The following is a 227444-nucleotide window of genomic DNA, read 5'->3' as shown; positions in this document are numbered from 1 at the left end:
CGGCACCGGGGTCGAAACCTCCGACCGGCAGCTGCATACGGCCGTGGCCGCCGCCGTCGGCGCACCCGATGACCCGGAGTTCCACCCGCCGCGCCTCGGTGATCTGAAGCGGTCATGCTTGGACATCTCGCGGGGCGCGGACGTGCTGGGCTGGCGTCCGCAGGTCGCGCTGGCCGACGGGGTGACACGCACCGTGGAGTACTTCCGGCAGGTGAAGACCGTCTGAACTTTGTGGCATACTGGCCGGTCGGAGGGGAGTATTCCCCAATTCGCAGTGTCGTCATCACGTCGCCCGTCATCGGGTGACCGGGGCTGTGAGCCGGGCAGCCGGCGGAAGAGACCTCCAGCGCTGCTATGACGCTGGAGGCCATCCATGGATGTTTTCGCAATCGGCCGTTTCGGACTGGACGCCGTCGGCGCCGTCGCATCTGCCAGCCTGGATCTCGCCGCCATCCCGCTGCGCGAAGGCGCCAAGATCCTGGCCGGTGAGCGCTCCGATCTGACCAGCCGGCGCAGCTGGCGCGGTGCCGGGCGGGCCTGGATCGAGGTGCACGGGCTCGACGACCCCGACGGCGCAGACATCGGTGCCGAGGTTCTGGACGCCCTGCGGGCCGAGCTCGGCGTCACCTCGGTGCGGCTGAACCGCCCGCTGTCCCGGGTGGTCGTCGAGATCGGTGACCACGTTTCGCTGGCCGACCTGTGCGCCAAGGTGGAAGCGGTCGAGAAGAGCACAGAACTGACCGCGACCGAGACCGCGGCACTGCCGGGCGATGGACTGCTGCTGGCCACCAAGGGCGCCATGGTGGGCGCCAACGCGGTAGGGCTGGCGATCGCAACCGTGGGCAGCGCGATGCGCTGGCCGGCCGCGCCCAAGATCTTCGACGCCGCGGCGTCGGTGGCCCGCTATCAGCCGCTGGTTCGTAACGCGCTGGCGAGCCGGATCGGCCCGGCCAAGACCGACCGGGTGCTTTCGCTGGTCTCGCTCGGGTCGCACGTCATCACCATGTCCCCGGCGATCCTGGCGGTGGATCTGATGGTGGAGGGCCTCAAAGCCTCCGAGACCCGCGCCGGTGCGCTGGCCTGGAATCGCTACGAGCCGGAGCTGGCCCGGTACGCCGAGCACCCGGACGCGCACTCCGCCGCGCGGCCTGTCCCGCGGCCGGACGGTCTGGCCGAGCGCTACCTGAAGCGCACCGCGGTGGCGCAGGTGGTCGCGGCCGGGGCGGTGGGCGCGCTGACCCGCAACCTGGACATGACCTCGAGCGCGATCCTGGCCACCTCGCCGAAAGCGGTGCGCACCAGTTGCGAATCGTTCGCCGCGACCCTGGGACAGGGCCTGGCAGACGCGCATGGAGTGCTGCCGCTGCGGCCGGACAGCCTGCGCCGCCTCGACAAGATCGACACCGTGGTCATCGACCCGCGGGCGCTGACCGGTGAACAACGCCGGGTGGTGCAGATTCGCGGCGCGAGCGAGCATGAGCTGCCGAAGGCGTGGCACAGCGCGCAGAGCCTGCTCGACAAGCCCGGACTGCGCCCGGGCTGGCACCGGGTTCCCGGGATGACGGTCCGCGGCTCGGCCCGCACGGTGTCGGTGGACGCGCTGATCCTGCCCGCGCACCATGCGCTGGCTTCGGCGGTGGTCCTGGAAGCACGTGCCTCCGGCGCGGAGCTGGTCACGGTGGACACCGAGATCCTCGGCGAGCTGCGTCCCGGTTTCGATGACATCCGGTCGGTCTCCGGTGACGATCTCGACGCCGCGCTAGCCGCGGCCGTGGCCGACCTGCAGCAGGCCGGCCGCACGGTTGCGGTGTTGTCCACCTCGGCAGCGCAGGCGCTGGCGTCGGCGGATCTGGCGCTGGGTGTCATGCCGACGAGCGAGCACCCCGACAGCCCGCCGCCTTTTTATGCCGACCTGCTGCTGGCCGACCTGGCCGGAGCATGGCAGGTGCTGCGCGCACTGCCGGCTGCCCGGACGGCCACCGAGCGCGGGGTCGCGATCTCGATCGGGGCGTCGTCCATCGCCGGGCTGCTTCTGGTCCGCGGGGTTCGGGCGACCATCCCCGGTGTCGGGGCCGGACCGAGCCGCGGCCCGGGTCCGGTGACCGTTGGTGCGGGCGCCGGAATGCTCTCGGGGTATCTGCTGGCGCGCCGGGTGCTGCGGGCGCACGCACCGAAGCCGGCACCGGCCTACGAGTGGCACGCCATGACGGTCGAGCAGGCGCGCGAGCTGCTGACGCCGGACGCGGTGACGCCGCTGGCCGAACGCGCGCCGGTCGACGCGGAAACGCAAGGCATGTTCTGGCCGTACTTCCACGCCGTGCGTGAAGAGTTGTCCGACCCGATGACGCCGATCTTGGCGCTGTGCTCGGCGGCGACCGCCATGCTGGGTTCGCCGATCGACGCCGTGATGGTGGGCACGGTGCTCACCGGCAACGCCATGCTGGCCGCCTATCAGCGGTTGCGGGCCGAGAGCCGGCTGAACACCCTGCTGGCCCAGCAGGCTCCGCCGGCCCGGGTGGTGCTGTTGGGTGCTGACGGCACCCCGTCCTACCACGAGATCCCCGCCGAACAACTGCTGCCGGGCGACCTGATCGAGGTGCGCAGCAACGAGGTGGTGCCCGCCGACGCCCGGACGATCGAGGTGTCCGACGTCGAGGTCGACGAATCGGCGCTGACCGGCGAATCGCTGTCTGTCGGCAAACAACTGGACCCGACTCCCGGCGCCGAACTGGCAGAGCGCAGCTCCATGCTGTACGCGGGCACCACGGTGATCGCCGGCAAGGCGCTGGCGATGGTGACCGCGGTCGGCGGCGACACTCAGGCCCGCCGGGCCTCCGAACTGGCCGCCGGCGAGCTGCCCGAGGTCGGCCTGCAGCACCACCTGTCCCAGCTGATGTACCGGACCTTCCCCTACAGCGCCGCCGGCGGTGTGGCGGTCGGCGCGCTCGGCCTGCTGCGCCAGGGCGGGTTGCGGGTCGCGCTGGGCAACGCGATCGCGGTCGCGATCGCCGCCGTCCCCGAGGGCATGCCGCTGATGGCCACCTTGGCCCAGCACGCGTCGTCGCAGCGGTTGACCAAAACCGGTGCACTGGTGCGGATTCCGCGGTCGGTGGAGGCACTCGGCCGGGTCGACGTGGTCTGTTTCGACAAGACCGGAACGCTGTCCGAGAACCGGCTGCGGGTCGCCACGGTGCGCCCGCTTGCGGGATATTCCGACGACGACGTGCTCGGCACGGCCGCGCAGGCGGCGCCGGCTCCTGACGGTGCGGCGCACGCGCACGCCACCGACCAGGCCATCGTCGAGGGCGCGGCGGCCGCCGCCGGCGCCCGGCCGTGGATCGAGCCCGACGCTCACTTGCCGTTCCGCTCCGGCCGGGCCTTCTCGGCGTCGGTGCTGGGATCGGAGCTGTTGGTCAAGGGCGCACCGGAAGTGGTGTTGGGGGCCTGCACCAACGCCGACGCCAAGATCGAGCAGCAGGTGGCCGCGATGGCCGCCCAGGGCCTGCGGGTGATCGCGGTCGCCCAGGGCACGCTGACCGCCGCCCAGGTGCGGGCCGTCCAGGACGATTCCGAACGTCTCGTGGAGGTCAGTGCCACCGGGCTGACGCTGCTCGGGTTCCTCGGCCTTGCCGACACTCCGCGGGCCGACGCTCCACAGCTGCTCGCCGATCTGGCCGCCCGCGGCGTCGACATCCGGATGATCACCGGTGACCACCCGATCACGGCCACCGCGATCGCCGCCGAGATGGGCGTGACCGTCGCCCCCGAGCAGGTCATCACCGGCTCGGAGTGGAATGCCTTGAACCGCAAGGAACAAGAGCGGGTGGTCTGCGAGCGGGTGATCTTCGCCCGGATGTCTCCAGAGAACAAGGTGCAGATCGTCCAGACCCTGGAGCGCGCCGGCCGGGTGTCGGCGATGGTGGGCGACGGCGCCAACGACGCCGCGGCGATCCGGGCCGCCACGGTGGGGCTGGGTGTTGTTGCGCACGGCAGCGACTCGGCACATGCCACCGCCGACGTGGTGCTGACCGACGGCAAGATCGGTGCCTTGGTCGACGCGATCGACGAGGGCCGGCGACTGTGGCGCGGTGTGCAACTGGCCATCTCCGGATTGTTGGGCGGCAACGCCGGCGAAGTGATGTTCTCCGTCATCGGCACTGCGATCACGGGGAATTCACCGCTGAACACCCGGCAGCTGCTGTTGATGAACACCCTGACCGACGCACTGCCGGCCACCGCGGTGGCGGTGAGCACGCCGGCCGGCCCGATCGGTGACGCGGTGCCCGGACTCGATGAGCGCAAACTGTGGCGCGCGGTGGCGTTCCGCGGCGGAGTCACCGCCGCGGCGGGGACCGCGGCCTGGGCGATGGCCTCCGCAACGGGCCTGCCGCAGCGGGCCGCAACGGTGGCGCTGATCTCGCTGGTGACCACCGAACTCGGTCAGACCGTGGTCGATTCGCGGGCGCCGATGGTGCTGGCGACGGCGGCCGGATCGTTCGCGCTGTTCGCGGCGATAGTTTCCACTCCAGGGGTCAGCCAGCTGTTGGGTTGCACGCCGGTCGGCCCGATCGGCTGGGCGCAGGGCCTCGGCACGGCCGCGGCGGCCACCGCCGCGGTGGCCGTGGCGAGCCGATTCTCGACCTCCGCCAAGGAGGCCAAGGAGATCGCCGCTCCCACCAAGGAGATCGAGGCCCCCACCAAGGCGCTGTCGGTGGTTCCGGCCCTTCCGGCGAAGAAGGCTCCGGCCGCCAAGAAGACCCCGGTAAAGAAGGCTCCGGTGAAGAAGGCACCGGCCAAGAAGGCCCCGGTGAAGAAGGCCGCCGCCAAGAAGGCTCCGGTCAAGAAGGCGCCGGTCAAAAAGGCTCCGGCTGCCAAGAAAGCCCCGGCCGAGAAGGCCGTGCCGGCCAAGAAGGCACCGGCCAAGAAAGCCGCCGCCAAGAAGTCGTCCGCGAAGCTGGAGCTGGTGCGCTGAGGCTGTCCGGTTACGCCGGCTGAAGCACCGTCACCTGCGGCAGTGATCGCTTGGATGCGCGAAGTCGCACCTCCAGAAGACCGGCGCGCCAGAGCACTGCGTACAGCTCGACCACCGGCACTGTCAGCAGTGCCGCTGTCACGTCGGCCAGAGGTTCTGCCAGGACTTCGGTAGTCCGCATACCTGCAACGGTGAGGGCTGGAATCGGACGATCGGCAAACCCGCTGTTACCGCTGGGACAACTGTTGCCGAATTACTGTGTTTTGGACGGCTCAGGCGGTTTCAGGCGGCTCGGGCGGTTGGGCCTGGGTAAGCGCTACCGCCCGCGCCAGCCGGGCATAGCGCAGCTCCAGATCGCGGAATCGCATATAGGTGCTCAGCGTGGTGAACGCGAAGACCATGATCAGCACGTACAGCATCAGATCGGTGCCGCGGCGCACCCCGAGCCAGTTGGCCAACACGGTGGTGTCGTCGGGGCGCAACACCGCATAGATACCGGCCACCACGAACACCAGGTAGCCGACCTTCACCCAGGCTCGCGACTGGGCGGACCGACGCGACAACAACAGGTAGATCAGCAGCATCAGTACCGCTGCGATGAGCAGAACCTTGATCCAGTTCATCGCGACATCCTCTTGCGTAGCAGCCCGTCGAACAGGATGTTGACGCCGTTGAGCAGCGGCTGCCCCTTCGACTTCGAGTACTCGGTGTAGAGCACCTCGACCGGCTCTTCGCCCACCCGCCAGCGGTTCTCGGCAATCAGGGCGATGAACTCCCCGGCGTGGCTCATCCCGGTCATGGTGAGGTCGAGGCCATCGGCCACTCGCCGGTTGAACACCCGCAGGCCGTTGTGGGCGTCGGAGAGCCCAAGTCGGCGGATTCGCGGGTTGAGCCAGACCGCGGTCCGCAGTACCGCTCGTTTGAGCGGCGGCACCGTCGCGGCAGCTTCGGGTGCGGCGAACCGGGTGCCGATCACGATGTCGAGGTCGGCGGTGTCGAGATGGTCGATCATGCGCATCAGGTCGGCCACCCGGTGCTGGCCGTCGGCGTCGAAGGTGGCGAACAGTCGGGCGCCGGGCTGGCGGCGGGCGAACTCGACCCCGGTCTGGATGGCCGCGCCTTGACCGAGGTTCACCGGATGGCGCACCACGTAAGCGCCCGCGCGCCGCGCTGTGGCGGCGGTGTCGTCCGTGCTTCCGTCGTCCACGCAGACCACGTAGTCGAAAACCGAACGGATCCCGGCGATCACGTCACCGATGACGGTCGCCTCGTTGAACGCCGGGACGATGATCCAGACATCGGGGTAGCGGGTATCGATGGTTTAGAAAATACACGCCTGCCCGGCTTAGGAATCGGTGCGCAACGCGGCCAGATGCACGGCGATTCCCACCACGGGACCGCACAGCAGGGCCACCACGGTTCTGGTCGGTAGCTCCAACGGCAGCAGCAGAAGCAAGGTCGAGGCCACCGTGGCTCCCACCCAGCCCAGCGCGTAGGCGCGGTGCAGTGCCGCGGCCACCGTCGCCGCCCCGGTCAGCGTCAGCAGCGCGATCGCGGTGGCTGCCGTCGTCAGTCCGGCCAGCAGCAGCCCGTCGGCGCGGTAGTCCGCGCCGAACACGGTGCGCAGCAGCCAGGGGCCGAGCAGACCCGCCGCCACGGCGCCCAGCGCGCCCAGTGCGGCGACGGCCGCCGCCGGGGTGCGCAGCGCCCGCAGTCGGCGGCCCCGCTGGTCGACGAAGTGCGCGATCAGGTTGCCCTGCATGGCGGTCAGCGGCACCAGCAGCGGTGCCCGGGTCACCGTGACCGCCAGGATCACGACGCCGCCGGCGGCGCCCAATTCGCCGTAGGTGGCCTGTAGCAGCACCGGAAAGCCCATCACCAGGATCGCGCTGGCCCCGGCCGCGGTGATTGAATGCGCCGCACCGCGCAGGAATCCCGCCGTGCTCACCGGCGTCAGCAGGCGCGCTGCGGAACGGGCCGCGGGTGAGGCGGCCAGCAGCAGCAGCCAGGCCAGCGCGCCGGCCACGGTGGCCCACAAGAACCCGACCAGGCCCCAGCCGACGACGAACGTCGCGGTGGCCACGGCCACCCGGACACTCGCATCGGTCACCATCAGCGCGCCGTACTGCGTCCAGCGGTTTGCGCCGGCCAACATGCCGAGCAGTGTGGCGTGCACTGCGAAGTTGGCCAGACCAAAGCACAGCAGCCCGACCGACAGCCAGCGCGCCTCGACGAACACGTGGCCGCTCCACAGCGGCGAACTGGCGGCGAGCACCGCGGCCGCCACCAGCCCGCTCAGTCCGGCCACCCGCAGCGGGCGGGTGTGTGGCGTGGCGGGGCGCTGGCGCGCCGAGTCTCCGGCGAACCGGACTTCGCGGGTGGTTTCCTGCAGCAGGCCGTTGGCGGCGCCGTTGACCAGCCCGAACGCGCCCCAGAACACGCCGAACACCGAGAAACCTGCCGGGTCTAGGTCACGCGCGGCCAGATACAGCACTGCGTAGCCGCAGAGCGCGCTGAGCAGGGTTGCGGTGCCGACCCGGGCCATACTGGCGCGGGCGACAGGACCGGTGGCCAGCCCACGGGGGAACCCGGGGGATCCGGTACCACCGACGTCGGTCACCACGGCGAAAATACTAAGCGGGCCGCGGGGTACCGTCGGCCAGCCCTGAAACAACCTCAGTACTGACTCGCTGACCGGAGGCCCGCTCTTGGACCCGTCGCTGCTGGAATGGCTGCTGACATTCGCGGGGCTGGGCGCGGTGCTCGGATTCGACCTGCTGATCATCGGCCGGCGCGTGCACGAACCGTCAATCCGCGAGATCGCGGGATGGCTGACGTTCTACCTCAGCCTGGCGATGGCGTTCGGCGTCTGGGTGTGGCATTTTCACGGCGCCAAGTACGGCATGCAGTTCTATGCCGGCTGGCTGACCGAGTACAGCCTCTCGGTCGACAACCTGTTCGTGTTCGTGATCATCATGAACAGCTTCAACGTGCCCAAGAAGTACCGGCAGGAGGCGCTGTTCGTCGGCATCGTCATGGCGCTGTCGTTCCGGGCGGTGTTCATCGCGCTCGGCGGGGTCGCGGTGCAGCGGCTGTCCTGGACGTTCTACGTGTTCGGTGCGTTCATGGCCTACACCGCGATCAAACTGCTCCGCCACGACGACCCCACCGGCGACGGGGAGGGCGAGGGCGGCAACAACTTCATCGTGCGGTTTGCGCGCACCCACTTCAACGCCACCGATCGCTGGTCCGGTGTGCGGTTCTTCGTCCGGGACAGTTCAGGGGCTTGGGCCGTCACGCCGATGTTCCTGGTGGGCCTGGCGCTGGGCACCACCGACGTGGTGTTCGCGATGGACTCGATTCCGGCCATCTATGGACTGACGCGTCAGCCCTACCTGGTGTTCACCGCCAATGTGTTCGCCCTGATGGGGCTGCGCCAGCTCTACTTCATTCTGGGCAAGCTGCTGGGTCGGTTCGTGTATCTGTCCCAGGGCCTGTCGGTGATCCTGGGGTTCATCGGCGTGCGGATGGTGTTGCATGCGCTGCGCACCAACGAGGTGTGGTTCATCAACTCGGGCCGGCCGCTCAATGTCCCGGAGATCCCCACCCCGGTCAGCCTGGGGGTCGTGGTGGGAGTGTTGGCGTTGACGACGGTGGCCAGCCTCTACCGGACCCGCGGGGCGACTTCAGCGCAGTGAGAAGACCGGGAACGACGCCGCCGCGACCCGCAGTTCGTCGTCGCTGGAATCCGGTGTCAGCCCCGCCACGTATCCCTTGACCTGCCAGTACCAGCGTTGTAGATAGCGGCGCAGCACCTCCGGTTTGTCGTCGTCGGGCACCTCGATGACCTGAGCCGGGCGCGGCCGCCACCGCGGCCCGACCTCGATCTCGCCGGCGGCGCGCACATTGCGAACCCACTCGGTGTTGCCGCGCGGCGAGACCAGGTAGTCCACCCCGTCGACGGTCAGCAGATTGATCACGACACCGCGTCGCTTGCCGCTCTTGCGGCCGCGCACGGAGATCGCGCGGGTGCCGGCAATGCTGACGCCCGCCTCGGCCAGCTTGCGGATCAGGGCGTTGCCGAATCTTTCCACCGTGCTCGGCGGCTGGTAATGCGCCATGGCCGTAGCCTCCTCAGGGCATAACAGAGCGGTGCTCTCGTTTGCATGGTGACACGACGTAGCCGCTAAAACAAGAGCAGTGCTCTCGTATCTGTCAGACTGGTGCCGTGGGAAAACGCCAGGAGTCGCGGGAGCGCATCGAGGCGCAGATCATCGAGGTCGGGCGGCGTCATCTGCGCACCCACGGGGCGGCCGGGTTGTCGTTGCGCGCGGTCGCCCGCGATGTGGGCATGGTGTCCTCGGCGGTCTACCGGTATGTGGGCAGCCGCGACGAGTTGATCACCCTGCTGCTGGTCGACGCCTACAACGATCTGGCCGATGCCGTAGGCCGGGCCCGCGCATCGGCCCCGTGGCGGGAGGACATCGTGACGATCGCCCACGCGGTGCGGGACTGGGCGCTAGCCCACCCGGCCCGGTGGGCGCTGCTGTACGGCAGCCCGGTTCCCGGCTATCACGCGCCGGCTGAGCGGACCGTGACCCCAGGCACCCGGGTTGTCGGGGCGCTCTTCGAAGCGATCGCGGCGGGCATCGCGGCCGGCGATATCACATCCGGGAAAGGCGGTGCAGCGCAACCGCTGTCGGCAGACTTCGAACGACTCCGCGACGAGTTCGGCTTCCCCGGCGACGACGCTGTCATCGCCAAATGCTTCCTGCTGTGGGCCGCCCTGGTGGGCGCGGTCAGCCTGGAAGTGTTCGGCGGGTATGGCGAGGACACCCTGTCGGCACCGCGGGCGGTGTTCGACGTCCAGCTCACGCTGCTGCTGGACGTATTGGGAGTTAGTGCCCCTCGGCCTTGAACCGCTCGATCGACCGGGTGATCTCGGCCTCGGCCTCGGCACGGTCAACCCAGTCGGCGGCCTTGACGAACTTGCCCGGCTCCAGGTCCTTGTAGTGCACGAAGAAGTGCTTGATCGCATCCAGCTCATGGGCGGGCACGTCGCTGATGTCCTGGATATGGTCCCACCGGTGGTCACCGGCCGGCACGCACAGCACCTTGGCGTCGCCGCCGGCTTCGTCGGTCATCTGGAACATCCCGACCGGACGTGCCTCGACCAACACGCCGGGGAACACCGACTGCGGCAGCAGCACCATCGCGTCCAGCGGGTCGCCGTCCTCGCCGAGGGTGTCCTCGATGAAGCCGTAGTCGGTGGGGTAGCCCATCGGCGTGTACAGGTAGCGGTCGAGCTTGACCCGCCCGGTGGCGTGGTCGACCTCGTACTTGTTGCGCTGGCCCTTGGGGATTTCGATGGTCACGTCGAATTGCACCGGGTCAGTCTAGAGCGGCCCGGATTTGCGCCCGGACTCCGCCCGTCCGGCACAATTGCGCCTGACAGGCAGGAGAGACATGCAACCCACTCGGTGGCGACACAGCAGCGCCCATCTGGGTATCGCGGCCGCGGTGCTGGCGCTGGCCGCCGCCGTGGTGGTCGTGGCGGTCGTTGTGCTTCCGGACGAATCCGGCGCAGGTGCGCGCGTCGTGTCGCCGGCACCGGTGGCGACCGCCAAACCCGGGGTGGTTCCGGTCTCCGACGACGCCCCGGTGCCGGTCGGCAGCGCACTGGCCGCAGCCATGGCGCAGGCGCTGGCCGATCCGAATCTGGGCCGGCTCACCGGCCGAATCACCGATGCACTCACCGGCAAGGCGCTGTGGACCCAGCAGGAAGACCTGCCGATGCAGCCGGCGTCCACCAATAAGGTGCTCACCGCGGCGGCTGCCCTGTTGGCGCTGGATCAGGACACCCGGGTCACCACCCGGGTGACGGCGAGCGATCAGCCCGGAGTGGTGGTGCTGGTGGGTGGCGGCGACCCCACGTTGTCGACGGCCGAGGTCGGCCAGGACACCTGGTATCGCGAAGCCGCGCGCATCAGCGATCTGGCCGAACAGGTGCGACGTAGCGGGGTGAGCGTCACCGAGGTGCAGGTCGACACGTCGGCGTTCACCGGCCCGACCATGGCCCAGGGCTGGGACGCCGAGGACATCGAGGGCGGTGACATCGCCCCGATCGAGGCGGTGATGGTCGACGGTGGCCGCGTCCAGCCGACCACCGTCGAGTCCCGGCGATCGACGACACCCGCGCTGGACGCCGGAAAGGCGCTGGCCGCGGAGTTGGGCGTCGACCCCGACAACGTGAGCATCGCATCCTCGTCGGTGACCGGACGCGAGCTGGGCGCGGTCCGATCGGCACCACTGGTGGTCCGCCTCGGCGAGATGATGAACGCCTCGGACAACGTGATGGCCGAATCCATCGCCCGCGAGGTGGCCGCGGCGATGGGCCGGCCCCGCTCGTTTGCCGGAGCCGTCGACGCGGTGACCAACCGCCTGGCCACCGCCCACATCGCGGTCAGCGGAGCCAGCTTGCAGGACTCCAGCGGATTGTCGGTCGACGACCGGCTGTCGGCCCGGACCCTCGATGCGGTGGTGCAGGCCGCCGCCGGGCCGGACCTGCCCGAGCTGCGCCCGCTGCTGGACATGCTGCCGGTCGCCGGCGGCAGCGGCACGCTGTCCGAGCGGTTCCTCAACCCCAAGACCGGGCGCGGCGCGGCCGGCTGGCTGCGGGCCAAGACCGGCTCGCTGACCCGCACCAATGCGCTGGCCGGCATCGTCACCGACCGCGACCAGCGGGTGCTGACGTTTGCTTTCATCTCCAACGACGCCGGCCCCACCGGGCGCACCGCGATCGACTCGCTGGCCGCGGTGCTGCGAACCTGCGGATGCGGATGAGCGAATCCGACGTCGGCAGCGCGGTGGACTTCGAGTTCGCCGCGACGGTCGGTGGCTGGCTGGCACGGCCCGCACCGCCGATGACCGACTACACGCGCCGCCAGGTCATCGAGGAACTGCACGCCAGTGCCCGCGCTGCCGAACCGCTGGTTCGGGAGGTCACTGGTCTCGGCGAGGACGGCCCGGTCCCCGACGCCCGGGTAGTCGACCGGCGGCAGTGGATCGCCGCGGCCGCCGAATCGATGCGGGTGATGATGGGCGCCTCGGAGCGGCCCGCCGGTTTCCTCACCAGCCGGCTGACCGGGGCGCAGACCGGTGCGGTGTTGGCCTTCGTGTCCTCGGGCATCCTCGGGCAATACGACCCGTTCTGCGCGGGCGGTGGCGCGTTGCTGCTGGTCTATCCCAACGTGGTCGCCATCGAGCGCCAACTGCAGGTGACGCCGGCCGACTTCCGGTTGTGGGTCTGCCTGCACGAGGTGACGCACCGCGTGCAGTTCAGCGTCAACCCGTGGCTGGCCGGCTACATGTCGGATGCCCTGGCGGTCCTGACCGGTGACAGCAGCCCGGACCTCACGCAGGTGGTGGGACGGCTGGCCGACTACCTGCGGGGCCGCCAGAACGACGCCGAGTCGCCGGGCCCGTCGGGAATCCTGGGCCTGGTGCGGGCGGTGCAGTCCGAGGAGCAGCGCACCGCGCTGGACCAGTTGCTGATGCTGGGCACGCTGCTCGAAGGCCACGCCGACCACGTGATGGACGCGGTCGGGCCGCTGGCAGTGCCGTCTGTGGCAACCATTCGTAACCGCTTCGAGGAACGCCGTCAGCGCAGCCAGCCGCCGCTGCAACGACTGTTGCGGGCGTTGCTCGGCCTCGACGCCAAGATGAGCCAGTACACCCGCGGCAAGGCGTTCGTCGACGCCGTGGTCGGTCGCGTCGGCATGGACCGGTTCAACACGGTGTGGTCGGGTCCGCAGACCCTGCCGCTGCCCGCCGAGATCGAAGAGCCCCAGCGGTGGATCGACCGGGTGCTGTAGCCGCGCTGCGCGCCGCGCTGGGGGCGTTCGCCGAGCAGTTTCTGCCGCAGGGCGACCGCTGGGCGGTCGCGTTGTCCGGTGGACCGGACTCGCTGGCGCTGACCGCCGTCGCCGCCGCGATGCGGCCCACCACCGCGCTGATCGTCGACCATGGCCTGCAAGCCGGTTCGGCCCAGGTGGCGCAGACCGCGTACCGTCAGGCGCTCGAACTGGGATGCGTTGACGCGCAGGTAATTCCGGTGACCGTGGGAGTCACGGGCGGCCCGGAGGCTGCGGCGCGCGCGGCCCGTTACGCCGCGCTGGCCGATGCCCGCGGCCGGGATCCCGTACTGCTGGGACACACACTCGACGATCAGGCCGAGACAGTGCTGCTCGGGCTGGGCCGCGGTTCGGGAGCCCGGTCGATGGCCGGGATGCGGCCATATGACCCGCCGTGGTGCCGGCCGCTGCTGGGGGTGCGGCGGACCCAGACTGCACAGGCCTGCGCCGAACTGGGCCTGACGCCGTGGCTCGACCCGCACAACAGCGACGGCCGCTTCACCCGGGTCCGGCTGCGTGCCGAAGTGCTGCCGCTGTTGGAGGACGTGCTGGGCGGCGGGGTGGCCGAAGCGCTGGCCCGGACCGCGATCGCGCTGCGGGAGAACACCGAGCTCATCGATGGATTGGCCGAGCAGGCGCTGCCCGGCGCCACCGCGGGTGCCGCGTTGGATGCTGCTGCGCTGGCGACCTTGGCGGGCCCGGTGCGCCTGGCGGTGATCCGGCGCTGGCTGATCGACGGAGGCGGACGCGGCCTGACCGACCTGCAGATCCGCGCGGTAGACCGGCTGGTGACCGCCTGGCGCGGCCAGGGCGGAGTGGCGATCGGATCGGACCTGCGGGGACAGCGGCTGTTCGCGGTTCGCGGCGACGGGCTGCTCCGGCTGCGCAGCGAGCCGGTCTGAGTCGCGGGGTGGGAATTTCCTCCGCTGCAGTTGGTTGTCGAACTCCTGCCATGGCACGCTGTGCTGGTGGCTGCGATCTTGCCGGGGGGAAATCCCGAGTTGTACGCGGGTGACATCAAATCGGTGTTGCTGACCGAGGAGCAGATCCGGACCCGCACTGCCGAGCTCGCTGCGCAGATCGCCGCCGACTACGCCGAGGGCAGCGCCGAGAGCGGCGACCTGCTGCTGATCACCGTGCTCAAGGGCGCGGTGCTGTTCGTCACCGATTTGGCCCGGGCCATTCCGCTGCCCACACAGTTCGAGTTCATGGCGGTCAGCTCCTACGGTTCGTCGACGTCGTCGTCGGGGGTGGTGCGCATCCTCAAGGACCTCGACCGCGACATCAGCGACCGCGACGTGTTGATCGTCGAGGACGTCGTCGACTCCGGACTGACCCTGTCGTGGCTGCTGCGCAACCTGGCCACCCGCCGGCCCCGGTCCCTGCGGGTGTGCACGCTGCTGCGCAAACCCGACGCGCTGGGCGCCGGCGTCGACATCGCCTACGTGGGCTTCGACATCCCGAACGACTTCGTGGTCGGCTACGGCCTGGACTACGCCGAGCGCTACCGCGACCTGCCCTACATCGGCACCCTGGACCCGCGGGTCTATCAGGGCTGAGGCCCGCTAGCGGGGCGGCGGAGCTTAGATCTGGTGCATCGCCGGTTTGCGCCGGCCCCGCGACAGGAATCGAGTCACGCCCGCGATGCGCCCGATGGCGCCGCCGGCGATCTGCACATCCTCCGCCGTGCGGGCTCGCTCCGATCGCAGCTCGCCGTGGTAACCGGCATCCGTTATGGCCCCGCATAATTCTGCGATAGTCACGGTGGTGTCGGCGTCGACGGTGGCGGTCGCGGTCGGGAAGTCCACTGTGGCCCGAACTCCGTTGATCGAGTTCAGTTTCAGCTCGATATGTGCCGAGCACATGCGGCAGGTCATTCCGGTTACGTCGATTTCGATCCGTCGAATGTCGGACAAGGCTTCTCCTTCGTCAGGTCCTCTATGAGTGGTCGTCGGGCAGGGCCGTCCGGTTCCGACGAACATCCGTGACGCACCAGTTCGGGCAGCGACGAAACCGTGGCAGTCAACGCGGTGACAATGTCGACCTCCACGGCGACAGTCGGGTAGCGCGCCAGGTACTGCGGGTAGGACTGTTCGCCCAGGCGCGTTCCGAGCGTGAGCCAGGCGTCGATGACAGCCCAGCGACGCGGGTTGTGTCGTGCCCAGTCGCTGTCATCGAGCTGTTTCTTCCACTCGTCGACGTCGCATTGACGGTTGCCGAACCGAGAGAGGAATTCCGAATACTCGACGGGCGTGCCCCGCAACACGGCGATGGTGCGGCCCAGGGGAGCCGAGAGCGTGCCCAGGATGGCAGCCGCTGTCGACCGGCCAATTGTTACTTCCTCGGTCAATGACACGGCCGGGTGAGTGCCCAGCGCCGCACATGCGTCCGCCAATGCGACCAGAATATCGGCGGAATCGCGCAGTTGGTGCGGTTCTCCCAGCACCCGCGGTAGCCGCACCAGGGTGAAGTCCAGATTCGGCACACTGCGCGCGACGATCAGCTCGGCCAGCGCCTTGGACGCCGCGTAGGGATAGGGCGCGGCACGCGGATCGACGACCTGCGGCGCAGTTACCTGCGCGTTCACCACCGACGTCGACAGCTGCACCAGCCCGGCGCCGTAAGCCGCGCAGGCCGCGACGATGTCCGCTACCGCCACCACATTGGCAGGCCGCAACTCCCGGTATGGCACCACCACGTTGGTGTTACCGATGGCATTCACCACGGTCGCAGCTGCAGTGGTGCGTATCAGGTCGGAAATTCCGTGTGGAGCGATGCGTTCGATGCGAATGCCCTCGACGCCGGCCAGTGAGCGCCAAGGGTCGGCGTCCGGCAGGTTCGATGTGGTTGCCAGGATCAGCTCGGAGGTGAATCCCTTGGCGCGCAATTCGCCTATGGCGCTAGCGAATCCGGTACCGAGAATTCCGGAGGCACCCAGCACCAGAACGGCACCGCTCTCGCGGGGGAGGGGGCCGGGCATAAGGGCCGGCGCCGGCGCGGTCAGGCGGGTCAGATCGTCGTCGATCTCGGCGGCAGTGGCCTCGTCCAACCCGATACCGTCGGTGTACTCGAGCAGACGGCTCGCATTGTCGGCGCTGATCACGTCCAGCAGCGACAGGTGCCGGCCGAGGTAGCGGCGGGTGGCAGGCAGGATGCGGATCAAATCCAGGGAACCGATGCCTTCGGCCAGTAACGAAGAATGAGGCTGCAATTCGCGGTCGAGGCACCGACTCCAGAGTTCGGCCAGGCCCGCCGCTTGCTCTCCTGCCTTCTCGGTGCTTTCGATTCGGGTCTTGGGCAGTCGGTCGAAGTCGACTTTGCCGCCGGGCTTGCGTGGAATCTCGGCGACCCCCGACACCACGAATCCGGGTACTCGGGCAGCCAGCAGGATGCCTCGAATCCGTTCGTGGGCTTGAATATCCTGTGCTCCGACGCGGGTGAGCAAAGTCTGAAACCACACTCCGAGCCGGGTCTCCTCGGGCTCGACGGCGACATCGCAGACCGCGGGGTCCTCGGCGATGAGTCGGGTGATCTCGGCGGTGTCGACGCGCCGTCCGGCGAGCTTCACGACGGCATCCTGGCGGCCAGCAAAAACAAGAAATCCCCGACGGTCCCAGGTGGTGCGGTCGGCGGTGGCGAACGCGCGGCGTCGGGTCCCGTCGGCGTCGACCACGGTGCCGAAGGCGCCGGACCTGCCCAGATAGCCGGTCGAAACCATATCTCCGACAACGATGATCTCGCCGAATGCGACGAATACCGTTTTCGGAACTATCGGGCGACCAACCCGCGGCCAGATGTCCGATTCGATGACGGGTCCGGGACCACTCAGCGGCAGGTACGTCACCACCACAGTGGACTCGGTCGGGCCGTAGCTGGAAATCAACGCGATATGCGAAACACCAACGGCTGCACGCCACTTTTCGAGCGCCCGTCGGCGAACAGCTTCGCCACCGATCACAATCTGGCGCAACCCGGATGCTGTCAGAATCTTGAGCAACTCCGGTTCCTCGCAGCACAGATGCCAGACCGCGGTGGGCAGGTCGAGGATGGTCGGCCGGTGCCGATCTAAGTCGTCGCCCAGTTGCAGCAGATTGCCGGTTCGTACCGCTGACGACCGAATCAGATTCGCACCGCACTGGGCGGCACCGAAGATCTCCTCAACGCTGATGTCCGACGTCAAGGGCGCGCACTGCAAGACGGTATCGTGCGACTGCCATCCGTAGGCGCCGCGATGTCCTTGGCAGAAGAGCGCAAGCGCCCCATGGGATATCGGGACCAACTTGGGAACTCCAGTGGACCCCGAGGTAGGCATGACGTAGGCGATCCTGTTCGCCAACATGGGGTCGTTGCGGACCCGACGGAGGCGGTCGCCGACTATCGCCGGATCTGCCACGGGCGCGGCCGTGGCTACGTCGATGACCCGGGACGAGACGTCGCCTTGCGCTGCGATCGCGTTGGCGCGCTCGGTGAGATCGTCCGCGATGTCGCAGACGCTGTAGCCACAGCCGGCCAAGTGACAGGCGAACAGGAGATCCAGGGTCTTGTCGGTGTGGTCGTCGGCGAGAACCAGCACCTCACCCGGCTCGACTTCGCTGGTGACCAACCAGCTGATCCATGCGTCGACGTAACGACGGCGTCGGCGCCAACTGCCGACGTCGGCGGCCGTGTCCAGAAACCAAGCCGATGGGGTCTCGGCGTTAGGCCCGGCTGTGCTCTCGGAAGGCAGGCAGCTGCCGTCCGAACAGACCTCGAGCCAGGCGCCGACGCTCATCGCGACCGGTCGATCCCATCCGGTCGGGAACCTGCGCAGTGCTTCGGCGATCAGCTCTGCGGTTCCCGTGGATTCGGCACCCGCTTGCGGGGGGCCGCCATCCCAGATCGACAGGCCCAGTGTTCGGCCCAGGTCGTCGTGCACTACCGCTACGGTGGGGCACTCGATCGGCCCGATGTCGGTTGTCAACGGCGGGCCGTCCAGGAATGGACGCAGTTCGGGCGCGCAGGGCTGTTGTAGGTAGTTGAGCGCTACCGCCTCCATCTGCGGTGCCCGGCTGGTCGTCAGATATATACGGCGATAAAGCTCTTCGCGAAACCAGCGGCGACGTACTCCCTTCACATAGCCGCGGTCTAAGGTGCTGACGAGGTCTCGCACCGAGGCGAACGCCGGAAATCGCACCGACTGGGCAACCGAATTGACCAGGCAGGTAGCCACATCAAGGTCGGGTTCCCCGAACCGATTGTCAACTGCGTGCACCACCGTGGCGTCGGCGCTGTGTCGACGGCTCGCATCTACTGCAACAGCTGCCGCCGTCACCAGTATGTGTAGCGGGATCTGCTGTTGTTCGGCCAGCGTCACTATCGCGTCGTAGCCGGCCCCGGTGATCTGTACCGATTCACGCAGCCGTCCTCGCTGCGCGCTGCCTGAGGCGGACGGCGACTGCGGTTGGCCGCCGATGTTGACGTCGGCGGCGAGTTCCCGCTGGACCGATTCGGTCAGTCGATGGTGTGCTGCGCGGACCTTCTCGGCTTCCCGGCGATGTGCCTCGGCGAGCCGGTCCAGTCCGGCTGCGACGTCGGGCATCTCGCCGGATCGATTCGACAAGAACCGGCCCAGATCGGCTTCGATCAGTCCGGTTGCGCCGCCGTCGAGCAGAATGTGATGGGCGTGCACATCCAGCCCGACGACTTCTCCGCTCGCGCCGGTATGCACAGTGTGGCGCACCAGCGGCCGATCGAGGATGCCCGAATCCCACTCGTGGAACAACGGATCCACGTCGGGACCGGCAATCCGCACCAGCTCGTCCACTGCGAGCCGCGGCACCAGGTCCGGGTACTCCGACTCGGTCTCCTCCAGCACGCACAACTGCACCGGGTTGTTGCGGACGCAGGCCTGCAACGCGAGAAGAAATTCTCGAAGCGGCGCTGGACGCAACCGGTAGCTGCGACCGATCAGATACAGCGTGGGATCCCCATCCTGCAGCACCCCCCGGTAGATGTTCTGCTGAGAGACGGACAGTGGAATGCGCCGCGCACGTGCCGAGTCAGGTGTACTCACCGGAATCTCCCAATTCGGTAACCCAGGCGGCGATCGAAAGATCGCGCGCCAAGCGAGCCGGAAGTTCGGACTCGCGGTCCACCCCGAGTCGTTTCATCAGCAGAACGAAGCGCACCGAATCCAATCCGAGGTCGCGTAGGTCGGTGGCGTCACCGTCGAGGAAGTCGCTCTCGTCGAGGTAGAGCACGTCGCAGACGGCGGCCAGAATCCGCTGCCGTACAGGATCACTCACGTTCGCGTGCATCGATCGCCGCGGCCAGCGACATGCGCATGACCTTGCCTGATTGGGTTCTGGGAATGCTGGTGACCAAGACGATCGTCGACGGACGCGCAGCAGCCTCCACCTCGCTGCGGTATCGGGCCGCGATCGACTGCTTAAGGGCGCGGGCGCCTGCCTCGTCCAGATTCTCCGCGGCGACCACCGCCAGCCCTACCAGCGCACCGAACTCCGGATCGGGAATCTCGTAGCAAGCGGCGTCGCGGACACCGGTGACCGATTCCGCGACCCGGTCGACCTCATCGGGAGCCACGTTGACGCCGCCGCAGATGATCATCTCCGACGCTCGCCCCCGGATATAGAACAGACCGTCGCTGCCCGCGTCGAGCAGGTCGCCCGTGTTGACCCACCCGTCGCGCAGCGTTTCGGCGGTGCGATCGGGGTTGTTCCAGTATCCGAGCATGTTTGCCGGCGATCTGATCCACAGGGTGCCCGACGCAGCCGAAGGCCCCGTTGGCCCACTGCCGTCGCCGTCGAGATGGACCTCTACCCCCGGATATGGCCTGCCGACAGCACCCGCCTCGATGGCATCGATCGAGCCCGGCCCGGTGGGAAGACACAGTGCGGTGCAACCGGTTTCGCTCAGACCAAAGACCTGTGCGGTTCGGACCCCGGCAGCCTCGACGAAATGTACGTCCGATGCGATAGCCCTGGATCCGCCGTAGCCCAGAAAGCGCAGCGAGGCAGGCACCGGTGCTCCGGTCGCCTTCAATTCGGCCACCAGGCGTGACAGCAGCGTGGGGACCAGACAAACCGTGGCGATGTCATTGACCGAGAGGATCTCCAGCAACGACGCACCTGTCTCGCCACCGGTGACACATGACACTCCCTGCATCAGGCAATTCAGGATCCACCACAGCCCACCGATATGCGTTGCCGGCAACGGCGAATACGCTGTCTCGCCGATCACCCAGTCGATCCATGTCAAACCCTCTGCTCGCAGAATGTCGGCCACGGCGTAGAAAGTTCGGTTGGCCAACAACACAGCCTTGGGTTCACCGGTCGTTCCGCTGGTGAAGATCATCGCTACTGGATCATCGGCAGCTCCCCTCGGATGACCCAGGCTCCCCGGCGGGTTGCGCAAAGCTTGACCGTCGGCAACCGCCAGTGTCGGGATCGCTGCCAGGCGATCCGATAGGCCCGTGGTGGGCATCCTGGTACCGACCGTGCGCAGCATTGCGGAGGGATCGGTGAGGTGGGCGAACCGATCGATGGTGGCCACCGGCAGATCGCCGTCAACGAGAACGGCAATGGCGCCGAGCCGGGCGCACGCAAGGACCGCGAGGTAGGTCTGCGGCCCGTTGTCGGAGATGACCAGCACACGCGATCCCTGCGATACGCCTTGCTGGTGCAATGCGCCGGCCAGCGCCTCCCACTCCGCGGCCAGTTCGCGGTAGCTCACCAATCCGGTTCCATCGCAACGGCGCAAGGCGATCGCGTCGGGCCGTTGGTGAACGTGTTCGAGAATGCGCTCCAGCATGCTGGAGGGGGCTTTCATCACCATGTCAGCGGGCTTGTTCTGGCTGGCATCCGGGGATGTTCAGGGCAGCGAGTTCAAACTCGCCATACGCCGAGCCGCCGTGCTCATCCCAGAACTCAATGGCGCACGGTACGCGCAGATACCGCACCGTGCGTTCGACGATCTCCAGGTTGTGGCAGTGCAACCGCGCCTGGAACTTGGTGGCATCAATCGGTCGTCTGAACCGTGACGACGATGTTCTGATGTACATGCTGGAGAGTTGGTGCTTGCAGTAGTCGTCGAATGTCCAACCGCGAAACGCGGGAATCACGCCGTCGGCGATGGCGGGCGCGAAAGCGCTGTAGGCGAGCTGATTGAAGCACAGCACCAATTCGACTGCGTTGAAATGGCCGGTGCTGCGGATGTAGGCGGATTCGGCGATCGAGAAACGTCCTTGAGCCAACACCGAATCGGTGTCAGCTTGGGCTTCGGCGTCGATCAGATACCGGCACCCCTTGTAGGCGTAGGGTTCCAGGATCTTGGACAAGAGGTTCTCGGCGATCGGGGTCGCGTCGGTCAGGGCCGGGGGCGTCGAGCCGGTGGTGCTCATGCCGGGTATCCCGGGGTCTTGAGACCGTCGAGCATTGTCAGCCGATAGGTCGTCAAGGTACCTGCGGAACTGCCGTGTTTGGCTCGATGCATCAGAACTCGGTTGTCCCACAAGATGATGTCTCCTACCTCGTAGTGTTGGGTGTGAATGAAGGGGTGTGTGAACTCGGGATCAAGTTGCCCGGTGGCGGCCATCAGCTCTTGGAGCACCGACGGGTCGAGCGCTCGGGATTCCTGGTCCTCAATTTTTGTGGTCCCCGACGCGCAGATGTAGAGAATCTCTTCACCGGTCTTCGGATGCCGGATCACGGTCGGCCATTTGATAGGCGGTGTGGTCCGGGTAATTTCGTCCCACACTTCCCCGATCGGTCGGTAAACATCGTCGGGACGGATTTTGATGTGCCGCCGTGGATCATGGGTGCTCCATGTTCCGCGGGCAGCGTCCTGTAGGGCGGCTGGTACCGACGCCCAGGCTTGGTTGAGGTCGATGAAATAGGTACCCCGGTCAGGTCCGGGAACCGTCAGGGGTAACACCATTGAGAACGCGAACGGCTCCGGCATGAACATGTAGTCGATGTGCCAGAACGCGCCGGTTCGTGGAACGCCTTGGTGTTCTTCGGTGGAGGATACGAAGATCTCCGGAAACTCGTGATGGTGGTACATGGATTCGTAATAGGGCACGATGTCGCCGATGATTCTGCCGAGCTGGAGGTACTGCTCCGGCGAGGGGTGAACGCCTTTGAGGATGACGAGCTTGTTGGCGTAGACGATCTCGCGAATCTCGTCGCGGGTGATGGTGCTCAGCTCATTAGGGTCAACCCCGGTGATCTCCGCTCCAAGACCGGTGCCTGTGACGGTCAGCGTCATCCGATCTGGCTTTCCTTGTTCATTCGTCTTTTCCGTCCTTCATCGGTTGTGTCAGTTGCTCTACCTGGTCGGAGGCGTACCAGCTGGTGGGCAACATGGGAACTCGCCGGATTTCGTCAGCGCGCCCCGTGAGCCCAGCGGCGCGGGTGGAGGCCACCACTGCTGCAATGGCCTCGGGTCTTTCGGTGGGGCCGGCAGCGGAGTCCGTAGCCATGAGAGGGCCATCGCCGGCCTGGAGAAACTCGTAACGATTGCCGTGCATACGAATCCGGCCGGTGCTGCGTCGGCTGCGTCGGCTGCGGGCATCGGTGGAGATAGCGCGCGGAGCGGTCGCACGGCTGGAAGCCGCAGCGCTGTTGGAGGCTGCCATATCGTCTTTGGGTCCGGTCTCGACGCCGGGTGGTCCCCAACCGGAGACGACGTAGTGGATCAGCGCGGTAACGCCGTCGACGCTCGGGGCGACGATGGGTGCGTTCGGTCCCGGTGCACCGGCGGTGCCGGCCAGGGCAGCGGAGGAGCCGGCCGCAGCGGGCGGTGCCACGATCGCCGCAACGGGAAGGTCTACGCTTCCCCCGCCGGCGCGTGGTGCGAGGATGTCCGGCCCCTGATTAGCGGTGATCTGTTGGCCGTTCAGCAGCGGTAGCAACTTCAAGGCGCTGAGCGCGCTGAGCGCGGGAGCGAAGAACGGCAACAGCAACAGGCCGTATGACGCGTAGTACGGGTACCACAACACGTCGTAGGCCACCAACGCGACCGCCGCCAGGAAGGTAGCGATCGCCGGGTTGAAACCGAGGTTCTGGAAGAAGTCCTCGAAGATGCGCAGCAGTTCTTCGACATTGCCGGCGTTGTTGAGAAGTTCGGTGATGACGTGCGAGAGTTCCTGCAGCCAATTGCCGTCTGCAACGCCTTCGGGGGAGGTGGCCGGTGCGGGATTGGAGACGATGGGGGGAGCGGGGCGGATCGGCGGTGTCGCTGCCACTGCCGCGGTGGCGGTGCCCTGATATACGGACATGGTCTCGGCTGCCTGCACCCACATCCGCGTGTAGTCGGCCTCGTTGGCGGCAATCGGGACGGTGTTCACGCCGAAGAAATTTGTGGCGACCAGCACCGCGTGAACCGCGTGGTTGGCGGCCAGTTCTTCGAGACTGGGCATTGCGGCCACCGCGGCGCTATACGCGGAGGCAGCCGTCTGGTGTTGTGCGGCAGTCGTGGCACTGTCGGCGGCCGCTTGCTCCAGCCAGGTCAGATACGGCGTGTGCGCGGCCAGATAGGCCGTTGCGCTGGGGCCCTGCCAGGAGCCGGTCTGCACCCCGGCCAGTACCTGGGTCAGTTCGGCGGCGGTGTCGTCGTAGATGGCGCTGAGCTGCTGCCATTGTGCGGCGGCTGCCAACAGAGGTCCTGGCCCTGGGCCAGTGGCGAGCATGGCGGAGTGCGCCTCGGGAGGCATTGCCATCCAGATCGGGGCGGTCAGGATGGCACCTCCTCTGATGTCGTGGATTCCGCGGAACGCAAGGCGCGGGCCAGTTCCCGCCAACGAGGTGGTCGGAGACGGGAATCGAAAAGTTCCGGTCGATTGCGGTTAGATTTCTCGCAGCGACCCGCGGGGGTCCGGCGGGTACGGTCTGAAGGCGTGCCAGTCATTGACGCTCGTCATCTCGATGGGATATCGGAGACCGCGCTGCTGACGTTGTATCAGCGGGCAGCCGAGGCGAAGCGGTCTGACGGGCTGATCGTTGACCCGATGGCGATCGAGCTGTTCAACAGCCTTGAGTACGACTACGCCGATTTCGGCAGGACTCACCAGGCCACCGCGATGCGGGCGTTGGTGTTCGACCAGGCCACGCGCGAATACTTGGCGGTGTATCCGCGCGCCACCGTAGTCGCCCTTGCCGAGGGTTTGCAGACCAGCTTCTGGCGGGTCGACAACGGTCAGTTACGTTGGCTTTCGGTGGATTTGCAGCCTGTGGTTCGGCTGCGACAGCAGCTGTTACCAGAATCGAGCCGGCTGCGGTACTGTGCCCAGTCGGCGCTCGACTACTCCTGGATGGACGAGGTTGGCGATTCCGCCGATGTGTTGATCACGGCCGAAGGGCTGCTGCAGTACCTGGACCGCGACGCGGTGTTCGAGCTGTTCGCCGCCTGCGCCCGGAGGTTTCCCGGCGGGCGGATGATCTTCGACAGTGTGCCGAGGTTGTTGAGTGCCTACTCACGCTCGCGCCGTGGCTTCAAGCTCAGCGACAACTACACAGCGCCACCAATGCCGTTCTGGTTCACTGCAAATGACTACGACCAACTGCGTGCGGTGCCCGGGGTCAGGGCCGTCTCCGAGCTCGGCATGCCGCGCGGACGGGGCAGGGTGCTTGGCGCGGCGGTTCCGCTGATCTACCGTACGCGTGGTCTGGCGAGGTTTCGTGCGCCGACCACTCTCGTCGAGTTCGGTCGGCCCTGAAAATTAGATGTACGTCACTTCAGAATCTCTTCTGAAGCAGGAACCAACCTCATCTGCCGCGCGACAAACTAGGCATGACACCGTCTCGTGACTCTCACTACCTTGTACCCCGCATCGACTTCTGTGGCCTCATGGCCGGAGGAACTGCCCTGGCCGTTTCCGGATTGATCGCGGTAAACCCAGTGATGCCAGCGCTTCCCGTCTCAGCGCCGCCGTCCGTGCAACTGACCGCGTCACTCGACCTGTTCGGGCCATGGGTTGACGTTTTCAACACCACGCTCGCCAACGCCACCCAGATCTTCGACGCAATCAAAGATGCTGACTTCGGGTTCCCAAGTTCTCTGCAAGAGGCTTTTGCCGCGGTGACCTTCCTCGGTGTCGACGTCGCTACCCCCGAGGGCTCGGAACTGGCGGCACAAACTCTGGACTGGAGCCATCTTTGGGGTCTGCAGTACCTGGCCGGAATGGACATGGGCATGGGGGTCGTGCCGGTAGAAGCCGCCGAGCCCGCGGCCACGATCCTGACGCTCTTGTCGTCGCCGTTGAGCGGCGTGCTGATGGGACTGGTCGGCCCGCTGCTCAGTCCCGGAGTGGAGCTGATCAACAGCATCGGGTCGATCATCGACAGTGTTGGTGACAGTGATTTTGAGGCGGCGCTGCAAGAACTGTTGGCCACGCCCGCGAACATGGTCGGCGCGTTCTTCAACGGGGCCACTCTGAACCTTGATGCGTTGGTTCCGATGTTGAACGACGCTTTGCAGGTCCCGGAAGGCAATGCGGTCCTCGGGGCCAGCTTCGATTTCGGCGGTCTTTTCACACCCGGAGTAACAGATTCCGGCAGCATCGGTGGTTCGATCTACAACTCGCTCGGTCTCGACCTGCAGATGGTAGGGATGGGAATGCCGTACTCGGCCCCGGGTGAGGGCGTTGGTCTCATCGCGTCGTTGGTCAGCCTCGTCGAAATGTTTGCGGGCGGGATGAGCTGACGAACGGAGTGTTCGTCAGGTGAGCGACGGAGGCGGGCGCCCTCAGCATCATTGGTACGCCCGCCTCTGACTCCCTTTCAATTCGGGATCATCGCCGAGCTGTCGGAGGTGTACTCGCCGAAGACTTTGCCGATTCGCTTCATCGCGGTGACCGATGATTGGGACGGCGAGTCGCCGAATCCATGTGGCGACGGCGGAGCGTTCTGCCTGGCGAAGCGGCACCGGTGCAGGCGAGGCGATCCCACGACCAGCAACTGTCGGTGGTTGCAAGTTCCCACGCTCGCAACCCGAACCAACGGGTCCCGTTAGAAGGGTGGTGGGTCGTCGTCTGCGGCGGCGGTGGCTTTGGGGAACCAGACGGCGTCGAATGCAGCGTGTCGCGCTTCGCGGGCCTTGCGGTTCTGGTTGCGTTCGGTAGCGATACGGGCCGCGCGGTGTTGGGCGCGGGTGCGCCGTCGGCGGGGCATCATCGCGGTGCGCTCACCACAGCGGTCATCGACGCGCTGCCGCGGTGTCGGCAGGCCCCCGGTGGGCACGCACAAGTACGGGAACAGCCACGAACTGCCCGGGGTGGTGACGTAAGTGCACCCCGACGGCGACGTCAGGATCACCGTGCCATCGGGCAACTGCTGATCTCGCCACCCCCAAAACGTCTTCACCAAATGATGGGTGCGGCAATAACATTTGAGATTCGACGCATGCGTGGGCCCACCGTCACCGTAGGCAATCGTATGGTCCAGATCGCAGTCGAGCGCCGGGCGGTCACAACCGGGCCAACGACACGTCATATCCCGGCACCGCACAAAATCCGCCAACGCCTTCGACGGCACATACCCCGGCTCCGGCGGAGCATCGCCGGGATGCACCAACGACACCAACCGGGCCGATCGGGCGAGCTCAGCAACCACCTCCGGCGGGATCAACCCCTCGGCCCCGACCAACGAGCCCGGCGCAACCCCAGTCCCATCGACGCTGGCCCGCTCAGCGATCACATGAATCAACACCGGTGAGGCCGCCGCCCGCCCTCCCGCCGCACAGTCCGGGCGCCCGCAGCGACAACCCAGCCGATCGGCCCGCGCCGCCAACGCCCCCATCGCATCGGCACGCCGCTGCTCACGCGTGCGCGGATCGTGCTCACACACCGTGGCGGCCAACGCATCCAGCGCCTTGTCCAGTGCACGGGCATCGGTGGTGAACAGGCTGCCGTAGATCTCGGTGAGCCCACCCTCTTGATCGCTGAAGCCGACCCCGCGCTGGGCTTGGCGTTCTTTGCGGCGGCGCACCGCATCGGCATCGGCCTGGGCCACGATCTTGTCGATCTTTGCCGCCAACCGACTCCTGGTCAGCGACGGCCACCGACCCACCTGCGCCGCCAACTGCCCATCAACGACCGCCAGCACCTGCCGGTCGGTGATCAACCCGGTGCGATACACGATCGTCTGAAACAACCGCATATCGATATCGCCGGCCTTGAACACCTCGGCCACCTGCGGCAACTCCTCACGCATCACCCGCGCGTAATGCAACCGACTAGCCGCCAGCCCCTGGCTGATCCGCAACGCCGCCGCCACCTCCGCAGCCACCGCCGCCTCGGTATCGACCGCCCACACTTCGGTCTCACCACAGCGACTCAACCGCAGCGCAAACAACTCCCCGATCGCCACCAACTGCGCCGCCGCCGCCCGATTCTCCGCCCGCGCCGACACACACACCCGATCCACCAACGCCGCCGACTCCGACGTCACCGACGGATACCGCCGCTCAAACAGCTCACTAAGCCGCGCCACCGACTCCGGAGACGGAACCCGCCGACTGATCGAACATACGTTCGATTATAGCGGATTCCACTGACTCAAACTTTCTGACAGGGCCGCCATTTGTGGATAACTGCCGTCACGGTCGGAAGGACTAAAGAGTGATCCGACCACGGATCAGAAGGTTAGGAGTCTTAGCTCAGCTCCCAGACCGCGGTCACGGTGAAGCTCACGGTCTGCTGACCGGGCTCGACCGGGGGAGCGGCGGCCATCGCGCGGGGCATCGGCATCCCGACCGGCGTCGGCGGCGTCTCGCCAGCGATCTCGGAGATCGAGATCACCTGGCCGAGGCGCAGGCCCGACAACTGGGCGTATTGTTCGGCGCGGTCCTTGGCGTCGTTGAAGGCCCGCTCCCGGGCGCCACGCACCAGCGCCGAATCGTCCTCGATGGAGTAGCTGACCCCGTTGATCCGGGTGGCGTCCCCGCCGGCTCGCACGATCACCGCCAGGACCTGGGAGGCGGAATCGCGCTCGACCTTGACCCGGATGGTGTTGCCGGCCCGGTAGCCGGTGATGTTGGCCGACCCGCTGGCGTCGGGATTGCCGTACTGCGGCTGCAGGCTGACCTGGGTGGTGCTGATGTCCTTGCGGTCCACACCGGCATCCACCAGTGCGTCGATCACCGCCTGCTGACGCTCGCTGGTCTGGTTCATCGCGCTGGTGACATCTCCGGCGACGAACTCGATACCCGCCTCAGTGGTCAGCGTGTCCGGAATTCCCTGGACCTCGCCGGTGCCCACCACGGTCACCTGGCGCGGGATGTCCGTTCCGCCGCCCGGCGCGGCATCGCAGCCGGCCATTGCGAGGGCGGCCACGCCGGCCAGCGCCATCGTCATCGACCAGCGGAGAACCATCCGGGCACTGTGTGTCGGCATGACTGGCACCCTATCGGAGACGACGCACACACCGGCGGAAAAGGCCCATGCGGCACACTGAGGTGATGACCTCCGCACCGTCGCGAGCACTGTCCAGCGCCATCGAGCCGTTCGCCGGCCAGGTGTACTTCTCCCCGGAGTGTCACCGCGGTTACGCGGCGCTCGGTTTCGGTGCCAGCCCCGCAACAACCGATGGGGTCGAAATGCCGGACGGGCCAGCGTACTTCTGCAGCCGCGGCTCCGCGCTGGGGCAGGCGCCCGGCGACGTGATCGCCGCGACGTTCGGGGTGTTCAATCCGGCGGTGGTCGTTCCCGCCGTCGGCTACGGCTGGAAGTTGACCGACGCGCCGACCATCCGGGCGGCGCGTACCGAAGGTGCGGTGGCTCAGCTGCGTCGGGTCTTGGGAGCAGCCCCTGACGGCATCGAGCGCGCGGCGGAATTGCTGCGCCGCGCTGCCGATGGTCTCTCGGTGGCGGGCAAGCCGCTGTTCGCCGGGCTGGTTGCCGACGGGCTGGTCGGCGAGCCGCTCACCGATGCCTGGCTGTTGGCTGACCAGCTGCGCGAATTCCGTGGCGACGCGCACGTGAACGCCTGGGTGGCAGCGGGATTCGATGGTGTCGAGATTGGCCTGATCACCGAGCTCTACCGCGGATTCCCGCCGCGCACCTACGTCCGGTCCCGGGCGTGGAGCGACGACGACTTGTCCGGGGGCGAGGCCCGGTTGGCCGAGCGCGGTCTGGCGCGCGACGGCGTGCTCAGCGATGCCGGACGCGCCGCGCGCGAGGCGGTCGAGACGGCGACCGACGCGGCATGTGCTCCGATCGTGGCCCGTCTCGGCGACGACTTCGGCGAATTGGTGGAACTGGTGGGCGGGTGGTCGAAGCAGCTGGTCGACGCCGGTGGCTTCCCGCAGGCGTGGCTGGGCGCTTCGGCTAAGGGGTAACCAGGATCTTGCAGTGCCGACCGGGGTCGGCCAGCTCGTCGAAAGCGGTGCCCACACCGTCGAGTCCGACCTCGCCGGTGATCAGCGGAGCCACGTCGATCCGGCCCTCGGCGATGTCCCGCAGTGACGCGGCGAACTCTGCCGGCTCGTAGGCCAGTACGAACTGCACGCTGATCTCCTTGGCGATGCCGTAGAACGGATGCACGGTGTCGGGCTCCATGCACACTCCGGCCACCACCAGGCGGCTGCGCGCCGGCGTGCGCCGCAGCACGTCGTCGATGATGCCCGGCACGCCGACCGCCTCGAAGACCACGTTCGGGGTGACGGTGTCGAACGGCGACCCCTGCGCCGGGTCGAGGGTGCGATGCGCGCCCATGATCGTCGCAAGGTCTCGCCGGGCGAGCGAATAATCAGCGGCCACAATGTCTTCCACCCCTGCGGTGCGCAAGGCTGCGACGATTGCCATCCCGATCGGTCCGCAGCCCAACACCAGCGCCGTCTCGCCGGCCACGATGTCGGATCTGTTGACCGCATGCAGTCCCACGGCCATCGGCTCGGTCAATGCGGCGTGGCGGGGATCCAGCCCGTTGGGGATCGGCACCAGCAGCGGAGCCGACAGCAGCATCTTCTCGGCGTAGCCGCCCAACGTGGTGTTGGAATAGACGATTGGTTCAATACCCTTGGCGGCCAACAGCACCGGGATAGAGGTAACGGGCGTTCCGGCGGGAAAGGTATCGGTGCCGGGGCCGGCTTCGAGCACTGTTGCGCTGAATTCGTGACCCATGAAGATGTCGGCGCCCAGATCGATCGATGCCCGCGAGGACGGGCTGCCGGACATGGCCTGCGTCGCGGCCAGCACCTGCTCGCCGTGCGAGGTGAAATGCAGGTCGGATCCGCAGATGCCGCAGGCAGTTACCGCAACGAGCACCTGGCCCGGACCCGGCGTCGGCTCTGGCACGTCGTCGCGGTAGATCATCCGCCCGTCGCGCAGCACCGCCGCGCGCATCAGTGCGAACTATTCGTGTCGGGGGGCGCGGACTCGGCCACATGCTCGACGACGGCGTTCGTGATCGCCTCGCCGACCCGGCTGAACAGTGTGTCGCGCATGCCCCGGGCCCATTCGTGTGATGCCTTAGGTGCGGTGAGTTGGCCCTTGAAGTGGGGAATCACCTTGCGGGCCAACAGCTCGTAGCTGTGATACGTGGCCTCGGGTGAGGCCCAATCATGCCCCAGGAACAGCAAGGTGCCGAAGCCACCGGAGCGCTCCAGCAGGCCGGTGATGTGTTCTATCGCGTCATCGGGGGTGCCGATGCAGCTACTCCCGGCCGCGGCGTAGGCCTCGACGAACTCGGTCGGCGTCTGCGGCGAGCCTTCGACTTCGCTGGCCAGCGGTACGAACCCGGCTGCGCCGAAGTAATTGGCGAAGTCCTGCAGTCCGTAGGTGCAGTCGGCCACCGCCTGCTCGCGGGTGTCGGCGATGTGCATGATGCTCAGCACCCGCCAGTCACCCCGGTCCGGTTCCTCGCGGCCGGCCTTGGCGGCCTGGTCGCGCACCACTTCCCAGGTGTTCTCCAGGGCCGCGAACCCGCCCGGAACCGACATCGACAGTGATAGCAGTGAGGTGCCCAGCGCACCGGCCAACCGCGGCCCGGACGGCGAAATCATCGCGGCTGCAGAGACTTCTGGATACGGCCAGGTGTAGGGGCGAATGTGCAGGGCTGCGTCACGCAGGGTGAACCAGTCCGAATGGCGAGTGATCAATTCGCCCGGCTCGGCCCGGAACAGCGCCAGGATCGCCTCCAGGGACTCCTGCATCATCCGGCGCTGCTCGACGGGATCGATGCCCATCATGTGAGCATCGGTGGGCAGCGCGCCCGGTCCCGCGCCGAACATCACCCGGCCGCGGGTCAGGTGGTCCAGCAGTACCCAGCGGTCGGCCACCATCAACGGGTGGTGATACGGCAGCGAAACCACGCCGGTGCCCAGCCGGATGTGTTTGGTGCGTTCGGCAGCGGCGGCAATGAACACCTCGGGGCAGGCGATCAGCTCGTAGCCGCCGGAATGATGCTCGCCGAACCACGCTTCGTCGAAGCCCAGCCGGTCCAGGGCGACGACGCGCTCCAGGTCGTATTCCAGTGCGACCGTTGGCGATTGACCCAGCGCGTGAAAGGGGGTGATGAAGACGCCGAAACGCAGCGGCCGGGCGGTCACAGCTGTACCCCGCTCAGGAAGTCCAACAGCTCCGCGTTGACCTCGTCGGGCCGCTCTTGTTGCAGCCAGTGTCCGGCGCCGTCGATGATCACCTCGCGGTAGGGGCCGGTCACCAGCTCGGCGGCGCGGTCGCGGCGCGTGAAGGCCAGCACCGGATCGGCGGACCCGGCGATGAACAGGGTGGGAATGTCGATGGTGGCGGCGGGCGGAGCGGTCATGATCTCCCAGTTGCGGTCGAGGTTGCGATACCAGTTCAGTCCGCCGGTGAACCCGGTGCGGGTGAACTCGGCGATGTAGTGGTCCAGTTCGTCGGCGCTGATCCAATCCGGACGCGCCGTCGGCTCGGCAAGCCGATCGATGAAGCCCATCGGCCCGGGAGCCGTCATCAGCAATGCCGATTCGCGATCGCCCGGACTGAGGCTGCCCATCATCCGGCGTATGGTGCGCGCCGGATCGGAATCCAATTCCGCGTCGGCCACGCCCGGCTCCTGGAAATAGAGCATGTAGAAAAAGTTCTCGCCGAAGATATTGCGGAACGCCTCCGTCGGAGGGGCTTGCGGTCGGGGCACCGGCGGCACACTGAGCCCCACCACGCCGGCCACCCGGTCCGGGTGCAGCTGCGCGGCGCTCCACACCACGGAGCCGCCCCAGTCGTGGCCGATCCAGATCGCACTCTGGGCGCCGACGTCGTCCAACAGGCCGACCAGATCACCGGTGAGCGCTGCCATGTCATAGGCCACGATCTCGTCCGGTCGTGAAGAGCCGCCGTATCCGCGCTGATCGGGTGCCAGTACGTGGAATCCCGCGTCGGCCAGTGCCGGAATCTGATGGCGCCAGGAGAAGGCCAATTCCGGGAATCCGTGGGCCAGCAACACCACCGGGGCGCCTCTCTCGCCCGCCTCGGTGACCCGCAGCGTCACGCCGTTGGTGTCGACAAATCGTTGAGTTGCTCGTTCGATTGCGGGAGCCACCGTCACACCAAAGCACAACCGGACCGCTATCGAACAGGGTTCCCGAGTCCGGCCAGGCAGGTTAACCGCAAGGGACGGTAGCCTGAACATGCCCAGCTGCATGTATTGGAAGGATTTGGCCGCGCCCGGCCGATGTCTGATGAATCGCAAAAACGTGATCCGCACCGTAACCGCGATCGCAGTGGTGTTGCTGCTCGGTTGGTCGTTCTTCTATTTCAGCGATGACACCCGCGGATACAAGCCGGTCGACACCTCGGTGGCGGTGGCCCAGATCCACAGTGGCAACGTCAAGAGCGCCCAGCTCGACGACCGCGAGCAACAGCTGCGCCTGGTCCTGAAGACCCCGCTCACCAGCGTTGAGGTGACCGACAAAGCCAGCAAGGCGGGTAAAGCCGACAAGCCTGGCCGGGCCGAGAAGGTCGACAAGCTGATCACCAAGTACCCGACCGGGTACGCAGTTCCGCTCTATACCGCGCTGACGGCCAAGAAGGCCGAGATCAACACCGTGGTGAACCAGGGCAGCCTGCTCGGTTCACTGCTGATCTACATGTTGCCGATGTTGCTGCTGATCGGCTTGTTCGTGATGTTCTCCCGAATGCAGGGCGGCGCCCGGATGGGCTTCGGCTTCGGCAAATCGCGGGCCAAACAGCTGGGTAAGGACATGCCCAAGACCACCTTCGCCGACGTCGCCGGCGTGGATGAGGCGGTCGAGGAGCTCTACGAGATCAAGGACTTCCTGCAGAACCCGGGTCGCTACCAGGCGCTGGGCGCCAAGATCCCCAAAGGCGTGCTGCTCTACGGCCCGCCCGGCACCGGCAAGACGCTGCTGGCCCGCGCGGTCGCCGGTGAGGCCGGCGTGCCCTTCTTCACCATCTCCGGCTCGGACTTCGTGGAGATGTTCGTCGGTGTCGGCGCCTCCCGAGTACGGGACCTGTTCGAGCAGGCCAAACAGAACAGCCCCTGCATCGTGTTCGTCGACGAGATCGACGCGGTCGGCCGCCAGCGCGGCGCTGGACTGGGCGGTGGGCACGACGAACGTGAGCAGACCCTCAACCAGTTGCTGGTGGAGATGGACGGGTTCGGCGAGCGCGCCGGGGTCATCTTGATCGCGGCCACCAACCGGCCCGACATCCTCGACCCCGCACTGCTGCGGCCCGGCCGCTTCGACCGTCAGATCCCGGTGACCAACCCCGACATCGCGGGGCGGCGCGCGGTGCTGCGGGTGCACTCCAAGGGCAAGCCGATCGCACCCGACGCGGACCTGGACGGGCTGGCCAAGCGCACCGTCGGTATGTCCGGCGCCGACCTGGCCAACGTGATCAACGAGGCCGCGCTGCTGACTGCGCGCGAGAACGGCACCGTGATCACCGGCGCGGCACTGGAAGAAGCGGTGGACCGGGTGATCGGCGGTCCCCGCCGCAAGAGCCGGATCATCAGCGAGCACGAGAAGAAGATCACCGCCTACCACGAAGGCGGCCACACCCTGGCGGCGTGGGCGATGCCCGACATCGACCCGGTCTACAAGGTCACCATCCTGGCCCGCGGCCGTACCGGCGGGCATGCGGTCGCGGTGCCCGAAGAGGACAAGGGGCTACGCACCCGCTCGGAGATGATCGCCCAGCTGGTCTTCGCCATGGGTGGGCGCGCCGCCGAGGAATTAGTGTTCCGCGAGCCGACCACCGGCGCAGTCTCCGACATCGAGAAGGCCACCGCGGTCGCACGCGCCATGGTCACCGAGTACGGCATGAGCGCCAAGCTCGGCGCAGTCCGCTACGGCAGCGAGCACGGCGACCCGTTCGTGGGCCGCGCTATGGGCACCACCCCGGATTACTCCCACGAAGTGGCCCGCGACATCGATGACGAGGTCCGCAAGCTGATCGAGGCCGCGCACACCGAGGCCTGGGAGATCCTCACGGAATACCGCGACGTCCTGGACGTGCTGGCCGGCGAGTTGTTGGAGAAGGAGACGCTGCACCGCGCCGACCTGGAGAAGATCTTCGGCGACGTGAACAAGCGGCCCCGGCTGACCGCGTTCGACGACTTCGGCGGGCGGGTCCCGTCCGACAAGCCGCCGATCAAGACCCCCGGTGAGCTGGCCATCGAGCGGGGCGAGCCGTGGCCGCAGCCGAAGCCGGAGCCGGCGTTCAAGGCCGCCATCGCTCAGGCGTCGCGCGAGGCGGCCGCCCGGGCAGGCGAATCCGGCCCCAACGGCAGCAACGGTGTGCCCGCCGGCGGTGACGCGGGCACCCAACCCGACTACGGGGCCCCGGCAGGCTGGCACGCGCCCGGTTGGCCACCTTCGCAGCAGCAGGCGCAGGCCCCGCAGCAGGGCGGCTACTGGTACCCGCCTCAGCACTGGCCGCAGCAGGCCTACCCGCCCGCTCAGCACTACCCGCCCTATCAGCACCAGCCCCAGCCGTATCCCGGTGCGGGTCAGCCACCGCCACCGCCGGCATCGTCCGGTGAAGCGGACGGCGGCGGTCACGGCACGGAGAACAACCGGTCCGAGCAGCCGTCCGGTGACTGAGAAAGCGGGGTCGACGATGACGTCGGCAATTTTCGATCAGGCGCGGGCTGAGGCCGCCGTGCGCGAGCTGCTGATCGCGGTAGGCGAAGACCCCGATCGCCAGGGTCTGCTCGACACCCCGGCTCGGGTTGCGCGGGCCTATCAGGAGATGTTCGCCGGGCTCTACACCGACCCCGACGCGGTGCTGGAGACCACCTTCGACGAGCAGCACGAAGAGCTGGTGATCGTCAAGGAGATCCCGCTCTACTCGACCTGCGAGCACCACCTGGTGTCGTTTCACGGCGTCGCCCACGTCGGCTACATCCCCGGCTACGACGGCCGGATCACCGGTCTGTCCAAGCTGGCGCGGGTGGTCGACCTCTACGCGAAGCGGCCGCAGGTACAGGAGCGGTTGACCGCCCAGGTCGCCGACGCCCTGATGCGCAAACTGAATCCGCGCGGTGTCATCGTGGTGGTCGAGGCAGAGCACCTCTGCATGGCGATGCGCGGAGTGCGCAAGCCCGGTGCGATCACCACCACGTCGGCGGTCCGCGGGCAGTTCAAAACCGACAGCACGTCGCGCGCTGAGGCCCTGGAACTCATTCGGCGCAAGTGAGCCAGACACGCGTGCTGGTCGTCGGGGTGGTCAACGTCACCGCCGATTCGTTCTCCGACGGCGGGCGCTACCTCAACGTCGATCGCGCCGTTGAGCACGGCTGCGAGCTGGCGGGCCAGGGTGCGGCGATCATCGACGTGGGCGGCGAATCGACCCGGCCCGGCGCGCTGCGCACCGATCCGCGGGCGGAAGCGCAGCGAGTGATTCCGGTGGTGAAAGAACTTGCTGACCAAGGCATTACGGTCAGCATTGACACGATGAACGCCGCCGTCGCCGAAGCCGCGTTGGACGCCGGTGCCACGATCGTCAACGACGTGTCCGGGGGAGCGGCGGACCCCGCCATGGCTCCGCTGTTGGCATCTTCGGGTGCCCGATGGGTGCTGATGCACTGGCGGCCGGTTGATCCCGACAATCCGCATCAGGTGCCGTGCTACGGCGACATCGCCGCCGAGGTCCGCCGGGATCTGCTCGCCGCCGTCGACGCGGCGGTGGCCGCCGGCGTCGATCCGGCGCAGTTGATCGTCGATCCGGGTCTGGGCTTCGCGAAGACCGCGCAACACAATTGGGCACTGCTGCATGCTTTGCCGCAATTGGTCGGCCTCGGCATACCGGTGCTGGTCGGCGCGTCACGCAAGCGATTTCTCGGTACGCTGCTGGCGAGCGAGGACGGCACCCCGCGGCCGCCCGACGAGCGCGAAACGGCCACCGCGGTGGTATCGGCGTTGTCCGCGCTGCACGGCGCCTGGGGCGTGCGGGTGCACGACGTGCGGGCCTCGGTCGACGCGCTACGGGTCCTGGAAGCCTGGAGTCAAGGAGGCGCAAGCGATGACTGATCGGATCGAGTTGCGCGGCTTGAAGGTTCGCGGCAACCACGGTGTGTTCGCGCACGAGCGTGTCGACGGTCAGGACTTCATCGTCGACATCACGGTCTGGATGAACCTCACCGCTGCGGCGGCCAGCGACAATTTGGCCGACACCTACGACTACGGACAGCTGGCGCAGCGGGCCGCGGATATCGTCGCGGGCCCGGCTCGCGATCTCATCGAGACCGTCGCCGCAGAGATCGCCGAGGAGGTGATGGGCGACGCGCGGGTGCAGGCCGTCGAGGTGACGCTGCACAAGCCACACGCCCCGATCCCGCTCACCTTCGCCGACGTTGCGGTGGTGGCCCGGCGCTCACGCACCGACCGTCGCGGCAAGGTGGTGCCGGCATGACGCGCGCGGTTCTGTCGGTGGGGTCCAACCTGGGAGACCGATTGGCCCTGCTGCAGTCGGCAGTTGATGGCCTGAGCCCCGCGGTGCGCGCGGTATCGGCGGTGTACGAGACCGAAGCTTGGGGCGGAGTCGAACAGGGGCCCTTCCTCAACGCGGTGCTGATCGTCGACGACCCGGCCGCCGACGGAGAAGTCTGGCTGCGCCGCGCGCACGAGTTGGAACAGGCGGCCGAGCGGGTGCGCACGCAGCGCTGGGGGCCGCGGACCCTGGATGTCGACGTGATCAGCTGCCACGACCTACACGGGACGGAGGTGCTGTCCGACGACGACGAGCTGACCCTGCCCCATCCTCGGGCCCATCTGCGGGCATTCGTCCTGGTGCCGTGGTTATCGATCGATCCGGAGGCACGACTGACGGTAGCCGGCCGTCCGCGTGCGGTGACCGACCTGCTCGACGAGCTGGAACCGGCGGAGCGTGCCGGAGTGTCGCCGACCGACCTGGTGCTGCAGCTCTGATGGGCCCGACTCGCAAACGTGACGTGGCCGCCGCGGCAGCCGCGGTAGCCATCATCAGCTACTTGGCGGTCCCGCTGCTGTACCGATGGTTCCCGCCCATCACCGTGTGGACCGGGATATCGCTGCTGGCGGTCGCGATCGCCGAGGGGGCCTGGGGCCGCTACGTCGGCGCGAAGATCGACGACGGTCAGATCGGTGCAGGGGCCGGCCGGCTGCATCCGCTCGCGGTGGCTCGCACCGTGGTGGTCGCCAAGGCGTCGGCCTGGATGGGTGCGCTGGTGCTCGGCTTCTGGCTGGGTGTGCTCGGCTATCTGCTGCCGCGCCGATCCACGCTGCAGGTTGCGGCCCAGGACACCGGCGGCGCCGTGGTCGCCGCGGCCAGCGCACTGGCTCTGCTCATCGCCGCGCTATGGCTGCAGAACCGCTGCAAGTCGCCGCACGATCCGGGCCCGCCCACCGAGCTGACCGGAAACCAACCCGGGTAAGAATCGCCGGAGTGGGGCGACACGCGGAATGACCTCGTACAGGTACAGTCGGGCAATGCGCGCCAGCAGCGGTACCCGACAGAGCGGCGAGGAGGGGGCACCTCCCGCTTGGGGGGGAGAGCGGCGCAGATGAATTCGGTCCTGTCCCGCGCCCCGGGTCGGCGTGGAGTTCGCAGGCCGGGCTGGACGTTGATGACGGCGTTGCTGATCCTCGCGATCGCCGCGAGTTCGGCGCTGGTGTTCACCAGTCGGGTGGAGCTGCTCAAACTCGCTGTCATTATCGCGCTGTGGGCCGCGGTCGCGGCGGCGTTCGTCTCGGTGATCTATCGGCGGCAAAGCGATGTGGACCAGGCCCGGGCCCGAGACCTGAAGCTGGTCTACGACCTGCAACTGGACCGGGAGATTTCCGCGCGGCGCGAGTATGAACTGACGGTGGAGTCCCAGCTGCGCCGCGAACTGGCCTCGGAACTGCGGGCACAGGCCGCCGACGAGGTCGCGGCGTTGCGCGCCGAGTTGTCCGCGCTGCGCACCAACCTGGAGATTCTCTTCGATGCCGATCTGAGTCACCGGCCGGCTCTCGAACCTGAGCGCACCCCGGTTCGGGCCTACAGCGACTGGGCGCGCTCCGCTGAGCAGCCCCACACCGGCGCCACCCGGGTCGCGTCGTCGGCCGCCACGAGCTACGCGCCGGACTCAGTCACCGAGACCGCGGAGAACCCGATCATCGACGTTCCGGAGGTCCGGATCCCGGCCGCCGGGAGCCCCCCGCCCCAGGCTCCGCAGAAACCGCAGGCGCCGCACGTCGAGGGCCGCCGCGGTTCGCATCGCCGTAGCGCCGACGAATCACCCCGGCCCCCAGAGGAGACGCCGCCGTCACAACCGGCCGCCGCCCGCTGGGCCCAGCCGCCGCAGCCCTTCGTCGCGCCCGAACCCCGCCGTGAGCCGGAGCCGCCGCAGCCGCCACCGGTCCCGCAGCCCGCTCCCCGCGCTGCAGCGCCGACCCCGTCCTGGAAACCCGTTGGCGCCGAGGGGGAATGGTTGCCGCCGGGTGCTCCCGGCAGCCACTGGTCTGCGGATGTTCCGGCGGAAACCGGACGGCACGGCGTCTCCGAGCAGAACACCGAAGCGCCGAGCCGCCACGGTCGCCACTCCGGCCCGGCCGAATCCGCCGCCGGTCCAGTGAACGGCGCCGAACCGGCACGCCACGAGGGCGGGGGTCGCCGTCGGGCGCGCTCTCGGCACGCGGCGGATCCGGCCGACGAACAAGTTCAGCCGACTCCGGTCAACCCGGCACCGCCGGTAGTCACTGAGCCTGAGCCGCAGGCGGCCGAGCCGGCAGCTCCCGCCCACGGTCCGGCCGCGTCCCGGCATTCCGCCGGCGCGGACGGTAGCGCTGACGGCCCCAGCACCGGCGGTCAGTCGGTGGCTGACTTGCTCGCGCGGCTGCAGCCCACCCCGACCGAAGGTCGCCGGCACCGCCGCCGCGAGGACTGATCCACGGTTAACTGCGACCAACGTCACTCGCAGCACCGGGACCGATCGGGATAGACTCACCGGCGACCGTCCGGTACCCGCAACGCGGGACTGGAACGAAAACCACGAGAACCTGTGAGGTCGTCTGCATGGCGCAGTTCGACGGACTGCGGCCCGCCCGGCTCAAGGTCGGCGTCATCTCGGCCGGCCGCGTCGGCACCGCACTCGGTGTCGCGCTGGAGCGCGTCGAGCATGTGGTGGTGGCGTGCAGTGCCATCTCCGAGGAGTCGCGGCAGCGGGCCCAGCGCCGGCTGCCCGACAGTCTGATCCTGCCGGCACCCGATGTCGCCGCGGATGCGGAACTGCTGCTGCTGGCGGTCCCCGACACCGAACTGGCCGGCATCGTGTCCGGTCTGGCCGCCACGGGCGCAGTGCGCGCCGGCACGATCGTCGTGCACACCTCCGGGGCCACCGGGATCAGCGTGCTTGCGCCGCTGACCGAGCAGGGCTGCCTGCCGCTGGCCATCCATCCCGCGATGACCTTCACCGGCTCGGATGAGGACATCGACCGGTTGTCCGAGAGCTGTTTCGGTATTACCGCGGCCGACGAGATCGGCTTCGCCATCGCCGAGGCGCTGACGCTCGAGATCGGCGCTGAGCCGTTCCGGGTCGAGGAATCCGCCCGCACCCTCTACCACGCCGCGCTCTGCCACGGCGGAAACCACGTGGTCACCGTCATCGACGATGCGCTGGCGGCGTTGCGGGCGGCATTGCCGGGGCGGCTCGGCTCGACCGTGGCCGACGACCCCGACGGTATCGCCGAGCGGGTGCTCGGACCGCTGGTACGCGCCGCGTTGGCCAACACCCTGCGTGACGGTCGGGCCGCGCTGACCGGTCCGGTGGCCCGTGGCGATTCGGCCACCCTGGCCCGGCACCTGCGGGCGCTGTCCGCGGTGAACCCCGACCTGGCCGAGGCCTATCGCACCAATGCCCTGCGCACGGCGCACCGCGCCGGTGCCGCCGACGACGTGCTGGAGGTGCTGGCTCGATGAGCTCGAATACGGTCCCGGGCGCGCAGCCCACCTTTACCGCCGGCGGGTTCAACGTCTATGAGCGCCCGGACGATGTCGCCCGGGTCAGCCGCGCGCTGCGGTCGACCGGTCGCCGGGTGATGCTGGTGCCGACCATGGGCGCCCTGCACGAAGGTCACCTGTCGCTGGTTCGCGCGGCGCAGCGGGTGCCCGGTTCGGTGGTGGCGGTGTCGATCTTCGTCAACCCGCTGCAGTTCGGCGCCGGCGAGGACCTCGACGCCTACCCGCGCACCCTGGACGACGACTTGGCTGCGCTGCGCGCCGCCGGGGTCGACCTGGTTTTCACGCCGACCGCCGCGGCCATGTACCCGAACGGCCCGCGCACCGCCGTGCACCCGGGACCGCTGGGAGCCGAACTCGAAGGGGCGGCGCGTCCGACCCACTTCGCCGGCATGCTCACCGTGGTCTGCAAACTGCTGTCGATCGTCAACCCCGACCGGGTGTTCTTGGGGGAGAAGGATTATCAACAGTTGGTTTTGGTGCGCCAGATGGTCACCGACCTCAACCTCGACGTGACGGTGGTGGGCGTGCCCACCGTGCGCGAGTCCGACGGTCTGGCGATGTCTTCGCGCAATCGTTACCTCGATGCCGCGCAGCGCGAAGCCGCGACGGCTCTGTCGGCCGCCCTGGCTGCCGGTGAGCGTGCGGCCGCGGCCGGAGCCCAAGCGGCCCTGGATGCCGCCGCGGCGGTGTTGTCCGCGGTACCTGCCGTCGATGTCGACTACCTGGAGGTTCGAGGCGTCGACCTCGGACCGGCGCCCGCCGATGGAGCCGGACGCCTGCTGATCGCCGCCCGGGTCGGCTCGACCCGACTGCTCGACAACGCGGCGATCACGCTCGGACTTCCCATCGACGCCGACGTGGCGTTAGCCGCACAAACCCGGAGGAATTGATGTTTCGGACGATGCTCAAGTCGAAGATTCACCGTGCCACGGTCACTCATGCTGACCTGCACTATGTCGGCTCGGTGACCATCGACGCCGATCTGATGGACGCTGCTGACCTGCTTGAGGGTGAGCAGGTCACGATCGTCGACATCGACAACGGCGCCCGGCTGGTCACCTACGCCATCACCGGCGAGCGGGGCAGCGGTGTCATCGGAATCAACGGTGCGGCAGCGCATCTGGTGCACCCCGGCGACCTGGTCATCCTGATCGCCTACGGCACCATGGAGGACGCCGAAGCTCGTGCCTACCGGCCGCGGATCGTGTTCGTCGACGCCGAGAACAAGCAGGTGGATCTCGGCGACGACCCGGCGTTCGTGCCCGATGATGTCTCGGACCTGCTTTCGCCCAGAAGTGTGCGCTAACCGTGCTGCTGGCGATCGACGTCCGCAACACCCACACCGTCATCGGCCTGATCTCCGGTTCCGGTGACAACGGAAACGTTGTGCAACAGTGGCGGATTCGGACCGAGGCGGAGATCACGGCCGACGAGCTGGCACTGACTCTGGATGGACTCATCGGCGACGACGGCGAACAACTCACCGGTGCCGCCGCGCTGTCCACAGTCCCGTCGGTGCTGCACGAAGTTCGGCTGATGCTCGACCAGTACTGGCCGTCGGTCCCCGCCGTGTTGATCGAGCCCGGGGTACGCACCGGGATCCCGCTGCTGGTGGACAACCCCAAGGAAGTAGGCGCCGACCGGATCGTCAACGGGCTGGCCGCGTTTCACAAGTTCAAGACGGCAGCGATCGTCGTCGACTTCGGTTCGTCGATCTGCGTCGACGTGGTTTCGGCCAAGGGGGAGTTCCTGGGCGGTGCCATCGCGCCCGGCGTCCAGATCTCCTCGGACGCAGCAGCTGCCCGCTCCGCCGGCCTGCGTCGGGTCGAGCTCACCCGGCCGCGCTCGGTGATCGGTAAGAACACCGTCGAATGCATGCAGGCCGGTGCGGTCTACGGTTTCGCTGGTCTGGTCGACGGTCTGGTTCGCCGGGTTCGCGAGGAGGCCGCGGGCGCCGGGGACGACGTGACCGTGGTGGCCACGGGTTACTCCGCACCGCTGTTGCTGGCCGACCTGGAGACGGTCGACCATCATGACGCCAATCTGACCCTGGACGGACTGCGGCTGGTGTTCGAACGCAACCGGGACAGCCAGCGGGGCAGGCTCCGTCCGGCGCGCTGAGCGCCGCCGGCTTTTCGTTCTGTAGCCCCTGTTCCTCTAAGCTGGCGGGTCGTGAGCTCCGCCGATGTTTCCCCCGACACGCAGGACGAATCCGACCTCCCCGAGCAGTTCCGGATCCGCCGCGACAAGCGGGCTCGGTTGCTGGCCGAAGGCCGCGATCCCTACCCCGTGGCGGTGGACCGTACCCACACGCTCGCCCAGATCCGGGCCGGTTACCCGGACCTGGTCGCCGACACCGCCACCGGCGACGTCGTCGGCGTCGCGGGGCGAGTGGTATTCGCGCGCAATTCGGGCAAGTTGTGCTTCGCGACCCTGCAGGAGGGCGACGGCACCCAGCTTCAGGTGATGATCAGCCTCGCCAGTGTCGGGGAGCAGGAGCTCGAGGCCTGGAAGACCGACGTCGACCTCGGTGACATCGTCTACGTGCGCGGCGAGGTGATCAGCTCCCGCCGCGGCGAGCTGTCGGTGTTGGCGGATTCCTGGCAGATGGCCTCCAAGTCGTTGCGTCCGCTGCCGGTGGCGCACAAGGAGATGAGCGAGGAGTCGCGGGTCCGGCAGCGCTACGTCGACCTGATCGTCCGGCCGGAGGCGCGTACGGTGGCCCGCCAGCGCATCGCGGTCATTCGCGCGGTGCGCAACGCTCTTGAGCGTCGCGGATTCCTTGAGGTCGAAACGCCGATGCTGCAGACATTGGCCGGTGGAGCGGCCGCCCGGCCTTTCGTCACCCATTCAAACGCCCTCGACGCGGACCTTTTCCTGAGAATCGCACCAGAACTTTTCCTGAAACGATGCGTTGTCGGTGGGTTCGACCGGGTCTTCGAACTGAATCGGGTGTTCCGGAATGAAGGCGCCGATTCCACGCATTCGCCCGAGTTTTCGATGCTGGAGACCTACCAGGCCTACGGCACCTATGACGACTCGGCACTGGCTACCCGCGAGATTATTCAAGAGGTCGCCGATGAGGTGATCGGGACGCGTCAACTGCCGCTGCCCGACGGCAGCATCTATGACATTGACGGTGAATGGGCGACGGTTGAAATGTATCCATCGTTGTCGTCCGCACTTGGTGAGGAGATCACCCCCGCCACCTCCGTGGCCGACCTCTGGGCGATCGCGGATCGACTCGGCGTGGAAATACCCAAAGATCGCGGCTATGGTCACGGCAAACTGGTCGAGGAACTCTGGGAACATGCTGTCGGCCATGCTCTGAGTGCCCCGACATTCGTTCGGGATTTCCCGGTCGAGACGACGCCGCTGACTCGCCAGCATCGCAGCATCGAAGGCGTCACCGAGAAGTGGGATCTCTATATGCGCGGGGTCGAACTGGCCACCGGCTATTCCGAGCTCATTGACCCGGTCGTGCAGCGCGACCGTTTCGCTGCCCAGGCCCGCGCAGCGGCCGCCGGAGATGACGAGGCGATGGCGCTCGACGAGGACTTCCTGGCGGCGATGGAACATGCGATGCCGCCCTGCACAGGTACCGGAATGGGTATCGACCGCCTGTTGATGGTCTTGACGGGCCTATCAATTAGAGACACCGTTTTGTTTCCGATTGTTCGTCGTCAAGGTAACTGAACTGCGCCGAAGCCTGTTGTGTTGAAGCAGGCGTATTTTTATGGCAGATTAGTCGGCGAGGTCGAATACGGCTTGCGCAACGATTGCGTGCACGAAAGCTAACCAAGGGGTACCAATGGCGAAAAAAGTGACCGTCACCTTGATCGATGATTTCGATGGTGAGGGTGCCGCCGACGAAACGGTCGAATTCGGCCTGGACGGGGTGACCTACGAGATCGACCTTTCAAGCAAGAATGCTACGAAACTGCGCGCAGAACTGAAGAAGTGGGCCGACGCGGGCCGTCGGGTCGGGGGCCGCCGGCGTGGCCGCTCCGGCGGCGGTCGCCGTGGAACCATCGACCGCGAGCAGAGCGCCGCGATCCGCGAATGGGCTCGCCGTAACGGACACAATGTGTCGACCCGCGGGCGTATCCCGGCCGACATCATCGACGCATTCCACGCCGCAACCTAGTCGGCGGTTCAGCGAGGCTCGACGTAGGAGAGGTGACGCTGGGACCGCCGCATGAGCCCCGCGGTTCAGCGAGGCTCGACGTAGGAGAGGCGACGCTGGGACCGCCGGATCGGCCCCTAGGTTTCGCTGCTGGCGAACCTTGCGCTCGTCGGAACACATTCGGTGGGTCTGGACGTTGGTCCCTTGCATCCGGTGCCAGGTCCTTCGGGACGGGCCGCCGGATGGTCGATTCAGTACGCACTGCAAGGCAGGTCACAGCGCGCTGCGCCGCCCACTAGAGTGGACAGCAGGCACGCCGGCCGAGCCGAGGCCGATCAAGTGCCGATCGCGAGGGAGAGCAGGTAGCCACCGATGTTCGAGAGATTTACCGACCGCGCCCGCAGGGTCGTCGTCCTGGCCCAAGAAGAGGCCCGGATGCTCAACCACAACTACATCGGGACCGAGCACATCCTGCTGGGCCTGATCCACGAGGGTGAAGGCGTAGCCGCCAAGTCGCTGGAGTCCCTGGGCATCTCTTTGGAAGGGGTGCGCAGCCAGGTCGAGGAGATCATCGGCCAGGGCCAGCAGGCGCCGTCCGGGCACATCCCGTTCACCCCGCGTGCCAAGAAGGTGCTTGAGCTGAGCCTGCGTGAGGCGCTGCAGCTCGGCCACAACTACATCGGCACCGAGCACATTCTGCTCGGCCTGATCCGTGAGGGTGAGGGTGTCGCCGCCCAGGTTTTGGTGAAGCTGGGCGCCGACCTGACCCGGGTTCGCCAGCAGGTGATTCAGCTGCTGAGCGGCTACCAGGGCAAGGAGACCGCGGAGGCCGGCACCGGGGGACGGGGCGGCGAGTCCGGTTCACCGTCCACCTCGCTGGTGCTCGACCAGTTCGGTCGCAACCTGACCGCGGCCGCCATGGAGGGCAAGCTCGACCCCGTCATCGGCCGCGAGAAGGAAATCGAGCGGGTCATGCAGGTGTTGAGCCGGCGCACCAAGAACAACCCGGTGCTGATCGGTGAGCCCGGCGTCGGCAAGACCGCTGTGGTCGAGGGCCTGGCGCAGGCCATCGTGGCCGGTGAGGTTCCCGAGACGCTGAAGGACAAGCAGCTCTACACCCTGGACCTGGGTTCGCTGGTGGCCGGCAGCCGTTACCGCGGTGATTTCGAGGAGCGCCTGAAGAAGGTGCTCAAGGAGATCAACACTCGCGGCGACATCATCCTTTTCATCGACGAGTTGCACACGCTGGTGGGTGCCGGTGCGGCCGAGGGGGCGATCGACGCGGCCTCGATCCTCAAGCCGAAGCTGGCTCGCGGTGAACTGCAGACCATCGGCGCCACGACCCTCGACGAGTACCGCAAGTACATCGAGAAGGACGCCGCATTGGAGCGCCGGTTCCAGCCGGTGCAGGTCGGTGAGCCCACCGTCGAGCACACCATCGAGATCCTCAAGGGTCTGCGGGACCGTTACGAGGCCCACCACCGGGTCTCGATCAGCGACTCGGCGATCGTGGCGGCAGCCACCTTGGCCGACCGCTACATCAACGACCGGTTCCTGCCGGACAAGGCGATCGACCTGATCGACGAGGCCGGTGCCCGGATGCGAATCCGCCGGATGACCGCGCCGCCGGACCTGCGTGAGTTCGACGAGAAGATCGCCGACGCGCGCCGGGAGAAGGAGTCCGCGATCGACGCGCAGGACTTCGAGAAGGCAGCCAGCCTGCGGGATCGGGAGAAGCAACTCGTCGCGCAGCGCGCCGAGCGGGAAAAGCAGTGGCGCTCCGGGGATCTGGATGTCGTGGCCGAGGTTGACGACGAACAGATCGCCGAGGTATTGGGCAACTGGACCGGTATCCCGGTGTTCAAGCTCACCGAGGCCGAGACCACCCGCCTGCTGCGAATGGAAGACGAGCTGCACAAGCGGATCATCGGCCAGGAGGACGCGGTCAAGGCGGTCAGCAAGGCGATCCGGCGTACCCGCGCCGGGCTGAAGGACCCCAAGCGGCCGTCGGGCTCGTTCATCTTCGCCGGCCCGTCCGGTGTCGGTAAGACCGAGCTGTCCAAGGCGCTGGCCGAGTTCCTGTTCGGCGACGACGACGCGCTCATCCAGATCGACATGGGCGAGTTCCACGATCGATTCACCGCCTCTAGGCTGTTCGGCGCCCCTCCGGGCTACGTCGGTTACGAAGAGGGCGGTCAGCTGACCGAGAAGGTGCGGCGTAAGCCGTTCTCGGTGGTGTTGTTCGACGAGATCGAGAAGGCCCACGCCGAGATCTACAACAGCCTGTTGCAGGTACTTGAGGACGGCCGGCTCACCGACGGGCAGGGCCGCACGGTGGACTTCAAGAACTGCGTGTTGATCTTCACCTCCAACCTGGGCACTTCCGACATCTCCAAGGCGGTCGGACTGGGCTTCACCCAGGGCGGCGGGGAGAACAACTACGAGCGGATGAAGCTCAAGGTCAACGACGAGCTCAAGAAGCACTTCCGCCCGGAGTTCCTGAACCGCATCGACGACATCATCGTCTTCCACCAGCTCACCAAGGAAGAGATCATCGAGATGGTCGATCTGATGATCGGCCGGGTGGCCAAGCAGCTCAAGGCCAAGGACATGGACATCGCGCTCACCGACAAGGCCAAGTCGCTGCTGGCCAAGCGCGGCTTCGACCCGGTGTTGGGTGCGCGTCCGCTGCGGCGCACCATCCAGCGCGAGATCGAAGACCAGCTCTCGGAGAAGATCCTGTTCGAAGAGTTGGGCCCCGGCCAGCTGGTCACCGTCGACGTCGAGAACTGGGATGGTGAGGGTGCGCACGAGAACGCGGTGTTCACCTTTGCCGGTAGCCCGAAGCCGACGGCGGAGGCGTCCGACCTCGCCAAGGCGGGCGCGGAGTAGTCGCTACTGACACGAAACGGGCGGCACCTCACTTGAGGGTGCCGCCCGTTTCGTGTTCAGCGGCCCGTCAGCGCAGGCCTCGCCGCCAGAAGAAGTGGTGCACCACCCCACTGGGGCTGGGGATCTGCTCAAGATGGAAACGATCGACAAGCTCATCGGGGCTTGACCACAACCTTTCCCCGCGGCCGAGTTCGACCGGTGCCACCGCGACGTGCATCGTGTCGATGAGATCGGCGTCGAGGAACTCCCGAACCGTGGCAACGCCTCCGCCGATGCGCACGTCTTTGCCGTCAGCCGCAGCTAGTGCGCGCGCCAGTGCGTCCTGGGGGGAGGCGTCGAGAAAGTGGAAGGTGGTGTCGCCCAAGGCGAATGACGGCCGCGCATGGTGGGTGAGGACGAACACCGGGGTGCGGAACGGGGGCTCATCGCCCCACCATCCTTGCCAGTCGTAGTTCTCCCACGGCCCGCGCTGCGGACCGAATTTGTTGCGCCCCATGATCTCTGCGCCGATGTTGTAAGACCAGTCGCGGGTGATGTAGTCATCGAGTCCGAAGCTGCCGCCGGGATCGGTCCGGTTGACCCAGTGCGCGGTGGCGCCTGCCCAGGACATGAAATCCGCCGGATCGGCATGTCCGAACGGACGCTCGCGGCTCTGCCCTTCCCCGGCGCCGTACCCGTCGCTGGAGATGCTGAAGTTCTGCACCCGGACCAGTTGTCGCATGGGGTCCCTTCCTGGGCTAGCGCTGCGTCGGCAGTAGGCCGAACGCCTGTTTGGCGACCTGCAGCATCCAGCTGCCGACGCTTTTGCCGTGATCACGTGGCCAATTGAGCTGGAAGCTGACCACCCACGGCTGGCCGCCGCGGTCGACGGCGTACCAGCTGAAGGTCAGGTCGCCGGGCAAACCGCCGGCTTTGGCACCGATATAGGGCCAGTCGGTACGTGGCAGGTCGATGCCACGCACCGCGGACAGGATTTCGCGGACCGGTGCAGCCTTGCCCACCGCAGCGGCCTGCAGTGCTACGTGTACCCGGCAGATGTCCTCCGCGCTGCCGTACCACTCGGCGCCATAGGCGGACGCCGGGATATGCGCGCGAATCGGATCCGGCTCATAGGGCCGGGAATCGGCCTGCTGCAGCAGCTTTGCCCGCTCCTGCGGCGAACCGTGCTGCCACTGCTCGCGCAGATCGGGCTTGCCCCAGCCCACCGAGAACAGTTCGTACATGGTGGGAAACGGCGTCATGCTGGCCGGGTCGTGGTGACCGGCCGCGGCCAGTGCACGCTCGACCGCGCGGGTCCCTACCCGGCCGATGAGCAGATCGGTCGCCATGTTGTCACTGGTGGCGATCATCTTCTCGGCGGCCCTGCGCACCGAGACATGGGCGCCGTCGGGCAACTCCTCCAGGCCGGACGAGCCGACCGCTTTGGCCCGGCCAGTGATGGTCAGCGGGTCGTCCCACGACACCGTCCCGGCCTTCACCTCGTTGGCCACCGCAAGCAGCACATACAACTTGAAAATCGATGCCAGCGGCAGGGATTGGGCGGTGTTGGCCCCGGCTACCGGCTTACAGACGCCACCTTCGATCCGCGACGCCTGATAGGAGTACCGCGCGCCGGTCTTGTTCAGCACCGCATCGAGGTCGTGCCAGGAGCCGATGGTCGGTGCCTCGGTGGTCGGTTTGAACAGGTCGACCATGCCGTTGTCGTCGGTGCGGAGCCTGATGTCTTGGCGGGCACCGTAGGAGGTGGTCAGGTGCAGGGTGGCCGCGCCGGCCCGAATGTCGACGCCGTCGAGGTGAAAAGGCCGGTCCCACCACAGCGATTCCATGGTCGTGACCACCTGCTCGACCTTGTCCGGTGCGGCCAGGGTCGCCACTCCGATCGGACCGATCGGCCAATCGGAGTTCAGCATGTCCATGGTCTGCTTGGCGCGCAGACCCGGCGGAGTCTTGGTCGAAATCGTCACGCCGCTGTCGGAACCGGCGTCGGCGGGAGATGCCGGTGAAGGGGCGCAGCCGGCGGCTGCCCCGGCGGCGAGGGCGACCAGGGTCATAGCGGTCGTCCATGCCGCCAGGTGGCGCCGCACGGGGCTAGGCCTGTGCGGCGGTTCCGGCGACGTCAAGCACGACCTCGAACTCCAACAACGATGCTCCGGTCGCCACCGGCTTGGCCCGCTGCCCGGCGTGGGCTTCGACTGCGGGCCCCTGTGCCCACGCCTGGAACGCTTCGTCGGACTCCCAGTGCGTCACCACGAAGTAGCGGTCGTCGCCCTTGACGGGGCGCAGCAGCTGGAAGCCAAGAAAACCGGGCTGGTTCTCCACCGCGTGGGCGCGATTTGCGAACCGTTTCTCCAGTTCGGGCCCGGCGTCGGCGGGCACCTCGATTGCATTGATCTTCACCACTGACATGGGCCTAGGCTACCGTGCCCGGGGTGGGAATCGCGTCGACCGAGCTGCTGACCTACCGGGGTGGACACGGGGCGCCGCTGGTGCTGGTCCACGGACTGATGGGCCGTGGCACCACCTGGCCGCGGCAACTGCCGTGGCTGACCAGGCTGGGTGCCGTCTACACCTACGACGCTCCCTGGCATCGCGGTCGTGAGGTCGCCGATCCGCACCCGATCTCCACCGAACGCTTCGTCGCCGACCTGGCCGTCGCCGTCGAGCAGTTGCCGGGCCCGGTGCGGCTGATCGGGCACTCGATGGGCGGATTGCACTCGTGGTGCCTGGCGGCCCGGCACCCCGAACTCATCTCCGCGCTGGTGGTCGAGGACATGGCGCCCGACTTCCGGGGCCGCACCACCGGCCCGTGGGAGCCGTGGGTGCATGCCCTGCCCGTGGAGTTCCCCAGTGCCGAGGAGGTTGTCGCCGAATTCGGTGATATCGCCGGCCGCTACTTCCTGGAGGCCTTCGACCGCACCGAGACCGGTTGGCGGCTGCACGGCCGACCCGAGTGGTGGTTGCAGATCGCCGCCGAATGGGGCACTCGTGACTACTGGGAGCAGTGGCAGAACGTGCGCTGCGCGACGTTGCTGATCGAGGCCGGCAACTCGGTGACCCCGCCGGGGCAGATGCGCGAAATGCACCGTCGCGCGGTCGACAGCACCTATCTGCACGTCCCCGATGCAGGCCACCTGGTGCACGACGAGGCGCCGCAGACCTACCGCGAGGCCGTCGAGTCGTTCCTGTCCTGACCGGGCAGCGCGAAGCGGCCATCGGCGAGCTGCTCCACCAGGCCGTCGCCCAGCAGTGAGGTCAGGGCGCGTTCGCGTTGCACCGCGTCCACCGGCCAGGCCAGGTCAAGGTCGGCGCGAGTCACCGCAACGGCGTTGTCCCGCAACACATCCAGTAATCGTCCGCGGACCTGGCGGTCGGTGCCGGCATAGCGTTGAGCCGGCCGCTTGGGTCCGGTTCCCGGCGGTGAACCGGCAAGCCGCCAGCTGCAGCTGTGCCGCAGCGGGCAGTCATCACAACGCGGCGACCGTGCAGTGCACACGATGGCGCCCAGCTCCATCAGCGCCGCGGAGAACCTGGGGGCCTGGTCGGCCTGTGGTAGCAGGGCCTCCACGTCGGCGTGGTCGCGCTTCGCCGACGGGGCGCCCGCGTCGGGCTGTCCATGCACGGCCCGGGCCACCACCCGGCGCACGTTGGTGTCCACCACCGGGACCGGTTGACGGTAGGCGAAGCTGGCCACCGCCCTGGCGGTGTAGCTGCCGATCCCGGGCAGCTGCTCGAGGGTGTCGACGTCGTTGGGGACCGTATCGGCGAACTCGCGGGCGATCACGGTCGCGCATTCGTGCAGGCGTTTGGCGCGGCGCGGATAACCGAGCTTGCCCCAGGCCCGCAGGATGTCGGCCTGGCTTGCGGCCGCTGTCGCCGACGGAGTCGGCCAGCGTGACACCCAGTCCGGCCAGATCGGCAGGACTCGTGCGACCGGAGTCTGCTGGAGCATGAACTCGCTCACCAAGATCTGCCACGGCGTGACATCACCCGCCCGCCAAGGCAGATCGCGTTCGGCCACGGCAAACCAGCTGAACAGCTGGTGAACTTCGATGCTGGCCGCGCGCTGCGCAGAATTCACAGGCAGAATATCGGGCATGCCTAATTCCAACCCGATCTCAGCGTGGAAAGCACTCAAAGAGGGTAACGAGCGCTTCGTCGCCGGCGAGCCCAGCCATCCCAGCCAGGACGTCGCGCGCCGCGCGGCACTGGCCACCGGTCAGAAGCCGACCGCAGTGGTGTTCGGCTGCGGCGACAGCCGGGTGGCTGCCGAGCTGATCTTCGATCAGGGTCTAGGTGACATGTTCGTGGTCCGCACCGCCGGCCACGTCGTCGACGCGGCGGTGCTGGGCTCGATCGAGTTCGCGGTGGAGGTACTCAACGTGCCGTTGATCGTCGTGCTCGGCCACGACAGCTGCGGCGCGGTCAAGGCGACGTTGGCGGCATTGGACGATGGTGCTGTGCCTGGGGGCTATCTGCGCGACATCGTCGAGCGGGTTATGCCGTCGATCCTGCTGGGCCGCCGCGACGGGCTGAGTGCCGTCGACGAGTTCGAAGCCCGGCACGTGACGGAGACGGTGGCCCAGCTGGCAACGCGGTCCGCGTCGATCGCCGAGCGGATCGTGTCCGGTTCGCTGGCGATTGTCGGTGCCACCTATCACCTGGCCGACGGACGGGTGTCGGCGCGCAACCACCTGGGCGACATCGGCGATTTCGGCGCCGAATAGTCGCCGAAGGTCACAACGCGGCTACGACACGCCGGGACGGGTCGGACAACTCGCGGTGAGGTCGTCCTACCGTGAGAGCGTGCTCGATTTGGAACCGCAGGGTCCGCTGCCTTCGCAGATCTATTGGCGACGACGTGGCCTCGCGCTGGGCATTGCGCTCATCGTGATTGCAGTCGTGTCGGCCATCATCTTCGGCGTCGTTCACGGCAGCAACGCCGGTGCCGACAACGCCGACGGGAAGAAATCCACCGCCGCGCAGCACGCCAAGCCGCAGAACCCCTCGCCTGAAGAGGTCAAGACGCCCGTGGTGGCGCCCGCGGAACAGGCGCCACCACAAGCACCGACCCCGACCGCCGCGGTAACGCCGCCTCCAGTGCTCAAGGAGGGCGACGACTGCCCGGACTCGACACTGGCGGTCAAGGGTCTGACCGGCCCGCAGTACACGGTGGGGGAGCAGCCGCAGTTCACCATGGTCGTCACCAACATCGGCTTGGTGGCCTGCAAGCGCGATGTGGGTGCCGCAGTGCTGGCTGCCTACGTCTATTCACTGGACAACCAGCGGCTGTGGTCGAACCTGGACTGCGCGCCGTCCAACGAGACCCTGGTGAAGACCTTCGACCCCGGCGAGCAAGTGACTACCACGGTGACCTGGACCGGAATGGGTTCGGCGCCGCAGTGCCCACTGCCGCGGCAGCCGATCGGACCCGGGACCTACAACCTCGTCGTCCAACTCGGCAATCTGAGATCCGCGACGGTGCCATTCATGCTTACTGAGCCCTCGCCGGACGTACCGCCGCCGGGGCAGGACGTGCCCCAGCCGGACGCGCCGCCGCCGGGCAACTGATCGCTCCTTAGGCCCGATCGAGTAGTTGCGGCGGCGCGACATGACCACCGCGGCGGTCGGCGATCTCGACCAGGTGGTGCAGCGCGGCAACGATGTTGGCTGCCGGAACCGTACGCAGGCCGCCGACGGTGGCCGGAGCGCCCGGGGGAGTCAGCGCGGTGGTGAAGCCGAGCCGGGCCGCCTCGGCGAGTCGGCGGTCCATCCCGCTGACCGGGCGCAGGTCACCGGCCAGGCCCACTTCACCCAGCACCACGGTGGTCGCCGGCAGCGGCAGATCCGAATAGGCCGATGCCAGCGCGATCGCGACAGCCAGATCCGTGGACGGATCGGTCAACCGCATACCGCCCACCGTGGACAGGTAGATGTCGCCGGCCGCGATCGGAAGTTCGGCGTGCTTGTCCAACACCGCGGTGATCATCGCGGCGCGGGAGTGGTCAATGCCGCTGACCGCGCGGCGCGGCGAGCCGCCCGCCGGTTTGGCCAGCAGCGCCTGCACTTCGCCGATTAACGGGCGTTTGCCGTCCAGTGCCACGGTGATTGCGGTGCCGGGCACCGGCTCGCTGCGCTGCTCGAGGAACAGTCCGGACGGGTCTGCGATCGGTTCGATGCCGTCGTCGCGGAGCAGGAAACATCCCACCTCGTCGGTAGCGCCGAAACGATTCTTGACCGCCCGCACCATTCGCAGCACCGAGTTGCGGTCACCCTCGAAGTGCAGCACCACGTCGACGAGATGCTCCAACGAACGAGGGCCCGCGATCGCGCCGTCCTTGGTCACGTGCCCGACCAGGACCAACGCCACATCGGCACTCTTGGCGGCCGCGGTCAGAGCGGCCGTCACCGCCCGCACCTGGGTGACCCCGCCGGCCACGCCGTCGGTGTCGGCGGCGGCCACGGTCTGCACCGAATCCACCACCACCAGGGTGGGCCGCACCGCCTCAATGTGCCCCAGCACCGTCTGCAGGTCCGATTCGGAGGCCAGATAGATCTCGTCATGGCTGCATCCGGTGCGCTCGGCGCGCAGCCGGATCTGCCCCGCAGACTCCTCGCCGGAGACGTACAGCGCGCGGCGCCCGGCCAGCGCCCAGCGGTGAGCTACCTCGAGCAGCAGCGTCGATTTGCCGACACCGGGATCGCCGGCCAACAGGGTGACCGAGCCGGGGACCACCCCGCCGCCCAACACCCGATCGAGTTCGGTGACACCGGTGGGCGCCGGTCGTGCGCGACCCGCCTCGATGGAACTGATCGGCACCGCGGGCCGTGCCGGTGTCGCCGGCCGCAGCCCACCAGCCGGTGCTGCGGCTTCGCCCACCGGGTCGATACCGCCCCAGCTACCGCACTCCGGGCAGCGGCCTAACCACTTTGCGGTGGTGTTCCCGCATTCCGAACAGCGAAAGAGTGAACGTGCCTTGGCCACTCGGCGACCGTATCGGTTGGGTCCGACAGTGCCGGCCGCGACGCGACGTCAGTGGTGCGAAACGGGGCCGGCCGAGATCGGCACGTCCACGCGCACCTCGCCGGCCTTCTTGAAGGTGAAGGTGAAGTCGTAGGTGAGGCCGTTGCGGATCGCCTTGTCCAGGGTCACCGTCGCCGAAGCGGTGTTGGCGTTGGCCACCTCCGGCAGCGCCTTGGCGGCGGGAGCCGTCGGCAGGTCGGGGCCTGCCGGAGCGCTGACAACCAGGACACCGCCGACGGGCACGGTCTTGCTGCCGGTCGGTGACACCTTGCCGATCGAGGTCTTAATGTCGCTCAGCTCGTCGTTGGCGTCGGTCGACTGGTTGCTGACCACGAACACCAGGTCGACGGTCTGGCCGGGCTCCAAGGCGTCGCCGGTCTGCGTCGCCTGGATGCGCACGTCGCGCAGCGCCAGCTCACCGACGGTCGCCGAAGCGCCGTTGACCGCGGATGCCTGGTCAGCGGTCTGAGAGATCTGTCCGGTACCGCAGCCGGCCAGCGCCGCCGCAGCAATCAGCGCGATCGCAGCCTTGTTGAAGGCCCTGCTGAACGAGTTCACGTGTGGTCTCCTGCTCGGCCGTCGCGACTTGTGACTATGCACTGTAGTAGCAACCATCTGCCGGCGGTAGCGCAGGGTTACCGGTCGCCCGCGACCCCCACCGAGACCCCACCGACCAGCCCGGATCAGGCTCCAATCAGGTTCGACCCAGCACGCTTCCGTCGCGGTGTCAACCCCCCTCCTGGGGTCGCGGTGCCCCTGACCTGCACCGTTGGTGGTCGAGTGTTGTGGCGGCGTGTTAGCATGGGGTAGCGAAAGGGGCTCAAATCAGATGATCTTTAAGGTCGGAGACACCGTCGTATATCCACACCACGGTGCAGCGTTGATCGAGGCGATTGAAACCCGGACCATCAAAGGCGAGCAAAAGGACTATCTGGTCCTTAAGGTGGCGCAGGGCGACCTCACCGTTCGAGTTCCCGCTGAAAATGCCGAATATGTCGGTGTGCGTGACGTTGTCGGCCAGGAAGGCCTGGACAAGGTTTTCCAGGTGTTACGTGCCCCGCACACCGAAGAACCGACCAACTGGTCGCGTCGTTACAAGGCAAACCTGGAGAAGCTCGCCTCCGGCGATGTGCACAAGGTAGCCGAGGTTGTTCGTGACCTCTGGCGGCGTGACCAGGAGCGTGGCCTGTCCGCCGGTGAGAAGCGGATGCTGGCCAAGGCACGTCAGATCCTCGTCGGTGAGCTGGCCCTGGCCGAGAACACCGATGACGCCAAGGCGGAGACCATCCTCGACGAGGTGCTGGCCGCAGCGTCCTGACCGTAGTGTCCGTACCGCGACGTCCTGAGCTACCGGGGATCCGGTGCCAAGCACAGTAGCCGTGGTGCCGGCCGCCGGTTCGGGTGTGCGGCTGGGTGCTGGAATACCGAAGGCATTCTTTCTACTGGGCGGCGTAACGCTGGTTGAGCGCGCCGTGGCAGGTCTACACGAGTCCGGGGTCATCGACCAGGTCGTGGTCGCGGTGCCGCCGGATCGCACGGACGAGGCCAAATTGATCCTCGGTGGGGCTGCCACCGTCGTCGCCGGCGGTGCCGACCGCGTCGATTCCGTGCGATTGGCGCTGGCCAGCGCCGGAGACCCCGAATTCGTGCTGGTCCACGACGCCGCACGTCCGTTGACGCCGCCCGGCCTGGTGACCCGGGTGGTCGAGGCATTGCATGCCGGATACCGCGCCGTCGTCCCGGCGCTTCCCGTCGCCGACACCATCAAGGCGGTCGACGCGAACGGAACGGTCTTGGGCACGCCTGAGCGGGCCGGCCTGCGGGCCGTGCAGACCCCGCAGGGGTTCGCCGCCGATCTGCTGCTGCGCGCCTACCAGCAGGCCGGTGCGGGCACGCAATTCACCGATGACGCCTCGATGGTCGAACACATCGGCGGCCAGGTTCAGACTGTCGAAGGCGATCCCTTGGCGTTCAAGATCACCACCGCACTGGATGCGGTGCTCGCCGAGGCGGTGGTGAACCGGTGAGCGCGCTGCCGCGGGTCGGGTTGGGCACCGACGTACACCCGATCGAGCCGGGCCGGCCGTGCTGGCTGTTGGGGTTGCTGTTTGCCGACGCCGACGGCTGCGCCGGGCACTCCGACGGCGATGTGGCCGCACACGCCCTGTGTGACGCGCTGCTCTCGGCGGCAGGGTTGGGGGACCTCGGAACGGTGTTCGGCGTCGACGAGCCCCGCTGGGCGCAAGTAACCGGTGCTGTGATGCTCGGACATGTGCGCGAACTGCTCGCCGAGAGCGGCTTCGCGATCGGCAATGCCGCGGTGCAGGTCATCGGCAATCGGCCGAAAGTGGGACCTCGCCGCGCGGAAGCGCAGCAGCTGCTCTCGGAATTGTTGGGCGCACCGGTGTCGGTGTCGGCGACAACCACCGACGGCCTAGGACTCACCGGACGAGGCGAGGGACTGGCCGCGGTGGCTACCGCATTGGTGGTACCGGGGTAGTTGGCTCGGCCGGGCTTCTAGCAGCCGAAGCCGAAGATGGCGCCGATGATGCCACACGGAACCTCAGTGGCCACCGCCGTGCCGATCTGCACGCCAGCGTCCGCGCCAAGGTTGGCGACGTCCGCGCCGACGTTGGCGCCAAGGTCAGGCAGTGTGTCGAGAAGCGCACCGGACGTGTTGATCGCGGTGTCGCCGGCGGCGTCGGCCAGGGCGCCACTGATGGCGTCCCCGGTTGCCCCCGTCACCAGGTCGGGATCCACGGTGGACAAGAAGTCGATATTGCCCAGATCAAAAGGCAGATCCGCAGCGGAGGGCGAGCTGAAGAGGTCGGTGGCAGCGGCCGAGCCGATTTCCGGCGCCCCCGAGCTGAAAGCGTCGGTCGCAGCGGCCGAACCGGCGTCGGCAAGCGCGTTTGCAGCGTTGTTCCCGCCCGAGGTGGCGAGACCGGTCAGTCCGGTGGTCAAGAGGGGCGTCACGAGGGGCAAGCCCATCATCCCGACCATCGGGGCCATCATCGCCAACGACATACCGATCTGGCTTCCCATTGCACTGGCCTGGGTCGCGCCGGCGGCACCGGCCGCACCGGCGCCGACAGTCGCCTGGTCGGCCTGCGCCTCGGCCTGCTGCCGCTGCTGCTCGGCCTGGGCGTCCTGCATCGCCTCGCTCTGAGCCTGGGTGTCTGGCGTCGCCTCGTTCTGGGCCTGAACGCCTTGTATGGCCGGGTGCTCGACCGGCGCAGGGGTAACCGCGGCTACAACTTCCGCGGGCTGCGGCTGGGGCTGCTGGTTGTTGTTCGGCTCATCGGCGTATGCCGTCGCACTACCTGCAAATGCGACCGCAGCCAAGACCGCTCCAGAGACTGCCACCAGACGTTTACTCACTGCCGCAATATATGCCACGTCACACCCCCTGTCCACCGATGCGGCGATCGGTAGCCGATCCTGGGAAGCCCCTGCTAGCGGCGTGCGTGGCGGTCGCCGGCTCAGCGCCCGGTAAGCTGGCCCGTCGTGACCGATCGCCCCAGCCTGCGGCTGCACGACACGGCAACCGGCGCCGTGCGTGAATTTGTCCCGCTGCGGCCCGGTCATGCCTCTATTTATCTATGCGGTGCCACCGTCCAGGCGGCGCCGCATATCGGACACGTCCGCAGCGGTGTGGCGTTCGATGTCTTGCGCCGGTGGCTCACCGCCCGCGGCTACGACGTCGCCTTCGTGCGCAACGTGACCGACATCGACGACAAGATCCTGACGAAGGCCGCCGCAGCGGGTCGGCCGTGGTGGGAGTGGGCCGCCACCCACGAACGTGAGTTCACCGCCGCGTATGAGGCGCTGGGGGTGCTGCCACCGTCGGCCGAACCGCGCGCCACCGGGCACATCACTCAGATGGTGGAGCTGATCGAGCGCCTGATCGAGCGCGGCCACGCCTATGCCGGCGGCGGCGACGTGTACTTCGACGTGCTCAGCTACCCCGACTACGGTCAGCTCTCCGGTCATCGCATCGACGACGTGCACCAGGGCGAGGGGGTCGCCACCGGTAAGCGCGATCCGCGCGACTTCACGTTGTGGAAGGGCGCCAAGCCCGGCGAGCCCAGCTGGCCCACGCCCTGGGGCCCGGGCCGTCCGGGCTGGCACCTGGAGTGCTCGGCGATGGCCCGCTCCTACCTCGGTGCCGAATTCGACATCCACTGCGGCGGGATGGACCTGGTCTTCCCGCACCATGAGAACGAGATCGCTCAGAGTCGCGCCGCCGGAGACGGGTTCGCGAACTACTGGCTGCACAACGGCTGGGTCACCCTGGGCGGCGAGAAGATGAGTAAGTCGCTGGGCAACGTGCTGTCGATGTCGGCGGTGCTGCAACGGGTCCGGCCGGCCGAACTGCGCTACTACCTGGGCAGTGCGCACTACCGGTCGATGCTGGAGTTCTCCGAGACCGCGCTGCGCGACGCCGTCAACGCCTACGTCGGCATCGAAGACTTCCTGCACCGGGTGCGCAGCCGGGTGGGCGCGGTGGTCCCCACCACCTGGACGGACCGTTTCGCCGCGGCCCTCGACGACGACCTGTCGGTGCCGATCGCCCTGGCCGAGGTGCACCGGACGCGCGCGGAAGGCAACCGGGCGCTGGACACCGGCGACCACGAGGGCGCGCTGGCCGCGGCCGGTGCGATCCGGGCGATGATGGACGTGCTGGGTTGCGACCCGCTCAACGAACGCTGGGAATCGCGCGATGAGACCTCGGCCGCGTTGGCTGCGGTCGACGTCTTGGTGCGCGCCGAGTTGGAGCGCCGGGAAACCGCTCGCGCGGAACGGGATTGGCAATTGGCCGACGAGATCCGCTGCAGGCTCAAGGATGCCGGGATCGACGTCACCGACACCGGAGATGGTCCGCAATGGTCACTACTGGTGGAGGGGTCTGAGTAGATGGCCGGAAATTCCAAGCGCAAGGGTGCGGTGCGCAAACCCGGCACCAAGAAGGGGCCGACGGTCGGCTCCGGCGGCCAGCGCCGCCGTGGGCTCGAAGGCCGTGGCGCCACCCCGCCGGCGCACCAGCGGGAGTACCACCCGGCGGCCAAGGCGGCCAAGCGTGCGGCAAAGCAGCGCGCCTACCGGACCGCCAAGCGCACCGACGAGAACGAGACCGTGCTGGGGCGCAACCCGGTTCTGGAGTGCCTGCGGGCCGGAATCCCGGCCACCGCGCTGTATGTGGCGCTGGGCGCCGAGGCAGATGAGCGCCTGACCGAATCGGTTACTCGGGCAGCCGATTCCGGATTGCCGATCCTGGAGGTCCCGCGGTCCGACCTGGACAAGATGACCACCAACGGGCTGCATCAGGGCATCGCTCTGCAGGTCCCGCCCTACAACTACGCACATCCCGACGACCTGATCGCCGCCGCGCGCCGCGATGTCGCGCCGCCGTTGCTGGTGGCATTGGACAACATCTCTGATCCGCGCAATCTCGGTGCCATCGTGCGGTCGGTCGCGGCGTTCGGCGGACACGGTGTGGTGATCCCGCAGCGTCGGTCGGCATCGGTGACCGCGGTGGCCTGGCGTACCAGTGCCGGTGCGGCGGCGCGAGTTCCGATCGCACGGGCACCCAACCTGAACCAAACGCTGAAAGCGTGGGCAGATCGCGGTCTGCAGATCGTCGGGTTGGACGCCGGCGGCGACACCGTGGTCGATGAGTTGGACGGCACCAGCCCGATGGTGTTGGTCGTCGGTTCCGAAGGCAAGGGCCTGTCCCGCCTGGTCCGGCAGAACTGCGACGCCATCGTGTCGATTCCGATGTCGGGGCCCACCGAGTCGCTCAACGCATCGGTGGCCGCCGGGGTGGTGCTGGCCGAGATCGCCCGTCAGCGGCGGTGATTCGCCGCGCCTTGGTTGCGGCGGTGCTGATGGCTGCGGTGTGCAATCCATCGGCGACGGCGACCGCGCAGCCGTCGACGTTTGACCTGCAGGCGCATCGCGGCGGCCGGGGCGAGACCACCGAGGAATCGTTGCGCGCCTTCGCCAAGTCGATCGAGTTGGGCGTCAGCACTCTGGAGTTGGACATCGTGCTTACGCGCGACGCACAACCGCTGGTGTGGCACGATCCGGTGATCGAGCCGGCGAAGTGTGCCGACACCGGACCGGTGTTCGCCGGCGATCCCGATTACCCCTATGTGGGCAAGCGGGTAGCCGATCTCACCCTCGCCCAGATCCGAACACTGGACTGCGGACACCTGCTGCCGGAATTTCCGGATGCGGAAGTGGTGCCGGGCAACGTGATCGTCACCTTGCCGGAGGTCTTCGCGCGCACCGGTCACGCGGGCGTCCGCTACAACATCGAGACCAAGGTCGACGCGGACGACCAGCGGCAGATCGTGGACGTGGTCCTGGCGGCGGTGCGGGCCGCCGGCAAGCTGGACGCCGTCGAGATCCAGAGTTTCGACTGGCGCACACTGCCGTTGGTGCGCGCCGCCGAACCGGCCATTCCGTTGGTCGCGCTGGCCGAGCAGGGACCGGATCCGATCACCGGGGCGGTGTCGGTCGGGGCCGACATCGTGTCCCCGGACTACGCGGTGGTCGATCGAGCGTTCGTGGAACGTGCCCATGCGGCCGGGCTGCGGGTGATCCCGTGGACGGTCAACGATGCCGATGCCATGCGGCAACAGATCGCCGCGGGCGTCGACGGCCTCATCACCGACTATCCGAGCCGGCTGCGTGCCGTCATGGCCGAACTCGGCATGCCGCTGCCGCCCTCTTATCGCTGACCTAGACCCCCAGCAGTCGCGCGCTCACCCACAGCGCCAGCACGGCCACCAACAGCGTGGCCGGAACCGTGCACAGCCCCAGGCGGGTGTATTCGCCGACTGGCGCCGCGACGTCGTAGCGATGTAATACTCGGCGCCACAGCAGATTCGATAGCGAGCCGGTGTAGCTGAGGTTGGGGCCGATGTTGACCCCGATCAACACCGCCAGCACCGCGAGTGGGCCGCTCGATGCCACCAACGGCACCAGCACCAGCGTCGCCGGCAGGTTGTTGACCAGGTTGGCCAGCACCGCGGCGACCGCCGCGATGCCCAGCAGCGCCGTCAGGCTCGATCCCGCCGGCAGCACCGTAGACATCTGGGCGCCCAGTCCGTTGTCGACGACGGCCCGCACCACCACGCCGAGGGCCAACACGAACACCAGGAAGCCGGGATTGGCGGCCCGCAGAATCCCGGCCGGGGTGCTGCGCCGCTGCGCCAGTCCACGGGCGGCCAACATGGCCGCACCGGCGACGGCTGCCCATGCCGCCGGGACCCCGAATGTCTCGGCGACCACAAAGCCGGCCAGCGTGAGCCCCAGCACCACCAGCACGAAAACCGGGACCGGGGGCGGTGGCCCGGCGTGCTGGTGCACCGGTGTGGCCCGCAGATCGGCGCGGAAAAACCAGCGGAAGATCAGGTAGACGACCGCGGTGGTGGCCAGCCACGGCGCCGCCATCAGCGCGGTGAACCTCACGAATGACAGGCCGGCCTGGTTGAAAGCCAACAGATTGGTCAGGTTCGACACCGGCAGTAGCAGCGAGGCCGTGTTGGCCAGGTGCGCGGTCGCATACGCGTGTGGGCGTATCGGGGCGTGGCGGCGACGGGCCATCATCAGCACCACCGGCGTCAGCAGCACCACCGTCGCGTCCAGGCTCAGCACCGCGGTCAGACCGGCGGCGATGACGAAGACCCGGCGCAGCAGATGTTGCGGCGGACCGACGTCGGCACGTGCCATCGCCGCGCCGGCCGCCTCGAACAGTCCCTCGTCGTCACAGAGTTGCGCCAGCACCAGCACCGCGCCTAGGAACGCGACGACATGCAGCAGCGTGGCGGCTTCGGTGAGTGCGTCGTGCATCGAGATCGCGCCGGTGGCAACCAGGATGGCGGCGGCCGGCACCGCTGCGAACATCTCCGGCCAGCCCCGCGGGCGGGCCACCGCGAATCCCAGCACCACGGCAAGCAGCAGCAGTGCAAGTGCCAGGTTCAGGCCCACGGATCCTCACGACGCCAGACCGTGGGCAGGTGCAGGCCGACGCCGTCGGACTCGGCCAGCTCGGACAGAACACGCATCGTGACGTTGAGGTCGTCGCCGGCGTAGGGCAAGGCGCGCAATGGCTTTGACAAGGGCAGGAAGAAGTCGTCCCAGTGGGTAAACACCACCGTCGACGCGCCGACGGCGCGGACCGTCTCATTCCAGTAGTCGACCAGGTATGGCCGGGGCTGAATGCCGAGCTGGCCGATGCCCAGGTAGACCACGTCGGCGCTGCGGCCGGCCAACGCCCCCGGGATGAAGCCCGCGCTGCCCATGATCAGCAGGGTGCGCCCCGAGGGGCGGTGGGCCACCAACGCCGACCAGGCCTCACCGCATTTATAGGCAGACGCCCGCGCGGGTGGAACCACCGCGGCGCTGATCACGCCGGGGAAGCGGTCTGGTGGGCAATGCCGGGACTCGATCAGGGTGACGTCGTAGGAGCCCAATTCGAGGGGCGCTCCGGGCGTCGCCACGATCAGGCGATCGGCCGAGAGTCCCTGACCCCGGCCGACATTGGCCGTCGACTCACCACCCAGCAGCGTTGCACCGGTACGTTCGGCCACCACCGCGGAGTCCAGCGCATGATCGATGTGTGAGTGCAGCGGGATCACCGCCGCCAGCTCATGCACGCCCGCGCGAGCCAGGCAGGCATCGATGCGAGCGGCCGACGGCGATACCTTGCCCAGCGCCACCCGAGCCAGACTGGGGCGAGAGAAATAGCCGTCGGTCATCAGCGCCGAAGACCCGTCGTCGATCACCATGGTGGTCACGCCGAGCCACGTCACCGCCAATGGCGCGCCCGGCGCCGCGGGTGTGACATCGAACCGGTCGGCGTACCGGCCGATGTCGGGGCGGCCGAGCTTGAGGCGCATCCGCTCAGGCTAACGGTGGCGCGGAGGCGCCGTTGATCCTGGCCGTCTCGGGCATCGCGGTCAGATACAGCACGAACCCCGCGCCGGCCACCGCGGCCAGCGCGATGAACGCCGTGTCATAGCCGGCGGCCGAGACGATGTGGCCGGCGATGAAGTTCGACAATGCGGCCCCCACGCCGCAGGCCGCGGTGATGGCCCCCAGGCTGACGTTGAAGCGCCCGGTGCCGTGCGTGACGTCCTGGACGACCAACGGGAACAGCGCACCGAAGATGCCGGCGCCCACCCCATCGAGCAACTGCACCCCAACCAGCCAGTAGGAGTTGTCCCAGACCGGGTAGAGCAGCCCGCGGATGGTCAGCACCGCGAACCCCACCAGGAAGATCGGCTTGCGGCCCCAGACATCGGCTTTGGAGCCCGTCAGATAGGCCACCGGAACCATCACCAGCTGGGCCGCCACGATGCACAGCGCCATCAGGGCGGTGCCCACCTCGGTGTTGACCAGGGCAAGTTCCTGGCCGACCAACGGCAGCATCGCCGCGTTGGCGAAGTGGAACATCACCACGGTCGCGCCGAACACCAGCAGTTGCCGGTTGCGCAGCAGCACCGCGAATCCCGATGGCTGCGGATGGGGCTGGCCGGCCAGATGGTCCATGCCCCGGGCCACGTCGTGATCGATCGCGGACTCGGGAACCCGCAAAGTGGCCACGATGCTCAGCGCAGCCATGGCGGCCAGCATCCAGAACACCACGATCGGGCCGTAGAAGTAGGCCAGGGCTCCGGTGGCGGCCGCGGTCGCGGCATTGCCTGCGTGATTGAACGATTCGTTGCGGCCGAGCCGTTTCGCGAACATCCGTGGACCGACCACGCCCAGGGTGATCGCGGCCAGCGCCGGTGCGAACACCGAGCCCGCGATCCCGGTCAGCAACTGCAACGCGGCGACGCTGTAGAAACCGGGGAACAGCGGCATCGTCAAGGCCGCCGCCGTGACCGCCAGGGCACCGACAACGAGCAACGCTCGCTTGGCCGTGGTCCGGTCGACCAGCGCACCCACCGGGGTCTGCGCCACGACCGCGGCAATTCCGCCGATCGCCATTACAAGGCCGATCGACGCCTGGTCCCAATGGTGGGTCACCAGCAGGTAGACCGACAGATAGGGGCCCAGCCCGTCGCGCACGTCGGCCAGGGTGAAGTTCAACAGGTCCAGCGCGTGCGCCAGCCGGCGCGGAATCGGATCCGCCACCGGTTCTGAGACTGTCGAACCGGTGCTCATCTTCGCAGAAGTGTGGCTAGACCTTGGGGCTGTCGTCGTCGCCGATCAGCAACCGGACCGCCAGGTCCAGCCGGGTGCTGAAATCGGTTGCCGACGCCCGCCGGGTCAGCCAGGCGAGCAGGTTGGACAGCCACACATCCGAGATGACCCGGGAGATGTGGTACTGCTCCTCGGTGGGCTCGCCGTCGCTCATGGCCCCGGCGAACATCGAGTCGATCAATTTCTGAACATGGTCGACTTCGCCGGCCGCCGAGGCGTCGGCGAAGACATATGCCCGGGTCATTGCCTCGGTGAGCAGCGGGTTGCGCTGCATGGCGCGGTTGAGTTTGTTGACTACCAGGTTCAGCCGCTGGTGGCGGGTGGTTGCGGCGAACGTCGCGGGGTCGGTCTTGGTGTCCACCCGCGCGATTTCGCGGCCCATCGCCGAGACCAGGAGGTGAACCTTCGACGGGAAGTAGCGGTACAAGGTGCCGACGGCCACGTCCGCGCGGTCGGCGACGGCGCGCATCTGCACCGCGTCGTAGCCGCCCTTGGAGGCGATCGCCAGCGTCGCGTCGAGGATGCGCTTGCGGCGTTCGCGCTGCGCTTCGGAGCCCAGGTCGGATTCAGTCAGCACAGCGACGTTGACCACCTCGCGGGGTTGGCTGCTCGATCCACGGCCTGCGGTGCCTTCAGCTGGTGACGACATGTGCTGCGCGGCTCCCTCCGTCGATCTACTGGCCCATAACGATACGCACCGCGTAGTTGAATTTTGCACTCCCGACATCGGCCGGACCCAACGTGTCCAGCCATTACGGTTCGACTTGACGCTCGGACGCTGGCACTATTAGAACACGTTCTAGTGGTTGGTGGGGGCGTTCGTGACCCGCCTCTCTCAAGCCCATCTCGATCCGGAGGAGCCCAGCGTGTCAGTGACTACCACGGAGACCAGTGCCGCCGAACAGCTCGCCGCTCGCGAGCTGGTCCGCGACTGGGCTGCCGCCGCGGGCACCGCCGAGGCGATTCGTGCTGCGGAATTGGGTGAAACCGATTCCTGGCGTGCTGTTTTCGCGCGGCTGGCCGATTTGGGCCTGTTCGGTGTGGCGGTGCCCGAGGAGTCCGGCGGGGCCGGTGGGCGACTCGAAGACCTGTGCGCGATGGTCGATGAGGCCGCCAAGGCCCTGGTCCCCGGGCCGGTGGCGACCACCGCGCTGGCCACCCTGGTGGTCACCGATCCCGCCCTGGCCGAAGCTCTAGCGGCCGGCGAGCGGGTTGCCGGCGTGGTCACCGACCCGTCGGCGGCGTCGGTGAGCTTCGACGCCGCAGCCGGGCAGGCTTCCGGCACCGCTGAGCGGGTGCTCGGCGCCACCGCCGACGGGCTGCTGCTGTTGCCGGCCGGACCGGACTGGATCCTGGTGGCCGCCGGCGCGGACGGGGTGAACGTCGAGCCCCTCGCCGCCACCGACTTCTCCCGACCGCTGGCCAAGGTGACGTTGACCGCAGCGCCGGCCGTGGTCTTGGAGGCCGGCAACCGGGTGGAGAACCTGGTGGTCACGGTGCTGGCCGCCGAGGCTGCCGGGGTCGCCCGCTGGGCGTTGGACACCGCGGTCGAATACGCCAAGGTGCGTGAACAGTTCGGCAAGCCGATCGGCAGCTTCCAGGCCGTCAAGCACCTGTGCGCGGAGATGCTGTGCCGGGCCGATCAGGCCGCGGTGGCGGCCAGCGATGTGGCGCGCGCCGCCGCCGACCCCGATGACCAGCAGTTCGCGATCGCGGCCGCGGTTGCCGCCGCGATCTGCATCGACGCCGCCAAGGCCAACGCCAAGGACTGCATCCAGGTGCTCGGCGGGATCGGCATCACCTGGGAGCACGACGCGCACCTGTACCTGCGTCGGGCCTACGGCATCGGTCAGGCGCTGGGCGGGTCCGAGCGGTGGCTGCGCCGCACCGCCGCACTGACCCGCGACGGCCTGCGCCGCCGGTTGGAGGTCGACCTCGGTGAGGCCACCGACGTCCGGCCCGAGATCGCCGCCGAGGTGGCGCGCATCGCGGCGCTGCCGGCCGACCAGCACCAAGTGGCGCTGGCCGAATCGGGTCTGCTGGCGCCGCACTGGCCGGCTCCCTACGGACGCGCCGCCGGCCCCGCCGAGCAGCTGGTGATCGATCAGGAACTGGCCGCGGCCGGCGTCGGGCGTCCCGACCTGGTGGTCGGCTGGTGGGCAGCCCCGACGATTCTCGAGCACGGCACGCCCGAGCAGATCGAGCGCTTCATCCCGGCCACCCTGACCGGCGAGGTGTTCTGGTGCCAGCTGTTCTCCGAGCCCGGCGCCGGGTCGGACCTGGCGGCGCTGCGCACCAAGGCGGTGAAGGTCGACGGCGGCTGGCGGCTGACCGGTCAGAAGGTGTGGACGTCGCGAGCCCATGACTCGCAGTGGGGCGTCTGCCTGGCCAGAACCGATGCCGAAGCTCCGAAGCATAAGGGCATCACCTACTTCCTGGTCGACATGGCCGCCGAGGGCATCGACATTCGGCCGCTGCGGGAGATCACCGGCGAGGCCCTGTTCAACGAGGTCTTTCTCGATGACGTGTTTGTCCCCGACGACCAGGTGGTCGGCGGCGTCAACGACGGCTGGCGGCTGGCCCGCACCACCTTGGCCAACGAGCGCGTCGCGATCGCCGGCGGCACCGCGCTGGGCAACCCGATGGAGGAGCTGCTGAAAACCCTGGCGGATCGGGAACCCGACACCGCCACCGCCGAGCGACTGGCCCGGCTGATCATCGCCGCGCAGGCGGGCTCGCTGCTGGATCAACGCATCGCGCAGCTTGCTGTCGGCGGCCAGGACCCCGGCTCGGAGTCCTCGGTGCGCAAGCTGATCGGGGTGCGCTATCGCCAGGAGCTGGCCGAGTTCCGGATGGATGTGGCCGATGGGGGCGGTGCGGTGGCCGGGCGAGAAGTGCACGACTTCCTCAACACCCGGTGCCTGTCGATCGCCGGGGGAACCGAGCAGATTCTGCTGACGCTGGCCGCCGAGCGGCTGCTGGGGCTGCCGCGCGGCTAGCTCGCCGCTGTCGCGCCGGTCGTCGCCTCGCGTAGCTTTCCGTCGCCGCGGGTACCCACTGTCGGAATCGCTGCCGACGAACGGAGTGCTGGGTGCCGGGCCGAATCGAGGTCGATGGCGTTACGCCGGTTGTGTCCTGCGGCAGGCAACCCGCCAAGGCAGTGGTCGGGGAGACCGTGCCGGTGCGCGCCGAGGTGTGGCGCGACGGACACGAAGTGATCGCGGCGACCTTGGTGGTGTGCTGTCTCGGCAGTGCGGACTCCTGCCGAATAGGGCCGGCGCTGCTTCCGATGCGCGAGGGCGACGAGCCGTACGTCTTTCATGGCCAGTTCGTTCCCGACCGGACCGGAATGTGGGCATTTCGGGTCGACGGCTGGACCGATTCGATCCGCACCTGGCGTGACGCGGTGGTTGCCAAGCTGGACGCCGGCCAGGGCGAGGCCGAGCTGTCCAACGATCTGCTGATCGGCGCCGAGCTGTTGGACCGTGCCGCTGCGGCGATGCCCCGCAGCGAGCGAGAGCCCGTCGTGGCGGCGGCTGCGGCGTTGCGTGATCCGGGCGATCCGATGGTACGCGCGGCGCCGGCATTGTCCGACGAGATCTCCCGGCTGGTCACCTGCTACCCGCTGCGCGACCTGCTCACTCGCGGGCAGCAGTATCGGGTCTGGGTGGATCGGCCACTGGCGCGCTTCAGCTCCTGGTACGAGATGTTTCCGCGCTCCACCGGCGGATGGGACTCGGCGGGCGTTCCGGTGCACGGCACGCTGGGCACCGCGGCGTCGGCGCTACCGCGGATCGCCGAGATGGGATTCGACGTGGTGTATCTGCCGCCGATTCACCCGATCGGGAAGGTGCACCGAAAGGGCCGCAACAATGCCGCGGTGGCCGAGCCCGGCGAAGTCGGGTCGCCATGGGCGATCGGCAGTGACGAGGGCGGCCACGACGCGGTACACCCCGACTTGGGAACACTCGATGACTTCGACCAATTCGTTTCCAGTGCCGGCGAACTCGGCCTGGAGGTCGCGTTGGATCTGGCGTTGCAGTGCGCCCCGGATCACCCGTGGGCACGTCAACACCGTCAGTGGTTCACCGAGTTGCCGGACGGGACGATCGCCTACGCGGAGAATCCGCCGAAGAAATACCAGGATATCTACCCGTTGAATTTCGACAACGATCCCGCCGGGCTGTATGCCGAGGTACATCGGGTGGTGCAGTTCTGGATCTCGCACGGGGTCAAAATATTTCGGGTCGACAACCCCCATACCAAACCGCCCGGGTTCTGGGCATGGTTGATCACGAAGGTGAAGGCCACCGATCCTGATGTGCTGTTCCTGTCGGAGGCCTTCACCCCACCGGCGCGGCAGTACGGCCTGGCCAAGCTCGGCTTCACCCAGTCCTACACCTACTTCACCTGGCGAACGTCCAAGAGTGAACTCACTGAATTCGGCGAAGAGATCGCCGAATTCGCGGATTTTCGCCGCCCCAATCTGTTCGTCAACACGCCGGACATCTTGCACGCCAGTCTGCAGCATCACGGCCCCGGCATGTTTGCCATCCGGGCGGTGCTGGCCGCGACGATGGGCCCCTCCTGGGGGGTGTACTCCGGCTACGAATTGTTCGAACACGAGGCGCTGCACGAGGGAAGCGAAGAATACCTGAACTCGGAGAAATACGAACTGCGACCACGCGATTACGCCGCCGCGCGCCGTGAGGGCCGATCGCTGGAACCGTTTATCGGGCAGCTCAACGCCATTCGCCGGCGGCACCCTGCCCTGCAGCAACTGCGCACTTTGCATTTCCATCACGTCGACAACGACGCGCTGTTGGCCTACAGCAAATTCGACCCAGCAAGCGGCGACACCGTGCTGGTAGTGGTGACGCTGAACGCGTTCGCCGCCGAGGAAGCGACGTTGTCGCTGGACATGACGGCGCTGGGTATGGCGCCCTACGAGCGGTTCTGGGTGCGTGACGAGATCAGCGGGGAGGAATACCAATGGGGGCAGGACAATTACGTGCGACTCGACCCGGGCCGAGCGGTCGCCCACATCATCAACATGCCGGAGATGAGTACACCCGCGCGAACCGAGCTGCTGTATCGGAGGTGAAGTCCCGATGACCCGAATCAAACACCCGCCCAGCGGGCTTCAGGTGCGCCCCGAGGACCTCGATCGGTTGATGTCCGGTGTGCACTACGACCCGCATGCGATCCTCGGCGCCCATGACAACGGTGAACGCACCGTGATCCGAGCCCTGCGCCCCGGCGCGAGTGCCATGGCGGTTCTGGTGGGCGGTGACCGGATCCCGATGCAACACCTGGGCGACGGGTTGTTTGCCGCGACACTGCCCTTCGCGGGCCTGATCGACTATCGGTTGCAGATCGACTATCCGGGCGCCGCGGAACCGCACGTGGTGGCCGACGGGTATCGCTTTCTGCCGACGCTGGGCGAGATCGACCTGCACCTGTTCGGCGAGGGGCGCCACGAACGGCTGTGGGAGGTCCTCGGTGCTCATCCGCGCACGTTCACCACTCCAGACGGGACGGTGACCGGGGTGTCGTTCGCGGTGTGGGCGCCCAATGCCAAGGGAATCGGGTTGATCAGTGACGTCACCGGCTGGGATGGTATCGGAGCGCCCATGCGGGCACTCGGCTCTTCCGGTGTGTGGGAACTGTTCTGGCCGGGGTTTCCGACCGATGGCCTGTACAAGTTCCGGGTTCACGGCGCAGACGATCTGGTCACCGAGAGGGCTGACCCGATGGCGTTTGCGGCCGAAACCCCGCCGCACACCGCTTCACGCGTCACTACCAGTCGCTACACCTGGAGCGACAGTGACTGGATGAATCGGCGGGCCACCGCGAATCCGGCGTTCGAAGCGATGAGCATCTACGAAGTGCACCTTGGGTCCTGGCGACCTGGGCTGAGCTACCGGCAGCTTGCCACTGAACTGACGGACTACGTTGTGGAGCAAGGGTTCACCCACATCGAGCTGCTACCGGTTGCCGAGCACCCGTTCGGCGGATCGTGGGGCTACCAGGTCACCTCGTACTATGCGCCGACCGCGCGTTTCGGCACACCCGACGATTTCCGTTACTTGGTCGACGCGCTGCACCGCGCCGGCATCGGCGTCATTGTGGACTGGGTGCCGGCGCATTTTCCGAAAGATGCCTGGGCGTTGGGCCGGTTCGACGGCACCCCGTTGTACGAGCACGCTGATCCGCGACGCGGCGAGCAACTCGACTGGGGAACATACGTGTTCGACTTCGGCCGACCCGAGGTGCGCAACTTTCTGGTGGCCAATGCGCTGTACTGGCTGCTGGAATACCACATCGATGGGCTACGAGTGGACGCCGTCGCATCGATGCTCTACCTGGACTACTCGCGACCCCAGGGCGGGTGGACGCCCAACGTCTACGGCGGTCGCGAGAACCTGGAGGCGGTGCAGTTCCTGCAGGAGATGAACGCCACCGCACATAAATCGGCGCTCGGTATCGTGACCATCGCCGAGGAATCGACGTCGTGGCCCGGTGTGTCCAGGCCGACCAGCCTTGGCGGGCTGGGTTTTTCGATGAAGTGGAACATGGGCTGGATGCACGACACCCTCGCCTATCTCGGCCACGATCCGGTGCACCGCTCCTATCATCACCACGAGATGACCTTCTCGATGCTCTACGCCTACAGCGAGAACTTCGTACTGCCGATCAGCCATGACGAAGTGGTGCACGGCAAGGGCACGTTGTGGAGCCGCATGCCCGGCGACGACCATGTCAAGGCGGCCGGGGTGCGCAGTCTGTTGGCCTATCAGTGGGCGCATCCCGGAAAGCAGCTGCTGTTCATGGGCCAGGAGTTCGGCCAGCGTGCCGAATGGTCCGAGGAACGCGGGTTGGACTGGTTCCAGCTCGACTCGCCGGGGTTCTCTGCGGGAATTCAGTGCCTGGCACGCGATCTCAATTCCGTCTACCGCAGCCGTCCCGCGCTGTGGAGCGAAGACTTCAACCCGGCCGGCTATTCCTGGATCGACGCCAACGACTCCGCCAATAATGTGCTGAGTTTCCTGCGTTACGCCTCGGACGGGTCAGTTCTCGCGGCGGTGTTCAACTTCTCCGGTGTGGCCCATACCGACTACCACCTCGGCCTGCCGTTCGCGGGCCGGTGGCGCGAGATACTCAATACCGATGCCGTCGATTACAACGGTGGCGGCGTAGGCAATTTCGGTGGTGTGGACGCCGTCGACGAGCCACGTCACGGGCGCCCGGCCTCCGCGGTGCTGGTGCTGCCGCCACTGTCGGCGTTGTGGCTGGAACCCGCTAGCTGAGTCGACTCAGCGCCCGCAGCGGTATCGGTAGCCAGGCGGGCCGGTGCCGGGACTCGTAGCCGGCCTCGTAGACCGCCTTGTCCAACTCGTAGGCGGCCAGCAGCGCTGCGCTATCACGCGGGTCGGTACCGGATTCCGCCCCGTAGCCCTCACAGAAGGCGCTGCGACAGCGGTCCAGCCACTCGCGGGCGCGGGTGGCCAGTTGCCGGTCTTGGCCGTCGCGCGACAGATCCGCCAGTTTCCCGTACGCGGCGTACTCGTAGGACCGCAGTACGCCGGCGACGTCGCGCAGCGGCGAGTCGGGCTTGCGACGTTCCGACAACGGTGCGCCGGGTTCGCCTTCGAAGTCGATCAGCAGCCAACCGCTCGGGGTGCGCAGCACCTGGCCCAGATGCAGGTCGCCGTGGACTCGTTGCACCGTGATGGTCTCGCCGGCGAGCGCGGCGAATCGCTCTTCGATAGCGGACAGATGGGGGCGTACTTCGGGCACGGTGTCTGCGGTCGCCGTCAACCGCGACAACAGCGCTTCAGCGGGGAAGACCGTCTGCGAAGTCCCCAAGCTGTCGGCAAGTGACCGGTGCACCGATGCGACAGCCTCGCCGAGTCGGTACGACTCACCGGCGAAGTCGCCGCCCACTTCGTAGGCGTACAGATCGGCTTCGGCGAACAGGTCGCGCACGCTCGCGGTGGCCATCGCCCAGCCTTCGGCGGAGTTCATCGCGTATTCGCTGACCATGCCCAGCGCGTAGGGCAGCACGCCAGAGTTGCCCGGCAACTCAATCTGGTAGGAGCCGAACAGTCGCGGCACGTGGGGGTTCGCGGCCCGGCCCAGCACTGCGTTGAGTTCGATGTCGGGGTTGATCCCATCTCTGATTCGCCGGAACACCTTGAGGACCACTTTTTCCTCGACGATGACGCTGGTGTTGCTCTGCTCGGCTTCCGATACGCGCGACTCGGCGCGGACCGGCAGCGTCACCCCCGGCTCCGGCGTGAAGGTGACGTCGCCCCGCTGGGCTGACGAATCGATCAGTGACAACAACACTCGGGTTGCCGCAGCGTCATAGAGTGCGTCGGAGGCGGTATGCCCCCCGTGGGTTCCGATCGTCGCGATCTGGGCGTACTCCGGTGCCAGGTCCACGTCCCAGCTGACTATCACCTGGTACCGATCGCCGGTGCCGTCGGTGTAGCCGACGTCGATCAGTACCAGCTGCAGTCCGCCCCCCAACTCCACTACGAGGAAGGGAGCTGCCTGCGCCAGTTGCCTATTCCGGCCCGCGTACCAGCGTCGGGTCGGCAGCCATTCCGCCCACGGCAAGCCCGCTGGTTCACCGATGCCACCAGTCATGACATGTCCTCCCTCGGCTCGCGTGGCTCGCAGAGCTGAAACCAGTAGAAGCCGTGCCCGGGCAGCGTGAGTAGGTAGGGCAGTTTTCCGATTCGCGGAAACTCCACCGAACCGGTGAGTTCCACCGGTATGTGGCCGTCCCAGTGCTGCAGGTTCAATTCGATCGGTTGGGGGAACCGGGACAGGTTGTTGACGCATAAGACGGTGTCGCTCTGGACGCTCCCGTCGCCGCCGGAGGTCTCTCGCACCATCTCCCGTACGTAGGCCAGCACCGACGGATTGGACCCGCCCAGTTCGCGGAACCCGCCGAGGGCGAAGGCTTCATACCGGCGTCGAATGGCGAGCATGGTGCGGGTCCAGTTGAGCAACGATGTGGAGGTGTCGCGTTGCGATTCGACGTTGACGGACTGATGGCCGTAGACCGCGTCTTGAATGGGCGGCAGGTACAGGCGGCCGGGGTTGGCGGTGGAGAAGCCCGCGTTGCGGTCGGGCGTCCACTGCATCGGGGTGCGCACCGCGTCGCGGTCGCCCAGCCAGATGATGTCGCCCATCCCAATCTCGTCACCGTAGTAGAGGATCGGGGATCCGGGTAGCGACAGCAATAGGGCGGTGAACAGTTCGATCTGGTTGCGGTCCTTGTCCAGCAGTGGGGCCAGCCGGCGCCGGATTCCCACATTCGCCTTCATCCGCGGGTCTTTCGCGTATTCGGCGTACATGTAGTCGCGCTCGTCGTCGGTGACCATCTCCAGGGTCAGTTCGTCGTGGTTACGCAGGAAGATTCCCCATTGCGCCAGGTGGGGTATCGGTGGCGTCTGCGCCATGATCTCCGAGATCGGGAAGCGTGACTCGCGCCGCACCGCCATGAAAATGCGTGGCATCAGCGGGAAGTGGAATGCCATGTGGCATTCATCGCCGCCGGTGTCGGGGTTGCCGAAATATTCGACCACATCTGTGGGCCATTGATTGGCTTCGGCCAGCAGAACCCTGCCGGGGAACTCGTCGTCGACGACCTTGCGGCAGCGTTTCAGGAAATCGTGTGTCTCGGGCAGGTTTTCGCAGTTGGTGCCCTCTCTTTCGAACAGGTATGGCACCGCGTCCAAACGAAACCCGTCGATGCCGAGGTTCAGCCAGAACCGCAGCACGTCGATCATGGCCTCTTGCACCGCCGGGTTGTCATAGTTCAGGTCGGGCTGGTGGGAGAAGAACCGGTGCCAATAGAACTGCTTGCGTACCGCGTCGAACGTCCAGTTGGACTCCTCGGTGTCGACGAAGATGATTCGGGCATCGGCGTACCGTTCGCTGGTGTCACTCCACACGTAGTAGTCGCCGTGGGGGCCGTCCGGGTCTTGCCGCGACTGTTGAAACCAGGGGTGGCTGTCGGAGGTGTGGTTCATCACCAGGTCCGTGATGACCCGGATGCCGCGCCGGTGCGCCGCGTCGAGCAGTTCGACGAAGTCATCGACCGTGCCGAACTCCGGCAGCACCTTGTAGAAATCCCGGATGTCATAGCCGCCGTCGCGCAGCGGCGAGTCGTAGAACGGCGGCAGCCACAGACAGTCGACGCCGAGCCACTGCAGATAGTCCAGCTGCTCGGTCAGGCCCCGCAGGTCGCCGATGCCGTCCCCGTTGGAGTCGTAGAACGCCCGGACCAGCACCTCGTAGAACACCGCCCGCTTGAACCAGACGGGATCCGCGGGCAGGGCCGCGGCGTCGCCGAAGTCGTCGGCGCTCGGGTGCTCGACGATGCCGTCCTCGACATGGCTGCCCGCCCCGGGGTCGAGGTCCTGACCAGATTCGTCGTCAGCGTCGATGGCCATATCTCGACATGTACCCCATTCCGGACGTGATTACCTGGCAGACGATTGGTGACCTCGATCGTGCGAGAAGATCGCCGCGGTGCGGGCGATCCTCGGATCGGTCTGCACCTGCTCAAGGGACTCCGGCAGGGGCAGACGCCAGTTCGGATACTGATCGACGGTGCCGGGCAGGTTGGGCTGACAAGGTTCGGCCAGCACGTCGTAGGGCGAGACGAGTTTCAGCCGGCTCGGGGTGGCCGCCAGGAAGCGGTGCATGGCATCGATGATCTGCGGCTCTTCCGGGGTCATGCCGTCTTGTTCGAGGAAACCTTCCGAGCGCAGCAGGGCGAGCCATTCGGCTCGCTGCTGCTCGGCGGCGACTTGGGCGGCCGCCACGTCGTCGAGCAGACCCAGCTCGGCGCGTGCCCGTACGTGCTCGCCGCGGAAGAATCCAGCTGCGGTGGGCAGATCATGGGTGGAGATGCTGGCAGCCACTCGCGACGGCCACGTCGACGGCGGGAGCAGGGGCGGGCCGGGTTTCGATTCGTCACGGGTGAACCAGGAGACCGCGCACCCCAGCATTCCGTTGTCGGCCAGTGCACGGGTGACTTCCGGTTCGACGGTGCCCAGGTCCTCGCCGATGACCACGGCGTTGGCGCGATGTGCCTCCAGTGCCAGCACCGCCAGCATGACGTCGGCGTCGTAGTGGACGTAGGTGCCCCGATCGGGGCTCTCGCCAGGCGGGATCCACCACAGCCGCCACAGGCCGGCGACGTGATCGATGCGCACACCGTCGGCGTGGGCCAGGACGGCTCGCAGCATGTCGCGCACCGCCTGGTAGCCGGTGTCCGCCAAGCGGTCCGGCCGCCAAGGCGGTAGAGACCAATCCTGCCCACGAGGGCTGAACGTATCCGGGGGCGCGCCGACACTGGCCTCAACGGCCAGGACGTCGGCCAGGGCCCACGCATCGGCGCCGTCGCCGTCGACGCCGACTGCCAGGTCGTGCAGCACGCCCAGCGCCATGCCCGAGTCTTTGGCGGCGCGCTGTACCGCAAGCAGCTGCTCCACACAGCGCTGCTGCACCCAGGCATGAAACGCCACCCGCGGCGCGAGCTCGAGCCGTGCGGCTGCCACCGCGACGCCGGTTGCGTCGTGCAGCGGCGCGGGCCAACTCGACCATCGACCGCCATGGCGTTCGGCCAGCGCGCAGTAAGTAGCCCAGTCGCGCAACGCCCGGGATCGCGACGACTCGTCGAGGGGGCAGGGGCGCCCTTCGGCACGCCAGAGCAACTCCAGGGCCGCGCGTTTGGCCGCCCAGACCAGGTCGTAGTCGATCTGCATGGTGTCCGCGGCAACTCGCAGCGCGTCGACTTCCGAACGGGTGTCCGGGTCGCACCGGCGGTAGGCGTCGAGGTCTTCGATGCGCAGTGCCAGCGGGTTGGCGAACCGACGGCTGGACGGCGTATACGGTGACGGCTGCACCGGATGCGTCGGCCCCGGTGCGTGCAGCGGATTGAGCAGCACCGCCCCGGCGCCGTGCTCGGCGGCTGTCCAGGCCACCCAATCCCGCAGGTCTGACAGGTCGCCGATGCCCCAGGATCGGGCGGACCGCAACGCGTAGAGCTGCAGCATCCATCCCCAGGTTGCCGGGGCCTGCGGGACCCGGGCGGGCGCCGCCACCAGCGTGACTTCCTGGCCACCACGCAGCTGAAGTTGATACCAGCCCGGCGACAGATCGGCGGGCAGCTCCTCACTCACCACGGTGCGCTCGCCGTCTTCGCTCACCAGAGTGGCGGCCCCGGAGAACGGTAGGGGACTCCCGGTCAGCCGCACGGCGAGCGTCGGAGCCGAAACCTCCGCACGCTCGCGTTCGTCCAGCCTGACCAACTCGCGACGACGATCGGCGTCGCTGCCTGCTTCGACTTCGAGCAGCCGCAGGATCTGGATCACGACGTCGGCATCCACCTGCACCAACTCGCGCCGTTCGTTGCGATAGGCGGTGGCTACGCCGTGCGCCGCTGCCAGCCGGCGTAGGTCATCGGGCGCCACGACAACGCCTATACCCGCCTGGGGCGCATTTCAACTCCCCTTGCGAACCGAACCGTAGTGTCGTAGCCGGCGATAGTTTGACCGCCCGGCAGGCGGGTAGCCACCCTCGGCGAAGGCACGTGGAATCGGATGTCGTGACGAGATTGGGCGAGTATGGGCACTACCCGAAATCCGGCGAGGGTGGTCACGGCGGCGGCCAGGGATTCAGCGGAGCCCCCGCCTGTGTCGCACACCGTCTGGCCGGGCAACAGCGCCCCGCTCGGGGCCAGCTACGACGGTGGGGGAACCAACTTCGCCCTTTTCTCGGAGATCGCCGAGCGGGTCGATCTGTGCCTGATCGACGAGGACGGTGACCAGACCTGCGTACCGCTCGACGAGGTGGACGGCTACGTCTGGCACGCCTACCTGCCGACGGTGTCGCCGGGACAGAACTACGGCTTTCGGGTGCACGGGCCGTTCGACCCGCCGGCCGGACATCGCTGTGATTCCAGCAAACTGTTGCTGGACCCCTACGGCAGGGCGTTCACCGGTGATTTCGACTTCGACCAGGCGCTGTTCTCCTACGACATGGCGGCCGGAGGCGATCCGCCGCGGGACGAGACGCTGCCGAGGGTCGACTCGCTCGGGCACACCATGACCAGCGTGGTGATCAACCCGTACTTCGACTGGGCAACCGATCGGCCGCCGAAGACTCCCTACAACGAGACGATCATCTACGAGACCCACGTCAAGGGTATGACGCAGACGCATCCGGACATCCCCGAGGAAATGCGGGGCACCTACGCTGGTCTGGCTCACCCGGTGGTCATCGACCACCTGCGGGCGCTCAATGTCACTGCTGTCGAGCTGATGCCGGTACACCAGTTCATGCACGACGACCGCTTGCTTCGGATGGGCCTGCGGAACTATTGGGGCTACAACACTTTCGGGTTCTTCGCCCCGCACAGCCAGTACGCGGCAAACCGGCAGCCGGGGGCGGCGGTCGCGGAATTCAAGGCCATGGTGCGCACCTTCCACGAAGCCGGGATCGAGGTGATCCTGGATGTGGTTTACAACCACACCGCCGAAGGCAACCACCTGGGCCCGACCATCAACTTCCGGGGCATCGACAACGCCGCCTACTACCGGCTCGTCGACGATGACCGAAGCATGTATATGGACTACACCGGAACGGGCAACAGCCTCAATGCGCGCAATCCGCACGCACTGCAGCTGATCATGGACTCACTGCGGTACTGGGTGACCGAGATGCACGTCGACGGGTTCCGCTTCGATCTGGCGTCGACCTTGGCCCGCGAATTCTATGATGTGGACCGCCTTTCGGCGTTCTTCGACCTGATCCAGCAGGACCCGGTGGTCAGCCAGGTCAAACTGATCGCCGAGCCGTGGGACGTCGGCGAGGGCGGTTATCAGGTCGGCAATTTTCCGGGCCTGTGGACCGAATGGAACGGAAAATACCGGGACACCGTGCGCGATTATTGGCGCGGCGAACCGGAGACGTTGGGGGAGTTCGCCTCACGGCTCACCGGCTCGTCGGACCTCTACGAGGCCACCGGGCGCCGGCCGGGTGCCAGCATCAACTTCGTCGTGGCCCACGATGGATTCACGCTGCGCGACCTGGTCTCCTACAACGAGAAGCACAACGAGGCTAACGGCGACGACAACTCCGACGGTGAGAGTCACAACCGGTCGTGGAACTGCGGCGTGGAAGGCCCCACCGACGATCCGGAAGTGCAGGAACTGCGGGCCCGGCAGATGCGCAATATCCTGGCCACCCTGCTGCTGTCCCAAGGCACGCCGATGATCGCGCACGGTGATGAGCTGGGACGTACTCAGCAGGGCAACAACAACACCTACTGTCAGGACTCCGATCTCGCCTGGATGGATTGGTCGCTGGCCGACACCAATGCCGATCTGCTGGCCTTCGCCCGGCACGTGACGCAGCTTCGCAAGGAGCATCCGGTGTTTCGCCGTCGCCGATTCTTCGAGGGCCGCCCGGTACGCCACGAAGACGAGATCGGCGACATCGCGTGGTTCACCCCCGCCGGTCAGGAGATGAGCCAAGACGATTGGGACAACGGCTTCGACAAGTGCATCATGGTCTTCCTCAACGGCGAGGCGATCCGCGAACCTGACATGCGCGGCCAGCGGGTGGTGGATGACTCGTTCCTGCTGTGTTTCAATGCGCACGAGGAGACGGTCGAGTTCGCCGTTCCTGGCAAGGATTACGCCGAAGAATGGACGAAAGAATTGGACACCGCGGAGCCGACGTCCCGGGCTGAGCAGGGTGCGCAGGCCGGGGGTGTGCTGCCTGTTCCCGGGCGTTCGCTGCTCGTCCTGCGGAAAGTGCGCTAACGCATGGCCCGCCCGGTGCTGTCCACATACCGGTTACAGCTGCGGGGCGCAGACAGCGGTTTCGCATTCACCTTCGCCGACGCCGAGAAACTACTCGACTATTTCGATGCCCTTGGCATTTCGCACCTTTACCTCTCGCCGATCATGACCGCGGTGCACGGATCGACGCACGGTTATGACGTCGTCGATCCGACTACGGTCTCTGCCGAACTGGGCGGAGCGCCGGGTTTGGCGCGGCTGTCGGCGGCGGCACGTGCCCGCGGGATCGGTCTGATCGTCGACATCGTGCCCAATCATGTCGGGGTGCAAAGGCCGGAGCAGAACCCGTGGTGGTGGGATGTGTTGGAGCACGGCCGTTCCTCGCGGTACGCCGCATTCTTCGACATCGATTGGAACCTCGGTGACGGCCGAATCATTCTGCCGGTACTGGGATCTGATGACGATGTCGCCGACCTGGCCGTCGACGGCGAGTCACTGCGTCTGGGGGATCTGGTGTTTCCGATCGCACCCGGAACCGGCGCCGGCAGCGGCGCCCAAGTCCACGATCGCCAGCACTATCGTCTGGTCGGCTGGCGTAACGGCAGCTGCGGATACCGCCGCTTCTTTTCGATCACGTCGCTGGCCGGCTTGCGTCAAGAGGATCGGGAGGTCTTCGATGCCTGGCATGTCGAGCTGGCGCGCTGGTTCGACGCTGGAATTATCGATGGCGTGCGGGTCGATCACCCGGACGGACTGTCGGATCCGCAGGGGTATTTGAACCGGCTGCGTGCGCTGGTCGGACCTGACGCGTGGATCGTCGTCGAAAAGATTCTGGCCGTGGACGAGTCGCTTGATCCAAGCCTGCCGGTGGCCGGCTCCACCGGGTACGACGCCCTGCGGGAGATCGGCGGGCTGTTCATCGACCCGAACGGTGAGCCCGCGCTGACCGAGTTGTGCGAGACCGCCGGGGTCGACTATCGCGCGATGCCGGCCCTGCTGGCCGAGCAGAAGGAGATCGCGGCTGCTGAGACGCTGGGCAGCGAGCTGGCACGGTTGTGCCGGTGCGTGGTCAGCGCTACCGGGGCCGATCACCCACTGTTGCCCGACGCCATAGCGGCCTTGCTCGGGCACATCGGTGTCTATCGCAGCGACTATCGCGGGTTGGCGGCGTTATTGCCCGTGGCGCTGGCACGCACGCATGCGCAGCGGCCGGAACTCGACGAACCGCTTGCACTGCTCGCCGCAGCGATCGCCGACGGTGGCGAAACCGCCGCACGCCTGCAGCAGCTGTGCGGAGCGGTGACCGCCAAGGCAACCGAAGACTGCGTGTTCTACCGGGACGCCAGACTGGTGTCGCTCAACGAGGTCGGCGGCAATCCACAGTATTTCGGTGTGGGTTCGGCCGAGTTTCATCACCGGGCCGCCACCCGGTCGCAACGCTGGCCGCACACAATGATCACGCTGTCCACCCACGACACCAAACGCGGCGAGGACGTGCGGGCGCGCATCGGCGTGTTGTCGCAGGTGCCGTCGCTGTGGGCGGAGTTCGTGGCCCGTTGGGAATCCACGGCGCCCTCACGCGATCTGGCAACCGGACTTTTCCTGTGGCAGAACATCTTCGGTGTGTGGCCACTCGATGGTCAGGTGACCGCCGCGCTGCGCGAGCGACTGCACGCCTATGCCGAAAAGGCGGCTCGCGAGGCGGAGCGGCGCACATCGTGGCACGATCCCGACGCAGAGTTCGAGGGAGCGCTGCACCGGTGGCTCGACGACATACTGGATGGCCCTATCGCTCAGGAACTGACCGAGTTCGCCGCCGAACTCGCTCCGCATGTCGAAAGTGACATCGTGGGCCAGAAACTGCTGTCCTTGACCGTCCCCGGCGTCCCGGACGTCTATCAGGGCACCGAGCTCTGCGATGACAGTTTGGTCGACCCGGACAATCGGCGGCCGGTCGACTACGACGTGCGCCGGGCGGCGCTGGAGTCCTTGCATCACCCGAAAATGCGGGTGGTCGCTGCGGCATTGCAGATGCGGCGAGCCCGTCCCGACACCTTCCTACACGGCGGCCACCACCCGGTGTTGGCGTCAGGACCGGCGTCAGAACATGTCGTGGCCTTCCGTCGGGGCGATGACGTGGTGGTGGCGGTCAGCCGGTGGACGGTGCGCCTGCAGGGCACCGGATGGGGCGATACGGTTGTCGCGCTGCCTCCCGGTACCTGGTCCGACGCCCTTTCCGGCGCCCGGCACAGCGGACCGGCCCGGGCCGTCGAGTTGTTCGCCGAACTACCGGTTGTGCTGCTGGAGCGTGTCGATGACTGACTTTGCCGTCTGGGCACCAAAACCGGCCGTTGTCGGCCTCGATGTCGACGGCGTGGCGCACCCGATGACCCGTTCGGCTGATGGGTGGTGGCGAACGACGCTCGACGTAGCGCCCGATACCCGGTACGGCTATCTGCTCGATGACGACCCGCAGGTTCTCCCGGATCCGCGGTCGGCCCGCCAGCCCGACGGCGTGCACGCCCGGTCGGCGGTGTGGGACGAGGCCAGCCTGACCTGGACCGACGACGACTGGGTGGGCAGGTCAGTCGAAGGTGCGGTGATCTATGAACTGCACGTCGGCACATTCACGGCCGCGGGCACCTTCGATTCCGCCATCGACAAGCTGGATCACCTGGTCGATCTGGGCGTCGATTTCGTAGAACTGATGCCGGTCAACGCCTTTTCCGGCGTGCACGGCTGGGGATACGACGGTGTGCTGTGGTACGCCGTGCATGAGCCCTACGGTGGCCCGAATGGGTTGGCGCGCTTTGTCGATGCCTGCCACGCCCGGGGCCTGGGGGTACTGATCGATGCCGTGTTCAACCACCTTGGGCCGTCCGGGAATTACCTTCCCCGCTTCGGCCCGTACCTGTCGGACGCGCGTAACCCGTGGGGCAACGCCATCAACATCGATGGCCCGGACTCCGACGAAGTGCGCCGCTACATCATCGACTGTGCTCTGCGCTGGATGCGGGTCTTCCACGTCGATGGCCTGCGGCTGGATGCCGTGCACGCGCTGGTGGACACCACAGCGATCAATATTCTCGAAGAGCTGTCGGCCGAAACCGACGCGCTTGCCGCGGAGTTGGGTCGTCCGCTGGCGCTCGTCGCGGAAAGCGACCGTAATGATCCCCGCACCATCACCCGTCGCGAAGACGGTGGTTACGGGATCACCGCGCAATGGGATGACGACATCCACCACGCCATCCACACCGCGGTATCGGGTGAGCGGCAGGGTTATTACGCCGACTTCGGCAGCATGGCCACCTTGGCCACCACCTTGCGTCACGGTTTTTTTCATGCGGCCACGTACTCCTCGTTTCGCCGCCGGCGTCACGGTCGGCCGTTGCCGCTCTCGCAGATTCCGGCTACCCGCCTGCTGGCCTACACGTGCACCCACGATCAGGTCGGCAACCGAGCGCTCGGTGACCGCCCATCGCAGTACCTGACGGCCGGGCAACTCGCGATTAAGGCTGCACTGGTACTGCTGTCGCCTTACACCGCCATGCTTTTCATGGGGGAGGAGTGGGGCGCGCTCACGCCTTTCCAATTCTTCACGTCACACGAGGACCCGCAGGTGGCGCGCGCCACCGCCGAAGGCCGCAAGGCCGAGTTCGCCGAGCACGGCTGGAATGCCGACGAGATCCCCGACCCGCAGGATCTGCAAACCTTCCAGCGGTCCAAGCTGGCCTGGCGTGAGCTCGAGGAGCAACACCACCTGCAGCTGCTGCGCCTCTACAAGGCACTGATCGGGCTACGCACTGAAATTGATCCGGCCGGCCCCTGGTTGAGCCAGCTCGTGATCGACTACGACGAGGACCGGCGATGGATCGCCATGTACCGCGGCCCGCTGCTGGTCGTCTGCAATCTCAGCGAGGACACGGTGAGTGTGCCGGTCTACGGCGAGCTGGTACTGGCTTGGGGATCACCGCGGATTGAGAGCGAAGCCACACTGTTGCCGGGGCATTCGGTCGCGGTTCTGCGTCCGGCCCGCAAGCCCTTGGCCGGGAAGTGATTCAGGCAACAGTTTCTCGCGGTTGGCGGCGGCATCACGCGCGGTCGGCGCCCTGCTGGAATATCGCAACGCGTGGTAATGGTCCCGAAATGATCTTGAAACCTGCGCGCGGCAGGGTGGCGGCAAGGCCCGCAACCGCAGGAGGTGACCTTCCATGCCGGCGCAAGACGACTCCCAGCGTCCAGTGGCCGTCTCCACCCTCTGTGCCTACTGCGGGGTCGGATGCGGCATGGTGCTGCAGGTCGAAACCGATGCGGCCACCGGGCGCCGCCGGGTAGCCAAATCCATCGGTGACCAGTCTCATCCGACCAACTTCGGGCGGGTGTGCACCAAGGGCGCCACCACCGCGGATCTGCTTGCCGCGCCCGGCCGAATGGAGTCGGCATTCATGCGGCCCGGCCGCGACGAGCCCGTCGAACCGACCGACATCGATACCGCCATCACCCACTGCGCCAGCCGGCTGCGGGCGATCATCGACGAGCACGGGCCCGACGCCGTGGCGCTCTACGTCTCCGGGCAGATGTCCACCGAGGCGCAGTACCTGGCGAACAAGCTCGCTAAGGGCTTTATCGGCACCAACCAGATCGAGTCCAACTCGCGGCTGTGTATGGCCAGCGCGGGCAGCGGCTACAAACAGTCACTCGGCGCCGACGGGCCGCCCGGCTCCTATCAGGACTTCGATCACGCCGACGTGTTCTTCGTGATCGGCGCGAATATGGCCGACTGCCACCCGATTCTGTTCCTGCGGATGATGGACCGCGTCAAGGCCGGCGCCAAGCTGATCGTCGTCGATCCCCGCCGCAGTGCTACCGCCGAGAAGGCCGACCTGTTCTTGCAGATCGCGCCCGGAACAGATCTGGCGCTGCTCAACGGTCTGCTGCATCTGATCGTCGCGAATGGCCACACCGACGACGAGTTCATCGCCGAATACACGCAGGGCTGGGAGCTCATGCCCAGCTTCCTTGAGCAATTCACGCCGGCGGCGGTGGCTGAGCTCACCGGAATCCCCGAAGCCGACATTCGCACTGCCGCAGCATGGATCGGCGAGGCGGGCAACTGGATGAGCTGCTGGACAATGGGGCTCAACCAAAGCACCCACGGAACCTGGAACACCAACGCCATCTGCAACCTGCACCTGGCCACCGGGGCCATCTGCAAGACCGGCAGTGGACCGTTCTCCCTGACCGGCCAACCCAATGCGATGGGTGGCCGGGAAATGGGCTATATGGGTCCGGGCCTGCCTGGCCAGCGCAGCGTCGTCTGCGCCGAGGACCGCGAATTCGTCGAGGACATCTGGGGTATCCCGCGCGGCTCGCTGCGCACCGAGGTGGGCGCCGGCACCATCGACATGTTCTCTCGGATGGCAGCTGGCCAGATCAAGGCGTGCTGGATCATCTGCACCAACCCGGTTGCGACAGTGGCGAATCGGAAAACCGTGCTGGAAGGGCTGGAACGGACCGAGCTGGTGATCGCTCAGGATGCGTTCGCCGAGACCGAGACCAGCGCCTACGCCGACGTGCTGCTGCCGGCGGCGCTGTGGAGCGAGTGCGACGGAGTGATGGTCAACTCCGAGCGCAATCTCACGCTCTTTCAACAGGCGCTCGACCCGGTAGGCCAATCGCTGCCGGACTGGCAGATCATCGCCCGAGTCGCGGCAGAAATGGGATACGCCAAGGCGTTCGACTACTCGAGCGCCGAAGACGTGTTCGAAGAGATCAAAAGATTCGCTAATCCCAAGACCGGCTACGACCTACGCGGCATCACCTACGAGCGATTGCGTCAGACACCGATCCAGTGGCCGTGCCCGCCGGAGAACTCGCAGAACCGCCACCCCATCCGCTACCTCAACGACGGGGCCAGTCAGACGCAGCTGGTCCGCGAGGACGGCAGCGTGCCGCGGTTGGCGTTCGCGACCGAGTCCGGCCGAGCGGTCTTCTTCGCCCGCCCGCACCTGCTGCCCGACGAGATGCCCGATGACGACTATCCGTTCCTGCTCAACACCGGGCGGCTACCGCATCAGTGGCACACCATGACCAAGACCGGAAAGGTCGCCAAGCTCAACAAGCTCAACCCGGGTCCGTTCGTGGAGATCCACCCCGACGACGCGGCCCGGCTGGGCATCGTCGACGACGACCCGGTGGAGATCGCCTCGCGCCGGGGCCGGGCCGTGCTGCCGGCGGTGGTCACCGACCGGGTGCGTCCGGGAAACTGCTTCGCACCGTTCCACTGGAATGACGCGTTCGGTGAGTACCTGTCGATCAACGCCGTCACCAATGACGCCGTCGACCCGACATCGCAACAACCGGAGTACAAGGCGTGCGCGGTGACCTTGGCCAAGGTGGTTGTCGAATCGCCGCTCGAACTGGAAGCGCCCGGTATGCCGCTGTCCGGGGCGACCGGCCTGGACCGGGTCGACACCCTTATCGAATTATTCGGGCTCAGTGGGGAATCCGTGACCACCGTGCCCTCATTCGCTCCCATGGAGCGCATCTATCTGAGTGGATTGCTGACCGCACTTCGCACCGAGGCGGGGCGCAGCGCAACCGGTGTGCCGACGGTGCCGGCCAATGCCCCGCTGGCACCGGCCACCCGAATATGGGTCGATGGCCTGCTGGCCGGGCTGTACTCCCGGCACCCCACGCCGGCGAGCCGGCCTCAGGCCGACGGGGCGCGGCATGAGTCAATCGTGGTGTTGTGGGCCTCGCAGACCGGCAATGCCGAGGAGGTGGCGGCCCGCTGCGCGGCCCACCTCGGCGAGGCCGGCCTGCCGGTTGCGTTGCACACGATGAACGACTTCCCGGTGACTTGCCTGTCGGAAACCCGGCAGCTGATCGTGGTCTCCAGCACCACCGGTGACGGTGACCCGCCCGACAATGGGGCCGTTCTATGGGAGGAGTTGTCCGCCGACGGGACACCCCAACTGACCGATACCCGCTATGCCGTGTTGGCGCTGGGCGACTCCAACTACGACGACTTCTGTGGTTACGGGCGCAAACTCGACACCCGGCTGGCCGAACTCGGCGCTACCCGAATCCTGGACCGTGTCGACTGCGAGCCCGATTACGACGACGCCGTCGACGAATGGTTCGCAACGCTGCGCGGGGCCCTGAGCGCCGTGCCGACTCCGGCTGTGGCAGAGGTTGCGGCCCCCGTAGCGGCCCGCTCGTCGATCCAACCGGGCCGCTACAGCAGGAAGAACCCGCTGCGCACCAGGCTGGTGCGTAACACCGTGCTCAGCGGCCCGGGTTCGACGAAGGAGGTGCGGCAGTTGGTGTTCGCACTTCCCGAAGCGACGCTGAGCTATCAGGCCGGTGATGCACTCGGGGTGTGGCCACGCAACAGCGCTGCGCTGGTGGACGAGTGGCTGACGGTGACCGGCCTCGACGGCATGCACGAGCTTGCCGAGCACGGTTCGATGCCGTTGCGGCAGGCGCTAATCGAGCGATTCGAAATCGCCCGTATCACCGGTGATTTGCTGCGGTTTGTGGCGCAGCGCAGCCAAGATCACGAGCTCGTCGACCTGTTGCGGCCGGAGAACAAGGCTGCGCTGTCGGATTGGATGTGGGGCCGTCAGTCGGTGGATGTGCTGGCCGCAATCCCGATCCGGGCCACCGTCGACGACTGGCTGGGTGTGCTCAAACCGTTGACACCGCGGATGTACTCGATTTCGTCGGCATGCGTCGACAACCCCGGAGAGGTGCACGTAACGGTAGGCGCGGTGCGCTACGAGTGTCGGGGAGCGCCGCGCGGCGGGGTGTGCTCGACATATCTGGCGGATCGAAGCGACGACGCCGAGATCGATATATTCGTGCAGTCCACCAACCATTTCCGGCCGCCGGCAGACCCCAACGCACCAATGATCATGATCGGGCCGGGTACCGGCGTCGCACCCTTCCGCAGCTTCCTGCAGCAGCGCCGCGCGCTCGGGCACCGTGGGCGGAACTGGTTGTTCTTCGGCGAACGCAATGCCGCCACCGATTTCTACTACCGCGACGAGCTCAGGGACATGCACGCCAGCGGTTTTCTGACCGAACTCGATCTGGCGTTCTCCCGCGATCAGCCCGAGAAGGTCTACGTACAAGACCTGCTTCGCGCGCGCGGCGCCGAAGTGTGGGAGTGGTTGCAGGACGGCGCACACCTGTACGTGTGCGGCGATGCCAGCCAGATGGCCAAGGAAGTCGACCGCGCGATCTGCGATATCGCCGCGCGACATGGGCTGCTCGCGCGCGACGCCGCGAAAGCCCATGTGCGGGCGTTGTCGTCCGCCGGTCGCTATCAGCGCGACGTGTACTGAGTGCCTGTGCCTGGGGGGGTCAGAACACGGTCTGGGCGCAGGTGGACGGCGTGGTCAGGTTGACCCCGGCGTAGACCACTTGCACGTGGGTGCAGACGATCACGTTGGCGTCGGTCTTGGGACGGCCGGTGGAGTATTCCAGGACGTCGATGCTGCCGTTGGTCTGGTATTTCTCCGGCGGGCCCTCGCCGTAGTACATCGACTGGATCACCGCGCCGGTGCCGTCCTTGAACACCTTGGTACCAGGGCCGCCGCGGTCCTTGAACCAACCCTCACCGCCGTCGGTGTGCACATCCAGATAGGCGGTGCGCTTCGACGAGCGGATTTCGGTGCTCTGGCGGGCCCACAGATCGGGCGGGAACCCGGCCATTCCGTCCGGAGTCTGCCGTTGTACCCCGACGGTGAAACGGCACAGCGGCGGAGCGCTGCAGTCGACAAAGCTGTGGGTCTGCAGCTGGTCGAATTCGTTCACCGGGAACAACGAGGTCTTGGTGTCACTGGCCGCCGACGCGGTCGCGGCCGGGATCAGCGCCGCCAACAACGTCAAGGCTGCCGGGATCATCAGCAACCGCTTCATGTCGCACCAACTTAGACCGGACATCACTCGTCGTAGGTCACTTCCACCGAATCGGTCTCGGGATGTGCTTGGCACGCCAGGATCAGCCCTTCGGCCAGGTCCTGGGGCTCCAGCACATCGTTGATCTCCATGGAGACCTTGCCCTTCTTGAGCTCGCAGGCGCAGGCGCCACAGTGCCCCTCCCGGCAGGAGAACGGGGCGTCGAGGCCCTTGTCGAGCAGCAGGTCGAGCAGCTTGACGTGCCGCGGCCACTCCAGCTCATGCTTCTCGCCGTCCAGCTCGACGACGACGGTGGCCGGCGCGGCGGCCTGCTCGCCTTCGGGTGCGTCGGCGATCTTGACCGCGGCGAACGGGTCGCTGTCCAGTGACTTGAACACCTCGAGGTGGACCTGCTCGGCCGGCACCTTGCAGACATCCAGTGCTTCGCGGGCGGCCTGCATGAACGGTCCGGGCCCGCAGATGAAGACCTGACGGTCGGTGTAGGGGGCGGCCAGCTGGGCCAACGCGGCGCGGCTGGGCAGGCCCTGCACCGTTTCCAGCCAGTGCACGACCGTCAGCCGGTCGGGGTACTTCTCGACCAGCTCGCGCAGCGCGGCGCCGAAGATCACCGACCGCTCATCGCGGTTGGCGTAGACCAAGACCACCTTGCCGCTGCCCTGCGACAGCGCCGATTTGCAGATCGCCATCATCGGGGTGATCCCGCTGCCGGCGGCCAGCAGCAGAAAGTCGGTGTCCAGGGACTTCGGCACAAAGGTGCCTGAGGGCGCCAGCACGTGGATGCGCATGCCGGGGTGGGCGTTGTCGCACAGCCAGTTCGATGCGTAGCCGTCGGCGGTCCGCTTGACGGTGACCGCCAGCGAGTTGTCGGTGAACGGCGAACTGCACAGCGAGTAGCAGCGGGCCACCGAGCCGGTCTGGTCGCTGGGGATTCGCAGCGTCAGGAACTGGCCCGGCGAGTACTTCAACCGTTGCTCGGGGATCTCCGGGTCGTCCGGCCCGTCTGGCACGCCGAACACGAGCGAGCGTGCGTCGTCGGTCTCGGTGACGACTTCGGTGATCTGCAGTTCCAGCACGTGACTGCCGAGTGGTTCGTCCGGAATGGTCTCCGTCACGGGCCGCCCTTCATCTTCGGTCATAACTAGAACAGGTTACAGAAAAGTGGTCTGGTATTGCTACCAACTGCAGGAACACCCCGCTCGACACAAAACGGAACGTGTTCTAATCTCACTCTAGGCTGGTTGGAAAACGGGCCGGAAGAACCTGTTCACTTCTGGGAGGCAATCTAGTGACGTCCATTCAACAGCGTGACGCGCAGTCGGTGTTGGCCGCCATCGACGACCTTCTGCCGCAGTTGCGCGAACGCGCCCAGGAGACCGAAGACCTGCGCAAGCTGCCCGACGCCAACGTCAAGGCGCTCGAGGACATCGGTTTCTTCCGGCTGCTGCAGCCCGAGCAGTGGGGCGGCCTGCAGTGCGACCCGACCCTGTTCTACGAGGCAGTGCGCCGGCTGGCCAGTGCCTGCGGTTCCACCGGTTGGGTCGCCGGCATTATCGGCGTGCACAACTGGCACCTGGCGCTGTTCGACCAGCAGGCCCAGGAAGACGTCTGGGGTGAGGACACCAACGTCCGGATCTCCTCGTCCTACGCGCCGATGGGCGCCGGTGTCGTCACCGAAACCGCCGACGGCTACATCGTCAACGGTTCGTGGAACTGGTCGTCGGGCTGCGACCACGCCACCTGGGCATTCCTGGGTGGCCCGGTGATCAAGGACGGCAAGCCGGTCGACTTCGGCAGCTTCCTGATCCCGATCTCCGACTACCGCATCGACGACGTCTGGCACGTGGTGGGCCTGCGCGGCACCGGCAGCAACACCGTCGTGGTCAAGGACGCTTTTGTGCCGCGGCACCGTTTCTTGTCCTACCGGGCGATGAACGACGGCACCGCCGGCGGCTACCAGACCAACACCGCGCCGGTCTACAAGATGCCGTGGGGCACCATTCACCCCACCACCATCTCGACGCCGATCATGGGCATGGCCTACGGCGCCTACGAGGCACACGTCGAGCACCAGGGCAAGCGGGTGCGTGCGGCGTTCGCCGGGGAGAAGGCCAAGGACGACCCGTTCGCCAAGGTCCGGATCGCCGAGGCCGCCAGTGACATCGACGCCGGCTGGCGTCAGCTGATCGGCAACGTCGGCGACGAGTACGCGCTGCTGTCCGCCGGCCAGGAGATCCCGTTCGAGCTGCGGGCCCGCGCCCGGCGTGACCAGGTCCGTGCCACCGGCCGGGCCATCGCCTCCATCGACCGACTCTTCGAGGCGGCCGGTGCCACCGCGCTGTCCAACGACGCTCCGGTGCAGCGGTTCTGGCGTGACGCGCATGCGGGTCGGGTGCACGCCGCTAACGACCCGGAGCGCGCATACATGATCTTCGGTAACCACGAGTTCGGGTTGCCGCCCGGCGACACCATGGTCTGATCGGAGGTACTGCCGATGAGTATCCGATCATTGGGCTACCTGCGGATCCAGGCCACCGACATGGCTGCCTGGCGGGACTTCGGGTTGAAGGTCCTCGGCATGGTCGAGGGATCCGGTGCCACCGAGGGGGCGCTGTACCTGCGGATGGACGAGTTTCCCGCCCGGCTGGTGATCGTGCCCGGAGACACCGACCGGCTGCTGGTATCCGGTTGGGAATGTGCCAATGCTGCAGGGCTCCAGGAGATTCGGCAGCGCTTGGAAGCCGAGGGCACGCCCTACAAGGAAGCCACCGGCGCGGAGCTGGCCGAGCGCAACGTCCAGGAGATGATCGCGTTCGACGACCCGTCGGGCAATCACCTGGAGGTCTTCCACGGGGTGGCGCTGCAGCACCGCCGCGTGGTCAGCCCCTACGGCCACCGGTTCGTCACCGAAGAGCAGGGCCTGGGCCACGTGGTGCTGTCGACCAAGGACGACGCCGAGGCGCTGCACTTCTACCGCGACGTGCTCGGCTTCCGGTTGCGTGACTCGATGCGGCTGCCCCCGCAGATGGTCGGCCGCCCCGCTGACGGCGACCCGGCCTGGCTGCGATTCTTCGGCTGCAACCCGCGTCACCACAGCCTGGCCTTCCTGCCCATGCCGACTCCGACCGGAATCGTGCACCTGATGGTCGAAGTGGAGAGCGCCGACGACGTCGGGCTCGCCCTGGACCGCGCCTACCGTCGCAAGGTGCCGATGGCCGCCACCCTGGGGCGGCACGTCAACGACAAGATGCTGTCGTTCTACATGAAGGCGCCCAGCGGTTTTCAGATCGAATTCGGCTGCGAGGGCCTCGAGGTCGACGACGACGACTGGGTGGCCAGGGAGAGCACCGCGGTCAGCCTCTGGGGACATGACTTCACTGTGGGTATGCAGTAGCAGTGACTGACGACCTCTCGATCGACCCGCGTGCGTTCCGCAACGTACTCGGCCAGTTCTGCACCGGCATCACGATCATCACCACCGTGGATGAGGATGTGCCGGTCGGCTTTGCCTGTCAGTCATTCGCCGCGCTGTCGCTGGACCCACCGCTGGTGCTGTTCTGCCCGACCAAGCAGTCGCGGTCCTGGCAGGCCATCGAATCCAGCGGAAAGTTCTGCGTCAACATCCTGGCCGAGGAGCAGAAGGACGTCTGCGCCCGCTTCGGCTCGCGGGAACCGGACAAGTTCGCCGGGGTGGATTGGAACCCGTCCCCGCTGGGCTCGCCGATCCTGGCCGGGTCCCTGGCCCACATCGACTGCACGGTGGCCTCGGTGCACGACGGTGGCGACCACTTCGTGGTGTTCGGTGCGGTGCAGTCGCTGTCGGATGTCCCGGAGGTGAAGCCGCGGCCGCTGCTGTTCTATCGCGGCGACTACACCGGCATCGAGCCGGACAAGACCACTCCGGCGCACTGGCGCGACGACCTGGAGGCGTTCCTCACCGCCACCACCGACGACACCTGGCTGTAGAACTGCCGCACCGGTGGCTACCATGCACCGGGTGAAGCGACTTGGCTGGTCGGCGGTGGCGACGCTCGCCTACGCCGCGGTGATGCTGGTGCTGGAGCGCGGGATGCGCAAGACGGGTGGCCCCGGCATCATCGGCTTTGAGCTGGCCGGCAATGCCCAACGAGTTCAGGAGATCTTGGCGGTCTGGGGTGCCGACGGCCGGCGGTGGGCACGGTGGTCCCTGTGGCTCGACTTCGGTTACATGCTCACCTACGGGGCCTCGGCGCTGTTGCTCATCGAGCATGTCCGCAGTCGCCACGGTCATCCGACCTTGTTGCGGCTGTTGCCGATCGGGGCGGTCGCCGGCGATGCGCTCGAGGGGGTGGCACTGCTCAAGGCCCTCGACGGCGTCGACGTCGACACGAATGCCCAGCGTGCGCGTAGCGCGGCACTTACCAAGTTCGCCTTGTTGGCGGTCGGGCTGGCTTACACCGTCGTCGGGGGAGTTCGCCGGCGGTCATGAGCCGTGCCAGCATCGCTGGTGCTCGGCGTGCGTGCGCAGATACGCTCCCGGGCCATAGAACTCGTCGTAGAAGTCGGTGTCCAGGTGCTGGGCCTGCAGGTACATCAGCACGTGCACGGTCGGGACGGTGCCCGGCAGCTTGCCGAAGGTGTCGTAGATGTAGGACGCCTCGCAGGTGACCAGTTCGGCGATGCCGTCCGGCGGCAGTGCCGAACCGCGCACTGCCGCGCTGTCCGACCACGGCCCCGGGGTGTCGGGGTGTGATGGCCCGCCCGGTCCGAACTTGCGGGCCACCAGCTTGCGCACACCCTCGGCGACCGATGCGACATGCGGGGGAGACAGCGTCTCGAAGTGGCCGGGTAAGCCAGTGACATTCGGGAACGGCCAGCGCGGATCGGTGTCGGCGACGAATCCCAGCCCGGGGGCGCGCGGGTCGCCGGAGCCGCCCAGCACCGACAACCGGTCCAGGCCGTCGAAGATCCAGCCGCCCAAACCCATTGCCTGCAAGCCGAGTGCTCCATTGTGGGCCGCGATGGACAGCTCGGCGCTGGCCTCGGTCAGGGTGTACTGCTCCACGAAGGACAGCGGTATTGGGTCGTCGGCGTGCGCCAAACCGGAAAACCCTTGCAGCCCAGGGATGTCGCGGCCGTTGATGTCATCGGTGATCGGATAGCCGTTGGCCGCGAAGAACCACAGGTTCTCCAGTAGGTGTTCGGAAAGGTCTGCCACGTTGAATGCCAGCAGACTGCCCGGGTGGTTGCCGATCCAGGTGTTGTGACCCTCCATGTAGGGCTCTTCGGCGGGCAGCTGCAGGCGGGAATCCGAGAGGCGCACATAGGAATCAGCGGTGTGGCTGATCCACTGTTCGACGGTCTCGAACGGCTGGGGCGGCTGGTCGCGAGTGGGCAGCAGGTAGCAGCCGGTGTCGTCGGTGAAGAACAACTGGCTGGTGTGAAATCCCGCCGCCGACGGCATGGCCCGCCCGGTGGCGCTGCCGGGGTAGTTCGGCAGCGCCGGGGCGTACCCGGGATGGTGCGCGATACCGTCGTGCCAACCGGTGGTCCCGGCCATCAGCGACAGCAGCAGCGCCCGTTCGACCTCGGACAACGGCTGCACCGGACGGCGGCTCGTGTAGGCCAGCGCACCGGCCGGAATGGTGCCGCCCACGGGGAACCGCCGCGACCGGCGTCCGGTGATCGCGGCGAACAGCCCGAAACCGGCCGCCTGCGCCAGCGCGGCTCGTTCGTGGTCATTGATCGCCAGGGCCAAGGCGGCGACCTACTTGCTGACGGTCTCCAGCAGGGTGGCCAGCTGGGTCGGTGAGACCGCGATGCCGCACTGGCTCTTCAGGTCGGTGAGCGGCTGGGCGATGCCCTGCAGGGTGGCCAGCTGGTCGAGGTGACCGATGAAGTAACCCTGCACCGAAGACTTGGCCTGGTCCGCCGGCATGGTGGCCGCCGAGGTCAGCACGTCGTTGGTCTCCGGGTGGTCATTGAGGAATCCGCCGGCCTGGCTCAACACGCCACTGGCAGTGTTGGCGAGCCCGGCGGCCGTGCAGGCTCCAGGTGCGGCGTCGGCCGGGTTGCTGGCCGTCAGCGTGGATGCGGCCACCGCCCCGAGGATGCCGAGGGCTGCCGCGCCGAGCGCCAGGCGGGAAGTCGTGGTGATGCGCATAGCAGTGGTCCCTTCGATCAGGTATTTCCAGCTTGGAAGGTAAACCTACCGGAGCGGCAGCCAACCGCGGAGTCGGCGCAATGCTTCCTCGATATCGGCGGTGGGGCCGGCGAACGAGAGCCGGACGTAGGTGTTGCCGCGCTCGGTGTCGAAGTCGACCCCCGGCGTCAGCGCAAGACCGGTGTCGGCCAGCAGGCGCGCACAGAAGGACAGCGAATCGTCGGTGTACTCCGCGACATCGGCATAGACATAGAACGCCCCGTCGGTGGGAGCCAACTTCTCGATGCCCATGCTCCGCAGCCCACTCAGTAGCAGCTCCCGGTTGGCGGCGTAGTGCCGCAGGTGGCCTTGCGCTTCGGCGATCGCCTCCGGCGTGAACGCGGCGACCGCCGCATACTGGGCCAGCACCGGAGGACAGATGGTGAAGTTGCCGGTCAGACAATCCACCGCGCGGCGCAGTGCCGGCGGCACCAGCAGCCAGCCCAACCGCCAGCCGGTCATCGCAAAGTACTTCGAGAAGCTGTTGGCCACCACCGCGTTTCGTGACGTCTCCCACGCACAGCTGGTCTGCGGGGCGCCGTCGTAGACCAGGCCGTGGTAGACCTCATCGCTGATCAGTCGCACCCCGGTGGCGTCGCACCAGGCGGCGATCGCGGCCAGCTCCGCCGGCTCCATGACGGTCCCGGTCGGATTGGCCGGGCTGGCGACGATCACCCCGGCCAACGGCCCTTCGATCTCGGCCAACATCGCTGCGGTGGGCTGGAAGCGGGTCTCGGGCCCGCACGGGATCTCGACCACCTCGCAGCCCAGCGCGGTCAGGATGTTGCGGTAGCAGGGATAGCCGGGGCTGGCGATCGCCACCCGGTCGCCGGCGTCGAAACAGGCCAGAAACGCCAGCAGGAATCCGCCCGACGAGCCGGTGGTCACCACCACGTCGTCGGGGTCGACGGACAGCCCGTAGCGGTCGGCGTATGAGCCGGCGATGGCCGAGCGCAGCTCCGGGATGCCCAACGCGACGGTGTAGCCCAGTTCGTTGGCCTGCAAGGCCGCCGCGGCGGCGGCACGCACCGGCTCGGGCGCACCCACGCTGGGCTGGCCGGCCGACAGGTTCACCAAATCGCCATGGCTGCGCTGGCGTTCGGCGGCGGCCAGCCATACGTCCATCACGTGGAACGGCGGGATACCGGCGCGCAGCGCCGTGCGGTCGAGAGGATTGGTCATGCAATCACCCTGTCATCAGTTGACGGAGGAACCGGGTGGAGTCCGGCATGGAGGCGAGCACCGTGCCCGAATGGTCTTGGTCGGGATAGATGTGCAGCTCGACATTCTGGCCGTTGTCGATCAGCTGCTGATAGAGCGTCTGACTGGACCGGGGCGGCACGTCGGTGTCGCGCAGGCCGTGTCCGAGAAATATCGGCCGGTCATACCCGTCGGTCGGGGTGCCCATGAAGCGATCGAGCGCCGCTCCGATGCCGTCCAGCGAATTCACCGGCGCGCTGAACAGCTCATTCAGCGTGGTTCCCGCCACCTGCTGATCCAGCTCTGTTTTGCACACCGTTTCCGCCCGGTCTGCCAGCTCGCGTCCGCGGGGAGTCAGCACACTGTCGAGGGGAATCTCGGGAAGCGCTTCGCGCAGGGCGGCCACGATGTAGGACGTGTAGCTGATCGCCGCGGGCGGCACCGACTGCGGCGGCAGATCGGGTCCGGCCTCCATGACCAGCCGTTCGATGTTGGCCGGCGTCCCGGTGGCCACCACGCCGCGATAGTCCAGGCCGGTGCCGGCGGTGAGCCTGCCGGCCCACCAGGCACTGTTGATCGCCGCGCCGCCACCCTGGGACTGGCCGACGATCGCCCACTTGGGGGACAGCGGCAGGTCCAGCTGGTGGACGGCTCGCACCGAGTCGATCACCGAGTGCGCTTCGGTGGCGCTGTTGAGATAGCTCATCAGCCCTGGCGTGCCGAGCCCGACGTAGTCGGTGCCGACCACCACATAACCCTGGTCGAGCCAGTGCGACAGATATTCGTTGTCGCGGGGAATGCGTGGCCGGGCCGAGGGGGTGCAGTCGTCGCCGAGGCCGACGGTGCCGTGCGCCCAAGCGATCACCGGCCACCCGCCGGCCGGGGGCGCCCCACGGGGCACGAAGACCGCGGCGGTGCTCACCGCGGGCCGGGCGTGCTGATCGGGCGTGGCGTACAGCATCCGGAATGCATTGGCGGCGCCGGTCACCGACAACGCCGGGTCGAGCGGCACCGAGGCGATCAGATCCCCCTCGGCGGGAATGGGACCCGCGTACGCGCGGGCGTCCAGCCTCGACCACTGCGGCCCCGGGTCGGCGGCTGCCGGTGCGGCCAGCGTCAGGGCGACCAGCCCGGCTGACAGCGAGGCGGCAGCCAGGCGGCGGGCCACGCTCATGTGTTCAGGGCCAGGAAGGTGAACGGCTCGGCCACTTCGAAGTCCGACGATGTCTCCCCGGCGAAGACGTTGCTGTCGTCGGAGCCCAGGTCGAGCTTGCGTACCGCGGCGCCCTCGGCGAAGTCGAGCTTGGCCAGATCCACCCAGAACACGTTGGGCGTCAGCGCCGACTCGAAGCAGTACAGCTTGCGGGTGTGGTGGGCGACCGTGCGCCAGCGGGTCGAGGAGATATTCGGCTCGCCCGGTGTAGAAATGCCGAACGGCACCGACACGTTGCGCACCACGCTGAGTACCGAGGCGAGTGCGATCTTCATGTCGTCGGATTTCGGAATCGCGTTGACGTAGAACGAAGCCCGGGCGAACCGGTCCGCGGCCCGATTGGTGCCCGGCAGCATGACGGTGCCGCCGAGCTGCTCCCAATAGGCGTTGACCGCGAGCTGCTGATCAAAAAGTGGCGAGTTCGTCATCACCTGGTATTGCCGCCCGTGGTGGATCACCTGCTTGCCGTCAACGTATTCGACGATCGCGCTGTCACCAGTCGCGTCTGACAGTGACAGGTGCAGGGTGGCCAACCGGTCCTCGCCAGGGACGCCGTCGGTAACCACATCGAACGCCTCGGTGCTCAGCGCTGCGACGGCTTCGGCGACGGTGGCGAAGTTGTCCAAGGCGTATTGCGCCCATACCGAGATGCACAGTCCGGGCCGGCTTCCGTCGTACTTCGGATACACCGACTCCGCCAGCCAGAGCAGGTTGGCGGACAGCCCGGCTTCGTTCAAGCCGTCGGTTGTGCAGATGTCGTAGCCGGTGGCCACCACACTGCCGTACTTTGCGGTCCACGTGGCGGAGTTCGGCCCGGCCCGGCCGTCGCGTTTCACGCCCCGCGGCAACGACCACAAATTGGTCGCCAGATCCAGCTTCCAGTCCATGGACCGGCCGGTGATGATGTTGCCGTTCGGGCCGAGATAAACCAGTCGGGTGCACATGCGGCTACCGTACGGGGCTGCTACAGCACCTCGGCCTGCAACCGGCGAAGATGCTGTGCCGGCAGGCCGAACAACTGTGAACTGCCATGCGCGCGTTTGAAGTACAGCTGGATGTCACTTTCCCAGGTGATCGCGATACCGCCGTGCAGCTGCACGGCCTCGCCGGCGACCTTGCTGAACGCCTCGCTGGCGACCACGCGCGCGAGCGCGGCCGAGGTCGGCGAAGGTTCGGCGATGGCGTCGTCGACAACGGCGCGCGCTGCCGACACGGCCACGTACAGGTCGGCCATCCGGTGCTTGAGCGCCTGGAAACTGCCGATCGGCCGGCCGAACTGCACCCGGCTCTTGGTGTACTCCACGGTCAGATCCAGGCAGCGGGCCGCGGCGCCGATCTGCTCGGCCGCCAACAGGATCGCCGCGTAGTCCGCGATACCGGGGTCGTCCCCGATGGGCGCGGTGGCGGTGGCGGTGATCCGGCCCAGGCGCCGGGTGGGGTCCATGGTGGCCACCGGCTCGGTGCTGAACTCGGTCCAGCGCTGCAACTGGCCGTCCTGGGCGCCCACGACGATCTCGGCGATGTCACCGTTGGCCACGGTGTTGTCGTCGCCGAACACGACCGCTCCGATCGCGCCGCCTTCCGCCAGCTGTTCCAATGCTTCGGCGTCGGGCTCGGGGGCGGCCAGTAGCGCCAGCTCGGCCAGGATGGTGCCCAGCAGGGGCGTGGGCACCAGCGCCTTGCCCAGCTCCTCGAGAACCACTGCGGCGTCGCCCAGTTCGCCATCGGCGCCGCCGAGCTCCTCGGGCACCACCAGGGCTGCCGCGCCGACCTGCTCGCACAGCAGCTGCCACAGGGTCTCGTCGTAGCCGCGCTCGGATTCCATCGCCACCCGTACTGCCTCAGGGGTAGCGTGCTTGTCGACCAGTGCGGCTACGGTCTGGCGCAGCAGGTCGCGTTCGTCGTTACGGGCCGCCATCTAGATCGCCTCCAACACTCGCCGCCGGTGTGCGGTCGCATCCCCCCACGCGGGACGCAGGGCCTGCACCCGCAGCAGCCACAGCGACAGGTCGCACTCGCTGGTGAAGCCGATCGCACCGTGGGTCTGCAGCGCCGAATGCGCGGCCAGCAGGGCGGCGTCGGACGCGGCCACCTTGGCGGCGCTGACGTCGCGGGCCGTGTCGGCCGAGTTGTCGGCGAACGACAGGGCCGCCCCGTACACCAGCGGGCGGGCCAACTCGAGCGCGATGTGCACGTCGGCCAGCTTGTGCTTGATGGCCTGGTAGCCGCCGATCACCCGACCGAACTGGGTGCGCTGCTTGGCGTAGTCGACGGCGATGTTCAGCATCGCCTGCCCGGCCCCGATGAGCTGCGCGGCGGTGGCCAGGGCGCCCAACTCGTAGGCGCGAGCGGTATCGGCATTCCAGGAGTCGCCGGTCGCGGTCACGTCGAAGACGCCGCGGCTGGGGTCCACCGAGGCGTGGCGGGCGCCGACCTGTGCCGTGCTCGCCTGGCCGTTCTCGGCCAGCAGCACCACGTCGGCGGCCTGAGCATCCAGGGCCCGCGGGGTGTGCGGCGGCAGTGCCACGGTGGCGATCAGCTCACCGGCGGCCAGCCCGGCCAGCTGTGATGCGGCATCAGGTGAGCCGGCCAGCAGAATCGGTGCCACCGCGATGGATTCCACCACCGGCCCCGGCACGCACCAGCGGCCGAGCGCCTCGATGGCCAACACCAGGTCGACGGGATGGGCGCCGATGCCGTCGAACTCCTCCGGCACCGCCAGCGCGGTCACGCCGAGTTCGGCCAGCTGATTCCACACCTGACGGCCCCGCTCGGCGTCACCCTGCGACCAGGCGCGCACCGCGCCGGGCACGTCGGCGGCACCCAGGGCGGCGTCGATGCTGGCCGCAAAGTCGCGCTGCTCTTGGTCTAGATCGAATTTCATTTCTTCTCCCGGGGCAGGCCCAGCAGCCGCTCGGCGATGATATTGCGCTGAATCTCGTTGGTGCCGGCGTAGATCGGGCCGCCGAGCGAGAACAGGTAACCGTGGGTCCAGGCGTCGGCGAGTTCGCCGTCGGCGCCGCGGATGTCCAGGCCGGTTTGGTGCAGGGCAACGTCGAGGTCCGACCAGAACACCTTGGTCACCGAGGACTCCGCGCCCAGCTCACCGCCGGCCTCCAGCCGGGTCACGGTGCCGAACGTCTGCAACCGGTAGGCCTGAGCCTTGATCCAGGCGTCGGCGACGCGGTCGGTGAACACCGGATCGCTGCCGTGCTGGCGCCACATGGCCGCCAACTTCTCGGCGCCGACCAGGAACCGGGCCGGGCTGCGCAGGCTCATGCCGCGCTCGTTGCTCGACGTGCTCATTGCGGCGCGCCAGCCTTCGTTCGGCACACCGATCACGTCGTTGTCCGGCACGAAGACATCGTCGAGGAAGATCTCGCCGAAGCCGGTCTCGCCGCCGAGCTGTTCGATGGCACGCACGGTGATGCCGTCGGCTTTCAGGTCGAACATGAAGTAGGTCAGGCCGTGGTGGCGCTGGGCTTCGGGGTCGGAGCGGAACAGCCCGAAGCCGCGCTCGCCGAATGGGGCCCGCGAGCTCCAGATCTTCTGCCCGTTGAGCTTCCAGCCGCCGTCGACCTTGGTGGCCGTCGAACGCAGCGACGCCAGGTCACTGCCGGACTCTGGCTCCGACCATGCCTGCGCCCAGATCTCCTCGCCGCTGGCCATCTTCGGCAGGATGCGGTCCAGCTGCTCTTGGGTACCGTGCGCAAACAGCGTCGGCGCCAGCATCGAGGTGCCGTTGGCGCTGGCCCGCCCCGGTGCGCCGGCGCGGAAGTACTCCTCCTCGTACACCACCCACTGCAGCATGCTGGCGTCGCGCCCGCCGTACTTCTTCGGCCAGGCGATCACCGACAGGCCGGCGTCGAAGAGCACCTTGTCCCAGCGGCGGTGCTGCTCGAAACCCTCGGCGGTGTCGTAGGACTCGGTCGGGAACTTGTCCTTATTCGCGGCCAGGAAGTCGCGAACTTCGGCGCGAAATGCCTCGGTCTCGTCATCGAAATTCAGGTCCATCAGGCCCACTCTCTCAATTCATGCTTGACCACCTTGCCGCCGGGATTGCGCGGTAGGGAGTCGGTGAAGGTCACCGATCGCGGTGCCTTGAAGTTCGCCAAATGTTCACGGGCGTAAGCGATCACCGCTTGTTCGTCGAGCGTCGATCCGGGTCGGCGCACGATGAAGGCGCGGCCCACTTCGCCCATCCGTTCATCGGGAACGCCGATCACCGCCACGTCGGCCACGCCGTCGAGGCGGGCCAGTGCCTGCTCGATTTCGGCGGGATAGACGTTGAAGCCTCCGGAGATATACATGTCCTTGAGCCGGTCGGTGATCCGCAGGTTTCCGGCCGCGTCCACGGTCCCGATGTCGCCGGTGTGCAGCCAACCCTGCTCGTCGATCGCCGCGGCGGTGGCCTCCGGGTCATCGAGGTAGCCGAGCATGATGTTGGCGCTGCGCAGCAGCACTTCACCGGAATCCGAGTCGCCGCCAGTGCTTTCCAGCCGCAGCTCGAAGTCGCCGATCGGACGCCCGCAGGTGGTGGCGACGGTGACGGCGTCGTCATCGGCCCGGCACATGGTGCCGAACCCGCCGGACTCGGTCAGCCCATACGCGGTGAGCACGATGTCGATGTCGAGTTCGGTCTGCATCCGCTCGATCAGCACGACCGGGACGGTGGCCGCTCCGGTGACCGCGAACCGCAGCGAGCTCAGGTCGTGTTGGTCACGCTCGGGGTGATCCAGCAGGGTCTGGTAGATGGTGGGCGGCCCGGGCAGCACGGTGATCCGGTGGGATTCTATGGCGTGCAGCGCAGCGGCCGGGTCGAACGTGACCTGCGGAATCAGGGTGGCCCCGGTCTGCAGGCAGGCCAGGATGCCGGCCTTGTAGCCGAAGTTGTGAAAGAACGGGTTGATGCACAGGTAGCGGTCCTGCGAGGTCATCTGACCACACTCCGCCCAGGCCGCCGGGCCGGCCAGCGACTGCCGGTGCGCGCAGAGCACGCCCTTGCTGCGGCCGGTGGTGCCGGAGGTGAACAGGATGTCGGACAGATCCTCGGGTCCGACGGCGGCGGCGCGGGCGTCGACGTCGGCGGCCGGCACCGCGGCACCGGCGGCGATGAACTCGTCCCAGGTTCCGTCTGCCACCTCGACGGGCACGCGGACAACGTGCTGCAGGTCGGGCAGCTGGTCTCGGTCCAGTTCGGTGAGCCGGTCGGTCTTGAGGAACCGGCCCATGCCCACCAGCACCTTGGCCTTGCTGCGGGACAGGATGTCGGTGGCCTCTGCGGCGGTGTAGCGCGTGTTCAGCGGCACCAGCACGCCGCCGGCGTAGTGAGTGCCCAGGCAGGTGATCACCCAGTGCCAGGTGTTGGGCGACCAGAGCGCAACCCGGTCGCCGGGTTGCACGCCAAGGGCGATCAGGGCCGCGGCGGCCCGCCGCACTTCGTCGCGCAGCGCCGCGTAGGTGAAGCGCTTGTCCTCGGTGACCAGGGCGTCATGGTCGGGCAGCGCACGCGCGATGTGGTCCAGGGCCGCAGGTGTGGTCTGCGGTTCTGTACTCATAGGCGCTGCTCCTCCCCGTCGCTGTACTCGGCATCGCCGTCAGCGCGGGCTCCCTGGGCTCGACGGCTCGTAGCCGAGCAAGTGCTTGGTAGGTTAGCCTACAAGGGTGCAAGCAGTCGAGGAGTTCCGGGCTGAGGTCCGTGCATGGCTGGCCGACAACCTGGTCGGGGAGTTCGCCGAGCTCAAGGGCCTGGGGGGCCCGGGGCGCGAGCATGAGGCGTTCGAGGAGCGGATGGCGTGGAACCGCCATCTCGCCGACGCCGGGCTGACCTGCCTGGGCTGGCCGGTGGAACACGGCGGGCGCGGCCTGTCGGTGGCGCACCGGGTGGCGTTCTACGAGGAGTACGCCAAGGCTGACGCGCCGGACAAGGTCAACCACCTGGGCGAAGAGCTGCTGGGGCCGACCCTGATCGCCTTCGGCACGCCCGAGCAGCAGCAGCGTTTCCTGCCCGGTATTCGCAATGTCACCGAGCTGTGGTGCCAGGGCTATTCCGAGCCGGGCGCCGGCAGTGACCTGGCCAATGTGGCCACCACGGCCGTCCTCGACGGTGATCAGTGGGTCATTAACGGCCAGAAGGTCTGGACGTCACTGGCGCACCTGTCGCAGTGGTGCTTCGTGGTGGCCCGCACCGAGAAGGGCTCCAAGCGACACAACGGACTGTCTTACCTATTGGTGCCGTTGGACCAGCCCGGCGTCGAGATCCGGCCGATCGTGCAGCTCACCGGCACCTCGGAGTTCAACGAGGTGTTCTTCGACGACGCCCGCACCGACGCCGACCTGGTGGTGGGGGAGCCCGGTGACGGCTGGAAGGTCGCGATGGGCACGCTCACCTTCGAGCGTGGCGTGTCCACACTGGGTCAGCAGATCCGTTACGCCCGTGAGCTTTCCGCGCTCTCCGAGCTTGCCCAGCGCAACGGTGCCGCCGAAGACCCGTTGATCCGGGAGCGGTTGACCCGATCCTGGGTCGGCCTGCGGTCGATGCGGTCGTATGCGATGGCCACCATGGACGTCGAGCAGCCCGGCCAGGACAACGTTTCCAAGCTGCTGTGGGCCAACTGGCATCGCGACCTGGGTGAGCTGGCCATGGACATCATCGGACGTGACTCGATGGTGCTGCGCGACGGCGAGTTCGACGAGTGGCAGCGGCTCTACCTGTTCACCCGCTCGGACACCATCTACGGCGGGTCGAACGAGATTCAGCGCAACATCATCGCCGAGCGGGTTCTCGGCCTACCCCGGGAGGCAAAGGGATGAGCTCGAATTCGGATCTGTCCAAGACGCCGGAAGAGATCGCCGGCCACGGCCTCTTGGCAGGCAAGACGGTCCTGGTGACCGCGGCCGCCGGCACCGGGATCGGCTCCACGACCGCGCGGCGTGCGCTGCTCGAAGGCGCTGACGTGGTGGTCTCCGACTACCACGAGCGCCGCCTGGGCGAGACCCGCGACGAACTGGCCGGCCTCGGCCTGGGCCGGGTGGAGGCGGTGGTCTGCGACGTCACCTCCACCGCTGCGGTGGATGCACTGTTCGACGAGGCCGTGGCGAAGATGGGCCGGCTCGACGTGCTGGTCAACAACGCCGGGCTCGGCGGGCAGACCCCGGTGATCGACATGACCGACGACGAGTGGGACCGCGTGCTCAACGTGACCCTCACCTCGGTGATGCGGGCAACCCGGGCGGCGCTGCGCTACTTCCGCGGTGTCGAACACGGCGGGGTGATTGTCAACAATGCCAGCGTATTGGGTTGGCGTGCACAGCATTCGCAGTCGCACTACGCCGCGGCCAAGGCCGGCGTGATGGCCTTGACCCGGTGCAGCGCGATCGAGGCCGTCGAATACGGGGTGCGGGTCAACGCCGTCTCGCCGTCGATCGCCCGGCACAAGTTCTTGGAGAAGACCAGCTCGGCCGAACTGCTGGACCGCCTCGCTGACGGGGAGGCGTTCGGCCGGGCGGCCGAGCCGTGGGAGATCGCCACCACCATCGCGTTCTTGGCCAGCGACTACTCCAGTTACCTCACCGGCGAGGTCATCTCGGTTTCCAGCCAGCGCGCCTGATGCCATGACGCGCCGTGACGAACTCCTGAACCTGGCGGCGGCGATGATCGCCGAGCGTGGCCTGCGTGCCACGACCGTGCGTGACATCGCCGACGCCGCCGGGATCTTGTCCGGCAGTCTGTATCACCACTTCTCCTCCAAAGAGGAGATGGTCGACGAGGTGCTGCGCGACTTTCTGGACTGGCTGTTCGCCCGCTACCAGCAGATCATCGACAGCGAAACCGATCCGCTGGAGCGACTCAAGGGACTGTTCCTGGCCTCGTTCGACGCGATCGAGCATCGGCACGCCCAGGTCGTCATTTACCAGGACGAAGCCAAGCGGCTGTCGTCTCACGAACGGTTCTCCTACGTCGACGAACGCAACCGTCAGCAACGTAAGATGTGGCTTGACGTGCTGGCGCAGGGCATTGAAGCGGGAATCTTCCGACCCGACCTCGACGTCGACCTGGTCTATCGCTTCATCCGCGACACCACCTGGGTATCGGTGCGCTGGTACCAGCCGGGTGGCCCACTGACCGCCGAACAAGTCGGCAGACAATACCTCGCCATCGTGCTGGGTGGTATCACCAAAGAAGGAGTCTGAAATGGCCGCACAAGTTTCTGAAGCGTATGTCATCGACGCCGTTCGCACCGCCGTCGGCAAGCGCAACGGATCGCTGGCCGGCGTCCACCCGATCGACTTGGGCGCGTTGGCCTTTCGCGGTCTGCTGGACCGCGTCGGCGTAGACCCGGCGGCCGTCGATGATGTGATCGCCGGCTGCGTGGACGCCGTCGGTGGCCAGGCCGGCAACATCGGCCGGCTCGCGTGGCTGGCGGCCGGCTTCCCCGAAGGGGTTCCCGGGGTGACCGTCGACCGGCAGTGCGGTTCCAGCCAGCAGGCCATCTCGTTCGGCGCGCAGGCGATCATGTCGCGCACCGCGGACCTGATCGTGGCCGGCGGCGTGCAGAACATGAGCCAGATCCCGATCTCGTCGGCAATGGTCGTCGGCGAGCAGTTCGGCTTCACCTCCCCGACCAACGAGTCGAAGAAGTGGCTGGAACGCTACGGGGACGAAGAGGTCTCGCAGTTCCGCGGCGCCGAGATGATCGCCGAGCGCTGGGATATCTCCCGCGAGGACATGGAGCGCTTCGCACTGCAGAGCCACCAGCGGGCGTTCGCCGCGATCGCCGAGGGCCGTTTCGACAACGAGATCATTGACGTCGATGGTTTCCGGGTCGACGAGTGCCCGCGTGAGTCCACGCTGGAGAAGATGGCGGGTCTCAAGACGCTGGTCGAGGGTGGCCGGCTGACCGCTGCGCTCTCCAGCCAGATCTGTGACGGCTCGGCTGCGGTGCTGCTGGCCTCAGAAAGCGCAGTGCGGGAGCACAACCTGAAGCCGCGCGCCCGCATCCACCACATCAGCGCCCGTGGTGATGACCCGGTGATCATGCTGACCGGCCCGATTCCGGCCACCCGCTACGCGCTGGAGAAGACCGGGCTCGGAATCGACGATATTGATGTTGTTGAGATCAACGAGGCGTTTGCTCCGGTGGTGCAGGCCTGGATGAAGGAGTTCCCGATCGACCCGGCCAAGGTCAATCCCAACGGTGGGGCGATCGCGCTGGGCCACCCGCTGGGGGCGACCGGTGCCAAGTTGTTCACCACCATGCTCAACGAACTGGAGCGCACCGGCGGCCGATACGGTTTGCAGACGATGTGCGAAGGCGGGGGCACCGCTAACGTCACGATCATCGAGCGCCTCGGCGGCTAAAATCGGTTTCTATGGAAACACCGACTCCGTCGGCACCAGGGGGGCGCCGGATTCGCGGACTCGACGCTGATCAGCGCCGAGCTCAGCGCCGTGAGCAACTCCTGACCGCAGCGTTCGAATTGTTTGCCCGGGACGGTTACGTCAATACCTCGATCGAGCAGATCTGCCAAACGGCCTACGTCGGCAACAAGGCGTTCTATGAGCTGTTCGACAGCAAGGAAGACTGCTACCTGGCGCTGATGAACGAGATCGGCGACCGCATCGAGGCAAGGGTCGAGGAGGAGTTGCACCACGGCGCTCCCGACGAGACCGAAGAGGCGACGGTGCGGCGTGTCCTGACGGTGTTCGCCCATGAGCTGGTTGTCGACCCTCGAGTGGCTGTCGTTGCGTTCCGGGAAAGCACCGGAATCTCGCCGCGGGTCGAGGCGCAACGGCGGGCCAACCGCAAGTGGGCCGCGAATTTCATCGAGTCGTTCTGGCGCAGCAAGGCCCAACCCGGGGAGCCGGCCGACTACCGGGCGATGGCGGTGGCCACCGTTGGGGGTCTGTTCGAGATCGTCGCTGACTTCCTGTACCAGAACGACCCGCCGCGGTCGATCGACGACCTCACGCATGACCTCACCGCGTTCCTGATCACCGTCAGCAACGGGATCCATCTGCCCGCCCAGGCGAGCTGAAGCCGCGTAGTCGCCGCCTCACCCGACCAGACCGGCGATGATGTCGTCGACCGTTCGCCCTGCCAGCGCGTCCAGGTCGGGGCGGGGGGCGCCGCGCAGTGGCCCGCGCAGGGCCAGCTCGGCGAATCCGTGCACCGCCGACCAGCACGGCCACTCCGCGCCGGCGCGCCGGTTCGCGTGCAGCACACCGGCATCGGCCATCGCATCGAGTGCGTCGACCAGCGCGCGAAACGGTGGGGGGACTCCGTCGTTGTCGATCGAGGTGACCCCGGAGCCGCTCGGCTTGTGCGCCGGCTCCAGTTTCGCCTCTCCTCCGTCGAGGCTCGCTGAACCGCCGAAGAAGGCCACGGTGAACCACCCGGGCTCGTCCAACGCGAACCCGATGTAGCCGAGTCCGACTGCGCGGAGCTGGTTGCGTGCCCGGTTCTGTGGTGAGCCTCGTCGGCTCACCGGTAGGAGCATGCGTGCGGCCATCCGGTCTCCGATGGCGATCGCGACGGCCCTCAACAGTGCCTCGCGGTCGGCAAAGTGGCGGTACGCGGCGTTAGGGGAGACCCCGACTCGCCGGGTCGCCTCCCGGACCGTGAGAGCCTCTGGACCGCCGAGCCGGGTCAGCTGCAGGCCGGCGTCGATCAGCGCCGCGCCCAGGTCGCCATGGTGATAACCGGTCTTAGTCGCAGTCACCTCTTGACAGCCCCCTCGGGTCCAAGTGTACGGTGTGAACATAGCCAATGTAGACGCCGTACACATACCAATGGGGGTTTTCGCCGATGACGGGTTTCAAGGCGCCGCCGGTCGTGGATCACCAGACCTGGCAACGAGAACTCGACGCGTTACGCGTCCGGGAAAAGGCGGCCACCCACGAACTCGACGCGATCGCGGCGCTGCGCCGGCGTCTGCCCATGGTCGCCATGGACGACTATGTGCTCGAGGGCGAGCGGGGGCCCGTGCGCCTGCCTGAGGTGTTCGAGGGCAAGAGTCAACTGATCGTCTACCACCACATGTGGACGCCCGGCCAGGAATGGCAGTGCCCGGGGTGCACCGGCTACACCGCGCAATTCACCCGACTCGACTTCCTCGACGCCTATGACGCACGGTTCGTCATCGTCACGCAGGGGCCGATCGACGAAGCGATCGCGTACAAGCGGCGAGTCGGCAACCAGATGGCTTGGTACAGCACCGCCAACAGCCCGTTCGGGACTGATGTCGGCGTGCCGCCGGGCGGCCAGTTCGCAGTGAATGTCTTTCTGCGCCAAGGTGACGCGGTCTACCGCACGTGGTTCACCAACCACCGCGGGGTTGAACAACTCAGCCACGTGTTTCCGCTGATCGACGTGCTGCCCTATGGGCGTCAGGAGCAGTGGCAGGACTCGCCCGACGGCTGGCCGCAGGGCCCCACCTACAGTCGCTGGGCCAGCTCGCCGGAGATCGCTCAGCTATACGGCTCGAATTCGTAGTTTTCCCAATCCATCCCAACCCCGAAGGAGCATGATGAGCACTGCCAAGATCGGCCTGAAGACGATCAACCTGGTATGTGTGCCGACCGTTGAGCAGGACAAGGCGGTGGCGTTCTACGAGTCGCTGGGATTCGAGAAGCGAACCGACGAAGAATTCGGTGGCGGCTACCGGTGGATCGAGGTCTACCCGCCCGAGGGGAACACCGGGATCGCGCTGGCCCCGCCGCCGCCGGAGAGCGGTCCGGTCGAGCCGGTGGTCACCGGGATCACCCTGACCACCGACGACATCGAAGCCACGCACGCCGCGATACGTGAGCTCGGGGTCGACGTGGATGACCAGGTGGCCCGGATGGGCGACCCGGTTCCGCCGATGTTCTGGCTTCGTGACCCGACCGGGCACACCCTGATGGTGGTCGAGGCCTAGCCGCCCGCCTAACCCGCGCCCCTCCGCCGAGTTGCAATCTCACGACGCTGTCACCGCGTGTCGTGTCGTGAGATTGCCACTCGCGCCCTGTGGATGGGTGTCAGCGTGCTGCGCGCGACCTCCGGCACGCTTTCGGACCATGGAGGAACCGGCCTGGCCATTCCTGGGGCAGGAGGCGCTGGCTGCCAAGGCCCTCCCCGAGCGGGCGATGCGGGCGCTCTACGAACCGGTCTACCCGGGCGTCTACACGCCATCGGGCATCACGCTGACGGCGCGACAACGGGCGGTCGCGGCGTGGTTGTGGTCCCGCCGCCGCGGCGTGGTCGCCGGCAACTCCGCCGCCGCACTCCTCGGCGCGAAGTGGATGAGTGACGCGCTGAACGCCGAGCTCGTGCACGACAACCGCCAGCCCCCGCCGAAGCTCGTCGTGTACCGAGACACCCTCAATCCGGGCGAGGTGACGACCGTCGACGGGATTGCAGTCACCAGCCCGGCACGCACCGCCTTCGACATCGGCCGGCGAACCAGGTCGCGGCCTGCTGCCGTCCAGCGCCTTGACGCGCTGGCGAGAGCCACCGGGATCGGAATCGCCGACGTCGAGGCAGTCATCTCCGCGCATCGCGGGGCACGGGACCTGAACCGGCTGCGCGCGGTGCTGCCGCTTATAGACAGCGGGGCCGAGTCTTATCAGGAGAGCCGCGTCCGGCTGGTGTTGATCGACGCCGGGTTGCCGCGCCCGGAGACCCAGATCGTGGTCTGCGACGACTACGGGCAATTCGTGGGCCGGGTCGATATGGGCTACCGGGAGCTGAAGGTCGGAATCGAATACGACGGTGCGCAGCATTGGACCGACCCGACGCAACGGCAGCGTGACATCGACCGCCAGGTGGCACTGGCCGAGGCGGGCTGGGTGATCATTCGGGTCAGCTCGGAGCTGCTGCGCTACCGGCGGGCGACGCTGATTGGTCGGGTCGAGCACGCGATGTACGCCGCCGGCTGGGCCCGACCCTCCGCGAGCGGCAATCTCGCGACGCCGCCGCGGGGTGTCGCGTCGTGAGATTGGCGCTCAGGCGATGTGGGACGAGGCGGCCTTCAAGTGCTCGACGGCCTCGTCGACGATCGAGCTGATCAGCTCGGCGCAGGACGGCAGGCTGTCCAGGATGCCGGCCACCTGGCCCGAGGCCAGCACGCCGGCTTCGGTGTTGCCTTCCACCAGGCCGGCCTTGAGCAGCATCGGGGTGTTGGCGGCCATCAGCACCTGCGACCAGGTGAGTTCCTTGCCGTGCCGCATCGCTAGCCCGTCTTTGACCATGGTCGGCCAGCTCATCTGCGACATCTTCTTGAACTTGGCCGCGTTGCGAATAGCGGCGCTGAAACCGCGTGCCCGCGAACCGCTTTCGAGCTTCTCCACCAGTTCGGTGCGCAGCACCCGGTGCGGCATGCCGTCGACTCGGGTGGAGACCACGGTGCCGCTCAGGTCGGCGGCCAGGTAGCGCTGCTTGACCGCGTCCGGAACGGTGGAATCGCTGGTCAGCAGGAACCGGGTGCCCATCGCGACACCGGTCGCACCATAGGACAGCGCGGCGGCCAGGCCGCGGCCGTCGAAGAACCCGCCGGCGGCGATCACCTGGACCCCGGTACCGGCGACGGCGTCAAGCACCGACGGCAACAGCAGTGTGGTGGCGACCGGGCCGGTGTGCCCACCGCCCTCGCCGCCCTGCACGATCACCGCGTCGGCGCCCCAGGACGCCACCTTCTTGGCGTGCTTGGCCGCACCGACCGACGGGATGACCACGGAGCCGGCCTCTTTGAGCTTGGCGATCAGCTCGGCCTTGGGCGCCAGCGCGAACGAGGCGACCTTGACGCCTTCGCGGATCATCAGATCCACCCGGTCGCCGGCGTCGGAGGCGTCGGCGCGGATGTTGACGCCGAACGGCTTGTCGGTGGCCGACTTCACCTTGGAGATCGCGGTGGCCAGCTCGTCGATGGTCATGGTCGCCGAGGCCAGGATGCCCAGTCCGCCGGCGTTGGCGGTGGCCGAAACCAATCGGGCGCCGGCCACCCAGCCCATCCCGGTCTGCACCACCGGGTGTTCGATGCCGACCAGTTCGGTCAGCGGGGTGCGCAGGCGGCTCACGCCCTTACCTCTTTGTCCCGCAGCGACTTCGGGTCGATGATCTCGCGGATAAGGCGCAGTTCCTCGAACTCGGGCAACCGGGTCGTCGCGGCGTCGGCCAGGCCGTGCACCTCGAAGGAGGTGTTCTCGGTGACCTCGTCGGCGGTGACGCCGGGGTGCAGCGAGACCGCACGCATCTGGTGGTCGGGGCCGTTGAAGTCGAACACCCCGAGGTTGGTCACCACGCCGCCCAGGTTGAAGAACCGGAACGCCGGGTTGGCCGGGTCGACCTTGTCGTAGCCGATGCCCGAGACGATGTCGACGGCCTCGCAGAACACCCGCGACGAGTGCGCGCCCACCCAGTAGCTGGTGGTGTGGTTGATGGTGTTTCCGGGTGCGCCGCGGACCCCGAACATCTGCCGGGTGGGCTGCTGCAGCGGACCGAACGCCGACAGGTTCTGGTTGCCGTAGCGGTCGATCTGGTTGGCGCCCATGATCACATGGCGCCGGCCCCACGACAGGGTCTCGAAGACCCGGTTGAACGGCATCCAGCCTTCCAGCGGCCCGACCTTGCCGATCGCCGGGGTGTCGGCCAGGATGCGGGCCTCCCCGTCGGTGAGCACAAGGTCGGGGGCGAAGGTCAGGCGGGCCAGCCGGGCGCCGACCGAGGGCACCGTAGCCATGGGTGAGGCCATGATCTCGCCGGCGTCGCGGAACAGTTCGGCACAGGCGACGGCGCAGATCTCGGCGCGAGTGGGTGAGTCGGTCATGCTTGTGCCTCCGCTCCGAATGCCTTAACCGCCGCCTGGTAGTCGTCTTCGCTACCGGACAGGTAGGTGGCCTTGAATTCCGCCCAGGTCTCGTCGGACTTGGCGGCTTCGGCGTAGTGCCGCTGGAACTTCTCGTCGCGGCCGTAATCGGCTGCCCCGATGGTGAAGTGGGCTCCATTCGGGGCCTCCACCACCTTGTCCACCATCATCCGGTTGATCACCTGGGTCTGCGGCGACGTGCTGGAGATCAGCTCTTCGGTGGGCACGATCTTCTCCACCGACAGGAACCGGCGCTGCGCCGACATCAGGAACAGGTCGTCGAAGTACGGGTCGATCCCGGTGTAGGCGGCGTTGCCGCGCTCATCGCCGATGTTCATGTGCACGAACGCGGCATCCAGGTTCAGCGCCGGCATCGCGACCAGGGTCTCGTGGCCGCCCTCAACGGGGTACGGCGACACCACGGTCTTGAGTTCACCCTCCCAGAAGTCGATCACCGAGCTGCCCAGCCCGGCGCGGATCGGCAGGAACGGCAGCCGCTGGGCGGCGGCCTGCAGGCCGCAGCGCAGCATGCCCTCGTCCATTTCGCGGGCCTCGATGGCCCCGGTGGTCCGGGCCTTGGAGAACCACGGGTCGTAGAACGGGGGAGAGTCCAGGGAAACAAAGCCGTAGTAGGCCCGGCGCACCTTGCCCGCCGAACACAGCAGGCCCAGATCGGGTCCGCCGTAAGTCACTACGGTCAGATCCTTGACGTCGGTGCGCAGGATGGCGCGGACGAACGCCATCGGCTTGCGGCGAGAGCCCCAGCCGCCGATACCGATCGTCATGCCGTCGCGCAGTTCGGCGACGGCGTCGTCGAGAGTCGTTACTTTGCTCATTTCTTGGCGCCCTTCTCGGTCCCGGCGAACTCGTCGCGGTGCTCGTCGGCGACACCGGAGAGGTTGAGTTCAAAGGTGAAGCCCTGCTCCATGCGGTAGCTGGAATTGACCTTCTGCACGTCGATGAGGTTGAGGGCTTCCTTGGCCGCCCGGATCACCCGGGTGTCCTTCGACGCGATGTCGCGGGCCACCCGCAGCGCGGCCTCGTCGAGCTCGGCGCGCGGGACCACCTCGTGCACCGAGCCGTACTGGTGCAGGGTGGCGGCGTTGACGGTGGCCGCGGTGTAGAACAGCCGGCGCATCATGTGCTGCGGCACCAGCCGGGAGAGGTGGGTGGCCGCACCGAGGGCGCCGCGCTCCACCTCGGGCAGGCCGAACTTGGCGTCGTCGGAGGCCACGATCACGTCGGCGTTGCCGACCAGGCCGATGCCGCCGCCGACGCAGAAGCCGTTGACTGCGGCGATCACCGGCACCGCGCACTCGTAGACGGCCTTGAATGCCGCGAAGCAACCGCGGTTGGCGTCGATCAGGGCGGTGAAGCCCTCGGTGTTCTGCATTTCCTTGATGTCCACACCGGCGTTGAAGCCGCGGCCCTCGGCGCGAAGGATCACCGCGTGGGTGGACATGTCGTTGCCGGCGGCGGTGATGATCTCGCCGAGCTCGAACCAGGCCCGCGACGGCAGGGCATTGACCGGCGGGTAGTCGACGGTGACCGCGACGATCCCCGGTTCGACGGTTTTGGATGTGATCGGCATGGGCGGACTTCCCTGTCGTGTTGGGGCCTTAGATACCTAAGCAAGCACTTGCTTGGTACGCTAGCACAGTGGGTGATGCGATCAACCTCGGATTGACCGGCAAGGTGGTCCTGGTGACCGGCGGAGTGCGCGGCGTCGGCGCAGGCATCAGCGCCGTCTTCGCTGATCAGGGCGCGACGGTGGTGACCTGCGCCCGGCGCCCGGTGGACGGCTCGCCGTATGAGTTCCATTCCTGCGACGTCCGCGACGACGACGCGGTGAAGGGCCTGATCGAGGCGATCGTGGCCACCCACGGCCGGATCGACATCGTGGTCAACAACGCCGGCGGGTCTCCGTTCGCACTGGCCGCGGATGCGTCGGCCAACTTCAGTCGCAAGATCATCGAGCTGAATCTGCTCAGTGCCCTGCTGGTGTCCACGCACGCCAACGCGGCCATGCAGACCCAGGACGGCGGCGGCTCGATCGTCAACATCACCAGTGTCAGCGGCCGTCGGCCGTCACCGGGCACCGCGGCCTACGGCGCGGCCAAGGCCGGGGTGGACAGCCTGACCACATCGTTGGCCGTCGAATGGGCGCCGAAGGTGCGGATCAACTCGATCGTGGTCGGCATGGTCGAGACCGAGCAGTCCGAGCTGTTCTACGGCGACGCCGAATCGGTGGCCGCCGTCGGCGCCACCGTACCGTTGGGGCGGTTGGCCAAGCCATCCGAAATCGGTTGGACAGCCGCATTTTTGAGTTCCGATCTGGCGTCCTATGTCACTGGCGCCAGCCTGACCGTGCACGGTGGCGGCGAGAACCCCGCCTACCTCGACGCATCCAGCGCGAACAAGTAAGTCGACCCCAAAAAAAGGAGACAGCACTGATGGGACTTCTTGACGGCCGCGTAGTCATCGTCACCGGAGCGGGCGGCGGAATCGGGCGGGCACACGCGCTGGCGTTTGCCGCTGAGGGCGCCCGGGTCGTGGTCAACGACATCGGTGTCGGCCTGGACGGTTCGCCGGCCGGTGGAGGCAGTGCTGCCCAGAGCGTGGTCGACGAGATCGTCGCAGCCGGCGGTGAAGCCGTCGCCAACGGCTCGAACGTCGCCGACTGGGGCCAGGCCGAGGCTCTGATCAAGCAGGCTGTCGACACCTACGGCACGCTCGACGTGCTGGTGAACAACGCCGGCATCGTCCGCGACCGGATGTTCGCCAACGCCACCGAAGAGGAATTCGACGCCGTCACTGCGGTGCATCTCAAGGGCCACTTCGCCACCATGAAGCACGCCGCCGCGTACTGGCGGGCCAAGTCCAAGTCCGGCGAAACGGTCGACGCCCGGATCATCAACACCAGCTCGGGCGCCGGCCTGCAGGGCAGTGTCGGGCAGGCCACCTACAGCGCCTCCAAGGCGGGCATCGCCGCGCTGACCCTGGTCGCCGCCGCTGAGATGGGCCGCTACGGCGTCACCGCCAACGCCATCGCGCCGTCGGCCCGTACCCGCATGACCGAGACTGTCTTCGCCGACATGATGGCCACCCAGGACGCAGCGTTCGACACCATGGCCCCGGAGAACGTCAGCCCGCTGGTGGTCTGGCTGGGCAGCATCGAGTCGCGTGATGTGACCGGCAAGGTCTTCGAGGTCGAAGGTGGCAAGATCCGCGTCGCCGAAGGTTGGGCGCACGGACCGCAGGCAGACAAGGGCTCCCGCTGGGACCCCGCCGAGCTGGGGCCGGTCGTCGCCGATCTGCTGGCCCAGGAACGGCCGCCGGTGCCGGTGTACGGGGCATAAGCCCCGCGCGGGTCTGCTGGCGACGGTGTCGGTGGCCGCTGCAGGATCCGGAGGTACCTGGGCTTAGCATGCGGTCTTGTCGCGCAGGAACCTAGCGCCTGCTGGTGCGGACATCAGAGCGACGTTAAGACCGATTCGCTGTCCCGGCGCGAACGCCTGCTACCGGCATCGTGCGATCTTGGTCACCTTCGAGCGGGGGACTGCAGCAAGGGGAATAAAGTCCCGAAGCGCGGACCTGCGGCGTTATCTGTGGGCGTCAATATTGTGATAGTTACTTAGCCGGACATCGATGCTTTGCTCCCCAACCCCCTCGAAAAGCAACGTAGTCTGTACTCGTTCTCGTTTTACGCGTCCGTTACTTTTTCATGTGCCTCTAAGGCTGGAGGATTCTGTGTCGGTGCTCGAAGCGGCGGAAAGCCCGCCGGCGGCAGCCCGGCGCCGACGCCATCCGCATCCCGGCGAGGGCGTACCGACCTTCGCGTGGCCCACCTTCGGTCTCGGGGTGGGTGCTTTGGTGGTGTTCGTGCTGGTGGCCGTCGGAGCGGCTCGCGGATCGCTTCCGGCCTGGGCTGCCATTCCGCTGAGCACCGCAGTCAGCTACGTGATGTTCTCGGTGGCCCATGAAGCCCTGCACCGCTCATTCTGCTCGGTGCGTTGGGTCAATGCGGTGGTCGGCCGGTTGGCCTGGCTGTTCGTGGTGCTCCCGTTCTCGTTGCCGTCTTTCGGCTACGTGCACGGCGAGCATCATCGGCACACCAACGACCCCGACCGCGATCCGGACATGTTCGCGACTCACGCGCCGGTTTGGCAACTGCCGTTCCGCTGGGCGCTGATGGATGTCTTCTACGCGTCTTGGTACACCCGCAGGCTGTGGGGCCGGATCCAGCATTCTTGGCGGCGTCCGCTGGCTGAGGTCGCGGAAACGGCACTGATGTTTCTCCTGACCGCCGCGATCGTCGGTGGCGCGATCGTCACCAACCACTTCTGGCTGTTCGCGGTGGTTGTGTTGATCCCGCAGCGCATCGGCATTTTCATCATTGGCTGGTCTTTCGACTGGCTGCCGCACCACGGGCTTGACGCCACACAGCGTGAGGACCGCTATCGCGCCAGCCGGCTTCGGGTCGGGATGGAATGGCTGATGGCCCCGCTGAGCCTGTCCCAGAACTACCACCTGGTCCACCACCTGCACCCGTGGTTGCCGTTCTACCGCTACCTGCAGGCATGGCGACGCAACGAGGAGCTCTACCTGGAGCACGACGTCGCCGTCAGCACCCTGCTTGGCCGGGAGCTCAACGCCGAGGAATACCGGCACTTGAAAAAGTGGGCGTACGTGGAGCCTGAGTCCCGGATCGCCTGATACGCCGGGTCAGCTATGTTGCGCCGCCATTTGGGCGAGTTGCAGGCGCGACGAGATGTTGAGCTTGGCGTAGATCCGGTTCAAGTGCGAATGCACAGTTCGGGGTGAGACGTTCAGTTGTGCAGCGATGTCTTTGTCTCGGAGACCGGCGCTGATGAGACGGACGACATTGCGTTCGGCCGCGGTCAGTGAGTCCCAACCACTGGACGGACGTTTGGACTTGGCTTTACCCTTTTCGTCGCCTCGGCACGCGTACGTGATGGCCTCAGTCGTAGTCAATGAATAGCCCTGAGCCCAACGCCGCTCAAAGTCGTTCTGCTGCATTGCTTCTCGCAGTTTCTTGACCGTGGTCTCGTAGTTGGCGTCGTAGACCTTGGCGCGGACCGCACCGGTGCGATTACGGGCACCAGCCGCTGAGCCCAACAGCCGTGCTGCATCGTGGGATCGCCCTGCGGCAGTGGCCACTGTCGCCAGGGATTCGAGCAGATCCGGGGTGGCCAGAATTGCTTCGGTGTCCGCCGCGATCGTCAGCGCCTCCCGCGCGTCTCGTTCGGCCTGTTCAAGCTCACCTTCGGCGATGGCCACTCGGCCACGTATCTCCAGCAGGAGTATCCGGTGGATACCCGAACTCACGGACAATGCCTCATCAGCCCAACGGCGAGCCGCGGCTAAGTCGCCGCGTGCCAGTGCCACTCGGGCGACCGGATTGCCGTTGATGGCCAGCAGTTGGGGCAGCGCACACGCGTCACACGCTGCATCAGCTGCCCTGGCCGCCCCGGGCACATCGCCGGCGGCCAACAAAGTGTCGGTCAGCGCGCCGAAGCTAAACGCGCGGTGGAAGTCGATCAGTTCGGCGGCGGCCTCGACGCAGGCGTCCGCCGCCGCACGCGCGCCGCGAGTATCGCCCTGGCATCCCAGCGCTTCGGCAAGCACCGTCAGACTCTGGGCACTGAACAAAGGGTCGTGCGCGGCCTCGGCTTCCGTCGCTACCGTTCGAGCCTGCTCGACGGCCATCGGGAGCTCGGCACGGTGAAGGTGCGCGATTCCCAAGCAAAGGCGGCATAGCCGGGAAACTGACCAGTCGCCAACGGCATCGGCGAGGGCGGATCCTCTTTCTGCGGCGAGCCGCAGCGTGTCGAGGTCACCGGCCACGAACGCCGAATACGCCTGTACGCCATATATCTGGCTCAACCGCCAGTTGTCGTTCAATGCGGGGGACAGTGCGATGGCCTGCTCGAAGTAGGGCAGGGCGAGTTCGGGACTGTAGCTACAGGTGAAGCCGCAGGCGGCCAGGGCCCAGGCGAGCAGACCGGGCTCGTCGAGGTCGCGGGCGATCGCGACCGCTTCCTCTGCTTGTTGAGCCTGCCCGTAGTGTCCGATCAACGCGTCAAAGATCGCTTTGTCCGCGAGCGTGCGGGCACGCGCGCCAGGCGCCATCGTGGCGCCAACGGCGAGCAGCGCGTTGAACCATGCCAGTCCTTCCAAGGTCCGGCTGTGGATCCACAGTGGGAGCAGCGAGGACGCGAGACGCGCGGCAAGCTCTAGCTCGCCATGGTCGCGGCTCCAGGTGAAGGCGGCCCTGAGGTTGTCGATCTCCAGTTCCGCCTGCGCGATGTGCCAGCCGTATCCGGCGGTCACCTCGGAGCCGAACAGGTCTGTGTAGTGATCACGGTGGCGCGCCCGGATAGTGTCGGATTCCCCGGCCTTCTCGAGCTTTTCCGAGGCGTACTGCTGCACGGTCTGCAACATCCGGAAGCGCGTCGACTCCCCGGTGCTGTCGGCTATCACCAGCGATTTGTCCACCAACTGGGTGAGTTTGTCGATGATCAGTCCGCGCGGCAGGTCGGTACCCCCGGCGACCGCGTGGGCGGCGTCAAGGTCGAAGCCGCCCCGGAATGGTGCCAAACGGCGAAACACCACGCGCTCGGGTTCGCTCAACAAGTCATGCGACCAGTCTTCTGATGCCCGCAGGGTCTGCTGGCGTGGAACCACCGTGCGCGCGCCACCGGTCAACAGTTGGAAGCGCTCGTCGAGCCCGTCGGCGATCTCGGCCAGTGACAACGCCCGAACTCGCGTCGCGGCGAGTTCGATGGCCAACGGCACCCCGTCTAGGCGCCGACAGATTTCGGTCACCAAAGCGGCGTCACCATCTGTGTCGATGAAACTTGGCCGGACCAGTCGAGCGCGTTGCCGGAACAACTCGACAGCCTCGTCGCCGAGTGAGAGCGATGGGGTTTTCCAGGTCACTTCGCCGGCCACCCCGATAGGTGCCCGACTCGTCGCCAGGATGGTCAGCTCTGCACCGGTGGCCAACAGCGTGCTGGTCAACTCCGCGCACCCGTCCAGCAGATGCTCACAATTGTCCAGCACCAGCAGCAATTGTCGGTCGGCGATGAAACGCACCAGGGCGTCGACCGGGGAGCGGTCCGATCGATCCGGCAGGCCCAACATGTGTGTCACGCGTTCCGGAAGCAGATCCGGGTCGGCGATCGGCGCCAGATCGACGCACCATGCCCCGTCGCGGAATCGGTCGACAAACTCCTCGGCCAGTTGCAGCGCCAGCCGCGTCTTGCCGACTCCGCCGGAACCGGTCAGCGTCACCAGACGGTTGCCATCGACCAGCCGACGCAGCTCGGTCAGCTCCGCGTGGCGTCCGACGAAACTCGTCAGGGGTGTCGGGAAGTAAGGCTCGTGCACCGCATTTCCGGTTCGAAGCGGCGGAAAGTCGGTGGGAAGTTCGCGATGGCAGAGCTGCGCTACCCGTTCGGGATACGGTATGCCGCGCAGTCGAAACACGCCCAGATCGATCAGCCAAGCCCCTCGCGGGAGTCGATCAGCCAGCAACGGCTGGGCGGTCTCCGACAACAACGTCTGACCACTATGGGCCAGATCGCACAATCGTGCAGCGCGATTCACCAGCGACTGCGGGTGCGCACTGGGCTCGGCCACCGAGACCTCGGTGGCGTGCAGGGCGATCCGCGGACGGATCGGCGCCCAGGGGGCGTGCTGCAGGGCGATGGCACAAGCGGCCGCATCGCTGGCATCGGCGAACCCGACGGCGAACTTGTCTTTGTGGTCCTGCTCCACCAGCCGTTCACCACGGTGGGCGGTAACCACTTCTGCGAGTGTGCTTTTCAGCCACGAGAGTCCGCTGGTCAACGACTCCGTCGGGGGCTGCCATTGCGGCCGGGAGTCTCCGGGGCTGACCACGAGGACTGTTCGTGGGGAAGGTGGCGAAAGTGCCACATCCGCGTTGGACATCATCTACCGTCTCTCCGAGGCAAGGATGCTCGCGCTAGCGGGCAAGCTCTCCATTCCCCCCGGATGGATCGGCTGTGCATCCGTGCAGTTGTGCAGTCGTAAGGCTCGCTTCCCATCATCTAGGTACTTTTACCGCTAAGTTACCGGCCAGTCTCGGCAACGATACCAGCGCGATTTCGGCAGTTAATCGATGTTCTGGGGGAGGGGGGAGAGCACGCTTTCGCAGAGGGGTACCGGCGGCAACAGCATTGCCGGCGCGACCGGTGCCGATGCGGTTGAATCGGCTTCTGCTCCGCCGAGGCAGGCAGGTCAGACGCCGGCGGTCTCGCGTTGGCTACTCGGATTCGTAGCTCGGTTACGTGCGGATGAGGCGGCAGGTGACGATGCGCTGAGCACGTCGTTCATGGCCGCGGCCGGTTGCCCGTTCTGGCCAGTGTCCAGCTGCCCAGCGAGTTACCCGGGACCTCGATGGCCCCGATCCCGGACAGCAGCGGTTCAGCGGCGCTGCTAGGGCTCGCAGATGACGATCGGGATCTCCCGATCGGTCCAGGCCCGGTAGTTGACGAAGTCGGGGTACATCTTGTCGAGCTTGGGCCAGTAGGCGGCCCGCTCGGCCTCGCTGGCGTCGCGGGCACGCAGGATGAGCACCTCGCTGCGGATCCGGAATGACACCTGCGGGTTGGCCTTCAGGTTCAGGTACCACATCGGGTTGGTGGCGCGCCCGCCCTGGGAAGCCACCAGGATCACCCGGTCACCCTCGCGAAGAAACAACAGCGGGGATTCCCGCGGCTGACCCGACTTGCGCCCGGTGGTGGTGAGAATGCCGACCTCGGGAACCTCGCCGAAGTGCTTGGTACCCAACCGCCACTTACCGCCGACCCGGCCGCCGGTTGCCTTGTAGGCCCAGGTGTTGGCCCGCGACATCCACTTGATCACCGTCCCGGTGACCGGCGAATCCAGTGACTTCGGCTTCTCTGGTGTGTCTGGGTTGCTCACTGGCTCACTCTAACGGTGAATGAACGGACGAATCCCCGCGCGGATGTGGTGAATCACGGCGGTGCCGTCGGGGCTGTCGGCGGGGATCCGGAAAACCTCGTCGACATGCGAGCAGACCCGGACCCCGAATAGCGACGGCTTGGTGATGATGTCGTAGATCGCCCGCACGTCATCGCCTTCGATGCTGTACTTCGGCAGCGTGGCCGCCGAGATCAGCCGGAACTGCGGACCGCGGTTGAGGCTGCGGCGCAAGTGATTTCCCGAGAAACCGGTCTTGAGGCCGACCTCGATGCGGACGCAGTCGCTGCTGAACGGGACCGCCGAGGCGTCGTGACTGACCAGCGCGTCGATGTAGGCCTGCGCCGCCGCGATGCGGTCTGACTCCGGAACCGACGCCACTAGATGCGCTCGATGATGGTGCCGGTGGACAGCGCCCCGCCGGCACACATGGTGATCAGCGCTGTCGACTTGTCGGTGCGCTCGAGCTCGTGCAACGCCGTGGTGATCAGCCGGCTGCCGGTGGAACCCACCGGGTGGCCCAGCGCGATCGCCCCGCCATTGACGTTGACCCGGTCCATGTCCGGCTTGTGCACCGCGGCCCAGGACAGCACCACCGAGGCGAACGCCTCGTTGATCTCGACCAGGTCGATGTCGCCCATCTTCATCCCGGCCTTCTCCAGCACCCGGGCCGTGGACTGCACCGGGCCGTCCAGGTGGTAGTAGGTCTCGGAGCCGACGTTGGCCTGGCTGACGATGCGGGCTCGCGGCTTCAACCCGAGCGCCTTGGCTTTGTCTTCATCCATCCACAGCACCGCGGCGGCGCCGTCAGAGATCTGCGACGAGGTACCGGCGGTGTGAATGCCGCCCTCTATGACGGGGTTCAGCGCCGCGAGGCCCTCTGCCGTGGTGTCACGCAGGCCCTGGTCGCGGCTGACGATGTTCAGCTCGGAGGTGGGCTGCTTGTTCTCGTCGATCACCGGAGCCTCGATCGGGGAGATCTCCCGGTCGAACCGTCCCTCGGCCCAGGCCTGCTTGGCCAGCTGCTGGGACCGCAGCCCCAGTGCGTCCACGTCGGCGCGGGTGATGCCCCGACGCTTGGCGATGCGCTCGGCGGCCTCGAACTGGTTGGGCAGGTCGATGTCCCACGACGCTGCGCGCGCACCGCCGCCGTTGGCGCCCAGCGGCACGCGGCTCATCGCCTCGATGCCGCAGGCGATGCCGATGTCGATGGCGCCGGTCGCGATGAGGCCGGCGATCAGGTGGTTGGCCTGCTGGGCGCTGCCGCACTGGCAGTCGATGCTGGTGGCGCCGACATGCTCGGGCAGCCCGGCCACCAGCCAGGACTGCCGGGTGACGTTGTTGCCCTGCTCGCCGAACTGCGTGACGCAGCCGCCGATGACCTGCTCGACGCTGCCGGCGTCAATCCCGGCCTTGGCAACCAAGGCCTTCTGCACCGCCCCGAGAAGTTCGGTGGCGTGCAGGCCGGACAACCAGCCATTACGTTTACCGATGGGGCTGCGGGTGGCTTCGACGATGACAGGATTACCCATGCGGCCAGGCTAGAACACGTTTCATTAGTCTGACAAGCGACGATGCAGCACCGCCTTTGATCTGCGGTCGGGCCGTGTTTCAATGGTCGCAATCAGGCACTAGACGGCGTTGTTCGGCGTCGTCGAACCGACTAACAGATCACTCTAGGAGTAGGCACATGGGCTGCCCCGCCATCCCCAGCGACTTCGACTTCCTCGACTCCGAGATGAGCCTGAAGGGCCTCCCGGTCAAGGAACTCGCCGAGCTGCGTAAGTCCGAACCGGTGCGTTGGGTCGACGTTCCGGGCGGCACCGGAGGCTTTGGCGACAAGGGTTACTGGCTGGTGACCAAGCACAAGGACGTCAAGGACGTCTCGCTGCGCAGCGACGTCTTCTCCAGCGCCATGAACGGCGCGATCCCGGTCTGGCCGCAGGAGATGACCCGCGAGGCCGTCGACCTGCAGCGCGCGGTCCTGCTGAACATGGACGCACCGCACCACACCCGGCTGCGCAAGATCATCTCCCGGGGCTTCACCCCCCGCGCCCTCTCGCGGCTCGAGGACGAGCTGAAGGCCCGGGCGCAGAAGATCGCTCAGACCGCGGCGGCGTCCAACACCGGTGACTTCGTCGAGCAGGTGTCCTGCGAGCTGCCGCTGCAGGCCATCGCCGAACTGCTCGGTGTGCCCCAGGACGACCGGGACAAGTTGTTCCGCTGGTCCAACGAGATGACCGCCGGCGAGGACCCGGAGTACGCCGACGTCGACCCGGCGATGTCGTCGTTCGAGGTCATCACCTACGCCATGAAGATGGCCGAGGAGCGGGGCAAGAACCCCACCGACGACATCGTGACCAAGCTGATCCAGGCCGACATCGACGGCGAGAAGCTCAGCGATGACGAGTTCGGCTTCTTCGTCATCATGCTGGCCGTTGCCGGCAACGAGACCAGTCGCAACTCGATCACACACGGCATGGTCGCGTTCTCGCAGAACCCCGACCAGTGGGAGTTGTTCAAGCGGGAGCGGCCGCAGACCGCCGTCGACGAGATCATTCGTTGGGCCACCCCGGTTTCGGCGTTCCAGCGCACGGCCAGCGAAGACACCGAGATCGACGGCGTCAAGATCAAGGCCGGCGAGCGCGTGGTGATGTCCTACCGCTCGGCCAACTTCGACGAGGAGGTGTTCGACGACCCGTTCACCTTCAACATCCTTCGCGACCCCAACCCGCACGTCGGCTTCGGCGGCACCGGGGCGCACTACTGCATCGGCGCCAACCTGGCCCGCCTGACCATCAACCTGATCTTCAACGCGGTCGCCGATCACATGCCCGACCTGAAGCCGATGGGCGACCCGGAGCGGCTGAAGTCCGGCTGGCTCAACGGCATCAAGCACTGGCCGGTCGACTACTCGGGTGCGTGCCCGGTCGCGCACTGAGCACACTGACGGCCTAGACGAATCAAGGAGGATTCGGGTGGATTTCACACCGAACCCGGAGCAGCAGGCTGTCGCCGATGTGGTGACGTCGGTGCTCGACCGTGACAACACCTGGGATGCGCTGGTAGCCGGCGGGGTCGCGGCGCTGGGCGTGCCGGAGCGACTCGGCGGCGACGGTCTGGGCCTGTCGGAGCTGGCCACCGCGCTGACCGAGATCGGCCGTCATGGCACCACCGGTCCTGCGCTGGCAACTTTGGGGCTGGGGTTGATCCCGCTGCTGGACCTGGCGTCCGACAGCCAGCAGGACCGGTATCTGTCGGGGGTGCCCGCCGGCGCGGTGCTCTCGGCCGCGCTGAACGAGCCCGGACGACAGCTGCCGGAGCACCCCAAGACCAGCTTTGCGGGCGGCAAGCTCAACGGCACCAAGACCGGTGTTCCCTATGCCCAGACGGCGAAATGGTTGGTCGTCACGGCTGACAAGGCGGTGGTGGTCGTCGCCCCGGACGCCGACGGCGTCACGGTCACCAAGACACCGACCTCCAACGGATCCGACGAATACGTGGTGACGTTCGCCGACGTCGCGATCGAGGACGCCGACGTGCTCGACGGCGCCAGCGTTACCCGAGTCAACCAGTTGGTGCTGGCCGCCACCGGAGCGTTCGCGGCCGGGCTGGTGGCCGGTGCCCTGCGGTTGACCGCCGACTACGTCGCCACCCGCGAGCAGTTCGGCCGTCCCCTGTCGACGTTCCAGACCGTGGCCGCGCAGCTTTCTGAGGTCTACATCGCCTCGCGGACCATTGACTTGCTGGCTACGTCAGCGATTTGGCGGTTGGCCCAAGGTCTGGACGCCGGCGAAGACCTCGGCATCCTGGGCTACTGGCTGACATCGCAGGCTGCACCGGCCATGCGACTCTGCCACCACCTGCACGGCGGCATGGGTATGGACATCACCTACCCGATGGACCGCTACTACTCCTCGATCAAAGACTTGACCCGGCTGTTGGGTGGTCCCGTGCACCGCCTCGATCTGGTGGGAGCGTAAATGTTCATCGACCTGACACCCGAGCAGCGGGCGCTGCAAGCCGAACTGCGCGAGTACTTCTCGACCCTCATCACGCCCGAAGAGGCGCAGGCGATGGAGTCGGATCGGCACAACGAGGCCTACCGTGCCGTGATCAAGCGGATGGGCAGCGACGGCAAGTTGGGCGTCGGCTGGCCCAAGGAGTACGGCGGCCTGGGATTCGGTCCCGTCGAGCAGCAGATCTTCATCAACGAAGCCAACCGGGCCGACATCCCGTTGCCGATGGTCACCTTGCAGACCGTCGGCCCCACGCTGCAATTGCTCGGCACCGAAGCGCAGAAGAAGAAGTTCCTGCCTGGAATTCTTTCCGGCGACGTGCATTTCGCGATCGGCTACTCCGAACCCGACGCCGGTACGGATCTCGCCTCACTGCGCACGACCGCGGTCAAGCACGGTGACGAATACATCGTCAACGGGCAGAAGATGTGGACCACCGGCGCCCACGACGCCGACTACATCTGGCTGGCCTGCCGAACCGACCCGACCGCTGCCAAGCACAAGGGCATCTCGATTCTCATCGTCGACACGAAGGATCCCGGATACTCCTGGACTCCGATCATCCTGTCCGATGGGGCCCATCACACCAACGCGACGTACTACAACGACGTGCACGTACCCGCCGACATGCTGGTCGGCGAGGAGAACGGCGGCTGGAAGCTGATCACGACTCAGCTCAACCACGAGCGCGTCGGTCTGGGTCCGGCTGGTCGCATCGCCGGCATCTACGACCAGGTACACCGCTGGGCGTCCAAGCCTGGTTCGGACGGCGTTACGCCGATCGAGCACGACGACGTGAAACATCTGCTGGCGCAGATCAAGTCGATCTGGCGTATCAACGAGTTGCTCAACTGGCAGGTGGCGGCCTCGGGCGAGAACATCGCCGTCGCCGACGCTGCGGCCACCAAGGTGTTCTCCACCGAGCGGATCCAGGAAGTCAATCGCCTCGCTGAGGAGATCGTCGGCCGATTCGGCAACCCGGCGGACCCCGAGACCGCCGAAGTCCTGGTCTGGCTGGACAAGATGGCCAAGCGCAACCTGGTGATCACCTTCGGCGGCGGCGTGAACGAGGTCATGCGCGAGATGATCGCCGCTTCTGGGCTGAAGGTTCCGCGGGTGTCACGATGAGTCGAGGAGAGGTGATGACCGACATTTCCTCCGGGATCGAGCAGATACTGGCGTCTGGCCGCAGCAAGCCGCGGTCCGGCCGGGATCCGGTGAACCAGCCGATGATTCGGCACTGGGTCGACGCGATCGGCGACGCCAATCCGATCTACACCGACGAGGCAGCCGCGCAGGCGGCCGGGCATCCCGGAATCGTCGCTCCGCCGGCCATGATCCAGGTCTGGACCATGATGGGACTGGGCGGGGAGCGCCCCGCCGACGATCCGCTCGGCAAGGTCATGGAACTGTTCGACGGCGCAGGCTATGTCGGCGTGGTGGCCACCAACTGTGAGCAGACCTACCACCGCTACCTGCGCCCCGGCGAGGAAGTCAGCGTCACCGCCGAGGTGACCGACATCGTGGGCCCCAAGAAGACCGGCCTGGGCGAGGGGTATTTCGTCACTCAGAAGATCCGTTGGTGGGTGAACGGCGACGAAGACGCGGAATGCGTCGCCGACATGAATTGGCGCATCCTGAAGTTCCTGCCCGCCGACAAGGGCGACGCGACTCCGGCAGCCGCGGTGCCCGAGGATCTGGACCCCGACAAGATGATGCGCCCGTCGTGGTCGCGGGACTCCCAGTACTTCTGGGACGGGGTGGCCGCACACGAGCTGCGCATCCAGCTCCGCCCGGACGGCAGCCTGCAACACCCGCCGGTGCCCGCGGTCTGGAAGGACAAGACCGAGACCACCGACTATGTCGTTTCCAGCGGCAAGGGAACGGTGTTCAGCTACGTGGTGCATCACGCGCCCAAGGTTCCCGGCCGCAGCTTGCCGTTCGTGATCGCACTGGTCGAGCTCGAGGAGGGCGTGCGGATGCTCGGCGAGCTTCGCGGCGTCGACGCGGCAGCGGTAAAGATCGGAATGCCGGTCCGCGCAACCTATCTCGATTTCCCCGCCAGCGATGTCGGTCCGGCGTGGTCTCTGTACGCCTGGGAGCCTGTGGAAGGAGACGGGGCATGAGCGCTGCGACTGTCGACGTGGGCACCAAGCTGCCCGAACTGAAGATCTACGGTGACCCGACGTTCATCGTCTCCACGGCGATCGCCACTCGCGACTACCAGGACGTGCACCACGACCGGGACAAAGCGCAGGCCAAGGGCTCCAAGGATATCTTCGTCAACATTCTGACCGACACCGGTCTGGTGCAGCGCTACATCACCGACTGGGCCGGATCCAACGCGGTGATCCGTTCGATCGGGCTGCGGCTGGGTGTGCCGTGGTATGCCTACGACACCGTCACCTTCTCCGGTGAGGTGACGGCGGTGGAAGACGGCCTGGTCACCGTGAAGGTCGTGGGCAACAACAGTCTTGGTGACCACGTCATCGCTACCGCCACTCTCACCCTCGGGGAGGCATGATGCTGTCCGGTAAGGCTGCCATCGCTGGAATCGGCGCCACCGACTTCTCCAAGGAATCCGGGCGCAGCGAACTGCGTCTGGCGGCCGAGGCGGTGCTCGACGCCCTCGACGATGCGGGCCTGAAGCCCTCCGACGTCGACGGCCTGGTCACCTTCACCATGGACTCCAACCTGGAGACCGCCGTCGCGCGTGCCACCGGGATCGGTGAGCTGAAGTTCTTCTCCCAGATCGGCTACGGCGGCGGTGCCGCTGCGGCGACCGTGCAGCAGGCTGCCCTGGCGGTGGCCACGGGCGTTGCCGAAGTCGTTGTGGCGTACCGCGCTTTTAATGAGCGCTCGGAGTTCCGGTTCGGCCAGGTGATGACCGGTTTGACGGTCAACGCCGACTCGCGCGGCGTGGAGTACAGCTGGTCGTACCCGCACGGCCTGAGCACCCCGGCGGCGTCGGTGGCGATGATCGCCCAGCGTTACATGCACGAATACGGCGCCACCAGTGCGGATTTCGGCGCGGTGTCGGTGGCGGACCGCAAGCACGCGGCGACCAACCCGAAGGCATTTTTCTACGGCAAGCCGATCACCATCGAGGATCATCAGAACTCGCGGTGGATCGCCGAACCGCTGCGGTTGCTGGACTGCTGCCAGGAGAGCGACGGCGGGGTGGCGATCGTCGTCACCACTCCGGAGCGGGCTCGCGACCTCAAGCACCGTCCGGCGATCATCGAGGCGGCTGCGCAGGCCGCAGGGGCCGACCAGTTCACCATGTACTCCTACTACCGTGAGGAGCTCGGCCTGCCTGAGATGGGCCTGGTGGGCAAGCAGCTGTGGTCGCAGTCGGGTCTGACTCCCGCCGACATCCAGACCGCGGTGCTCTACGACCACTTCACCCCCTACACGCTGATCCAGTTGGAAGAGCTGGGATTCTGCGGCAAGGGCGAGGCCAAGGACTTCATCGCCGGCGGCGCCATCGAGCTCGGCGGTCGGCTGCCGATCAACACCCACGGTGGACAGCTCGGTGAGGCCTACATCCACGGCATGAACGGCATCGCCGAGGGCGTGCGCCAGCTGCGCGGTACTTCGGTCAACCAGGTCGATGGCGTCGAGCACGTGCTGGTGACCGCCGGGACCGGTGTGCCTACCTCTGGCCTGATCCTCGGCTAATAGGCCGAGCAGACGCGAAAGCCCCCAAAAATCGACATTTTTGGGGGCTTTCGCGTCTTTTCGCGCTGGGCTACGCGCCCTCGCCCCAGCTCTCGGGCAACAGCGGAAGCGTCGGCCCGTCGCTGAAGCCGCCGCTCGCCAACCTGGTCAGGCCTGTTGCGGGCAGGCCCGGCTTGGCTTGCGCCGCAGCGAATCCCAGAGGCCCGGCACTACGGTTGGAGGCGCGAGTCGCGACGTCGGGCCCCATATCGGGGGTGTCGTCGGCGTAGACGTAGATGAACTCGTCCGCGTGCCCGCGGGCACTTCGGCGTCGGCGGGCCCTGGACCGATCCCGTGCGGCCGCAGCTGCGGCCGCCGCCTCGGCGGCGGCTTCCGGATTATGTGCCTTCTTGACGGCATGGGCGCGGGTCGCAGCGGGCATCCGGCCGGTCGCACCGGGAGGACCGATCACATAGGGCGGGAAGAACGCGGGGGCGCCGCCTGCCGGGGGAGTCGCGGGCGGTGCTGACGCGGGCGCGGCGCTGGTGGTCGGTGCCGATACCGAGCCGCCGGTGGCCGGTGCCGCAGCGGTGTTGGCGACGGTAGTGGACGTATTGGCTGAACCCACCGAGGCCAAGGGGTTTTCAGCGGGCAGGGCTTCGGCGGGCAGAACGGCCGGTGCAGGCTGAATTCCGGCGAGTCCGGCTAAGCCGGCTGCCCACCCCAGGTTGCCGATTGCCAGGCCTAGCGCGGGTTGCAACAGCGCCGGCGCGAACTGGCTCAAGGTGGCGGCAAGCTGACTGGCGTGGAAAGTCAGGTCGGCCATGATGACTGGGAGATCGGTCAGCAGCGCGGCTGGGTCGGTCAGCAGGTCGTTGACGATGATCTTGGCCCACTCGCCCATTTCCCCGAAGACGTCTTTCCACCATTCGGGGTCGGTCGGGTCCAGATCGCCATCGTGGATCCCGTCGTGGTCGTGGTCGTGGTCGTGGTCATGATCGTGGTCGTGTGCTGCCAAGATGGTCGGTGCCACGGCCGTCTGCGGCGCCGACGCCACTGCTGTACCGGAGACCGCTTCATAGGTCGCCATCGTGGTGGCGGCTTGGACCCACATCCGCACGTAGTCGGCTTCATTGATCGCGATGGGGATGGTATTGACCCCAAAGAAATTGGTAGCGACCAAGACTCCGTGAATGGCATGGTTAGCCGCTAGTTCCGGCATGGTGGGCATGGCCGCCAAGGCACTGACGTAAGCGGCGGCCGCCGTTTCGTGCTGAGCTGCACGTGCGGCACTGTCCGCGCTGGCCGTCGCCAACCAGGCCAAGTACGGCAGATGTGCGGCGAGATAGCGCTCGGCGCTGGGGCCCTGCCACGACGCTGCCTGGGTGGCTCCTAGCACCTCCCGCAACGCCTCTGCGATTGCGGTGTATTCAAGGCTCAGCGATGACCACGCGCCGGCCGCAGACAACAGTGGACCGGGCCCCGGGCCGCTGCTCAGCGCCGCTGAATGCACCTCTGGGGGAGATGCCATCCATACCGGCGCCGTCATGACGATCACCATATCGAAGATGAAAGTCATTTTCAATTAGGTGCCGCGCACGGGCGGCCGGCGAGAACGCCGGGGGCTAGCTAGGCCGAAACAAGCTCCACATCGTTGAGGATGGCGGCATCTTCACGCGACGGCGCAACGACATTGCCCACCAGTCGATCGCCGTCCTTCCACAGCCGGGCCCGCAGCGTCTCACCGGGGAAAACCACGCCGGCGAACCGCGCGCCGAAGGAACGGACCGCGCCGGCGTCACCGTCCAGCACGGTGTCCACCGCCGCCTTGCAGGTCATGCCGTAAGTGCACAGCCCGTGCAGGATCGGCCGGTCGAAGCCCGCCGCGGCCGCGAACGCCGGGTCCGAGTGCAGCGGGTTGCGGTCGCCGCAGAGCCGGTACAGCAGTGCCTGCTGCGGGGACACCGGGATGTCGACTTCGAAATCGGGTGCCCGGTCGGGCAGTTCGCTCGATGTCGACGGGCCGCGTTCGCCGCCGAAGCCACCCTCGCCCCGAGCGAAGATGGACCGGTGCTGCGTCCACAGCGGCGTGCCGTCGGTGCTGGTCACCGAGGTCTCGAGCACCACCACGGCGGCTTTGCCCTTATCCCACACCTCGACGATCCGGCTGATCGCGCGGGCGCTGCCCGACGGCGGCAGCGGCGCCGGCACGGTCACCTTCTCTGAGGCGTGCAGGATCTTGGCCAGGTCGATCTCGACGCCGGGCCAGCTCACCTTCGGCGGGTCCACCTCGTTGAACGAGGCCGCGACGCAGCCGAAGGTCGGCAGCACCTGCGGCTTGCCGTCCACCACGTAGCTCAGCTCACGCGGATCCATCGGGTCCGACCCGGCACCCAGCGCCAGGTTGTAGAGCTGCACATTGGTTGCGGTCCAGGAGAATTCGACCTGGCCGAACTCTGCTCCCAGTGCGACGTCGAGATCGATCGCCATTGCTAGGCCTTTCCTGCGATGTCGAGGGCCGCCAGGTAACCGAACGTCATGGCGGGTCCGATGGTGCCGCCCGGTCCGGGGTAGGTGTGGCCCATCACCGGTGCACTCACGTTTCCTGCCGCGTACAGCCCCGCGATGACACTGCCGTCGTCCCGCAGTGCCCGGCCGTTCACGTCGGTACGGATGCCGCCCTTGGTGCCCAGGTCGCCCGGCACCATCTTGGCCGCGTAGAACGGCCCCTGCGCGATCTGGCCCAGGTTGGGGTTCGGCTTGTTGGTCGGGTCACCGTAGTAACGGTCGTAGGCGCTCTCGCCGCGGTGGAAGTCCTCGTCCACACCCGTCCGCGCGAACTCGTTGAACCGCTCGACGGTCGCGGCCAGTGCGGCGGCCGGTACGCCGGTCTTGGTCGCCAGCTCTTCCAGGGTGTCGGCAGAGACGATCACGCCGGACTCCAACCACTTCTTCGGGATCCGTTGGCCCGGCTGTAGTCCCGCGAAGATGTAGTTGTTGCGGTAGCGCTGGTCGAAGATCAGCCAGGCCGGGATGTTCTCGCCGGGGCCGGGGCCCTGGCCGAATTCGCCGCCGTACATGTGGTGGCAGGCCTCGACGTACGGCATCGACTCGTTCATGAACCGCTTGCCGGCCATGTTCACGATGATCGATCCGGGCGAGTTGCGCTCCGACAGCGCGAACCACGGCGCCCCGGGCAGCGGCACCGTCGGCCCCCACCAGGAGTCCTCCATGATGTCCAGGGCAGCGCCGAGCTTCTCGCCGGCGACGATGCCCTCGCCGGTGTTGGCCTTCGCGCCCACGGTCCACTCGGTGGTGATCGGCGCGCGCTGGTACTTCACCCGCATCTGTTCGTTGTGCTCGAATCCGCCGCTGGCCAGGATGACCCCGCGCCGTGCGCGGATCAGGCGCGGCTCGCTCGATTCGGAGTCGCTCGCCCCGCGGACGTAGACACCCCGCACCACGCCGTCTTCGACATAGAGGTCGGTCAGCGCGGTGTTGAGCTCCACCGGAACGCCGGCGTTGCGCAGGCCGATGCGCAGCGGCGCGATCAGGGCCCGGCCCATGCCGACCAGGTTCTTGCCGGTGGCCTGGGCCCACATGGTGCGGGCGCCCACCTTCAGGCTGCGCAGCACCCCGCGTGGGTGGCGCTTGAGCTGGTTGAGTCGCACGTAGTCCTGCTGCATGACAACGACATTCAGCGGCACCTTGCCGTAAGCCGGCTCCAGGCCATTCATGTCGGCGCCCAGCTTCTTGGCGTTGAACGGCTTCGGCTCGATCGAACGGCCGGTGGGCTTTCCGCCTGGCTGCTCGGGGTAGTAGTCGGCGTACCCGGGAACCCAGCACATCTTCAGCGGCGAGTTCTTCAGCACGAACGACAACATCTCCGGCCCGCGCTGCAGGTAGGTGTCGATCTTCTCGGCCGGAACCACGTCGCCGACTATGGTGTGCAGATAGGTGCGAGCGGCCTGGGCGTCATCTTTGACACCGGCGCGCTGCAGCACCTCGTTGTTGGGGATCCACACGCCACCACCGGAGCGAGCGGTCGAGCCGCCATAGTGGGCGGCTTTCTCGATGACAATGGTGGACAGTCCCTGGTGGGCGGCAGTGAGGGCGGCGACCATCCCGGCGCCGCCGCTTCCGACCACGACGACGTCGTACTCCTGTTCGGCCATGTAGAACACGTTATAGAATTGCCCCGCCCGGGCGCCAGTTGGCTGGCCTTATTGCTCCGGCGGTCTCTGTACAACCGTTCCCTACCCTGCTGGTAACCCCTCGGTTGCGGCCAGGTCAGGCCGACTCGTCGGCGAAGTAGAACGTGTTCCAGTTTTGCCTCGTATGCAGGGCCTTTCTGCCCTTCCGCCTAAGGTGAAGGCATGCTTTACTGACGCGAGAACGTATCGTTTTCTCCTGCGGATCAGTAGTGAGGAGTTGTCATCGTGGCCAGTCCTACTATCTCGTCAGCCACCGGCATTCCGGCTGGTTTCGACCTCACCGACCCGGAAATCTACGCCGAGCGACTGCCCGACGCGGAGTTCGCCGAACTGCGGCGCAGCGAGCCGATCAAATGGATCGCGCAGCCCGACGACAAGAGCGGTGGCTTCAAAGACGGCGGCTACTGGGCGATCACCCGGCACGAGGACGTCAAGGAGATCTCGCGGCTCGACGACGTGTTCTCCAGTGAGGCCAATGGGGCCATCCCCAGGTTTCACGACGAAACAACCCGCGAACAGCTCGACGCGCAACGGATCTTGATGCTCAACCAGGACGCGCCGAAGCACACCCGGCAGCGCCGGATCATCTCCCGTGGCTTCACTCCTCGACACATCTTGCCGCTGCACGATGACCTGCAGGCGCGGGCGCAGGCGATCACCAAAGAGGCATTGGCCCGGGGCAGCGGTGACTTCGTGGTGGAAGTGGCCTCCGAGTTGCCCTTGCAGGCGATCGCTGGGCTGATGGGGGTGCCGCAGGAGGACCGCGGCAAGTTGTTCGACTGGACCAACCAGATGACGTCGTACGACGACCCAGAGTTCGCGCACTACGACCCGGCGGCCTCGGCGCTGGAGATCATCACCTACGGACTCAAGCTCGCCGAGCTCAAGCGCCGCAGCCCCGGCCCCGACATCGTGACGACGCTGGTCGAGGCCGACGTCGACGGCGAGAAGCTCAACGATGACGAGTTGGGTTACTTCATCATCCTGTTAGCGGTGGCCGGCAGCGAGACCACTCGCAACTCGATCACCCAGGGGATGATGGCGTTCACCGAGCATCCCGAGCAGTGGGAGCTGTTCAAGAAGGAGCGCCCGGCGACCACGGCCGACGAGGTGGTGCGCTGGGCCACTCCGGTGACGTCGTTCCAGCGCACCGCGACCCGGGATCACAACCTGAACGGGACGTTGATCAAAGAGGGTCAGCGAGTGGTGATGTTCTACCGCGCGGCCAACTTCGACGAGACGGTGTTCGACAAGCCGCAGGAGTTCAACATCTTGCGTGACCCCAACCCGCATGTCGGTTTTGGCGGCACCGGCGCGCACTACTGCATCGGCACGCATTTGGCGCGGATGACGATCGGGTCGATATTCAACGCGATCGCCGACAACATTCCGGACCTCAAGCCCCTGGACCGCCCGCAGCGGCTGCGCTCGGGCTGGCTCAACGGCATCAAGCACTGGAACGTGGACTACACCGGCGGCCGGTGATCTACAAGCCGCCGGTGTTGCAGCGGGCGAAGTAGGGCAGGTCTGTCAGCGGCGCTGCCACGGTGGACTCCGACGGGCCGGTGTAGCTTCCTTCGCTGTCTTTGCGTGTCCAGCAACCGGGCGGGAAATAGACCTTCCGCGAGGTGGCGCCCTGGGTGACGACCGGGGCAACGAGGACATCGGATCCGATCATCCATTCCTGGTCTGCCGCCCACGCCTGCGGATCGTTGGGCGCGGCCAGCCACACCGGTCGCGACAGCGGCACGCCGGTGCTGGCCGCCGTGGCCCAGGTGGCGGAGATCAACGGGATGGCCCGCTGGCGCAGCTCGGCGAGCTGCCGGAAGGTGTCCAGCGTCTCCTGGTCGAAGTCCCACGGCATGTGGGTGCCGGAGTGCGCCCCGTGTACCCGCATGATCGGTGAGAGCGCCGCCATCTGAGACCACCGCACGAACAGCTCCTTGGGGGTGGGGCCGGCCAGCAGATCCTGATAACCGCCGATGTCGGTGCCATAGCCGTAGGCGCCGGCCAGGCCCCGGTTGAGCATGTCCGGGATGAGTGCGGCCAGGCCAGAGGCCACCGAGAAGTCGGTGCTCTCGTCGCCCGGGAAGTTGCCACCCTCATAGCCGGTCGACCCGGTATAGCCCGCGCGGTTGTAGAACCAGATGTTGCGGCCTGGATGTGACTGCTCGTAGGCGTCCACCGCCTCGCGGACCACCTGTTGGTACAGCGTCGGGTAGGCGTTGTGCATGGTGGCGCCGGTCTGCCCGTTGGCGAAATGCATGTCGGGCAGGGTCTGTTCGCCGAAGTCGCTCATGAAACCGTCTGCCCCGGTCTCCAATACCTCCCGCACTGTGTGCTGAAACCAGGCTTTGGCGGCGGGGTTGGTGAAGTCGATGACGGCGGACTGTCCGCCGAGCGCCTGGTTGGGGGAGCCGACGATGTAGGGCCTGCCATTGGCGTGGGTCGCCACGTAGTTGTTGGCCACCGCGTACCGGTAGTCCGCCGGGCTGGTGTTGCGCAGCGGATCCATGCTGACGAAGCTGCGCACGTAGAGCAGCACGTGAATACCGTGCGAGCCGAATTCGCTGATCAGTTGGCGCAGGACCGCCGGGTCGATGGTCATCCAGGCCTCGGGGCGGTAGGCGGTGATCGGCAGGTTGTAGGCCAGGATGTTGGCCAGGTCGCTGCGGACGGTTGCCGCGTAGTCGTTCCCGGTCTGCCCGGTCACGATGCGGCGGTCCAACTGCGTGCCCAGCGCCCATGGCGGCGGGACGCGATGGCGGCCGTTGGCAGCGCTGAGTGCACTGATCACCTGTCCCGGGTCACCGACGGCGACCTCGTAGTCCAGGTGGGCCGCGGCGACGTTGACGTGCCAGGCATCGGGGCGATCGGAGTCCAAATGCCAGTCGGCCAGCTCCGTCTGGGCCAGCAGGAAGCCGTAGCCCGCGGTGGAGGTGAACTGTGGCTGCACGTAGTAGGCGGCCCTCGGACCGCCGGGGAACAGGTAGTGCGGGCCGCCGGAGCCGGCCATCAGGACATTGAACACCGGTGCCAATGGCCCGGCGCCGACGTTGGCCTCCTGCACCCAGTTGGTGAATCGTCCCCCGCGCTGATCGAGCCCGTTGTGCAGCCCGCCGAAGCCGGCGAACCGCTCGCCGGCCGGCGACGCGAAACTGTCTCCCATCGAGACGATGCCCGCCGTGCTGCTGGGGATGACCGACACCCGTAACCGGCCGGAGTCCTCGCTGAGAGTCACCCCCAGGGTGCGGCCCGACGGGTCGTCGGTACTGAGCGTCAGCTCCAGGCCCTGTGGCAAGGGGCGAGTGGAAAGCACTCCGGTCGCGGCGTACTGCATTCCGCAGCTGGAGGCCTCCCACAGGTCGCCCACCCACAACGGGCTGATCAGAAACGGGGTCGCCGAGGACGTGCCCACGGTGAACGTGAATGGTGTGTACCGGGTGGGAAACAGCCACTCGGATGGGGTCACACCCAGCGGCTTCGCGGCCTCGTTGCGGACCAGCCGCGGCCCACCGTTGCTGGGTACCTGCGTCAAAACCGGTTGGCCAGCGGAGTTGAGCACCTGCATCGCAAACGGTGCCTGATTGACGCGCACGCTGAATCCGGGACCGGCAAAGTTCAGCTCGCCGGTATCCGGGAGCGCTGCGATGGGTGGGACAACCGCGACTGCTGCAGCGGCCAGGCCAATGCTGGTCATGATGGCCATCGACCGCACGGCGCCTCCGGAGTTTCAAAAAGTTGACTGTTGTCCCGACAGTTGTTTCATCGGCAGATCCTGGCGGGTACACATCACGTCCGGGTCGCTACGGGGCTACGGCCTCGTCTCAGTGTTGGCGTTTTAGAACACGTTATAGAATTGCCGCTGAACGGCTTTTTCATCCGCTCAACACCACCCGAGGGGAACATCGAAGATGCTCAGCGCCCAGATCCGTGAGGAACTCGCTGCCGAGTTGGCGCAAGCGGAGCGGAGTCGGGTTCCGATCTCTCCGTTGACGGCGGCTCAGCCCGGCATCGACGTCGTCGACGCCTACGAGATCCAGCTGATCAACATCCGCCAGCGAATCGCCGAGGGCGCCCGCGTGGTCGGACACAAGGTCGGCCTGTCCAGCGAGGCGATGCAGCAGATGATGGGCGTCGACGAACCGGACTACGGGCACCTGCTCAACGAGATGCAGGTGTTCGAGGACAAGCCGGTCACGGCGTCGAACTACCTCTACCCCCGGATCGAGGTCGAGGTGGCGTTCATTCTGGCCGCGGACCTGCCGGGCGCGGACTGCACCGAGGAGGACGTGCTGGCCGCCACCGAGGCCTTTGCCCCGGCGATCGAATTGATCGACAGCCGGATCAGCGACTGGAAGATCAAACTCTGCGACACCATCGCCGACAACGCCTCGTCGGCGGGATTCGTGCTGGGCACGCAGCGGGTCAAGCCGGGTGACATCGATATCAAGAACATCGATGCGGCGCTGACCAAGAACGGCGAGGTGGTCGCGCAGGGCCGTAGTGACGCGGTGCTCGGCAACCCGGTCACCGCGGTGGCCTGGCTGGCTCGCAAGGTGGAAAGCTTCGGGGTGCGGTTGAAGGCAGGCGACATCGTCTTGCCGGGCACCGCGACCCGGGCCATCGACGTACACGCCGGCGACGATTGTGTCGCCGACTTCACCGGGCTGGGTTCAGTCCGGCTGGTTTTCGCATAGATTCCAATAGAGGAGCGTTCATGGCTGCCAAAGCCTCAGTCGCGATCGTCGGGTCGGGCAACATCAGCACCGACCTGCTGTACAAACTGCTGCGTTCGGAGTGGTTGGAGCCACGCTGGATGATCGGTATCGACCCGGAGTCCGAGGGCCTGGCCCGGGCCCGCAAGCTTGGTCTGGAGACTTCGGCTGAGGGGGCGGACTGGCTGCTGGCCCTGGATGAGAAGCCGGACTTCGTCTTCGAGGCCACTAGTGCCTACGTGCACAAGGCGTACGCGCCCAAGTACGAGGCCGCCGGCATCCGGGCCATTGACCTGACTCCGGCCGCGGTGGGCCCGGCGGTGATTCCGCCGGCAAACCTGCACGAACACGTCGACGCACCGAACGTCAACATGATCACCTGCGGTGGCCAGGCCACCATTCCGATCGTGTACGCGGTCACCCGCGCGGTCAAAGCCCAGGGCGGCACCGTGCCGTACGCAGAGATCGTGGCCAGCGTGGCGAGCGTGTCGGCCGGGCCGGGCACTCGCGCCAACATCGACGAGTTCACCAAGACCACCTCGGCGGGTGTGCAGACCATCGGTGGTGCCGAGCGCGGCAAGGCGATCATCATCTTGAACCCCGCCGACCCGCCGATGATCATGCGCGACACCATCTTCTGCCAGATCCCCGAGGACGCCGACCGTGACGCGATCACCGCGTCCATCAAGGACGTCGTCGCCCAGGTGCAGACCTACGTGCCGGGCTACCGGCTGCTCAACGAGCCGCAGTTCGACGAGCCGTCGCTGAACTCCGGCGGGCGCGCCGTGGTCACCACCTTCGTCGAGGTCGAGGGCGCGGGCGATTACCTGCCGCCGTATGCGGGGAACCTGGACATCATGACCGCCGCCGCCACCAAGGTCGGCGAGGAGATCGCCCGCGAGATGGCGGCAGCAAAGGCTGGAGGAGCGAAATGAGCGACCACATCTTCGATGTGCGGATCACCGACACCTCGCTGCGCGACGGCAGCCACCACAAGCGGCACCAGTTCACCCCCGACGAGGTCTCGGCGATCGTCGCCGCGATCGACGCCGCTGGAGTGCCGGTGATCGAGGTGACCCACGGTGACGGGCTGGGCGGGTCCAGCTTCAACTACGGGTTCTCCAAGACTCCCGACCAGGAGTTGATCAAGCTCGCGGCGGCCACGGCCAAGGACGCCAAGATCGCCTTCCTGATGCTGCCCGGCGTGGCGACCAAGGAAGACATGAAGGAGGCGCAGGGCAACGGCGGGGTGATCTGCCGGATCGCGACCCACTGCACCGAGGCTGATGTTTCCATCCAGCACTTCGGGCTTGCCCGCGAGCTGGGCCTGGAGACCGTCGGGTTTTTGATGATGGCCCACACCGTGTCCCCGGAGAAGCTGGCCACCCAGGCCCGCATCATGGCTGATGCCGGTTGTCAGTGCGTGTACGTGGTCGACTCGGCCGGTGCGCTGGTGATGGAAGGTGTTCGCGATCGGGTGCAGGCGTTGGTCACCGAGCTCGGTGATGACGCCCAGGTGGGCTTCCACGGTCACGAGAACCTCGGGCTCGGCGTCGCTAACTCTCTGGAGGCGGTGCGCGCCGGTGCCAAGCAGATCGACGGCTCGGTGCGCCGGTTCGGTGCGGGTGCGGGTAACGCGCCGGTCGAAGCGTTGATCGGGGTGTTCGACAAGGTCGGGATCAAGACCGGTATCGACTTCTTCGACATCGCCGATGCCGCCGAGGAAGTGGTTCGCCCGGCCATGCCGGCCGAGTGCGTGCTGGACCGCAACGCGCTGATCATGGGCTATTCCGGGGTGTACTCCAGCTTCCTCAAGCATGCGGTGCGCCAGGGCGAGCGTTACGGCGTGCCCGCTCACGAGCTGCTGCACCGGGCCGGGCAGCGCAAGCTGATCGGCGGCCAGGAGGACCAGCTCATCGACATCGCCCTGGAGATCCAGCGGGAGCGGGCTGCGAAGTAGTGATTTCGGCGCGATTGTTGTCGCTGAGCGGGCAGAATCGCGCCGAAGTCGCATGAGAACTCAAGCCCAGGCGATTCTGGAGCAGCTGGCCGGACCGCAGGCGCGGCTGCGCGACGACCAGTGGGCTGCGATCGAGGCACTGGTCGTTGGGCGCCGTCGCGCACTGGTGGTGCAGCGGACCGGCTGGGGCAAGTCGGCGGTGTACTTCATCGCGGCGAAGCTACTGCGGGCCGGCGGGCACGGTCCGACGGTGATCGTGTCGCCCCTGCTGGCGTTGATGCGCAACCAGGTCGCCGCCGCGGAGCGAGCCGGCGTGCACGCGGCCACCATCAACTCGTCGAACGTGACCGAGTGGGCCGACGTGCAACGCCGGGTGACCGCGGGTGAACTGGACGTGCTGCTGGTCAGCCCGGAGCGGCTCAACAATCCCGACTTCCGCGACGAGGTGCTGCCGGCGCTGGCGGCCCGGGCCGGGCTGGTCGTGGTCGACGAGGCCCACTGCGTCTCGGACTGGGGCCACGACTTCCGGCCGGACTACCGGCGGATCCGCACCCTGATCGCCGAGCTCGGCGCCGACATCCCGGTGCTGGCGACCACGGCGACCGCCAACGACCGGGTGGTCTCCGATGTCGCCGGCCAGCTCGGGGTCGGCGGTGGCGACACCCTGGTGCTGCGCGGTGGCCTGGACCGCGAATCGCTACGGATGTCGGTGGTGCAAGCCGGGGGCCCGGCTGCGCGGGCCGCCTGGATCGGCACTCACCTGGAGCAGCTGCCCGGATCCGGGATCGTCTACACGCTGACGGTGGCCCAAGCCCACGACGTGGCCGCTGACCTGCGCGCGCAGGGGTTCGCGGTGGCCGCTTACACCGGTTCGACAGACTCGGCCGACCGGGAGCAACTCGAGGCCGACCTGCTGGCCAACCGGGTCAAAGCGCTGATCGCCACCTCGGCGCTGGGAATGGGATTCGACAAGCCCGACCTGGGATTCGTCGTCCACCTGGGCGCGCCGTCCTCGCCGATCGCTTACTACCAGCAGGTCGGTCGTGCCGGGCGCGCCACCGCCAGCGCCGAAGTGATCCTGTTGCCCGGCACCGAGGACTCCGACATCTGGCACTACTTCGCGTCCCTGGCCTTCCCCGCGGAGTCCTTGGTGCGCAAGGTGATCGGCGAACTGTCGCCCGATCAGCCGCTGTCGACGCCGGCGCTGGAAGCGCGGGTGGACCTGAACCGGTCGCGGTTGGAGATGGTGCTCAAGGTCCTCGACGTCGACGGCGCGGTACGCCGAGTCAAGGGCGGTTGGCTGGGCACCGGAGCCCAGTGGACCTACGACGAGCAGCGCTACCGCAAGCTCGCCGAGCTGCGTCGGGCCGAGCAGCAGGCGATGCTGGACTACCAGGCCACCGACGGCTGCCGGATGAGTTTCCTGCGGGCCCAACTCAATGACCCCCAGTTGCAGGCGGGGGAGCGCTGCGGGCGGTGCGACAACTGCGCCGGACCGCGGTTTGACGCCGCGGTGGACCCCAGCGCTGCCGCGGCCACGCGTGAGCGGCTGATGCGTCCCGGCGTGGAGATCACGCCGCGGCGACAGTGGCCGTCGGGGCTGGCGCAGCTCGGCGTCGGTTTGTCCGGCCGGATCGCGGACGGGCCGGAGCCGGGCCGGGTCATCGGCCGGCTCACCGACCTGGGCTGGGGTGCGCGCCTGCGGAGGCTGCTCGACGAGCCGGACCGCGAAGTGCCCGACGAGGTGGTGCGCGCGGCCGTGAGCGTGCTGGCCGGCTGGGAGTGGCAGACCCGGCCCACCGCGGTCCTGGGCCTGGACTCGGCCACGCACCCGATTCTGATCGGCTCGTTGACCGACCGGCTGGCCGAACTCGGCCGCCTGACCCGCTTGGACACCTTGCGGTATGCGCCGCAGCGCCGCGCGACGGCGGCGGCGAACTCGGCCTACCGGGTCGCCGCGCTGCAGGGTTGCTGGCTGCCGCCGACGGAACTACCGGCCGATATCGGCCCGGTGCTGTTGGTCGACGACGTCACCGACACCGGGTGGACGTTGACGATGGCGGCCCGGGTGCTGCGGGCTGCGGGCGCACCGCAGGTGCTGCCGTTCGCCCTGGCCAGCACGAACTAGAAACGCGGGTACCGTCGAGTGATGAGCGGTATTACTCGAGCAATCGCGGTCGGCCTGCTCAGCGTGGCCGCGGTACTGACACCGGTGGCCAACGCCGCACCACAGCAATGCGACCAGACCTTCGGCAATTCCATCGACGCGTACCTGAACCGGCACCCGGACGTCCGGGCCGAATTAGACGCGAAGGGACGGCAGGAGGATCCCGGGGCCCCGAACCCGGTGCTGTCCTACCTCGAACGGCACCCGCACGTCCGGGAGGCGTTGATCACGCTGTCTCAGCAGTGTGTGTGACGAACGGCGACCGGAACACGTAGCGGCTGGTGGGTACGGTGTCGATGTTCAGATGCGCGCCGAACGCGCTGACGCTGGCGATCATCCGGCCCACCCGATCGGTGAGGTCGGCTTGGTCGGCCGCGCCGTAGAACGCGTACGGATCGGACACCGCCTCGTCCGGGAAGTTCTCCTCGACAATGGCGTCGATGCGGGGTGCATCCTCGGTAAGCGGACGGATCACGACATTCTGGGTGTAGCCGAAGGTCGCCTGGGTGTCGATCGCGACCTGGGTGTGGTCGATGTGCCAGCGGTGCAGCCAGGTCGCCTCGTCCAAATCAGCCGGCCGGCGCAGCAACGCCACATTGGCCAGACCCGGGGTGCGGCGGCCCTCGCCGAGGTCCGGCGGCGGCATGGGCATCGATTCGGTTACCAGATACGCTGCCGCCGAATCAGATTCGGCTTCGATCAGGGCGATGGCGGCTCGCGTCGCTTCGCCGTAGTACTGCTGGGTCCACAGGCCGATGACGGCCGCCGCCGGCGGATCCAGCGTCGTCAGGGTCATCATGGAGTCGCGCACCTGCTCGTCGCGCACGTTGACCACGACGCCCGGCAGTCCTAGATCCAGTAGTTTCGCTGCGATCGGACCGCGCAGATTCTGGCACCATTGGTCGCTGAAATCGGCTGTGCGCGCGACGATCATGACCTTTTCCATCGATGTCTCCTTAACCGGTTGCGGCGCGGAACGCCGAGACGAGTTCGCTGAGCAGTTCAGTGGCCTGGCCGATGTCCTTGGGCAGCGAGCAGGTGACCCGCACATCGGTGACACCGGCGGCTACCAGTGCCGGCGCGGTGGCCGCGGTGGCCGCGGTGTCCAGGGAGCCGTCCGGGTTCTTAGCGGTGCTCGCGTGGCCCAGGACTTGCAGGCCGGTGGGGTCGCCGCCCAGTGCGGCGATGCGGTCCTTCATCGCCGCGATGGCCCCGGCCGGGTCGCGCATTGCCGGGCCCCACGGGATCCAGCCGGACCCGAACCGGGCCAGCCGGCGTGCCACCGCGTCGTTGACGGTGCCGCTCACCCAGATCGGAACCCCGCCGGGGGCAACGGGTTTGGGCATCTGGTGAATGCTTTCGAAGGACAACTCCGGGGACGTGTAGCTGCTGCGCTGCTGAGTCCACAGTGTCTGGCACACCTCCAGGGTGTGGTCCAGGAGTCGCCCGCGACGCTCGAATGACAGTCCGGCGGCCTCGTACTCCTCGCGTTGCCAGCCGACGCCCACGCCAAGATCCAGTCGCCCTCCCGACAGGACGTCGAGGGTGGCCAGCTCCTTGGCCAGCACCACCGGGCGGCGCAGTGCAGCCAGCAACACCGCAGTGCCCAAACGGATGCGGGTGGTGGTCGCGGCCAGCGCGGTGAGCACGATCAGCGGATCCAGCCACTGGCCGTCGGGCCCGGTCGGCTGGCGTCCTCCGGTGATTCCGCCGAGCCGGGGGTCGGCGTAGGCATCCGGATTCTCGCCGAACACCACGTGGTCGGAGACCACGACCCGATCGACGCCCGCAGCGTCCATCGCCGCGCCCAGGGCCAGGGTGGTGCCCCAATCATGGCCGGGATCGTCGGTGAAGGTCTTGAGCTGCAACGAGATCTGCGGCTTCTGGGCTGAGGTCATGAGCGCACCTGCCGGGCCGGTCGCGACTCGATCGCGTCGATGGTCAGCTCCCGCTGTGCGATTCGCCAGCCCTGCCCGACTCGGTGATAGGCGTCGCGGTAGCGCAGGTACCAGACGTGGTCGGTGAGCTTGCCGTCGTGCTCGATCCAATGATGCGCCACTCCGGTGATCTCTCCGGTCGCGACGTCAGTCGAGTTCGAAGCTGTGTAGACCTCGCCGACGATGCCGTGCTGGGTACGGGTCACCGCGGACAGGGCTGACATTGCGTCCCGCACGCCGGCGTGGCCGTGATGGCGCACGCATGGCTCCAGGTGCTCCGGCGGATCCGGCAGGACGAGTTCGGCGTCGCCGGTGAACAATTCGGCTACCTCGTCGAATCGTCGCGCGTCGACACAGCTGGCGTAGCGGTGCACGAGCTCGGACAACTCCAGTCGGGAGGCGGCCGACAAGACCAGCGCGGTCATGTCGCCGAACCTAACAGCCAGGCGGGCTTGCTTCCTCCCAGTTGCGCGGTGAGCGCCTCGGCGGTCCGCAACAGTCCGCGTGCCCACTTGCTGATCTCGGAGTCGCTCAGTGCGCGCTGGGCGTGCAGCGACAGCACCATCGCTTGGCGTTGATGGTGGTCGTAGACCGGAGCGGAGATCACGCTGATGTCGTGGCGGCCCCGGCCGCCGGCCTCGCCCCGCAGATACACCCGCTCGCCGATGTCGGAGACCAGCTCGCCGAGCAGGGCCCGCAGCTCGTCGGGCAGATCGCTGGACAGGCCCGCCATCAACCCGTAGAGCCGTTGCCCGCCCGGTGTCAGCCGCTCGACCAGGTAGCCGTCGGCGCGGCATTCGTCGACGACGCGCTGCAGGCGCTCGCTCTCCGATCGCAGCGGGATGGTGGGCTGGCGGGCCAGCCAGTCCCGCAGGGCATGGTCGTCCCAGAGCACGAACATCAGCCCGACCGGCGGTGCGAAGGGATAACTCTGGCCGGCTTGGACTCCCAGATGCGCGTTGGGCGCCGCCACCAGCTCCAGCACCGTGATTCGGTCGTCGACCACCGCGCTGAGCGCCGCGGAGGTGGCGAAATCCGCAGACAGCCGCCGCAATTGCTCGCGTGCTTCGGGGCCGACCCGCAGCGACTGCTGGGCCGCGCGACCGAGCGTGATCAGGCCCGGCCCGAGCCGGTAGGTCTTGTGCGGGTCGTCTCGTGTCAGGTAACCCGCGTCGGCTAGGGCGTTGGCGATGCCCAGGCAGGTCGGCTTGGACAGCTCGGTGCGCCGAGCCAGTTCGGACAATCCGAAGCTCTGGTCGGGGTGACGGGCCAGAAAGTCCAGGATTGTCACCACCCGCTCGGTCGGCGGGGACGACCGCACAACTCGTTGGGGCGCCGCTTGTTCAGGCACAGCCATTGCAGCATGCTACCGCGACCGTCTAAAGTCGGTTCGAGATATCTACCATTGCGGTCCAATATTGAACCAATCGACGATCTGTGAGGTGTTGCAGCGATGTACTCCGAACCCCTATCGGCCGCGATCGCCGAGGCGGAGAAGCTGGTCGCCGGCGCCCCGCACATCGAGACCGAGGCCGATCTGCTCGAGGGCCTGCAATACCTTGCCGGCGGTATCGAGGCGTGCGTGCACGCCGCCTTCAACAGCGAGCGCGACCATCCGTTCTTGCTGTCGGGCACCGGGCCGTTCACCAAGATGGGCCTGGACAACCCCGACACGCTGTACTTCGGCACCGTCGTGCGTCCCGGCAACGACTACATCGTGCAGGGCACCCGGGGAACCACGACCGACCTCAGTTTCCAGCTTCTCGGCGGCGAATACACCGACGACAACGTCCCGGCCAGCGAGGCCGCCTTCGACGACCGCGAACTCGATGTTGCCGCCGACGGCACCTTCACCTGGCGCTTCCAGCCGACGAAGCCGGCGCAATTGGTGATCCGCGAGGTCTACAACGACTGGTCCGCTCAGCGCGGCACGCTCTCGATCGCCCGGACCGACACCGAAGGCACCGCACCGCCGGTCTTGACCCCCCAGCTCATCGAGAAGCGTTATGCGGCAGCGGGGAAGCAGCTGATCAACCGCATCAAGACCTGGTTGGCCTTCCCGCAGTGGTTCTACCTCAACCTCCCGGTCAACACCATGGTGGCGCCGCGGCTCACGCCGGGCGGTCTGGCCACGCAGTACTCGTCGGCCGGGCACTACGACCTGGAACCGGGGCAGGCGCTGGTCATCACCCTGCCGGTGTCGGATGCGCCGTACCTGGGCTTCCAGTTGGGCAGCCTGTGGTACATCTCGCTGGACTACATCAACCACCAGACCTCGCTGAACGGCACTCAGGCGCAAGCCGATCCGGACGGCAAGTTCCGGATCGTGGTCTCCGACACCGATCCCGGGGTCACCAACTGGGTCGAGACCCTGGGGCATCGGCGCGGGTTCCTGCAGTTCCGCTGGCAGCGGGTGTCGCGGCAACTGACCGAGGCCGACGGACCGACCGTCGAGCTCGTCGACGTCGATGCCGTGCAGGCGGCCCTGCCCTTCTATGACCACAACAAGATTTCGCAAGAGGACTGGCGAGCGCGTATCGCGCTGCGGCAGCGGCAAATCGCTAACAGGATGCTGGGGTGAAGATGACCGGATTGCTCAACGGCAAAGTCGTGGTGATCAGCGGGGTCGGGCCGGGGCTCGGCAGCACGATGGCCAATCGGTTCGCGGCCGAGGGCGCCGATCTGGTGCTGGTCGCGCGCAGCGCCGATCGCCTGGAAGAGGTGGCCAAGCAGGTCAGGGCAGCCGGGCGCCGCGCCCTGGTGGTCCCGGCCGACATCACCGAGGACGACCAGGTAGCGCACCTGGTGGAGGCGGCCTCGGCTGAGTTCGACCACATCGACGTGTTGATCAACAACGCCTTTCGGGTACCGTCGATGAAGCCATTGGCGCAGACCACGTTTCAGCACATCCGCGACGCCATCGAGCTCAGCGGGCTCGGCGCGCTGCGTCTGACCCAGGGCTTCACCCCGGCTCTGGCCGCGGCTAACGGCTCGATAGTCAACCTGAACTCGATGGTGATCCGGCATTCGCAGCCCAAGTACGGCGCCTACAAGATGGCCAAAGCCGCGCTGCTGGCGATGTCGCAGTCGCTGGCGTCCGAACTGGGCGAGCAGGGTATCCGCGTCAACTCCGTTGCGCCCGGATACATCTGGGGCGACACATTGCAGAGCTATTTCGCCCACCAGGCCGGCAAATACGGCACCACCGTCGAGCAGATCTACGCGGCGACCGCCGCCAACTCCGACCTGCGGCGGCTGCCCACCGAGGACGAGGTGGCCTCGGCAGTGCTGTTCTTGGCCAGCGATCTGGCCAGCGGCATCAGCGGCCAGGTTATCGACGTCAACTGCGGGGAGTACCACAACTGATGGCACGCACTGATGTAGGCACCATCGAGGATCTGCATGCCTCGGCCACCAAGATGGTGGGTCTGGACGACTTCGGTCCCGACGACGACAACTACCGCGAAGCGCTCGGCGTGCTGCTGGACTCGTACCAGACCGAGGCCGACCTCACCGAGCTGGGCAGCAAGATGAACCGGTTCTTCCTGCGCGGTGCGCTGGTGGCCCGGCTGCTGTCGCAGGCCGGCTGGAACGCGAACCCCGAGTACACCCAGGTCGGCATCGAGCGGCCGATCTTCGTCACCGGGCTGCCCCGCACCGGAACCACCGCGCTGCACCGGCTGCTGGGCGCCGACCCGGTACACCAGGGCTTGGAGATGTGGCTGGCCGAGTTCCCGCAGCCGCGGCCGCCACGCGAAACCTGGGACAGCAACCCGGTTTTCACCCAGATGCAGGACCAGTTCGCCCGGCACCACGATGAGAACCCGGACTACACCGGACTGCACTTCATGACCGCCGACGGCTTGGAAGAGTGCTGGCAGCTGCTGCGCCAGTCGCTGCATTCGGTGTCATATGAGACGCTGGCGCACCTGCCGACCTATTCGCGCTGGCTCTCCGAGCAGGACTGGACCCCGGCCTACCAGCGGCACCGCCGCAACCTGCAACTGATCGGGCTCAACGACCCGGGCAAGCGGTGGGTGCTCAAAAACCCCAGTCACCTGTTCGCGCTGGACGCGGTCATGGCGGTCTATCCCGACGCGCTCATCGTGCAGTGCCACCGGCCGGTCGAGACGATCCTGGCGTCGATGTGCTCGCTGGCCCAGCACACCACCGAGGGGCAGTCGAACACCTTCGTCGGCGCGCAGATCGGCGCCGACGAGATGGAGACCTGGGCTCGCGGGCTGGAGCTGTTCAATGCCCAACGCGCCCACTATGACCAGGCCCAGTTCTGCGACATCGACTACAAGGACTTCGTCGCCGACCCGCTGGCCACCGCGGCGGGCATCTACGAACGCTTCGGCCTGCCGCTCTCCGATGAGGCGCGCCAGGCCATGGCCGACGACTATGCCGCAAGCAAGACCGGCCCGCGCGCACCGAAGCACGAATACTCGCTGGCCGACTATGGGTTGACCGCCGAACAGGTCCGGGAGCGCTTCGCCGGCCTGTGACCGGGCCTACACGAAAGCCCCCTCCGATGGGACTCGGAGGGGGCTCTTGCGTCGCTCAGTCGATACCGTCGCAGGGCGGGGGAGCGCTGGATCGCTCCTCCAGATGGCCCTCGGCAACCGCGTGCGCAATGCTCTTCGACAGCTTCGGGCAGCCCCGGCTACGGCTGCTACCGTGGCCGGCCTCGCGTTCGGCGGCGAAATGGGCGCACTGCTTCACCGCTGCCGAATTCCATTGCACCGAGGTGTATCCGGGTCCCAGCTTCTTGACCTCGACGGTCGCGGTGCAATGCCGGCATTCCACCGGCATCAGACCCGAATGCAGGTAGCGATCGGTATCCCGTTCGGTCGCAGCACGAATCGCCTCGTAGCGCTCCGGGTCGACCGGAAACAGCGGTTGCCGCGAGTAGCGGGTGTCGGGCCCGTCATCATCGGCGGAGTCGCCGTGCTCGCCGTGGTCGTCGTGCGGGCCGTAGAACATCAGCATGGACCGGGCCAGCTCGCCGGCGTCGGGAACCTCGCGGGCCATGATGCCAGACCTACTCTGCGTTAACGGTTTCTGAAGCCTTGGCGGCTTTCGCTTCTTCCTGCACCCGCAGGTTCTCGGCGACCTCCGCGTTCCACTTCTCGTTGGCCACCGTCGCGTCGATCTCGATCTCGAAGCGATCGGTCATCTCCGCGGTGACGTCGGCAGCGTCGACGTAGAACTGCGAGTACCAGCGGCGCAGCTGGTAGACCGCGCCGTCCTCCTCGACCAGCAGCGGGTTCTCGATCCGGCTCTTGTGCGTCCAGATCTCGACGTCTTGCAGGAAGCCCTTGCTGACGCCGTCGGTCATGGCGTCGGCGATCTTCTCGGTCGTCGCGTCGTCGAGGCCCTTGGGCTTCTGCACGATGACGCCCCACATCAGCCGGAACTGGTCCTGGCTGATCGGGTAGTGGCAGTTGATCAGGATCGACTCGGCCTTGAAACCGCCGTAGCTGTTGTGCAGCCAGTTGATCATGAACGACGGACCGAAGTAGGAGGCCTCCGAGTCCAGGACCGACTCGCCGTACTGGGTCCCCAGGCCGGGCACGTCGGAGCGCCCGACGTTACGCAGGTACTGCGAGGCGACGTGGCCCTCGAAGACGTTCTTGAACGAGGTGGGCAGCCCGTAGTGGATGTAGAAGAAGTGCGCGAAGTCGGTGACGTTGTCGATGATGTCGCGGCAGTTGGAGTCGATCACCATGGAATTCCAGCGCCAGTCGGTCCACTCGCCACTGGACCACTCCGGGATCTCGGGGATCCGCACCTGGTCCGGCGGCGGGTTGCCCTCCGGGTCGTTGTACATGAACAGCAGCCCGCCGCGCACGTCGGTCGGGAAGGACTGGGTGCGCGCAACGCGCGGGGTCCGCTTGGAGTAGGGCACCAGCTTGCAGCGCCCGTCGCCGCCCCAGCGCCAGTCGTGGAACGGGCAGGCGACCTCGTCGCCCTTGATCTCACCGCGGCTCAGGTCCCCGCCCATGTGGCGGCAGTAGGCGTCGAGCACGTGCAGCTCGCCCTGCGAGTCGGCGAAAACCACCAGCTTGGCGCCGAACGCGTGGATCGAGTGTGGCTTCCCGTCCTGGAAGTCCTTCACCGGGCCCAGGCAGTGCCAGCCACGCGCATAGCGGTCCGGCAGTGTTCCGGTATCGATGTGGCGGACGCCGACCTCGGCGTTGTCAGTGCTCACCTGTTGCCTCCAACCCTTCGCTTCTAACTAGAACACGTTACAGTTTTGACGCCTGTTTGCGCAATAAGCCCTGCTGGTTCGGGGTCTTTGGTCCCTGGTATATACCTGAACAATGCAGCTGTTCTCCTTCAATGGTCGCTCGCCGCGGATCGACCCCACCGCCTTCGTCGCTCCCACCGCCACGCTTATCGGTGACGTCACCATCGAAGCCGGGGCCTCGGTGTGGTTCGGCGCCATCTTGCGCGCCGACGACGCTCCCATCGTGGTCCGTGAGGGTGCCAACGTGCAGGACGGCTCGGTGCTGCACGTGCCGCCGGGCGTTCCGGTGGACATCGGGCCGGGCGCCACGATCGCCCACATGTGCCTGATCCATGGCGCCAACATCGGCGCCGAGGCATTGATCGGCAACCACGCCACCGTGCTCGACGGTGCGGTGATCGGCAGCCGCAGCCTGGTTGCGGCCGGCGCGACGGTGCTCGCCGGCACGAAGATCCCCGCCGGCGTGCTGGTGACCGGCTCGCCCGCCGTCGTCAAGGGCCCGATCGCGGGAACCGGCGCCGAGATGTGGATCAACGCCAACCCGCCGTATTACCGCGATCTCGCGCAGCGTTACCGCGAAGGCATGGAGCCGGTTACGCCGGAGTGACCGGCGGCCTAGAGCGCACCCCTGTGCCGAGCCCGTGCGGCGAGTGGGAAATCCACGACGCTGAATCGGCGTGTCGCGTCGTGAGATTAAATCTCGACGACGGACGCCGCCGCGCCTAGAGCTTGCGGGCCGTCTTGGCCGCGCGGTCCAGCTCCCAGTAGGCGCGCAGCGCCACCAGTTCACCTTTCTCGTTGGCCCGGTAGGTGAACACACCCTCGGTGACGATCTGGTGACCGCCCATGGTGATGGTGATGTTTCCGGTGTTGGCTTCCTCATCACCGCACTGGAAGGTGTCGGAGAAGTTGAATTCGATCTTGTCGGTGCTGGCGATCGCCTTGTCCCAGAACGCCGAGATCTCGTCACGACCGCGGTGACCCTTGCCCTCGGGGTCGAAGTGCGACGGCCCGATCGGGTCTTGCACGATCGCGTCGTCGGCGAAGACGGAGAGCCAGGCCTCCTTGTCGCGGGCCGCTACCGCATCGCGGGAACGCTTGCCTGCTACGTGGGCGGGGTGATCTGAGTTCATCGGTGCTGCTCCTGTCGACTGGGAACGAACAGACTTGGCGGTCAGGGCCTTTCGGCGCCGACCACCCACATCGAGTAGTACTGCGAGCCGCCGCCATAGGCGTGACCCAACGCCTTGCGGGCGTTCGGAACCTGGTGGTCGCCGGCCTTGCCCATCACCTGGATCGCCGACTCCGCGAACCGGATCATGCCCGAGGCGCCGATCGGGTTGGACGACAGCACCCCGCCGGAGGCGTTCACCGGCAGCTTCCCGCCGATCGCCGTCTCGCCGGCCTGGGTGAGCTTCCAGCCCTCGCCGGGTGCGGCGAAGCCCAGGTTTTCCAGCCACATCGGCTCGAACCAGGAGAACGGCACGTAGATCTCCGCGGCGTCGATCTCATCGATCGGGCTGGTGATCCCGGCTTCCTTCCACAGTGCGGCAGCGGCATCCCGGCCGGCCTGCGGATTGACCTGATCGCGACCGGAGTAGGCCAACGGCTCGGTGCGCAGCGCGGTGGCGTGGATCCAGGCCACCGGCTCGCCCGCGTCGATCCGGGCCTGCGCGGCCGTCTCGTCACCGATCACGATCGCGCAAGCACCGTCCGAAGACGGGCAGGTCTCGTCGAAACGAATGGGGTCCCACAGCATCTGGGACGCCATCACCTTCTCGACGGTGATGTCCGGCTGGTGCAGGTGCGCCAGGGGGTTGCGGGCGCCGTTGAGCCGGTCCTTGACCGCGACGATCGCGCCGATGTCATTCGGCGCTCCGGAACGGCGGATGTAGGCCCGCACGTGCGGGGCGAAGTAGCCGCCGGCGCCGGCGCCCACCGGCTTGGTGAACGGCACCGGGATGCTCAGCGCCCACATGGCGTTGGACTCCGACTGCTTCTCCCAGGACATCGCCAGCACCCGCCGGTACTTGCCGGACTTCACCAGGCTGGCCGCCACTATCGCGGTCGACCCGCCCACCGAACCGGCGGTGTGGACCCGGATCAGCGGTTTGCCGGTGGCGCCCACGGCGTCGGCCATGAACAACTCGGGCATCATCACGCCCTCGAAGAAGTCCGGTGCCTTACCGACCACCACCGCGTCGATGTCGTCGAACGTCGAGCCCGAGTCCGCCAGCGCGCGGTCGATGGCCTCACGCACCAGGCCGTTCATCGAGACGTCCTGGCGCTTGGCAACGTACTTGGTCTGCCCGGTGCCCAGCACCGCAGCGAGTTGGCCCATCAGTTGCGTCCTTCCATCACCGCGACCAGGTTCTGTTGCAGCGCCGGGCCGCTGGTGGCATGCGCCAGCACGCGGCCGGCCGAACGGTTGAAAATGTGCTGCGCGGCGAAGCCGATGCGCTCCAGCCCGGCGACGAACATCGGGTTGGCTGCCAGGGCCCCACCGGAGGGGTTCACCTTCGTCTTCGACGGCAACCGCATCGCCTCGGTCAAGATCAGGTGTTGATGGGTGAACGGCGCGTGGATCTCGGCGACGTCCACCGCGGGCATGTCGTCGCCGCTGGCCGCCCGTGCCGAGGCGGTTGTCGACGGCGACCGGGTCAGGTCCCGACTGCCCAGCACCGGTGACTCGATGCGGTGCTCGAAACCGGTGATCCAGGCCGGGTTTTCGCACAGTTCACGGGCCTTGTCGCCGGCGGCCAGAACGATCGCGGCAGCGCCGTCGGTGATCGGTGCGATGTCGTGGCGGCGCAGTGGGTCGGCGAAGAACGGACGCCCCAGCAAGTCGTCGAGGTTGGCCGACGACTCCACCGAATCCACCCGGTCGGCGACCGCGAACGAATCCAGTGCCACTCGCGCCATCTGCTCGGCGGTCCATTGGCCGCCGTCCAGGCCGAGTCGGGCCTGCAGGGCTGCGATCGAGACCGAGTCCGGCCACAGCGGCGCAACGGTATAGGGGTCGGTCTGCAGGGCCAGGATCCGGCGCAGTTGGCCGGCCGAGGACTTGCCGAAGCCGTAGGCCAGCGCGGTGTCGACCTCGCCGGTCAATACCTTGATGTAGGCCTCATACAGCGCCCATGCGCCGTCCATCTCCACATGGGACTCGTTGATCGGCGGAACCGCGCCGATCGAGTCGATCGCCGAGATGAACGAGAAGGCCCGTCCGGCAAGGTAATCCGACGAACCGGAGCACCAGAAGCCGATGTCAGTCTGAGCGATGCCCAGCTCGGAGTACAACTGAGCGAAACACGGCATCAACATCTCGACGCCGTTGGTGGTGCCGTCGGTGCGGCGAACGTGCGGGGCGTGGGCGAAGCCCACCACCGCGACATCGCGTTGCGTCATGCTGCCCCTCACAGGTGGTGCTTGTAGGTGTCGTAGTCGGCGTCCGGTTCGCCGGTGGGCCGGAAGTACTCGATGTTGTCGATGCCGAGGCCCCACTCCTCGCGGGGCTTCCACACCGCCTCGACGCGCATACCCATCCGCACCTCGTGGGCGTCGATGTCAGACACCAAGTGCAAGAAGGCAATATCGGCGCCGTCGAGCAGCACATAGGCGGCCACGTACGGCGGCTTGATGCGCTGCCCGGCGAACGGGATGTTGATGATGGCGAACGTCGTCACCGTGCCCTTGTCCGGCAGCTCGACGAAGTTGTCCAGCGGCAGGCCGGTGGCCGGGTCGGCCTCCTTGGGCGGGAAGTACAGCTTGCCGTCGGTGCCGGTGCGCGCCCCGAGCAGCTTGCCTTCCTGCAGGGCGCGCAGATAGGCGCTCTCCGGCAGCGAGGCGGTGTGCTGGATCTCGAGGCTGGACGGAATCACCACCATGCTCACCGGGTCGCGCTCATCGGGAGTGTCGGCCACCGGTTCGGCGTCCTCACCGATCGCGAAGTAGGCGATGTCGGTGATCGCGCCGACGGTCTCGTCGGCCCAGTGCGCGTGCACCCGGGTGCCGACGCTGATGTCCTTGGCGCTTTCGGCCGCCACCGCGTGCAAAAGCGGCACGTCGGCGCCGTCGAGCTTGATCAGCGCCCAGGCGAACGGGGTGTCCAGCGGTTGGCCCTCCAGTGGGGCCGGCTGCCAGGACCACGAGACCACGGTGCCGACACTGCTCACCGGTACGATCTCGGTGAGCGGTTCGTAGCTGACCGGGTCATACTCGGCCGGCGGCACGTACACCCGACCGTCGGAGCCACGTACGCCGACGATGCGGCGCTCACGCAGAGCGGTGAAGAACGCGCCCAGAACGGGGCCGACTGAACGTGTGTAGTCGAAGGACAACTTCAGCGGCGCAGAGAGGGGCGGCTCATGCTCATCGATCTGCGCGCGGTTGCTTTGGCTGGCAGTCACGGCATCGAGTAGAACAGGTTCTAACAATGGTGGCAAGCAGGCAATCGAGGAGCCAAGGATGAAGCTGGGACTGCAACTCGGATATTGGGGCGCGCAGCCGCCGACCAACCACGCCGAACTGGTCGCCGCGGCCGAGAACGCCGGCTTCGACGCGGTCTTCACCGCCGAGGCGTGGGGATCCGACGCCTACACGCCGCTGGCCTGGTGGGGCTCGTCGACATCACGGGTTCGGTTGGGCACCTCGGTGGTTCAACTGTCGGCACGTACCCCGACCGCCTGCGCGATGGCCGCCTTGACGTTGGACCACCTCTCCGGCGGCCGCCACATCCTTGGCCTGGGTGTGTCCGGCCCGCAGGTGGTGGAGGGCTGGTACGGCCAGCGCTTCGGCAAGCCGCTGGCGCGCACCCGCGAGTACATCGACATCCTGCGCCAGGTGTGGGCCCGCGAGGCCCCGGTGACCAGCGCCGGCCCGCACTACCCCCTGCCGATCAGCGGCGAGGGCAGCACCGGGCTGGGCAAGGCGCTCAAGCCGATCACCCACCCGCGCCGGGCCGACATCCCGGTGATGCTCGGCGCCGAAGGCCCGAAGAACATTGCGATGGCCGCCGAGATCGCCGACGGCTGGCTGCCGATCTTCTACGCCCCGCGACTGGCCGACATGTACAACGAGTGGCTCGACGAGGGCTTTGCCCGTCCGGGCGCGCGGCGCACCCGGGAAACCTTCGAGATCTGTGCGACGGCCAACATCGTCATCACCGAAGACCGCGCCGCGGCGTTCGCGGCGATGAAGCCCTACCTGGCGCTCTACATGGGCGGCATGGGTTCGGAGGACACCAACTTCCACGCCGAGGTCTACCGCCGGATGGGCTACGGCGAGGTCGTCGACGACGTGACCAAGTTGTTCCGCAGCGGGCAAAAGGACAAGGCCGGCGAGATCATCCCCGACGAGCTGGTGGACGACGCCGCGATCGTGGGCGACGTCGACTACGTCCGTAAGCAGATCAAGGTGTGGGAGGCCGCCGGCGTCACCATGATGGTGGTCACCGGACGCAGCACCGAGCAGATTCAGCAGCTGGCCTCGCTGGTTTAGTCCGGTTCGGCGCGCGGCGCCGGTCCCGTCTTGCGGGCAGACTAGAACGCGTTCTAGATTGGCCGAATGAGCGAAGCCGGCCTGTGGAACATTGCCCGTGACACCCCCGACGCCGTGGCCGTGGTCGATGTCCACGGCGGTCAGCTGACTTACGGGGAGCTGGCCGCCCGGGCGGACCGCTACGGCCGTGGCCTGCAGGCGATGGGCCTGGAGCCCGGCGACGTGCTGGTGATGGTGCTGCCGAACATCGTCGACACGCTGGCGGTGTACTTCGCTGCCATGCAGACCGGGCTCTACATCGTGGCCATCAACTGGCACCTCACCGGTCCGGAGATCGGCTACATCCTCTCCGACAGTGGCGCGAAAGTTGTTGTCGCCCACGAGCGGTTCGCTGAGGCGTCCAAGATCGCCGCGGACGAGGCCGGCCTGCCCGCCGAGGGACGCTTCGCCGTCGGCGACATCGAGGGGTTCGCCCCGCTGGCCACGCTGGGCGCCGACGAGCCGGCGACCCGGCCCGACGTGCGCACCATGGGCGCCGCGATGCTCTACACCTCCGGCACTACCGGCAAGCCCAAGGGCGTCAAGCGTCCGCTGACCGGCGTCGACCCCGACGCGGTTCCGGTTGCCTCGGCCGGTTTCTTCGCGCTCTATGACCTGCTGCCGTTCGACAACCACGTGCACATCTGTGGTTCGCCGCTGTATCACACTGCGGTGCTGAACTTCTCGTCGATCTCCATCCAGCTGGGCCACAAGGTGGTGCTGATGGACAAGTGGGACCCCGAGGAGATGCTGGCGTTGATCGACCAGCACAAGGTCACCCACAGTCACATGGTGCCCACCCAGTTCCGTCGGTTGTTGGCGCTGCCCGCCGAGGTGCGCGAGCGCTACGACATGTCTTCGCTGCGCAACATGATTCACGGCGCGGCGCCGTGCCCGCCCGAGGTCAAGCGACAGATGTTGGACTGGTGGGGTCCGGTGATCACCGAGTACTACGCCGCCACCGAGGGCGGCGGCACCAAGATCAGCGGCGCCGAGTGGCTGACCCACCCGGGTTCGGTAGGCAAGGCCTGGCCGTATTCGGTGGTCAAGGTTCTCGACGACGAAGGCAACGAGCTGCCGGCCGGTGAGGTCGGCACCGTCTATATGCAGATGGGCGGCTCCACCTTCGCCTACCACAACGACAAGAAGAAGACCGAGGAGAACCGTGCCGGCGACCTGTTCACCGTCGGTGACGTCGGCTACCTCGATGAGGACGGCTACCTCTATCTGCAGGACCGCAAGACCAACATGATCATCTCCGGCGGGGTCAACGTCTACCCGGCCGAGATCGAGAACGAGCTGATCATCCACCCGAAGGTGCTCGACGTCGCGGTGTTCGGGGTGCCCGACGAGGAATGGGGTGAGGCGATCAAGGCCGTCGTCCAGCCGGCCGAGGGCGTGGCCGGCGATGACGCGCTGACCGCCGAGCTGATGGAGTACGCGGCGGCACGGCTGGCGAAGTTCAAGCTGCCCAAGTCAATTGACTACATCGCAGAGATGCCGCGTGACCCCAACGGCAAGCTGTACAAGCGCAAGCTGCGAGACCCGTACTGGGAGGGGCGGGACGCCAAGATCTAGGGGTGGTGGTCCGTGCGCGAAACTACCTGGGCGGACCCCAGTACTTCAGTGCGTTTGCTTCCTCAAGCGCCGTTAGTGCCTTGCATGACTGCGCTGCCGATGAGTCGACAAACAGATCCTCGATGCGCTGCGCATTATCGCGAATCCACGCTACCGACTCTGCCGGCGAGACCACGTTTGTCTCGTCGTAGCCATCGAGATACTGTCGGACGATAGGTACCCGGAACCAGTTGTCAGGTGAGATCGACTTGGTCGGCGCGACATCGAAGAGGATTTGGCCTCGGTCGTTGGCGATCTGCCAGCTCAGTATCGGTCCCGTGACTGTGAGCGAGGCGTTGATGGTGTCCGAACCTGAGGTCCTGGAATTAGTGATTCGATAATCGGGATTCAGGTAGATAAAATCGAGGTACCGCAGGTAGAACTCCAACAGTATCTTCATCTATGTCCGCAGCCCTTCTCTGGCCATGTTGATGATCTGGTCTACTGATTTCAACATGAAATGACTGAAGATAGTGGAATCAGTTTCGGACAGGATTGCCGACCCAGCGGATGACGTGGTTTCGATCCGCCATGGAATGTTAGCCGGCCCCACGCTGACGTCACTGCTATAACCCTGCTTGAATAGTTGCGGGCCGGACAACGGCAAGCTCAGGACCATGCGCATGAAAGACCCCCATCTCCATAGGAGATACTTCTCGGCCAAGGCGAAATTGGATAACCGCGCGGTGTCGTTGTAGCGCTTCCGACGGTCGTCGGTCTCGTCGATCACCCACCAATCGCCTTCGTATCGCAGGTGAAAGGACTGTGCATCGGAAACAAAGCTGATTTCACAGTCAGGACAGTCAGTATTGACGGACGCCGATATGTGGGATAAGTCGTTCCATTCGACCCAAGTGGAGGACAATAACGAGAAATTATGCATCAGTTTCGAACCACTTTCAGATAGCCTCGCTGTATCAGTATTTCGATGCTTGCGCGTTCGCCAGGTGGTGCGATGATCCGATACTGAGTACCTCCACCCGGTTGATGGAACCACGGGGCTGCCCGAGATTGTTCAATCTGCCAGCCGGGCGGGAGCATGGTTGGGTCGTCTACTGCATACCGGAAATATGGGCCGGAAGCACTTTCGGGTGGAAGAGACAGGTGGGCGAACGGCGTGCCCTCTGGCGCCAAGTAGCTGCCGCTAGGAGGTCCGAAACGCCCGAGTTCGGTGCCGGCGGCTAAGTCCGCATGCGGGATGACGGTGCCCGGTATTGCGTACGGCTTGCTGGCCAGGCTGTCGTCAGGGTAGATCAAGCGGCCGGCGGAGTCGGTGAATTGTGGTCCCGGTTCGATGGGGTGGTAGCCCTCGAACAAGGGTGAATCAGCTGGTAATGGATGTCCCGCGGCCGCTGGGGCCGGCACGTGTGGCCCGCTGGGTGGGACGTGTTCGTGCGTAAGCACCGCTGGGCCTTGATCGGCGGTCGTTATCGGCGGAATGTGGTCGCCACCGGTGGTGACCGGAGCGTGCGCACCCGAGTGGTGGATGGCGAGATCGTCGGCGGCGGCCTGCGCGCGGATTTCGGCCTGGGTGATCGCGCGCGGCAGCACGTTGTCGGCGCTCAGGCCGGCAGCGGTACCGCCGCTGGTTTCGAGGGCTTCGCGGGCGAGCAGGGACCGCATGCCTTGCCAGCCGGCTTCGACGCCGGCCTTGCCGGCGGTGACCGCGGGGCCGGCGCCCACCGCGGTGAAGATGACGTTCTGCAGCAGCGCGTCGTCGGGGGTGACGCGGCCCGGGTCGAGGAACCGGGAGCCGGCCAGCTTGCCGTCCTGATAGCTGAAGTAGGCGCCACTGCCGGCGCCGGCGCCCTGGTCGTAGACCTCGCCGGTGCCGTTTTTGAGGGTGCCGGTCGCCACCATCTTTTGGCCCTCGAGGGTGTAGGCGAATGACACGGCGCCGCCGGGACCCAGGTGCACCGAGACGGGATCGATGGTCGAGTAATCGGGGATCTTGCCCAGGTCATCGAGGGCATCGGCGAGGTTCTTCTTCAATGCCGGCAGCCGCGTCATCGCCTCCTGGGCCGCGTCGCTGCCCGCACCCTGCTGGTACGCCTTGGCCGTGGCGTCGTCGAGGGCTTTTTGGGCGGCCCGGACCCGGGCCATGGCATCGAGCACCGCCCGGTCGTTGGCGCGCAATAGCTCCTCGAACGCGGACCGGTCGCCCGGCGCGCTCGGGGCGGGACTGAGGGGGCCACCCAGCGGTGCGCTGGCGTAGCCGTGGGAGAGCAGCTTGGTTGTCGAAACCTGAAGTATTCCGGCGTAGCCGTCGCGGAGCTTTTCGATCTGGTGCAGGATGCCGGCGGTGTCATCGATCGCGACCTGTTCCAACTCGGCGGTATCCAGGTGTGCCCGCTGGTACATGCCGATGCGGTTGTCGATGTCTTGCAGCTGGATCTCCAACGCATGGATCTTCGCGGCCGCCGACTTCTGGGCCTCGGCCAGCGCGGCGGCGATCATTTCCAGGTCGGTGCCGATAGCCGTGAGCTGGGTTTGCTGCAGGTGCAAGGTGTCGGTGGCGCGTTGCACTTCCGCCGAGTCGTTGATCGGGTGCTCGCCGTTCTCCCGGTTCCAAGCCGCCTCGAAGCGTTGGCGGGCTTGGGCGAACGCCGCGCTGGACGCGGCGGTACACGCGCCGGCGTTGTGGAAGGCCTGCGCGAGTTCGTCGACAGCGGCCGGGTTACCGCTTCGCAGGGTGTTGTTGACCTGCCACGGGTCGCCGCCCGCGGCATCGATGAGCAGCGGCAGGCTTATGTAGCGGAGTTGCACCACACCGCACGAAGTTCGGCCGCGTTGTGCTGATCCATACCGATAAATGCCCGCCGGGAGTGGTGTGCCTTGTCCGCGACATCGGCCAAGACGCGGCGTTGATCGCTGAGGGTTGTGACGTGGTCGCTATGGCGGGTCGAGATCGCCTGGTGGAAGGCGTCGGCGGCGCCGAAACTGCCGAAGATTCCCGCCGCCACCGCAGTCTGGTCCAACGACGCCGCGCCCGCCTGGGCGTGGTCCGCAGCGCTGTGAGAATGGGTTGCCCCGTCCTTCAGCATCGCCGGATCGACGAACATCGTGACTCCTCTGCTGCGTCAGCTGGGAATCAACGTTGACAGCCGGTCGTGCGGGCGTCAATTCACCGAGGAGAATGGCCGAAGTTCGTGGATCAGCCCCGGCCGTGCTTGGACGGTTAGCTGCCGATCACCTGCGCGTCGCCGAAGGTCATCTCGACGCGGCCCACGGTCGACGACATCATCGGCCGCTTGGGCAGACCCAGCGCGGCCAGCTCGCGGGCGTAAGGGTGGGTGCCAAGCCGCAGCGTGGTACCGCCGAGCGACCCGCGCACTTTCGAAATTCGCATCTCCCAAGGCACTTGGCGGGTGACCCCGTCGAGGTGGCTGAATGCTTGCAGCACCCGGGGCTTGGACGTGAACAGCCCCGGAACCGGCAGCCCGCGACCGAATTCCATGGTGGCGATGTGCTGGCCGTCAGCGGCGACATCGAAACCCAACTGCCGTCCGTCGCGAACGGCGAAGTCCGCCATGATCTTCGGGAATCCCCAGATGGTGCGCCCGGCCTCGAGGGTGAACTCCTGGTCGACCGGCAGGTGGTGGATGAACGCGCCGGCCGAGCCCAATGCCCGCCAGCCGCTGGCCTCGGTCCCCGGCGGGTTGACCATCACCGCGGTCCCGAACTCCAGGTACTTGCCCAGGTCGCCGTCTATGTAGCGGGCCAGCATCAGATTGACCACGGCGCGTCCCGGCTGCTGCTGGAAGACCTGCAGGCCGCTGTAGTCGATCATCGCCTGCGCGGCGTCCGCAGGGACCGAAAACATTGCGGAATGTACATCCGCGTGACGGATACGGACCGGCATGGTAAGCACAGTGCCAGCGATGGTGTGCTGTGAAAGAGCCATGGCTCCCACTGTAATCCGGGGAGGACGTCAATGACCGAGGTAATGGCCGATGCGAAGCCGGCCACCAAGCCGGACGTCGATCTGACCGACGGCACGTTCTACGCCGACGGGGGTGCTCGTGGCGCCTACGGTTGGATGCGGACCAACGAGCCGGTGTTCCGGGACCGCAACGGGCTGGCCGCGGCGGCCACCTACCAAGCGGTGATCGACGCCGAACGCACGCCCGAGGTGTTCTCCAACGCCGGCGGCATCCGTCCCGACCAACCGGGCTTCCCATACATGATCGACATGGACGACCCCGCGCACCTGTTGCGCCGCAAGCTGGTCAACGCCGGATTCACCCGCAAACGCGTGCATGCCCAGCTGCCGTCCATCGAGACGTTGTGCGACACCCTCATCGACGCGGTGTGCGAGCGCGGTGAATGCGACTTCGTCCGCGACATCGCCGCCCCGCTACCGATGGCGGTGATCGGTGACATGCTCGGGGTGCTGCCCGAAGAACGATCGATGCTCCTGCGGTGGTCAGACGACCTGGTGGCCGGGCTGAGCTCACACCTGGATCCGGAATCGGCGACGGCTCAGGCGGTCATGGCGGCGTTCGCCGGCTGGACCGAATTCACCAGGAACACCATCACGAAACGTCGGGCCGAGCCCACCGACGACCTGTTCTCCGTGCTGGTCAACGCCGAGGTGGACGGCGCACAGATGACCGACGACGAGATCATCTTCGAGACGCTGTTGATCCTGATCGGCGGCGACGAGACCACTCGGCACACCCTCTCCGGTGGCACGGCGCAGCTACTGCGCCACCTCGATCAGTGGGAGTTGCTGCAGCGCGAACCCGATCGGTTGCCGGTGGCGATCGAGGAGATGCTGCGGTGGACCTCGCCGGTGAAGAACATGTGCCGCACCCTGACCCGCGACACCGAGTTCCACGGCACGCAGCTGCGCGAGGGCGAGAAGATGCTGCTGCTGTTCGAGTCGGCCAACTTCGACGAGTCGGTGTTCGACGAGCCGGAACGCTTCGATGTCACCCGCGACCCCAACAGCCATGTGGCATTCGGTTTCGGCACGCACTTCTGCCTGGGCAACCAGCTGGCCCGGCTGGAATTGCGGCTGATGACACAGCGGATCCTGCAGCGCCTGCCGGATCTGCGGCTGGCGTCCGGCGACGCGTTGCCGCTGCGCCCGGCGAACTTCGTCAGCGGCCTGGAGTCGATGCCGGTGGTGTTCACCCCGAGCAAACCGGTGCTGGCGTAGTCATCTTCGCCGAGCGTGTAATCAGGCCGGATATTTCGCGGAAATCTCGGGCTCAGTACACGTTCGGCGAGTCCAGGCATCGCTGACTCGGCCGATGATCCCGGCTTCGGTGTCTTCGACAGTGATCCGGATATCGATCCAGCCGAGTTGGGTCATGGTTTCGTGGCGCCTGATGCCCTTGTTGAATGCCGCGCGCGTGATCCGGTGGTGCTCGCCTTCGTAGTCGACACCGACTTTGATGTCCTCCCAACCCATGTCCGCGACGGCAGCAAGCTGGCCGTACTCGTCGTAGACCGGAATCTGGGTTTGCGGCTGGGGAAATCCCGCCCGAATCAGCAAGAGTCGCAACCAGGTTTCGCGGGGTGACTCGGCGCCGCCGTCAACGAGTGATAGCGCCATCCGTGCACGGCGGATCCCTCGGCGGCCCCGGTAGCGCTCGGCCAGTACCTCGACCTCGGCCATCGAGAGGCGGGTCGCGCGGGCCAGTGCGTCGATGGCCGCGACGGCCCGCCCGAGCGGATAGCGGCAGGCGAGGTCTAATGCGGTGCGGGCGGGGGTGGTGACCCGCATATCGCCGATCAGCTGCACTTCATCAGCCTGTACTCGGTCCGACCAGCTCCGGATACCCCCGGGCGGGCGCCGGCAGTCGTAGAGCAACTCGGCTGGGGCGCGGTCGTCGACCCACTTGGCACCGTGCAGCGCGGCAGCGGATTGGCCGGCGATCACCCCGCGCCGACGTGACCACAGCCATGCGGCGGGTGCCCGCGACACGGCGGTGAGCTTCGGTACGGCCGGGACGTAGACGTCGGGATGGATCGCGGTGAATCGGCTCCGCAAGGCGTACGGCGTCAGCCGCCCGGTCCGCACGGCTTCGCTGCCCAAGAACGGTGCCACCATGGCGGGAGTCTGCCAACGACCACCGACACGAACGCCGAACGTGCACTGGTTGCGAAAATCCGGCCGAATTTTCGCAGTGGTTACACGTTCGGCGAAAAGGGAGGGGAGGGGAGGGGTGCCCGCAGCGACTCCACGATCGCCTCGACCGGGGACCGCCACGCCAGCCCCAGATCGGCCAGCGTGGCCGAGTCGTCGGTCGGGGTGGCCGAGGTCAGCAGCCACGCCGCCTCGTAGCTCAGCGACTCGGGCAGCGGCAGCAGCTTGCTGGCCAGGTCGCTGACCCTTCCGATGCCCTTGAAGAGGCTGGGGGCCACCGGGATTCGGCGCACTGGCCGGCCCAAGCCCTGCTCCACCGCGGCGATCATCTCGTCGAAGCTGACCATGATCCCGCCGCACAGATAGCGGTGCGGACCGCGGCCGGGACGCATCAGCGCCTCGTGCACCAGGCCGATGTCGCGGACGTCGACCATCGCCATGCCGCCGCGCACCACCGGCGCCACCCGGTACTTCACGATCGGTGCCCAGCCTCGCTCGGTGACCCCGGGCGCGGTGTGAAACGCCGGTCCGACGACGCTGGAGGGGTAGGTGACCACGACCGGAGCGCCCTCGTCCTGCAGTCGGCGGGCCACCCGCTCGCCGTATGCCTTGGTACGGGCATACGCACTGCGCCCGGGCACGGTGGGCGAGTCCGGGCCGATGATCCCGTTCGGCGGCGGAAAGAGCGCGCTGTAGGAACTGACCGACACCACCGGGTCCAGACCGGCGGCCACGGCGCGGGTCAGGATCGCTTCGGTGGCGTAGGCGTTGATGTCCCACATCAACTTTTCCTGGCGGTCGTTGGTGCCGACCACCCCGGCGGCATGCAGCGCCGCGTCGCAGCCATCCAACAGCGCAGCCACCACCGCGGTGTCGCGAATGTCGCCGTCGAGCACCTCCAGCGTGCCCAGTTCGCGCAGTCGGGGAATGACCGGCTCGTCACCGCAGCCCGGGGCGACCAGCAGCCGCACCGAGTGTCCGGCTTCCAGCAGTGTCTTGACGGTGTGGGCGCCGAGGTAGCCGGTGCCGCCGGTGACTGCGACCCGCATCAGCGGTTCTTGAACTCGGGCTTGCGCTTCTCGGCGAACGCCCGCGGTCCTTCCTTGGCGTCCTCGCTCAAGAAAACCTTGATGCCGATCTTGGTGTCGATCTTGAAGGCCTCGTTCTCGTGCAGGCCTTCGGTCTCGTGGATGGTGCGCAGCATTGCCTGCACCGCCAGCGGGCCGTTGTTGTTGATCTGCTCGGCGATCTCCAGCGCCTTGTCCAGCGCGGAACCGTCCGGCACCACATGGCCGATCAGACCCATCTCCAGCGCCTCGGCGGCGGTGATGTGGCGACCGGTGAACAGCAGGTCACAGGCCATGGTGTAGGGGATCTGGCGGACCAGCCGCACCGCGGAGCCGCCCATCGGGTACAGGCTCCACTTGGCCTCGGAGATGCCGAACTTGGCGCTCTCGCCGGCGATGCGGATGTCGGTGCCCTGCAGGATCTCGGTGCCCCCGGCGATGGCCGGGCCTTCCACCGCTGCGATCAACGGCTTCGTCAGCCGGCGACCCTTGAGCAAGCCGTCGATTCGTGACGGGTCGTAGCTGCCGTCTTTGAACGAGTCGCCCGGCGCCTTCTTGTTGGCCGCCTTGAGGTCCATGCCCGCGCAGAAATAGCCACCGGCGCCGGTCAGGATGCACGAGCGGATGTCGTCGTCGTTGTCGACGCGGTCCCAGGCCTCGACCATGATCGCGAGCATTTCGCCGGAGAGAGCGTTGCGGGACTCCGGCCGGTTCAAGGTGACGATCAGGGTGTGTCCGCGCTGCTCAACGAGGGCGTGGGGCTGTTCTGACGACTCGCTCACCGGCGTCCGCCTTTCCGGGTTGGAACCTCGACTTGAAATCGAAATGTAACACGTTCTAGTTTGTGTGTTGTGGCTCTCAACATCGCCGACTTAGCCGAACACGCCATCGACGCCGTCCCGGATCGGGTTGCCCTGATCTGTGGGTCTGATCAGCTGACCTACGGGCAGCTGGAGGAGAAGGCCAACCGGCTGGCTCACTACCTCATCAGCCAGGGCGTCAAGAAGGACGACAAGGTCGGCCTGTACTGCCGAAATCGCAACGAGATCGTCGTCGCGATGCTCGGCATCATCAAGGCCGGCGCCATCCTGGTCAACGTCAACTTCCGCTACGTCGAGGGCGAACTGCGCTACCTCTTCGACAACTCGGACATGGTTGCGCTGGTGCACGAGCGTCAGTACGCCGACCGGGTCGCCAACGTGCTGCCCGACACCCCGAACGTCAAGACCATCCTGGTGGTCGAAGACGGCTCCGACCTGGACTACCAGCGCTACGGGGGCGTGGAGTTCGAGGCCGCGCTGGCGCAGAGTTCGCCGGAGCGTGATTTCGGACCGCGCAGCGCCGACGACATCTACCTGCTCTACACCGGCGGCACCACCGGTTTCCCCAAGGGCGTGATGTGGCGCCACGAGGACATCTACCGGGTGCTGTTCGGCGGCACCGACTTCGCCACCGGCGAGCCGATCGCCGACGAGTACGACCTGGCCAAGCAGGCCGTCGCCAACCCGCCGATGGTCCGCCACCCGATCCCGCCGATGATCCACGGTGCCACCCAGTCGGCGACCTGGATGTCGTTGTTCAGCGGTCAGACCGTGGTCCTGGCGCCGGAATTCGACGCCGATCAGGTATGGCGCACCATCCACGACCACAAGGTCAACCTGTTGTTCTTCACCGGTGACGCGATGGCGCGCCCGCTGCTGGACGCGCTGTTGGCCCACCAGGACGCCGGCAACGAGTACGACTTGTCGTCGCTGTTCCTGCTGGCGTCCACCGCGGCGCTGTTCAGCCCGAGCATCAAGGAACGCCTGCTGGAGTTGCTGCCCAACCGGATCATCACCGACTCCATCGGATCCTCGGAGACCGGTTTCGGCGGCACCAGCATTGTCGCCAAGGGCGAAGCGCACACCGGCGGGCCGCGGGTCACCATCGACAAGACCACCGTGGTGCTCGACGACGACGGCAACGAGGTTCAGCCCGGCTCGGGCGTGCGGGGCATCATCGCCAAGCGCGGCCATATCCCGGTCGGCTACTACAAGGACGAGAAGAAGACCGCCGAGACGTTCCGCACCATCAACGGCGTGCGGTACGCGATCCCCGGCGACTTCGCACAGGTTGAGGCCGACGGCAGCGTGACCATGCTGGGCCGTGGCTCGGTGTCGATCAACTCCGGTGGGGAGAAGATCTATCCCGAGGAGGTCGAGGCCGCCCTCAAGACTCACCCGGACGTCTTCGACGCGCTGGTGGTCGGGGTGCCCGACGCCCGCTACGGACAGCATGTGGCGGCGGTGGTGCAGGCGCGCGGCGATGCCCGGCCTTCGCTGGAGGAGATCAACGCCTGCGCGCGTACCGAGATCGCCGGCTACAAGGTCCCCCGCAGCCTGTGGTTCGTCGACGAGGTCAAGCGTTCCCCGGCCGGCAAGCCCGACTACCGCTGGGCCAAGGAGCAGACCGAGGCCCGTCCCGCCGACGAGGTGCACGCCAAGCATGTGGCGGCCGGAAGCTGATTTCGCCGAATTTTTTGACGGTGAGCCGCTCCCGGTGAACCGGTGTCCGGGCTAGTCTCTGTCGATGCAGCGACTTTCGGGCGTCGACGCGGCGTTTTGGTCTGCCGAAACGGCGGGCTGGCACATGCACATCGGTGGGTTGGCGATCTGCGACACCACCAATGCGCCGAACTACAGCTTTGAGCGGGTTCGCCAGCTTCTGATCGAGCGATTACCGCAACTGCCGCAGCTGCGCTGGCGGGTCAGTCCTTCGCCAATGGGACTGGACCGACCGTGGTTCGTCGAAGACGAGCATCTCGACATCGACTTCCACCTGCGGCGCATCGGCGTTCCCGCTCCCGGCGGGCGGCGCGAGGTCGAGGAGCTCGTGGGCCGGCTGATGTCTTACAAGCTGGACCGCTCCCGCCCACTGTGGGAGATGTGGGTGATCGAAGGGGTCAGCGGCGGCCGGGTCGCGACGCTGACCAAGATGCATCACGCGATCGTCGACGGTGTCTCGGGCGCAGGACTGTTCGAGATCATGCTGGACATCACGCCCGAGCCACGGCCGCCACTGCCGGAGACGATCGGGTCCTCGAATGGCTCCACGATGCCCAGCTACGAGCGCCGGGTCGTCGAGGAATTGGTCAACGTCGCGGTCAAGACGCCGTACCGCATCGGCCGACTGCTGCAGCAGACCGTTCGTCAGCAGATTGCCACCGTGGGACTGGGACTTCCCCGCAAACCACCGCGCTACTTTGACGCCCCGGTGACCCGGTTCAACGCCAGCGTCTCGCCGCACCGGCGGATCAGCGCCGCCCGGGTCGAGCTGGCCCGGATCAAGGCGGTCAAGGACGCCTACGGGGTGAAGCTCAATGACGTCGTGCTCGCCATGGTCGCCGGCGCAGTTCGGCAGTATCTGGGCGAGCGCGGGGAGTTGCCGGACAAGCCACTCGTCGCCCAGATCCCGGTATCGACCCGCACCGAGGAGAGCCAGGGCGAGGTCGGCAACAAGGTCAGTTCGATGACGGTGTCGATGGGGACCGACATCGAGGGAGCCGCCCAGCGGCTCAAGACGATTCACGCCAGCACCCAGAGTGCCAAGCAGATGGCCAAGGCGTTGTCGGCGCACCAGATCATGGGACTGACGGACACCACCCCGCCTGGGCTGCTGCAGCTGGCCGCCCGTGCCTACACCGCGACCGGGCTGTCGAATCGGCTGGCCCCGATCAACCTCGTGGTCTCCAACGTGCCGGGCCCGCCGATTCCGATCTATATGGCCGGGGCGGAACTGGAGTCACTGGTGCCGCTCGGCCCGCCGGTCATGGACGTGGCGCTGAACATCACCTGCTTCTCCTACCGCGACCACCTCGACTTCGGTTTCGTGACCACGCCGGAGATTGCCGAGGACATCCACAAGATGGCCGATGCGATCGAGCCGGCGTTGGCGGAGTTGGAGCGCGATATCGATCGGGGGAAGAACCGCACCGGCCGGCGTTGAGCGCTACCGGCCCGGTAGCGCCTGCACCGCGCGGATCATCGGGGTCAGCAGCTTCTGCCACACCGGAGCCGAGATCCCCAGCGGCGGGTCCAGGTTCAGCACCCGGGCGGTGGAGACCGTCTGCGACTCGGTGTACTTCAGGATGCCATCGGCGCCGTGGCGACGACCCACCCCGGAGGCCTTCATGCCGCCCATCGGCGCGGCGGTGCTGCCGAAGGCCAGCGCGTAGCCTTCGTCGACGTTGACGGTGCCGGACTTGATGCGCGCGGCGATCGCCTCACCTTGGGCCTTGCTCGCGGCCCACACGCTGGCATTCAGCCCGTATTCGGTGTCGTTGGCCTTCGTGATCGCCTCTTCGACGCTGTCGACGGGGTAGATGGAGACGACCGGGCCGAACGTCTCGTTGCGCCCGCACTCCATCTCGTCGGTGACGTCGGTCAGCACCGTGGGCTCGTAGAACAGCGGACCGATGTCCGGGCGGGCATTTCCGCCGGCGATAACCTTGGCGCCCTTGGCCTTCGCGTCGTCGACGTGGTTGGAGACCGTCTTGATCTGGTCTTCGGAGATCAAGCTGCCCATGTCGGCGGTGAAGTCGTAGCTGCTGGCCAGCTTCATGGCGCGCACCTGCTCGGCGAACTTCGCGGCGAACTCGTCGGCGACGTCGCGCTCGACGTAGATCCGCTCGATCGAGATGCACAACTGCCCGGCGTTGGAGAAGCAGGCGCGGGTGGCGGCCTTGGCGACTTCGGACAGGTTGGCGCCCTTGGTGATGATCATCGGGTTCTTGCCGCCCAGTTCGGCGGAGAAGCCGATCAGCCGGGAGCCGCACTGCTCGGCCAGGGTGCGGCCGGTGGCGCTGGAGCCGGTGAACATCAGGTAGTCGCATTGCTGCACGATCGCGGTGCCGACCACCGAACCCGGGCCGGGCACCACCGCGAACAAGTCGCGCGGCAGGCCGGCCTGATACAGCAGTTCGGCGTGGGCCAGCGTGCAGTACGGGGTCTGACTGTCCGGCTTGACCACCACTGCGTTGCCGGCCAGCAGTGCGGGGATGGCGTCGGAGATCGATAGCGTCATCGGGTAGTTCCACGGCGCGATCACGCCCACCACGCCCTTGGGGTGGTGGTTGATCACGGTCTTGACGATGCCGGGCAGCAGGCCGGGCACTCGCTTGGAGGCCAGCAACTTGGTGGCCTGGCGCGCGTAGTAGCGCGCGTTGAGCATGATGTCGAGGATCTCCTCCTGGGCCGCCGACCGCGCCTTGCCGGTCTCGGCCTGGCAGACGTCCATCAGGAAGTCCCGCTTGGCGATCACCAGATCGCGGTAGCGCTCGATGATCGCGCTGCGCTCCTTGACGCCGCGCGCCGCCCAGGTGCGCTGCGCCGCGCGGGCCTTGGCGAATGCCGCCGTCACGTCCTCGGCGTTGCCGACCGGGATGGTGGTCAGCGGCTTACCGGTGAAGACCTCGTCGATCGTTCGGACCGCGCGGCTCTCCATGTCGGTGATGGCGACACATTGACGCAGCCGGTCGAAATCTGCGGCGGATGGGGCGGGCATGGGTGATCTCCTACTCGCGGGTAACACGTGGTTAGCCGCCAAACTACCCCGCGCAGCGGCCACCCGGTAGCTCGGCGGCATGGGCACTGAGCCACTGGGTCATCTGGTTGAGCGCCGCAATCCCGGATTCGAAGCTGCCGTCCTTGGGTTCGGCGGCCAGCGCCACCCCGAGGTCGCCGGCCGGCGCATGCACCACGCCGAACTGGCGCACCAGATAGCCCCCGCCCCGACCAGGACCCCACCCCGCCTTGCTGGGGACGTTGAGGCTTGCCAGCCCCCAGCGCTGGTCGGGGACCGTGTTGCGCATCAGGCTGACAACGGGTGAGGCAACTGCCATACAGGGCAGGTGGGCGGCGAACACGGCCTGTCGGGCCAGCGGCCACTGGGTCTGACCGAATGCGCTGAATTCGGGCCGCAGCCGTCGGGATTCCACCGCGGTACCGGCGTCACCGCCCGCCCGCAGGACGGCCTGCACCTGCTGGGCTGCCTGGGGTGCGGGCCCCAATTCCGACCACAGCTTCTCGGCGGCGTCATTGTCGGACGCGGTAACGGCACGCGCCGCCAGGTCTTTGGCGTTGGCGACGTTGGCGTGGATCGCCGCGATAGCCAGGGGAACCTTGATCGACGACCACGCCACTCCGGTCTGCAAGCTGCCCAGCGTGCCCGCTCCGTTCTGGCCGGCCGGGGCGTAGGCGATGCCGATGTTGGCGGGGATGGTGTTGGCCAGCTGCGCGAAGCTGGCCTGCAGGGATTCTGCGGAGGCGGGGGAGACCAGGGCCAGAGGTAAGGCCAAAGCGGCGGCCAGGACTGCGACGAGCATGCGGCGGGCAGCAGGCATTGATTCAGTATTGCGCGCCGGGGGTTCGAAACCGTGGTGGCCACACCGCGCGTCCCGCCGCAACCCGAGTGGGCAATTCGTCATTTGCGGCTCATCGAGGGCGGCCATGGTGGTAGGAGTTGCTGATCACCTGGGGTGACGGGGGGTGGACGGGGCCGAAAGGATGGAGCGAACAATGCATCGGTTGCGCGTGCTGCGCGGTGTCGGCCGGGTCCTTGCCGTGCTCGGTACGGCGCTGTGCGTCGCGGTCGGATTCGTCGGTCCGGCGGCCGCCGACGGCCCGGTCCGGTTGGGCAGCCGGCTAGGCGATTTCTGTCTGGACGCCCCGAGCGCGAACTATTTCGCCGCGGTGGTGATCAACCCCTGCGATGGTTCGGACTCCCAGGGCTGGTACCTCAATGGCAGGCAGTTGCAGAACGTGGCCTTCCCCGGCGGATGCCTGATTAATCCGGCGGCCAATGCGACCGCAAACCCGGCGGACGAAAGTATGTTCGCGCACCTAGGGCCGTGTGCCGGAATGTGGCCCCAGAACTGGAATATCGACCCCGACGGCCAGGTCAAAAATGACACCGGCTGGTACTGCCTCACTGTCCTGGGCGGTCCGGCACCAGGGACGTGGGTGTCCTCCCGCTACTGCAACGGCGATCCGAGCCAAGGCTGGGATGTCATCTCGTGAAACGAACGGTGTAGCAGTAGCCCCTGCTAACGGGAGATCCGGTACACCGGATCGGCGCACTCGGTGGCCTCGGCGGACAACACCCGCTTGAGCACCTTGAAGGTCTCGGTGCGCGGCAATTCTTCGGCCACCCGCACATACGACGGCCACTGCTTGGGGCCCAGGTCGGGCTGCTCGGCCAGAAACGCGCGGAAGTCGTCGGCGTCGAAAGACGCGCCGCGGGCCAAAACCAGCGCGGCCATCACCTGATCACCTACCGCGGGGTCCGGGATGGGATACACCGCGACCTGGGCGACGGCGTTGTGGCGCAGCAGGATCCGCTCGATCGGTGCGGTACCCAGGTTCTCGCCGTCCACCCGCATCCAGTCGCCCAGCCGGCCGGCGAAGTAGGCGTAGCCGGCCTCGTCACGGTAGGCCAGGTCGCCGGAGTGGTAGATCCCGCCGGCCATTCGCTGCGCCTCGGCCTCGGGATCGCGGTAGTAGCCGCGAAATTGGCCGCGCCCACTGGCATTCACCAACTCGCCGACCACCCCGGGCGGGCACTCTTCGCCGGTCTCGACGTCGATGATGGTGTTCCCGTCGATGAGCGGCCCCAGCGCGCCGGCCGGGGTGTCCGGGGTGCGCCCGATCGCCACCCCGCCCTCGGTGGAGCCGAAGGCGTCGATCACGGTGCAGCCGAACCGAGCCGCGAACCGCTCCAGATCGCGGGGTGCGCCCTCATTGCCGTAAAGAAGTCGCAGCGGGTTGTCGGCGTCGTCGGGCCGCTCCGGGGTGGCCAGCACGTACGACAGCGGTTTGCCCACGTAATTGGCGTAGGTGGCGCCGAAGCGGCGCACGTCGGAAATGAACCCGGAGGCGGAGAACTTGCGGCGCAATGCGACTGACGCACCGGCGGCCACCGCCACCGACCAGCCCGCCATCACCGCGTTGGAGTGAAACAGTGGCATCGACAGGTAGCAGACGTCGGAGGTCCCCAGCCCGAATCGTTGCGAGAGCATCACCCCGGGGAACGCCGCCTTCCACTGCGTGCAGCGCACCGCTTTCGGGTCACCACTGGTGCCCGAGGTGAAGATAAGCATGAACAGCTCGTCCGGGTCGGCCTCCCGGAAGCTCACCGGTGTGTCGTCATACCCGGCCAATTCCGATAGCCACGAGGGTGATTCGACATCGATCGTGCCGGGAACCGTGACGTCGGCGGTGTTGTCGGCCAGTACCAGCTGGCAGTCCGCGTGAGCCACGTCCCGCTCCAGGGCCGCGCCCCGGCGGGTGGGGTTCAAGCCCACCGGGACGATGCCGGTCAGGGCCGCCGCCACCAGCATCGTGGAGAAGAACGGCGTATTTCCCAGCAGCACACCGACATGTGGTGGTTTGTCCGGATCGAGGCGGGCCCGCAGTGCGGCACCGAGCCGGGCGCCCGCGGCGATGTGGTCTCGCCAGCTGACGAAGGTGTCCTCGTAGAAGACACCACGGTCGTCCACCTCGGCGACCTGCGCCAGCAGTGCTGTGACGGTGGACTGTTGGTCGATCTGGGCGGGTGCTGACATGGTGATCAGATTAGTGATGCAATAGAGCGGTGACTGATTCGCAGGCTTTCGACGCCATAGCGGCCCTGAAAAATATTGCTGACATCGACGAGATCAAGCAGGTCAAGTACCGCTACTTGCGGGCATTGGACACCAAGCACTGGGACGACTTCGCAGCCACTCTGGCCGAGGACGTCACCGCGGCCTACGGCCAGTCGATGGGCACCAACCACACGTTCGCCGACCGTGACTCGCTGGTGGAGTTCATGCGGAACTCGCTTCCCGGCAACGTCATCACTGAGCACCGGGTCAACCATCCCGAGATCACTCTCACCGGCCCGGACACCGCCACCGGCATCTGGTACCTGCAGGACCGGGTGATCGTTCCCGACGTCAACCTGATGCTGATCGGGGCAGGTTTCTATCACGACACCTACCGCCGTACCGCCGACGGCTGGAAGCTCAGCCACACCGGATATGACCGGACGTATGACGCGACCGTGGCCCTGACGGACCTGCCCGGGTTCAAGGTGACGTTCGGGGATGCGCTGAACCGCTGAGCGGTCCGGCTTAACCGCCATGGCGGCGACCCGCGGCGCGTGACTTCGTCGCGCTGCGATCGCCGCTACGCCGGCGTTTCGGCCAGTTCGCGGCCGATCGCCAGCAACTGTCCGGTAGCGCCGCCAAGTGCGAACTCGGTCTGCTTGGCGGCCAGGAAGTAGCGGTGGATCGGGTGGTCGATGTCGATACCGACTCCGCCGTGGATGTGAACGATGCTGTGCGCCACCCGGTGGCCGGCCTCGGCCGCCCAGAATGCGGCGGTGGCCACCTGGGTGGTCGCCGGCAGACCTTCACTGACCCGCCACGCCGCCTGGGTCAGCGTCAGACGCAGGCCCTTGACGTCGATGTAGCCGTCGGCCAGCCGCTGCGACACCGCCTGGAAGCTGCCGATCGGCTTGTCGAACTGCTCACGCTCGCGGGCGTATTCGGCGGTCATGGCCAGTCCGCGCTCCAGCACCCCCAGCTGGTAGGCGCTGCGGCCCAGGGCCGCCACGCTGACCAGGTGGTCGAGCACGTCGGCGCCACCGACCAGTCGGCCGGCCTCCACCTCGACCCCGGAGAGCTCCAGGTGGCCCACGCTGCCCCGTCCGGTGGTGGCCAGCGAGGTCACCGTCACGCCGGGGTCGGAAGCCGCGATCAGGAACACCGCTGCGCCCGAATCGGTTTCGGCAGCCACCAGGAACGCGTCGGCGACCGAAGCGAAACCGACCTGGGTACGAGTACCGGTGAGACGGAAGCCTTCACCAGCGGCGGCCGCCCGAACCGGGCCTTCGCCCATCTCGCCGTCGAGGGCGATGGTGAGGATCTTCTCGCCGGCCGCGGCCGGGGCACCCCAGGCCTGCTGCAGCTCGGCCGAGCCGAACTTGGCCAGCGTCTCGGCGGCCAGTACCACCGACTCCAGGTAGGGCACCGCGGCCAGCTGACGGCCGAGTGCGGTCAGAATCGCCGTCTGCTCCAGCACGCCGAACCCGCCGCCGCCCAGCGACTCGCTCGCCGCGCTGGACACGACGTCGGCGTCGATCAGCTTGCGCCACAGCTCGGTATCGAAGCGCTGCTCCAACGCGTCGAGCTCACGCTGGCGCTCCGGCGTGCACACCGCGTCCACGATGGTGCCGACCAGACCCGAAAGGTCGTCAGATGCTTCGGTAGTGGTGAAGTCCATGAGTACTTGCCTCCAAAGTCTTGGGTATGTGGGTCAGCGGTTCCGGGGCAGGCCCAGCGCGACCATGCCGATGATGTCGCGCTGCACCTCGTTGGTGCCGCCGCCGAAGGTCAGGATCAGGCAGGCCCGGTGCATCCGCTCCACCCGACCGCGCAGCAGCGCGCCGGGGGAGTCCTGGCGCACCGTGGCGGCGGTGCCGAGCACCTCCATCAGCAGCCGGTAGGCCTCGGTGGCCAGCTCGGTGCCGAACACCTTCGCCGCCGAGGCGTCCGCCGGCGACGGGGCGGCCTTGTCCGCGGAGGCCAGCTCCCAGTTGATCAGCTTGAGCACTTCGGCCTTGGCCAGCACCCGGGCCAGGTTGAGCTGCACCCACTGCGAGTCGATGATGCGGTTGCCGTGGGCGTCTTTGGTGTTCTGTGCCCACTCGCGGACCTCTTCGAGCGCCAGGAAGATCGGCTGCGCCGAGACCAGGGCAACGCGCTCGTGGTTGAGCTGGTTGGTCACCAGCTTCCAGCCCGCGTGCTCCTCGCCGACCAGGTTGGTCACCGGCACCCGCACATCTTGGTAGTAGGTAGCACTGGTGTCCGGACCGGCCATGGTGTGGACCGGGGTCCAGGAGAAGCCCTCGGCGGTGGTCGGCACGATCAGCATCGAGATCCCGCGGTGCTTCTTGGCCTCCGGGTTGGTCCGGGCCGCCAGCCACACGTAGTCGGCGTAGGCGATCAGTGACGTCCACATCTTCTGGCCGTTGATCACGTAGTCGTCGCCGTCACGCACCGCGGTGGTACGCAGCGAGGCCAGGTCGGTGCCGGCGCCCGGCTCCGAGTAGCCGATCGCGAAGTGCAGCTCGCCGGCGGCGATCTTGGGCAGGAAGAACTTCTTCTGCTCTTCGGTGCCGAACGCCATGATCGTCGGCGCGACGCTGTTGATGGTCAGGAACGGCACCGGGGCGCCGGCGATCGCGGCCTCGTCGGTGAAGATCAGCTGTTCCATCGGCGAACGCGCCTGGCCGCCGTACTCCTTCGGCCAGCTCAAGGTCAGCCAACCGTCCTGCCCCATCTGGGCCACGGTCTCCCGGTAAACGTTGCCGGTGCCGTACTCGCCCTGGGTCGAGCTGAGGGCCTCGCGACGCTCCGGCGTCATCAGCGTGGTGAAGTAGGACCTCAGTTCGCTGCGCAGCTCTTCTTGGGCCGGCGTGTAGCTGATCTGCATCGGGGGAGTCCTTCGCTGGTGATCGGTGTCACGATAAGATTCTGGTTCGACAGCCCGTTGTAACACGTTCTAGTCCCGGGGTCCAACGGCCCTAGCGGCTCGTGTGGGGAAGCTGTCGGATCGTATGGTGACACTAGTGGACGACGACGGCCGGAAACGCTCGGTCGGCGCAGGGCTTTTACAGGAGAATGTCATGCGAGTTGAGGTAGATCTGGATCGTTGCGAGGGCAACGCGATTTGCGTCGGAATCGACCCCGACCTGTTCGATCTGAACGATGACGAGCAGGCAGAGGTCAAGCTCGCCCCCGTCCCGGCCGACCGGGAAGCCCACGCCGAGCAGGCCATCGCCGAGTGCCCGCGGGCCGCGCTGCGCCGCGTCGACGACTAGCCTCCCACGGGCAACGACTAGAGGTATTCATAACCGCCGGTGACGACGAGTACGCCGGTGACGCGTAAGGAGCGGCGTAAATGACTGACAACACGATCGACCTGACCGGCAAGGTCGCAGTGGTGACCGGCGCGGCCGCCGGCCTGGGCCGAGCAGAGGCGATCGGGTTGGCCCGCTCCGGGGCGACGGTGGTCGTCAACGACATCGCGCCGGCGCTGGAGTCCTCCGACGTCATCGACGAGATCGCCGCGGCCGGCGGTAAGGGTGTGGCCGTGGCCGGCGACATCAGTCAGCGGTCCACCGCCGACGAGCTCGTCAGCACCGCCGACGGCCTGGGCGGGCTGAACATCGTCGTCAACAACGCCGGGATCACCCGCGACCGGATGTTGTTCAACATGTCCGACGACGACTTCGACGCCGTGATCGCAGTCCACCTCCGTGGACATTTCCTGTTGACCCGCAATGCGGCGGCGTACTGGCGGCAGAAGGCTAAGGACGCCGAAACGGGCACGGTTTACGGCCGCATCATCAACACCTCTTCGGAGGCCGGCCTGATGGGACCGGTCGGACAGGCCAACTATGGAGCGGCCAAGGCGGGCATCACCGCGCTGACGTTGTCGGCCAGCCGGGCGCTGAGCCGCTACGGCGTGTCTGCCAACGCGATCTGCCCGCGGGCCCGTACCGCGATGACCGCCGATGTGTTCGGTGAGGCCAAGGTAGGCGAAGGCGAGATCGACCCGCTGTCGCCCGAGCACGTGGTGACGTTGGTCCGGTTCCTGGCATCCCCGGCCTCGGCTGCGGTCAGTGGTCAGGTTTTCGTGGTCTACGGACCTGAGGTAACCCTGATGGCCGCGCCGACGGTGGAACGTAAGTTCAGCGCCGATGGGCAGGCTTGGGACCCGGCCGGGCTGTCGGACACGCTGGCGAATTACTTCGCCGGCCGGGACCCGGCCCGGACTTTCTCCGCGTCCGAACTGATGTCCGGCGATTAGAACAAAATTAGAACGCGTTACAGCGAGGCGTAGGTCACAATGGGTTGTGACCAGGGCGGATATCTCAGGAATCTCGCTGAAACGTGTCCTTTGACACTGAGAACGTGTTCTAGTTAATATGATCCGGCTCACGTGGGGCGGCGTCTGAATTGCACGAATGACGCCGTTCGCGCGAGGTTGCCGGATACAGTTTTGCGACCACCGATGCCCCTGCAAGCCCGCCCTGAGGGAAGGACGCGTCTTGATCGAACAACTCACGGTTCCGGCTCGGGCCGTGGGCGGTTTCGTAGAGATGTCCCTGGAGACGTTCCGGGCCATGTTCCGCCGGCCGTTCCAGTACCGCGAATTCCTCGACCAGACCTGGATGATCGCCCGGGTGTCGTTGCTGCCGACGGTGCTGGTCGCGATCCCGTTCACCGTGCTGGTGGCGTTCACCCTCAATATCCTGTTGCGCGAAATCGGTGCTGCCGACCTGTCCGGCGCAGGAACCGCGTTCGGCACCATCACCCAGCTGGGCCCGGTGGTGACCGTGCTCGTGGTCGCCGGCGCAGGCGCGACCGCCATCTGCGCGGACCTCGGTGCCCGAACCATCCGCGAAGAGATCGACGCGATGCGAGTGCTCGGCATCGACCCGATCCAACGACTGGTGGTGCCCCGCGCCCTGGCGTCGACGTTCGTCGCCTTGCTGCTCAACGGCCTGGTGTGTGCGATCGGCCTGGTCGGCGGCTATGTGTTCTCAGTCTTTCTACAGGGCGTGAACCCCGGTGCCTTCATCAACGGACTCACCGTGCTTACCGGGCTCGGCGAGCTGGTGATGGCTGAGATCAAGGCGTTGCTGTTCGGTACGGCGGCCGGTCTGATCGGCTGTTATCGCGGGCTGACCGCCAAGGGCGGCCCCCAGGGCGTGGGCAACGCGGTCAACGAGACCGTCGTCTACGCCTTTATTTGTTTGTTCGTCATCAACGTCGTCATGACCGCCATCAGCGTCCGGGTGCTGGTCAAATGAGTTACGACGCCACGTTGCGCTTCCGGCGGCTGTTCCGCGGGGTGCCTAAGGCCGTCGACAACTTCGGCGAGCAGGCACTGTTCTACGCCGAATCGATCCGGTACGTCCCTAACGCGCTGACCCGGTACCGCAAGGAGACCATCCGGCTGATCGCCGAGATCACCATGGGAACCGGCGCTTTGGCCATCATCGGTGGCACGGTCGGGGTGGCCACCTTCCTCACGCTGGCCTCCGGTGGCGTGATCGCGGTCCAGGGTTTCTCCTCGTTGGGCAACATCGGCATCGAGGCGTTGACCGGCTTCCTGTCCGCGTTCCTCAATGTGCGAATCGTGGCACCGGTGGTTGCCGGGATCGCCCTGGCAGCCACGATCGGAGCCGGAACCACCGCCCAGCTCGGCGCCATGCGCGTGGCCGAGGAGATCGACGCCGTCGAATCGATGGCCGTCCATGCGGTGTCGTATTTGGTGTCCACCCGGCTGGTGGCCGGCCTGATCGCGATCATCCCGCTGTATTCACTGTCAGTGCTGGCCGCGTTCTTCGCCGCTCGGTCCACCACGGTGTTCATCAACTCGCAGTCCCCGGGTCTCTACGACCACTACTTCGACACGTTCTTGATCCCCACCGATCTGCTGTGGTCCTTCTTGCAGGCGATCATCATGTCGGTCGCGGTGATGCTGGTGCACACCAACTACGGCTTCAACGCCGCCGGCGGTCCCGTCGGGGTGGGCATCGCGGTGGGCCAAGCCGTGCGGACCTCACTGGTCGTGGTGGTCGTGATCACTCTGTTCGTCTCACTCGCCGTCTACGGCGGGTCCGGTAACTTCAACCTCTCGGGCTAGCAAGGGAATACACGTGCAAACGGGATCGAGGCGTACCCAGGTGAGGATTGCTGCGGCAATCCTCGGTGCGATCCTGGCTGCCGCCACTGTGTTTACCTACCTGTCCTACGTGTCGGTCTTCAGTTCCACCGAAAAGGTCACCGTCACCTCGCCGCGCGCCGGCCTGGTGATGGAACAGGACGCCAAGGTCAAATACCGCGGCATCCAGGTCGGCAAGGTCAAGTCGATCAAGTACTCCGGTGACCAGGCCAAACTATTCCTGGCCATCGACAGCTCCGCGATGCGCCAGATCCCGTCGAATGCGGCGGTGCACATCGCCGGCAACACCATCTTCGGAGCCAAGTCGGTGGAGTTCATTCCGCCGCCGGCGCCGTCGGGTGCGACGCTGCGCAACGGCGCGAACGTTCAGGCCTCCGACGTGCAGCTGGAGGTCAACACGCTGTTCCAAAAGCTGACGGATCTGTTGGACAAACTTGACCCGGTACAGCTCAACGGATCAGTGAGCGCGCTGGCCGAGGGTCTGCGCGGCAACGGCGACAACCTGGGCGCGCTGCTGTCCGGGCTGAACAGCTATCTCGGCAAGTTCAATCCGAAACTGCCCCAGTTGCAGTCGGGCTTCGCCAAGACAGCGATCGTCGGCAACATCTACGGCGATGCCGCACCGGACCTGGCGACCACGTTCGACAACGTTCCGGCAATCAGTAAGACCCTGGTCGATCAGCGGGAGAACCTGAACAAGGCGTTGCTGGCGACGACGGGGCTGGCCAACAACGGCTACGACACCTTCTCCCCGGCCGCTGACGACTTCATCGCCGGTGTCCAGCGCTTCCGCGCCATGGGCAGCCTGCTGGCCGAGTACTCGCCCGAGTTCGGCTGCCTGTTCAAGGGAATCCAAAAGGCCCTGGAGCGCTTCGGGCCGTCGCTGGGCGGCACCAAGCCGGCCCTGTACGTTCAGTCCAGCTTCATCCCCGGCGCACCGGCCTACACCTACCCGGAGAGCCTGCCGGTGGCCAACGCGACCGGTGGACCGAACTGCCGCGGCTTGCCGGACATCCCCAGCAAGCAGTACGGCGGCTCCTGGTTCCGCTCACCGTTCCTGGTGACCGACAGCGCCTACATCCCATTCCAGCCCAACACCGAGGTCCAGTTCGACGCGCCCTCCACCGTGCAGTTCCTCTTCAACGGCGCTTTCGCGGAACGGGATGAATACTGATGAGTCCGCGCAGCACCCTGGTCAAGGTCACGATCTTCGCCGTCGCCATGCTGTTGGTGTCCGCTGGTCTGGTGGTGGTGTTCGGTGAGTTCCGATTCGCCTCGAACCACACCTACCACGCGGATTTCTCCACCGCCTCTCGGCTCAAGAGCGGACAGGACGTGCGGATCGCCGGCATCCCGGTCGGCACCGTGAAGCGCGTTGAGCTGACGCCGGAGAACACCGTCAAGGTCACCTTCGACGTCGACAAGCGCTACCAGATCTACGACTCGACTCGTGCGCTCATCCGGTACGAAAACCTGGTCGGCGACCGGTATCTCGAGATCGCCTCGGGCGCCGGCGACCTGCACAAGCTGCCCCCGGGCGCTACCATTGCCCGCGATCACACTCAGCCGGCGCTGGACCTGGACGCGCTGCTGGGCGGGATGCGCCCGCTGCTCAAGGGCTTGGACGGCGGAAAGATCAACGAGATCAGCAACGCTCTCATCGAGCTGCTGCAGGGCCAGGGCGGTGCACTGTCGCAGATGCTGGCCAGTACTAGTTCATTCACCACCACGTTGGCTTCCCGCGACCAGCTGATCGGCGACGTGATCAACAACCTGAACACGGTGCTGACCACGGTTGACGAGAAGAGCGAACAGTTCGATGCCACCGTCGATCGGCTGCAGCAGCTGATCAGCGGGCTGGCCCAGGGCAAGGATGCGATCGCCGGCGCGATCGGCCCGCTGGCCTCGGTCGAGAACGACCTCACCGACACGCTGCGACGTACCCGCCGACCGCTGCAGGGCGTGATCGAGAACGCGCGACCGCTGGCCACCGTGCTGGACAAGCGCAAGCAGGAGCTGAACGACGTCATCGACCCGCTGGAAGAGAACTACCTGCGGCTGAATGCGTTGGGCGCCTATGGCTCATTCTTCAACATCAACTACTGCACTGTCGCCTTGAAGTTCAACGGCCCCGCCGGCAGCGACATCACCTTGCCCATGGGTGGCCAGAACGACACGAGCAAGGGGAGGTGCTCTCCTGTCAAAAATTGACGGCGTAAACCCGGTTCGCACGGGTCTGCTGGGCATCGCACTTGTGGCCTGCCTGGTTTTGGTGTCCTTCGGATACACCAGCCTGCCGTTCTGGCCGCAGGGCAAGAACTACCACGCCTACTTCGCCGACGCCGGCGGCATCATCCCCGGTAACGACGTGACGGTCTCCGGCATCCGGGTGGGCAAGGTCAAATCGGTGGCGCTGGCTGGGGCGAGCGCGAAGGTGGACTTCACCGTCGACCGCAAGGTGCGGGTGGGCGACCAGTCGCTGGCCGCCATTCGCACCGACACTGTGCTGGGTGAGAAGGCCCTGTCGATCACGCCCGCCGGTGCCGGTTCGGTGACCTCGATTCCGCTCGAGCGCACGCGGGCCCCGTACACGCTCAACAATGCGCTGCAGGATCTCGGCGGCAACGTCCGCGATCTAGACAAGCCGCGATTCGAGGAAGCACTGCAGGTGCTCACCGACTCCATGCGTGAGGCCACTCCGCAGTTGCGCGGAGCGCTGGATGGGGTGTCCGCCCTGTCGCGCAGCCTCAACCGCCGCGACGAGGCGTTGGGCCAGTTGCTATCGCACGCCCAGGTCGTCACCGGTGTGCTTAATCAGCGTGCCGCCCAGGTGAACAAGCTGGTGCTCGACGGAAACCAGCTCTTCGCTGCGCTGGATGAGCGCCGGCAGGCGCTCGGCGCGCTGATCGGTGGCATCGAGGATGTGTCGCAACAGCTTTCCGGAGTCGTGACCGATAACGAAAAAGAGATCGGTCCGACGTTGAAGAAGCTGAACCTGGTGCTGGACAACGTGATCGAGCGCAAGGACCGGATCGCCGGTGCCTTGGAACGGCTGCCGGGATACGCCACCACGCTCGGCGAGGTGGTGGCCTCGGGACCTGGGTTCCAGATCAACCTGTACGGCCTGCCGCCGCCCACCATGTCGGAGGTGCTGCTCGACGTGTACTTCCAGCCCGGCAAGCTTCCCGACAGCCTGGCCGACTACCTGCGCGGGATGATCTCCGAGCGCACGATCATTAAGCCGAAGTCACCATGACGCGCCGAACTACACGCATCGTCCTCGCCGGGGCATTGGCCGTACTGCTGGCCGCCGCGGCCTACGTGGTGCTGCCAGCGCAGCGCAGCTACCGCATCACCGGTTACTTCGCTTCGGCGGTGGGCCTTTACCCGGGCGACGACGTCCGGGTGGTCGGGGTCCCGGTCGGCCGCATCGAATCCATCGAACCGCGTGCCGAGAACGTCAAGATCACCATGTCGGTGAGCAAGGACGTGCCGCTGCCGGCCGATGTGCATGCGGTGCTGATGGCACCGAATATCGTCTCCGCGCGTGTCATTCAGCTGGCCCCGGCCTACACCGAAGGTGACAAGCTGGCCGACGGAGCGGTGCTGGGCGAAGACCGCACCGCAGTCCCGGTCGAATGGGACGAGGTCAAGCAGGAGCTGACCCAGCTCAGCGCCCAGTTGGCACCCGAGCAGGGCAAGCTCAACGGCGCGCTGAGCGCCTTCGTCAACCAGGCCGCCGACACCTTCGACGGCAACGGCGACTCGTTCCGCAATGCACTGCGGGAACTGTCGGCGACTACCGGACGCCTCGGTGACTCGCGCACCGACCTTTTCGGCACCGTCAAGAACCTGCAGGTCCTGGTGGATGCGCTCTCCGGCAGCAACGAGCAGATCGTGCAGTTCACCGACCATGTCGCGGCGGTGTCGGCAGTGCTGGCCGAGAGCTCGGTCGACCTGGATGCCACGCTGGGAACGCTGAGCCAGGCATTGCGCGATGTACGGGGCTTCTTGCACAACAACAACGACGCGTTGATCGCCCAGGTCAACAAGCTCGCGGATTTCACCGGTATGTTGTCGGAACAGAGCGACAACTTCGAGCAGGTGCTGCACATCACCCCGCACGGCTTGGTGAACTTCTACAACATCTACAACCCGGCCCAGGGTTCGCTCGCCGGCCTGCTCTCGCTGCCCGACTTCGCCAACCCGGTGCAGTTCATCTGCGGCGGCGTCTTCGACATCGGATCGGTGCCAGACAACTTCAAGAGGGCGGAGATCTGCAAGGAGCGGATGGGGCCGGTCATGCGCCGATGGGCGATGAACTTCATCCCGTTGTTGTTCCACCCGATCAACTCGATCACCGCCTACAAGGGGCAGATCATCTACGACACCCCGGCCACCGAGGCGAAGTCGGAGACGCCGGTGCCCTACCTGAAGTGGCTGCCGGCTCCCGGTGTCACGCCGCCGAACACCGAAGACGTCGCCGCGCTGTTCCTGCCGCCGCCGGCGCCGGGGCAGCTGGGCAAGGCACCCGGCCCGACCGGACCGGCCCAGCCTGGTGCCGGCGCACCCCGGGAGGGCGGATGAGCGTGAAGTCTCTTGGAGGCGCGCTGCACCGGGTCGGCCGCCGCGGTGCGGTGCTCGGCGCGGGGGCGTTGATGTTGTCCGGCTGTCAGTTCGGCGGGCTGAACTCGCTGAACATGCCGGGAACCGCAGGGCATGGCCGCGGCTCCTACAGCATCACGGTGCAACTGCCCGACGTCACCACACTGCCGCAGAACTCGCCGGTGATGGTCGATGACGTCACCGTCGGCAGTGTCTCGGGCATTCGGGCCGTGCAGCAGCCCGACGGCACCTTCTACGCCGCGGTCAAGCTGTCGTTGGACGGCAACGTGCATCTGCCGGCCAATGCCGTCGCGAAGGTCGCGCAGACCTCGCTGCTGGGCTCTCAGCACATCGAGCTTGCCGAGCCGACCGACCAACCACCGGTCGGCACCCTCGCCCGAGGTGATGAGATTCCGCTCAGCCGGACCGGGCGCTACCCCAGCACCGAAGAGGTGCTGTCGTCGTTGGGTGTGGTGGTCAACCAGGGCAATCTCGGTGCGGTTCAAGACATCACCGAAGAGGCCTACGCCGCGGTCGCCGGCCGCGCCGGCACCTTTGCCGAGCTGGTGCCGCGACTGGCCGAACTCACCGCCTCGCTGGACCGCCAGGCACGCGACATCGTCGCGGCCGCCGAGGGCCTGAACCGAGTCGGGGCGACCCTTGCCCGTAGCGCTCCCAGCCTGTCGCGGGCGCTGGACACCATGCCGGCGGCGCTGCAGGTGCTCAATGACAACCGCAGCAACATCGTCGACGCTTTCGGTGCGCTGCAGCGGTTGGCCGTCGTCGGTTCGCGGATCATGAGCGAGACCAAGGAAGACTTCGCGGCCGACATCAAGGACCTGTACCCGATCATCAAGGCGTTCGCCGACAACGCCAACGAGTTGGTGACCGCGTTCCCGTTCATTCCGACCTTCCCGTTCCCGTCGATGTATCTGCGCAACGCGGTGCGCGGCGACTTCCTCAACGTCTATGTCACCTTCGACATGACGCTGCGACGGTTCGGTGAGACGGTGTTCACCACAGGTGCTTTCGACCCGAACATGCCGCACATGCACGACGTCCTCAACCCACCCGACTTCTTGATCGGTGAAATGGCGAACCTGTCCGGTCAGGCTGCCGACCCGTTCAAGATCCCACCCGGCACGGCTCCCCACTATGAGGAATGACCCGCGATGCTGACCCGCCTCGTTCGAATCCAACTCGGGATCTTCGCCGTGGTCACAGTGCTGGCCGTCGGTGCGATCTCGATCCTGTACCTGCATGCCCCGAGCCGGATGGGCATCGGGACTTACAAGGTGACCGCCGACTTCATCGGCGGCGGCGGTATCTACAAGAGCGCCAACGTCACCTACCGCGGCGTGACCGTGGGTCGGGTGGAATCTGTTCAACTCAGCGACCACGGTGTCGACGCCGCAATGCGGCTCAACAGCAGCACCAAGATCCCGGGCAATGTCACCGCCACGGTCAAGAGCATGTCCGCAATCGGTGAGCAGTACATCGACCTGGTGCCACCCGCCGGGGATACGGCTACAGGCGTACTGCGCAACGGCGCGCGTATCGGCCAGGACCGCACCGCTATCGGTCAGGACATCGCCGGACTGCTCGACCAGGCGCAGTCGCTGGTCAACAGTGTCGCCAACAGTCGTCTTCGTGATCTGCTGCGCAGCGCTTTCGAGGGATTCAACGGCTCCGGGCAGGAGCTGGCCCGAATGATCGCCTCGTCGCGGCAGCTCATCGACGAAGCCAATGACAACTTCGACGCAACCTCGAAGCTGGTCGACCAGGTCGAGCCCTTCTTGGACGCCCAGATCCGCGGGGGCGATGGCATCAAGAAGCTGGCCCGGTCGCTGGCGGCGGTCACCACCGAGGTGCGCAACGCCGACCCGCAGCTCCGCGAGGTGCTGCAGACGCTGCCCAGCGTCGCTGACGAGGCCAACACCACGTTCGACGGGATCCGCGCCTCCTTCCCGACGCTGGCCGCCAGCATCGCCAACTTCGGGCGGGTCGGAGTCATCTATCGCAACTCCATCGAGCAGGCGCTGGTGGTGTTCCCTGCGCTGATGGCGGCGCTGATCACCGTCGCCGGTGGTGTGCCGATGGAAGAGGGCGCCAAGCTGGACTTCAAGATCGACATGCATGACCCGCCTCCGTGCACGGTCGGCTTCTTGCCGTTCACCGAGATGCGTTCGCCGGCCGACGAAACCGTCCGTGAGCTGCCCAAGAACTTGTATTGTCAGGCCGCGCAGAACGACCCGTCTGCGGTTCGCGGCGCGCGCAACTACCCGTGCATGGAGTACCCGGGCAAGCGGGCGCCGACGATCCAGCTCTGTCGCGACCCGCGGGGCTACGTCCCGATCGGTAGCAACACCTGGCGCGGCCCGCCGGTCCCGTACGACACCCCGATCACCGATCCGCGGATGCTGAATCCGATGAACAAGTTCCCCTACATCCCGCCGTCGACGGACTACGACCCGGGACCGCCGGTCGTTACGCTGCCGCCGGGTGTGCCCGCGGGCCCCGGTCCGGCGCCCAACCCGCCGTTCCCCCTGCCGTACCCGCCGAACCAGCTCGGTCCCAACCCGCCGGCGCCGTGGCCGTACTACGCGCCGCCGGACCAGAACCTGCCGACTGGTCCTGGGGGCAATGGTGGCCTGCCTGCCTACGGTCGTGACCCCGCGCCGGCACCGGCGCCCGGTCCGGCTCCGGGACCGTTGCCCGCCGAGGCCAACGGGGTCGCGTACAGCACCTACGACCGGTCCGGAAAGTTCGTGGATCCGGCCGGTAACAGCGGAGTGTTCGTCTCCGGCTCGGACAAGTGGCTGCCGGCGGAGAACTGGGCTGATCTGATGCTCGCGCCGAGGCAGACGTGAGCGGACCCGACGACGCGAAGGTCCGGCGCCGGGCCTCGCGGGCTGCGGGACCAGCGGGTGATCCCGGCGAAACGACGCCGGCCGCCGTAGTTATTCCCGCACCGAGTCGCGCCGCGGTGCGGGCGGTGCGGCCGGCCGGTCCGCCGCCGCGGCGTCGGCCCAATGCTCGCAAGACCGCGCAACTGGCGGGCGCGGTCGGACTGGCGGCGTCGGTCCTGCTGGGCGGGCTGGTCGCCACGCTCGGGGTACAACACCGGCATGCCGACGCAGCGCAGCAGCGCGACCAGCGATTCATCGACACCGCGGTCCAGACCGTGCTGAACATGTACACCTATACGCCCGACACCATCAGTGAGCAGGTGGATCTCTTCGTGGCGGGCACCAGCGGGCCGCTGCGCGACACCATGGCCGCCAACGCCGAGAACCTCAAGGCGTTGCTACGCGAGACCAAGCACAGCTCGGAAGCCGTCATCAACGCCGCGGCGTTGGAAGGAGTCGACAACATCGCCGCCAACGCGTCGGTATTGGTGGCGATGCGAGCTACCGCCACCGATGTCGATGGAGTCAACAAGCCGTCGCAGCCCTACGCTCTGCGGGTGATCGTGCATGAAGACGACGCGGGCAACATGACGGCATACGACCTCAAGTGGCCGGACGGCAGCCGATGACGCGTAAGTGGATGTTGCTGGCCGTGTTGGCGGCGTTGCTCGCGGCGTTCGTGGGCCTTGGCGCATCGGCGGGAAAGCTGTACTGGAACCGGGTCGAGACGCACGGTGAACAGTCGGCGCGCTCGGAGCTGGTCAGACTGACCGCTGACGAGATCCCCAAAGTGCTTGGCTATGAGTACAAGACGGTGGAACGCAGCCTGACCGAGACCTACCCGATGTTCACCGGGGACTACCGGCGCGAATTCGAGGCTCGTGCCATCAACGAGATCATCCCGCAGGCGCGCGAGAAGCAGTTGGTGAACCAGGTCGATGTCGTCGGCGTCGCCGCCATGGCTGCGCGCCGGACTTCGGGTTCGGTGTTGGTGTTCGTCAACCGCACCGTGACAGGCAAGTCCAAGGAGAAGTACTACGAGGGCAGTCGGCTGCGGGTGGACTTCCGCAAGATCGACCGCAAGTGGCTGATCAGCAATATCGTGCCGATCTAGCTGAAAGGATGAGCGCCATGGGGAAACTCGTTCGTGGTCTTGTCGCCTTGGCTGCGGCGATGACGGCGGCCACCGGGCTCGCAGTCCCGGCCGGTGCCGACGACGATGCGATTCCAGAAGGCACGCTGGAGGGCATCTACACCTACAACGACGGTGCCAAGACCGCGACCTGGAAGATTTATCCGCTGTGCGTCCCGACCGTCGGCGACGGCCGCGTGCCACTGCACCTGGCGGTCGGCTGCAAGCTGCAGGTGGAAAGCAACGGCCCGCCCGGACAGGCCGGGGCCTACCGGCTGGCCAACGGCCAGTGGACCTACAAGACGCCGCTGTTGGCGGGCACCCGGTGCTCCGACGGGACCACCGCCGGCAGCGACGAGATGTACCAGTTCGACACGTCTCTCAACGGCACCTACACCACCGCGCACAACGCGGTGTGTGGACTGCAGCCCGGGTTGACCAAGCGCGCGTTCACGCTGACCTTCGTCTCGCCGCTGCCGTACCCGGTCGTCCACTACCCGCTGAACTGCCAGGACAACCCACAGCACCTGTGTAGCTAGCGTCGATCGCAGGCGGCGTCAATCGGGCTAGCGGGTCGGCGCGGTCGGCTGAGCCACGCCGCGTTACTCCGCGGAGTCGGCGAGCGCACCGAGGAAGGATCGGGCCCAGCGGTCCACGTCGTGGGCCAGCACCTGGCGACGCAGTGCCCGCATGCGTCGGCGCCCCTCCTCGGGAGTCTGGTTGACCGCCGCCTCGATGACGTCCTTGACGCACTCGAGGTCGTGCGGATTGACCAGGTAAGCCTGACGCAATTCCGCTGCAGCACCGGTGAATTCGCTCAGGACCAAGGCGCCGCCCAGGTCGCTGCGGCAGGCCACGTATTCCTTGGCGACCAGATTCATACCGTCGCGCAGCGGGGTCACCAGCATGACGTCGCTGGCCACGAAGAATGCGATCAGTTCGTCGCGGGGGACTGGGCGGTGCAGGTAGTGCACCACCGGGTGACCGACCTCGCTGTACTCGCCGTTGATGTGGCCGACTTGGCGTTCGATGTCGTCGCGCAGGATCTGGTAGCTCTCCACCCGCTCCCGGCTCGGAGTCGCCAGCTGCACCAGCACGGTGTCGTCGCGCTTGGCGCGTCCCTCGGCCAGCAGCTCGTTGAACGCCTTGAGCCGGACGTCGATGCCCTTGGTGTAGTCCAGGCGGTCCACGCCGAGCAGGATCTTGCGGGGATGGCCCAGTTCGGCGCGAATTTCCTTGGCCCGCCGTCGGATTGCGCGCTCGCGTGCCTTGCGGTCGAGTTCGCCGGAGTCGATCGAGATGGGGAAGGCGCCGACCCGTACCGTGCGGTCGGTCAGCCGCACCTCGCCGAATCGGCTGCGCACCCCGACCGAGCCCCGCGAGGTGACGGCCCCGGCCAGATTGCGAGCCAAGAACAAGAAGTTCTGGGCGCCGCCGGCCAGGTGAAAGCCGACCAGGTCGGCGCCGAGCAGGCCGTCGACGATCTCGGCGCGCCACGGCAGCTGCATGAACAGCTCCACCGGTGGGAACGGGATGTGCAGGAAAAATCCGATGGTCAGGTCGGGCCGCAGATCCCGCAGCATCTTCGGTACCAGCTGCAGCTGATAGTCCTGCACCCACACCGTGGCTCCCGGCGCGGCGGCTCGCGACGTGGCCTCGGCGAAACGGCGGTTGACGTCGACGTAGCGGTCCCACCACTGCCGGTGGTAGATCGGCTTAACGATCACGTCGTGATACAGCGGCCACAGGGTGGCGTTGGAGAAGCCCTCGTAGTACTCGGCGATATCGGTGGTGTCCAGCGGCACCGGATGCAGCCGCAGGTCCTCGACGTCGATCGGACCGTCGGGCGCTTCCGGGCTGCCGGGCCAGCCGACCCAGGCGCCGCGGCGCTTACGCAGCAGCGGCTCGAGCGCGGTGACCAATCCGCCGGGGCTGCGCTTCCACGCCGTAGTACCGTCCGGGAGCACCTCGATGTCGATCGGCAGCCGGTTGGCCACTACGACGAAATCGGACTCTCCGGCCTGATGCGCATGTGACGCGGCCGGGCCCCCGGGCCCATTCGACGGTCCCAGTTTCGGCTCTCCTTCGTCGAGCCTCGCTGAACCGCCGGGCTCATGCGGCGGTCCCAGCTTCGGCTCTCCTTCGTCGAGCCTCGCTGAACCGCCGGGCTCCGGCATCTACGCCCCGTTCTTGTCGGGTGTCGCGGGCCCGATTCCCAGCATGGACAGGAACACCCGACACTCGTCGGCGTCCTCGGCGTAGGCGGCTACCACTCGCCGGGCCTGGCGCGCGGTGCTGTCGGCCAGCGGTTCCACGTCCTCGATGTCGGCGTGTTCGGATTTAGCAGGCATGACTTGACTCTAGCGAAGTGCGCGCTGTGTCACACCTGGCTCGGGCAGCTCAGGGCGGCCGCCGTAGCCTGTGATGCGACGACGACGAGGGCGGAGGCAATGGTCACATCGGACACCGCATCGGAGCAGCCTGACGACACTTCGGGTCGGCTGGTCGACTACGAGACGCTCGACGACGGGCGCATCGCCCGGATCTGGCTGAATCGCCCCGACGTGCACAACGCGCAGAATCGCACCCTGCTGGTGCAGCTTGACGAGGCATTCGGCCGCGCCGAGGCCGATGACACCGTCCGGGTGGTGATCCTGGCCGCGCGGGGCAAGAACTTCTCCGCCGGCCACGACCTGGGGTCCGAAGCCACGTTGCTCGAGCGGAAACCCGGACCGGCGCAGCACCCGACGTTCCAGTCCCACGGCGCTACCCGCGAGCCGGTCGTGGAGAAGACGTACCTGCAGGAGTGGCACTTCTTCTTCCAGAACACCTGCCGGTGGCGCGACCTGCGCAAGATCACCATCGCGCAGGTGCAGGGCAACGCCATCTCGGCCGGGCTGATGCTGATCTGGGCCTGCGACCTGATCGTGGCCGCCGACAACGCCCGGTTCTCCGACGTCGTCGGGGTTCGGCTGGGCATGCCCGGCGTGGAGTACTACGCCCACCCCTGGGAGTTCGGGCCCCGCAAAGCCAAGGAGCTGCTGCTGACCGGGGACTCGCTGGACGCCGACGAGGCGCACCGGCTGGGCATGGTCTCCAAGGTGTTCCCGACCGATGAGCTCGCGGACAAGACGCTGGAGTTCGCCCGCCGCATCGCGAAGCTGCCCACCATGGCCGCGCTGCTGATCAAGGATTCGGTGAACGGCGCCGCCGACGCGATGGGCTTCACCGAGGCGCTACGGCACGGCTTCCACATCCATCAACTGGGCCACGCACACTGGTCGGCCCACAACGAGAACCGCGCCCCGTTGGGCTTGCCGCCGGATGTCGAGGACTGGCGCACCGCCAAGCCCACCGCCGTGGCCCGCCGCGACCAACCCTGACTCTGAGGCGTTGCGTCGTTCGACGGGGGCCGCGGCCTGAGGCGTGGTTCCATAGGTAGAACCTGTTTCAGTTTTCGATGTGAGGGGTCGGTGTGCAGCTTTCCTTTGAAGACCGCAGCTACCTGGTCACCGGCGGCGGCAGCGGTATCGGCAAGGCGGTGGCCGCCGCGCTGGCTGCCGCTGGGGCCGATGTCCTGATCGTTGGGCGAGACGCCGATCGGTTGGCGAAGGTGGCTGCCGAGCTGGGCGATAACGTCCGTCACCAGCCGACCGACGTCACCGACGAGGACAGCGTGATCGCCGCCGTCGATGCCGCCGTGGCCAAGAACGGCCGGCTGCACGGCGTGGTGCACTGCGCCGGCGGTTCGCTGACCATCGGGCCGATCACCCAGATCGACTCGGAGTTGTGGCGGCGCACCGTCGACCTCAACGTCAACGGCACCTTGTATGTGCTCAAGCACGCCGGCCGGGCGCTGGTGCGCGGCGGCGGGGGTTCGTTCGTCGGGATCTCCTCGATCGCGGCCAGCAACACCCACCGCTGGTTCGGCGCCTACGGCCCCACCAAGTCGGCGCTGGACCACATGATGCAGCTGGCGGCCGACGAGCTGGGCGCCTCCTGGGTGCGGGTCAACAGCATCCGCCCTGGCCTGACCCGCACCGAGCTGGTCGCCCCGATCCTGGACTCGCCCGAGCTGAGCGAGGACTACCGCGTCTCGACGCCGCTGCCGCGGCCCGGCGAGGTCGAAGATGTCGCCAACCTGGCGCTGTTCCTGCTCAGTGACGCGGCCGGCTACATCACCGGTCAGGTCATCAACGTCGACGGCGGACAGATGCTGCGCCGCGGCCCGGACTTCTCGTCCATGCTCGAGCCCGCGTTCGGGGCCGACGGGCTGCGCGGAGTGGTCCAGGGCTAGGGCCCTTTGACCCCGGCGTCGCGCCCGGCCAGGGTGGTGATCGCCGACCAGTCCAGCTGTCCGCCGCCGTTGGCCAGCAGGGCCAGAAAACGGTCGCGCAGCAGGCTGCCCAGCGGCAGCGGCACCGTCAGCTCCTCGGCGGCCTGCAACGCCAACCGGACGTCCTTGAGCCCGAGGGTGGCGGCGAAGCCGGCCGGCTCGAAGCTCTTGCGGGCGATCAGGTCGCCGTAGGTGGCATACGCCGGCGCGTTGAACAGCGTCGAGGTGAGGATGTCGACGTAGGTCACCGGGTCCACCCCGGCCTTCTCCACCAGCGCAATCGCCTCACCGAGCGACTCGATGACGGTGGCCAGCAGAAAATTGCCGGACAGCTTCACCAGGTTGGCGGTGTACGGCTGCTCGGACACCACGAAGGTGCGCTGACCGACCGCGTCGAATAGCGGCGCCGCCAGGTCCAGTGCCGCCGGCGTGCCCGCCGCGATCACGAAAAGCTTTGCCGCGGCGGCGGCGTCAGGGCGGCCGAAGACGGGTGCGGCGATATAGGACTGGCCCGCTTCCGCGTGCGCGGCGGTGAGCCGACGGGCCAGCGCCACGCTGATGGTGCTCGACGAGATGTGGGTGCCGCCGGGCGGCAACGACGCCACAATGCCGTCCGGGCCGAGCGTGACGTTCTCGACGGCCTCGTCGTCGGCCAGCATGGTCTGCACCACGTCGCCGCGGCAGGTGTCGGCCACCGTGCGTGCCGGCGTGGCGCCCTGCTGTGCCAGGGCGGCCACCTTGGCCGGTGACCGGTTGTAGGCGGTGACGGCGTGACCTGCCTTGAGCAGGTTGGCGGCCATGCCGCTGCCCATGTTTCCGAGTCCGATGAATCCGACGTGCATGATGTCTACCTTGCCCTGTATGTCTGTATGACGGAGGGCAACGGCCAGAGGAGGACGTCTCGTGGGTGTTTACGCGGTAACCGGCTCGGCATCCGGTATGGGACGCCAGGCTGCGGAGAAGCTGCGGGCAGCCGGTCACACCGTCATCGGGGTCGACCTGCGCGACGCCGACGTCATCGCGGACCTGTCCAGCCCGACCGGACGCTCCGCCGCCGCTGAGCAGGTGCTGGCCCAGTGCGGGGGCCGTCTCGATGGCGCCGTCCTGGCGGCGGGTCTCGGCCCGAAGCCGGGGCCCGGCATGGCCCGCACCATCTTCGAGGTGAACTTCCGCGGGGTGGTGGATCTGCTGGAGGCGTGGCGGCCGGCGCTGGCCGCCACGGAACGCGCCAAAGTCGTGGTGATCGGCAGCAATTCGTCGACCACCATCCCCGCCGTCCCTCGTGGAGCCGTGCGTGCCCTGCTCGCCGGCAAGACGGCGCGGGCGGTGCGCACGGTGAAGCTGCTGGGCCCCGCGGCGCCGTCGATGGCCTACGGGGCATCGAAGATCGCGGTGACCCGCTGGGCACGCCGGCGCGCGGTGACTCCGGCGTGGGCCGCAGCCGGGATCCGGCTCAACGTGTTAGCGCCCGGGGCGATCCAGACGCCGCTGCTCGACGAGTTGTTGGCGATACCGCAGCAGGCCAAGGCCGTTCAGTCGTTCCCGGTGCCGGTCGGCGGCTACGGGGATCCCGCACTGTTGGCCGACTGGATGCTGTTCATGCTCTCGGACGCCGCGGACTTCCTTTGCGGCAGTGTCATCTTCGTCGACGGCGGCACCGACGCCTACTTCCGCAGCGATGACTGGCCACGCAGTCTCGGTATCTCGGGGGTGCCGCGCTACCTGCTGCGGATGAGGTCGTTTCGGGCGCCGTCGTAGTAGCAGTCAGGCCGGCTGCTCCGAGCCCATCAGAGCCGCGTTAACGTAAACGGGTAGCTCAGGACTCCGCCGGGTGATCCACTGCAGCCGACCTCAAACGAGGACGTCAAGGTTCCTTGCAGTGTCGCCGCGTCCCAGGAGTACACGTCATGCGTGGGGATGACGGGACCGTAATAGACGTTACCGCAACGCAATCCATCAGGAATATCGACAGCCAACGTGTAGCGGCCATCGGCGAGGTGGGCGTCGCCGGCGTATTCGAAAGCTTTGGCCACGGGCATGGGAACCGCTTGGATATGCGCGCAGTCATCCGCTGCCGGTATGCAGTGTGATACCGCCCAAGCCCAGGTGTGGAAGTCGTAGCGGTCTGTCAGGAAGAGTTGGTAGTTGGCAAAGAACGGTTCGGATTTACTTGGGGGGGAAGTGAATATTCCAGCCGTTGCCATCGCCGAAAGCGCGCACAGTAGACCCGTGGCCTTCATTCTTTCCTCCATCGGTGGTAACTGGCTGGCGCTGCGGAGCGTCCCCTACATATGGGAGCCGCCGTCGATCCGGACTTCGGTACCGGTGACGAAGTAGGCGTCGTCGCTCCCCAACATGGCCACCACGCCGGCGACCGCATCGGGGTTGGCGAAGATCGCGCCACCATCGAGCGGCAGCATCGGCGCTACTTTGCCGAACAGCGTGAAGTCGGCGTCCTGAGGCAGGCCCGGGCCGACGCTTTGGCGTGACATGCCCGAGCCATCAGTCATGCCTGACGCAATCGAGCCGGGTTGCACGGAATTGAACCTGATGCCGGCTTTGGCGAATTCCATCGCCCAGGCGTGCGTCATCGACAGCACGCCGCCCTTGGACGCGGCATAGGCGGCCATGTATGGGTGAGCGAATTGCGCGGACGTCGAGCTGAAGTTGACCACCGATGGCCCTTTGCCTTCGTGAAGCGCGCCGATGGCTTCGCGCGTGACCAGGAAAGTGCCGATCAGGTTGATCCGAATCACTTCTTCAAAGTCGGCCAGGGTGGTCTGTGACAAATGGGATGAACGAAGTATTCCGGCGGCGTTGACCAGCGTGTCGAGGCCGCCCAGCGATTCGACGACTTGGGCCACGCCGGCGCGGACCGACTGTTCGTCACGGATGTCCATCACCACTGTCGACAGGCGACTTGCGAGCTGGCCGGCTTTGGCGACGGTGTCGGCCAACCCGTCACCACTGATGTCGGCGGCGGCCACATGGCCGCCTTCGGCCAGAATCCGTAGCACGCAGGCCTGACCGATGCCGGACCCCGCCCCGGTGATCAGTACTCGGCGGTGAACGTAGCGCGAAAGGCCGGATGAGGGCTCGACGGGCAGTGACACAGGGGAACTCCTGTCGCTGTGGTGGACCGTGACGCGTCTGGACAGCAGGCTACGTTCCCGTCCGAGCCGCCCTGGCGCCGCGACGCTTCCCGGTAGGTGGGACACCGTGTGTCGGCGGACACTTTTGGCTGCCAACGTGTCTGTTGCCGCCGAGCCGGGCGGATCGGTGACAGGGTTCGGTCGAACCACCAGTGGAGGGTTTGCGGTACATGGTGAACAGTGCCCAGGACCGCTGGTCGTCCGGATTGCGGGTGCTCGGTACCGGCGGAGCCGGAACCATGCAGGCAGTCGGCGGACTGCTGGCCATGTCGGCCGATGCGGTGAAGTTCCTGTTCCGGCGCCCCTTCCAAGGCCGAGAACTGCTGGAGCAGTCCTGGTTTGTGGCGCGGGTGTCACTGATGCCCACCGTCCTGGTCGCCATCCCGTTCACCGTCTTGGTCAGCTTCACTCTGAACATCCTGTTGCGTGAGCTCGGAGCCGCGGACCTGTCCGGAGCCGGGGCGGCGTTCGGCGCGGTCACTCAGGTCGGACCGATGGTCACCGTGTTGATCGTGGCCGGCGCCGGGGCGACGGCGATGTGTGCAGACCTGGGATCACGCACCATTCGCGAAGAGATCGATGCCATGGAGGTGCTCGGTATCAACCCGGTTCAGCGGCTGGTAGCGCCGCGGATGCTGGCCTCGGGCATCGTCGCCCTACTACTCAACAGCCTGGTGGTGATCATCGGGATCCTCGGCGGCTACACGTTCTCGATCTTCATTCAGGGTGTCAACCCCGGGGCATTCGCCGCAGGGATCACGCTGCTTACCGGGGTTCCGGAAGTGATCATCTCGTGCGTGAAGGCGGCACTGTTCGGCCTGATCGCCGGAGTGGTCGCCTGCTATCGCGGGCTGACCATCAGCGGAGGAGGGGCCAAAGCGGTGGGGAACGCCGTCAACGAGACGGTGGTGTACGCCTTTATGGCGCTGTTCGTGGTGAATGTGGTGGTGACCGCCATCGGCATCCAGATGACCTCGGACTAGCCGGGACATGGCGATGGCTGGCTTACGCGTGCTTCACCCGCAGTTGGCGCGGGAGCTCAACAGACCTCTCGAGGTCATCGGCCGGATCGGCGATCACACCGCGTTTTACGGGCGTGCTCTGGGCGGTGTGCCACACGCGGCATCGACCTACCGCCGTGAAGTGATCCGCCTCATCGCCGAGATCAGCATGGGGGCAGGCACATTGGCGATGATCGGTGGGACCGTCGTCATCGTCGGATTTCTCACGCTGGCCGCCGGCGGAACGTTGGCGGTTCAGGGTTACAGCTCGCTCGGCGACATCGGCATTGAAGCCCTGACCGGGTTTCTGGCCGCGTTCATCAACGTGCGGATATCGGCGCCGGTGGTGGCCGGGATCGGTCTGGCGGCCACGTTCGGTGCCGGCGTGACGGCTCAGTTGGGCGCCATGCGGATCAACGAAGAGGTCGACGCACTGGAGACCATGGGCATCCGTGCCGTCGAATACCTTGTGAGCACCCGCATTGCGGCCGGAATGGTGGCGATCGCCCCGCTGTATTCGATTGCCGTGATCTTGTCTTTCGTTGCCAGCAAGCTGACCACCGTGGTGATGTTCGGACAATCGGCAGGCCTGTACAACCACTACTTCGCAACGTTCCTCAATCCGACAGATCTGTTGTGGTCGTTTCTCCAGGCGATCCTGATGGCTATTGCGGTTCTGCTGGTGCACACCTATTTCGGCTATTTCGCCTCCGGGGGGCCCTCGGGAGTAGGGGTGGCCGTGGGCACCGCCGTGCGGACCTCACTGGTCGTCGTGATCTCGGTGACCCTGTTGGTGTCGCTGGCGGTCTACGGCTCCGACGGCAACTTCAACTTGTCGGGCTAGGGGCGGCGTAGCACTGATGGCGATGACTTCGAAGGCACGTCGAATTCTGTTGGGGTTGGCCTCCGTTTCGGTGGTCGTGGCCACCGTCGCGGTAGCGCTGGGATTCTTCCGGGGCAGCTTCACCAAGACGGTTCCCGTCACCGTGCTTTCGCAGCGCGCCGGTCTGGTCATGGACACCGGTGCGAAGGTGAAACTACATGGCGCCCAAGTTGGCTCGGTGAAGTCAATAGAACCGCTACCCGATGGGCGTGCCGCGCTGCATCTTGCTATGAATCCGTCCTACCTCGACGTCATTCCGGCAAACGTGCGCGTCGGCATCTCCTCGTCCACCGTGTTCGGGTCGAAGTTCGTCGATCTGGTTCCGCCGGACCAGCCCTCGGAACACTCCTTGCAGACCGGTCAGGTGCTGGACGCAGACCATGTCACGGTCGAGGTCAATTCGGTCTTCGAGCGACTGTCCTCGGTGTTGCAGAAGATCGAACCCACCAAACTCAACGAGACGCTGGGCGCGCTGGCCACCGCCCTGGACGGCCGGGGGGAGCGGATCGGTCAGATGATGAGCGACCTTGATGGGTTCCTTGCGCGAACCGATCCGAGCCTGCCAGCAATGGAACGCGAACTCGCCGTTGCGCCCGACGTGTTCAACGCCTATGCCGATGCGGCACCTGACCTGAGCGCCGCTGCCGCCGCAGCGACCCGGATGAGCCAGACGCTCGTCAGCGAACAGCACAACCTGGACACGCTGCTGCTCAGCGCAATCGGCCTGGCCGACACGGGCAATGACGTCGTGGGTACCAACCGGCAGGCAATCACCGATGTCATGCACCTGCTCGGCCCGACCACAGACCTCACCAACCAATACCATGAGGCGCTGACCTGTGGGCTGGGCGGTGCCGTGGAGCTCGCCAAGGCGCCGGGCACACCGGTGCCCGGCGGTCTGCTCCTGCAGACCGTGGTTTTCGGGCAAGAGCGCTACCGGTATCCGCAGAACCTGCCCAAGGTCGCCGCCACCGGCGGACCCCAGTGCACAGACCTCCCCAAGGTCGGCTTCCAAAAGCAGCCACCGTTCGTGATCACCGACGTCAACGCCAACCCCGCGCAATACGGCAACGAGGGGATTCTGCTGAACTCCGACGGACTCAAACAATTGCTGTACGGGCCGATCGACGGACCGCCACGAAACGGCGGACAGATAGGTCAGCCCGGATGAGCGGCCTCGGAAAGACGGCCGCCAAGTTCGGTGCGTTCGGTGTGACCATGGTGATGCTGACCGCTGTTCTTCTCGCGATCTTCAGCCAGTACCGGTCGGGTTCCACCAACGCCTACTCGGCGGTCTTCCAGGACGCTTCCAGCCTCAAAGCGGGAAACTCGGTGCGCGTCGCCGGTATTCGCGTCGGCACCGTACGCAAGATCGCGTTGCAACCCGACAACACCGTTCTGGTGGCCTTCGACGCCGACGACCACGTGCGGCTGACCGAGAGCACCAAGGTCGCCGTGCGCTACCTGAATCTGGTCGGCGACCGCTACCTGGAACTCATCGACGATCCGGGATCAACCAAGATCCGGCCGGCGGGATCGCGCTTCGGTCTCGACCGGACCGAGCCGGCCCTGAACCTCGACCTGCTGCTCGGAGGTCTCAAGCCCGTCATCAAGGGCCTCGACCCCGACGACGTCAACTCCCTGACCAGCTCATTGATCCAGATCCTGCAGGGACAGGGCGGTGACCTCGAGTCGTTGTTCACCAGAACTTCTTCTTTCACAAATGCGTTGGCCGACAACGGACACATCGTGGAGCAGCTCATCGCGAATCTCGACGACACTCTGGCGGTGTTGTCCAAGGACGGAAAGCAGTTCTCCGGTGCGGTCGATGGCCTCGAGCGTCTGGTGAGCGGTCTGGCCGCCGAACGCGATCCGATCGGCAGCGCCATCACCGCACTGGACAACGGGACGGCCTCGTTGGCCGGACTGTTGACCCAGGCCCGCCGGCCGCTGTCGGGAACGGTTGATCAGCTGACCCGACTGGCCCCGCTGGTGGCGAACGAGACCGACCTGGCCAGACTCGACTTGCTGATGCAGAAGACTCCCCAGAACTATCGCAAGCTGGTTCGCCTCGGCTCGTACGGCAGTTGGCTCAACCTCTACATCTGCGGCGTCTCGCTTCGGGTGACCGATCTGCAGGGCCGTACCGCTCACTTCCCGTGGGTAATCCAGAACACCGGAAGGTGCGGAGAACCCTGATGCTGAAATACCGTGAATCATCGCTTGTTCGTTTGGGATTCGTTGGCGTCGTACTGGTCGCGCTGATCATCATGGTCGGGCTGCAGCCCAAGCAGCTCCTGGCGATGGCGACCTCGATCAGATACCAGGCACTGTTCGCCGAGGCCGGCGGGCTGTCTGCCGGCAACAACGTGAAGGTGTCGGGCGTCAATGTCGGCACGGTCTCCGGGGTCTCCCTCGACCACGGCAAGGCACTGGTCAGCTTCGCCGTCGACAGCCGGGTCCGACTCGGCGTGGACACCACAGCGCACATCGGCATCGCAACACTCCTCGGTGAGCGGGTTCTGGTTATCGAGCCGCGCGGTTCCGGCAGTATCGGCGCCCGCGGCGTCATCCCATTGGCCCGGACCGCCTCGCCGTACTCGCTGACGGACGCGCTCGGGGAGTTCACCGCGAACACGGCGGCGACCGATACCGCGAGCATCAACCAATCCTTGGACACGTTGTCGGCGACCATCGAGCGACTGGCACCTCAACTGGCCCCCACCTTCGACGGGGTGAGCCGATTGTCGAAGTCGCTGAACAACCGCAACGAATCGTTGAGCGGCTTGCTCGCGTCCGCCGCCAGTGTCACCGGAATCCTGTCCGAACGCAGCGAGCAGGTGAACCGGCTGATCCTCAATGCCGACGACCTGCTCGCTGTCTTGCAGGACCGCCGCCACGCGATCGTCGATCTACTTGCCAATGCCTCCGCGGTGGCACAACAGCTTTCCGGTCTCGTCGATGACAACGAGCAGGAACTGACACCCACACTCACGCAACTCAACAAGGTTGCGCAGATGCTGGAACGCAACCGCGACAATCTGGAGAAGTCCCTCAAAGGCCTGGCCAAATACCAGCTGACGCAAGGCGAGGCCGTCAACAACGGGTTCTACTACAACGGATTTGCGTCCAATCTGCTTCCTGGGCCGGCGATCCAGCCGTTCCTGGACTACGCACTCGGATTCCGCCGCGGAGTCAATGCCGGTCAGCCGCCCGACAACGCCGGCCCGCGCGCCGAATTCCCGTTTCCCTACAACGGGATTCCCGGAGGATCGCGATGAGTGTCCGGTCAGCGCTTGACAGTCGGGGAAAGAAGCTGGCCGCCGGCGGTATCGCACTACTGTTGGCCGTTGCTGTGCTATTCGTCGGCTATCAGAAGTTGCTGGGTCCCAGGACGATTGTCGTCTACTTCAAATCGGCAACGGCTATCTATCCCGGTGATGACGTCCGCGTGGTGGGTGTGCGGGTGGGAACCATCAGGTCCATCGAGCCGTTGGGAACTCGCACCCGGATAGTCCTCGCGGTGGACCGTGATGTGCTCGTACCCGCGGATGCGAAGGCGATCATCGTGGCGCCCAACCTGGTGTCGGCTCGCTATGTGCAGCTGACGCCTGCCTATGAGTCGAGTCCTGCGGCCAGTGGGGCCACCCTGCCCGACGGCGCCGAGATCGGCGAAGACCGGACCGCCGTCCCGGTCGAATGGGACGAGATCAAAGAGCAGCTCACCCGGCTCGCCTCCGACCTGGGCCCGTCCAGCGGAGTGTCGGGCACCTCGCTGGGACGTTTCATCGACACCACCGCTGGCGCCATGGCAGGTAACGGTGACAAGCTGCGTCAGACCATTACGCAGCTGGCGGACGTCGGCCGGGTTCTGGGCAAGGGCAGTGGCGACATCGTCGGGGTGATCACCAATCTCCAGACCTTTGTCGCCGCACTGCGTGACAGCAATACCCAGATCGTCGAGTTCCAGGATCGCCTTGCCGATGTGACGAGCGTGATCGACGGCAGCCGCTCCGATCTGGACTCGGCTATCACCGAGCTGTCGGCCGTCGTCGCAAAGATCCAGCGATTCATCGCGGGTTCGCGTGACCAGGCCGTCGAACAGATCGAGCGACTGGCGAATGTGACGCAAGTGCTCTCCGATAACAGCATGGTGGTCAAAAACGTGTTGCACGCGGCGCCGAATGCCTTGGTCAATGGCTATAACATCTACAACCCGGACACCGGTGGTCCCCGGGGATCTTTTGCGATGAACAATTTCGCGAATCCCGTGGCTACGATCTGTTCGGCGATCGCGGCTGTCGAAAATGCCACCGCGGAGGCGTCGGGTAGGGCGTGCGCGCAATACCTAGGGCCGGCACTACGCCTGATGAACTTCAACTATTTGCCGCTGCCCTTCAACGCCTACCTGGGGCCCGCTCCGAAGAACGTGATCTATTCCGATCCCGCGCTGGCCCCCGGGGCCGGGGGAACCGACCGCGGACCGCAGGAGACCCCGCCGGCGGTGTCGGCCTACACGGGTACCGGTGACGTTCCACCTCCACCGGGGTGGACTGATCCAGCGCATCTGCCGGGGGCCTACGCGCCCGACGGCTTGCCCGCGCACCGGCACCCGGCCCTGTATCCGGGTGCGCCTATTCCGCCCGGAGTGGCGCCACCACCGGTGCCGGCCGCATCGGATGTCACCGAGCTGCTGTTGCCACCCGGAGCCGGCCTGTCAGTTCAGGAAGGTGCGCCGTGACGAAGACCATGTCGATCCGCAGGCTGGCCGCCGTAACCTGCTGCGCGGCTCTGATCACGTCCGGTTGTTCCTTCGACGGACTCAACTCGTTGCCGCTTCCGGGCACGGTCGGGACCGGTTCCGACGCAGTGATTTACCACGTCCAAGTCGCGAATATCGGTACATTGGAATCGAATTCACCGGTGATGGTCAGTGATGTGGTGGTCGGAGCGATTCGCAGGATGACCGTCGAGAATTGGCGGGCCGACGTCGAGATCTCGGTCCGGCCCGACGTAGTCATTCCGGGAAACGCGGTCGCAGCCGTGGGTCAGACCAGCCTGCTGGGATCAATGCACCTCGCCCTGGACCCGCCCCTGGGCGAGGCGCCCACCGGGCGACTGGACCCGGGCGCGACCATTGCGTTGTCCAAGTCCTCGACATACCCATCGACCGAGCAGACCCTGTCGTCGCTGTCGATCGTGGTCAACGGCGGTGGCCTCACTCGGATCGGAGACATCGTCCACAACTTCAACGCGGCGCTCGACGGACGGCAAGTTCAGATCCGGGATCTGCTGACCCGGATGAACACGGTGGTCACGCTTCTGGACAGTCAGCACGACAACATCATCGCCACGATCTCGTCGCTGAACCGGATGGCAGCGACGTTTGCCGGCCAGCGCGACGTTCTGACCGGCGCACTGAATCGGATCCCTCCCGCACTCGAGGTGTTGAACAGGCAACGACCGCGACTGGTCAGTGCATTGGACAAGCTGGGCGACTTCAGCTCTACCGCAAACCAACTCATCAACGACTCGCAGGCCGACATCGTCCGCAACTTGGAGAATCTCGAGCCGACGGTGCGCGCCCTGGCCGACATCGGGCCGGACCTGACCACCGCAATCTCCTACCTACCCACCTACCCCTACACGCAGGAATTCATCGACCGCGGCATCCGCGGCGACTACATGAATCAGTTCATAGTGTTTGACTTCACCATTCCCCGCATGAAGAAGGGAATATTGCTCGGAACCAGGTGGGGTGACGTGAGTACATCCATGGTGCCGGCCCCCGGGGACCCGTGGTACTCGACCTATACGCGGGACCCGCTGCACGCCCCCCTGGGACCGCCCCCGGCCGAGGTGGCAACCCTGCCACCCCTGACCACCGTTGAAACCGACGAATCACCACCACAAGGCGGCCAGGAGTCGTCCACACCGGCCCAGGGCGGAAGCTGATGCTGACCCGTTTCGTTCGTAGACAGCTGATCATCTTTTCAATCGCCTCGGTGATCGGTGTCGGCTCGATGGTCTTCGCCTACATGCAGGCACCGGTCCTGCTGGGCATCGGCCGCATCTCGGTGAAGCTTCAACTGCCGACCACCGGAGGCTTGTACAAGTTCTCGAACGTGACCTATCGAGGCGTAGAAGTGGGCAAGGTCACCGACATCCGGCCAACCCGCTTCGGCGCACAAGTGTCGATGTCGCTGAAATCCTCGCCGAGGATTCCCGCAGACCTGCAGGCCAACGTGCGAAGCGTATCGGCGGTAGGCGAGCAATACGTGGACTTGGTACCGCGCACTGACGCCGGTCCCTACCTCGAAAACGGTTCCATTATCACCGCTGACAACGTGTCGCTGCCGAGGCCGGTCGGTCCGATGCTCGATCAGATGAGCGAGTTGGTGGGTAGCATTCCCACCGGCACGCTGGGGGTCGTACTCGACGAATCCTTCAAGGCGCTCAATGGAACCGGCAACGACCTCGGCTCACTGTTCGAGTCGTCGAGCACATTGGCCGCCCGGCTCGACGCGGCCGCTGACAGCACGCGCAAGTTGATCGACAACAGTCGGCCGCTGCTGGAGGGCCAACTCGAGAGTGCAGACGCGATCCGGACCTGGGCGCGCAGCCTGGCTGGGATCACGCGACAAGTGGAAGCTCGTGATTCGGAAGTTCGGACCATACTTCGCGCCGGATCTGGCGCAGCAGACGAAGCGTCTCGTCTGTTGTCGCAGATCAAGCCGACACTGCCGCTGCTGTTGGCCAATCTCACCACGGTCGGCCAGATCGGCCTCGTCTACCATCGATCGATCGAGCAGCTGCTGGTGTTGTTGCCACCGTATCTGGCCGCCACCCAGTCCTACGGGTCGTCCCTGAATAACCCAACGGGCATGGCACTTTCGGAGTTTAGCCTCACTCTCGGCGACCCACCGGCATGCACGGTGGGGTTCTTGCCGCCGTCGTCATGGCGTTCACCGGCGGACCTGAGCGATGTGGATACGCCGGACGGGTTGTACTGCAAACTGCCGCAGGATTCGGCCATTGGGGTTCGCGGCGCCAGGAACTTCCCATGCATGGCTCAGCCCGGCAAGCGCGCACCGACGGTCGAGATCTGTGAGAGCGACAAGCCTTTTGAGCCGCTGGCCATGCGTCAGCACGTCACCGGCCCGTACCCGATCGATCCTGCGCTGATCGCGCAGGGTGTTCCCCCCGATGATCGGATCACCTTCGGGGAGCAGATCTTCGGCCCAGCCGAAGTCCCGGCGATGACCGCTCCGGACACCACCAAGGGCGATCCGGCACCGCCGGCTGAAAGGCCGGCTGCCCCGGAGGGATCTGTCCCTGCTGTACCGAGCGGCTACGCCACGGACACCCGCGGCCCCGCTGTGGCGTTTGCTACTTACAACCCGCGGACCGGGCAGTTTGCGGCACCCGACGGCAAGGTGTACAGCCAATCGGACCTGGTCCGTCCGGTGCCGCAGAGTTGGGAAGACATGCTGCCGAAATGAAATTGGGATCGAAGGACTGACCGATTCAACCGATCTGGGTGAGTTTGAACGGCATGTTGATGTACACGGGCTTACTCACCCCGCACGCGCCGCTGGGTCCGGTGGTGGTGTCTTCGCCGACCAGCGTGGTCGACGTTGGGTCCGCGTTCGCGCCTTCGGGTGTCATCGCCTTGAATCGAAAGGTCTGCAGTCCCGGTGCGGTGCTGCCGTCCGGACACGGGACCCAGTTGTCGATGGGCCGCTTGACGTACCACACCGAACTTCTCTGGTAGATCGACGCTGTCCAGCTCTCGTCGCTACGCACCGTCCCGGTGCACTCGCCTGGGTAGCTGCATTGTGTGCTGATGGTCCAGATGCTGCGGCGGCTGGCCTGATCGTAGAAAACTTCATTCTTGCGCGCCCATTCGCCGTTGGAGACGGCGGTGTAAGTGCCGTTGAGGCCCCAGTCGGGGTGATCGGCCTGCGCAACAACGGAAGTCGTCGTCGTTCCCAGCGCCACCGCAGCGACGGCGACCGCGAGTGCGGGCCCACGTGGCATGGCATGCTCCTCGGAGTGGTCTAGGGCACGGAGACTGCAGCGTCCGAAGTAAACACCGCCCCCCGTCGGCAGCAAGGCAAGATGTCCGCTGAGTGGACCATCAACGTTGCAGAATCGCAGCAGACTGACAGAGTCCCCAAGCATGCGGCGAAGAGCGGTATTGGCTGCGGCGGTATTGGCTGCGGCCTTGACAGTGGCGGCCCCCGCCGGGGCGGACCCGGTCTCCTGTGACGATCCGTCGTGTGTGCCGGGCCTGACCACGGGTGTGGTTCTGGGGCAGCCGTGTCAGGACACCGCCTACTTCGTCTTCGGAACGGCCGTCGCGGGGCCATCTATCCAGCCGGACAGGTTGGTGTTCTGCGGGTCGCCGCGTCGCTACGAGCCGCGATACTTCCGGTCCCCGTCGATGGCGGGCATCAAAGAACTGGGTTCAAGCTGCGCCGGATACGAGAACTGGGTGGCGCAGGCCCCTGACGGACTGTTTCTCAGCTGTCAGTCGAAGAACGGCGCCCCGCGATGGAGCCGCGGTGATGGCTAGGACGGTGCTGTTGGCAGTGCTCATCGCCGCTGGCTTCCTCGCTGTGCCGGCGCACGCGGATCCACCCGCGCCGCACGAAGTCGTCTACACCGTGAGCGCCGAATCTCCGGTGACTGCAGACATCTACTACCGGGACACCGATCCGCCGACATGGGCCGACTACAGTCACAACCCCTACCAATTCAGTCCCAAAGTGCGGGTGGAAGTGGGCCCTGGAACGCCCTGGGTGCTGCACGCGACGCTGGTGGACCCGCAGCGGTGGGCGATGGTGACGGCCAGCAGTGGCCGTGCGCCGGGAGAACCCAGATTCCGATGTGAGCTGAAGGTGGACGGGGCTGTGGTCGCCACCGCCGACGGCCCGAAGGGCGCACTGTGCGCGTTGCGTCACTGGTGATCAACCGCCGCCGGCGGTCCGGGCCTGTTGTAACACGGCCCACTGGATGGGAAGCTGCCCCGATAACGCGGCCGGCCGGTTTTAGGGTGCCGTCGTCGGCCGTTGCCGGTCCGACCCGGCGATGAAGGGAAACCGGTGGGCGCTATGGGGAAGACCGTGATCATGCGGGGTGGGGTTGAGTCCCCCGCACCGCACCCGGCAGTCGATTCTGGTGAATCGACTGCCGAGGACGTCGTCGCACTTGTGGAACAGGCCGAAGCCGAGGCTGCCGCGGCAGAGGCCGTGGCAGCCCAAGCGCGGGCCCGCGCTATCCGATTGCAGCAGCATGCGCACACTCCCGACTCGGTCTCTGAGGTCGTGCCTCGCCCAGCGTCGCGCGCCGAGGCCGCTGCCGTGGAAGGTAATCCGTCGTGGCGTACGCGCACCCGAGCTCGCCTTTCTGGACGCCGGTGGGGACAGCTGGCCACCGCCGGCATCGTGCTGTGTGCGTGCGTCCTGCTCGCGGCCAGCGCGTGGATGCTCAGATCTCAGCGGACGGCGCAGGCGGACGAGCGTAACCGTGCTGAGTTCGTCGCCGCGGCGCGCCAGGCCGTGGTGACCTTGATGTCGATTGACTTCAATGATCCCCAGGGCAGCGTGCAGCGAATCGTCGACAACTCGACAGGTCCCTTCCGCGATGAATTCCTGGACGCTGCAGACGACTTCACTAGAGTTGCCAAGGATGCCAAGGTGACCACCAAAGCCACGGCGATGGCCGCCGCGGTCGAATCGATGAGCCCGGACTCCGCTGTTGTCCTGGTGTCGGCCTCGTCCACAGTGACCAACGCCGCTGGCGCCGACGAATCCCCCCGAAGGTGGCGTCTGACCGTCGACCTGCGGCGGGAAGGAGGCCAGATCAAGATGTCAAAAGTGGAGTTCGTACCGTGACCGTTGACGAAGCCCCCGTTGCCCAATCCGCCGAGGAATCCAACAGTCGGGCACACGCCGACGAGTTGCTCGGCGCGCACGATCACATGGACACCAAGGTGTCGGCCCCCGGAGCGGTCGGCCGGCTCAAGGCAGTGCTCACCCCACGCCGCAAACAGCTTGTCCTCGGTCTCGTCCTGGCGGTGGCAGCACTGCTGGCGACGGTGGTCTATGTGACCACCTACCGTCCTATACAGCAGTCCGGTGATGCGGCCGGCGACGCGGCCGTTCGCGCCGCATCATCGGCGACGGTGGCGTTGCTGTCGTATGCACCCGAGACTCTCGATCAGGACATCGAACGGTCCCGGGGTCTGATGTCCGGTGACTTCCTGACCTACTACAGCAAGTTCACCAGCGATGTCGTCGCACCGGCCGTACGCACCAAGGGGATCAAGGCAGCCGCACAGGTGGTGAACGCGGGCCTGATGGAGATCCGGTCGAACGACGCAAAGGTTCTGGTGTTCCTCAATCAGGAGACGGTCAGCCGTGATCGTCCAGAGCCAGCGCTCACCGCCAGCAGCGTGGTGGTGAGCCTGGCCAAAGTCGATGCAAAATGGTTGATTTCGGCGCTTGACCCGGTTTGAGTCGGCAGTCAGGCCTTGGGTTTCGGCCTGATGAAGATCCCGGCGGCATGAACTGTGACACGGCCCTGCGGATCGACGAGATGCCCTTCGGCGAACGTTTTGCGGCCGTCTTCGTGCTCCACCCAGGATTCCGCCCGTAATTTGCCCAGTGGAGTCGGTGCGACGTAGCGAAGAGTCAGGGTGCCGGTGAAGGCGGGCTGTCCGGGCCGATGGGCGGTCGCGCCCAGCAGGTGATCGAGTACTAGCGCGCACATGCCACCGTGTACTTGTCCGGGCGGACCCTCGTACGCAGCACCGAGAACCAGATCCGTTGCCATTCTGCCGGTGTCGTCGCGTTGAATCCTCAGCGGAGGGGCGATCGCATTCCGCCGGCCTGTCGCCACGTTGCCCCACGGCCGGTATCGGCCATCGCCGGTGCTGGGAAGACTGCCAGTGTTGAAGCCGTGCCGGGCCCCGAGCAGTCTGGTGGCTTCGTCGATCAGCGCGTGTGCCCGGCGGACGTCGGCCTCAGCGGCGTCGCTGCGAATCGTGACGTCGATGAGTTCACGCAAAGACTGCGTCAACGATTCGTAAACGGTGGCCGAGTGCCGCGCGTCTTCTGGCGGGATCGGCTCGTTCAGCACCGGTCCTCCCGTGCCGCCATGTCCAGCGCAGCAAGATGACTGAACAGCATCGAGGCCCCGATCGGGTTGCCCCCGCCGGGGTAGGTGGTTCCGCTGACAGCGGCCATGGTGTTTCCGGCGGCGTAGAGCCCGGGTATGACGGAACCGTCAGCGGTCAGCACCCGAGCGCAAGCGTCGGTTCGTAACCCGCCCTTGGTGCCCAGATCCGAGACGCCGAACGCGGCGGCGTGATACGGAGGTGTGTCGATGGGGACCAGCGGGGAGGTGCCCTCGGTGAACACTCGATCGTAGGCTTCGTTTCCTCGACCGAAGTCGTCATCCACACCGGCCGCTGCCTGTTTGTTGAATCGCTCGATCGTCGCCGTCAGGGGTGCGCCCGGAACGCCGATGGCCTCGGCGAGATCGTGGAGAGTGTCCGCTGTATGCCATAGGCCGGCTCGGTGGTACTCGTCGGTGTTGACCATCGACACGTTGGTGGCGCCGACCGGTGGAACACCGTCGGTCCGGTTGTCGTAGACCATCCAGAACGGCAAGGACGTCTTGCCGGAGTCGAGCTGTGCCAGCACATCCCGCCCGAGTCGGTCGTAGGGGGCGGATTCGTTGACGAATCGGTGGCCGTCGTGGTTGACGAAGATGCCTCCGGTGAACCAGAGCGCGAATGCCGCCCGTCCGTCGGGGTGAATCATCCCCGGTGACCACCATGCCTGATCCATCAGATCGACATCGGCTCCGACCGCGATGGCGGCCCGGTGCGCGGCACCGAGATTCCCCGGTGCGCCCATGGTGTCGCGTGCGCTACCAGGCACGCGGTACTGCGCACGCATGGCCGCGTTTTGTTCGAAACCTCCTGCGGCCAGCAGCACCCCGCGCGTGGCCCCAACCCTTAAGGCCTTGCCGTCGTGCTCGACCACGGCCCCCACCACGTTGCCGTCGTCGACAATCAGCTCGGTGAGCGGGGCATTACGCCAGCAGCTCGCGTTCGGCAGTTTGTCGAGCGCGGCCAGGAAACGTCCGACCAGTGCGCGACCGCCGGTAAGCAGTTGCGGGGCCGGGGTGCTCAGGCGTTCGGCATCGAGGGGCCCGCGCACCGACCCGCGGTAGCTGCCGAGTTCTTGATCGGGCAGCGGCACCGGGACCGTGTGGCGGTAGCCGTCTCCGCGGGCGCCGGGAACGGACCCGTAGTAGTCCGGCCAGGGGAAAGCCACGAATTCGAATCCCGGGTCCTGCTCCAGGTATTCGATCAATCCCGAACCCCCGCGAACGTAGGCTTCCTGGAGGTCGTGCGGAGTGCGGTCGCCGACGACTGTATGGAAGTAGCGCAGCGCGGCATCGAGCGTGTCGTCGGTGCCTGCGCGTTGCAGCGCGGGGTTGCACGGGTACCAGACGCCGCCGCCACCGGAGTACGCGGTGGTGCCGCCGAACCGGTCGGTGGCCTCCACTAGCAGTACCGAAAGGCGTTCGCGCGCCGCGGTATAGGCGCCAGCCATACCGCCGCCTGAGCCGGCGACGATCACATCGAACTCAGCGTCGAAGTCAGACATGGCAGGCTCCATCAAATCCGCCGTATCCGCCGCGGTAGAACAACAGTGGGCTCCGTTCCTCGTGGGCGTGCAGCGCGGTTACACGTGCCACCACGATGGTGTGGTCGCCGGCTGCGTGTTCGAATTCCACGTCAGCTTCGATCGAAGCCAGAGTTCCCTGCAGCGCGGGAGCCCCGTTAGCACCCGGCAACCAGCTCACCCCAGAGAACTTGTCACTTCCACGGGCGGCGAACTGTGCGCACACGTCCTGCTGGTAGTCGGACAGGACGTTGACACACAGCGTGCCGACATCCCGGATCCGGGGCCAGCTGCTTGATGTGTTGGCGGGGCAGAAAGAGATATACGGCGGATCCAGTGACACCGATGTCACCGACTGGCAGGTAAAACCGAGCGGGCGCTTTCCGTCGTGAGCCGTGATGACGGCGACCCCGGTGCAGAAGTGCCCCAGAACGCGGCGCATCTCCGGGGGGAGCGGTGCTCGCAGTTGACCGGTCGGGGTACTGGTGACGTTGTCGGGCATGCCTCTCCTTGCACTGGCGAAACTTCTCTGCTTGCTACCGTCGGCTCCGAGGGCCTCTCGGCGCAACGCAGGTTCCCGATCAGCGGTAGTTGCAGTCTTTCCGGGGTTCCGGAGGTTGTTAGCCTGGTTCAGTGAGCGAAGCCACCGACAATGTTCCCGACGGGCTGAACGTGTCACCCACCGGATGGGCGTTGCTGGGAATGCTGTCGGGCGGGGACGAGCTGTCCGGCTACGACATCAAGAAGTGGTTCAATTGGACGGTCCGGTTCTTCTACTCCAGTCCGGCGTACAGCCAGATCTATTCGGAGTTGAAGCGGCTCGAACAGCAGGGACTGGTCACCTCACGCGTCGACGCCGGTGTGCGCAGCCGGCGGATGTACCGGATCACCGACCAGGGCATGGCCGCCGTGACGCGGTGGGCCAACGACGAGCCGGTAGAGCCGCCTACGCTCAAGCACAACCCGGTGTTACGGGTTATTTTCGGGCACCTGATGAATCCCGGCCGGCTGCGAGAGGTGCTCACCGCGCACGTCGCCCACGTCGAGGAGATGCACCGGGCCGCGGCGGCCGAGGCTCGCTGGGCCGGCGACGAGCCGGCTTGGGCGTACGCGCGATTGGCGTTGCAGTGGTCTGAGGACTATTACGCGGCCGAGCGGGAGCTGGCGTTGCGGATGATCAAAGACCTCGACGAGGTCGACGAGACATTCGCCAAAGGTACCGAAGACGGTACCAAGTTCCCGGTGCGGGACTACTGGTATGAGGTCGAACGCCGTCTCGCCGCGGAAGACGACCAGGCGTAAGGACACGGGCGGCCGGACTCAGTCGAGTTTGCCGGCCGCGTGCAGCGCTGCGATGTAGCCGAACACCAGTCCCTGCCCGATGGTGGCACCAGCGCCCGGATAGCTCGCGCCGAAGGTGTTGGCGGCGGTGTTACCGATCGCGTAGAGCCCGTCGATGGCCGACCCGTCCTCGCGCAGCACCTGCCCGCGGACGTTGGTGCGAAGTCCGCCGCAGGTGCCCAGATCACTGAGAACCACCTTCACGGCATAGAACGGTCCCGAGCCGACGGGACGCAAGTTGGGATTCGGGGCGATCGTCGGGTCACCGTAGTAACGGTCGTATGCACTCGCGCCGCGACCGAAATCCGGATCCACGCCTGCGGCGGCCAACCGGTTGAAGCGATCGAGCGTGGCACCGAAGGTCGACGGATCAACACCAATCGCACGCGCCAATTCCGGCAGATGGTTGGCCCGGTGCGCGATCCCTGCCTCATACCACGCAGTGGGGATCGGCATCCGGGGGAACAATTCTGCGGCCATCACATAGCTGTTGCGGTACTTCTGATCGAAGATCATCCACATTGCCTCGACCGGGTTGCCCGCGCGTTCACGTTCGAGCAGCTGCTGTCCGAATGACATGTAGTCGATGGCTTCGTTGACGAATCGCTGCCCGCTCTGGTCGACGAGAAGGCAACCGGGAAGGGAACGTTCGGCGAGCATCACCGTCGGGTCTCCACCGGGAAGTGGTGCAAAGGCCGGAAACCACCACGCCTGGTCCATCAGCGCGGTACCGGCGTCGCAGGAGTCTTGGGCCAGGCGAATGCCGTCGCCGAGGTTCCCCTCGGCGCCGAGGCTGGCATGCTCGGCGAGCCGCTCAGATTGAAACTTGTGTCGCCAGTCCATCCGGTGGTCGAAACCGCCGGCAGCCAGCACGACGCCGCGCCGGGCCGTAACGGTCACCGCGGTGCCGTTTCGGTCCACCACGGCACCGACAACCCGGCTGCCCTCGACAACCAGATCGGAGACCGGTGAGTCGGTCCACACCGGGATACCGGCGCGCACGACGCCGGCGAACATGCCCGCCGCCAATGCCTGACCCCCCGCGGCGTAGCGCCTGCGTAAAGCGAGCCCCCCGATGCCCTGGAAGGCGCGAAGCAGGATCCGCGGCCACGCCTTTCGGGGAACCCGGACCATCAGGTTGAGCCAACGATAGTCAGCGCCGGTCACCGGCATGGGAAACGACGACTTCATCACGCCGGGACGCAGCCGTGCCAACTCTGGGCCCAGCACGGCGGTGTTGAACGGGCGACATTCGCAGGTCCGCCCGATTGCGCTGCCCCCCGGCTTCTCGGGGTGATAGTCCGAATAGCCCTTGGCCCACTGGAATTTCATCGGAGTGGTGCGCCGCAGCATCTGTACTGTCGGTCCACCGTAGTAGAGGAAGGTGTGTGCCCGCTCGTGAGCCGACGCCTCCCCGATGACCGAGTCGAGATAGGCGCGCCCCGCCGCCAGGGTGTCGTCAGAACCCGACTCGGCAAGTATCGGGTTGGCCGGCATCCAGAACGCGCCACCGGAACGCGCCGTCGACCCCCCGACGTAGGAGGTCTTCTCCACGATCAGCGTGGAAAGCCCTTCCTCGTTCGCGGCCAACGCCGCTGCCATCCCGGTACCGGAGCCAACGACGAGTAGGTCGACAGTGATGTTGTGTGGATCGGTCACCGACTGATTCTGGGGCCAATGGTCACCACATGCGCCCCACTGTGCCCGGTCAGTGGAACGCCACGACGTCCAATGAGTGTGGCGGTGTTACAACAACAACGACTCTCACAAGCGATGAACAGCGAGGATGGCCGGAATGACACCGTCAGAGCACAACTGCTCCGAAGAGGTCCGTGAGATCGAGGCGCAGGCCGCGCCGGCACGGTACGCGCGAGGCTGGCATTGCCTCGGGCTGACCCGTGATCTGGGCGACGGAAAACCGCACTCGATCAACGCCTTCGGCGGCAAGTTGGTGGTCTTCCGCGGCGAGGACGGCAAGATAAATGTCCTGGACGCCTACTGCCGGCACATGGGCGGCGATCTGTCCGACGGCGAGGTCAAGGGTAACGAGATCGCCTGCCCGTTCCACGACTGGCGCTGGGGTGGCGATGGCCGGTGCAAGAAGATTCCCTACAGCCGCAGGGTTCCCAAGCTCGCCCGTACTGCAACCTGGCCGACCATGGAGCAGGACGGAATGCTGTTCGCCTGGAACGACCCGGAGAAGAACGCGCCGCCACCCGATGTGACGATTCCGCGCATCGAAGGTGTCGGGGGCGAACAGTGGACCGATTGGCATTGGTACAGCACGATCGTCAACACGAATTGTCGCGAGATCATCGACAATATCGTTGACATGGCGCACTTCTTCTACATCCACGGCGGACTTCCCACCAGTTTCAAGAACGTGTTCGAGGGTCACGTCGCCACCCAGTACTACAAGAGTGAAGCGCGACCGGACCTCGGCTCCGGTGAGGGAGCCGCGATTCTCGGAACGACATCGGTGGCGTCCTACTACGGCCCCTCGTTCATGATCGACGATCTGACTTACCACTACGAGCACAGCGATCAACGAACGGTTCTGCTCAACTGTCATTACCCGATCGACGCGAATTCGTTTGTCCTGCAATACGGCATCACCGTGGAGAAATCGGAGGGTCTGCCCGACGATGCGGCCATGCAGATGGCCATCGCTCTCGGTGACTTCGTGAAGATGGGCTTCGAGCAGGACGTGGCCATCTGGCGACGCAAAGCACGGATTGACAATCCGCTGCTGTGCGAGGAAGACGGACCCGTCTACCAGGTGCGCCGGTGGTACGAGCAGTTCTACGTCGACGTCGACGATGTCACCAATGACATGGTTGATCGATTCGAGTTCGAGATTGATACCACCCGTCCACGCGAGGCGTGGATGACCGAAGTGCAGGACAACATCGCCGCCAACCGGCTGCCTCGCCTGGTAGGTCTGACGACGTCAGATCATGCGTCCTGACAACCGGTTGAGCGACGCGCCGATGACTCCGGTGATCTGCGGATCGTGCGGCGCGCGGGTGCTGGCCCGCAAGAGCAGCTGGGAGCAGACCAGTGTGCAATGGAACGGCGCTGCCATGGCCAGGTGCCAGGAACGGCAGAGTGTGGGCGAGCATCCCTCGGTCTACGGCGCGGACCTGAGGCCGGGCACCTTCCTGGTGTGTGCACGCCTGCGCGCTTCGATTGAGAAGGCTGTCGGTGCGGGTTCGTTGCCGGTGCTTGACGGGCTCTGATCGCCGCGGATGAAAAGGTCCGGTTTCACCGGGGCGACAGTGTTGCGACAACCATCGTGGCACCCGCACGCACCGCGCGCTTCAATTCAGCGAAGTCACCGCTGGCCACCCAATACATGTAGGCCTGCCGACAGATTTGCACCATCAAGTGGGCGGGCAGCTCCCGGATGAATGGATCATCGCCGAGGTCGTAGCGCGCGCTGAGGAACTCAGAGATCGGCTGCACCAAGCCTTCTCCCCAGTCCAACCACCGGAGGCGATACTGGGGATTAGAGATGATCAACGCCAGAAATTGACGGTCAACCTCGACGTGACCGCGGCGGGGCACCTCGGTGCAGAACGCTTCAACCAGTGTGGCGATGCTGTTGCTGGAGGCGGGCGCGTTACGGAGGACCTCTACGCTTAAGTCGCCGAAACCCCGCAACAGCGGCATGACGACGTCTTCTTTGACCGGAAAATGCCGGTGAAACGTGCGGGGCGCCACTCCGGCCGCATCGCAGATCCGCTCCACCGTCGCCGATGTGTCGCCGTCGGTGAGGAATATGTCGCGTGCGGCCAACGCGATGGACATGCGGAGTTCCTCGCCCCGTCGCTCGGTGAGCGTCAGCTTCCTCACGCACTGCTCCTCTGCTCTGGCGAGTCGCGCATATTCCCAGGTCATCGTAGTCGCAGCGGCGCGAATTCTCCCGTGCGGCCGGTACGCACCCGTCCTCCCACTGAGTGGGATTCGTGCCATCAGCCCGGGTTGCCACACCTACATTGGGAGTGGCAGAAACTGCCACTTATGCAGAATATGCCATTCGGCGGGCGGAGTGCTCACGGCGATCGACGCCCGGTGGCGGTGCGAGCGGTGTTTGCCTGCTCGGCAATCTCGACGAAAGGAATGAGCTCGATGAGCGAAGCGGTTGAAGAGTTGAACTACAACGACTACACCCACGACTTCACGGGCGAAGTCGGCAACATCCATGACTTCTCCAGGGATTTCCTCCTTGGGCTGGCTCGCGTCTTCGAAGACACCCTGAACTTCACGACGTACGCGCACGTCTCCACCTACGCGGAGAAGGTCGGCATCAATGCCGCCATGGACGTCGCCGCCCGTGTATCGCGCGCTGGCTTGCGTCAGGTGATGCCCATGGGCAGATATATCGCGCCGCCAAATTGGGACTGGAAAGACGCCCAGTACCAAGCTATTCCGTTCGACATCCAAACTGAGGACCTCACCAAGCCGGCGTTGCTCCGGCTGATAAGGACTTATTGGGACCAGTACCTCAAGGGGCACAACTACTTCATTGACCAATGGACGAAAATCATCCCCGAAGAGGACGTTTGGCTCGCTCTCCCAGACATGTACCAGATGATCATCGACTACCAGTACCCCAAGCTGTCGAAGGTCCTCAACATCGAACCCGTGCATGTCGTTGACTACCTCAAGATGGCCTGTATGAGTATCGACGGAACCATGGGTTACGGCGGCGAGTACATCGTCATCAACCCGGACTACGTCGTCCTCAACATGCGCCGCTGCGAGGTGATGCAAAGATACATGGACGAAGGGTTGTACCCGCCGGCCCGAGCCTTCATGAACTGCACATTCGAACAGCGGATCTCGGCGCCGTTCTTTCCCGGTTGTAAGCTCGACATCAACATTCCGCCGCCAGACCTCAAATTCAAAGAGGGCGAGCCATTTTGCGTATGGACCTATACGCGCGGTGAAGAGAACCACCGACTTGCTGCAGTGGCGCCTGACCCGCGTGAAGCCGCGATCAAGATCGCCAAAGGCCAGGAGGCGAGAAGGGCGCTGAAGTTGACCAAGGTGCCGGCCGCTCCTGCGTAACCGCTGATGATTACCGTGGTGTGGTCCTGCCGATGAGGCAGGACCACGCCGGAAAGCGGTGCAGCTCAGGCGAACTGGAATGCGCTCAATGGCGCATCTTGCGGATACACCGCAGGACCGCCGAGGTCGTAGCCCGCGTTGAGTGCTCCGATGAACTCGGCGTCGTGCAGTGGCTCGCTCGGGATATCGAGCTTGTAACCCTTCTTGCTCAAGTCATCGACCATCATGTCGATGGCCTTGTCGATCGTCAGATCGTCGGAGTGGTCCATATTTTTCTTGAGCTCGTCGTAGTCCTGGTAGACCTCAGAGGACCAGTGCACCAGGAAGCGGAGTTCATCGGTGTGATGGCGTGCGATGACGTCGTCGCCGTTCTTGAGCACCCAGTGATCGCGGGAATCTGGGTCGCTGGAGAACATCGTGTTGAACGCCAGTCCGGCGGGCACTTGCTGTTCCAGCGGACCGTTTGCCTCGCCCCGATGCACCAGCATCTCGTTCTGCACCACTACACCCCGGTTGTACACCGGCGGCTGAATACGCTTGGGCGCCTTGAGGGGGCCGTCCGGCCAATAGGTAAACCCGCTGGCGTCATCCAAGGAGAACCAGGTGATGACCTGTGCCATCTTGATCAGATAGTCGGTGAACAACCCGGACTTGCCCATCACGCTGACCAGCCAGGTCGGGGCGTTCTCGTAACGGACTCCGCGGAAGCTCGGCGAATCGAGGTGTCCCGGGTCGCGATTGGCGCACGGACCGTTGATGTTGAACAACATCATCTGGGGTTTGGCGTACTTGGCATTCCAGTACGACTTGGCCATGTCCAAGAATCCGGCGTTGTAGAAGCAGTCGTGTAGCTCCGGGTAGAGCACTGTCCCGTGATTTGCCAGAAAGCCGCGAAAGGTGGGCGTCAAGAACAGATCTAGGGTCGGAGTGAATCCCTCCGGAAACTTGCCGCTCATAGTGGCGATGAGTTCCTCCGGGGAAGCGAAGTGCTGCGCAATGATCAAGCTCCATGGCCCGTCCTTGCGGACCACGTCTAGGAGGCGCTCGCGCTGGTCTTCGGTGTAGACATCGGCAATTTCGCGGGGCGGCGAAGCGGGGCGCAGGATGTCGGACAGCTCCATTCGCCGCTCTTCGGTGAACATCACAGGGACTCCTTTTCTGTAGTTCGGCGCTGAACCACACGCCCATTGCTGAGGTTGATTGTGTGCTGCGCCAGCGCTATCCCGAACCCCTGTTGTCCAATCATCGGGACGTCAGTCGGTCCTTAGTTGCAGAGCTGAACCTCGCCTAAAACGGCAACGGATGAGCGAACTTGGCGCGCAGTAACGCCCCGATCTCGGCCATCGCTAGCCGTCCGCGTGCGGTTGCTTCCGATCGCATCAGGAAGCCGTGGTAGATGCCCGGGTAGCGGGTGATTGTGGTCTGTACTCCCGCATCGCGCAGGCGGCCGGCATAGCGCTCGCCCCAATCGGTGATCGGATCGAGTTCAGCGGTGACGACGATCGCCTGGGGCAGGCCGTGCAGGTCGGTGGCGTATGCCGGGACACGACGGACGTCATGGGGGGAACCCGCCCCGAGGTCGGCAAGTTCGTGCAGGTAGACGATGTCGTCGTGCGTCAGCATCGGGGCCTCTGGCTGGCCGACTATCGATGTCGCGGCCATGTCCCGGTCCACGCCCGGATACATCAGAACCTGAGCGAAAATTGCCGGGCCACCGTGGTCACGCACCGCCAAGGCAACGGCTGCGGCGACACCGCCGCCGGCGCTGTCTCCGGAGATGACCAGCCTGTGCCTGTCCAGGTTCAGATCGGCTGCGTGGGCAGCGGTCCACTCGGTGGCTGCCATCGCGTCCTCGAACTGTGCGGGCGGGGGGTTCTCCGGGGCCAGTCGATATTCGACAGCCACCACCACTGCACCGCTCGCGGCTGCCATCGCCCGGGCCATCGGCTCGAATGAGTGATTGGAGCCCATGACCAGTCCACCGCCATGGAGGTGGACGATCACCGGCGACGGCTGCTTGTCGAACTGCGGACGGTAGATCCGCAGCGGAATCGGGCCGCCCGGCCCAGCGGCCTCGGCGTCGATGATCTCGGCCATTTCCGGCATATCGGGGGGCAAGGGCGCGGATTCCAGAGCCACGCGTACCACGTCGAGGCCGCGTTCTCGAATCGGCGTCGGCGGGCCGAATGCCGCAACCCTGGCGGCGGCGTCGGGATCTAGCGCGCGGATGTGCGGCCCGTTCACAGCTTGGCTCCTAGTGTTTGGCGGGATCGAAGCGACGCCTGTCCCGCAACGATGGTGGCACCAGGGTGCGTAGCACTTCGGCACGCTCGGCCATCGCCGAACGCACGTACTCAGGCTGCGTCAGCACGTAGAACGCGCCGCGGGCGGACTGCTCGAAAATCATTGCGGCGGCTTCGATCGGCTCCATCGCCTCCGCTTTGATCGCCAACATCGCTTCACGTTGTGAGTCGGCGGCATCGACGTCCACGCCGGCGAGGTCAGCGCTCACGCCGCCTGCCGCCTCGAAGATGTTGGACTTCACCGCGCCGGGCAATACCGCCTGGACACGAATGCGGTCATCATGACCGGCCAACTGGACTTCTAGGCGCAGACACTCGGTCAGAGCCAGGACCGCGTGTTTGCTGACGATGTAGGGGGTCTGCAGCGGAACGGTCGCGACACCGCCGATCGAAGACAGGTTCCAGATCCATGCCGGTCCGCTGGCCGCAATCATCCTGGGTAGAAAGGCCCGGACACCGTGGAAGACCCCGCTGACGTTGATGTCCATCACCCGGTTCCAGTTGGCGACCGGGGTATCCCACAGATAGCCGAACTGCTCTACGCCGGCATTGTTGACCAGCAGCCGTACCGGTCCGACGTCGCGATAGGTGCGTTCCGCCAGGGCCGCCACCGCTTCGGGGTCGCGGACGTCGCAGGCTAGGTCGACGGCAGCGCCGCCGTCGGCGACGATCTCGTCGCGCAATGCTGCAACGGCAGCGCCGTCGATATCGGCAAGGACTACAGACATCCCCAGGCGGTGAGCGTGACGGGCCAGGCCGGCGCCAATACCGGCGCCGGCTCCGGTGATGACGGCGACTCCGCCACCGAAGATGTCGCGTGCATTCAAGGGACCGGTGCCCACTGGGTCAGGTGTTCGCCGAGGCGTTCTCGGCGCCGGGAAGCCCGCTGCCGACCAATGGTTCGGAGTTCGTGACATCGAGGATGACCGACATCTTGGTGAACTCAAGCCCGCTGGGACTGCTGCCCCCACGGCGAACGCCGACCTCCGTGACTCCGCTGGACACCGCGAATGGAACGAAGTTGGTGACCTGGTTGACGAAGATGTAGAAGCGCGCGTAGGTGACGTCGCCATCGTGGTGGGTGATGTGCAGGTTGGTGGTGTGGTGACGCAGGGGGTATGGACTAGCGTCGCGATGTTCGATGAGCCACGGCACAACCTTCGCCGCACCGGTCAGGTCAGCGGCGAGGGATTCTTCGAAGGGGCACGCGCCGGAGTCACTTCGGCTGAGGTAGGTGGCATCCGCGGCGAAAGCGGCGCCCATCTTCGGGTAGTCAGCCTCGTCGTAGTGGTACCAGAACTCGCCGATGAAGTTCTGCAGCTCGGTCAGCGAGATGGTGTTGTCAGTGCTCACGGAACATGTCTCCCAAGTTTGGCGTGCGGAAACCAGTGCTCCTTGAAGTCAACCGCCGATCGGCCGGCTGCGGCACAGTGGTAACCGGTCAGTGGAACATCGGGTCAGTCGGCTATCAGGTTCCACAGACCGGACGACCCGGCGGCCAGCGCAGCACGCGTCACCTCCTCGTCCCAATGTCGGACAGATCCGAACTCCGAACGCCAGGCCAGTGCGGCACGGGTGTACTCGTGCAGCCGGTGTTCGACGGTGGTACCGATGGCGCCGAAGATCTGGTGGCCGTTTCGGACCACGACGGACGTGGCGTGACCGGCGCAGGATCGCGCCACGGCGACCAGGAATCCCAAGCCTGGTGCCGACCAGTCGCTGCCGACCGCCGCTGCCAGGGCAGCTTCGCTGGCCGCGCGCGCGAGAGCGGATTCCGCGGCGATATCGGAGATCAGGTGCTGGATAGCCTGGAACTTCGACAAGGGTCGGCCGAATTGAATTCGTGCCGTGGCGAACTCGACTGACAGCTCTAGGATACTGTCCAAAGCCGCGCAGACCTGGATCGCGCGCACCAACGCCGACTTCAATCGCAGTTGCGCAACCAGCTCGGTGGAGATCGTTGACCCGCTCAGCGCGGCGATCTTGGCAGTGACGGTGTCGCGAGGCTCACCGATAATGTTGGCGCCCGGGGTGATTCGCAGACACTTGGAATCCGCATCGGCCATCAGGTAGCCCGGTCCGTCGTGCCAGAGCACCACGATCCGGTCGGCCGTCGACGCCCACGGCACTGCGGTTGCAGTGCCGGTCTCATCGAGGATGCAGACGGTGCGAGCGGCTCCGTCGACCTGGGCGCCGACGGCTTCGAGCAGCCAGCATGCCAATAAATCATGTTCGGCCAACGGAGCGCGTACACCGTGGCGAACCGCCGCGGTGATCAGCTCAGCGGCCTCATACCAGCCCGCACCGCTTCCCCCGGAGTGTTCCGAACCCGACAGCCGGACCAGTCCCAATTGGTCCAGGTTCGACCATAAACCGGTGTCGCGAGTGATTTGTGCGCTGCGAGGATGAGTTTCGCGGTGTTCCGACAACACCGCGTCCATCATCTTGACCAGGTCGAGATCGATAGCGGTGTCCCTGGCTTGAGTGTTGGTCATCGTAGCCCCAATCCGCGCGCGATCACGCCGCGCAGCACCTCGTTCGTGCCGCCACGCAGCGTGAAGCCGGGACGTTGATCCACCGCAGACCGGATCAGTTCCTGGTACTGGGAGCCGCTGGTTGAATCGTCACCGGTGTGTAGGTCGGTGAAGTCGGCGATGTCGCCTTCGGTAGTCGTGCCGAGCACCTTGACTACAGCGGCTGCGACGTCGGCGGGCTCACGTCGTTCCAGTGCTCCGGCGACGGCAGTGGACATCCGGTGCAACCCCGCGACCCTGGCCACCAGACGGCCCAGATCGGCATCGCGGCGGATCGCCTTGCTGGCCATACCTTCCGCGGAAGCGGCCAGCAGAGGGAAGGTGGAGAGTAGTCGCTCGGGCCCGCTCCTCTCGAAGCTCAGTTCGGAGGTGACTTGGTGCCACCCTTCGCCGATACCACCGAACACCATGGTGTCAGGTACGAATACGTCGTCGAGGATGACTTCGTTGAAGTGGTGGCCGCCGTTCATCGAGATGATGGGACGTACTTCGACGCCGGGATCCTCAAGCCGCACGATGAACTGGCTGAGTCCGGCGTGTCGGTCGGCGGGATCGACCGGCGCGTTGCGAGCAAGCACGATGAATGCGTGGGCCCGGTGTGCTCCCGAGGTCCATACTTTCGTCCCCGTCAAGTTCCAACCGCCGTCGGCCTGCACCGCACGGGTCCGGACGCTGGCGAGATCCGAGCCGGAGTCTGGCTCGCTCATGCCGATACCGAAGAAACACTCACCGGCCGTGATCTTCGGTAGGAACTCTCGCTTCTGCGCTTCGGTACCGTACTTCAGCAGTGCCGGTACGATCTGCCGATCGGCGATCCAGTGTGCGGCCACCGGCGCACCGGCTGCCAGCAGCTCCTCGGTGACGACGAATCGCTCTAGGAATGAACGTTCATGGCCGCCATACTCTTTCGGTACAGTCATGCCCAACCAACCCCGGGAAGCCAGCGACTTGGTGAAGTCCTCGTCCCAGCCGCACAGCCAGGCATCCACCGCCGGGGTGAAACTGCCTGCTGCGAGCTGTTCGGCGACAAATGCCCGGACTTCCGCTCGTAGCGCCGCGGTTTCCGCTGACTCCGGGGTCGCCGCGGGGACGAGGCGGGGCAGTGCCATCAGACGCTCCGCCATTTGGAGATCCGTCGCTCATGCTCGGCGTCGCCATGCGCCAGCGGCTGCATGGCTGCGGCCATGGCCAGCGTGGATTCCAGCAAGCCGGTCCGCGATTCTTGCAGTAAGCGCTTGGCCATCCGCAGCGCATGCGGCGGATTCTTGACTATCCGCTCCGCGAGTTCTCTGGCTGCGGTGATGAGTTCGTCGTGGGGGACCACTCTGCTGACCAGCCCCCAAGAGTGCGCGGTCGCCGCGTCGATGCGATCTCCGGTCAGTGTCATCTCGGCGGCCCGTTCATAGCCGATCGCCCGTTGTAGAAACCAGCTGCCGCCATCGCCGGGTATGAGGCCGATCTGTACGAAACTCTCGGCGAAGGAGGCACGTTCGGAGGCGATTCGAATATCGCACATCGTGGCCAGATCGAAGCCCGCGCCAATCGCCGCGCCGTTGACCGCCGCGATGATCGGAACCTCCAGGCGAGCCAGTGCTCGTGGCAGGCGCTGTATTCCGTCGACGTAGGCGTAACGCTGCTCAATCGCTTCCAAGCCGAACATGCCCTCACGGTTGGCCATGTCCTTGACGTTGCCGCCGGCAGAGAAGATCTTTCCCTCACCGGTGAGGATCACCGCCCTGACATTGGTATCAGAATTGGCGGCCCCGACTGCGTCCTCGAAGGCGGTGATGAAGTCCTGGTCGGTGATGGCATTGCCGAGGTGGGGCAGGTTGATGGTCCAAAGCTGCACGGCGCCTTCGGAGGTGATGGCCAACGGCCCGGCGGTCACGCTCATGATTGGAGTACCTCGATTCTTGCTGGGGCGCGGTGTGGGGAAGTGCCGGGTTAGGGCAGCTGCAGCGACTTGATCTGCAGGTACTCCTCAAACCCGATACGGCCCAGTTCGCGCCCAATCCCGGACTTCTTGTAGCCCCCGAAGGGTGCTGCGGGGTTGTACCTTCCGCCGTTGATGTCGAGTTGACCGGACTCTACCTGGCGGGCAAATGCGATCGCGGTGTCGTCGTCGGCCGCCCAAACGGCACCGGATAGGCCGTAGGGCGTCCCGTTGGCGATGCGCAGCGCCTCGTCGGTGTCGCGGAATGGAATGACGGCCAGCACCGGCCCGAACACCTCCTCTTGGCCCAGTTCGGAGTCCGGGTGGACGTCGGCAAAGACCGTGGGGGCGACGTAGTAGCCCACCTCGCGCAGCTTCTGGCTGCCCCCGGTCACCAGCCGGGCGCCGTCGCGCGGCGCGCGCTCGATAAAGCCGAGCACCGATTGGTACTGAGATTCCGAGGCCGATGGACCGAGCCGTGTGCCCGAGTCCCAAGGGTCCCCGACTGTGTACTTCGAAACCGCAGCCGCCACTAGCTCCAATGCTTCGCTGTAGCGGGACAGCGGCACGAGCATCCGGGTCCACGCCATGCACGTCTGGCCGCCGTTGAGGAAGGCATTCCCGACACCCACCTTGATGGCGGTGGCGAAGTCGGCGCCGTCGAGGATCACGTTGGCGGATTTGCCACCGAGTTCCAGAGCCACCTTCTTGATGGATTTGCCGGCCAGTTCCCCGACTCGGCTTCCGACGGAGGTGGAGCCGGTGAACGAGACGAAGTCCACATCGGGGTGGCTCGACAGTTGCTCGCCGATGATCCGGCCGGGTCCAGATACCAGATTGACCACCCCCGGAGGCAGGCCCGCGGCCTCCAGGGCGTCAACGAACTCGAACACCGACAAGGGAGCCTCGTTGCTCGGTTTGAGGACGACAGTGCAACCGGCCGCGATGGCGGGCAACACCTTGGCGACCACTTGATACAGCGGGTAGTTCCACGGCGTGATTGCCGCGACCACGCCGTACGGCTCCCGCACCACCAGAGAATTGCCGATCTTCTCCTCGAACTCGAAGGCGGCCAAGGCATTGGCGAACCCACGGGCGACGGCAAGGGGCACCTGGGTCTGTACGCTCTGCGCGATCCGGATCGGGGCGCCCATCTCGCGCGTAATCGTTTCGGCGATATCGGGCAGCCGCTTCTCCATGGCGGTGATCACCGCGTCGAGACGCTCACGCCGCTCGGTGACGCTGATCAGCGGATCGAAAGCAGCGCGGGCTGCGGCGACCGCGGTGTCGACATCGGCTTCGGAACCGCTAGGGACACAACCGCACACCTTCTCCGTTGCCGGGTCGATCACCTCGACTGTTCCCGTGCCGTCGGGGTCGACCCACTGCCCGTCGATGAAGAGCTTGGTGCGCGTGTAGTCGTGGCTATTGCTCATGATTGTCTTCCGCTCATCTGTGGTTCTACGGGACGATGCTGGCCCGGACATCGTGTTTGTCTTCAGCAGCTGCGAAGGCATCGTTGATGTCGTCGAGTGAGTAGCAGGCGGCGGCTAGCCGTTCGAACGGCAACTTGTGCTGATACTCGGCCAGGAAGTCCAGGGCCCGAGACAGTACGGCCGGGTCGTAGAGCGACACCCCGACCATGGTCTTGTTACCGAAGACGAAACGTGACGGATCGAATTCGAAGGACTTGCCGATGTTGATATTGCCGATCTCGACATAACGGCCGAACTGGCCGAGAAGCTTGAGTCCCTCGTCGATCGCCGAAGGGTGGCCGACCACCTCGACCACCACGTCGGCACCCTGCCCGTCAGTCAACTTGCGTACGAGCTGGGCTCGTTCCTTCTCAGTGGTGACCTCGGTGATGTCGATGACAACGTCAGCGCCGAACGCCTTGGCTAGTTCGAGTCGCGCCGGGATGCCGTCTATGGCGATCACCCTGGCCGCGCCACGGGCCTTGGCGACGGCGACGGCATACAGGCCGAGCGCGCCCGCGCCCTGGACCACCACGTTCTCGCCCAATTGCTGGTTGACCCGTTCCAGCCCGTACATCACCTGAGACAGAGCGCAGTTGGCGCCGGCCGCGATCTCGTCGGAAACGGAGTCCGGGACGGTGTAGACCACCGCGCCAGCCGGTAGTAGAAAGTAGTCGCCATAGCCGCCGACGAAGTACGGCGGTTGATCGGCGCGGCCCAGCATCGCCATCTTCAGGTTCAGGCAGGCGTTGCGTCGACCAGCGAGACAGTTGCGGCAGGTGTGGCAGCAGAAGAAGTACGGGAACACCACTCGCGTGCCGACACTGAGCTGCCTGCCGTTGGAATCAGCGGTGACGCCCTCGCCGAGTTCGGCCACCGATCCGACCATTTCGTGGCCGAGAACCGTGGGAAGTTGACCGCCGAGGCCGCGGGTGGCGAAAGTTCCGTGCCAGGCGTGCACGTCGGAACCGCAGATGTTGGCCCGGGTCACTTTGATCAGGATCTGGCCGGGGCAGACTTCGGGGACTGGAACGGTCTCGATTTCGAACGGCTTTCCAGGTTCATCGAACCGAGCGATGCGTCCCGCCTGCCTACTTGGGCTCACAGGTGAATTCCCTTCATCCGAAATAAGATTCGATCTCAGACGACTGCTTCGGTGGTGCCGTCGCAAGCCAGAGCTGGCGCAGTGCCCGTGCCGCAGGCTATCCGTGGCCCGGTCGGCAGCCCACGGTGTTTCCCGCCCAGCGGTCAGTGCAGGCGCGAACCAGATCACAGTGGTGGTTGGCGCGACCACTTGGTCAATCACTGATTGAATCAATGATTGAAGTCTGATCTAATGCTGCTATGACCGGTACCGAGACCTCCACCCGCGAGAATCTGCTGAACGTGACCGAACGACTGCTACTCGAATCCGGCTATGAGGCGGTGTCGGTCCGTGCCGTCTGTGCCGCGGCCGGGGTGAATCCGGCTGCGGTGCACTATCATTTCGGATCAAAAGTGGGGTTGGTGACGGCGCTGTTGGAGGCCCGTTTGGGCCCCCTGTGGGCAGAAGCGCTGCCTGAGGTTTCGGCCGGCTATGTGATGCCTATCGATACCGCAGTCCAGATCGTGGTGAATCCGATTGCGACGCTGGCTGCCGATCCTGCAGGGCGGCTGTACCTGCACTTGTTGGCGCGCCTGCTGTTGGCCCGCAATGAAATCGCCTGGACGAAAAAGTGGTTCACGGTGACACCGTGGGCGCGCATATTGTCCGCCCAGGTGGCTGGATTGAGTGAGCGAGATGCCGCACGCCGGTGGATGATGGCGTTCGAGCTGATCTTCGTGCAGTTCGGTGACCCTCTCGCCGGCGACCGTCGACTGACCGATGGGCAGGTGCACGCGCTGCGGGATTTCATCACCGCGGGGCTCTCCGCGCCGGTGGCGCAGCCGTGAACACCGTGGCTACCGACGTGTTCGGCGAGGCGGCGCTTGGGCCAGTCACGCTGCGGAACCGCGTCATCAAAGCGGCGACATTCGAAGCGCGTACGCCCGGCGGCGCCGTCACCGACGACCTGATCGAGTTCCATCGTGCTCTCGCCGCCGGTGGCGTCGGGATGACAACCCTGGCCTATTGTGCTGTGTCGCCGGAGGGGCGAACCGAACGGGATCAGATCCTCATGACACCGGAGGCAGTCGACGGGCTGCAGCGCTTAACCGATGCCGTCCATGCTGAGGGCGCCGCTGTGTGCGCACAGTTGGGGCACGCCGGTCCGGTTGCGAACGCCCGGTCCAACGGGCTGCCTGCGGTCTCCCCGAGCAGGCTGTTCAGTCCACTCGGGATGGCATCCAGCCGCCGTCCTGATGTCGACGACCTGGCTCGGATCGTCGCCGACCACGCCACAGCGGCGGCCGTGGCGGCTGCGTCCGGCTTCGATGCGGTGGAGCTGCATTTCGGACACAACTATCTCGTCAGCTCATTCTTCAGTCCACTGCTGAACCGGCGGCGCGACGGCTACGGTGGCAACCTCGCCAATCGTGCGCGGTTGGCCCGAGAGATCGCCGTGGCGGTCCGAGCAGCGGTCGGAAATCACGTTGCCGTCATCGCGAAACTGAACATGGAAGACGGTTTTCCCGGTGGCCTGCGCATCGAAGACGGCCTGCAGATCGGTCGATGGTTGCAGGATGACGGTGCGCTGGACGCACTTGAGCTGACGGTGGGTAGCTCGCTGCTCAATCCGATGTACTACTTCCGTGGCCGGGCTCCCCGCGCCGAGTTCGCCGGCGTCTTCCCCCGGCCGTTGAGCTGGCTGTTGGCGACGGTGGGCCGGGGGTTCTTGCGCGAATACCCTTATAAAGAGCTCTATCTGCTTGACCTGGCCCGTCAGTTCCGGTCTGAGCTGACGATCCCGCTGATCCTTCTCGGCGGCATCACCAACCGTCGCAGCATGGATCTGGCCATGAAGGAGGGCTTCGACTTCGTGGCGGTGGCCCGAGCTCTTCTGCGGGACCCGGGCCTGGTGAGGAGGGTCGACGCTGACCCGGAAAGTCGTTCGCTGTGCACGCACTGCAACCGCTGTATGGTGACGATCTTTGATCGGACCCGATGCGTTCTGCGGCCTACCGCAGCGATCGAGCCGCTATCCTCCGGTGGTGATCTCCTCGACGTTGAACCTCTCTCTTAAGAGGCGTTTCAACAGTTTTCCACTCGGGTTCTTGGGTAACGCGTCGACGAAGAACAACTGCTTGGGGGTTTTGAATCCGGCCAGATGAGCCCGGCAGTGCTCGATGAGCTCGTCTTCGGTGACCACGATGCCG

At 66.6% G+C, this 227444-nt stretch carries 213 protein-coding genes (2 of these 213 only partly in view); 113 read left to right on the top strand and 100 right to left on the bottom strand.

Annotated features, from left to right (window positions below):
- Together ACKY0X_RS20545 and ACKY0X_RS20540 are read left to right on the top strand one after the other, a co-directional pair.
- Positions 1-226, top strand: the 3' portion of a protein-coding gene (locus ACKY0X_RS20545) for an NAD-dependent epimerase/dehydratase family protein (protein WP_409427497.1). 719 nt of this gene lie to the left of the window's left edge; only the last 226 of its 945 coding nucleotides appear in the window; its start codon lies beyond the left edge, outside the window; the stop codon is at positions 224-226.
- A gap of 147 nt (positions 227-373) precedes the next feature.
- Positions 374-4972: an HAD-IC family P-type ATPase gene (locus ACKY0X_RS20540; protein WP_409427496.1), complete on the top strand. Its 4599-nt coding sequence runs from the start codon at positions 374-376 to the stop codon at positions 4970-4972.
- Positions 4973-4982: 10 nt separating this feature from the next.
- On the opposite strand, the gene ACKY0X_RS20535 is transcribed toward ACKY0X_RS20540, so the two are convergent.
- The 4 genes from ACKY0X_RS20535 to ACKY0X_RS20520 all read right to left on the bottom strand — a co-directional run bounded on the left by ACKY0X_RS20535 (position 4983) and on the right by ACKY0X_RS20520 (position 7592).
- Positions 4983-5153, bottom strand: a complete 171-nt coding sequence (locus tag ACKY0X_RS20535) for an Rv1535 domain-containing protein (protein WP_409427495.1) — start codon at positions 5151-5153, stop codon at positions 4983-4985.
- Positions 5154-5244: 91 nt separating this feature from the next.
- A complete protein-coding gene (locus ACKY0X_RS20530) occupies positions 5245-5595 on the bottom strand; it encodes a DUF2304 domain-containing protein (RefSeq protein WP_409427494.1) in 351 nt (116 codons plus the stop codon).
- Positions 5592-6290 carry a glycosyltransferase family 2 protein gene (locus ACKY0X_RS20525; protein WP_409429719.1) on the bottom strand — a complete coding sequence of 233 codons (699 nt, stop codon included), beginning with the start codon at positions 6288-6290 and terminating at the stop codon, positions 5592-5594. Before ACKY0X_RS20525 ends, ACKY0X_RS20530 begins: the two co-directional genes overlap by 4 nt.
- Before the next feature lie 27 nt (positions 6291-6317).
- Positions 6318-7592, bottom strand: a complete 1275-nt coding sequence (locus ACKY0X_RS20520) for a hypothetical protein (protein ID WP_409429718.1) — start codon at positions 7590-7592, stop codon at positions 6318-6320.
- 88 nt (positions 7593-7680) lie between these two features.
- Here ACKY0X_RS20520 and ACKY0X_RS20515 point away from each other — a divergent pair, with 88 nt between their 5' ends.
- On the top strand, positions 7681-8670 hold the full coding sequence (locus tag ACKY0X_RS20515; RefSeq protein WP_409427493.1) for a TerC/Alx family metal homeostasis membrane protein: 990 nt from the start codon (positions 7681-7683) through the stop codon (positions 8668-8670).
- Here ACKY0X_RS20515 and ACKY0X_RS20510 read toward each other — a convergent pair.
- A complete protein-coding gene (locus ACKY0X_RS20510; RefSeq protein ID WP_065041021.1) occupies positions 8659-9093 on the bottom strand; it encodes a nitroreductase/quinone reductase family protein in 435 nt (144 codons plus the stop codon). The two genes, ACKY0X_RS20515 and ACKY0X_RS20510, sit on opposite strands and share 12 nt — an antisense overlap.
- Before the next feature lie 107 nt (positions 9094-9200).
- Here ACKY0X_RS20510 and ACKY0X_RS20505 point away from each other — a divergent pair, with 107 nt between their 5' ends.
- A complete protein-coding gene (locus ACKY0X_RS20505) occupies positions 9201-9890 on the top strand; it encodes a TetR/AcrR family transcriptional regulator (RefSeq protein WP_409427492.1) in 690 nt (229 codons plus the stop codon).
- Here ACKY0X_RS20505 and ACKY0X_RS20500 read toward each other — a convergent pair.
- Positions 9871-10359, bottom strand: coding sequence for an inorganic diphosphatase (locus ACKY0X_RS20500; protein WP_409427491.1), 489 nt, complete (start codon positions 10357-10359; stop codon positions 9871-9873). The two genes, ACKY0X_RS20505 and ACKY0X_RS20500, sit on opposite strands and share 20 nt — an antisense overlap.
- 79 nt (positions 10360-10438) lie before the next feature.
- On the opposite strand from ACKY0X_RS20500, the gene dacB reads away from it, so the two are divergent.
- The 4 genes from dacB to hpt are packed head-to-tail and all read left to right on the top strand — an operon-like array spanning position 10439 to position 14444.
- Complete coding sequence (dacB, locus tag ACKY0X_RS20495; RefSeq protein WP_409427490.1) at positions 10439-11815, top strand: D-alanyl-D-alanine carboxypeptidase/D-alanyl-D-alanine-endopeptidase; 1377 nt, start codon at positions 10439-10441, stop codon at positions 11813-11815.
- Positions 11812-12846 carry a zinc-dependent metalloprotease gene (locus ACKY0X_RS20490; protein ID WP_409427489.1) on the top strand — a complete coding sequence of 345 codons (1035 nt, stop codon included), beginning with the start codon at positions 11812-11814 and terminating at the stop codon, positions 12844-12846. The genes dacB and ACKY0X_RS20490 overlap by 4 nt, the downstream gene beginning before the upstream one ends.
- Positions 12825-13787 (top strand): tRNA lysidine(34) synthetase TilS, encoded by a 963-nt coding sequence (tilS, locus tag ACKY0X_RS20485; protein WP_409427488.1) that lies wholly within the window; start codon positions 12825-12827, stop codon positions 13785-13787. The genes ACKY0X_RS20490 and tilS overlap by 22 nt, the downstream gene beginning before the upstream one ends.
- 30 nt (positions 13788-13817) lie before the next feature.
- A complete protein-coding gene (gene hpt / locus ACKY0X_RS20480; protein ID WP_409427487.1) occupies positions 13818-14444 on the top strand; it encodes a hypoxanthine phosphoribosyltransferase in 627 nt (208 codons plus the stop codon).
- A 24-nt stretch (positions 14445-14468) separates the two neighbouring features.
- Here hpt and ACKY0X_RS20475 read toward each other — a convergent pair whose 3' ends face one another.
- The 7 genes from ACKY0X_RS20475 to ACKY0X_RS20445 are packed head-to-tail and all read right to left on the bottom strand — an operon-like array spanning position 14469 to position 23596.
- Positions 14469-14801, bottom strand: a complete 333-nt coding sequence (locus tag ACKY0X_RS20475) for a heavy-metal-associated domain-containing protein (protein WP_409427486.1) — start codon at positions 14799-14801, stop codon at positions 14469-14471.
- Entirely contained in the window at positions 14768-18937 is a 4170-nt protein-coding gene (locus ACKY0X_RS20470) for an AMP-binding protein (protein ID WP_409427485.1), read from the bottom strand. The genes ACKY0X_RS20475 and ACKY0X_RS20470 overlap by 34 nt, the downstream gene beginning before the upstream one ends.
- On the bottom strand, positions 18924-19169 hold the full coding sequence (locus ACKY0X_RS20465; RefSeq protein ID WP_234784794.1) for a phosphopantetheine-binding protein: 246 nt from the start codon (positions 19167-19169) through the stop codon (positions 18924-18926). Before ACKY0X_RS20465 ends, ACKY0X_RS20470 begins: the two co-directional genes overlap by 14 nt.
- A complete protein-coding gene (gene fadD10 / locus ACKY0X_RS20460; protein ID WP_409427484.1) occupies positions 19162-20718 on the bottom strand; it encodes a fatty acid--CoA ligase FadD10 in 1557 nt (518 codons plus the stop codon). Before fadD10 ends, ACKY0X_RS20465 begins: the two co-directional genes overlap by 8 nt.
- A gap of 1 nt (position 20719) precedes the next feature.
- Complete coding sequence (locus tag ACKY0X_RS20455) at positions 20720-21283, bottom strand: FcoT family thioesterase (protein WP_409427483.1); 564 nt, start codon at positions 21281-21283, stop codon at positions 20720-20722.
- Positions 21280-22149, bottom strand: a complete 870-nt coding sequence (locus tag ACKY0X_RS20450; RefSeq protein ID WP_409427482.1) for a TauD/TfdA dioxygenase family protein — start codon at positions 22147-22149, stop codon at positions 21280-21282. Before ACKY0X_RS20450 ends, ACKY0X_RS20455 begins: the two co-directional genes overlap by 4 nt.
- 19 nt (positions 22150-22168) lie before the next feature.
- A complete protein-coding gene (locus ACKY0X_RS20445) occupies positions 22169-23596 on the bottom strand; it encodes a PPE family protein (protein ID WP_409427481.1) in 1428 nt (475 codons plus the stop codon).
- Positions 23597-23779: 183 nt separating this feature from the next.
- Here ACKY0X_RS20445 and ACKY0X_RS20440 point away from each other — a divergent pair, with 183 nt between their 5' ends.
- Together ACKY0X_RS20440 and gjpA are read left to right on the top strand one after the other, a co-directional pair.
- Positions 23780-24598 (top strand): class I SAM-dependent methyltransferase, encoded by an 819-nt coding sequence (locus tag ACKY0X_RS20440; RefSeq protein ID WP_409429717.1) that lies wholly within the window; start codon positions 23780-23782, stop codon positions 24596-24598.
- Positions 24599-24729: 131 nt separating this feature from the next.
- A complete protein-coding gene (gjpA, locus tag ACKY0X_RS20435; protein ID WP_409427480.1) occupies positions 24730-25584 on the top strand; it encodes an outer membrane porin GjpA in 855 nt (284 codons plus the stop codon).
- A gap of 305 nt (positions 25585-25889) precedes the next feature.
- On the opposite strand, the gene ACKY0X_RS20430 is transcribed toward gjpA, so the two are convergent.
- Together ACKY0X_RS20430 and ACKY0X_RS20425 are read right to left on the bottom strand one after the other, a co-directional pair.
- The gene (locus ACKY0X_RS20430) at positions 25890-27401 is read right to left on the bottom strand and encodes an HNH endonuclease signature motif containing protein (RefSeq protein WP_409429716.1); all 1512 of its coding nucleotides are present in this window, start codon (positions 27399-27401) and stop codon (positions 25890-25892) included.
- Positions 27402-27532: 131 nt separating this feature from the next.
- A complete protein-coding gene (locus ACKY0X_RS20425; protein ID WP_065040505.1) occupies positions 27533-28273 on the bottom strand; it encodes an SIMPL domain-containing protein in 741 nt (246 codons plus the stop codon).
- A gap of 65 nt (positions 28274-28338) precedes the next feature.
- On the opposite strand from ACKY0X_RS20425, the gene ACKY0X_RS20420 reads away from it, so the two are divergent.
- Positions 28339-29217: an SCO6745 family protein gene (locus tag ACKY0X_RS20420; RefSeq protein WP_409427479.1), complete on the top strand. Its 879-nt coding sequence runs from the start codon at positions 28339-28341 to the stop codon at positions 29215-29217.
- Here the strand turns inward: ACKY0X_RS20420 and ACKY0X_RS20415 are convergent.
- Genes ACKY0X_RS20415 through ACKY0X_RS20405 form a run of 3 tightly spaced genes read right to left on the bottom strand, consistent with a single transcriptional unit; the run spans position 29207 to position 32399 of the window.
- Complete coding sequence (locus ACKY0X_RS20415; protein ID WP_409427478.1) at positions 29207-30223, bottom strand: zinc-binding dehydrogenase; 1017 nt, start codon at positions 30221-30223, stop codon at positions 29207-29209. The two genes, ACKY0X_RS20420 and ACKY0X_RS20415, sit on opposite strands and share 11 nt — an antisense overlap.
- Complete coding sequence (locus tag ACKY0X_RS20410; protein WP_409427477.1) at positions 30223-31428, bottom strand: LLM class flavin-dependent oxidoreductase; 1206 nt, start codon at positions 31426-31428, stop codon at positions 30223-30225. Before ACKY0X_RS20410 ends, ACKY0X_RS20415 begins: the two co-directional genes overlap by 1 nt.
- Positions 31425-32399 carry an alpha/beta fold hydrolase gene (locus ACKY0X_RS20405; protein WP_409427476.1) on the bottom strand — a complete coding sequence of 325 codons (975 nt, stop codon included), beginning with the start codon at positions 32397-32399 and terminating at the stop codon, positions 31425-31427. The genes ACKY0X_RS20410 and ACKY0X_RS20405 overlap by 4 nt, the downstream gene beginning before the upstream one ends.
- A gap of 139 nt (positions 32400-32538) precedes the next feature.
- On the opposite strand from ACKY0X_RS20405, the gene ftsH reads away from it, so the two are divergent.
- The 14 genes from ftsH to clpC1 all read left to right on the top strand — a co-directional run bounded on the left by ftsH (position 32539) and on the right by clpC1 (position 47321).
- Complete coding sequence (gene ftsH, locus ACKY0X_RS20400) at positions 32539-34926, top strand: ATP-dependent zinc metalloprotease FtsH (RefSeq protein WP_409427475.1); 2388 nt, start codon at positions 32539-32541, stop codon at positions 34924-34926.
- A gap of 16 nt (positions 34927-34942) precedes the next feature.
- On the top strand, positions 34943-35521 hold the full coding sequence (folE, locus tag ACKY0X_RS20395) for a GTP cyclohydrolase I FolE (protein ID WP_065040509.1): 579 nt from the start codon (positions 34943-34945) through the stop codon (positions 35519-35521).
- Positions 35518-36354 carry a dihydropteroate synthase gene (gene folP / locus ACKY0X_RS20390; protein WP_409427474.1) on the top strand — a complete coding sequence of 279 codons (837 nt, stop codon included), beginning with the start codon at positions 35518-35520 and terminating at the stop codon, positions 36352-36354. The genes folE and folP overlap by 4 nt, the downstream gene beginning before the upstream one ends.
- Positions 36347-36736, top strand: coding sequence for a dihydroneopterin aldolase (folB, locus tag ACKY0X_RS20385; RefSeq protein WP_409427473.1), 390 nt, complete (start codon positions 36347-36349; stop codon positions 36734-36736). The genes folP and folB overlap by 8 nt, the downstream gene beginning before the upstream one ends.
- Positions 36733-37251, top strand: coding sequence for a 2-amino-4-hydroxy-6-hydroxymethyldihydropteridine diphosphokinase (gene folK, locus ACKY0X_RS20380; RefSeq protein ID WP_409427472.1), 519 nt, complete (start codon positions 36733-36735; stop codon positions 37249-37251). Before folB ends, folK begins: the two co-directional genes overlap by 4 nt.
- The gene (locus tag ACKY0X_RS20375) at positions 37251-37736 is read left to right on the top strand and encodes a DUF3180 domain-containing protein (protein WP_409427471.1); all 486 of its coding nucleotides are present in this window, start codon (positions 37251-37253) and stop codon (positions 37734-37736) included. The genes folK and ACKY0X_RS20375 overlap by 1 nt, the downstream gene beginning before the upstream one ends.
- Positions 37737-37865: 129 nt before the next feature.
- Positions 37866-39230, top strand: a complete 1365-nt coding sequence (locus ACKY0X_RS20370; protein ID WP_409427470.1) for a DUF6779 domain-containing protein — start codon at positions 37866-37868, stop codon at positions 39228-39230.
- Positions 39231-39358: 128 nt separating this feature from the next.
- The gene (locus ACKY0X_RS20365; RefSeq protein WP_409427469.1) at positions 39359-40261 is read left to right on the top strand and encodes a Rossmann-like and DUF2520 domain-containing protein; all 903 of its coding nucleotides are present in this window, start codon (positions 39359-39361) and stop codon (positions 40259-40261) included.
- The gene (panC, locus tag ACKY0X_RS20360; RefSeq protein WP_409427468.1) at positions 40258-41193 is read left to right on the top strand and encodes a pantoate--beta-alanine ligase; all 936 of its coding nucleotides are present in this window, start codon (positions 40258-40260) and stop codon (positions 41191-41193) included. The genes ACKY0X_RS20365 and panC overlap by 4 nt, the downstream gene beginning before the upstream one ends.
- Complete coding sequence (panD, locus tag ACKY0X_RS20355) at positions 41193-41609, top strand: aspartate 1-decarboxylase (RefSeq protein WP_409427467.1); 417 nt, start codon at positions 41193-41195, stop codon at positions 41607-41609. The genes panC and panD overlap by 1 nt, the downstream gene beginning before the upstream one ends.
- 2 nt (positions 41610-41611) lie before the next feature.
- Positions 41612-42424, top strand: coding sequence for a type III pantothenate kinase (locus ACKY0X_RS20350; RefSeq protein ID WP_409427466.1), 813 nt, complete (start codon positions 41612-41614; stop codon positions 42422-42424).
- A 51-nt stretch (positions 42425-42475) separates the two neighbouring features.
- Positions 42476-43999, top strand: a complete 1524-nt coding sequence (lysS, locus tag ACKY0X_RS20345) for a lysine--tRNA ligase (RefSeq protein WP_409427465.1) — start codon at positions 42476-42478, stop codon at positions 43997-43999.
- Positions 44000-44114: 115 nt separating this feature from the next.
- Positions 44115-44450, top strand: coding sequence for a histone-like nucleoid-structuring protein Lsr2 (gene lsr2 / locus ACKY0X_RS20340; protein WP_024442366.1), 336 nt, complete (start codon positions 44115-44117; stop codon positions 44448-44450).
- A 351-nt stretch (positions 44451-44801) separates the two neighbouring features.
- On the top strand, positions 44802-47321 hold the full coding sequence (gene clpC1, locus ACKY0X_RS20335; protein ID WP_046283534.1) for an ATP-dependent protease ATP-binding subunit ClpC: 2520 nt from the start codon (positions 44802-44804) through the stop codon (positions 47319-47321).
- A gap of 67 nt (positions 47322-47388) precedes the next feature.
- On the opposite strand, the gene ACKY0X_RS20330 is transcribed toward clpC1, so the two are convergent.
- The 3 genes from ACKY0X_RS20330 to mhuD are packed head-to-tail and all read right to left on the bottom strand — an operon-like array spanning position 47389 to position 49727.
- Positions 47389-48042 carry a dihydrofolate reductase family protein gene (locus tag ACKY0X_RS20330; RefSeq protein WP_409427464.1) on the bottom strand — a complete coding sequence of 218 codons (654 nt, stop codon included), beginning with the start codon at positions 48040-48042 and terminating at the stop codon, positions 47389-47391.
- A gap of 16 nt (positions 48043-48058) precedes the next feature.
- A complete protein-coding gene (locus ACKY0X_RS20325; protein WP_065039678.1) occupies positions 48059-49372 on the bottom strand; it encodes a serine hydrolase in 1314 nt (437 codons plus the stop codon).
- Between the two features lie 37 nt (positions 49373-49409).
- Positions 49410-49727, bottom strand: a complete 318-nt coding sequence (gene mhuD / locus ACKY0X_RS20320) for a mycobilin-forming heme oxygenase MhuD (protein ID WP_024442369.1) — start codon at positions 49725-49727, stop codon at positions 49410-49412.
- A 23-nt stretch (positions 49728-49750) separates the two neighbouring features.
- Here mhuD and ACKY0X_RS20315 point away from each other — a divergent pair, with 23 nt between their 5' ends.
- Complete coding sequence (locus ACKY0X_RS20315; protein ID WP_409427463.1) at positions 49751-50512, top strand: alpha/beta fold hydrolase; 762 nt, start codon at positions 49751-49753, stop codon at positions 50510-50512.
- On the opposite strand, the gene ACKY0X_RS20310 is transcribed toward ACKY0X_RS20315, so the two are convergent.
- On the bottom strand, positions 50479-51417 hold the full coding sequence (locus ACKY0X_RS20310; RefSeq protein ID WP_409427462.1) for an A/G-specific adenine glycosylase: 939 nt from the start codon (positions 51415-51417) through the stop codon (positions 50479-50481). The two genes, ACKY0X_RS20315 and ACKY0X_RS20310, sit on opposite strands and share 34 nt — an antisense overlap.
- Between ACKY0X_RS20310 and ACKY0X_RS20305 the strand changes: the two genes are divergently transcribed.
- Both ACKY0X_RS20305 and ACKY0X_RS20300 read left to right on the top strand, forming a co-directional pair.
- Positions 51416-52045, top strand: a complete 630-nt coding sequence (locus ACKY0X_RS20305; RefSeq protein ID WP_065039681.1) for a carbonic anhydrase — start codon at positions 51416-51418, stop codon at positions 52043-52045. The genes ACKY0X_RS20310 and ACKY0X_RS20305 overlap by 2 nt on opposite strands.
- A 79-nt stretch (positions 52046-52124) precedes the next feature.
- Positions 52125-52889: a hypothetical protein gene (locus ACKY0X_RS20300; protein WP_409427461.1), complete on the top strand. Its 765-nt coding sequence runs from the start codon at positions 52125-52127 to the stop codon at positions 52887-52889.
- Positions 52890-52896: 7 nt separating this feature from the next.
- Here the strand turns inward: ACKY0X_RS20300 and radA are convergent, their stop codons facing one another.
- Together radA and ACKY0X_RS20290 are read right to left on the bottom strand one after the other, a co-directional pair.
- Complete coding sequence (radA, locus tag ACKY0X_RS20295) at positions 52897-54303, bottom strand: DNA repair protein RadA (RefSeq protein ID WP_065039683.1); 1407 nt, start codon at positions 54301-54303, stop codon at positions 52897-52899.
- A gap of 48 nt (positions 54304-54351) precedes the next feature.
- Positions 54352-54900, bottom strand: a complete 549-nt coding sequence (locus ACKY0X_RS20290; protein ID WP_409427460.1) for a hypothetical protein — start codon at positions 54898-54900, stop codon at positions 54352-54354.
- Between the two features lie 271 nt (positions 54901-55171).
- Between ACKY0X_RS20290 and carD the strand changes: the two genes are divergently transcribed.
- From carD to ispF, 3 genes are read left to right on the top strand one after another with little or no spacing between them, the layout of a single operon-like run.
- A complete protein-coding gene (carD, locus tag ACKY0X_RS20285) occupies positions 55172-55660 on the top strand; it encodes an RNA polymerase-binding transcription factor CarD (protein WP_013830798.1) in 489 nt (162 codons plus the stop codon).
- Between the two features lie 43 nt (positions 55661-55703).
- Entirely contained in the window at positions 55704-56369 is a 666-nt protein-coding gene (gene ispD / locus ACKY0X_RS20280; protein WP_409427459.1) for a 2-C-methyl-D-erythritol 4-phosphate cytidylyltransferase, read from the top strand.
- Positions 56366-56842: a 2-C-methyl-D-erythritol 2,4-cyclodiphosphate synthase gene (ispF, locus tag ACKY0X_RS20275; RefSeq protein ID WP_409427458.1), complete on the top strand. Its 477-nt coding sequence runs from the start codon at positions 56366-56368 to the stop codon at positions 56840-56842. Before ispD ends, ispF begins: the two co-directional genes overlap by 4 nt.
- Before the next feature lie 17 nt (positions 56843-56859).
- Here ispF and ACKY0X_RS20270 read toward each other — a convergent pair whose 3' ends face one another.
- The gene (locus tag ACKY0X_RS20270) at positions 56860-57723 is read right to left on the bottom strand and encodes a hypothetical protein (RefSeq protein WP_409427457.1); all 864 of its coding nucleotides are present in this window, start codon (positions 57721-57723) and stop codon (positions 56860-56862) included.
- Between the two features lie 126 nt (positions 57724-57849).
- On the opposite strand from ACKY0X_RS20270, the gene cysS reads away from it, so the two are divergent.
- From cysS to ACKY0X_RS20255, 3 genes are read left to right on the top strand one after another with little or no spacing between them, the layout of a single operon-like run.
- Entirely contained in the window at positions 57850-59259 is a 1410-nt protein-coding gene (cysS, locus tag ACKY0X_RS20265; RefSeq protein WP_409427456.1) for a cysteine--tRNA ligase, read from the top strand.
- Positions 59260-60201, top strand: coding sequence for a 23S rRNA (guanosine(2251)-2'-O)-methyltransferase RlmB (gene rlmB, locus ACKY0X_RS20260; protein ID WP_024442381.1), 942 nt, complete (start codon positions 59260-59262; stop codon positions 60199-60201).
- Positions 60202-60230: 29 nt separating this feature from the next.
- Positions 60231-61088: a glycerophosphodiester phosphodiesterase gene (locus tag ACKY0X_RS20255; RefSeq protein ID WP_409427455.1), complete on the top strand. Its 858-nt coding sequence runs from the start codon at positions 60231-60233 to the stop codon at positions 61086-61088.
- Position 61089: 1 nt separating this feature from the next.
- On the opposite strand, the gene ACKY0X_RS20250 is transcribed toward ACKY0X_RS20255, so the two are convergent.
- From ACKY0X_RS20250 to kstR, 4 genes are read right to left on the bottom strand one after another with little or no spacing between them, the layout of a single operon-like run.
- Positions 61090-62334, bottom strand: coding sequence for an SLC13 family permease (locus tag ACKY0X_RS20250; RefSeq protein ID WP_409429715.1), 1245 nt, complete (start codon positions 62332-62334; stop codon positions 61090-61092).
- Positions 62331-63251, bottom strand: coding sequence for an MBL fold metallo-hydrolase (locus ACKY0X_RS20245; protein WP_409427454.1), 921 nt, complete (start codon positions 63249-63251; stop codon positions 62331-62333). Before ACKY0X_RS20245 ends, ACKY0X_RS20250 begins: the two co-directional genes overlap by 4 nt.
- A gap of 4 nt (positions 63252-63255) precedes the next feature.
- Complete coding sequence (locus tag ACKY0X_RS20240) at positions 63256-64521, bottom strand: MFS transporter (protein WP_409427453.1); 1266 nt, start codon at positions 64519-64521, stop codon at positions 63256-63258.
- 16 nt (positions 64522-64537) lie between these two features.
- A complete protein-coding gene (gene kstR, locus ACKY0X_RS20235) occupies positions 64538-65209 on the bottom strand; it encodes a cholesterol catabolism transcriptional regulator KstR (protein ID WP_409427452.1) in 672 nt (223 codons plus the stop codon).
- 223 nt (positions 65210-65432) lie between these two features.
- Here kstR and ACKY0X_RS20230 point away from each other — a divergent pair, with 223 nt between their 5' ends.
- From ACKY0X_RS20230 to glgB, 3 genes are all read left to right on the top strand, one after another.
- A complete protein-coding gene (locus ACKY0X_RS20230) occupies positions 65433-67559 on the top strand; it encodes an acyl-CoA dehydrogenase family protein (protein ID WP_409429714.1) in 2127 nt (708 codons plus the stop codon).
- Between the two features lie 92 nt (positions 67560-67651).
- Positions 67652-69664 carry an alpha-1,4-glucan--maltose-1-phosphate maltosyltransferase gene (locus ACKY0X_RS20225; RefSeq protein ID WP_409427451.1) on the top strand — a complete coding sequence of 671 codons (2013 nt, stop codon included), beginning with the start codon at positions 67652-67654 and terminating at the stop codon, positions 69662-69664.
- 7 nt (positions 69665-69671) lie between these two features.
- The gene (glgB, locus tag ACKY0X_RS20220) at positions 69672-71870 is read left to right on the top strand and encodes a 1,4-alpha-glucan branching protein GlgB (RefSeq protein WP_409427450.1); all 2199 of its coding nucleotides are present in this window, start codon (positions 69672-69674) and stop codon (positions 71868-71870) included.
- Here glgB and ACKY0X_RS20215 read toward each other — a convergent pair.
- Genes ACKY0X_RS20215 through malQ form a run of 3 tightly spaced genes read right to left on the bottom strand, consistent with a single transcriptional unit; the run spans position 71863 to position 77060 of the window.
- Entirely contained in the window at positions 71863-73215 is a 1353-nt protein-coding gene (locus ACKY0X_RS20215) for a maltokinase N-terminal cap-like domain-containing protein (RefSeq protein WP_409427449.1), read from the bottom strand. The two genes, glgB and ACKY0X_RS20215, sit on opposite strands and share 8 nt — an antisense overlap.
- Positions 73212-75032 carry a maltose alpha-D-glucosyltransferase gene (gene treS / locus ACKY0X_RS20210; RefSeq protein ID WP_409427448.1) on the bottom strand — a complete coding sequence of 607 codons (1821 nt, stop codon included), beginning with the start codon at positions 75030-75032 and terminating at the stop codon, positions 73212-73214. Before treS ends, ACKY0X_RS20215 begins: the two co-directional genes overlap by 4 nt.
- A 30-nt stretch (positions 75033-75062) precedes the next feature.
- Positions 75063-77060, bottom strand: a complete 1998-nt coding sequence (gene malQ / locus ACKY0X_RS20205; RefSeq protein ID WP_409427447.1) for a 4-alpha-glucanotransferase — start codon at positions 77058-77060, stop codon at positions 75063-75065.
- A 153-nt stretch (positions 77061-77213) separates the two neighbouring features.
- Here malQ and glgX point away from each other — a divergent pair, with 153 nt between their 5' ends.
- The 4 genes from glgX to ACKY0X_RS20185 all read left to right on the top strand — a co-directional run bounded on the left by glgX (position 77214) and on the right by ACKY0X_RS20185 (position 87745).
- The gene (glgX, locus tag ACKY0X_RS20200; protein ID WP_409427446.1) at positions 77214-79415 is read left to right on the top strand and encodes a glycogen debranching protein GlgX; all 2202 of its coding nucleotides are present in this window, start codon (positions 77214-77216) and stop codon (positions 79413-79415) included.
- A gap of 3 nt (positions 79416-79418) precedes the next feature.
- On the top strand, positions 79419-81716 hold the full coding sequence (treY, locus tag ACKY0X_RS20195) for a malto-oligosyltrehalose synthase (RefSeq protein WP_409427445.1): 2298 nt from the start codon (positions 79419-79421) through the stop codon (positions 81714-81716).
- Positions 81709-83451 (top strand): malto-oligosyltrehalose trehalohydrolase, encoded by a 1743-nt coding sequence (gene treZ / locus ACKY0X_RS20190; RefSeq protein WP_409427444.1) that lies wholly within the window; start codon positions 81709-81711, stop codon positions 83449-83451. Before treY ends, treZ begins: the two co-directional genes overlap by 8 nt.
- A 154-nt stretch (positions 83452-83605) precedes the next feature.
- Positions 83606-87745, top strand: a complete 4140-nt coding sequence (locus tag ACKY0X_RS20185; protein WP_409427443.1) for a molybdopterin-dependent oxidoreductase — start codon at positions 83606-83608, stop codon at positions 87743-87745.
- Positions 87746-87764: 19 nt separating this feature from the next.
- On the opposite strand, the gene ACKY0X_RS20180 is transcribed toward ACKY0X_RS20185, so the two are convergent.
- Entirely contained in the window at positions 87765-88322 is a 558-nt protein-coding gene (locus ACKY0X_RS20180; protein WP_409427442.1) for a hypothetical protein, read from the bottom strand.
- Between the two features lie 23 nt (positions 88323-88345).
- Complete coding sequence (locus ACKY0X_RS20175; RefSeq protein WP_409429713.1) at positions 88346-89434, bottom strand: 2Fe-2S iron-sulfur cluster-binding protein; 1089 nt, start codon at positions 89432-89434, stop codon at positions 88346-88348.
- Between the two features lie 173 nt (positions 89435-89607).
- Between ACKY0X_RS20175 and hsaA the strand changes: the two genes are divergently transcribed.
- From hsaA to ACKY0X_RS20155, 4 genes are read left to right on the top strand one after another with little or no spacing between them, the layout of a single operon-like run.
- Complete coding sequence (gene hsaA / locus ACKY0X_RS20170; RefSeq protein ID WP_409427441.1) at positions 89608-90798, top strand: 3-hydroxy-9,10-secoandrosta-1,3,5(10)-triene-9,17-dione monooxygenase oxygenase subunit; 1191 nt, start codon at positions 89608-89610, stop codon at positions 90796-90798.
- A gap of 15 nt (positions 90799-90813) precedes the next feature.
- Complete coding sequence (gene hsaC, locus ACKY0X_RS20165; RefSeq protein WP_409427440.1) at positions 90814-91713, top strand: iron-dependent extradiol dioxygenase HsaC; 900 nt, start codon at positions 90814-90816, stop codon at positions 91711-91713.
- A 20-nt stretch (positions 91714-91733) separates the two neighbouring features.
- The gene (gene hsaB / locus ACKY0X_RS20160; RefSeq protein ID WP_207543119.1) at positions 91734-92285 is read left to right on the top strand and encodes a 3-hydroxy-9,10-secoandrosta-1,3,5(10)-triene-9,17-dione monooxygenase reductase subunit; all 552 of its coding nucleotides are present in this window, start codon (positions 91734-91736) and stop codon (positions 92283-92285) included.
- Between the two features lie 31 nt (positions 92286-92316).
- Positions 92317-92787, top strand: a complete 471-nt coding sequence (locus ACKY0X_RS20155; RefSeq protein ID WP_409427439.1) for a hypothetical protein — start codon at positions 92317-92319, stop codon at positions 92785-92787.
- On the opposite strand, the gene ACKY0X_RS20150 is transcribed toward ACKY0X_RS20155, so the two are convergent.
- The 9 genes from ACKY0X_RS20150 to fadD3 are packed head-to-tail and all read right to left on the bottom strand — an operon-like array spanning position 92782 to position 102471.
- Entirely contained in the window at positions 92782-94056 is a 1275-nt protein-coding gene (locus ACKY0X_RS20150; RefSeq protein ID WP_409427438.1) for a hypothetical protein, read from the bottom strand. The two genes, ACKY0X_RS20155 and ACKY0X_RS20150, sit on opposite strands and share 6 nt — an antisense overlap.
- A gap of 9 nt (positions 94057-94065) precedes the next feature.
- Entirely contained in the window at positions 94066-94461 is a 396-nt protein-coding gene (locus ACKY0X_RS20145) for a heme-binding protein (RefSeq protein ID WP_409427437.1), read from the bottom strand.
- 45 nt (positions 94462-94506) lie between these two features.
- Positions 94507-95682: a pyridoxal phosphate-dependent aminotransferase gene (locus ACKY0X_RS20140; protein ID WP_409427436.1), complete on the bottom strand. Its 1176-nt coding sequence runs from the start codon at positions 95680-95682 to the stop codon at positions 94507-94509.
- A 4-nt stretch (positions 95683-95686) separates the two neighbouring features.
- Positions 95687-96874 (bottom strand): alpha/beta hydrolase family protein, encoded by a 1188-nt coding sequence (locus ACKY0X_RS20135; RefSeq protein WP_409427435.1) that lies wholly within the window; start codon positions 96872-96874, stop codon positions 95687-95689.
- On the bottom strand, positions 96871-97857 hold the full coding sequence (locus tag ACKY0X_RS20130) for a linear amide C-N hydrolase (RefSeq protein ID WP_409427434.1): 987 nt from the start codon (positions 97855-97857) through the stop codon (positions 96871-96873). The genes ACKY0X_RS20135 and ACKY0X_RS20130 overlap by 4 nt, the downstream gene beginning before the upstream one ends.
- 20 nt (positions 97858-97877) lie before the next feature.
- Positions 97878-98831 (bottom strand): acyl-CoA dehydrogenase family protein, encoded by a 954-nt coding sequence (locus ACKY0X_RS20125; RefSeq protein ID WP_409427433.1) that lies wholly within the window; start codon positions 98829-98831, stop codon positions 97878-97880.
- Positions 98832-99797 (bottom strand): acyl-CoA dehydrogenase family protein, encoded by a 966-nt coding sequence (locus tag ACKY0X_RS20120; protein WP_409427432.1) that lies wholly within the window; start codon positions 99795-99797, stop codon positions 98832-98834.
- Entirely contained in the window at positions 99794-100927 is a 1134-nt protein-coding gene (locus ACKY0X_RS20115) for an acyl-CoA dehydrogenase family protein (RefSeq protein WP_409427431.1), read from the bottom strand. Before ACKY0X_RS20115 ends, ACKY0X_RS20120 begins: the two co-directional genes overlap by 4 nt.
- Positions 100927-102471, bottom strand: a complete 1545-nt coding sequence (fadD3, locus tag ACKY0X_RS20110) for a 3-((3aS,4S,7aS)-7a-methyl-1,5-dioxo-octahydro-1H-inden-4-yl)propanoate--CoA ligase FadD3 (RefSeq protein ID WP_409427430.1) — start codon at positions 102469-102471, stop codon at positions 100927-100929. The genes ACKY0X_RS20115 and fadD3 overlap by 1 nt, the downstream gene beginning before the upstream one ends.
- Before the next feature lie 106 nt (positions 102472-102577).
- Here fadD3 and ipdE1 point away from each other — a divergent pair, with 106 nt between their 5' ends.
- The 5 genes from ipdE1 to ACKY0X_RS20085 are packed head-to-tail and all read left to right on the top strand — an operon-like array spanning position 102578 to position 106951.
- On the top strand, positions 102578-103726 hold the full coding sequence (gene ipdE1 / locus ACKY0X_RS20105) for an acyl-CoA dehydrogenase IpdE1 (protein WP_409427429.1): 1149 nt from the start codon (positions 102578-102580) through the stop codon (positions 103724-103726).
- Positions 103723-104523 (top strand): (5R,7aS)-5-hydroxy-7a-methyl-1-oxo-2,3,5,6,7,7a-hexahydro-1H-indene-carboxyl-CoA reductase, encoded by an 801-nt coding sequence (gene ipdF, locus ACKY0X_RS20100; protein WP_409427428.1) that lies wholly within the window; start codon positions 103723-103725, stop codon positions 104521-104523. The genes ipdE1 and ipdF overlap by 4 nt, the downstream gene beginning before the upstream one ends.
- A 4-nt stretch (positions 104524-104527) precedes the next feature.
- On the top strand, positions 104528-105106 hold the full coding sequence (kstR2, locus tag ACKY0X_RS20095) for a TetR family transcriptional regulator KstR2 (RefSeq protein ID WP_409427427.1): 579 nt from the start codon (positions 104528-104530) through the stop codon (positions 105104-105106).
- 1 nt (position 105107) lies between these two features.
- Positions 105108-106274, top strand: a complete 1167-nt coding sequence (gene fadA6 / locus ACKY0X_RS20090) for a steroid 3-ketoacyl-CoA thiolase FadA6 (protein ID WP_409427426.1) — start codon at positions 105108-105110, stop codon at positions 106272-106274.
- A gap of 11 nt (positions 106275-106285) precedes the next feature.
- Positions 106286-106951, top strand: coding sequence for a TetR/AcrR family transcriptional regulator (locus ACKY0X_RS20085; RefSeq protein ID WP_409427425.1), 666 nt, complete (start codon positions 106286-106288; stop codon positions 106949-106951).
- Positions 106952-106969: 18 nt separating this feature from the next.
- On the opposite strand, the gene ACKY0X_RS20080 is transcribed toward ACKY0X_RS20085, so the two are convergent.
- The gene (locus tag ACKY0X_RS20080; RefSeq protein WP_409427424.1) at positions 106970-107635 is read right to left on the bottom strand and encodes a TetR/AcrR family transcriptional regulator; all 666 of its coding nucleotides are present in this window, start codon (positions 107633-107635) and stop codon (positions 106970-106972) included.
- An 86-nt stretch (positions 107636-107721) separates the two neighbouring features.
- Between ACKY0X_RS20080 and ACKY0X_RS20075 the strand changes: the two genes are divergently transcribed.
- The 3 genes from ACKY0X_RS20075 (at position 107722) to ACKY0X_RS20065 (ending at position 109889) form a co-directional block, all read left to right on the top strand.
- Positions 107722-108408 (top strand): DUF899 domain-containing protein, encoded by a 687-nt coding sequence (locus tag ACKY0X_RS20075; RefSeq protein ID WP_409427423.1) that lies wholly within the window; start codon positions 107722-107724, stop codon positions 108406-108408.
- Between the two features lie 31 nt (positions 108409-108439).
- Entirely contained in the window at positions 108440-108832 is a 393-nt protein-coding gene (locus tag ACKY0X_RS20070; RefSeq protein ID WP_065039190.1) for a VOC family protein, read from the top strand.
- Positions 108833-108971: 139 nt separating this feature from the next.
- Positions 108972-109889, top strand: coding sequence for a DUF559 domain-containing protein (locus ACKY0X_RS20065; protein WP_409427422.1), 918 nt, complete (start codon positions 108972-108974; stop codon positions 109887-109889).
- Positions 109890-109898: 9 nt separating this feature from the next.
- Here ACKY0X_RS20065 and ipdC read toward each other — a convergent pair whose 3' ends face one another.
- Genes ipdC through echA20 form a run of 4 tightly spaced genes read right to left on the bottom strand, consistent with a single transcriptional unit; the run spans position 109899 to position 113348 of the window.
- The gene (gene ipdC / locus ACKY0X_RS20060) at positions 109899-110969 is read right to left on the bottom strand and encodes a (3aS,4S,5R,7aS)-5-hydroxy-7a-methyl-1-oxo-octahydro-1H-indene-4-carboxyl-CoA dehydrogenase (RefSeq protein WP_409427421.1); all 1071 of its coding nucleotides are present in this window, start codon (positions 110967-110969) and stop codon (positions 109899-109901) included.
- Complete coding sequence (gene ipdB, locus ACKY0X_RS20055) at positions 110966-111718, bottom strand: cholesterol ring-cleaving hydrolase subunit IpdB (protein WP_409427420.1); 753 nt, start codon at positions 111716-111718, stop codon at positions 110966-110968. The genes ipdC and ipdB overlap by 4 nt, the downstream gene beginning before the upstream one ends.
- Complete coding sequence (gene ipdA, locus ACKY0X_RS20050; RefSeq protein ID WP_409427419.1) at positions 111715-112593, bottom strand: cholesterol ring-cleaving hydrolase subunit IpdA; 879 nt, start codon at positions 112591-112593, stop codon at positions 111715-111717. Before ipdA ends, ipdB begins: the two co-directional genes overlap by 4 nt.
- Positions 112590-113348 carry a (7aS)-7a-methyl-1,5-dioxo-2,3,5,6,7,7a-hexahydro-1H-indene-carboxyl-CoA hydrolase gene (echA20, locus tag ACKY0X_RS20045; protein WP_409427418.1) on the bottom strand — a complete coding sequence of 253 codons (759 nt, stop codon included), beginning with the start codon at positions 113346-113348 and terminating at the stop codon, positions 112590-112592. Before echA20 ends, ipdA begins: the two co-directional genes overlap by 4 nt.
- 68 nt (positions 113349-113416) lie before the next feature.
- On the opposite strand from echA20, the gene ACKY0X_RS20040 reads away from it, so the two are divergent.
- The 3 genes from ACKY0X_RS20040 to ACKY0X_RS20030 all read left to right on the top strand — a co-directional run bounded on the left by ACKY0X_RS20040 (position 113417) and on the right by ACKY0X_RS20030 (position 116473).
- Complete coding sequence (locus tag ACKY0X_RS20040; protein WP_409427417.1) at positions 113417-114181, top strand: SDR family oxidoreductase; 765 nt, start codon at positions 113417-113419, stop codon at positions 114179-114181.
- 29 nt (positions 114182-114210) lie between these two features.
- Entirely contained in the window at positions 114211-115116 is a 906-nt protein-coding gene (locus tag ACKY0X_RS20035) for an SDR family oxidoreductase (RefSeq protein WP_409427416.1), read from the top strand.
- Between the two features lie 391 nt (positions 115117-115507).
- The gene (locus tag ACKY0X_RS20030) at positions 115508-116473 is read left to right on the top strand and encodes a fatty acid desaturase (protein WP_409427415.1); all 966 of its coding nucleotides are present in this window, start codon (positions 115508-115510) and stop codon (positions 116471-116473) included.
- A 9-nt stretch (positions 116474-116482) separates the two neighbouring features.
- Here ACKY0X_RS20030 and ACKY0X_RS20025 read toward each other — a convergent pair whose 3' ends face one another.
- The 4 genes from ACKY0X_RS20025 to ACKY0X_RS20010 form a co-directional block, all read right to left on the bottom strand.
- The gene (locus tag ACKY0X_RS20025) at positions 116483-119590 is read right to left on the bottom strand and encodes a helix-turn-helix transcriptional regulator (protein WP_409427414.1); all 3108 of its coding nucleotides are present in this window, start codon (positions 119588-119590) and stop codon (positions 116483-116485) included.
- A 651-nt stretch (positions 119591-120241) separates the two neighbouring features.
- Positions 120242-120658, bottom strand: coding sequence for a nitroreductase family deazaflavin-dependent oxidoreductase (locus ACKY0X_RS20020; RefSeq protein ID WP_409429712.1), 417 nt, complete (start codon positions 120656-120658; stop codon positions 120242-120244).
- Positions 120659-120739: 81 nt separating this feature from the next.
- Positions 120740-121129 (bottom strand): hypothetical protein, encoded by a 390-nt coding sequence (locus ACKY0X_RS20015; RefSeq protein ID WP_409427413.1) that lies wholly within the window; start codon positions 121127-121129, stop codon positions 120740-120742.
- A complete protein-coding gene (locus ACKY0X_RS20010; RefSeq protein ID WP_409427412.1) occupies positions 121129-122280 on the bottom strand; it encodes a steroid 3-ketoacyl-CoA thiolase in 1152 nt (383 codons plus the stop codon). The genes ACKY0X_RS20015 and ACKY0X_RS20010 overlap by 1 nt, the downstream gene beginning before the upstream one ends.
- A gap of 158 nt (positions 122281-122438) precedes the next feature.
- On the opposite strand from ACKY0X_RS20010, the gene ACKY0X_RS20005 reads away from it, so the two are divergent.
- The 6 genes from ACKY0X_RS20005 to ACKY0X_RS19980 are packed head-to-tail and all read left to right on the top strand — an operon-like array spanning position 122439 to position 128448.
- Positions 122439-123689 carry a cytochrome P450 gene (locus ACKY0X_RS20005; protein ID WP_409427411.1) on the top strand — a complete coding sequence of 417 codons (1251 nt, stop codon included), beginning with the start codon at positions 122439-122441 and terminating at the stop codon, positions 123687-123689.
- A 37-nt stretch (positions 123690-123726) separates the two neighbouring features.
- Positions 123727-124731 (top strand): acyl-CoA dehydrogenase family protein, encoded by a 1005-nt coding sequence (locus ACKY0X_RS20000; protein ID WP_409427410.1) that lies wholly within the window; start codon positions 123727-123729, stop codon positions 124729-124731.
- Positions 124732-125895, top strand: a complete 1164-nt coding sequence (gene fadE29 / locus ACKY0X_RS19995) for an acyl-CoA dehydrogenase FadE29 (RefSeq protein WP_065039177.1) — start codon at positions 124732-124734, stop codon at positions 125893-125895.
- Between the two features lie 14 nt (positions 125896-125909).
- Positions 125910-126893, top strand: a complete 984-nt coding sequence (locus ACKY0X_RS19990) for a bifunctional MaoC family dehydratase N-terminal/OB-fold nucleic acid binding domain-containing protein (protein ID WP_409427409.1) — start codon at positions 125910-125912, stop codon at positions 126891-126893.
- Positions 126890-127291: a MaoC family dehydratase gene (locus tag ACKY0X_RS19985; RefSeq protein ID WP_409427408.1), complete on the top strand. Its 402-nt coding sequence runs from the start codon at positions 126890-126892 to the stop codon at positions 127289-127291. The genes ACKY0X_RS19990 and ACKY0X_RS19985 overlap by 4 nt, the downstream gene beginning before the upstream one ends.
- The gene (locus tag ACKY0X_RS19980) at positions 127291-128448 is read left to right on the top strand and encodes a lipid-transfer protein (protein WP_065039216.1); all 1158 of its coding nucleotides are present in this window, start codon (positions 127291-127293) and stop codon (positions 128446-128448) included. Before ACKY0X_RS19985 ends, ACKY0X_RS19980 begins: the two co-directional genes overlap by 1 nt.
- Before the next feature lie 70 nt (positions 128449-128518).
- On the opposite strand, the gene ACKY0X_RS19975 is transcribed toward ACKY0X_RS19980, so the two are convergent.
- From ACKY0X_RS19975 to kstD, 3 genes are all read right to left on the bottom strand, one after another.
- Positions 128519-129976: a PPE family protein gene (locus ACKY0X_RS19975; RefSeq protein WP_409427407.1), complete on the bottom strand. Its 1458-nt coding sequence runs from the start codon at positions 129974-129976 to the stop codon at positions 128519-128521.
- Between the two features lie 80 nt (positions 129977-130056).
- On the bottom strand, positions 130057-130917 hold the full coding sequence (locus ACKY0X_RS19970) for a MaoC/PaaZ C-terminal domain-containing protein (protein WP_409427406.1): 861 nt from the start codon (positions 130915-130917) through the stop codon (positions 130057-130059).
- 2 nt (positions 130918-130919) lie between these two features.
- Positions 130920-132602 (bottom strand): 3-oxosteroid 1-dehydrogenase, encoded by a 1683-nt coding sequence (gene kstD / locus ACKY0X_RS19965; protein ID WP_409427405.1) that lies wholly within the window; start codon positions 132600-132602, stop codon positions 130920-130922.
- Between the two features lie 264 nt (positions 132603-132866).
- Between kstD and ACKY0X_RS19960 the strand changes: the two genes are divergently transcribed.
- Positions 132867-134126: a cytochrome P450 gene (locus tag ACKY0X_RS19960; protein WP_409427404.1), complete on the top strand. Its 1260-nt coding sequence runs from the start codon at positions 132867-132869 to the stop codon at positions 134124-134126.
- 1 nt (position 134127) lies between these two features.
- Here ACKY0X_RS19960 and ACKY0X_RS19955 read toward each other — a convergent pair whose 3' ends face one another.
- Complete coding sequence (locus ACKY0X_RS19955) at positions 134128-136341, bottom strand: TIM-barrel domain-containing protein (RefSeq protein ID WP_409427403.1); 2214 nt, start codon at positions 136339-136341, stop codon at positions 134128-134130.
- 214 nt (positions 136342-136555) lie between these two features.
- On the opposite strand from ACKY0X_RS19955, the gene ACKY0X_RS19950 reads away from it, so the two are divergent.
- From ACKY0X_RS19950 to ACKY0X_RS19930, 5 genes are read left to right on the top strand one after another with little or no spacing between them, the layout of a single operon-like run.
- Positions 136556-137341, top strand: a complete 786-nt coding sequence (locus ACKY0X_RS19950; RefSeq protein ID WP_409427402.1) for a 2-keto-4-pentenoate hydratase — start codon at positions 136556-136558, stop codon at positions 137339-137341.
- A gap of 20 nt (positions 137342-137361) precedes the next feature.
- On the top strand, positions 137362-138294 hold the full coding sequence (locus ACKY0X_RS19945) for an acetaldehyde dehydrogenase (acetylating) (RefSeq protein WP_409427401.1): 933 nt from the start codon (positions 137362-137364) through the stop codon (positions 138292-138294).
- Positions 138291-139319, top strand: a complete 1029-nt coding sequence (gene dmpG / locus ACKY0X_RS19940) for a 4-hydroxy-2-oxovalerate aldolase (protein WP_409427400.1) — start codon at positions 138291-138293, stop codon at positions 139317-139319. Before ACKY0X_RS19945 ends, dmpG begins: the two co-directional genes overlap by 4 nt.
- Positions 139320-139371: 52 nt before the next feature.
- Positions 139372-141447, top strand: a complete 2076-nt coding sequence (locus tag ACKY0X_RS19935) for a RecQ family ATP-dependent DNA helicase (RefSeq protein ID WP_409427399.1) — start codon at positions 139372-139374, stop codon at positions 141445-141447.
- 21 nt (positions 141448-141468) lie between these two features.
- Positions 141469-141738, top strand: coding sequence for a hypothetical protein (locus ACKY0X_RS19930; protein ID WP_409427398.1), 270 nt, complete (start codon positions 141469-141471; stop codon positions 141736-141738).
- On the opposite strand, the gene ACKY0X_RS19925 is transcribed toward ACKY0X_RS19930, so the two are convergent.
- Genes ACKY0X_RS19925 through ACKY0X_RS19910 form a run of 4 tightly spaced genes read right to left on the bottom strand, consistent with a single transcriptional unit; the run spans position 141713 to position 144780 of the window.
- Complete coding sequence (locus ACKY0X_RS19925) at positions 141713-142432, bottom strand: hypothetical protein (RefSeq protein ID WP_409427397.1); 720 nt, start codon at positions 142430-142432, stop codon at positions 141713-141715. The two genes, ACKY0X_RS19930 and ACKY0X_RS19925, sit on opposite strands and share 26 nt — an antisense overlap.
- Positions 142433-142442: 10 nt before the next feature.
- The gene (locus ACKY0X_RS19920) at positions 142443-143384 is read right to left on the bottom strand and encodes a TIGR03619 family F420-dependent LLM class oxidoreductase (RefSeq protein ID WP_409427396.1); all 942 of its coding nucleotides are present in this window, start codon (positions 143382-143384) and stop codon (positions 142443-142445) included.
- On the bottom strand, positions 143381-143848 hold the full coding sequence (locus ACKY0X_RS19915) for a nuclear transport factor 2 family protein (protein ID WP_409427395.1): 468 nt from the start codon (positions 143846-143848) through the stop codon (positions 143381-143383). Before ACKY0X_RS19915 ends, ACKY0X_RS19920 begins: the two co-directional genes overlap by 4 nt.
- A complete protein-coding gene (locus ACKY0X_RS19910) occupies positions 143845-144780 on the bottom strand; it encodes an IclR family transcriptional regulator (RefSeq protein ID WP_409427394.1) in 936 nt (311 codons plus the stop codon). The genes ACKY0X_RS19915 and ACKY0X_RS19910 overlap by 4 nt, the downstream gene beginning before the upstream one ends.
- 96 nt (positions 144781-144876) lie before the next feature.
- On the opposite strand from ACKY0X_RS19910, the gene ACKY0X_RS19905 reads away from it, so the two are divergent.
- Genes ACKY0X_RS19905 through ACKY0X_RS19895 form a run of 3 tightly spaced genes read left to right on the top strand, consistent with a single transcriptional unit; the run spans position 144877 to position 147931 of the window.
- The gene (locus ACKY0X_RS19905; protein WP_409427393.1) at positions 144877-146004 is read left to right on the top strand and encodes a hypothetical protein; all 1128 of its coding nucleotides are present in this window, start codon (positions 144877-144879) and stop codon (positions 146002-146004) included.
- Positions 146005-146006: 2 nt separating this feature from the next.
- The gene (locus ACKY0X_RS19900) at positions 146007-146789 is read left to right on the top strand and encodes an SDR family oxidoreductase (RefSeq protein ID WP_046283397.1); all 783 of its coding nucleotides are present in this window, start codon (positions 146007-146009) and stop codon (positions 146787-146789) included.
- A complete protein-coding gene (locus tag ACKY0X_RS19895; protein WP_409427392.1) occupies positions 146789-147931 on the top strand; it encodes a sulfotransferase family protein in 1143 nt (380 codons plus the stop codon). Before ACKY0X_RS19900 ends, ACKY0X_RS19895 begins: the two co-directional genes overlap by 1 nt.
- A 55-nt stretch (positions 147932-147986) precedes the next feature.
- On the opposite strand, the gene ACKY0X_RS19890 is transcribed toward ACKY0X_RS19895, so the two are convergent.
- Positions 147987-148457, bottom strand: coding sequence for a hypothetical protein (locus ACKY0X_RS19890; RefSeq protein WP_409427391.1), 471 nt, complete (start codon positions 148455-148457; stop codon positions 147987-147989).
- Positions 148458-148467: 10 nt separating this feature from the next.
- Positions 148468-149637: a Rieske 2Fe-2S domain-containing protein gene (locus ACKY0X_RS19885; RefSeq protein ID WP_409427390.1), complete on the bottom strand. Its 1170-nt coding sequence runs from the start codon at positions 149635-149637 to the stop codon at positions 148468-148470.
- Between the two features lie 112 nt (positions 149638-149749).
- Between ACKY0X_RS19885 and ACKY0X_RS19880 the strand changes: the two genes are divergently transcribed.
- On the top strand, positions 149750-150283 hold the full coding sequence (locus ACKY0X_RS19880) for a gamma carbonic anhydrase family protein (protein WP_065042388.1): 534 nt from the start codon (positions 149750-149752) through the stop codon (positions 150281-150283).
- Positions 150284-150398: 115 nt separating this feature from the next.
- On the opposite strand, the gene ACKY0X_RS19875 is transcribed toward ACKY0X_RS19880, so the two are convergent.
- The 4 genes from ACKY0X_RS19875 to ACKY0X_RS19860 are packed head-to-tail and all read right to left on the bottom strand — an operon-like array spanning position 150399 to position 154082.
- Complete coding sequence (locus ACKY0X_RS19875; RefSeq protein ID WP_409427389.1) at positions 150399-150809, bottom strand: nuclear transport factor 2 family protein; 411 nt, start codon at positions 150807-150809, stop codon at positions 150399-150401.
- Positions 150810-150850: 41 nt separating this feature from the next.
- Positions 150851-152020, bottom strand: a complete 1170-nt coding sequence (locus tag ACKY0X_RS19870) for a thiolase domain-containing protein (RefSeq protein ID WP_409429711.1) — start codon at positions 152018-152020, stop codon at positions 150851-150853.
- Positions 152017-153081, bottom strand: coding sequence for a thiolase domain-containing protein (locus ACKY0X_RS19865; protein WP_065042391.1), 1065 nt, complete (start codon positions 153079-153081; stop codon positions 152017-152019). The genes ACKY0X_RS19870 and ACKY0X_RS19865 overlap by 4 nt, the downstream gene beginning before the upstream one ends.
- 8 nt (positions 153082-153089) lie before the next feature.
- Complete coding sequence (locus tag ACKY0X_RS19860; RefSeq protein WP_065042392.1) at positions 153090-154082, bottom strand: Zn-ribbon domain-containing OB-fold protein; 993 nt, start codon at positions 154080-154082, stop codon at positions 153090-153092.
- A 58-nt stretch (positions 154083-154140) separates the two neighbouring features.
- Between ACKY0X_RS19860 and ACKY0X_RS19855 the strand changes: the two genes are divergently transcribed.
- Complete coding sequence (locus ACKY0X_RS19855) at positions 154141-155172, top strand: LLM class F420-dependent oxidoreductase (protein ID WP_409427388.1); 1032 nt, start codon at positions 154141-154143, stop codon at positions 155170-155172.
- A gap of 66 nt (positions 155173-155238) precedes the next feature.
- Complete coding sequence (locus ACKY0X_RS19850) at positions 155239-156789, top strand: acyl-CoA synthetase (RefSeq protein ID WP_409427387.1); 1551 nt, start codon at positions 155239-155241, stop codon at positions 156787-156789.
- Positions 156790-156811: 22 nt separating this feature from the next.
- On the opposite strand, the gene ACKY0X_RS19845 is transcribed toward ACKY0X_RS19850, so the two are convergent.
- The 5 genes from ACKY0X_RS19845 to ACKY0X_RS19825 all read right to left on the bottom strand — a co-directional run bounded on the left by ACKY0X_RS19845 (position 156812) and on the right by ACKY0X_RS19825 (position 160732).
- Positions 156812-157228 carry a hypothetical protein gene (locus ACKY0X_RS19845; protein ID WP_065042394.1) on the bottom strand — a complete coding sequence of 139 codons (417 nt, stop codon included), beginning with the start codon at positions 157226-157228 and terminating at the stop codon, positions 156812-156814.
- The gene (locus tag ACKY0X_RS19840) at positions 157229-157558 is read right to left on the bottom strand and encodes a hypothetical protein (RefSeq protein WP_409427386.1); all 330 of its coding nucleotides are present in this window, start codon (positions 157556-157558) and stop codon (positions 157229-157231) included.
- Positions 157559-157710: 152 nt separating this feature from the next.
- The gene (locus ACKY0X_RS19835) at positions 157711-159594 is read right to left on the bottom strand and encodes a glycohydrolase toxin TNT-related protein (RefSeq protein WP_409427385.1); all 1884 of its coding nucleotides are present in this window, start codon (positions 159592-159594) and stop codon (positions 157711-157713) included.
- Positions 159576-159890: a DUF2563 family protein gene (locus ACKY0X_RS19830; RefSeq protein ID WP_409427384.1), complete on the bottom strand. Its 315-nt coding sequence runs from the start codon at positions 159888-159890 to the stop codon at positions 159576-159578. The genes ACKY0X_RS19835 and ACKY0X_RS19830 overlap by 19 nt, the downstream gene beginning before the upstream one ends.
- Positions 159891-160006: 116 nt before the next feature.
- On the bottom strand, positions 160007-160732 hold the full coding sequence (locus ACKY0X_RS19825) for an acetoacetate decarboxylase family protein (protein WP_406759664.1): 726 nt from the start codon (positions 160730-160732) through the stop codon (positions 160007-160009).
- 42 nt (positions 160733-160774) lie between these two features.
- Between ACKY0X_RS19825 and ACKY0X_RS19820 the strand changes: the two genes are divergently transcribed.
- Positions 160775-161992 carry a cytochrome P450 gene (locus ACKY0X_RS19820; RefSeq protein WP_409429710.1) on the top strand — a complete coding sequence of 406 codons (1218 nt, stop codon included), beginning with the start codon at positions 160775-160777 and terminating at the stop codon, positions 161990-161992.
- 21 nt (positions 161993-162013) lie between these two features.
- On the opposite strand, the gene ACKY0X_RS19815 is transcribed toward ACKY0X_RS19820, so the two are convergent.
- The 3 genes from ACKY0X_RS19815 to ACKY0X_RS19805 form a co-directional block, all read right to left on the bottom strand.
- Positions 162014-162889, bottom strand: a complete 876-nt coding sequence (locus ACKY0X_RS19815) for a hypothetical protein (protein WP_409427383.1) — start codon at positions 162887-162889, stop codon at positions 162014-162016.
- Positions 162890-162969: 80 nt separating this feature from the next.
- On the bottom strand, positions 162970-163974 hold the full coding sequence (locus ACKY0X_RS19810; protein ID WP_409427382.1) for an NAD-dependent epimerase/dehydratase family protein: 1005 nt from the start codon (positions 163972-163974) through the stop codon (positions 162970-162972).
- Positions 163974-164774, bottom strand: a complete 801-nt coding sequence (locus ACKY0X_RS19805; RefSeq protein ID WP_065042400.1) for a crotonase/enoyl-CoA hydratase family protein — start codon at positions 164772-164774, stop codon at positions 163974-163976. Before ACKY0X_RS19805 ends, ACKY0X_RS19810 begins: the two co-directional genes overlap by 1 nt.
- 69 nt (positions 164775-164843) lie before the next feature.
- Here ACKY0X_RS19805 and ACKY0X_RS19800 point away from each other — a divergent pair, with 69 nt between their 5' ends.
- Positions 164844-166496: an acyl-CoA synthetase gene (locus tag ACKY0X_RS19800; RefSeq protein WP_065042401.1), complete on the top strand. Its 1653-nt coding sequence runs from the start codon at positions 164844-164846 to the stop codon at positions 166494-166496.
- 64 nt (positions 166497-166560) lie between these two features.
- Positions 166561-167976 carry a WS/DGAT/MGAT family O-acyltransferase gene (locus tag ACKY0X_RS19795; protein WP_065042402.1) on the top strand — a complete coding sequence of 472 codons (1416 nt, stop codon included), beginning with the start codon at positions 166561-166563 and terminating at the stop codon, positions 167974-167976.
- Positions 167977-167979: 3 nt separating this feature from the next.
- Here the strand turns inward: ACKY0X_RS19795 and ACKY0X_RS19790 are convergent, their stop codons facing one another.
- Together ACKY0X_RS19790 and ACKY0X_RS19785 are read right to left on the bottom strand one after the other, a co-directional pair.
- Positions 167980-169533, bottom strand: coding sequence for a succinic semialdehyde dehydrogenase (locus tag ACKY0X_RS19790; protein WP_065042403.1), 1554 nt, complete (start codon positions 169531-169533; stop codon positions 167980-167982).
- A gap of 43 nt (positions 169534-169576) precedes the next feature.
- Complete coding sequence (locus tag ACKY0X_RS19785) at positions 169577-170308, bottom strand: hypothetical protein (RefSeq protein ID WP_409429709.1); 732 nt, start codon at positions 170306-170308, stop codon at positions 169577-169579.
- A 238-nt stretch (positions 170309-170546) separates the two neighbouring features.
- Here ACKY0X_RS19785 and ACKY0X_RS19780 point away from each other — a divergent pair, with 238 nt between their 5' ends.
- Entirely contained in the window at positions 170547-171047 is a 501-nt protein-coding gene (locus ACKY0X_RS19780; protein WP_409427381.1) for an RICIN domain-containing protein, read from the top strand.
- A 26-nt stretch (positions 171048-171073) separates the two neighbouring features.
- On the opposite strand, the gene fadD17 is transcribed toward ACKY0X_RS19780, so the two are convergent.
- The gene (gene fadD17, locus ACKY0X_RS19775; protein ID WP_409427380.1) at positions 171074-172591 is read right to left on the bottom strand and encodes a long-chain-fatty-acid--CoA ligase FadD17; all 1518 of its coding nucleotides are present in this window, start codon (positions 172589-172591) and stop codon (positions 171074-171076) included.
- A 74-nt stretch (positions 172592-172665) separates the two neighbouring features.
- Here fadD17 and ACKY0X_RS19770 point away from each other — a divergent pair, with 74 nt between their 5' ends.
- Complete coding sequence (locus ACKY0X_RS19770) at positions 172666-173130, top strand: nuclear transport factor 2 family protein (protein ID WP_065042433.1); 465 nt, start codon at positions 172666-172668, stop codon at positions 173128-173130.
- Positions 173131-173195: 65 nt separating this feature from the next.
- On the opposite strand, the gene ACKY0X_RS19765 is transcribed toward ACKY0X_RS19770, so the two are convergent.
- Both ACKY0X_RS19765 and ACKY0X_RS19760 read right to left on the bottom strand, forming a co-directional pair.
- Entirely contained in the window at positions 173196-174293 is a 1098-nt protein-coding gene (locus ACKY0X_RS19765; protein WP_065042405.1) for an acyl-CoA dehydrogenase family protein, read from the bottom strand.
- Between the two features lie 33 nt (positions 174294-174326).
- The gene (locus ACKY0X_RS19760; protein WP_065042406.1) at positions 174327-175505 is read right to left on the bottom strand and encodes an acyl-CoA dehydrogenase; all 1179 of its coding nucleotides are present in this window, start codon (positions 175503-175505) and stop codon (positions 174327-174329) included.
- Between the two features lie 193 nt (positions 175506-175698).
- Between ACKY0X_RS19760 and ACKY0X_RS19755 the strand changes: the two genes are divergently transcribed.
- The 13 genes from ACKY0X_RS19755 to ACKY0X_RS19695 all read left to right on the top strand — a co-directional run bounded on the left by ACKY0X_RS19755 (position 175699) and on the right by ACKY0X_RS19695 (position 187954).
- Positions 175699-175893 carry a ferredoxin gene (locus ACKY0X_RS19755; protein WP_024442226.1) on the top strand — a complete coding sequence of 65 codons (195 nt, stop codon included), beginning with the start codon at positions 175699-175701 and terminating at the stop codon, positions 175891-175893.
- A gap of 80 nt (positions 175894-175973) precedes the next feature.
- Entirely contained in the window at positions 175974-176885 is a 912-nt protein-coding gene (locus tag ACKY0X_RS19750; protein WP_065042407.1) for a 3-oxoacyl-ACP reductase, read from the top strand.
- Positions 176886-177126: 241 nt separating this feature from the next.
- Positions 177127-177891, top strand: a complete 765-nt coding sequence (locus ACKY0X_RS19745) for an ABC transporter permease (RefSeq protein WP_046286802.1) — start codon at positions 177127-177129, stop codon at positions 177889-177891.
- Positions 177888-178730, top strand: coding sequence for an MlaE family ABC transporter permease (locus ACKY0X_RS19740; protein ID WP_065042408.1), 843 nt, complete (start codon positions 177888-177890; stop codon positions 178728-178730). The genes ACKY0X_RS19745 and ACKY0X_RS19740 overlap by 4 nt, the downstream gene beginning before the upstream one ends.
- Before the next feature lie 40 nt (positions 178731-178770).
- Positions 178771-179943 (top strand): MCE family protein, encoded by a 1173-nt coding sequence (locus tag ACKY0X_RS19735; protein WP_065042409.1) that lies wholly within the window; start codon positions 178771-178773, stop codon positions 179941-179943.
- Complete coding sequence (locus ACKY0X_RS19730; RefSeq protein WP_409427379.1) at positions 179943-180980, top strand: MCE family protein; 1038 nt, start codon at positions 179943-179945, stop codon at positions 180978-180980. The genes ACKY0X_RS19735 and ACKY0X_RS19730 overlap by 1 nt, the downstream gene beginning before the upstream one ends.
- Entirely contained in the window at positions 180967-182025 is a 1059-nt protein-coding gene (locus ACKY0X_RS19725; protein ID WP_409429708.1) for an MCE family protein, read from the top strand. Before ACKY0X_RS19730 ends, ACKY0X_RS19725 begins: the two co-directional genes overlap by 14 nt.
- Complete coding sequence (locus ACKY0X_RS19720; RefSeq protein ID WP_409427378.1) at positions 182022-183356, top strand: MCE family protein; 1335 nt, start codon at positions 182022-182024, stop codon at positions 183354-183356. Before ACKY0X_RS19725 ends, ACKY0X_RS19720 begins: the two co-directional genes overlap by 4 nt.
- On the top strand, positions 183353-184540 hold the full coding sequence (locus tag ACKY0X_RS19715) for an MCE family protein (RefSeq protein WP_409427377.1): 1188 nt from the start codon (positions 183353-183355) through the stop codon (positions 184538-184540). Before ACKY0X_RS19720 ends, ACKY0X_RS19715 begins: the two co-directional genes overlap by 4 nt.
- A gap of 6 nt (positions 184541-184546) precedes the next feature.
- Positions 184547-186244, top strand: coding sequence for an MCE family protein (locus ACKY0X_RS19710; protein ID WP_409427376.1), 1698 nt, complete (start codon positions 184547-184549; stop codon positions 186242-186244).
- The gene (locus ACKY0X_RS19705; protein ID WP_409427375.1) at positions 186241-186912 is read left to right on the top strand and encodes a mammalian cell entry protein; all 672 of its coding nucleotides are present in this window, start codon (positions 186241-186243) and stop codon (positions 186910-186912) included. The genes ACKY0X_RS19710 and ACKY0X_RS19705 overlap by 4 nt, the downstream gene beginning before the upstream one ends.
- Positions 186909-187397: a mammalian cell entry protein gene (locus tag ACKY0X_RS19700; protein ID WP_065042435.1), complete on the top strand. Its 489-nt coding sequence runs from the start codon at positions 186909-186911 to the stop codon at positions 187395-187397. The genes ACKY0X_RS19705 and ACKY0X_RS19700 overlap by 4 nt, the downstream gene beginning before the upstream one ends.
- A gap of 17 nt (positions 187398-187414) precedes the next feature.
- The gene (locus ACKY0X_RS19695) at positions 187415-187954 is read left to right on the top strand and encodes a hypothetical protein (protein WP_065042415.1); all 540 of its coding nucleotides are present in this window, start codon (positions 187415-187417) and stop codon (positions 187952-187954) included.
- A gap of 63 nt (positions 187955-188017) precedes the next feature.
- Here the strand turns inward: ACKY0X_RS19695 and ACKY0X_RS19690 are convergent, their stop codons facing one another.
- On the bottom strand, positions 188018-189592 hold the full coding sequence (locus ACKY0X_RS19690; protein WP_234784887.1) for a trehalose-6-phosphate synthase: 1575 nt from the start codon (positions 189590-189592) through the stop codon (positions 188018-188020).
- Positions 189593-189766: a hypothetical protein gene (locus ACKY0X_RS19685; RefSeq protein WP_109403096.1), complete on the bottom strand. Its 174-nt coding sequence runs from the start codon at positions 189764-189766 to the stop codon at positions 189593-189595.
- A gap of 99 nt (positions 189767-189865) precedes the next feature.
- On the opposite strand from ACKY0X_RS19685, the gene ACKY0X_RS19680 reads away from it, so the two are divergent.
- On the top strand, positions 189866-190798 hold the full coding sequence (locus ACKY0X_RS19680; protein WP_065042416.1) for an enoyl-CoA hydratase: 933 nt from the start codon (positions 189866-189868) through the stop codon (positions 190796-190798).
- Between the two features lie 92 nt (positions 190799-190890).
- Complete coding sequence (locus ACKY0X_RS19675) at positions 190891-191712, top strand: SDR family oxidoreductase (protein ID WP_409427374.1); 822 nt, start codon at positions 190891-190893, stop codon at positions 191710-191712.
- Here the strand turns inward: ACKY0X_RS19675 and ACKY0X_RS19670 are convergent.
- The gene (locus ACKY0X_RS19670) at positions 191709-192593 is read right to left on the bottom strand and encodes an NAD(P)-dependent oxidoreductase (protein WP_409427373.1); all 885 of its coding nucleotides are present in this window, start codon (positions 192591-192593) and stop codon (positions 191709-191711) included. The genes ACKY0X_RS19675 and ACKY0X_RS19670 overlap by 4 nt on opposite strands.
- 61 nt (positions 192594-192654) lie before the next feature.
- Between ACKY0X_RS19670 and ACKY0X_RS19665 the strand changes: the two genes are divergently transcribed.
- Positions 192655-193509: an SDR family oxidoreductase gene (locus ACKY0X_RS19665; RefSeq protein ID WP_409427372.1), complete on the top strand. Its 855-nt coding sequence runs from the start codon at positions 192655-192657 to the stop codon at positions 193507-193509.
- A 29-nt stretch (positions 193510-193538) separates the two neighbouring features.
- On the opposite strand, the gene ACKY0X_RS19660 is transcribed toward ACKY0X_RS19665, so the two are convergent.
- Entirely contained in the window at positions 193539-193955 is a 417-nt protein-coding gene (locus ACKY0X_RS19660; protein ID WP_409429707.1) for a hypothetical protein, read from the bottom strand.
- Between the two features lie 81 nt (positions 193956-194036).
- A complete protein-coding gene (locus tag ACKY0X_RS19655) occupies positions 194037-194858 on the bottom strand; it encodes an SDR family NAD(P)-dependent oxidoreductase (RefSeq protein ID WP_065042437.1) in 822 nt (273 codons plus the stop codon).
- 215 nt (positions 194859-195073) lie between these two features.
- Here ACKY0X_RS19655 and ACKY0X_RS19650 point away from each other — a divergent pair, with 215 nt between their 5' ends.
- The 8 genes from ACKY0X_RS19650 to ACKY0X_RS19615 are packed head-to-tail and all read left to right on the top strand — an operon-like array spanning position 195074 to position 204289.
- Positions 195074-195886, top strand: coding sequence for an MlaE family ABC transporter permease (locus tag ACKY0X_RS19650; protein ID WP_065042438.1), 813 nt, complete (start codon positions 195074-195076; stop codon positions 195884-195886).
- Between the two features lie 13 nt (positions 195887-195899).
- Positions 195900-196748 (top strand): ABC transporter permease, encoded by an 849-nt coding sequence (locus ACKY0X_RS19645; protein ID WP_065042439.1) that lies wholly within the window; start codon positions 195900-195902, stop codon positions 196746-196748.
- 22 nt (positions 196749-196770) lie between these two features.
- Positions 196771-197958 (top strand): MCE family protein, encoded by a 1188-nt coding sequence (locus ACKY0X_RS19640; protein WP_082977649.1) that lies wholly within the window; start codon positions 196771-196773, stop codon positions 197956-197958.
- Positions 197955-198986 carry an MCE family protein gene (locus tag ACKY0X_RS19635; RefSeq protein WP_065042422.1) on the top strand — a complete coding sequence of 344 codons (1032 nt, stop codon included), beginning with the start codon at positions 197955-197957 and terminating at the stop codon, positions 198984-198986. Before ACKY0X_RS19640 ends, ACKY0X_RS19635 begins: the two co-directional genes overlap by 4 nt.
- Complete coding sequence (locus ACKY0X_RS19630; RefSeq protein WP_225405029.1) at positions 198986-200068, top strand: MCE family protein; 1083 nt, start codon at positions 198986-198988, stop codon at positions 200066-200068. The genes ACKY0X_RS19635 and ACKY0X_RS19630 overlap by 1 nt, the downstream gene beginning before the upstream one ends.
- The gene (locus tag ACKY0X_RS19625; protein ID WP_225405028.1) at positions 200065-201528 is read left to right on the top strand and encodes an MCE family protein; all 1464 of its coding nucleotides are present in this window, start codon (positions 200065-200067) and stop codon (positions 201526-201528) included. The genes ACKY0X_RS19630 and ACKY0X_RS19625 overlap by 4 nt, the downstream gene beginning before the upstream one ends.
- A gap of 8 nt (positions 201529-201536) precedes the next feature.
- Positions 201537-202742 carry an MCE family protein gene (locus ACKY0X_RS19620; RefSeq protein WP_225407830.1) on the top strand — a complete coding sequence of 402 codons (1206 nt, stop codon included), beginning with the start codon at positions 201537-201539 and terminating at the stop codon, positions 202740-202742.
- Positions 202742-204289 (top strand): MCE family protein, encoded by a 1548-nt coding sequence (locus ACKY0X_RS19615; protein ID WP_225405027.1) that lies wholly within the window; start codon positions 202742-202744, stop codon positions 204287-204289. Before ACKY0X_RS19620 ends, ACKY0X_RS19615 begins: the two co-directional genes overlap by 1 nt.
- A 25-nt stretch (positions 204290-204314) precedes the next feature.
- On the opposite strand, the gene ACKY0X_RS19610 is transcribed toward ACKY0X_RS19615, so the two are convergent.
- On the bottom strand, positions 204315-204827 hold the full coding sequence (locus ACKY0X_RS19610) for a hypothetical protein (RefSeq protein WP_225405026.1): 513 nt from the start codon (positions 204825-204827) through the stop codon (positions 204315-204317).
- Between the two features lie 142 nt (positions 204828-204969).
- Here ACKY0X_RS19610 and ACKY0X_RS19605 point away from each other — a divergent pair, with 142 nt between their 5' ends.
- The 4 genes from ACKY0X_RS19605 to ACKY0X_RS19590 all read left to right on the top strand — a co-directional run bounded on the left by ACKY0X_RS19605 (position 204970) and on the right by ACKY0X_RS19590 (position 207309).
- A complete protein-coding gene (locus tag ACKY0X_RS19605; protein WP_225405025.1) occupies positions 204970-205365 on the top strand; it encodes a hypothetical protein in 396 nt (131 codons plus the stop codon).
- Complete coding sequence (locus ACKY0X_RS19600) at positions 205358-205759, top strand: hypothetical protein (protein WP_225405024.1); 402 nt, start codon at positions 205358-205360, stop codon at positions 205757-205759. The genes ACKY0X_RS19605 and ACKY0X_RS19600 overlap by 8 nt, the downstream gene beginning before the upstream one ends.
- Positions 205760-205903: 144 nt before the next feature.
- The gene (locus ACKY0X_RS19595) at positions 205904-206686 is read left to right on the top strand and encodes a hypothetical protein (RefSeq protein ID WP_409427371.1); all 783 of its coding nucleotides are present in this window, start codon (positions 205904-205906) and stop codon (positions 206684-206686) included.
- The gene (locus ACKY0X_RS19590; protein ID WP_409427370.1) at positions 206683-207309 is read left to right on the top strand and encodes a hypothetical protein; all 627 of its coding nucleotides are present in this window, start codon (positions 206683-206685) and stop codon (positions 207307-207309) included. Before ACKY0X_RS19595 ends, ACKY0X_RS19590 begins: the two co-directional genes overlap by 4 nt.
- Positions 207310-207317: 8 nt before the next feature.
- Here ACKY0X_RS19590 and ACKY0X_RS19585 read toward each other — a convergent pair whose 3' ends face one another.
- From ACKY0X_RS19585 to ACKY0X_RS19575, 3 genes are read right to left on the bottom strand one after another with little or no spacing between them, the layout of a single operon-like run.
- Positions 207318-207929, bottom strand: a complete 612-nt coding sequence (locus ACKY0X_RS19585) for a PaaI family thioesterase (RefSeq protein WP_409429706.1) — start codon at positions 207927-207929, stop codon at positions 207318-207320.
- On the bottom strand, positions 207926-209473 hold the full coding sequence (locus tag ACKY0X_RS19580; protein ID WP_409427369.1) for an FAD-binding protein: 1548 nt from the start codon (positions 209471-209473) through the stop codon (positions 207926-207928). Before ACKY0X_RS19580 ends, ACKY0X_RS19585 begins: the two co-directional genes overlap by 4 nt.
- Positions 209466-209993, bottom strand: coding sequence for a flavin reductase family protein (locus ACKY0X_RS19575; protein ID WP_409427368.1), 528 nt, complete (start codon positions 209991-209993; stop codon positions 209466-209468). Before ACKY0X_RS19575 ends, ACKY0X_RS19580 begins: the two co-directional genes overlap by 8 nt.
- A gap of 131 nt (positions 209994-210124) precedes the next feature.
- Here ACKY0X_RS19575 and ACKY0X_RS19570 point away from each other — a divergent pair, with 131 nt between their 5' ends.
- Positions 210125-210793 (top strand): PadR family transcriptional regulator, encoded by a 669-nt coding sequence (locus tag ACKY0X_RS19570; protein WP_409427367.1) that lies wholly within the window; start codon positions 210125-210127, stop codon positions 210791-210793.
- An 18-nt stretch (positions 210794-210811) separates the two neighbouring features.
- Here the strand turns inward: ACKY0X_RS19570 and ACKY0X_RS19565 are convergent, their stop codons facing one another.
- Positions 210812-212491 (bottom strand): 3-ketosteroid-delta-1-dehydrogenase, encoded by a 1680-nt coding sequence (locus ACKY0X_RS19565; protein ID WP_409427366.1) that lies wholly within the window; start codon positions 212489-212491, stop codon positions 210812-210814.
- A gap of 127 nt (positions 212492-212618) precedes the next feature.
- Between ACKY0X_RS19565 and ACKY0X_RS19560 the strand changes: the two genes are divergently transcribed.
- Together ACKY0X_RS19560 and ACKY0X_RS19555 are read left to right on the top strand one after the other, a co-directional pair.
- A complete protein-coding gene (locus ACKY0X_RS19560) occupies positions 212619-213800 on the top strand; it encodes a Rieske 2Fe-2S domain-containing protein (protein ID WP_396873724.1) in 1182 nt (393 codons plus the stop codon).
- Positions 213790-214071: a hypothetical protein gene (locus ACKY0X_RS19555; RefSeq protein ID WP_409427365.1), complete on the top strand. Its 282-nt coding sequence runs from the start codon at positions 213790-213792 to the stop codon at positions 214069-214071. The genes ACKY0X_RS19560 and ACKY0X_RS19555 overlap by 11 nt, the downstream gene beginning before the upstream one ends.
- Positions 214072-214096: 25 nt before the next feature.
- Here ACKY0X_RS19555 and ACKY0X_RS19550 read toward each other — a convergent pair whose 3' ends face one another.
- Entirely contained in the window at positions 214097-214687 is a 591-nt protein-coding gene (locus ACKY0X_RS19550) for a TetR/AcrR family transcriptional regulator (protein ID WP_409427364.1), read from the bottom strand.
- 276 nt (positions 214688-214963) lie between these two features.
- On the opposite strand from ACKY0X_RS19550, the gene ACKY0X_RS19545 reads away from it, so the two are divergent.
- Entirely contained in the window at positions 214964-215905 is a 942-nt protein-coding gene (locus ACKY0X_RS19545; protein WP_409427363.1) for a hypothetical protein, read from the top strand.
- Positions 215906-215970: 65 nt separating this feature from the next.
- On the opposite strand, the gene ACKY0X_RS19540 is transcribed toward ACKY0X_RS19545, so the two are convergent.
- The 9 genes from ACKY0X_RS19540 to ACKY0X_RS19500 all read right to left on the bottom strand — a co-directional run bounded on the left by ACKY0X_RS19540 (position 215971) and on the right by ACKY0X_RS19500 (position 225255).
- Positions 215971-217047, bottom strand: coding sequence for a hypothetical protein (locus ACKY0X_RS19540; RefSeq protein ID WP_409429705.1), 1077 nt, complete (start codon positions 217045-217047; stop codon positions 215971-215973).
- 145 nt (positions 217048-217192) lie between these two features.
- Positions 217193-218149 (bottom strand): alpha/beta hydrolase fold domain-containing protein, encoded by a 957-nt coding sequence (locus tag ACKY0X_RS19535; protein WP_409427362.1) that lies wholly within the window; start codon positions 218147-218149, stop codon positions 217193-217195.
- A gap of 10 nt (positions 218150-218159) precedes the next feature.
- Positions 218160-219035 (bottom strand): SDR family NAD(P)-dependent oxidoreductase, encoded by an 876-nt coding sequence (locus ACKY0X_RS19530; RefSeq protein WP_409429704.1) that lies wholly within the window; start codon positions 219033-219035, stop codon positions 218160-218162.
- A 19-nt stretch (positions 219036-219054) separates the two neighbouring features.
- A complete protein-coding gene (locus tag ACKY0X_RS19525) occupies positions 219055-219561 on the bottom strand; it encodes a nuclear transport factor 2 family protein (protein WP_225405011.1) in 507 nt (168 codons plus the stop codon).
- A 104-nt stretch (positions 219562-219665) separates the two neighbouring features.
- Positions 219666-220703 carry an acyl-CoA dehydrogenase family protein gene (locus ACKY0X_RS19520; RefSeq protein WP_225405010.1) on the bottom strand — a complete coding sequence of 346 codons (1038 nt, stop codon included), beginning with the start codon at positions 220701-220703 and terminating at the stop codon, positions 219666-219668.
- The gene (locus ACKY0X_RS19515) at positions 220700-221851 is read right to left on the bottom strand and encodes an acyl-CoA dehydrogenase family protein (RefSeq protein ID WP_225407827.1); all 1152 of its coding nucleotides are present in this window, start codon (positions 221849-221851) and stop codon (positions 220700-220702) included. Before ACKY0X_RS19515 ends, ACKY0X_RS19520 begins: the two co-directional genes overlap by 4 nt.
- The gene (locus tag ACKY0X_RS19510) at positions 221851-222636 is read right to left on the bottom strand and encodes a crotonase/enoyl-CoA hydratase family protein (protein ID WP_225405009.1); all 786 of its coding nucleotides are present in this window, start codon (positions 222634-222636) and stop codon (positions 221851-221853) included. Before ACKY0X_RS19510 ends, ACKY0X_RS19515 begins: the two co-directional genes overlap by 1 nt.
- 50 nt (positions 222637-222686) lie before the next feature.
- Entirely contained in the window at positions 222687-224111 is a 1425-nt protein-coding gene (locus ACKY0X_RS19505) for an aldehyde dehydrogenase family protein (protein ID WP_225405008.1), read from the bottom strand.
- 25 nt (positions 224112-224136) lie between these two features.
- Positions 224137-225255 (bottom strand): zinc-binding dehydrogenase, encoded by a 1119-nt coding sequence (locus ACKY0X_RS19500; RefSeq protein ID WP_225407826.1) that lies wholly within the window; start codon positions 225253-225255, stop codon positions 224137-224139.
- A 281-nt stretch (positions 225256-225536) separates the two neighbouring features.
- Here ACKY0X_RS19500 and ACKY0X_RS19495 point away from each other — a divergent pair, with 281 nt between their 5' ends.
- Both ACKY0X_RS19495 and ACKY0X_RS19490 read left to right on the top strand, forming a co-directional pair.
- Entirely contained in the window at positions 225537-226082 is a 546-nt protein-coding gene (locus tag ACKY0X_RS19495) for a TetR/AcrR family transcriptional regulator (protein ID WP_329782003.1), read from the top strand.
- A gap of 17 nt (positions 226083-226099) precedes the next feature.
- Entirely contained in the window at positions 226100-227311 is a 1212-nt protein-coding gene (locus ACKY0X_RS19490) for an NADH:flavin oxidoreductase (protein WP_409427361.1), read from the top strand.
- Here ACKY0X_RS19490 and ACKY0X_RS19485 read toward each other — a convergent pair.
- A protein-coding gene (locus ACKY0X_RS19485) for an acyl-CoA synthetase (protein ID WP_225405005.1) crosses the window boundary here: on the bottom strand, positions 227267-227444 show its end. The gene runs 1409 nt beyond the window's last position; the window shows 178 of its 1587 coding nt (coding positions 1410-1587); its start codon lies beyond the right edge, outside the window — the gene reads right to left on this strand; its stop codon occupies positions 227267-227269. The two genes, ACKY0X_RS19490 and ACKY0X_RS19485, sit on opposite strands and share 45 nt — an antisense overlap.

The organism is Mycobacterium sp. SMC-11, from assembly GCF_046250095.1.
Classification (GTDB): Bacteria; Actinomycetota; Actinomycetes; order Mycobacteriales; family Mycobacteriaceae; genus Mycobacterium; species Mycobacterium heraklionense_A.
The sequence above is the reverse complement of the archived record's forward strand: the minus strand, read 5'-3'. Positions and strand labels throughout refer to the sequence as shown.

What these genes read in the sequence shown, in the direction of transcription:
- ACKY0X_RS20540 (WP_409427496.1), top strand. Translation starts at nt 374, where the DNA reads ATGGATGTTTTCGCAATCGGCCGTTTCGGACTGGACGCCGTCGGCGCC.
- ACKY0X_RS20535 (WP_409427495.1), bottom strand. Translation starts at nt 5,153, where the DNA reads ATGCGGACTACCGAAGTCCTGGCAGAACCTCTGGCCGACGTGACAGCG.
- ACKY0X_RS20530 (WP_409427494.1), bottom strand. Translation starts at nt 5,595, where the DNA reads ATGAACTGGATCAAGGTTCTGCTCATCGCAGCGGTACTGATGCTGCTG.
- ACKY0X_RS20510 (WP_065041021.1), bottom strand. Translation starts at nt 9,093, where the DNA reads ATGGCGCATTACCAGCCGCCGAGCACGGTGGAAAGATTCGGCAACGCC.
- dacB (WP_409427490.1), top strand. Translation starts at nt 10,439, where the DNA reads ATGCAACCCACTCGGTGGCGACACAGCAGCGCCCATCTGGGTATCGCG.
- ACKY0X_RS20490 (WP_409427489.1), top strand. Translation starts at nt 11,812, where the DNA reads ATGAGCGAATCCGACGTCGGCAGCGCGGTGGACTTCGAGTTCGCCGCG.
- fadD10 (WP_409427484.1), bottom strand. Translation starts at nt 20,718, where the DNA reads ATGGTGATGAAAGCCCCCTCCAGCATGCTGGAGCGCATTCTCGAACAC.
- ACKY0X_RS20455 (WP_409427483.1), bottom strand. Translation starts at nt 21,283, where the DNA reads ATGAGCACCACCGGCTCGACGCCCCCGGCCCTGACCGACGCGACCCCG.
- ACKY0X_RS20450 (WP_409427482.1), bottom strand. Translation starts at nt 22,149, where the DNA reads ATGACGCTGACCGTCACAGGCACCGGTCTTGGAGCGGAGATCACCGGG.
- ACKY0X_RS20445 (WP_409427481.1), bottom strand. Translation starts at nt 23,596, where the DNA reads ATGCCTCCCGAGGCGCACTCCGCCATGCTCGCCACTGGCCCAGGGCCA.
- gjpA (WP_409427480.1), top strand. Translation starts at nt 24,730, where the DNA reads ATGGCCGGAGGAACTGCCCTGGCCGTTTCCGGATTGATCGCGGTAAAC.
- ACKY0X_RS20425 (WP_065040505.1), bottom strand. Translation starts at nt 28,273, where the DNA reads ATGCCGACACACAGTGCCCGGATGGTTCTCCGCTGGTCGATGACGATG.
- ACKY0X_RS20420 (WP_409427479.1), top strand. Translation starts at nt 28,339, where the DNA reads ATGACCTCCGCACCGTCGCGAGCACTGTCCAGCGCCATCGAGCCGTTC.
- ACKY0X_RS20415 (WP_409427478.1), bottom strand. Translation starts at nt 30,223, where the DNA reads ATGCGCGCGGCGGTGCTGCGCGACGGGCGGATGATCTACCGCGACGAC.
- ftsH (WP_409427475.1), top strand. Translation starts at nt 32,539, where the DNA reads ATGAATCGCAAAAACGTGATCCGCACCGTAACCGCGATCGCAGTGGTG.
- folE (WP_065040509.1), top strand. Translation starts at nt 34,943, where the DNA reads ATGACGTCGGCAATTTTCGATCAGGCGCGGGCTGAGGCCGCCGTGCGC.
- folB (WP_409427473.1), top strand. Translation starts at nt 36,347, where the DNA reads ATGACTGATCGGATCGAGTTGCGCGGCTTGAAGGTTCGCGGCAACCAC.
- folK (WP_409427472.1), top strand. Translation starts at nt 36,733, where the DNA reads ATGACGCGCGCGGTTCTGTCGGTGGGGTCCAACCTGGGAGACCGATTG.
- ACKY0X_RS20375 (WP_409427471.1), top strand. Translation starts at nt 37,251, where the DNA reads ATGGGCCCGACTCGCAAACGTGACGTGGCCGCCGCGGCAGCCGCGGTA.
- ACKY0X_RS20370 (WP_409427470.1), top strand. Translation starts at nt 37,866, where the DNA reads ATGAATTCGGTCCTGTCCCGCGCCCCGGGTCGGCGTGGAGTTCGCAGG.
- ACKY0X_RS20365 (WP_409427469.1), top strand. Translation starts at nt 39,359, where the DNA reads ATGGCGCAGTTCGACGGACTGCGGCCCGCCCGGCTCAAGGTCGGCGTC.
- panC (WP_409427468.1), top strand. Translation starts at nt 40,258, where the DNA reads ATGAGCTCGAATACGGTCCCGGGCGCGCAGCCCACCTTTACCGCCGGC.
- panD (WP_409427467.1), top strand. Translation starts at nt 41,193, where the DNA reads ATGTTTCGGACGATGCTCAAGTCGAAGATTCACCGTGCCACGGTCACT.
- lsr2 (WP_024442366.1), top strand. Translation starts at nt 44,115, where the DNA reads ATGGCGAAAAAAGTGACCGTCACCTTGATCGATGATTTCGATGGTGAG.
- clpC1 (WP_046283534.1), top strand. Translation starts at nt 44,802, where the DNA reads ATGTTCGAGAGATTTACCGACCGCGCCCGCAGGGTCGTCGTCCTGGCC.
- ACKY0X_RS20330 (WP_409427464.1), bottom strand. Translation starts at nt 48,042, where the DNA reads ATGCGACAACTGGTCCGGGTGCAGAACTTCAGCATCTCCAGCGACGGG.
- ACKY0X_RS20325 (WP_065039678.1), bottom strand. Translation starts at nt 49,372, where the DNA reads ATGACCCTGGTCGCCCTCGCCGCCGGGGCAGCCGCCGGCTGCGCCCCT.
- mhuD (WP_024442369.1), bottom strand. Translation starts at nt 49,727, where the DNA reads ATGTCAGTGGTGAAGATCAATGCAATCGAGGTGCCCGCCGACGCCGGG.
- ACKY0X_RS20305 (WP_065039681.1), top strand. Translation starts at nt 51,416, where the DNA reads ATGCCTAATTCCAACCCGATCTCAGCGTGGAAAGCACTCAAAGAGGGT.
- ACKY0X_RS20310 (WP_409427462.1), bottom strand. Translation starts at nt 51,417, where the DNA reads ATGCCCGATATTCTGCCTGTGAATTCTGCGCAGCGCGCGGCCAGCATC.
- carD (WP_013830798.1), top strand. Translation starts at nt 55,172, where the DNA reads ATGATCTTTAAGGTCGGAGACACCGTCGTATATCCACACCACGGTGCA.
- rlmB (WP_024442381.1), top strand. Translation starts at nt 59,260, where the DNA reads ATGGCCGGAAATTCCAAGCGCAAGGGTGCGGTGCGCAAACCCGGCACC.
- ACKY0X_RS20255 (WP_409427455.1), top strand. Translation starts at nt 60,231, where the DNA reads ATGGCTGCGGTGTGCAATCCATCGGCGACGGCGACCGCGCAGCCGTCG.
- ACKY0X_RS20245 (WP_409427454.1), bottom strand. Translation starts at nt 63,251, where the DNA reads ATGCGCCTCAAGCTCGGCCGCCCCGACATCGGCCGGTACGCCGACCGG.
- ACKY0X_RS20240 (WP_409427453.1), bottom strand. Translation starts at nt 64,521, where the DNA reads ATGAGCACCGGTTCGACAGTCTCAGAACCGGTGGCGGATCCGATTCCG.
- kstR (WP_409427452.1), bottom strand. Translation starts at nt 65,209, where the DNA reads ATGTCGTCACCAGCTGAAGGCACCGCAGGCCGTGGATCGAGCAGCCAA.
- glgB (WP_409427450.1), top strand. Translation starts at nt 69,672, where the DNA reads ATGACCCGAATCAAACACCCGCCCAGCGGGCTTCAGGTGCGCCCCGAG.
- ACKY0X_RS20215 (WP_409427449.1), bottom strand. Translation starts at nt 73,215, where the DNA reads ATGACTGGTGGCATCGGTGAACCAGCGGGCTTGCCGTGGGCGGAATGG.
- treS (WP_409427448.1), bottom strand. Translation starts at nt 75,032, where the DNA reads ATGGCCATCGACGCTGACGACGAATCTGGTCAGGACCTCGACCCCGGG.
- glgX (WP_409427446.1), top strand. Translation starts at nt 77,214, where the DNA reads ATGGGCACTACCCGAAATCCGGCGAGGGTGGTCACGGCGGCGGCCAGG.
- treY (WP_409427445.1), top strand. Translation starts at nt 79,419, where the DNA reads ATGGCCCGCCCGGTGCTGTCCACATACCGGTTACAGCTGCGGGGCGCA.
- treZ (WP_409427444.1), top strand. Translation starts at nt 81,709, where the DNA reads ATGACTGACTTTGCCGTCTGGGCACCAAAACCGGCCGTTGTCGGCCTC.
- ACKY0X_RS20185 (WP_409427443.1), top strand. Translation starts at nt 83,606, where the DNA reads ATGCCGGCGCAAGACGACTCCCAGCGTCCAGTGGCCGTCTCCACCCTC.
- ACKY0X_RS20180 (WP_409427442.1), bottom strand. Translation starts at nt 88,322, where the DNA reads ATGAAGCGGTTGCTGATGATCCCGGCAGCCTTGACGTTGTTGGCGGCG.
- hsaC (WP_409427440.1), top strand. Translation starts at nt 90,814, where the DNA reads ATGAGTATCCGATCATTGGGCTACCTGCGGATCCAGGCCACCGACATG.
- ACKY0X_RS20145 (WP_409427437.1), bottom strand. Translation starts at nt 94,461, where the DNA reads ATGCGCATCACCACGACTTCCCGCCTGGCGCTCGGCGCGGCAGCCCTC.
- ACKY0X_RS20140 (WP_409427436.1), bottom strand. Translation starts at nt 95,682, where the DNA reads ATGACCAATCCTCTCGACCGCACGGCGCTGCGCGCCGGTATCCCGCCG.
- ACKY0X_RS20135 (WP_409427435.1), bottom strand. Translation starts at nt 96,874, where the DNA reads ATGAGCGTGGCCCGCCGCCTGGCTGCCGCCTCGCTGTCAGCCGGGCTG.
- ACKY0X_RS20130 (WP_409427434.1), bottom strand. Translation starts at nt 97,857, where the DNA reads ATGTGCACCCGACTGGTTTATCTCGGCCCGAACGGCAACATCATCACC.
- ACKY0X_RS20125 (WP_409427433.1), bottom strand. Translation starts at nt 98,831, where the DNA reads ATGGCGGCCCGTAACGACGAACGCGACCTGCTGCGCCAGACCGTAGCC.
- ACKY0X_RS20120 (WP_409427432.1), bottom strand. Translation starts at nt 99,797, where the DNA reads ATGAAATTCGATCTAGACCAAGAGCAGCGCGACTTTGCGGCCAGCATC.
- ACKY0X_RS20115 (WP_409427431.1), bottom strand. Translation starts at nt 100,927, where the DNA reads ATGGACCTGAATTTCGATGACGAGACCGAGGCATTTCGCGCCGAAGTT.
- fadD3 (WP_409427430.1), bottom strand. Translation starts at nt 102,471, where the DNA reads ATGAGTACAGAACCGCAGACCACACCTGCGGCCCTGGACCACATCGCG.
- ipdF (WP_409427428.1), top strand. Translation starts at nt 103,723, where the DNA reads ATGAGCTCGAATTCGGATCTGTCCAAGACGCCGGAAGAGATCGCCGGC.
- kstR2 (WP_409427427.1), top strand. Translation starts at nt 104,528, where the DNA reads ATGACGCGCCGTGACGAACTCCTGAACCTGGCGGCGGCGATGATCGCC.
- fadA6 (WP_409427426.1), top strand. Translation starts at nt 105,108, where the DNA reads ATGGCCGCACAAGTTTCTGAAGCGTATGTCATCGACGCCGTTCGCACC.
- ACKY0X_RS20085 (WP_409427425.1), top strand. Translation starts at nt 106,286, where the DNA reads ATGGAAACACCGACTCCGTCGGCACCAGGGGGGCGCCGGATTCGCGGA.
- ACKY0X_RS20075 (WP_409427423.1), top strand. Translation starts at nt 107,722, where the DNA reads ATGACGGGTTTCAAGGCGCCGCCGGTCGTGGATCACCAGACCTGGCAA.
- ACKY0X_RS20070 (WP_065039190.1), top strand. Translation starts at nt 108,440, where the DNA reads ATGATGAGCACTGCCAAGATCGGCCTGAAGACGATCAACCTGGTATGT.
- ACKY0X_RS20065 (WP_409427422.1), top strand. Translation starts at nt 108,972, where the DNA reads ATGGAGGAACCGGCCTGGCCATTCCTGGGGCAGGAGGCGCTGGCTGCC.
- ipdB (WP_409427420.1), bottom strand. Translation starts at nt 111,718, where the DNA reads ATGACCGACTCACCCACTCGCGCCGAGATCTGCGCCGTCGCCTGTGCC.
- ipdA (WP_409427419.1), bottom strand. Translation starts at nt 112,593, where the DNA reads ATGAGCAAAGTAACGACTCTCGACGACGCCGTCGCCGAACTGCGCGAC.
- echA20 (WP_409427418.1), bottom strand. Translation starts at nt 113,348, where the DNA reads ATGCCGATCACATCCAAAACCGTCGAACCGGGGATCGTCGCGGTCACC.
- ACKY0X_RS20035 (WP_409427416.1), top strand. Translation starts at nt 114,211, where the DNA reads ATGGGACTTCTTGACGGCCGCGTAGTCATCGTCACCGGAGCGGGCGGC.
- ACKY0X_RS20020 (WP_409429712.1), bottom strand. Translation starts at nt 120,658, where the DNA reads ATGTCGCGGGCCAACACCTGGGCCTACAAGGCAACCGGCGGCCGGGTC.
- ACKY0X_RS20010 (WP_409427412.1), bottom strand. Translation starts at nt 122,280, where the DNA reads ATGGGTAATCCTGTCATCGTCGAAGCCACCCGCAGCCCCATCGGTAAA.
- ACKY0X_RS20005 (WP_409427411.1), top strand. Translation starts at nt 122,439, where the DNA reads ATGGGCTGCCCCGCCATCCCCAGCGACTTCGACTTCCTCGACTCCGAG.
- fadE29 (WP_065039177.1), top strand. Translation starts at nt 124,732, where the DNA reads ATGTTCATCGACCTGACACCCGAGCAGCGGGCGCTGCAAGCCGAACTG.
- ACKY0X_RS19990 (WP_409427409.1), top strand. Translation starts at nt 125,910, where the DNA reads ATGACCGACATTTCCTCCGGGATCGAGCAGATACTGGCGTCTGGCCGC.
- ACKY0X_RS19985 (WP_409427408.1), top strand. Translation starts at nt 126,890, where the DNA reads ATGAGCGCTGCGACTGTCGACGTGGGCACCAAGCTGCCCGAACTGAAG.
- ACKY0X_RS19980 (WP_065039216.1), top strand. Translation starts at nt 127,291, where the DNA reads ATGCTGTCCGGTAAGGCTGCCATCGCTGGAATCGGCGCCACCGACTTC.
- ACKY0X_RS19975 (WP_409427407.1), bottom strand. Translation starts at nt 129,976, where the DNA reads ATGACGGCGCCGGTATGGATGGCATCTCCCCCAGAGGTGCATTCAGCG.
- ACKY0X_RS19970 (WP_409427406.1), bottom strand. Translation starts at nt 130,917, where the DNA reads ATGGCGATCGATCTCGACGTCGCACTGGGAGCAGAGTTCGGCCAGGTC.
- kstD (WP_409427405.1), bottom strand. Translation starts at nt 132,602, where the DNA reads ATGGCCGAACAGGAGTACGACGTCGTCGTGGTCGGAAGCGGCGGCGCC.
- ACKY0X_RS19955 (WP_409427403.1), bottom strand. Translation starts at nt 136,341, where the DNA reads ATGACCAGCATTGGCCTGGCCGCTGCAGCAGTCGCGGTTGTCCCACCC.
- ACKY0X_RS19950 (WP_409427402.1), top strand. Translation starts at nt 136,556, where the DNA reads ATGCTCAGCGCCCAGATCCGTGAGGAACTCGCTGCCGAGTTGGCGCAA.
- ACKY0X_RS19945 (WP_409427401.1), top strand. Translation starts at nt 137,362, where the DNA reads ATGGCTGCCAAAGCCTCAGTCGCGATCGTCGGGTCGGGCAACATCAGC.
- dmpG (WP_409427400.1), top strand. Translation starts at nt 138,291, where the DNA reads ATGAGCGACCACATCTTCGATGTGCGGATCACCGACACCTCGCTGCGC.
- ACKY0X_RS19935 (WP_409427399.1), top strand. Translation starts at nt 139,372, where the DNA reads ATGAGAACTCAAGCCCAGGCGATTCTGGAGCAGCTGGCCGGACCGCAG.
- ACKY0X_RS19930 (WP_409427398.1), top strand. Translation starts at nt 141,469, where the DNA reads ATGAGCGGTATTACTCGAGCAATCGCGGTCGGCCTGCTCAGCGTGGCC.
- ACKY0X_RS19925 (WP_409427397.1), bottom strand. Translation starts at nt 142,432, where the DNA reads ATGGAAAAGGTCATGATCGTCGCGCGCACAGCCGATTTCAGCGACCAA.
- ACKY0X_RS19920 (WP_409427396.1), bottom strand. Translation starts at nt 143,384, where the DNA reads ATGACCTCAGCCCAGAAGCCGCAGATCTCGTTGCAGCTCAAGACCTTC.
- ACKY0X_RS19915 (WP_409427395.1), bottom strand. Translation starts at nt 143,848, where the DNA reads ATGACCGCGCTGGTCTTGTCGGCCGCCTCCCGACTGGAGTTGTCCGAG.
- ACKY0X_RS19910 (WP_409427394.1), bottom strand. Translation starts at nt 144,780, where the DNA reads ATGGCTGTGCCTGAACAAGCGGCGCCCCAACGAGTTGTGCGGTCGTCC.
- ACKY0X_RS19905 (WP_409427393.1), top strand. Translation starts at nt 144,877, where the DNA reads ATGTACTCCGAACCCCTATCGGCCGCGATCGCCGAGGCGGAGAAGCTG.
- ACKY0X_RS19900 (WP_046283397.1), top strand. Translation starts at nt 146,007, where the DNA reads ATGACCGGATTGCTCAACGGCAAAGTCGTGGTGATCAGCGGGGTCGGG.
- ACKY0X_RS19895 (WP_409427392.1), top strand. Translation starts at nt 146,789, where the DNA reads ATGGCACGCACTGATGTAGGCACCATCGAGGATCTGCATGCCTCGGCC.
- ACKY0X_RS19890 (WP_409427391.1), bottom strand. Translation starts at nt 148,457, where the DNA reads ATGGCCCGCGAGGTTCCCGACGCCGGCGAGCTGGCCCGGTCCATGCTG.
- ACKY0X_RS19880 (WP_065042388.1), top strand. Translation starts at nt 149,750, where the DNA reads ATGCAGCTGTTCTCCTTCAATGGTCGCTCGCCGCGGATCGACCCCACC.
- ACKY0X_RS19875 (WP_409427389.1), bottom strand. Translation starts at nt 150,809, where the DNA reads ATGAACTCAGATCACCCCGCCCACGTAGCAGGCAAGCGTTCCCGCGAT.
- ACKY0X_RS19865 (WP_065042391.1), bottom strand. Translation starts at nt 153,081, where the DNA reads ATGACGCAACGCGATGTCGCGGTGGTGGGCTTCGCCCACGCCCCGCAC.
- ACKY0X_RS19855 (WP_409427388.1), top strand. Translation starts at nt 154,141, where the DNA reads ATGAAGCTGGGACTGCAACTCGGATATTGGGGCGCGCAGCCGCCGACC.
- ACKY0X_RS19850 (WP_409427387.1), top strand. Translation starts at nt 155,239, where the DNA reads ATGAGCGAAGCCGGCCTGTGGAACATTGCCCGTGACACCCCCGACGCC.
- ACKY0X_RS19845 (WP_065042394.1), bottom strand. Translation starts at nt 157,228, where the DNA reads ATGAAGATACTGTTGGAGTTCTACCTGCGGTACCTCGATTTTATCTAC.
- ACKY0X_RS19830 (WP_409427384.1), bottom strand. Translation starts at nt 159,890, where the DNA reads ATGTTCGTCGATCCGGCGATGCTGAAGGACGGGGCAACCCATTCTCAC.
- ACKY0X_RS19825 (WP_406759664.1), bottom strand. Translation starts at nt 160,732, where the DNA reads ATGGCTCTTTCACAGCACACCATCGCTGGCACTGTGCTTACCATGCCG.
- ACKY0X_RS19820 (WP_409429710.1), top strand. Translation starts at nt 160,775, where the DNA reads ATGGCCGATGCGAAGCCGGCCACCAAGCCGGACGTCGATCTGACCGAC.
- ACKY0X_RS19815 (WP_409427383.1), bottom strand. Translation starts at nt 162,889, where the DNA reads ATGGTGGCACCGTTCTTGGGCAGCGAAGCCGTGCGGACCGGGCGGCTG.
- ACKY0X_RS19810 (WP_409427382.1), bottom strand. Translation starts at nt 163,974, where the DNA reads ATGCGGGTCGCAGTCACCGGCGGCACCGGCTACCTCGGCGCCCACACC.
- ACKY0X_RS19795 (WP_065042402.1), top strand. Translation starts at nt 166,561, where the DNA reads ATGCAGCGACTTTCGGGCGTCGACGCGGCGTTTTGGTCTGCCGAAACG.
- ACKY0X_RS19790 (WP_065042403.1), bottom strand. Translation starts at nt 169,533, where the DNA reads ATGCCCGCCCCATCCGCCGCAGATTTCGACCGGCTGCGTCAATGTGTC.
- ACKY0X_RS19780 (WP_409427381.1), top strand. Translation starts at nt 170,547, where the DNA reads ATGCATCGGTTGCGCGTGCTGCGCGGTGTCGGCCGGGTCCTTGCCGTG.
- fadD17 (WP_409427380.1), bottom strand. Translation starts at nt 172,591, where the DNA reads ATGTCAGCACCCGCCCAGATCGACCAACAGTCCACCGTCACAGCACTG.
- ACKY0X_RS19765 (WP_065042405.1), bottom strand. Translation starts at nt 174,293, where the DNA reads ATGGACTTCACCACTACCGAAGCATCTGACGACCTTTCGGGTCTGGTC.
- ACKY0X_RS19760 (WP_065042406.1), bottom strand. Translation starts at nt 175,505, where the DNA reads ATGCAGATCAGCTACACGCCGGCCCAAGAAGAGCTGCGCAGCGAACTG.
- ACKY0X_RS19755 (WP_024442226.1), top strand. Translation starts at nt 175,699, where the DNA reads ATGCGAGTTGAGGTAGATCTGGATCGTTGCGAGGGCAACGCGATTTGC.
- ACKY0X_RS19750 (WP_065042407.1), top strand. Translation starts at nt 175,974, where the DNA reads ATGACTGACAACACGATCGACCTGACCGGCAAGGTCGCAGTGGTGACC.
- ACKY0X_RS19740 (WP_065042408.1), top strand. Translation starts at nt 177,888, where the DNA reads ATGAGTTACGACGCCACGTTGCGCTTCCGGCGGCTGTTCCGCGGGGTG.
- ACKY0X_RS19730 (WP_409427379.1), top strand. Translation starts at nt 179,943, where the DNA reads ATGAGTCCGCGCAGCACCCTGGTCAAGGTCACGATCTTCGCCGTCGCC.
- ACKY0X_RS19720 (WP_409427378.1), top strand. Translation starts at nt 182,022, where the DNA reads ATGACGCGCCGAACTACACGCATCGTCCTCGCCGGGGCATTGGCCGTA.
- ACKY0X_RS19715 (WP_409427377.1), top strand. Translation starts at nt 183,353, where the DNA reads ATGAGCGTGAAGTCTCTTGGAGGCGCGCTGCACCGGGTCGGCCGCCGC.
- ACKY0X_RS19710 (WP_409427376.1), top strand. Translation starts at nt 184,547, where the DNA reads ATGCTGACCCGCCTCGTTCGAATCCAACTCGGGATCTTCGCCGTGGTC.
- ACKY0X_RS19700 (WP_065042435.1), top strand. Translation starts at nt 186,909, where the DNA reads ATGACGCGTAAGTGGATGTTGCTGGCCGTGTTGGCGGCGTTGCTCGCG.
- ACKY0X_RS19695 (WP_065042415.1), top strand. Translation starts at nt 187,415, where the DNA reads ATGGGGAAACTCGTTCGTGGTCTTGTCGCCTTGGCTGCGGCGATGACG.
- ACKY0X_RS19690 (WP_234784887.1), bottom strand. Translation starts at nt 189,592, where the DNA reads ATGCCGGAGCCCGGCGGTTCAGCGAGGCTCGACGAAGGAGAGCCGAAG.
- ACKY0X_RS19685 (WP_109403096.1), bottom strand. Translation starts at nt 189,766, where the DNA reads ATGCCTGCTAAATCCGAACACGCCGACATCGAGGACGTGGAACCGCTG.
- ACKY0X_RS19680 (WP_065042416.1), top strand. Translation starts at nt 189,866, where the DNA reads ATGGTCACATCGGACACCGCATCGGAGCAGCCTGACGACACTTCGGGT.
- ACKY0X_RS19670 (WP_409427373.1), bottom strand. Translation starts at nt 192,593, where the DNA reads ATGCACGTCGGATTCATCGGACTCGGAAACATGGGCAGCGGCATGGCC.
- ACKY0X_RS19660 (WP_409429707.1), bottom strand. Translation starts at nt 193,955, where the DNA reads ATGGCAACGGCTGGAATATTCACTTCCCCCCCAAGTAAATCCGAACCG.
- ACKY0X_RS19650 (WP_065042438.1), top strand. Translation starts at nt 195,074, where the DNA reads ATGGTGAACAGTGCCCAGGACCGCTGGTCGTCCGGATTGCGGGTGCTC.
- ACKY0X_RS19645 (WP_065042439.1), top strand. Translation starts at nt 195,900, where the DNA reads ATGGCTGGCTTACGCGTGCTTCACCCGCAGTTGGCGCGGGAGCTCAAC.
- ACKY0X_RS19640 (WP_082977649.1), top strand. Translation starts at nt 196,771, where the DNA reads ATGACTTCGAAGGCACGTCGAATTCTGTTGGGGTTGGCCTCCGTTTCG.
- ACKY0X_RS19635 (WP_065042422.1), top strand. Translation starts at nt 197,955, where the DNA reads ATGAGCGGCCTCGGAAAGACGGCCGCCAAGTTCGGTGCGTTCGGTGTG.
- ACKY0X_RS19630 (WP_225405029.1), top strand. Translation starts at nt 198,986, where the DNA reads ATGCTGAAATACCGTGAATCATCGCTTGTTCGTTTGGGATTCGTTGGC.
- ACKY0X_RS19625 (WP_225405028.1), top strand. Translation starts at nt 200,065, where the DNA reads ATGAGTGTCCGGTCAGCGCTTGACAGTCGGGGAAAGAAGCTGGCCGCC.
- ACKY0X_RS19620 (WP_225407830.1), top strand. Translation starts at nt 201,537, where the DNA reads ATGTCGATCCGCAGGCTGGCCGCCGTAACCTGCTGCGCGGCTCTGATC.
- ACKY0X_RS19615 (WP_225405027.1), top strand. Translation starts at nt 202,742, where the DNA reads ATGCTGACCCGTTTCGTTCGTAGACAGCTGATCATCTTTTCAATCGCC.
- ACKY0X_RS19610 (WP_225405026.1), bottom strand. Translation starts at nt 204,827, where the DNA reads ATGCCACGTGGGCCCGCACTCGCGGTCGCCGTCGCTGCGGTGGCGCTG.
- ACKY0X_RS19605 (WP_225405025.1), top strand. Translation starts at nt 204,970, where the DNA reads ATGCGGCGAAGAGCGGTATTGGCTGCGGCGGTATTGGCTGCGGCCTTG.
- ACKY0X_RS19600 (WP_225405024.1), top strand. Translation starts at nt 205,358, where the DNA reads ATGGCTAGGACGGTGCTGTTGGCAGTGCTCATCGCCGCTGGCTTCCTC.
- ACKY0X_RS19595 (WP_409427371.1), top strand. Translation starts at nt 205,904, where the DNA reads ATGGGGAAGACCGTGATCATGCGGGGTGGGGTTGAGTCCCCCGCACCG.
- ACKY0X_RS19580 (WP_409427369.1), bottom strand. Translation starts at nt 209,473, where the DNA reads ATGTCTGACTTCGACGCTGAGTTCGATGTGATCGTCGCCGGCTCAGGC.
- ACKY0X_RS19575 (WP_409427368.1), bottom strand. Translation starts at nt 209,993, where the DNA reads ATGCCCGACAACGTCACCAGTACCCCGACCGGTCAACTGCGAGCACCG.
- ACKY0X_RS19560 (WP_396873724.1), top strand. Translation starts at nt 212,619, where the DNA reads ATGGCCGGAATGACACCGTCAGAGCACAACTGCTCCGAAGAGGTCCGT.
- ACKY0X_RS19555 (WP_409427365.1), top strand. Translation starts at nt 213,790, where the DNA reads ATGCGTCCTGACAACCGGTTGAGCGACGCGCCGATGACTCCGGTGATC.
- ACKY0X_RS19545 (WP_409427363.1), top strand. Translation starts at nt 214,964, where the DNA reads ATGAGCGAAGCGGTTGAAGAGTTGAACTACAACGACTACACCCACGAC.
- ACKY0X_RS19540 (WP_409429705.1), bottom strand. Translation starts at nt 217,047, where the DNA reads ATGTTCACCGAAGAGCGGCGAATGGAGCTGTCCGACATCCTGCGCCCC.
- ACKY0X_RS19520 (WP_225405010.1), bottom strand. Translation starts at nt 220,703, where the DNA reads ATGACCAACACTCAAGCCAGGGACACCGCTATCGATCTCGACCTGGTC.
- ACKY0X_RS19515 (WP_225407827.1), bottom strand. Translation starts at nt 221,851, where the DNA reads ATGGCACTGCCCCGCCTCGTCCCCGCGGCGACCCCGGAGTCAGCGGAA.
- ACKY0X_RS19510 (WP_225405009.1), bottom strand. Translation starts at nt 222,636, where the DNA reads ATGAGCGTGACCGCCGGGCCGTTGGCCATCACCTCCGAAGGCGCCGTG.
- ACKY0X_RS19505 (WP_225405008.1), bottom strand. Translation starts at nt 224,111, where the DNA reads ATGAGCAATAGCCACGACTACACGCGCACCAAGCTCTTCATCGACGGG.